General features: G+C 62.5%; 210 protein-coding genes, 12 tRNA genes, 5 rRNA genes, 1 pseudogene and 1 riboswitch (1 of these 229 only partly in view). Of the genes and pseudogenes, 134 read left to right on the plus strand and 94 right to left on the minus strand.

The genetic code is table 11. The annotated features are described in order from the left end of the window. Positions 1-269 precede the first annotated feature (269 nt). From ABNP31_RS02190 to bfr, 52 genes are all read left to right on the plus strand, one after another. Positions 270-3161: ribosomal RNA gene (locus tag ABNP31_RS02190) — 23S ribosomal RNA — on the plus strand. Positions 3162-3297: 136 nt separating this feature from the next. Further along, positions 3298-3413 (plus strand): 5S ribosomal RNA (gene rrf / locus ABNP31_RS02195). Between the two features lie 325 nt (positions 3414-3738). Continuing rightward, on the plus strand, positions 3739-4698 hold the full coding sequence (gene birA / locus ABNP31_RS02200; RefSeq protein ID WP_025337485.1) for a bifunctional biotin--[acetyl-CoA-carboxylase] ligase/biotin operon repressor BirA: 960 nt from the start codon (positions 3739-3741) through the stop codon (positions 4696-4698). After that, entirely contained in the window at positions 4688-5437 is a 750-nt protein-coding gene (locus tag ABNP31_RS02205; RefSeq protein ID WP_085617759.1) for a pantothenate kinase, read from the plus strand. The genes birA and ABNP31_RS02205 overlap by 11 nt, the downstream gene beginning before the upstream one ends. Positions 5438-5444: 7 nt before the next feature. Then, positions 5445-5870, plus strand: coding sequence for a hypothetical protein (locus ABNP31_RS02210; protein ID WP_085665364.1), 426 nt, complete (start codon positions 5445-5447; stop codon positions 5868-5870). A gap of 152 nt (positions 5871-6022) precedes the next feature. Beyond that, positions 6023-6106, plus strand: a tRNA-Tyr gene (locus ABNP31_RS02215). Between the two features lie 24 nt (positions 6107-6130). Continuing rightward, a tRNA-Gly gene (locus tag ABNP31_RS02220) sits at positions 6131-6204 on the plus strand. 29 nt (positions 6205-6233) lie between these two features. Beyond that, positions 6234-6309, plus strand: a tRNA-Thr gene (locus ABNP31_RS02225). 78 nt (positions 6310-6387) lie between these two features. Further along, positions 6388-7581, plus strand: coding sequence for an elongation factor Tu (tuf, locus tag ABNP31_RS02230; protein WP_013970626.1), 1194 nt, complete (start codon positions 6388-6390; stop codon positions 7579-7581). Positions 7582-7635: 54 nt separating this feature from the next. Continuing rightward, positions 7636-7711: transfer RNA gene (locus ABNP31_RS02235), tRNA-Trp, on the plus strand. Between the two features lie 44 nt (positions 7712-7755). Beyond that, positions 7756-8124: a preprotein translocase subunit SecE gene (gene secE, locus ABNP31_RS02240; protein WP_003257081.1), complete on the plus strand. Its 369-nt coding sequence runs from the start codon at positions 7756-7758 to the stop codon at positions 8122-8124. Positions 8125-8133: 9 nt separating this feature from the next. Next, a complete protein-coding gene (nusG, locus tag ABNP31_RS02245; protein ID WP_003255501.1) occupies positions 8134-8667 on the plus strand; it encodes a transcription termination/antitermination protein NusG in 534 nt (177 codons plus the stop codon). Positions 8668-8786: 119 nt separating this feature from the next. Continuing rightward, positions 8787-9218, plus strand: coding sequence for a 50S ribosomal protein L11 (gene rplK, locus ABNP31_RS02250; RefSeq protein WP_003255500.1), 432 nt, complete (start codon positions 8787-8789; stop codon positions 9216-9218). Beyond that, positions 9218-9913 carry a 50S ribosomal protein L1 gene (gene rplA, locus ABNP31_RS02255; RefSeq protein WP_013970629.1) on the plus strand — a complete coding sequence of 232 codons (696 nt, stop codon included), beginning with the start codon at positions 9218-9220 and terminating at the stop codon, positions 9911-9913. The genes rplK and rplA overlap by 1 nt, the downstream gene beginning before the upstream one ends. A 197-nt stretch (positions 9914-10110) precedes the next feature. After that, positions 10111-10611, plus strand: a complete 501-nt coding sequence (gene rplJ / locus ABNP31_RS02260; RefSeq protein WP_003257082.1) for a 50S ribosomal protein L10 — start codon at positions 10111-10113, stop codon at positions 10609-10611. 78 nt (positions 10612-10689) lie between these two features. Next, positions 10690-11061 (plus strand): 50S ribosomal protein L7/L12, encoded by a 372-nt coding sequence (gene rplL / locus ABNP31_RS02265; protein ID WP_013970630.1) that lies wholly within the window; start codon positions 10690-10692, stop codon positions 11059-11061. 220 nt (positions 11062-11281) lie between these two features. Further along, positions 11282-15355 carry a DNA-directed RNA polymerase subunit beta gene (gene rpoB / locus ABNP31_RS02270; protein ID WP_013970631.1) on the plus strand — a complete coding sequence of 1358 codons (4074 nt, stop codon included), beginning with the start codon at positions 11282-11284 and terminating at the stop codon, positions 15353-15355. A 64-nt stretch (positions 15356-15419) separates the two neighbouring features. Continuing rightward, on the plus strand, positions 15420-19619 hold the full coding sequence (gene rpoC / locus ABNP31_RS02275) for a DNA-directed RNA polymerase subunit beta' (RefSeq protein ID WP_075044428.1): 4200 nt from the start codon (positions 15420-15422) through the stop codon (positions 19617-19619). Positions 19620-19830: 211 nt separating this feature from the next. Next, positions 19831-20202 carry a 30S ribosomal protein S12 gene (gene rpsL, locus ABNP31_RS02280; protein ID WP_003255492.1) on the plus strand — a complete coding sequence of 124 codons (372 nt, stop codon included), beginning with the start codon at positions 19831-19833 and terminating at the stop codon, positions 20200-20202. A gap of 106 nt (positions 20203-20308) precedes the next feature. Continuing rightward, complete coding sequence (gene rpsG, locus ABNP31_RS02285) at positions 20309-20779, plus strand: 30S ribosomal protein S7 (RefSeq protein ID WP_003246741.1); 471 nt, start codon at positions 20309-20311, stop codon at positions 20777-20779. A gap of 30 nt (positions 20780-20809) precedes the next feature. Then, positions 20810-22957, plus strand: a complete 2148-nt coding sequence (fusA, locus tag ABNP31_RS02290; RefSeq protein WP_025337489.1) for an elongation factor G — start codon at positions 20810-20812, stop codon at positions 22955-22957. A gap of 27 nt (positions 22958-22984) precedes the next feature. Then, the gene (gene tuf / locus ABNP31_RS02295; RefSeq protein ID WP_013970626.1) at positions 22985-24178 is read left to right on the plus strand and encodes an elongation factor Tu; all 1194 of its coding nucleotides are present in this window, start codon (positions 22985-22987) and stop codon (positions 24176-24178) included. A gap of 141 nt (positions 24179-24319) precedes the next feature. After that, on the plus strand, positions 24320-24631 hold the full coding sequence (gene rpsJ, locus ABNP31_RS02300) for a 30S ribosomal protein S10 (RefSeq protein WP_003186070.1): 312 nt from the start codon (positions 24320-24322) through the stop codon (positions 24629-24631). An 80-nt stretch (positions 24632-24711) separates the two neighbouring features. Next, complete coding sequence (rplC, locus tag ABNP31_RS02305; protein WP_003257089.1) at positions 24712-25347, plus strand: 50S ribosomal protein L3; 636 nt, start codon at positions 24712-24714, stop codon at positions 25345-25347. A 12-nt stretch (positions 25348-25359) separates the two neighbouring features. Continuing rightward, entirely contained in the window at positions 25360-25962 is a 603-nt protein-coding gene (rplD, locus tag ABNP31_RS02310; protein ID WP_008089819.1) for a 50S ribosomal protein L4, read from the plus strand. Continuing rightward, entirely contained in the window at positions 25959-26258 is a 300-nt protein-coding gene (gene rplW / locus ABNP31_RS02315; RefSeq protein WP_003255484.1) for a 50S ribosomal protein L23, read from the plus strand. The genes rplD and rplW overlap by 4 nt, the downstream gene beginning before the upstream one ends. Before the next feature lie 14 nt (positions 26259-26272). Then, positions 26273-27097, plus strand: coding sequence for a 50S ribosomal protein L2 (rplB, locus tag ABNP31_RS02320; protein ID WP_015268750.1), 825 nt, complete (start codon positions 26273-26275; stop codon positions 27095-27097). 16 nt (positions 27098-27113) lie between these two features. Beyond that, on the plus strand, positions 27114-27389 hold the full coding sequence (gene rpsS / locus ABNP31_RS02325; RefSeq protein WP_003255482.1) for a 30S ribosomal protein S19: 276 nt from the start codon (positions 27114-27116) through the stop codon (positions 27387-27389). Between the two features lie 11 nt (positions 27390-27400). Beyond that, positions 27401-27733 (plus strand): 50S ribosomal protein L22, encoded by a 333-nt coding sequence (gene rplV / locus ABNP31_RS02330; RefSeq protein WP_003103908.1) that lies wholly within the window; start codon positions 27401-27403, stop codon positions 27731-27733. A gap of 13 nt (positions 27734-27746) precedes the next feature. Further along, positions 27747-28433 carry a 30S ribosomal protein S3 gene (rpsC, locus tag ABNP31_RS02335; RefSeq protein WP_003255481.1) on the plus strand — a complete coding sequence of 229 codons (687 nt, stop codon included), beginning with the start codon at positions 27747-27749 and terminating at the stop codon, positions 28431-28433. Between the two features lie 12 nt (positions 28434-28445). Next, positions 28446-28859 (plus strand): 50S ribosomal protein L16, encoded by a 414-nt coding sequence (gene rplP, locus ABNP31_RS02340; RefSeq protein WP_003255479.1) that lies wholly within the window; start codon positions 28446-28448, stop codon positions 28857-28859. After that, complete coding sequence (gene rpmC / locus ABNP31_RS02345; RefSeq protein WP_002555481.1) at positions 28859-29050, plus strand: 50S ribosomal protein L29; 192 nt, start codon at positions 28859-28861, stop codon at positions 29048-29050. The genes rplP and rpmC overlap by 1 nt, the downstream gene beginning before the upstream one ends. Positions 29051-29052: 2 nt before the next feature. Further along, positions 29053-29319, plus strand: a complete 267-nt coding sequence (gene rpsQ, locus ABNP31_RS02350; protein ID WP_003255478.1) for a 30S ribosomal protein S17 — start codon at positions 29053-29055, stop codon at positions 29317-29319. Between the two features lie 23 nt (positions 29320-29342). Further along, positions 29343-29711 carry a 50S ribosomal protein L14 gene (gene rplN / locus ABNP31_RS02355; RefSeq protein WP_002555479.1) on the plus strand — a complete coding sequence of 123 codons (369 nt, stop codon included), beginning with the start codon at positions 29343-29345 and terminating at the stop codon, positions 29709-29711. 11 nt (positions 29712-29722) lie between these two features. Then, positions 29723-30037 (plus strand): 50S ribosomal protein L24, encoded by a 315-nt coding sequence (gene rplX, locus ABNP31_RS02360; protein WP_016715319.1) that lies wholly within the window; start codon positions 29723-29725, stop codon positions 30035-30037. Between the two features lie 20 nt (positions 30038-30057). Continuing rightward, a complete protein-coding gene (rplE, locus tag ABNP31_RS02365; protein WP_003257095.1) occupies positions 30058-30597 on the plus strand; it encodes a 50S ribosomal protein L5 in 540 nt (179 codons plus the stop codon). Between the two features lie 13 nt (positions 30598-30610). Next, positions 30611-30916 (plus strand): 30S ribosomal protein S14, encoded by a 306-nt coding sequence (rpsN, locus tag ABNP31_RS02370; RefSeq protein WP_013970638.1) that lies wholly within the window; start codon positions 30611-30613, stop codon positions 30914-30916. A gap of 209 nt (positions 30917-31125) precedes the next feature. Further along, positions 31126-31518, plus strand: a complete 393-nt coding sequence (rpsH, locus tag ABNP31_RS02375; RefSeq protein WP_009681971.1) for a 30S ribosomal protein S8 — start codon at positions 31126-31128, stop codon at positions 31516-31518. Positions 31519-31530: 12 nt separating this feature from the next. After that, on the plus strand, positions 31531-32064 hold the full coding sequence (gene rplF / locus ABNP31_RS02380; protein WP_009681972.1) for a 50S ribosomal protein L6: 534 nt from the start codon (positions 31531-31533) through the stop codon (positions 32062-32064). A gap of 10 nt (positions 32065-32074) precedes the next feature. Next, positions 32075-32425 carry a 50S ribosomal protein L18 gene (rplR, locus tag ABNP31_RS02385; RefSeq protein WP_009397496.1) on the plus strand — a complete coding sequence of 117 codons (351 nt, stop codon included), beginning with the start codon at positions 32075-32077 and terminating at the stop codon, positions 32423-32425. A gap of 3 nt (positions 32426-32428) precedes the next feature. Beyond that, entirely contained in the window at positions 32429-32929 is a 501-nt protein-coding gene (gene rpsE, locus ABNP31_RS02390; protein WP_003255465.1) for a 30S ribosomal protein S5, read from the plus strand. A gap of 2 nt (positions 32930-32931) precedes the next feature. Next, positions 32932-33108 (plus strand): 50S ribosomal protein L30, encoded by a 177-nt coding sequence (gene rpmD, locus ABNP31_RS02395; protein WP_003255463.1) that lies wholly within the window; start codon positions 32932-32934, stop codon positions 33106-33108. 3 nt (positions 33109-33111) lie between these two features. Next, the gene (gene rplO, locus ABNP31_RS02400; RefSeq protein WP_003257107.1) at positions 33112-33546 is read left to right on the plus strand and encodes a 50S ribosomal protein L15; all 435 of its coding nucleotides are present in this window, start codon (positions 33112-33114) and stop codon (positions 33544-33546) included. After that, on the plus strand, positions 33547-34878 hold the full coding sequence (gene secY / locus ABNP31_RS02405; RefSeq protein ID WP_003257108.1) for a preprotein translocase subunit SecY: 1332 nt from the start codon (positions 33547-33549) through the stop codon (positions 34876-34878). It abuts the gene before it with no gap. Positions 34879-34906: 28 nt separating this feature from the next. Continuing rightward, positions 34907-35023 carry a 50S ribosomal protein L36 gene (gene rpmJ, locus ABNP31_RS02410; RefSeq protein WP_002555468.1) on the plus strand — a complete coding sequence of 39 codons (117 nt, stop codon included), beginning with the start codon at positions 34907-34909 and terminating at the stop codon, positions 35021-35023. A 131-nt stretch (positions 35024-35154) separates the two neighbouring features. Beyond that, positions 35155-35511: a 30S ribosomal protein S13 gene (gene rpsM, locus ABNP31_RS02415; RefSeq protein ID WP_003257112.1), complete on the plus strand. Its 357-nt coding sequence runs from the start codon at positions 35155-35157 to the stop codon at positions 35509-35511. A gap of 18 nt (positions 35512-35529) precedes the next feature. Next, positions 35530-35919: a 30S ribosomal protein S11 gene (rpsK, locus tag ABNP31_RS02420; protein ID WP_003255454.1), complete on the plus strand. Its 390-nt coding sequence runs from the start codon at positions 35530-35532 to the stop codon at positions 35917-35919. A 15-nt stretch (positions 35920-35934) separates the two neighbouring features. After that, entirely contained in the window at positions 35935-36555 is a 621-nt protein-coding gene (gene rpsD, locus ABNP31_RS02425; RefSeq protein WP_003257114.1) for a 30S ribosomal protein S4, read from the plus strand. 22 nt (positions 36556-36577) lie between these two features. Continuing rightward, complete coding sequence (locus tag ABNP31_RS02430; protein WP_003255452.1) at positions 36578-37579, plus strand: DNA-directed RNA polymerase subunit alpha; 1002 nt, start codon at positions 36578-36580, stop codon at positions 37577-37579. A gap of 42 nt (positions 37580-37621) precedes the next feature. Continuing rightward, positions 37622-38008 carry a 50S ribosomal protein L17 gene (gene rplQ, locus ABNP31_RS02435; protein ID WP_003255451.1) on the plus strand — a complete coding sequence of 129 codons (387 nt, stop codon included), beginning with the start codon at positions 37622-37624 and terminating at the stop codon, positions 38006-38008. A 172-nt stretch (positions 38009-38180) separates the two neighbouring features. Further along, on the plus strand, positions 38181-39620 hold the full coding sequence (locus tag ABNP31_RS02440; protein WP_085665365.1) for a catalase: 1440 nt from the start codon (positions 38181-38183) through the stop codon (positions 39618-39620). A 163-nt stretch (positions 39621-39783) separates the two neighbouring features. After that, positions 39784-40248, plus strand: a complete 465-nt coding sequence (gene bfr, locus ABNP31_RS02445) for a bacterioferritin (protein WP_003257116.1) — start codon at positions 39784-39786, stop codon at positions 40246-40248. A gap of 116 nt (positions 40249-40364) precedes the next feature. Here the strand turns inward: bfr and uvrA are convergent, their stop codons facing one another. Further along, on the minus strand, positions 40365-43199 hold the full coding sequence (uvrA, locus tag ABNP31_RS02450) for an excinuclease ABC subunit UvrA (protein ID WP_075044431.1): 2835 nt from the start codon (positions 43197-43199) through the stop codon (positions 40365-40367). 129 nt (positions 43200-43328) lie between these two features. Here uvrA and ABNP31_RS02455 point away from each other — a divergent pair, with 129 nt between their 5' ends. The 3 genes from ABNP31_RS02455 to ABNP31_RS02465 all read left to right on the plus strand — a co-directional run bounded on the left by ABNP31_RS02455 (position 43329) and on the right by ABNP31_RS02465 (position 46044). After that, positions 43329-44723 (plus strand): MFS transporter, encoded by a 1395-nt coding sequence (locus ABNP31_RS02455; RefSeq protein ID WP_025337493.1) that lies wholly within the window; start codon positions 43329-43331, stop codon positions 44721-44723. A gap of 9 nt (positions 44724-44732) precedes the next feature. Continuing rightward, positions 44733-45275 carry a single-stranded DNA-binding protein gene (locus ABNP31_RS02460; protein ID WP_021783897.1) on the plus strand — a complete coding sequence of 181 codons (543 nt, stop codon included), beginning with the start codon at positions 44733-44735 and terminating at the stop codon, positions 45273-45275. A gap of 310 nt (positions 45276-45585) precedes the next feature. Then, complete coding sequence (locus tag ABNP31_RS02465; RefSeq protein ID WP_238067195.1) at positions 45586-46044, plus strand: hypothetical protein; 459 nt, start codon at positions 45586-45588, stop codon at positions 46042-46044. 232 nt (positions 46045-46276) lie between these two features. Here the strand turns inward: ABNP31_RS02465 and ABNP31_RS02470 are convergent, their stop codons facing one another. Then, positions 46277-47677: a PLP-dependent aminotransferase family protein gene (locus tag ABNP31_RS02470; protein ID WP_238067196.1), complete on the minus strand. Its 1401-nt coding sequence runs from the start codon at positions 47675-47677 to the stop codon at positions 46277-46279. Positions 47678-48120: 443 nt separating this feature from the next. Between ABNP31_RS02470 and ABNP31_RS02475 the strand changes: the two genes are divergently transcribed. From ABNP31_RS02475 to ABNP31_RS02520, 10 genes are all read left to right on the plus strand, one after another. Beyond that, positions 48121-49146, plus strand: coding sequence for a TauD/TfdA family dioxygenase (locus ABNP31_RS02475; protein ID WP_075044434.1), 1026 nt, complete (start codon positions 48121-48123; stop codon positions 49144-49146). A gap of 31 nt (positions 49147-49177) precedes the next feature. Continuing rightward, a complete protein-coding gene (locus ABNP31_RS02480; protein ID WP_046615926.1) occupies positions 49178-49963 on the plus strand; it encodes a sulfite exporter TauE/SafE family protein in 786 nt (261 codons plus the stop codon). A gap of 21 nt (positions 49964-49984) precedes the next feature. Continuing rightward, positions 49985-50746, plus strand: coding sequence for an SDR family NAD(P)-dependent oxidoreductase (locus ABNP31_RS02485; RefSeq protein ID WP_085665369.1), 762 nt, complete (start codon positions 49985-49987; stop codon positions 50744-50746). Between the two features lie 266 nt (positions 50747-51012). Next, positions 51013-54081, plus strand: a complete 3069-nt coding sequence (fdnG, locus tag ABNP31_RS02490) for a formate dehydrogenase-N subunit alpha (protein WP_238067198.1) — start codon at positions 51013-51015, stop codon at positions 54079-54081. After that, positions 54081-55031: a formate dehydrogenase subunit beta gene (gene fdxH, locus ABNP31_RS02495; protein ID WP_350012949.1), complete on the plus strand. Its 951-nt coding sequence runs from the start codon at positions 54081-54083 to the stop codon at positions 55029-55031. The genes fdnG and fdxH overlap by 1 nt, the downstream gene beginning before the upstream one ends. Beyond that, the gene (locus tag ABNP31_RS02500; protein WP_075044437.1) at positions 55028-55684 is read left to right on the plus strand and encodes a formate dehydrogenase subunit gamma; all 657 of its coding nucleotides are present in this window, start codon (positions 55028-55030) and stop codon (positions 55682-55684) included. Before fdxH ends, ABNP31_RS02500 begins: the two co-directional genes overlap by 4 nt. A gap of 4 nt (positions 55685-55688) precedes the next feature. Further along, the gene (gene fdhE / locus ABNP31_RS02505; protein WP_350012950.1) at positions 55689-56609 is read left to right on the plus strand and encodes a formate dehydrogenase accessory protein FdhE; all 921 of its coding nucleotides are present in this window, start codon (positions 55689-55691) and stop codon (positions 56607-56609) included. Between the two features lie 159 nt (positions 56610-56768). Further along, positions 56769-58196, plus strand: a complete 1428-nt coding sequence (gene selA / locus ABNP31_RS02510; protein ID WP_137162869.1) for an L-seryl-tRNA(Sec) selenium transferase — start codon at positions 56769-56771, stop codon at positions 58194-58196. After that, positions 58193-60115, plus strand: coding sequence for a selenocysteine-specific translation elongation factor (selB, locus tag ABNP31_RS02515; protein WP_350012951.1), 1923 nt, complete (start codon positions 58193-58195; stop codon positions 60113-60115). Before selA ends, selB begins: the two co-directional genes overlap by 4 nt. A gap of 6 nt (positions 60116-60121) precedes the next feature. Further along, a tRNA-Sec gene (locus ABNP31_RS02520) sits at positions 60122-60217 on the plus strand. 126 nt (positions 60218-60343) lie between these two features. Here the strand turns inward: ABNP31_RS02520 and ABNP31_RS02525 are convergent. Together ABNP31_RS02525 and ABNP31_RS02530 are read right to left on the minus strand one after the other, a co-directional pair. Beyond that, on the minus strand, positions 60344-61333 hold the full coding sequence (locus ABNP31_RS02525; protein ID WP_402832313.1) for an asparaginase: 990 nt from the start codon (positions 61331-61333) through the stop codon (positions 60344-60346). Positions 61334-61405: 72 nt separating this feature from the next. Further along, complete coding sequence (locus tag ABNP31_RS02530) at positions 61406-62848, minus strand: alanine/glycine:cation symporter family protein (RefSeq protein WP_025337506.1); 1443 nt, start codon at positions 62846-62848, stop codon at positions 61406-61408. 178 nt (positions 62849-63026) lie between these two features. On the opposite strand from ABNP31_RS02530, the gene ABNP31_RS02535 reads away from it, so the two are divergent. After that, a complete protein-coding gene (locus tag ABNP31_RS02535) occupies positions 63027-63836 on the plus strand; it encodes a helix-turn-helix domain-containing protein (protein ID WP_025337507.1) in 810 nt (269 codons plus the stop codon). A gap of 8 nt (positions 63837-63844) precedes the next feature. On the opposite strand, the gene ABNP31_RS02540 is transcribed toward ABNP31_RS02535, so the two are convergent. Together ABNP31_RS02540 and ABNP31_RS02545 are read right to left on the minus strand one after the other, a co-directional pair. Further along, positions 63845-64639: a TSUP family transporter gene (locus ABNP31_RS02540; protein ID WP_085693143.1), complete on the minus strand. Its 795-nt coding sequence runs from the start codon at positions 64637-64639 to the stop codon at positions 63845-63847. 17 nt (positions 64640-64656) lie between these two features. Further along, the gene (locus ABNP31_RS02545) at positions 64657-65697 is read right to left on the minus strand and encodes a hypothetical protein (RefSeq protein WP_350012953.1); all 1041 of its coding nucleotides are present in this window, start codon (positions 65695-65697) and stop codon (positions 64657-64659) included. Between the two features lie 265 nt (positions 65698-65962). Here ABNP31_RS02545 and ABNP31_RS02550 point away from each other — a divergent pair, with 265 nt between their 5' ends. Together ABNP31_RS02550 and ABNP31_RS02555 are read left to right on the plus strand one after the other, a co-directional pair. Beyond that, a complete protein-coding gene (locus ABNP31_RS02550; protein WP_038407862.1) occupies positions 65963-66847 on the plus strand; it encodes a sugar nucleotide-binding protein in 885 nt (294 codons plus the stop codon). Then, positions 66840-67772: an NAD-dependent epimerase/dehydratase family protein gene (locus ABNP31_RS02555; RefSeq protein ID WP_025337510.1), complete on the plus strand. Its 933-nt coding sequence runs from the start codon at positions 66840-66842 to the stop codon at positions 67770-67772. Before ABNP31_RS02550 ends, ABNP31_RS02555 begins: the two co-directional genes overlap by 8 nt. Positions 67773-67904: 132 nt before the next feature. Here ABNP31_RS02555 and ABNP31_RS02560 read toward each other — a convergent pair whose 3' ends face one another. Next, on the minus strand, positions 67905-68348 hold the full coding sequence (locus tag ABNP31_RS02560) for a winged helix-turn-helix transcriptional regulator (protein WP_350012954.1): 444 nt from the start codon (positions 68346-68348) through the stop codon (positions 67905-67907). Positions 68349-68450: 102 nt separating this feature from the next. Between ABNP31_RS02560 and ABNP31_RS02565 the strand changes: the two genes are divergently transcribed. Beyond that, positions 68451-69662: an MFS transporter gene (locus ABNP31_RS02565; protein ID WP_350012955.1), complete on the plus strand. Its 1212-nt coding sequence runs from the start codon at positions 68451-68453 to the stop codon at positions 69660-69662. Here the strand turns inward: ABNP31_RS02565 and ABNP31_RS02570 are convergent. The 5 genes from ABNP31_RS02570 to ABNP31_RS02590 all read right to left on the minus strand — a co-directional run bounded on the left by ABNP31_RS02570 (position 69650) and on the right by ABNP31_RS02590 (position 73636). Beyond that, on the minus strand, positions 69650-70333 hold the full coding sequence (locus tag ABNP31_RS02570; RefSeq protein ID WP_046615944.1) for an OmpW/AlkL family protein: 684 nt from the start codon (positions 70331-70333) through the stop codon (positions 69650-69652). The two genes, ABNP31_RS02565 and ABNP31_RS02570, sit on opposite strands and share 13 nt — an antisense overlap. Positions 70334-70442: 109 nt before the next feature. Continuing rightward, positions 70443-70937, minus strand: a complete 495-nt coding sequence (locus tag ABNP31_RS02575) for a DUF3299 domain-containing protein (protein ID WP_075044449.1) — start codon at positions 70935-70937, stop codon at positions 70443-70445. A gap of 150 nt (positions 70938-71087) precedes the next feature. Next, positions 71088-72353 (minus strand): ABC transporter permease, encoded by a 1266-nt coding sequence (locus ABNP31_RS02580; protein ID WP_350012956.1) that lies wholly within the window; start codon positions 72351-72353, stop codon positions 71088-71090. Then, positions 72353-73063, minus strand: coding sequence for an ABC transporter ATP-binding protein (locus tag ABNP31_RS02585; protein ID WP_350012957.1), 711 nt, complete (start codon positions 73061-73063; stop codon positions 72353-72355). Before ABNP31_RS02585 ends, ABNP31_RS02580 begins: the two co-directional genes overlap by 1 nt. Next, on the minus strand, positions 73064-73636 hold the full coding sequence (locus ABNP31_RS02590) for a DUF2796 domain-containing protein (RefSeq protein WP_085665380.1): 573 nt from the start codon (positions 73634-73636) through the stop codon (positions 73064-73066). It abuts the gene before it with no gap. Between the two features lie 130 nt (positions 73637-73766). Between ABNP31_RS02590 and ABNP31_RS02595 the strand changes: the two genes are divergently transcribed. Continuing rightward, positions 73767-74111 carry a hypothetical protein gene (locus ABNP31_RS02595; RefSeq protein ID WP_085665381.1) on the plus strand — a complete coding sequence of 115 codons (345 nt, stop codon included), beginning with the start codon at positions 73767-73769 and terminating at the stop codon, positions 74109-74111. A 138-nt stretch (positions 74112-74249) separates the two neighbouring features. Here the strand turns inward: ABNP31_RS02595 and trxA are convergent, their stop codons facing one another. From trxA to ABNP31_RS02610, 3 genes are read right to left on the minus strand one after another with little or no spacing between them, the layout of a single operon-like run. Beyond that, positions 74250-75122, minus strand: coding sequence for a thioredoxin (gene trxA, locus ABNP31_RS02600; RefSeq protein WP_025337519.1), 873 nt, complete (start codon positions 75120-75122; stop codon positions 74250-74252). Positions 75123-75153: 31 nt separating this feature from the next. Beyond that, positions 75154-75825, minus strand: coding sequence for a class I SAM-dependent methyltransferase (locus tag ABNP31_RS02605; RefSeq protein WP_085665382.1), 672 nt, complete (start codon positions 75823-75825; stop codon positions 75154-75156). Continuing rightward, positions 75826-76278: a YbaY family lipoprotein gene (locus tag ABNP31_RS02610; RefSeq protein WP_025337521.1), complete on the minus strand. Its 453-nt coding sequence runs from the start codon at positions 76276-76278 to the stop codon at positions 75826-75828. 106 nt (positions 76279-76384) lie between these two features. Here ABNP31_RS02610 and nrdR point away from each other — a divergent pair, with 106 nt between their 5' ends. The 12 genes from nrdR to ABNP31_RS02670 all read left to right on the plus strand — a co-directional run bounded on the left by nrdR (position 76385) and on the right by ABNP31_RS02670 (position 85223). After that, a complete protein-coding gene (gene nrdR, locus ABNP31_RS02615) occupies positions 76385-76849 on the plus strand; it encodes a transcriptional regulator NrdR (RefSeq protein WP_003255402.1) in 465 nt (154 codons plus the stop codon). A gap of 2 nt (positions 76850-76851) precedes the next feature. Continuing rightward, the gene (gene ribD / locus ABNP31_RS02620) at positions 76852-77982 is read left to right on the plus strand and encodes a bifunctional diaminohydroxyphosphoribosylaminopyrimidine deaminase/5-amino-6-(5-phosphoribosylamino)uracil reductase RibD (protein ID WP_085665383.1); all 1131 of its coding nucleotides are present in this window, start codon (positions 76852-76854) and stop codon (positions 77980-77982) included. 42 nt (positions 77983-78024) lie between these two features. Then, on the plus strand, positions 78025-78690 hold the full coding sequence (locus ABNP31_RS02625; protein WP_003255399.1) for a riboflavin synthase: 666 nt from the start codon (positions 78025-78027) through the stop codon (positions 78688-78690). Between the two features lie 18 nt (positions 78691-78708). Next, positions 78709-79800: a bifunctional 3,4-dihydroxy-2-butanone-4-phosphate synthase/GTP cyclohydrolase II gene (ribBA, locus tag ABNP31_RS02630; RefSeq protein ID WP_016484697.1), complete on the plus strand. Its 1092-nt coding sequence runs from the start codon at positions 78709-78711 to the stop codon at positions 79798-79800. Positions 79801-79892: 92 nt separating this feature from the next. Continuing rightward, positions 79893-80369 (plus strand): 6,7-dimethyl-8-ribityllumazine synthase, encoded by a 477-nt coding sequence (ribH, locus tag ABNP31_RS02635; protein WP_003255395.1) that lies wholly within the window; start codon positions 79893-79895, stop codon positions 80367-80369. Then, positions 80366-80866, plus strand: coding sequence for a transcription antitermination factor NusB (nusB, locus tag ABNP31_RS02640; RefSeq protein WP_054886551.1), 501 nt, complete (start codon positions 80366-80368; stop codon positions 80864-80866). The genes ribH and nusB overlap by 4 nt, the downstream gene beginning before the upstream one ends. 18 nt (positions 80867-80884) lie before the next feature. After that, a complete protein-coding gene (gene thiL, locus ABNP31_RS02645; RefSeq protein ID WP_238067205.1) occupies positions 80885-81853 on the plus strand; it encodes a thiamine-phosphate kinase in 969 nt (322 codons plus the stop codon). After that, complete coding sequence (locus ABNP31_RS02650) at positions 81850-82353, plus strand: phosphatidylglycerophosphatase A family protein (RefSeq protein ID WP_004376077.1); 504 nt, start codon at positions 81850-81852, stop codon at positions 82351-82353. Before thiL ends, ABNP31_RS02650 begins: the two co-directional genes overlap by 4 nt. 16 nt (positions 82354-82369) lie before the next feature. After that, positions 82370-83113, plus strand: coding sequence for a substrate-binding periplasmic protein (locus ABNP31_RS02655; protein ID WP_238067206.1), 744 nt, complete (start codon positions 82370-82372; stop codon positions 83111-83113). Positions 83114-83377: 264 nt separating this feature from the next. Then, a complete protein-coding gene (ribA, locus tag ABNP31_RS02660) occupies positions 83378-83995 on the plus strand; it encodes a GTP cyclohydrolase II (protein ID WP_003260612.1) in 618 nt (205 codons plus the stop codon). Next, positions 83992-84411 (plus strand): MFS transporter, encoded by a 420-nt coding sequence (locus ABNP31_RS02665; RefSeq protein ID WP_075044459.1) that lies wholly within the window; start codon positions 83992-83994, stop codon positions 84409-84411. Before ribA ends, ABNP31_RS02665 begins: the two co-directional genes overlap by 4 nt. After that, the gene (locus ABNP31_RS02670) at positions 84411-85223 is read left to right on the plus strand and encodes a cobalamin-binding protein (protein ID WP_085665386.1); all 813 of its coding nucleotides are present in this window, start codon (positions 84411-84413) and stop codon (positions 85221-85223) included. The genes ABNP31_RS02665 and ABNP31_RS02670 overlap by 1 nt, the downstream gene beginning before the upstream one ends. A 115-nt stretch (positions 85224-85338) precedes the next feature. On the opposite strand, the gene dxs is transcribed toward ABNP31_RS02670, so the two are convergent. From dxs to ABNP31_RS02710, 8 genes are all read right to left on the minus strand, one after another. After that, on the minus strand, positions 85339-87234 hold the full coding sequence (gene dxs, locus ABNP31_RS02675; protein ID WP_350012958.1) for a 1-deoxy-D-xylulose-5-phosphate synthase: 1896 nt from the start codon (positions 87232-87234) through the stop codon (positions 85339-85341). Positions 87235-87411: 177 nt separating this feature from the next. After that, the gene (gene ispA / locus ABNP31_RS02680) at positions 87412-88299 is read right to left on the minus strand and encodes a (2E,6E)-farnesyl diphosphate synthase (protein WP_039614624.1); all 888 of its coding nucleotides are present in this window, start codon (positions 88297-88299) and stop codon (positions 87412-87414) included. Continuing rightward, positions 88296-88538: an exodeoxyribonuclease VII small subunit gene (locus ABNP31_RS02685; RefSeq protein ID WP_003255380.1), complete on the minus strand. Its 243-nt coding sequence runs from the start codon at positions 88536-88538 to the stop codon at positions 88296-88298. Before ABNP31_RS02685 ends, ispA begins: the two co-directional genes overlap by 4 nt. 207 nt (positions 88539-88745) lie before the next feature. Beyond that, the gene (gene ribB / locus ABNP31_RS02690; protein ID WP_075044462.1) at positions 88746-89396 is read right to left on the minus strand and encodes a 3,4-dihydroxy-2-butanone-4-phosphate synthase; all 651 of its coding nucleotides are present in this window, start codon (positions 89394-89396) and stop codon (positions 88746-88748) included. 80 nt (positions 89397-89476) lie between these two features. Then, positions 89477-89618, minus strand: a riboswitch (FMN riboswitch). 136 nt (positions 89619-89754) lie between these two features. Then, complete coding sequence (locus ABNP31_RS02695) at positions 89755-90816, minus strand: hypothetical protein (protein WP_085665388.1); 1062 nt, start codon at positions 90814-90816, stop codon at positions 89755-89757. 138 nt (positions 90817-90954) lie between these two features. Beyond that, positions 90955-91854 (minus strand): alpha/beta hydrolase, encoded by a 900-nt coding sequence (locus ABNP31_RS02700; RefSeq protein WP_350012959.1) that lies wholly within the window; start codon positions 91852-91854, stop codon positions 90955-90957. Positions 91855-91936: 82 nt separating this feature from the next. Next, complete coding sequence (locus tag ABNP31_RS02705) at positions 91937-93283, minus strand: HAMP domain-containing sensor histidine kinase (protein ID WP_350012960.1); 1347 nt, start codon at positions 93281-93283, stop codon at positions 91937-91939. Beyond that, on the minus strand, positions 93283-93975 hold the full coding sequence (locus tag ABNP31_RS02710) for a response regulator transcription factor (protein WP_350012961.1): 693 nt from the start codon (positions 93973-93975) through the stop codon (positions 93283-93285). Before ABNP31_RS02710 ends, ABNP31_RS02705 begins: the two co-directional genes overlap by 1 nt. A gap of 182 nt (positions 93976-94157) precedes the next feature. Here ABNP31_RS02710 and ABNP31_RS02715 point away from each other — a divergent pair, with 182 nt between their 5' ends. The 4 genes from ABNP31_RS02715 to ABNP31_RS02730 all read left to right on the plus strand — a co-directional run bounded on the left by ABNP31_RS02715 (position 94158) and on the right by ABNP31_RS02730 (position 98634). Further along, positions 94158-96335: a TonB-dependent siderophore receptor gene (locus ABNP31_RS02715; protein WP_350012962.1), complete on the plus strand. Its 2178-nt coding sequence runs from the start codon at positions 94158-94160 to the stop codon at positions 96333-96335. Positions 96336-96662: 327 nt separating this feature from the next. Beyond that, the gene (locus ABNP31_RS02720; protein ID WP_085665393.1) at positions 96663-96905 is read left to right on the plus strand and encodes a hypothetical protein; all 243 of its coding nucleotides are present in this window, start codon (positions 96663-96665) and stop codon (positions 96903-96905) included. A 156-nt stretch (positions 96906-97061) separates the two neighbouring features. Continuing rightward, positions 97062-97325, plus strand: coding sequence for a DUF3077 domain-containing protein (locus tag ABNP31_RS02725; RefSeq protein ID WP_085617830.1), 264 nt, complete (start codon positions 97062-97064; stop codon positions 97323-97325). 199 nt (positions 97326-97524) lie between these two features. Then, positions 97525-98634, plus strand: coding sequence for an NAD(P)/FAD-dependent oxidoreductase (locus ABNP31_RS02730; protein ID WP_350012963.1), 1110 nt, complete (start codon positions 97525-97527; stop codon positions 98632-98634). Between the two features lie 19 nt (positions 98635-98653). Here ABNP31_RS02730 and ABNP31_RS02735 read toward each other — a convergent pair whose 3' ends face one another. The 17 genes from ABNP31_RS02735 to exaC form a co-directional block, all read right to left on the minus strand. Beyond that, entirely contained in the window at positions 98654-99331 is a 678-nt protein-coding gene (locus ABNP31_RS02735) for a c-type cytochrome (protein WP_085705917.1), read from the minus strand. A gap of 9 nt (positions 99332-99340) precedes the next feature. Beyond that, the gene (locus ABNP31_RS02740; protein WP_350012964.1) at positions 99341-100273 is read right to left on the minus strand and encodes a copper resistance protein B; all 933 of its coding nucleotides are present in this window, start codon (positions 100271-100273) and stop codon (positions 99341-99343) included. Then, positions 100263-100586 (minus strand): hypothetical protein, encoded by a 324-nt coding sequence (locus tag ABNP31_RS02745; RefSeq protein ID WP_350012965.1) that lies wholly within the window; start codon positions 100584-100586, stop codon positions 100263-100265. Before ABNP31_RS02745 ends, ABNP31_RS02740 begins: the two co-directional genes overlap by 11 nt. Next, positions 100583-102304 carry a copper resistance system multicopper oxidase gene (locus ABNP31_RS02750; RefSeq protein WP_085665398.1) on the minus strand — a complete coding sequence of 574 codons (1722 nt, stop codon included), beginning with the start codon at positions 102302-102304 and terminating at the stop codon, positions 100583-100585. Before ABNP31_RS02750 ends, ABNP31_RS02745 begins: the two co-directional genes overlap by 4 nt. Before the next feature lie 366 nt (positions 102305-102670). Next, positions 102671-103867, minus strand: coding sequence for an ABC transporter permease (locus ABNP31_RS02755; protein ID WP_350012966.1), 1197 nt, complete (start codon positions 103865-103867; stop codon positions 102671-102673). Continuing rightward, positions 103867-105078 carry an ABC transporter permease gene (locus tag ABNP31_RS02760; protein ID WP_350012967.1) on the minus strand — a complete coding sequence of 404 codons (1212 nt, stop codon included), beginning with the start codon at positions 105076-105078 and terminating at the stop codon, positions 103867-103869. Before ABNP31_RS02760 ends, ABNP31_RS02755 begins: the two co-directional genes overlap by 1 nt. Beyond that, the gene (locus tag ABNP31_RS02765; RefSeq protein ID WP_025337543.1) at positions 105078-105764 is read right to left on the minus strand and encodes an ABC transporter ATP-binding protein; all 687 of its coding nucleotides are present in this window, start codon (positions 105762-105764) and stop codon (positions 105078-105080) included. Before ABNP31_RS02765 ends, ABNP31_RS02760 begins: the two co-directional genes overlap by 1 nt. After that, positions 105761-106912: an efflux RND transporter periplasmic adaptor subunit gene (locus ABNP31_RS02770; protein ID WP_085665400.1), complete on the minus strand. Its 1152-nt coding sequence runs from the start codon at positions 106910-106912 to the stop codon at positions 105761-105763. The genes ABNP31_RS02765 and ABNP31_RS02770 overlap by 4 nt, the downstream gene beginning before the upstream one ends. A 432-nt stretch (positions 106913-107344) precedes the next feature. Next, positions 107345-108046, minus strand: a complete 702-nt coding sequence (locus ABNP31_RS02775) for an XRE family transcriptional regulator (protein ID WP_085665401.1) — start codon at positions 108044-108046, stop codon at positions 107345-107347. Between the two features lie 377 nt (positions 108047-108423). Further along, positions 108424-108951: an inorganic diphosphatase gene (gene ppa, locus ABNP31_RS02780; RefSeq protein ID WP_003255365.1), complete on the minus strand. Its 528-nt coding sequence runs from the start codon at positions 108949-108951 to the stop codon at positions 108424-108426. A gap of 93 nt (positions 108952-109044) precedes the next feature. Next, entirely contained in the window at positions 109045-109860 is an 816-nt protein-coding gene (locus tag ABNP31_RS02785) for a zinc-dependent peptidase (protein ID WP_025337546.1), read from the minus strand. Between the two features lie 9 nt (positions 109861-109869). Continuing rightward, positions 109870-110517 carry a DedA family protein gene (locus ABNP31_RS02790; RefSeq protein WP_025337547.1) on the minus strand — a complete coding sequence of 216 codons (648 nt, stop codon included), beginning with the start codon at positions 110515-110517 and terminating at the stop codon, positions 109870-109872. 250 nt (positions 110518-110767) lie between these two features. Next, positions 110768-111226 carry a GNAT family N-acetyltransferase gene (locus tag ABNP31_RS02795; protein ID WP_003257044.1) on the minus strand — a complete coding sequence of 153 codons (459 nt, stop codon included), beginning with the start codon at positions 111224-111226 and terminating at the stop codon, positions 110768-110770. A gap of 108 nt (positions 111227-111334) precedes the next feature. Next, the gene (gene eutC, locus ABNP31_RS02800; RefSeq protein ID WP_025337548.1) at positions 111335-112153 is read right to left on the minus strand and encodes an ethanolamine ammonia-lyase subunit EutC; all 819 of its coding nucleotides are present in this window, start codon (positions 112151-112153) and stop codon (positions 111335-111337) included. An 8-nt stretch (positions 112154-112161) separates the two neighbouring features. Then, on the minus strand, positions 112162-113556 hold the full coding sequence (locus tag ABNP31_RS02805; RefSeq protein WP_085665402.1) for an ethanolamine ammonia-lyase subunit EutB: 1395 nt from the start codon (positions 113554-113556) through the stop codon (positions 112162-112164). A 46-nt stretch (positions 113557-113602) separates the two neighbouring features. Beyond that, positions 113603-115051, minus strand: a complete 1449-nt coding sequence (gene eat, locus ABNP31_RS02810; protein WP_013970695.1) for an ethanolamine permease — start codon at positions 115049-115051, stop codon at positions 113603-113605. Positions 115052-115277: 226 nt separating this feature from the next. Then, positions 115278-116798, minus strand: a complete 1521-nt coding sequence (gene exaC / locus ABNP31_RS02815; protein WP_025337551.1) for an acetaldehyde dehydrogenase ExaC — start codon at positions 116796-116798, stop codon at positions 115278-115280. A 255-nt stretch (positions 116799-117053) separates the two neighbouring features. Here exaC and ABNP31_RS02820 point away from each other — a divergent pair, with 255 nt between their 5' ends. The 4 genes from ABNP31_RS02820 to ABNP31_RS02835 all read left to right on the plus strand — a co-directional run bounded on the left by ABNP31_RS02820 (position 117054) and on the right by ABNP31_RS02835 (position 121368). Then, positions 117054-119042 (plus strand): sigma-54-dependent Fis family transcriptional regulator, encoded by a 1989-nt coding sequence (locus tag ABNP31_RS02820; RefSeq protein ID WP_350012968.1) that lies wholly within the window; start codon positions 117054-117056, stop codon positions 119040-119042. A 66-nt stretch (positions 119043-119108) separates the two neighbouring features. After that, positions 119109-120458, plus strand: coding sequence for a UDP-N-acetylmuramate:L-alanyl-gamma-D-glutamyl-meso-diaminopimelate ligase (mpl, locus tag ABNP31_RS02825; RefSeq protein ID WP_075044477.1), 1350 nt, complete (start codon positions 119109-119111; stop codon positions 120456-120458). After that, positions 120455-121084, plus strand: coding sequence for a flavin prenyltransferase UbiX (ubiX, locus tag ABNP31_RS02830; protein ID WP_013970698.1), 630 nt, complete (start codon positions 120455-120457; stop codon positions 121082-121084). The genes mpl and ubiX overlap by 4 nt, the downstream gene beginning before the upstream one ends. Further along, positions 121081-121368 (plus strand): YceK/YidQ family lipoprotein, encoded by a 288-nt coding sequence (locus ABNP31_RS02835; protein ID WP_025337554.1) that lies wholly within the window; start codon positions 121081-121083, stop codon positions 121366-121368. The genes ubiX and ABNP31_RS02835 overlap by 4 nt, the downstream gene beginning before the upstream one ends. A gap of 110 nt (positions 121369-121478) precedes the next feature. Here ABNP31_RS02835 and ABNP31_RS02840 read toward each other — a convergent pair whose 3' ends face one another. From ABNP31_RS02840 to ABNP31_RS02870, 7 genes are all read right to left on the minus strand, one after another. After that, positions 121479-122123: an oxidoreductase gene (locus ABNP31_RS02840; RefSeq protein WP_085665404.1), complete on the minus strand. Its 645-nt coding sequence runs from the start codon at positions 122121-122123 to the stop codon at positions 121479-121481. 27 nt (positions 122124-122150) lie between these two features. Then, on the minus strand, positions 122151-123884 hold the full coding sequence (locus ABNP31_RS02845) for a C13 family peptidase (RefSeq protein WP_085665405.1): 1734 nt from the start codon (positions 123882-123884) through the stop codon (positions 122151-122153). A gap of 585 nt (positions 123885-124469) precedes the next feature. After that, on the minus strand, positions 124470-125534 hold the full coding sequence (locus ABNP31_RS02850; protein ID WP_350013399.1) for a 2,3-butanediol dehydrogenase: 1065 nt from the start codon (positions 125532-125534) through the stop codon (positions 124470-124472). Positions 125535-125586: 52 nt separating this feature from the next. Further along, on the minus strand, positions 125587-126693 hold the full coding sequence (locus ABNP31_RS02855) for an acetoin dehydrogenase dihydrolipoyllysine-residue acetyltransferase subunit (RefSeq protein WP_350012969.1): 1107 nt from the start codon (positions 126691-126693) through the stop codon (positions 125587-125589). Then, positions 126690-127712, minus strand: coding sequence for an alpha-ketoacid dehydrogenase subunit beta (locus ABNP31_RS02860; RefSeq protein WP_013970705.1), 1023 nt, complete (start codon positions 127710-127712; stop codon positions 126690-126692). Before ABNP31_RS02860 ends, ABNP31_RS02855 begins: the two co-directional genes overlap by 4 nt. Before the next feature lie 33 nt (positions 127713-127745). Beyond that, positions 127746-128723, minus strand: coding sequence for a thiamine pyrophosphate-dependent dehydrogenase E1 component subunit alpha (locus ABNP31_RS02865; RefSeq protein ID WP_350012970.1), 978 nt, complete (start codon positions 128721-128723; stop codon positions 127746-127748). A 22-nt stretch (positions 128724-128745) separates the two neighbouring features. Then, a complete protein-coding gene (locus tag ABNP31_RS02870) occupies positions 128746-129801 on the minus strand; it encodes an ATP-NAD kinase family protein (protein ID WP_350012971.1) in 1056 nt (351 codons plus the stop codon). A gap of 283 nt (positions 129802-130084) precedes the next feature. Here ABNP31_RS02870 and ABNP31_RS02875 point away from each other — a divergent pair, with 283 nt between their 5' ends. Next, positions 130085-131938 carry a sigma-54-dependent Fis family transcriptional regulator gene (locus ABNP31_RS02875; RefSeq protein ID WP_350012972.1) on the plus strand — a complete coding sequence of 618 codons (1854 nt, stop codon included), beginning with the start codon at positions 130085-130087 and terminating at the stop codon, positions 131936-131938. A 431-nt stretch (positions 131939-132369) separates the two neighbouring features. Here the strand turns inward: ABNP31_RS02875 and accC are convergent, their stop codons facing one another. From accC to ABNP31_RS02905, 6 genes are all read right to left on the minus strand, one after another. After that, a complete protein-coding gene (accC, locus tag ABNP31_RS02880; protein WP_003257054.1) occupies positions 132370-133725 on the minus strand; it encodes an acetyl-CoA carboxylase biotin carboxylase subunit in 1356 nt (451 codons plus the stop codon). Positions 133726-133742: 17 nt separating this feature from the next. Next, positions 133743-134204 carry an acetyl-CoA carboxylase biotin carboxyl carrier protein gene (gene accB, locus ABNP31_RS02885; protein ID WP_075044486.1) on the minus strand — a complete coding sequence of 154 codons (462 nt, stop codon included), beginning with the start codon at positions 134202-134204 and terminating at the stop codon, positions 133743-133745. 100 nt (positions 134205-134304) lie between these two features. Then, positions 134305-134760 (minus strand): type II 3-dehydroquinate dehydratase, encoded by a 456-nt coding sequence (gene aroQ / locus ABNP31_RS02890; RefSeq protein ID WP_003255330.1) that lies wholly within the window; start codon positions 134758-134760, stop codon positions 134305-134307. A 179-nt stretch (positions 134761-134939) separates the two neighbouring features. Next, positions 134940-136712: a protein-disulfide reductase DsbD gene (locus ABNP31_RS02895; RefSeq protein WP_350012973.1), complete on the minus strand. Its 1773-nt coding sequence runs from the start codon at positions 136710-136712 to the stop codon at positions 134940-134942. Positions 136713-136931: 219 nt separating this feature from the next. Continuing rightward, positions 136932-138893, minus strand: a complete 1962-nt coding sequence (locus tag ABNP31_RS02900) for a methyl-accepting chemotaxis protein (RefSeq protein WP_350012974.1) — start codon at positions 138891-138893, stop codon at positions 136932-136934. 242 nt (positions 138894-139135) lie between these two features. After that, positions 139136-140494, minus strand: coding sequence for a diguanylate cyclase (locus tag ABNP31_RS02905; RefSeq protein ID WP_350012975.1), 1359 nt, complete (start codon positions 140492-140494; stop codon positions 139136-139138). 248 nt (positions 140495-140742) lie between these two features. Here ABNP31_RS02905 and ABNP31_RS02910 point away from each other — a divergent pair, with 248 nt between their 5' ends. From ABNP31_RS02910 to ABNP31_RS02930, 5 genes are all read left to right on the plus strand, one after another. Then, positions 140743-141810, plus strand: coding sequence for a DUF2333 family protein (locus ABNP31_RS02910; RefSeq protein WP_013970713.1), 1068 nt, complete (start codon positions 140743-140745; stop codon positions 141808-141810). A 2-nt stretch (positions 141811-141812) separates the two neighbouring features. Next, the gene (locus ABNP31_RS02915) at positions 141813-142349 is read left to right on the plus strand and encodes an NUDIX hydrolase (protein ID WP_085617861.1); all 537 of its coding nucleotides are present in this window, start codon (positions 141813-141815) and stop codon (positions 142347-142349) included. Between the two features lie 298 nt (positions 142350-142647). After that, positions 142648-143019 carry a translation initiation factor Sui1 gene (locus tag ABNP31_RS02920; RefSeq protein WP_003257057.1) on the plus strand — a complete coding sequence of 124 codons (372 nt, stop codon included), beginning with the start codon at positions 142648-142650 and terminating at the stop codon, positions 143017-143019. A gap of 152 nt (positions 143020-143171) precedes the next feature. Further along, positions 143172-145085, plus strand: coding sequence for an arginine decarboxylase (gene speA, locus ABNP31_RS02925; RefSeq protein WP_025337567.1), 1914 nt, complete (start codon positions 143172-143174; stop codon positions 145083-145085). 150 nt (positions 145086-145235) lie between these two features. Then, a complete protein-coding gene (locus ABNP31_RS02930; protein WP_238067225.1) occupies positions 145236-145691 on the plus strand; it encodes an REP-associated tyrosine transposase in 456 nt (151 codons plus the stop codon). Between the two features lie 93 nt (positions 145692-145784). Here the strand turns inward: ABNP31_RS02930 and ABNP31_RS02935 are convergent, their stop codons facing one another. Next, positions 145785-147122 (minus strand): MATE family efflux transporter, encoded by a 1338-nt coding sequence (locus ABNP31_RS02935; RefSeq protein ID WP_350012976.1) that lies wholly within the window; start codon positions 147120-147122, stop codon positions 145785-145787. 288 nt (positions 147123-147410) lie between these two features. On the opposite strand from ABNP31_RS02935, the gene ABNP31_RS02940 reads away from it, so the two are divergent. After that, positions 147411-152312 carry an alpha-2-macroglobulin family protein gene (locus ABNP31_RS02940; protein WP_350012977.1) on the plus strand — a complete coding sequence of 1634 codons (4902 nt, stop codon included), beginning with the start codon at positions 147411-147413 and terminating at the stop codon, positions 152310-152312. Between the two features lie 161 nt (positions 152313-152473). On the opposite strand, the gene ABNP31_RS02945 is transcribed toward ABNP31_RS02940, so the two are convergent. Next, positions 152474-152767 (minus strand): hypothetical protein, encoded by a 294-nt coding sequence (locus tag ABNP31_RS02945; RefSeq protein WP_025337571.1) that lies wholly within the window; start codon positions 152765-152767, stop codon positions 152474-152476. A gap of 77 nt (positions 152768-152844) precedes the next feature. Between ABNP31_RS02945 and pbpC the strand changes: the two genes are divergently transcribed. Continuing rightward, positions 152845-155199, plus strand: coding sequence for a peptidoglycan glycosyltransferase PbpC (pbpC, locus tag ABNP31_RS02950; RefSeq protein WP_350012978.1), 2355 nt, complete (start codon positions 152845-152847; stop codon positions 155197-155199). A gap of 213 nt (positions 155200-155412) precedes the next feature. Next, the gene (locus ABNP31_RS02955) at positions 155413-157077 is read left to right on the plus strand and encodes a ShlB/FhaC/HecB family hemolysin secretion/activation protein (RefSeq protein ID WP_350012979.1); all 1665 of its coding nucleotides are present in this window, start codon (positions 155413-155415) and stop codon (positions 157075-157077) included. A 135-nt stretch (positions 157078-157212) separates the two neighbouring features. On the opposite strand, the gene ABNP31_RS02960 is transcribed toward ABNP31_RS02955, so the two are convergent. The 8 genes from ABNP31_RS02960 to ABNP31_RS02995 all read right to left on the minus strand — a co-directional run bounded on the left by ABNP31_RS02960 (position 157213) and on the right by ABNP31_RS02995 (position 163553). Next, positions 157213-157989 (minus strand): response regulator transcription factor, encoded by a 777-nt coding sequence (locus ABNP31_RS02960; protein ID WP_085617873.1) that lies wholly within the window; start codon positions 157987-157989, stop codon positions 157213-157215. Between the two features lie 119 nt (positions 157990-158108). After that, the gene (locus tag ABNP31_RS02965; protein WP_075044498.1) at positions 158109-158579 is read right to left on the minus strand and encodes a prepilin peptidase; all 471 of its coding nucleotides are present in this window, start codon (positions 158577-158579) and stop codon (positions 158109-158111) included. Positions 158580-158858: 279 nt separating this feature from the next. After that, positions 158859-159428, minus strand: a complete 570-nt coding sequence (locus tag ABNP31_RS02970; RefSeq protein ID WP_025337576.1) for a DUF4136 domain-containing protein — start codon at positions 159426-159428, stop codon at positions 158859-158861. 19 nt (positions 159429-159447) lie between these two features. Next, positions 159448-160083 (minus strand): DUF4136 domain-containing protein, encoded by a 636-nt coding sequence (locus ABNP31_RS02975; RefSeq protein WP_085617875.1) that lies wholly within the window; start codon positions 160081-160083, stop codon positions 159448-159450. A 21-nt stretch (positions 160084-160104) separates the two neighbouring features. Further along, entirely contained in the window at positions 160105-160854 is a 750-nt protein-coding gene (locus ABNP31_RS02980) for a methyltransferase domain-containing protein (protein ID WP_015268825.1), read from the minus strand. Then, positions 160851-161156 carry a MazG-like family protein gene (locus ABNP31_RS02985; protein ID WP_085665419.1) on the minus strand — a complete coding sequence of 102 codons (306 nt, stop codon included), beginning with the start codon at positions 161154-161156 and terminating at the stop codon, positions 160851-160853. Before ABNP31_RS02985 ends, ABNP31_RS02980 begins: the two co-directional genes overlap by 4 nt. A gap of 190 nt (positions 161157-161346) precedes the next feature. Beyond that, positions 161347-162198 carry a MaoC family dehydratase gene (locus ABNP31_RS02990; protein WP_350012980.1) on the minus strand — a complete coding sequence of 284 codons (852 nt, stop codon included), beginning with the start codon at positions 162196-162198 and terminating at the stop codon, positions 161347-161349. Positions 162199-162200: 2 nt separating this feature from the next. Beyond that, complete coding sequence (locus ABNP31_RS02995) at positions 162201-163553, minus strand: 3-oxoacyl-ACP reductase (protein ID WP_350012981.1); 1353 nt, start codon at positions 163551-163553, stop codon at positions 162201-162203. Between the two features lie 118 nt (positions 163554-163671). Here ABNP31_RS02995 and ABNP31_RS03000 point away from each other — a divergent pair, with 118 nt between their 5' ends. Both ABNP31_RS03000 and ABNP31_RS03005 read left to right on the plus strand, forming a co-directional pair. After that, positions 163672-164949: an acetyl-CoA C-acetyltransferase gene (locus ABNP31_RS03000; protein ID WP_350012982.1), complete on the plus strand. Its 1278-nt coding sequence runs from the start codon at positions 163672-163674 to the stop codon at positions 164947-164949. Between the two features lie 195 nt (positions 164950-165144). Continuing rightward, a complete protein-coding gene (locus tag ABNP31_RS03005) occupies positions 165145-165924 on the plus strand; it encodes an AraC family transcriptional regulator (protein ID WP_238067229.1) in 780 nt (259 codons plus the stop codon). Between the two features lie 134 nt (positions 165925-166058). On the opposite strand, the gene ABNP31_RS26145 is transcribed toward ABNP31_RS03005, so the two are convergent. The 5 genes and pseudogenes from ABNP31_RS26145 to ABNP31_RS03025 all read right to left on the minus strand — a co-directional run bounded on the left by ABNP31_RS26145 (position 166059) and on the right by ABNP31_RS03025 (position 171416). Next, positions 166059-166826, minus strand: a complete 768-nt coding sequence (locus ABNP31_RS26145; protein ID WP_371033815.1) for a methyl-accepting chemotaxis protein — start codon at positions 166824-166826, stop codon at positions 166059-166061. Between the two features lie 138 nt (positions 166827-166964). Beyond that, positions 166965-168002 (minus strand): annotated as a pseudogene (locus ABNP31_RS26150) (cache domain-containing protein); the annotation flags it as partial. Positions 168003-168170: 168 nt separating this feature from the next. Beyond that, positions 168171-168581, minus strand: a complete 411-nt coding sequence (gene cueR / locus ABNP31_RS03015; RefSeq protein ID WP_085665785.1) for a Cu(I)-responsive transcriptional regulator — start codon at positions 168579-168581, stop codon at positions 168171-168173. After that, on the minus strand, positions 168578-170977 hold the full coding sequence (locus ABNP31_RS03020; RefSeq protein WP_350012983.1) for a heavy metal translocating P-type ATPase: 2400 nt from the start codon (positions 170975-170977) through the stop codon (positions 168578-168580). The genes cueR and ABNP31_RS03020 overlap by 4 nt, the downstream gene beginning before the upstream one ends. A gap of 52 nt (positions 170978-171029) precedes the next feature. Then, a complete protein-coding gene (locus ABNP31_RS03025; protein ID WP_025337585.1) occupies positions 171030-171416 on the minus strand; it encodes a hypothetical protein in 387 nt (128 codons plus the stop codon). A 145-nt stretch (positions 171417-171561) separates the two neighbouring features. On the opposite strand from ABNP31_RS03025, the gene ABNP31_RS03030 reads away from it, so the two are divergent. Both ABNP31_RS03030 and ABNP31_RS03035 read left to right on the plus strand, forming a co-directional pair. Then, the gene (locus ABNP31_RS03030) at positions 171562-171759 is read left to right on the plus strand and encodes a heavy-metal-associated domain-containing protein (protein WP_085626073.1); all 198 of its coding nucleotides are present in this window, start codon (positions 171562-171564) and stop codon (positions 171757-171759) included. Positions 171760-171993: 234 nt separating this feature from the next. After that, positions 171994-173175 carry a multidrug effflux MFS transporter gene (locus tag ABNP31_RS03035; protein WP_075044509.1) on the plus strand — a complete coding sequence of 394 codons (1182 nt, stop codon included), beginning with the start codon at positions 171994-171996 and terminating at the stop codon, positions 173173-173175. Here ABNP31_RS03035 and ABNP31_RS03040 read toward each other — a convergent pair. After that, a complete protein-coding gene (locus tag ABNP31_RS03040; protein WP_075044510.1) occupies positions 173126-173323 on the minus strand; it encodes a hypothetical protein in 198 nt (65 codons plus the stop codon). The two genes, ABNP31_RS03035 and ABNP31_RS03040, sit on opposite strands and share 50 nt — an antisense overlap. A 488-nt stretch (positions 173324-173811) precedes the next feature. Between ABNP31_RS03040 and ABNP31_RS03045 the strand changes: the two genes are divergently transcribed. After that, on the plus strand, positions 173812-174525 hold the full coding sequence (locus ABNP31_RS03045; protein WP_013970739.1) for an ArsR/SmtB family transcription factor: 714 nt from the start codon (positions 173812-173814) through the stop codon (positions 174523-174525). Positions 174526-174541: 16 nt separating this feature from the next. On the opposite strand, the gene ABNP31_RS03050 is transcribed toward ABNP31_RS03045, so the two are convergent. From ABNP31_RS03050 to ABNP31_RS03070, 5 genes are all read right to left on the minus strand, one after another. Continuing rightward, complete coding sequence (locus ABNP31_RS03050) at positions 174542-175489, minus strand: adenosine deaminase (protein ID WP_085665780.1); 948 nt, start codon at positions 175487-175489, stop codon at positions 174542-174544. 86 nt (positions 175490-175575) lie between these two features. After that, positions 175576-176262 (minus strand): SDR family oxidoreductase, encoded by a 687-nt coding sequence (locus tag ABNP31_RS03055; protein WP_085665779.1) that lies wholly within the window; start codon positions 176260-176262, stop codon positions 175576-175578. Between the two features lie 369 nt (positions 176263-176631). After that, positions 176632-177216 carry an IMPACT family protein gene (locus ABNP31_RS03060; RefSeq protein ID WP_085665778.1) on the minus strand — a complete coding sequence of 195 codons (585 nt, stop codon included), beginning with the start codon at positions 177214-177216 and terminating at the stop codon, positions 176632-176634. 9 nt (positions 177217-177225) lie between these two features. Continuing rightward, positions 177226-177888 carry a TetR/AcrR family transcriptional regulator gene (locus ABNP31_RS03065; RefSeq protein ID WP_003257076.1) on the minus strand — a complete coding sequence of 221 codons (663 nt, stop codon included), beginning with the start codon at positions 177886-177888 and terminating at the stop codon, positions 177226-177228. 90 nt (positions 177889-177978) lie between these two features. Then, complete coding sequence (locus ABNP31_RS03070) at positions 177979-178899, minus strand: LysR family transcriptional regulator (RefSeq protein ID WP_176240925.1); 921 nt, start codon at positions 178897-178899, stop codon at positions 177979-177981. 115 nt (positions 178900-179014) lie between these two features. Here ABNP31_RS03070 and ABNP31_RS03075 point away from each other — a divergent pair, with 115 nt between their 5' ends. The 10 genes from ABNP31_RS03075 to ABNP31_RS03120 all read left to right on the plus strand — a co-directional run bounded on the left by ABNP31_RS03075 (position 179015) and on the right by ABNP31_RS03120 (position 191560). Continuing rightward, on the plus strand, positions 179015-180361 hold the full coding sequence (locus tag ABNP31_RS03075; protein WP_075044513.1) for an aspartate aminotransferase family protein: 1347 nt from the start codon (positions 179015-179017) through the stop codon (positions 180359-180361). A 73-nt stretch (positions 180362-180434) separates the two neighbouring features. Beyond that, entirely contained in the window at positions 180435-181928 is a 1494-nt protein-coding gene (locus ABNP31_RS03080) for a CoA-acylating methylmalonate-semialdehyde dehydrogenase (RefSeq protein WP_023662877.1), read from the plus strand. 559 nt (positions 181929-182487) lie between these two features. Beyond that, positions 182488-184024 (plus strand): 16S ribosomal RNA (locus ABNP31_RS03085). Positions 184025-184109: 85 nt separating this feature from the next. Continuing rightward, positions 184110-184186, plus strand: a tRNA-Ile gene (locus tag ABNP31_RS03090). Between the two features lie 24 nt (positions 184187-184210). Next, positions 184211-184286, plus strand: a tRNA-Ala gene (locus ABNP31_RS03095). 243 nt (positions 184287-184529) lie between these two features. Further along, positions 184530-187421, plus strand: a 23S ribosomal RNA gene (locus ABNP31_RS03100). A gap of 136 nt (positions 187422-187557) precedes the next feature. Then, positions 187558-187673 (plus strand): 5S ribosomal RNA (rrf, locus tag ABNP31_RS03105). Together the 16S, 23S and 5S rRNA genes with 2 tRNA genes alongside form the textbook arrangement of a ribosomal RNA operon. 324 nt (positions 187674-187997) lie before the next feature. Next, on the plus strand, positions 187998-188657 hold the full coding sequence (locus ABNP31_RS03110; protein ID WP_013970746.1) for a paraquat-inducible protein A: 660 nt from the start codon (positions 187998-188000) through the stop codon (positions 188655-188657). After that, positions 188644-189267: a paraquat-inducible protein A gene (locus tag ABNP31_RS03115; protein ID WP_015268842.1), complete on the plus strand. Its 624-nt coding sequence runs from the start codon at positions 188644-188646 to the stop codon at positions 189265-189267. The genes ABNP31_RS03110 and ABNP31_RS03115 overlap by 14 nt, the downstream gene beginning before the upstream one ends. Continuing rightward, the gene (locus tag ABNP31_RS03120) at positions 189260-191560 is read left to right on the plus strand and encodes a PqiB family protein (RefSeq protein WP_085665722.1); all 2301 of its coding nucleotides are present in this window, start codon (positions 189260-189262) and stop codon (positions 191558-191560) included. The genes ABNP31_RS03115 and ABNP31_RS03120 overlap by 8 nt, the downstream gene beginning before the upstream one ends. Before the next feature lie 245 nt (positions 191561-191805). Here the strand turns inward: ABNP31_RS03120 and rpsT are convergent, their stop codons facing one another. Then, positions 191806-192084, minus strand: coding sequence for a 30S ribosomal protein S20 (gene rpsT, locus ABNP31_RS03125; protein WP_003247625.1), 279 nt, complete (start codon positions 192082-192084; stop codon positions 191806-191808). Positions 192085-192334: 250 nt separating this feature from the next. Here rpsT and murJ point away from each other — a divergent pair, with 250 nt between their 5' ends. The 6 genes from murJ to ispH all read left to right on the plus strand — a co-directional run bounded on the left by murJ (position 192335) and on the right by ispH (position 199670). Further along, the gene (gene murJ / locus ABNP31_RS03130; protein WP_085665721.1) at positions 192335-193873 is read left to right on the plus strand and encodes a murein biosynthesis integral membrane protein MurJ; all 1539 of its coding nucleotides are present in this window, start codon (positions 192335-192337) and stop codon (positions 193871-193873) included. Positions 193874-193991: 118 nt separating this feature from the next. Next, positions 193992-194942 (plus strand): bifunctional riboflavin kinase/FAD synthetase, encoded by a 951-nt coding sequence (gene ribF / locus ABNP31_RS03135; protein ID WP_025337594.1) that lies wholly within the window; start codon positions 193992-193994, stop codon positions 194940-194942. After that, positions 194939-197770 (plus strand): isoleucine--tRNA ligase, encoded by a 2832-nt coding sequence (gene ileS, locus ABNP31_RS03140; protein WP_085665720.1) that lies wholly within the window; start codon positions 194939-194941, stop codon positions 197768-197770. The genes ribF and ileS overlap by 4 nt, the downstream gene beginning before the upstream one ends. After that, the gene (gene lspA, locus ABNP31_RS03145) at positions 197763-198278 is read left to right on the plus strand and encodes a signal peptidase II (RefSeq protein ID WP_025337596.1); all 516 of its coding nucleotides are present in this window, start codon (positions 197763-197765) and stop codon (positions 198276-198278) included. The genes ileS and lspA overlap by 8 nt, the downstream gene beginning before the upstream one ends. Continuing rightward, entirely contained in the window at positions 198271-198708 is a 438-nt protein-coding gene (gene fkpB / locus ABNP31_RS03150) for an FKBP-type peptidyl-prolyl cis-trans isomerase (protein WP_003258215.1), read from the plus strand. The genes lspA and fkpB overlap by 8 nt, the downstream gene beginning before the upstream one ends. Before the next feature lie 14 nt (positions 198709-198722). Beyond that, complete coding sequence (gene ispH / locus ABNP31_RS03155) at positions 198723-199670, plus strand: 4-hydroxy-3-methylbut-2-enyl diphosphate reductase (protein WP_025337597.1); 948 nt, start codon at positions 198723-198725, stop codon at positions 199668-199670. 133 nt (positions 199671-199803) lie between these two features. On the opposite strand, the gene ABNP31_RS03160 is transcribed toward ispH, so the two are convergent. After that, positions 199804-200319, minus strand: a complete 516-nt coding sequence (locus ABNP31_RS03160) for a GspH/FimT family pseudopilin (RefSeq protein ID WP_085665719.1) — start codon at positions 200317-200319, stop codon at positions 199804-199806. A 109-nt stretch (positions 200320-200428) separates the two neighbouring features. On the opposite strand from ABNP31_RS03160, the gene ABNP31_RS03165 reads away from it, so the two are divergent. From ABNP31_RS03165 to thiO, 5 genes are read left to right on the plus strand one after another with little or no spacing between them, the layout of a single operon-like run. Beyond that, on the plus strand, positions 200429-200611 hold the full coding sequence (locus ABNP31_RS03165; protein ID WP_075043654.1) for a prepilin-type N-terminal cleavage/methylation domain-containing protein: 183 nt from the start codon (positions 200429-200431) through the stop codon (positions 200609-200611). Then, positions 200608-201252, plus strand: a complete 645-nt coding sequence (locus ABNP31_RS03170) for a PilW family protein (protein ID WP_085665718.1) — start codon at positions 200608-200610, stop codon at positions 201250-201252. The genes ABNP31_RS03165 and ABNP31_RS03170 overlap by 4 nt, the downstream gene beginning before the upstream one ends. Continuing rightward, positions 201249-201713, plus strand: a complete 465-nt coding sequence (locus ABNP31_RS03175) for a hypothetical protein (protein WP_238067231.1) — start codon at positions 201249-201251, stop codon at positions 201711-201713. Before ABNP31_RS03170 ends, ABNP31_RS03175 begins: the two co-directional genes overlap by 4 nt. 1 nt (position 201714) lies before the next feature. Beyond that, positions 201715-202104, plus strand: coding sequence for a type IV pilin protein (locus tag ABNP31_RS03180; RefSeq protein WP_013970758.1), 390 nt, complete (start codon positions 201715-201717; stop codon positions 202102-202104). Between the two features lie 54 nt (positions 202105-202158). Next, on the plus strand, positions 202159-203256 hold the full coding sequence (thiO, locus tag ABNP31_RS03185; protein ID WP_075043657.1) for a glycine oxidase ThiO: 1098 nt from the start codon (positions 202159-202161) through the stop codon (positions 203254-203256). A 273-nt stretch (positions 203257-203529) separates the two neighbouring features. On the opposite strand, the gene ABNP31_RS03190 is transcribed toward thiO, so the two are convergent. From ABNP31_RS03190 to ABNP31_RS03240, 11 genes are all read right to left on the minus strand, one after another. Further along, complete coding sequence (locus tag ABNP31_RS03190) at positions 203530-204561, minus strand: IS110 family transposase (protein ID WP_085693505.1); 1032 nt, start codon at positions 204559-204561, stop codon at positions 203530-203532. 159 nt (positions 204562-204720) lie between these two features. Then, positions 204721-206130 (minus strand): amidase, encoded by a 1410-nt coding sequence (locus tag ABNP31_RS03195; RefSeq protein ID WP_350012984.1) that lies wholly within the window; start codon positions 206128-206130, stop codon positions 204721-204723. Position 206131: 1 nt separating this feature from the next. Further along, positions 206132-207409: a Zn-dependent hydrolase gene (locus ABNP31_RS03200; RefSeq protein ID WP_350012985.1), complete on the minus strand. Its 1278-nt coding sequence runs from the start codon at positions 207407-207409 to the stop codon at positions 206132-206134. A gap of 175 nt (positions 207410-207584) precedes the next feature. Then, on the minus strand, positions 207585-208280 hold the full coding sequence (locus ABNP31_RS03205; RefSeq protein WP_047934069.1) for an ABC transporter ATP-binding protein: 696 nt from the start codon (positions 208278-208280) through the stop codon (positions 207585-207587). Continuing rightward, positions 208280-209032 carry an ABC transporter ATP-binding protein gene (locus tag ABNP31_RS03210; RefSeq protein WP_085665713.1) on the minus strand — a complete coding sequence of 251 codons (753 nt, stop codon included), beginning with the start codon at positions 209030-209032 and terminating at the stop codon, positions 208280-208282. The genes ABNP31_RS03205 and ABNP31_RS03210 overlap by 1 nt, the downstream gene beginning before the upstream one ends. Then, the gene (locus ABNP31_RS03215) at positions 209032-210051 is read right to left on the minus strand and encodes a branched-chain amino acid ABC transporter permease (protein WP_039614951.1); all 1020 of its coding nucleotides are present in this window, start codon (positions 210049-210051) and stop codon (positions 209032-209034) included. Before ABNP31_RS03215 ends, ABNP31_RS03210 begins: the two co-directional genes overlap by 1 nt. Before the next feature lies 1 nt (position 210052). Further along, on the minus strand, positions 210053-210913 hold the full coding sequence (locus tag ABNP31_RS03220; protein WP_039614952.1) for a branched-chain amino acid ABC transporter permease: 861 nt from the start codon (positions 210911-210913) through the stop codon (positions 210053-210055). 65 nt (positions 210914-210978) lie between these two features. Continuing rightward, on the minus strand, positions 210979-212181 hold the full coding sequence (locus tag ABNP31_RS03225; RefSeq protein WP_085665712.1) for an ABC transporter substrate-binding protein: 1203 nt from the start codon (positions 212179-212181) through the stop codon (positions 210979-210981). A gap of 90 nt (positions 212182-212271) precedes the next feature. Continuing rightward, positions 212272-213036 carry a FadR/GntR family transcriptional regulator gene (locus tag ABNP31_RS03230; protein ID WP_047934916.1) on the minus strand — a complete coding sequence of 255 codons (765 nt, stop codon included), beginning with the start codon at positions 213034-213036 and terminating at the stop codon, positions 212272-212274. Between the two features lie 225 nt (positions 213037-213261). After that, a complete protein-coding gene (locus ABNP31_RS03235; protein ID WP_085665711.1) occupies positions 213262-213492 on the minus strand; it encodes a PP0621 family protein in 231 nt (76 codons plus the stop codon). Positions 213493-213586: 94 nt separating this feature from the next. After that, positions 213587-214606: an outer membrane protein assembly factor BamD gene (locus ABNP31_RS03240; RefSeq protein ID WP_025337604.1), complete on the minus strand. Its 1020-nt coding sequence runs from the start codon at positions 214604-214606 to the stop codon at positions 213587-213589. A gap of 147 nt (positions 214607-214753) precedes the next feature. Here ABNP31_RS03240 and rluD point away from each other — a divergent pair, with 147 nt between their 5' ends. The 8 genes from rluD to ABNP31_RS03280 all read left to right on the plus strand — a co-directional run bounded on the left by rluD (position 214754) and on the right by ABNP31_RS03280 (position 220108). Further along, the gene (gene rluD / locus ABNP31_RS03245; protein WP_025337605.1) at positions 214754-215716 is read left to right on the plus strand and encodes a 23S rRNA pseudouridine(1911/1915/1917) synthase RluD; all 963 of its coding nucleotides are present in this window, start codon (positions 214754-214756) and stop codon (positions 215714-215716) included. Further along, positions 215713-216453 carry a peptidoglycan editing factor PgeF gene (gene pgeF / locus ABNP31_RS03250; protein WP_085665710.1) on the plus strand — a complete coding sequence of 247 codons (741 nt, stop codon included), beginning with the start codon at positions 215713-215715 and terminating at the stop codon, positions 216451-216453. The genes rluD and pgeF overlap by 4 nt, the downstream gene beginning before the upstream one ends. A 250-nt stretch (positions 216454-216703) precedes the next feature. Beyond that, positions 216704-219268: an ATP-dependent chaperone ClpB gene (gene clpB, locus ABNP31_RS03255; RefSeq protein ID WP_025337607.1), complete on the plus strand. Its 2565-nt coding sequence runs from the start codon at positions 216704-216706 to the stop codon at positions 219266-219268. Positions 219269-219664: 396 nt separating this feature from the next. Continuing rightward, positions 219665-219740, plus strand: a tRNA-Asn gene (locus ABNP31_RS03260). A 4-nt stretch (positions 219741-219744) separates the two neighbouring features. After that, positions 219745-219821 (plus strand) — tRNA-Pro (locus tag ABNP31_RS03265). A gap of 6 nt (positions 219822-219827) precedes the next feature. Continuing rightward, positions 219828-219903: transfer RNA gene (locus ABNP31_RS03270), tRNA-Lys, on the plus strand. Positions 219904-219950: 47 nt separating this feature from the next. Beyond that, a tRNA-Pro gene (locus ABNP31_RS03275) sits at positions 219951-220027 on the plus strand. A 5-nt stretch (positions 220028-220032) separates the two neighbouring features. Beyond that, positions 220033-220108, plus strand: a tRNA-Lys gene (locus ABNP31_RS03280). Positions 220109-220285: 177 nt separating this feature from the next. Here ABNP31_RS03280 and ABNP31_RS03285 read toward each other — a convergent pair. From ABNP31_RS03285 to ABNP31_RS03295, 3 genes are all read right to left on the minus strand, one after another. Further along, the gene (locus ABNP31_RS03285; RefSeq protein WP_025337608.1) at positions 220286-221581 is read right to left on the minus strand and encodes an NAD(P)/FAD-dependent oxidoreductase; all 1296 of its coding nucleotides are present in this window, start codon (positions 221579-221581) and stop codon (positions 220286-220288) included. A gap of 84 nt (positions 221582-221665) precedes the next feature. Then, positions 221666-221839: a DUF3094 family protein gene (locus tag ABNP31_RS03290; protein ID WP_013970765.1), complete on the minus strand. Its 174-nt coding sequence runs from the start codon at positions 221837-221839 to the stop codon at positions 221666-221668. 133 nt (positions 221840-221972) lie between these two features. After that, positions 221973-222602 (minus strand): DUF1780 domain-containing protein, encoded by a 630-nt coding sequence (locus ABNP31_RS03295; RefSeq protein WP_013970766.1) that lies wholly within the window; start codon positions 222600-222602, stop codon positions 221973-221975. A 133-nt stretch (positions 222603-222735) separates the two neighbouring features. On the opposite strand from ABNP31_RS03295, the gene ABNP31_RS03300 reads away from it, so the two are divergent. Beyond that, on the plus strand, positions 222736-223443 hold the full coding sequence (locus tag ABNP31_RS03300) for an energy-coupling factor ABC transporter permease (RefSeq protein ID WP_085618693.1): 708 nt from the start codon (positions 222736-222738) through the stop codon (positions 223441-223443). 137 nt (positions 223444-223580) lie between these two features. On the opposite strand, the gene yacG is transcribed toward ABNP31_RS03300, so the two are convergent. The 4 genes in view from yacG to ABNP31_RS03320 are tightly spaced (at most 2 nt apart) and all read right to left on the minus strand, a layout consistent with a single transcriptional unit that may run on beyond the window. After that, positions 223581-223781 (minus strand): DNA gyrase inhibitor YacG, encoded by a 201-nt coding sequence (gene yacG / locus ABNP31_RS03305; protein WP_003260624.1) that lies wholly within the window; start codon positions 223779-223781, stop codon positions 223581-223583. Further along, positions 223778-224401 (minus strand): dephospho-CoA kinase, encoded by a 624-nt coding sequence (coaE, locus tag ABNP31_RS03310; RefSeq protein WP_075043664.1) that lies wholly within the window; start codon positions 224399-224401, stop codon positions 223778-223780. Before coaE ends, yacG begins: the two co-directional genes overlap by 4 nt. After that, entirely contained in the window at positions 224401-225267 is an 867-nt protein-coding gene (locus ABNP31_RS03315) for a prepilin peptidase (protein WP_085665707.1), read from the minus strand. Before ABNP31_RS03315 ends, coaE begins: the two co-directional genes overlap by 1 nt. Positions 225268-225269: 2 nt before the next feature. Continuing rightward, positions 225270-226148, minus strand: partial view of a type II secretion system F family protein gene (locus ABNP31_RS03320; protein WP_350012986.1) — the 3' portion only. It continues 330 nt past the right edge of the window; 879 of the gene's 1209 nt are visible here — the last part of the coding sequence; the start codon falls outside the window, past its right edge; the stop codon is at positions 225270-225272.

The following is a 226148-nucleotide window of genomic DNA, read 5'->3' on the forward strand; positions in this document are numbered from 1 at the left end:
TCATGGTTGAAGGCGATCAGACCCTGCATGGGTCGAATGTTGTTCCTGATCAGAACTTGGAAATGAGCATTCGCTTCGAATGTTGATTTCTGACTTTTGTCAGATCGTTCTTTAAAAATTCGGATATGTGATAGATATAGACTGATGACCAGTTTCACTGCTGGTTAATCAGGCTAAGGTAAAATTTGTGAGTTCTGCTCGAAAGAGCAACATGCGAATTTTCGGCGAATGTCGTCTTCACAGTATAACCAGATTGCTTGGGGTTATATGGTCAAGTGAAGAAGCGCATACGGTGGATGCCTTGGCAGTCAGAGGCGATGAAAGACGTGGTAGCCTGCGATAAGCTTTGGGGAGTCGGCAAACAGACTGTGATCCAGAGATCTCTGAATGGGGGAACCCACTCAGCATAAGCTGAGTATCTTGTACTGAATACATAGGTGCAAGAGGCGAACCAGGGGAACTGAAACATCTAAGTACCCTGAGGAAAAGAAATCAACCGAGATTCCCTTAGTAGTGGCGAGCGAACGGGGACCAGCCCTTAAGTTGATTTGAGATTAGTGGAACGCTCTGGAAAGTGCGGCCATAGTGGGTGATAGCCCCGTACACGAAAATCTCTTGTCAATGAAATCGAGTAGGACGGAGCACGAGAAACTTTGTCTGAATATGGGGGGACCATCCTCCAAGGCTAAATACTACTGACTGACCGATAGTGAACCAGTACCGTGAGGGAAAGGCGAAAAGAACCCCGGAGAGGGGAGTGAAATAGAACCTGAAACCGTATGCGTACAAGCAGTGGGAGCCTACTTTGTTAGGTGACTGCGTACCTTTTGTATAATGGGTCAGCGACTTATATTCAGTGGCGAGCTTAACCGAATAGGGGAGGCGTAGCGAAAGCGAGTCTTAATAGGGCGTTTAGTCGCTGGGTATAGACCCGAAACCGGGCGATCTATCCATGGGCAGGTTGAAGGTTAGGTAACACTGACTGGAGGACCGAACCGACTACCGTTGAAAAGTTAGCGGATGACCTGTGGATCGGAGTGAAAGGCTAATCAAGCTCGGAGATAGCTGGTTCTCCTCGAAAGCTATTTAGGTAGCGCCTCATGTATCACTCCAGGGGGTAGAGCACTGTTTCGGCTAGGGGGTCATCCCGACTTACCAAACCGATGCAAACTCCGAATACCTGGAAGTGCCGAGCATGGGAGACACACGGCGGGTGCTAACGTCCGTCGTGAAAAGGGAAACAACCCAGACCGTCAGCTAAGGTCCCAAAGTCATGGTTAAGTGGGAAACGATGTGGGAAGGCTTAGACAGCTAGGAGGTTGGCTTAGAAGCAGCCACCCTTTAAAGAAAGCGTAATAGCTCACTAGTCGAGTCGGCCTGCGCGGAAGATGTAACGGGGCTCAAACCATGCACCGAAGCTACGGGTGTCATCTTTGATGACGCGGTAGAGGAGCGTTCTGTAAGCCTGTGAAGGTGAGTTGAGAAGCTTGCTGGAGGTATCAGAAGTGCGAATGCTGACATGAGTAACGACAATGCGAGTGAAAAACTCGCACGCCGAAAGACCAAGGTTTCCTGCGCAACGTTAATCGACGCAGGGTTAGTCGGTCCCTAAGGCGAGGCTGAAAAGCGTAGTCGATGGAAAACAGGTTAATATTCCTGTACTTCCAGTTATTGCGATGGAGGGACGGAGAAGGTTAGGCCAGCCTGGCGTTGGTTGTCCAGGTTTAAGGTGGTAGGCTGAAATCTTAGGCAAATCCGGGATTTCAAGGCCGAGAGCTGATGACGAGTTGCCTTCAGGCGACGAAGTGGTTGATACCATGCTTCCAAGAAAAGCTCCTAAGCTTCAGATAACTGGGAACCGTACCCCAAACCGACACAGGTGGTTAGGTAGAGAATACCAAGGCGCTTGAGAGAACTCGGGTGAAGGAACTAGGCAAAATGGCACCGTAACTTCGGGAGAAGGTGCGCCGGCGAGGGTGAAGGACTTGCTCCGTAAGCCCATGCCGGTCGAAGATACCAGGCCGCTGCGACTGTTTATTAAAAACACAGCACTCTGCAAACACGAAAGTGGACGTATAGGGTGTGACGCCTGCCCGGTGCCGGAAGGTTAATTGATGGGGTTAGCGCAAGCGAAGCTCTTGATCGAAGCCCCGGTAAACGGCGGCCGTAACTATAACGGTCCTAAGGTAGCGAAATTCCTTGTCGGGTAAGTTCCGACCTGCACGAATGGCGTAACGATGGCGGCGCTGTCTCCACCCGAGACTCAGTGAAATTGAAATCGCTGTGAAGATGCAGTGTATCCGCGGCTAGACGGAAAGACCCCGTGAACCTTTACTATAGCTTTGCACTGGACTTTGAATTTGCTTGTGTAGGATAGGTGGGAGGCTTTGAAGTGGGGACGCCAGTTCTCATGGAGCCATCCTTGAAATACCACCCTGGCAACTTTGAGGTTCTAACTCAGGTCCGTTATCCGGATCGAGGACAGTGTATGGTGGGTAGTTTGACTGGGGCGGTCTCCTCCCAAAGAGTAACGGAGGAGTACGAAGGTGCGCTCAGACCGGTCGGAAATCGGTCGTAGAGTATAAAGGCAAAAGCGCGCTTGACTGCGAGACAAACACGTCGAGCAGGTACGAAAGTAGGTCTTAGTGATCCGGTGGTTCTGTATGGAAGGGCCATCGCTCAACGGATAAAAGGTACTCCGGGGATAACAGGCTGATACCGCCCAAGAGTTCATATCGACGGCGGTGTTTGGCACCTCGATGTCGGCTCATCACATCCTGGGGCTGAAGCCGGTCCCAAGGGTATGGCTGTTCGCCATTTAAAGTGGTACGCGAGCTGGGTTTAGAACGTCGTGAGACAGTTCGGTCCCTATCTGCCGTGGACGTTTGAGATTTGAGAGGGGCTGCTCCTAGTACGAGAGGACCGGAGTGGACGAACCTCTGGTGTTCCGGTTGTCACGCCAGTGGCATTGCCGGGTAGCTATGTTCGGAAGAGATAACCGCTGAAAGCATCTAAGCGGGAAACTTGCCTCAAGATGAGATCTCACTGGGATCTTGAATCCCCTGAAGGGCCGTCGAAGACTACGACGTTGATAGGTTGGGTGTGTAAGCGCTGTGAGGCGTTGAGCTAACCAATACTAATTGCCCGTGAGGCTTGACCATATAACACCCAAGCAATTTGCGCACGAAAGCCAAATTGTGGTGGTGAAGACGAAAGAACCGAAAGTTCGCAACATCACAAATATCGCATATCCGAATTCGCTGGGCTGTCCATCTGGACATTCTGGCAACAGAATTTCTTGACGACCATAGAGCATTGGAACCACCTGATCCCATCCCGAACTCAGCAGTGAAACGATGCATCGCCGATGGTAGTGTGGGGTTTCCCCATGTGAGAGTAGGTCATCGTCAAGATTCATTTCGCAAAACCCCTATCTGCACATGCAGGTAGGGGTTTTGTCTTTGTGGTGCAAAATTCCCAGGCATACGCAGCCCCTGTGGGAGCGGGCGCGCCCGCGAACACCGGCAAAGCCGGTGCCATTCACCGCGTCGCCTGTTTCGCGGCGGTTCGACGCTTCGACTTGCCCGCTCCCACACCGATCATGTCAGCCTGATGGCATTCTTACAGGCTTGTGCGATCCCTGTGGGAGCGGCCGTTCGCCGCCGCCGGCAGCCCTTTTCCTATGCAAGCCAACAGCCCATAGCTATCATGCCTGCCTTATTCCAAGTCGAGACTGGCATGCTGAAGTTGTTGAATCTCCTCAAGGATGGTCGGTTCCATTCCGGAGAAGCTCTGGGGTCGGCCCTCGGGGTAAGTCGCAGCGCCGTTTGGAAGCAGCTGCAGCACCTGGAGAGCGAACTGAACCTCACCATTCACAAGGTTCGTGGGCGCGGCTATCAGTTGGCGGCGCCACTGGCTTTGCTCGATGCACAAGCGATTGCCGGGTTTGCCGAAGGCGAGCAGTGGCCCGTTTTTATCCACGAAACCATCGACTCGACAAATGCCGAAGGCCTGCGGCTCGCCGGGGAAGGGCAGAACGCTCCATTCCTGGTCCTGGCCGAGCGCCAGAGCGCCGGCCGTGGTCGTCGCGGTCGGCAGTGGGTCAGCCCGTTTGCCGAAAACCTCTATTACAGCCTGGTACTCCGTGTGGATGGCGGCATGCGCCAGCTCGAGGGCTTGAGCCTGGTGGTGGGGTTGGCGGTAATGCGTACCCTGCAGGCGTTTGGGGTTAAGGATGTGGGGCTCAAATGGCCCAACGATGTCCTCGTTCGCGGGCAGAAGATCACCGGTATCCTCCTGGAGTTGGTGGGTGACCCGGCAGATGTCTGTCATGTGGTGCTGGGTATCGGCATCAATGTGAACATGCAGGTCAACGATCAGGTCGACCAGGTGTGGACCTCGATGCGCCGCGAAGTAGGGGCGGCAGTCGACCGTAACCGGCTGGTAGCGTTGCTCAGTCAGCAATTGCAGCACGAATTGGCACGGCATCGTCGCTACGGGTTTGCCGCATTCCAGGAAGAATGGGAGCAGGCACACCTCTGGCAGGGGCGCAATGTTTCCCTGGTTGCCGGTAGCACGCGTATTGATGGCGTGGTTCTTGGTGTCGACGGGCAGGGCGGCTTGCGCCTTGAGGTGGACGGGGTGGAAAAGAGCTTCAGTGGTGGTGAGCTCAGTTTGAGGTTGCGTGATGATTCTTGAGCTCGATTGCGGTAACAGCTTCATCAAGTGGCGGGTAATCCACGTCGCTGATGCAGCGATTGAAAGCGGCGGTATCGTCGACTCCGATCAGGCGCTGGTGGCCGAAGTGGCTGCGCTGGCTTCGGTACGTCTGACCGGCTGCCGCATTGTAAGTGTGCGCAGTGAGGAAGAAACCGATGCGCTTTGCGCGCTGATTGCCCAGGCATTTGCCGTGCAAGCGCGCGTGGCGCACCCCGCCCAGGAAATGGCGGGTGTGAGCAATGGCTATGACGACTACCAGCGCCTGGGCATGGACCGTTGGTTGGCGGCGCTGGGAGCATTTCACCTGGCCAAGGGCGCTTGCCTGGTCATTGACCTGGGCACCGCTGCCAAAGCGGATTTCGTTGCGGCGGACGGTGAGCACCTGGGTGGCTACATCTGCCCGGGTATGCCATTGATGCGTAGCCAGTTGCGTACTCACACCCGGCGTATCCGTTATGACGATGCCTCGGCCGAGCGTGCATTGGCCAGCCTGGCGCCAGGTCGCTCGACGGTCGAGGCGGTCGAGCGCGGTTGCGTGTTGATGCTCCAGGGTTTTGCGCGTACCCAGCTCGAGCAGGCGCGTGCGTTGTGGGGGGACGATTTCACGGTGTTCCTCACAGGTGGCGATGCGCCGCTGGTTAGGGAGGCCGTGCCCCAGGCGCGTGTCGTGCCTGACCTGGTTTTCGTAGGCCTGGCTATGGCCTGCCCATTGGATTGAGGTGCCTATGCGTTGGTTGTTTCTGCTGTTACTGGTGCTCAACGTCTTCTATTACGTGTGGCACCAGCAGGAAGCCCCGCTGAAGGTCAAGGAAGTCGCGCCCCTATCGCTGTACAAGGGGAATCAGCAAGAAATCCGCCTGTTGCGCGAAACGGGGATGTCGGCGCCACCCAAACGCCGGGATGAGTGCCTGGTGGTCGGTGGCGTGATGGGGCAGGGCCAGCTCGATGCACTGCGTCAGCGCCTGTTGAGCCTGGATATTGCCACGCTGCCGGTGGTGGGGCAGCTGCCAGGGGCGGATGGTCGTTGGCTCAAGGTTGCCCCGGAAAGCGAGCGTTTGCTGGACCAAACCGTGCTCGCGACTCTTTCCAACGATTTCAAAGACTTAAAACACAAAATTATTTTCTGCCAGGGTATTGCAACTGGCGAATAGCTTGATAGAATGGCGCCCGCTTCACAGGGAACACCACTCAGGTGGCAGAACTGGAAGCGGTGTCAAAGCAGCTAAGTTTCAGATTTGATTGAAAAAATTTGAAAAAACGCTTGACACTAGGACGGCAGACAAATAGAATGCCGGCCACATCTGGAGGGATTCCCGAGCGGTCAAAGGGGACGGACTGTAAATCCGTTGCGAGAGCTTCGAAGGTTCGAATCCTTCTCCCTCCACCAGTTTTAGCGAGAGCCGCAAGCTCCGCGGGTATAGTTTAGTGGTAGAACCTCAGCCTTCCAAGCTGATGATGCGGGTTCGATTCCCGCTACCCGCTCCAAGTTTGCTGGATTTTGCACAAAGTGTTTCGCTCTTGTAGCTCAGTTGGTAGAGCACACCCTTGGTAAGGGTGAGGTCAGCGGTTCAAGTCCGCTCAAGAGCTCCATATAAACAAGGCAGATATGAAAATATCTGCCTTTGTTTTATCAGCGCAAGACTATTTCTTCTGCGGAGGATTGTATCGATGGCTAAGGAAAAGTTTGATCGTTCCCTTCCCCACGTTAACGTCGGCACTATCGGCCACGTTGACCACGGTAAGACCACTCTGACCGCAGCTCTGACTCGCGTCTGCTCCGAAGTTTTCGGTTCGGCAGTCGTTGAGTTCGACAAGATCGACTCGGCTCCGGAAGAAAAAGCGCGCGGTATCACCATCAACACCGCTCACGTCGAGTACAACTCGAACATTCGTCACTACGCTCACGTTGACTGCCCAGGTCACGCTGACTACGTGAAGAACATGATCACCGGTGCTGCCCAGATGGACGGCGCGATCCTGGTTTGCTCGGCCGCCGATGGTCCGATGCCACAAACCCGTGAGCACATCCTGCTGTCCCGTCAGGTAGGCGTTCCTTACATTGTGGTCTTCCTGAACAAGGCTGACCTGGTAGACGACGCCGAGCTGCTGGAACTGGTCGAGATGGAAGTTCGCGACCTGCTGTCCACCTACGACTTCCCAGGCGACGACACCCCGATCATCATCGGTTCGGCTCGTATGGCCCTGGAAGGCAAAGACGACAACGAAATGGGTACTACCGCTGTCAAGAAGCTGGTAGAAACTCTGGATGCCTACATCCCTGAGCCAGTTCGTGCCGTTGACCAGCCGTTCCTGATGCCGATCGAAGACGTATTCTCGATCTCGGGTCGTGGTACCGTTGTTACCGGTCGTATCGAGCGTGGTATCGTCCGCGTTCAGGATCCGCTGGAAATCGTTGGTCTGCGTGACACCACCACCACCACCTGCACCGGTGTTGAGATGTTCCGCAAGCTGCTGGACGAAGGTCGTGCTGGCGAGAACTGCGGCGTTCTGCTGCGTGGTACCAAGCGTGACGACGTTGAGCGTGGCCAGGTTCTGGTCAAGCCAGGTTCGGTCAAGCCGCACACCAAGTTCACCGCAGAAGTCTACGTTCTGTCGAAGGAAGAAGGCGGTCGTCACACTCCGTTCTTCAAAGGCTACCGTCCTCAGTTCTACTTCCGTACCACTGACGTGACCGGTAACTGCGAACTGCCGGAAGGCGTTGAAATGGTAATGCCAGGTGACAACATTCAGATGACTGTCACCCTGATCAAGACCATCGCAATGGAAGACGGTCTGCGCTTCGCTATCCGTGAAGGCGGTCGTACCGTCGGCGCCGGCGTCGTAGCAAAAATTATTGAATAAGTAGTTGATTTACTTGATCAGGCCGGTATAATGGCCGGCCTGATACAGCGTTACAGGTCAGTAGCTCAATTGGCAGAGCGACGGTCTCCAAAACCGTAGGTTGGGGGTTCGATTCCCTCCTGACCTGCCATTTCACCTCGGTGTGATGGCTTTCTTCTCACAGGATCCTCCTCGATGACTCCCAAAACTGAAGCCCAAGAATCGCGTTTTGATCTGTTCAAGTGGCTGGCTGTAGTGGCTTTGGTGGTTGTCGGTGTAGTGGGTAACCAGTATTACTCCGCCTCCCCGATCCTGTATCGCGTCCTCGCACTTCTCGTCCTGGCTGCTGTCGCGGGCTTTGTAGCTCTGCAGACTGCGAAGGGCAAGTCGTTCTTTGCGCTGGCGAAGGAAGCTCGTACCGAGATTCGTAAAGTCGTGTGGCCGACCCGCCAGGAAACCACCCAGACCACGCTGATTGTCGTGGCTGTCGTGCTGGTTATGGCACTGCTGCTGTGGGGTCTTGATTCCCTGCTCGGCTGGGCGGTCTCCTTGATCGTTGGCTAAAGGTGTCCCGTGGCTAAGCGTTGGTATGTTGTGCATGCTTACTCGGGTTACGAGAAGCATGTAATGCGCTCCCTGATCGAGCGCGTCAAGCTGGCTGGCATGGAAGACGGTTTCGGCGAGATCCTGGTCCCGACCGAAGAAGTCGTCGAAATGCGCAACGGCCAAAAGCGCAAGAGTGAGCGTAAATTCTTCCCTGGCTATGTACTGGTCCAGATGGAGATGAACGAAGGGACTTGGCACTTGGTCAAGGACACCCCTCGTGTGATGGGCTTTATTGGTGGTACCGCAGACAAGCCTGCGCCGATCACCGATAAAGAAGCAGAGGCTATCCTGCGTCGCGTTGCCGACGGTAGCGACAAGCCGAAGCCGAAGACGCTGTTCGAGCCGGGTGAAGTGGTTCGAGTCATTGACGGTCCGTTCGCTGACTTCAATGGTAGTGTCGAAGAGGTTAACTACGAAAAGAGTCGCCTGCAGGTAGCGGTGCTCATTTTCGGTCGCTCTACTCCGGTGGAGCTCGAGTTCAGCCAGGTCGAAAAGGTCTAGGCGGACGAAGCATCCCATACCCCGCAGCCCTGTGTGCTGCGGGGTTTTGTCGTCACTGGGATAAAACGCAAGTCATCCGGGGAGCCAGCAGGCGTTCGTACCCGATTTTGGAGTAGCTCATGGCTAAGAAGATTCAGGCTTACATCAAGCTGCAAGTTAAGGCCGGCCAGGCCAACCCAAGCCCACCCGTTGGTCCAGCACTGGGTCAACACGGTGTGAACATCATGGAATTCTGCAAGGCCTTCAACGCCCGTACCCAGGGTCAAGAAGCCGGCCTGCCGACTCCTGTGATCATCACTGTCTACAGCGACCGTAGCTTCACCTTCGAGACCAAGAGCACCCCTGCCTCGGTTCTGCTGAAGAAAGCTGCTGGCCTGACCAGTGGTTCGGCTCGCCCGAACACCGTTAAAGTCGGTACCGTTACCCGTGCTCAGCTGGAAGACATCGCCAAAGCTAAACAGGCTGATCTGACTGCCGCTGACCTGGACGCTGCTGTACGCACCATCGCTGGCTCTGCCCGCAGCATGGGCCTGAACGTGGAGGGTGTGTAATGGCTAAGCTGACCAAACGCCAAAAGGCAATCGCCGAGAAAATCGAAGCAGGCAAGGCCTACAACTTCGAAGAAGCGGCCACTCTGCTGGCTTCGCTGCCGGCTGCCAAGTTCGTAGAATCCTACGACATCGCCGTTAACCTCGGTGTTGACCCGCGTAAATCCGACCAGGTCGTACGCAGCGCTACCGTGCTGCCGCACGGCACTGGCAAGACCGTTCGCGTTGCTGTCTTCACCCAGGGTCCAGCTGCTGAAGCCGCTCTGGCTGCCGGCGCTGACCGCGTAGGTATGGACGATCTGGCTGCCGAAATGAAAGGCGGCGACCTGAACTATGACGTCGTTATCGCATCGCCTGATGCCATGCGCGTTGTAGGTCAGCTGGGTCAGGTTCTGGGCCCTCGCGGTCTGATGCCTAACCCGAAAGTTGGTACCGTGACCCCAGACGTAGCCGGCGCCGTCAAGAACGCCAAGGCTGGTCAGGTTCGCTACCGTACCGACAAGAACGGTATCATCCACACCTCCGTTGGCAAGGTCGGCTTCGAAGCCGGCAAGCTGAAGGAAAACGTTGAAGCCCTGATCGCTGATCTGAAGCGTATCAAGCCAGCTTCCTCGAAAGGTATCTACGTCAAGCGCGTTACCCTGAGCACCACCATGGGCCCAGGTCTGGTCATCGATCAGAGCTCGCTGAACGTGTAAGAACATGGTGGCGCGACCTGTCGCGCCACCAGCAAAAATTGGGGTCCCTGCCTGGCGGGGGCTATCCAAGACCGTAGGCGGCGCAAGCCTTAAAACACCAGCCCACGCAGATGGTGCTCCCGATTCGTTACCGAATCAGACACCAAAACGACATCCGGCTCCGGCCAGATGAAACGGTAAAAACCAGGAGTAAACCCGTGGCAATTAAACTCGAAGACAAGAAGGCCATCGTCGCTGAAGTCAACGAGGCTGCCAAAGTCGCTCTGTCCGCTGTCGTGGCTGATGCCCGTGGTGTGACTGTAGGCGCAATGACCGGACTCCGTAAAGAGGCCCGCGAAGCTGGCGTTTACGTACGTGTCGTACGTAACACCCTGCTGAAGCGCGCTGTTGAAGGCACCGAATTCTCGATCCTCAACGACGCGTTCAAAGGCCCGACCCTGATTGCTTTCTCCAACGAACACCCGGGCGCTGCTGCTCGTCTGTTCAAAGAGTTCGCCAAGGGTCAGGACAAGTTCGAGATCAAGGCAGCTGCGTTTGACGGCAAGTTCCTTGCCGCTAACCAGATCGACGTGCTGGCAACCCTGCCAACTCGCGACGAGGCTATCGCACAGCTGATGAGCGTAATCCAAGGTGCAACCAGCAAGCTGGCTCGTACCCTGGCAGCTCTGCGCGACCAGAAAGAAGCTGCTGCTGCCTAAGGCACGCGCAACTCTTTCAAAATCATACGTTTAATTTGATGGCTGCGTAGGCTGTCACCCCAATACAGGATTGAAGTCATGTCTCTGACTAACGAGCAAATCATCGAAGCAATCGGCCAGAAAACTGTTCTGGAAATTGTTGAACTGATCAAAGCGATGGAAGAAACCTTCGGCGTTACCGCTGCTGCCGCTGTTGCCGCTGGCCCAGCCGCTGGCGCTGCTGCCGCTGTTGAAGAACAGACCGAGTTCAACGTCGTTCTGACCGAAGCTGGCGACAAGAAAGTAAACGTGATCAAGGCCGTTCGTGAACTGACCGGTCTGGGCCTGAAAGAAGCCAAAGAGAAAGTCGACGGCGCTCCTCAGGTTATCGCTGAAGGCGTTTCGAAAGAAGCCGCTGAAGACGCGAAGAAGAAGCTGGAAGAAGCTGGCGCTAAAGTCGAGCTGAAGTAATCTCGACCTTGCGACTCCAGTCCGAGCGTTGAGCGAAGGGCTGATGGCTGGTGGCTTATGCCACCGGCCTTTTTCCGTTATTGGTGGCCGGTCAGGCCGGCCCCGATAACAAGCTGCAAGACACCCATGTGGGTGGCGCAAACCAAGGGGTTTGCACGATTTTCTGGCTGCTCCCGCCGGGAGAAGCCAAACAAGCAGGTGACCAAGCTGGGGAACGCTGATGGCTTACTCATACACTGAGAAAAAACGTATCCGCAAGGACTTTAGCAAGTTGCCGGACGTCATGGATGTGCCTTACCTCCTGGCCATCCAGCTGGATTCGTATCGCGAATTCCTGCAAGCGGGAGCATCCAAGGATCAGTTCCGCGACGTCGGCCTGCACGCGGCCTTCAAATCGGTATTCCCGATCATCAGCTACTCCGGCAATGCTGCCCTGGAGTACGTAGGCTATCGCCTGGGCGAACCCGCCTTCGATGTGAAGGAATGTGTCCTGCGTGGCGTGACCTTCGCGGTCCCACTGCGGGTCAAAGTGCGCCTGATCATCTTCGACAAGGAATCGTCGAACAAAGCGATCAAGGACATCAAAGAGCAAGAAGTCTACATGGGTGAAATTCCCCTGATGACTGAGAACGGTACCTTCGTTATCAACGGTACCGAGCGTGTGATCGTTTCCCAGCTGCACCGTTCGCCTGGTGTGTTCTTCGACCACGACCGTGGCAAGACTCACAGCTCCGGCAAGCTGCTGTACTCCGCTCGCATCATCCCTTACCGCGGCTCCTGGCTGGACTTCGAGTTCGACCCGAAGGACTGCGTGTTCGTACGTATCGACCGTCGCCGCAAACTGCCGGCCTCGGTGCTGCTGCGTGCCCTGGGTTACAGCACTGAAGAAGTGCTGAACACCTTCTACACCACCAACGTGTTCCACATTTCCGGCGAGAAGCTCAGCCTGGAACTGGTACCTCAGCGTCTGCGTGGTGAGGTTGCAGTCATGGATATCCATGACGAAACCGGCAAAGTCATCGTCGAGCAGGGCCGCCGTATTACCGCGCGCCACATCAACCAGCTCGAGAAGGCCGGCGTCAAGCAGCTGGACGTTCCTATGGAATACGTCCTGGGCCGCACTACCGCCAAGGCCATCGTGCATCCGGCTACCGGCGAGATCCTGGCCGAATGCAACACCGAGATGACCACCGAACTGCTGATCAAGGTCGCCAAGGCACAGGTTGTCCGTATCGAGACCCTGTACACCAACGACATTGATTGCGGTCCGTTCATCTCCGATACCCTGAAGATCGACACCACCAGCAACCAGCTGGAAGCCCTGGTCGAGATCTACCGCATGATGCGTCCTGGCGAGCCGCCAACCAAGGATGCTGCCGAGACCCTGTTCAACAACCTGTTCTTCAGCGCCGAGCGTTACGACCTGTCCGCCGTTGGCCGCATGAAGTTCAACCGTCGTATCGGTCGTACCGAGATCGAAGGTTCGGGCGTGCTGAGCAAGGAAGATATCGTCGAGGTTCTGAAGACCCTGGTCGACATCCGTAACGGCAAAGGCATCGTCGACGACATCGACCACCTGGGTAACCGTCGCGTACGTTGCGTCGGCGAGATGGCCGAGAACCAGTTCCGCGTTGGCCTGGTGCGTGTCGAGCGCGCGGTCAAGGAACGCCTGTCGATGGCGGAAAGCGAAGGCCTGATGCCGCAAGACCTGATCAACGCCAAGCCGGTTGCGGCGGCGGTGAAAGAGTTCTTCGGCTCCAGCCAGCTGTCCCAGTTCATGGACCAGAACAACCCGCTCTCCGAGATTACCCACAAGCGCCGCGTCTCCGCACTCGGCCCAGGTGGTCTGACCCGTGAGCGTGCCGGCTTCGAAGTCCGTGACGTACACCCGACCCACTACGGCCGTGTGTGCCCGATCGAGACCCCTGAAGGTCCGAACATCGGTCTGATCAACTCCCTGGCTGCCTATGCCCGCACCAACCAGTACGGCTTCCTGGAAAGCCCGTACCGCGTGGTGAAGGAAGGCGTGGTCAGCGACGACATCGTGTTCCTGTCGGCCATTGAAGAGGCGGATCACGTCATCGCCCAGGCTTCGGCCGCGATGAACGAGAAGAAGCAGCTGATCGATGAGCTGGTAGCTGTTCGTCACCTGAACGAATTCACCGTCAAGGCGCCGGAAGACGTCACCCTGATGGACGTTTCGCCGAAGCAGGTTGTTTCCGTCGCTGCGTCGCTGATTCCGTTCCTCGAGCACGACGACGCCAACCGTGCATTGATGGGTTCGAACATGCAGCGTCAGGCTGTGCCGACCCTGCGCGCCGACAAGCCGCTGGTAGGTACCGGCATGGAGCGCAACGTTGCCCGTGACTCCGGTGTCTGCGTGGTTGCTCGCCGCGGTGGCGTGATCGACTCGGTCGACGCCAGCCGTATCGTTGTTCGCGTTGCTGACGACGAAGTTGAAACCGGCGAAGCAGGTGTGGATATCTACAACCTGACCAAGTACACCCGTTCGAACCAGAACACCTGCATCAACCAGCGTCCGCTGGTGAGCAAAGGTGACAAGGTTCAGCGTGGCGACATCATGGCCGACGGCCCGTCCACCGACATGGGTGAACTGGCACTGGGTCAGAACATGCGCATCGCGTTCATGGCGTGGAACGGCTTCAACTTCGAAGACTCCATCTGCCTGTCCGAGCGTGTGGTCCAGGAAGACCGCTTCACCACCATCCACATCCAGGAACTGACCTGTGTGGCGCGTGACACCAAGCTTGGCCCAGAGGAAATCACTGCGGACATCCCGAACGTGGGTGAAGCCGCACTGAACAAGCTGGACGAAGCCGGTATCGTCTACGTGGGTGCCGAAGTCGGCGCTGGCGACATCCTGGTCGGCAAGGTAACGCCAAAAGGCGAAACCCAGCTGACTCCGGAAGAAAAACTGCTGCGCGCAATCTTCGGTGAGAAGGCCAGCGACGTTAAGGACACCTCCCTGCGCGTGCCAACCGGCACCAAGGGTACCGTCATCGACGTACAGGTCTTCACCCGTGATGGCGTCGAGCGTGACAGCCGCGCCCTGGCCATCGAGAAGATGCAGCTGGACGAGATCCGCAAGGACCTCAACGAAGAGTTCCGCATCGTCGAAGGTGCAACCTTCGAGCGTCTGCGTTCTGCCCTGAACGGCCAGGTGGTCGACGGTGGCGCGGGCCTGAAGAAAGGTACCGTGATCACTGACGAAGTACTGGACGGTCTGGAGCACGGCCAGTGGTTCAAACTGCGCATGGCCGAAGATGCACTGAACGAGCAGCTGGAAAAGGCTCAGCAGTACATCGTCGATCGTCGCCGTCTGCTGGACGACAAGTTCGAAGACAAGAAGCGCAAGCTGCAGCAGGGTGATGACCTGGCACCGGGCGTACTGAAGATCGTCAAGGTTTACCTGGCAATCCGTCGTCGCATCCAGCCGGGTGACAAGATGGCCGGTCGTCACGGTAACAAGGGTGTCGTCTCGGTAATCATGCCGGTCGAAGACATGCCGCACGACGCCAACGGTACTCCGGTCGATGTCGTACTGAACCCGCTGGGTGTACCTTCGCGTATGAACGTCGGTCAGATCCTCGAAACCCACCTGGGCCTGGCGGCCAAGGGGCTGGGCGAGAAGATCGACCGCATGATCGAAGAGCAGCGCAAGGCCGCTGAGCTGCGCGTGTTCCTGACCGAGGTCTACAACGAGATCGGCGGTCGTCAGGAAAACCTGGACGAGTTCACCGACGAAGAGATCCTGGCCCTGGCCCACAACCTGAAGAAGGGCGTGCCAATGGCTACCCCGGTCTTCGACGGTGCCAAGGAGCGCGAGATCAAGGCCATGCTGAAGCTGGCCGACCTGCCAGAGAGCGGCCAGATGGTGCTGTTCGATGGCCGTACCGGCAACAAGTTCGAGCGTCCTGTGACCGTTGGTTACATGTACATGCTCAAGCTGAACCACTTGGTGGACGACAAGATGCACGCGCGTTCCACTGGTTCCTACAGCCTGGTTACCCAGCAGCCGCTGGGTGGTAAGGCGCAGTTCGGTGGTCAGCGTTTCGGGGAGATGGAAGTGTGGGCGCTGGAAGCATACGGCGCGGCATACACCCTGCAAGAAATGCTCACAGTGAAGTCGGACGACGTGAACGGCCGTACCAAGATGTACAAGAACATCGTGGATGGCGATCACCGTATGGAGCCGGGCATGCCCGAGTCCTTCAACGTGTTGATCAAAGAGATCCGTTCGCTCGGTATCGATATCGATCTGGAAACCGAATAACACGTGACGCGAAGGGGAGTGGGGCAGGTAATGCCCGCTCCCTGCTCCGCCAGGAGGAAAGGCCTTGAAAGACCTACTGAATTTGCTGAAAAACCAGGGTCAAGTCGAAGAGTTCGACGCCATCCGCATCGGTCTGGCGTCGCCTGAAATGATCCGTTCGTGGTCGTTCGGTGAAGTTAAGAAGCCGGAAACCATCAACTACCGTACGTTCAAGCCTGAGCGTGACGGCCTGTTCTGCGCCAAGATCTTTGGCCCAGTCAAGGACTACGAGTGCCTGTGCGGCAAGTACAAGCGCCTCAAGCACCGCGGCGTGATCTGCGAGAAGTGCGGCGTTGAAGTTGCCCTGGCAAAAGTTCGTCGTGAGCGCATGGCGCACATCGAACTGGCCTCGCCGGTTGCCCACATCTGGTTCCTGAAGTCGCTGCCGTCCCGTATCGGCCTGCTGATGGACATGACCCTGCGTGACATCGAGCGCGTGCTCTACTTCGAGAGCTACGTCGTTATCGACCCGGGCATGACCACCCTGGAAAAAGGCCAGCTGCTGAACGACGAGCAGTACTTCGAAGCGCTGGAAGAGTTCGGTGATGACTTCGACGCCCGCATGGGTGCCGAGGCTGTCCGCGAGCTGCTGCACGCTATCGACCTGGAGCACGAGATCGGTCGCCTGCGCGAAGAGATTCCGCAGACCAACTCGGAAACCAAGATCAAGAAGCTGTCCAAGCGCCTGAAGCTGATGGAAGCGTTCCAGGGTTCGGGCAACCTGCCTGAGTGGATGGTCCTGACCGTCCTGCCAGTGCTGCCGCCGGACCTGCGTCCGCTGGTACCGCTGGATGGCGGCCGCTTCGCGACCTCCGACCTGAACGACCTGTATCGTCGGGTGATCAACCGTAACAACCGTCTGAAGCGCCTGCTGGATCTGTCGGCGCCGGACATCATCGTGCGCAACGAAAAGCGCATGCTGCAGGAAGCGGTCGACGCCCTGCTGGACAACGGCCGTCGCGGTCGCGCCATCACTGGCTCGAACAAGCGTCCGCTGAAGTCCCTGGCCGACATGATCAAAGGTAAGCAAGGTCGCTTCCGTCAGAACCTGCTCGGTAAGCGTGTGGACTACTCTGGCCGTTCGGTAATTACCGTAGGCCCGACCCTGCGTCTGCACCAGTGCGGTCTGCCGAAGAAGATGGCCCTCGAGCTGTTCAAGCCGTTCATTTTCGGCAAGCTGGAAATGCGTGGTCTGGCGACCACCATCAAGGCTGCCAAGAAGATGGTCGAGCGCGAGCTGCCAGAGGTGTGGGACGTACTCGCCGAGGTGATCCGCGAACACCCCGTGCTGCTCAACCGTGCACCGACCCTGCACCGTCTGGGTATCCAGGCATTTGAACCGGTTCTGATCGAAGGTAAGGCTATCCAGCTGCACCCGCTGGTCTGCGCCGCGTACAACGCCGACTTCGACGGTGACCAGATGGCCGTTCACGTGCCGCTGACCCTGGAAGCACAGCTCGAAGCGCGCGCGCTGATGATGTCGACCAACAACATCCTGTCGCCAGCCAACGGTGAGCCAATCATCGTTCCGTCGCAGGACGTGGTACTGGGTCTGTACTACATGACCCGTGAGGCCATCAACGCCAAGGGCGAAGGTCGCGTGTTCGCCGACCTGCAGGAAGTCGACCGCGTATTCCGCGCCGGCGAGGCTGCCCTGCACGCGAAAATCAAGGTTCGTATCAACGAAACCGTGAAAGAGCGTGACGGTTCCGTGGTCAAGAACACCCGCATCGTCGACACCACCGTCGGCCGTGCGCTGCTGTTCCAGGTTGTACCGGCAGGCCTGCCGTACGACGTGGTCAACCAGCCGATGAAGAAGAAGGCGATCTCCAAGCTGATCAACCAGTGCTACCGCGTGGTTGGTCTGAAAGAGACCGTAATCTTCGCTGACCAGTTGATGTACACCGGTTTCGCGTACTCGACCATTTCCGGCGTTTCGATCGGTGTTAACGACTTCGTTATCCCGGACGAGAAAGCTCGCATCATCGGTACCGCTACCGACGAAGTGAAGGAAATCGAGAGCCAGTACGCCTCCGGCCTGGTAACCCAGGGCGAGAAGTACAACAAGGTCATCGACTTGTGGTCGAAGGCGAACGACGAAGTGTCCAAGGCGATGATGGCCAACCTCTCGAAAGAGAAGGTCATTGACCGCGAAGGCAAGGAAGTCGAGCAAGAGTCCTTCAACTCGATGTACATGATGGCTGACTCCGGTGCGCGGGGTTCCGCAGCCCAGATCCGTCAGCTGGCCGGTATGCGTGGCCTGATGGCCAAGCCGGACGGCTCCATCATCGAGACGCCGATCACTGCGAACTTCCGTGAAGGTCTGAGCGTTCTGCAGTACTTCATTTCGACCCACGGTGCTCGTAAGGGTCTGGCGGATACCGCACTGAAGACTGCGAACTCCGGTTACCTGACTCGTCGTCTGGTAGACGTTGCCCAGGATCTGGTGGTTACCGAGATCGACTGCGGTACCGACCAGGGTCTGCTGATGACTCCGCACATCGAAGGCGGCGACGTTGTAGAGCCGCTGGGTGAGCGTGTACTGGGTCGTGTCATCGCCCGTGACGTGTTCAAGCCAGGCACCGAGGACGTCATCGTTCCGGCCGGTACCCTGGTCGACGAGAAGTGGGTCGAGTTCATCGAGCTGAACAGCATCGACGAAGTGATCGTGCGTTCGCCGATCAACTGCGAAACCCGCTACGGCATTTGCGCCAAGTGCTACGGCCGTGACCTGGCTCGCGGTCACCAGGTGAACATCGGTGAAGCTGTCGGCGTTATCGCCGCCCAGTCGATCGGTGAGCCGGGTACCCAGCTGACCATGCGTACGTTCCACATCGGTGGTGCTGCAAGCCGTACTTCGGCTGCCGACAGCGTCCAGGTGAAGAACGGCGGTATGGTGCGTCTGCACAACCTCAAGCAGGTTGAGCGTGCCGATGGCAACCTGGTTGCCGTATCGCGTTCGGGTGAGTTGGCCATCGCCGACGAGTTTGGCCGCGAGCGTGAGCGTTACAAGCTGCCTTACGGTGCGGTGATTTCGGTCAAGGAAGGTGACAAGGTCGAAGCTGGCGCCATCGTCGCCAAGTGGGACCCGCACACCCACCCGATCGTTACCGAGCTGAAAGGTACCGTGACCTTCGTGGGCATGGAAGAAAACATCACCATCAAGCGTCAGACCGATGAGCTGACCGGCTTGACCAACATTGAAGTACTGGACGTCAAGGATCGCCCTGCCGCAGGCAAGGAAATCCGTCCGGCAATCAAGATGGTCGACGCCGCTGGCAAGGACCTGTACCTGCCAGGTACCGACGTACCTGCCCAGTACTTCCTGCCGGCTAACGCCCTCGTCGGCGTGGCTGACGGTGCTCAGATCGGTGTTGGTGACGTTATCGCGCGTATCCCGCAAGAAACGTCTAAGACCCGTGACATCACCGGTGGTCTGCCGCGTGTTGCCGACCTGTTCGAAGCGCGCCGTCCGAAAGAGGCCTCGATTCTGGCTGAAGTCAGCGGCACCATCGCGTTCGGCAAGGAGACCAAAGGCAAGCGTCGTCTGGTCATCACCCCGACCGACGGTAGCGATCCGTACGAAGAGCTGATTCCGAAGTGGCGCCACCTGAACGTCTTCGAAGGCGAACAGGTAAACCGCGGCGAAGTTATCTCCGACGGCCCGAGCGATCCGCACGACATCCTGCGTCTGCTGGGTGTGAGCGCGCTGGCGAAGTACATCGTCAACGAGATCCAGGACGTTTATCGTCTGCAAGGCGTTAAGATCAACGACAAGCACATCGAGACCATCCTGCGTCAGATGCTGCGCAAGGTCGAGATCTCCGAGTCGGGCGATTCCAGCTTCATCAAGGGCGACCAGATGGAACTGACCCAGGTACTGGTAGAGAACGAGCGTCTCGCCGCCGAGGACAAGTTCATCTCCAAGTTCACCCGCGTGCTGCTGGGTATCACCAAGGCGTCGCTGTCGACCGAGTCGTTCATCTCCGCGGCTTCCTTCCAGGAAACCACCCGCGTACTGACCGAAGCGGCGGTAACCGGCAAGCGCGACTACCTGCGCGGCCTGAAAGAGAACGTGGTCGTGGGTCGTCTGATCCCGGCCGGTACTGGTCTGGCCTACCACAGCGAGCGCAAGCGTCGCCGTGATGCCGACAAGCCGCTGCGTGTGAGCGCCAGTGAGGTGGAAGCCGCACTGACCGAAGCGCTGAACTCCAGCGGTAACTAAGTACAGGGCAGGGCCCCGGCAAGCCCCGAGCGATCAGCGGCGACATGAAATGTTGCCGATGATCGGGCGGGGAGGGCCGGGGCCTCGTCTTGACTGGGTGCAAGATCCTCTTTAGACTTTTGTACCCTTAAATTTGGTGAGGCTCCGTCTCGCCAATTTTTGGCTTTCTTGCAAGACAATAGAGTCGCAAGACAATCAGTGGAGCTAGTAGATGGCAACTATCAACCAGCTGGTACGTCAGCCGCGTAAGCGTTCGGTCGAGAAGTCCGACGTTCCTGCGCTGCAGAACTGCCCGCAGCGTCGTGGCGTGTGCACCCGCGTGTACACCACCACGCCGAAAAAACCTAACTCGGCACTGCGTAAAGTATGCCGTGTGCGTCTGACCAACGGTTTCGAGGTTTCCTCGTACATCGGTGGTGAAGGCCACAACCTGCAAGAGCACAGCGTCGTCCTGATCCGTGGCGGCCGTGTAAAAGACTTGCCAGGTGTTCGTTACCACACCGTTCGCGGCTCTCTGGATACTTCGGGCGTTAAAGGCCGTAACCAGGGTCGTTCGAAGTACGGTACCAAGCGTCCGAAGTAATCGGTCGTTTGCAGACATCCATTTTTTTGAGTCGATAAGAGTAAGGTCGGGCGTAGGTCGAATGACCTGGTCCCGGGCTAACCTGAAGACCGTTTGAGGGCTTATCATGCCAAGACGTCGTGTAGCAGCAAAACGTGAGATCCTTGACGATCCGAAGTACGGATCCCAAATCCTCGCCAAGTTCATGAACCACGTGATGGAAAGCGGCAAGAAGGCCGTAGCCGAGCGCATCGTTTACGGTGCCCTGGATACCGTCAAAGCTCGCAAGAACAGCGACCCCCTGGAAATCTTCGAGAAAGCTCTCGACGCCATCGCTCCGCTGGTCGAAGTTAAGTCCCGCCGTGTCGGCGGTGCCACTTACCAGGTTCCGGTTGAAGTTCGTCCATCCCGTCGTAACGCTCTGGCAATGCGCTGGCTCGTAGACTACGCCCGCAAGCGCGGCGAGAAGTCGATGGCTCTGCGCCTGGCCGGCGAGCTGCTGGATGCTGCTGAAGGCAAGGGTGCTGCAGTCAAGAAGCGTGAAGACGTGCACCGTATGGCCGAGGCCAACAAAGCGTTCTCGCACTACCGCTTCTAATTCAAGCATCAATCATTTTGCGAGGGCTTTATGGCTCGTACTACAGCAATTAACCGCTACCGTAACATCGGTATCTGCGCCCACGTTGACGCGGGCAAGACTACCACTACCGAGCGGATCCTGTTCTACACAGGTCTGAGCCACAAGATGGGCGAGGTGCACGACGGCGCCGCGACCACCGACTGGATGGTGCAGGAGCAGGAGCGCGGTATCACCATTACCTCCGCTGCCGTTACCACCTTCTGGAAAGGTTCCCGTGGTCAGTACGACAACTACCGCGTAAACGTCATCGATACCCCCGGCCACGTTGACTTCACCATTGAAGTAGAGCGTTCGCTGCGTGTACTCGACGGCGCGGTCGTTGTGTTCTGCGGTACCTCCGGCGTTGAGCCGCAGTCCGAAACCGTATGGCGTCAGGCCAACAAGTACGGCGTTCCACGTGTTGTATACGTGAACAAGATGGACCGTGCTGGTGCCAACTTCCTGCGCGTTGTCGGTCAGATCAAGAACCGCCTGGGTCACACCCCGGTTCCGGTCCAGCTGGCTATCGGTGCAGAAGACGACTTCCAGGGTCAGGTCGACCTGATCAAGATGAAAGCCATCTACTGGAACGAAGACGACAAGGGCACCACCTACCGCGAGGAAGAAATTCCTGCGGATATGGTCGAGCTGGCTAACGAGTGGCGCAACAACATGGTTGAAGCCGCCGCCGAAGCCAACGAAGAGCTGATGAACAAGTACCTTGAAGAAGGTGAGCTGACCGTCGAGGAAATCAAGGCAGGCCTGCGCGCGCGCACCCTGGCCAGCGAGATCGTTCCGGCTGTCTGCGGTTCGTCGTTCAAGAACAAGGGCGTTCCCCTGGTTCTCGACGCCGTGATCGACTTCCTGCCTGCTCCGACCGAAATCCCGGCGATCAAGGGTATCCACCCTGACCTGATCGACGTGCCGAAGGACGAAGTCAAGCCAGAGCAGTTCGACGAGCGTCACGCTGACGACAACGAGCCGTTCTCGGCTCTGGCGTTCAAGATTGCCACCGACCCGTTCGTTGGTACTCTGACCTTCGTTCGCGTTTACTCGGGCTTCCTGACCTCCGGTGACTCCGTCATCAACTCGGTCAAGGGCAAGAAAGAGCGCGTTGGTCGTATGGTGCAGATGCACGCCAACCAGCGTGAAGAGATCAAAGAAGTACGTGCGGGCGACATCGCCGCTCTGATCGGCATGAAGGACGTCACCACTGGTGACACCCTGTGCAACGCCGACAAGCCGATCATCCTCGAGCGTATGGACTTCCCAGAGCCTGTGATTTCGCTCTCCGTAGAGCCGAAAACCAAGGCTGACCAGGAGAAGATGGGTATCGCACTGGGCAAGCTGGCCCAGGAAGACCCGTCGTTCCGCGTCAAGACCGACGAAGAAACTGGTCAGACCATCATCTCCGGTATGGGTGAGCTGCACCTGGACATCCTCGTTGACCGCATGAAGCGCGAGTTCAACGTCGAAGCCAACATCGGCAAGCCGCAGGTTTCGTACCGCGAGAAGATCACCAAGTCCAACGTCGAGATCGAAGGCAAGTTCGTTCGTCAGTCGGGCGGTCGTGGTCAGTTCGGTCACTGCTGGATCCGTTTCTCGGAGCCGGATCAGGACGACAAGGGCAACATCACCGAAGGTCTGGTGTTTGCCAACGAAGTCGTTGGTGGTGTGATTCCTAAGGAATACATCCCTGCGATCCAGAAGGGTATCGAAGAGCAGATGAAGAACGGCGTTGTTGCCGGCTATCCTCTGATCGGCCTGAAGGCCGCGGTATTCGACGGTTCGTACCACGACGTCGACTCCAACGAAATGGCGTTCAAGATCGCTGCTTCGATGGCAACCAAGCAACTGGCCCAGAAGGGCGGTGGCGTGGTTCTCGAGCCGATCATGAAGGTCGAAGTTGTAACCCCGGAAGACTACCTGGGTGACGTGATGGGTGACCTGAACCGTCGTCGTGGTCTGGTCCAGGGTATGGATGAGTCGGTCTCTGGCCGTGTCGTCCGCGCTGAAGTTCCGCTCGGAGAAATGTTCGGTTACGCAACCGACGTTCGTTCCATGTCTCAGGGTCGCGCAAGCTACTCCATGGAATTCTCCAAATACGCCGAAGCTCCGTCGAACATCGTCGAAGCACTCGTTAAAAAACAAGGCTAATCCCCTTTAGGCAAGAGGTTCACTGTCGTGGCTAAAGAAAAATTTGATCGTTCCCTTCCCCACGTTAACGTCGGCACCATCGGCCACGTTGACCACGGTAAGACCACTCTGACCGCAGCTCTGACTCGCGTCTGCTCCGAAGTTTTCGGTTCGGCAGTCGTTGAGTTCGACAAGATCGACTCGGCTCCGGAAGAAAAAGCGCGCGGTATCACCATCAACACCGCTCACGTCGAGTACAACTCGAACATTCGTCACTACGCTCACGTTGACTGCCCAGGTCACGCTGACTACGTGAAGAACATGATCACCGGTGCTGCCCAGATGGACGGCGCGATCCTGGTTTGCTCGGCCGCCGATGGTCCGATGCCACAAACCCGTGAGCACATCCTGCTGTCCCGTCAGGTAGGCGTTCCTTACATTGTGGTCTTCCTGAACAAGGCTGACCTGGTAGACGACGCCGAGCTGCTGGAACTGGTCGAGATGGAAGTTCGCGACCTGCTGTCCACCTACGACTTCCCAGGCGACGACACCCCGATCATCATCGGTTCGGCTCGTATGGCCCTGGAAGGCAAAGACGACAACGAAATGGGTACTACCGCTGTCAAGAAGCTGGTAGAAACTCTGGATGCCTACATCCCTGAGCCAGTTCGTGCCGTTGACCAGCCGTTCCTGATGCCGATCGAAGACGTATTCTCGATCTCGGGTCGTGGTACCGTTGTTACCGGTCGTATCGAGCGTGGTATCGTCCGCGTTCAGGATCCGCTGGAAATCGTTGGTCTGCGTGACACCACCACCACCACCTGCACCGGTGTTGAGATGTTCCGCAAGCTGCTGGACGAAGGTCGTGCTGGCGAGAACTGCGGCGTTCTGCTGCGTGGTACCAAGCGTGACGACGTTGAGCGTGGCCAGGTTCTGGTCAAGCCAGGTTCGGTCAAGCCGCACACCAAGTTCACCGCAGAAGTCTACGTTCTGTCGAAGGAAGAAGGCGGTCGTCACACTCCGTTCTTCAAAGGCTACCGTCCTCAGTTCTACTTCCGTACCACTGACGTGACCGGTAACTGCGAACTGCCGGAAGGCGTTGAAATGGTAATGCCAGGTGACAACATTCAGATGACTGTCACCCTGATCAAGACCATCGCAATGGAAGACGGTCTGCGCTTCGCTATCCGTGAAGGCGGTCGTACCGTCGGCGCCGGCGTCGTAGCCAAAATCATCGAGTAATCACTCGACCGATTGAAAAAACCCCCGCTCAGCGGGGGTTTTTTTTATTGGGTTGACACTAAATTGGGGCGTCTATAGAATCACGCCTCCTTTTAGCGGGCGTAGTGCGTCCGTTGGGAACAGCCTGGAGTCTGAAATCCAATGCAAAATCAGCAAATCCGTATCAGGTTGAAGGCTTTCGACCATCGCCTGATCGACCAATCCACCCAGGAAATCGTGGAAACCGCGAAACGTACTGGTGCACAAGTGCGTGGTCCAATTCCACTGCCTACCCGCAAAGAGCGTTTCACCGTTCTGGTCTCCCCGCACGTCAACAAAGACGCGCGTGACCAGTACGAGATTCGCACTCATAAGCGTGTTCTGGACATCGTCCAGCCAACGGATAAAACCGTTGACGCGCTGATGAAGCTTGATCTGGCGGCAGGTGTGGAAGTACAGATCAGCCTCGGCTAAGACTTCGGTCTGGTCGTGTAACGCTCTGAAATGGGCGGCCATAGCGGGTGAAAGCCCCGTACACTCATGAGGTTTACAACATGACTATTGGTGTAATCGGTCGCAAGTGCGGTATGACCCGCATTTTCACCGAAGAAGGTGTCTCCATTCCGGTCACGGTCATCGAGATCGAGCCGAATCGTGTCACCCAGTTCAAAACTGAAGAAACCGATGGCTACCGTGCAGTGCAAGTCACTGTCGGCGAGCGTCGTGCTTCGCGTGTGACTGCCGCTCAGGCAGGTCACTTCGCCAAGGCCAACGTTGCCGCTGGTCGCGGTGTCTGGGAGTTCCGTCTTGAAGAAGGCGATTTCCAGGCTGGCGATCTGATCAAAGCTGAACTCTTCACTGCAGGCCAGCTGGTAGACGTTACTGGTCAGTCCAAAGGTAAAGGCTTCGCCGGTACCATCAAGCGCTGGAACTTCCGTGGCCAGGACAACACCCACGGTAACTCCGTGTCGCACCGTGTCCCAGGTTCCATCGGCCAGTGCCAGACTCCTGGTCGTGTGTTCAAGGGCAAGAAAATGTCCGGTCACATGGGCGCCGAGCGCGTGACTGTTCAGTCCCTGGAAGTAGTTCGCGTAGACGCTGAGCGCAACCTGCTGCTGGTCAAGGGTGCCGTTCCAGGCGCTACTGGCGGCGACGTGGTTGTACGTCCAGCTGTCAAGGCTCGCGGTTAAGGGGAAACTGACATGCAACTCAATGTAAATGACGCTCAGGCGATCGAAGTTTCCGAACTGACTTTCGGTGGCGAATTCAACGAGACGCTGGTACACCAAGCAGTCGTGGCCTATATGGCCGGCGGCCGTCAGGGCACCAAGCAGCAGAAGACCCGTTCCGACGTGGCTGGTGGCGGTAAGCGCCCATGGCGTCAGAAGGGTACTGGCCGTGCTCGTGCTGGTACCACTCGTGGTCCGATCTGGCGTGGCGGTGGTGTAACCTTCGCAGCTCGCCCTCAAGATCACTCGCAGAAGCTCAACAAGAAGATGTATCGCGCAGCCCTGCGCTCCATCCTCGCTGAGCTGGTGCGTAGCGACCGTCTGGTCGTGGTTCAGGACTTCGCTGTTGAAGCACCGAAAACCAAAGATCTGCTGAACAAGCTGAACGGCATGGGTCTGAACGACGTACTGATCGTTTCCGACGCTGTTGATCAGAACCTGTACCTGGCTGCTCGCAACCTGCCGCACGTCGACGTACGTGACGTACAAGGTTCCGACCCGGTCAGTCTGATCGCATACGAGAAAGTGTTGATCACTGTCTCGGCCGTGAAGAAATTCGAGGAGCTGCTGGGATGAACCAGGAACGCGTATTCAAAGTCCTCCTTGGCCCGCACGTTTCCGAGAAGGCTACCGTTCTGGCTGAGAAAAAAGGCCAGTTCGTATTCAAGGTTGCTACCGATGCAACCAAGCTGGAAATCAAGAAAGCTGTCGAAGGCCTGTTCAACGTAAAAGTTGAAAACGTGTCGACTGTTAACGTTCTGGGTAAAACCAAGCGTACCGCACGTGGTCTGGGCAAGCGTAATGACTGGAAGAAGGCGATCGTCTCCCTTCAGCCAGGCCAAGATCTCGATTTCAGCAGCAGTGCTGAGTAAGGAAGGGGTGCATCATGGCAATCGTTAAATGCAAACCGACTTCCCCTGGCCGCCGTTTCGTGGTCAAGGTGGTCAACCAGGAGCTGCACAAAGGCGCTCCTCACGCACCGCTGATCGAGAAGAAATCGAAGTCTGGTGGTCGTAACAATAATGGCCGCATCACCACTCGTCACGTTGGTGGTGGTCATAAGCAGCATTACCGTCTGGTCGACTTCCGTCGCAACGACAAAGATGGCATCCCAGCCACTGTCGAGCGTATCGAATACGACCCGAACCGTACTGCTCACATCGCCCTGCTGTGCTACGCAGACGGTGAGCGTCGCTACATCATCGCCCCTAAAGGCGTGAGCGCTGGCGACCAGCTGATCGCAGGTGCCCTGGCCCCAATCAAGGCCGGTAACTCCCTGCAGCTGCGCAACATCCCAGTAGGTAGCACCATTCACGGCATCGAACTGAAGCCGGGTAAAGGTGCTCAGATCGCTCGTTCCGCTGGTGCTTCGGCTCAGCTGATCGCTCGTGAAGGCGTCTACGTGACTCTGCGTCTGCGTTCCGGTGAGATGCGTAAAGTACTGGCTGAGTGCCGTGCGACCCTGGGCGAAGTCTCGAACTCCGAGCACAGCCTGCGTTCGCTGGGTAAAGCTGGTGCCAAACGCTGGCGCGGCGTTCGCCCAACCGTTCGTGGTGTTGCCATGAACCCGGTTGACCACCCACATGGTGGTGGTGAAGGTCGTACCTCCGGTGGTCGTCATCCGGTATCGCCATGGGGCTTCCCAACCAAGGGTGCGAAGACCCGTGGTAATAAGCGTACCGACAACATGATCGTCCGTCGTCGCAAGTAACTAGAGGGATACGACAGTGCCACGTTCTCTGAAAAAAGGTCCTTTTATCGATCTTCACCTGCTGAAGAAGGTCGAAGTGGCGGTGGAGAAGAACGATCGCAAGCCAGTTAAAACCTGGTCGCGCCGTTCGATGATCCTGCCACAAATGGTCGGTCTGACCATCGCGGTACACAACGGTCGTCAACATGTCCCAGTTCTGGTGAACGAAGACATGGTCGGCCACAAACTGGGCGAGTTCGCCGGTACCCGCACCTATCGCGGGCACGTGGCTGACAAGAAAGCCAAGCGTTAAGGGGTAAGGAAATGGAAGTAGCCGCTAAGTTGTCGGGCGCTCGCATCTCCGCCCAGAAAGCCCGCTTGGTCGCCGACCAGATCCGCGGGAAGAAGGTGGGCGAAGCGCTCAACCTGTTGGCCTTCAGCAGCAAAAAAGCCGCTGAAATCATGAAGAAAGTCCTCGAGTCGGCCGTTGCCAACGCCGAACACAACGAAGGCGCAGACGTTGATGACCTGAAGGTCTCCACCGTCTTCGTCAACGAAGGGCGTTCGCTGAAGCGCATCATGCCACGTGCCAAAGGCCGTGCTGATCGCATCGTCAAGCGGTCTTGCCATATCACTGTCAAGGTTGCGGACAAGTAACGGAGTCGATCAGATGGGTCAGAAAGTACATCCCACTGGCATTCGCCTGGGAATCGTCAAGGAGCACACCTCCGTCTGGTACGCAGACGGTGCTACTTACGCAGATTACCTGTTGAAGGATCTGAAAACGCGTGAGTACCTCCAGGACAAACTAAAAAGCGCGTCCGTAAGCCGTATCGATATTCATCGTCCGGCTCAAACTGCACGCATCACCATCCACACCGCTCGTCCCGGTATCGTTATCGGTAAGAAAGGTGAAGATGTCGAGAAGCTGCGTCAGGACCTGACCAAGCAGATGGGTGTGCCTGTGCACATCAACATCGAAGAGATCCGCAAGCCGGAACTCGACGCTATGCTGGTTGCGCAGAGCGTAGCTCAGCAGCTGGAACGCCGCGTAATGTTCCGTCGCGCCATGAAGCGCGCCGTACAGAACGCCATGCGTATTGGTGCCAAGGGCATCAAGATCCAGGTGAGCGGTCGTCTCGGCGGTGCTGAGATTGCTCGTACCGAGTGGTATCGCGAAGGTCGTGTGCCTCTGCACACCCTGCGTGCCGATATCGACTACAACACCTACGAAGCTCACACCACTTACGGTGTGATCGGTGTGAAGGTTTGGATCTTCAAAGGCGAAGTTATTGGTGGTCGCCAAGAAGAACTGAAACCACAAGCACCAGCGCCTCGTAAAAAAGCTGCTAAGTAAGGGGTACGCCAAATGTTGCAACCAAAGCGTACAAAATTCCGCAAGCAGATGACTGGCCACAACCGTGGTCTGGCACTGCGCGGTAGCAAAGTCAGCTTCGGCGAATTCGCCCTGAAAGCTGTTGCTCGCGGTCGCCTCACCGCTCGCCAGATCGAGTCCGCACGTCGTGCGCTGACCCGTCACGTAAAACGTGGCGGTAAGATCTGGATCCGTGTGTTCCCGGACAAGCCGATCTCCAAGAAGCCTCTCGAGGTTCGTATGGGTAAAGGTAAGGGTTCCGTGGAATACTGGGTTGCCCAGATTCAGCCAGGCAAAGTCCTGTATGAAATCGAGGGTGTTTCTGAAGAGCTGGCGCGCGAAGCTTTCGCCCTGGCTGCTGCAAAGCTGCCTCTCGCCACCTCCTTTGTTAAGCGGACGGTGATGTGATGAAAGCGAATGAACTTCGTGAAAAATCGGCACAGCAACTGAATGAGCAACTGCTCGGCTTGCTGCGCGACCAGTTCAATCTGCGTATGCAGAAAGCAACTGGCCAGTTGGGGCAGTCGCACCTGCTCTCGCAAGTTAAGCGTGACATCGCTCGCGTGAAAACTGTGCTCAACCAGCAGGCAGGTAAGTGATCATGGCTGAAGCTGAAAAAACCGTCCGTACGCTGACTGGCCGTGTCGTCAGCGACAAAATGGACAAGACCATCACCGTTCTGATCGAGCGTCGCGTAAAGCACCCGATCTACGGTAAATACGTTAAGCGTTCGACTAAGCTGCACGCGCACGACGAAGCCAACCAGTGCAAGATCGGCGACAAGGTTTCCATCCGTGAAACCCGTCCGCTGGCCAAGACCAAGTCCTGGGCACTGGTTGAAGTCCTCGAACGCGCTGTTGAAGTCTAAGGGCTAGGGGTCGGAGAAATTTTATGATTCAGACTCAATCCATGCTCGATGTGGCCGATAACAGCGGCGCTCGTCGCGTCATGTGCATCAAGGTGCTCGGCGGTTCGCACCGCCGTTACGCCGGCATCGGTGACATCATCAAGGTAACCGTCAAGGAAGCAATTCCGCGCGGTAAGGTCAAGAAAGGCCAAGTGATGACCGCTGTTGTAGTGCGCACCCGTCACGGTGTTCGTCGCGCTGACGGTTCCATCATTCGTTTCGACGGCAACGCTGCTGTTCTGCTGAACAACAAGCAAGAGCCGATCGGCACTCGCATCTTCGGGCCAGTGACCCGTGAACTTCGTACTGAGAAGTTCATGAAGATCGTCTCGCTCGCCCCTGAAGTGCTGTAAGGAGATCCGACATGCAAAAGATTCGTCGTGACGACGAGATCATCGTGATCGCCGGCAAAGACAAAGGTAAGCGCGGTAAGGTGCTGAAGGTTCTGGCTGATGACCGTCTGGTCGTTGGTGGTGTGAACCTGGTCAAGCGTCATACCAAGCCTAACCCGATGGCGGGCGTACAGGGCGGTATCGTCGAAAAAGAAGCGCCTCTGCACGCTTCCAACGTTGCCATCTTCAACGGCGAAACCAACAAGGCTGACCGCGTTGGTTTCAAAGTAGAAGACGGTAAAAAAATTCGTGTCTTCAAGTCGACCCAAAAAGCGGTTGATGCTTGAACACTGCTAGGTAGAAGACCATGGCACGACTGAAAGAGATTTACCGGAACGAAATCGCTCCTAAGCTTAAGGAAGAACTTAAGCTGTCGAACGTGATGGAAGTTCCGCGCGTTACCAAGATCACCCTGAACATGGGTCTGGGCGAAGCGATCGGCGACAAGAAAGTCATCGAGCACGCTGTTGCCGACCTGGAAAAGATCACCGGTCAAAAGCCGGTCGTGACTTTCGCTCGTAAATCCATCGCGGGCTTCAAAGTCCGTGAAGGCTGGCCGATCGGTGTCAAGGTGACCCTGCGTCGCGACAAGATGTACGAATTCCTGGACCGCCTGCTGGCGATCTCCCTGCCTCGGGTTCGCGACTTCCGCGGCCTGAATGCCAAGTCCTTCGATGGCCGTGGCAACTACAGCATGGGCGTGAAAGAGCAGATCATCTTCCCGGAAATCGACTACGACAAGATCGATGCTCTGCGCGGTTTGGACATCACCCTGACCACCACTGCTCGTTCGGACGACGAAGGCCGCGCTCTGCTGCGTGCTTTCAAGTTCCCGTTCCGCAACTGATTGGAGTAGGAAAATGGCCAAGAAGAGCATGAAAAACCGCGAGCTGAAGCGTCAGCTCACGGTAGCCAAGTACGCCAAAAAGCGTGCCGAGCTGAAAGCGACCATCGTCAACCTGAACGCCTCTCCTGAAGAGCGTTTCGCTGCCGTTGTCGCCCTGCAGAAGCAGCCACGTGATGCCTCCGCTTCGCGTCTGCGCAACCGTTGCCGCCTGACCGGTCGTCCTCACGGTGTATACCGTAAGTTCGGCCTGGGCCGTAACATGCTGCGTCAAGCTGCAATGCGCGGTGACGTACCAGGTCTGGTCAAGGCCTCCTGGTAATCGCTGCAGGCTGGATCCCGGCGGAAGGGGAGCAATCTTCCGACCGCCGGTGACCTCGCCAACAAACAAGCCCCTATATGGGGCTTGTTTCGTTTCTACCTTGTGTCTAGAATGACCGGCTCACCTGAGCCTGGGTTTTTTGCCCTGTCCGCTCGGGTGGTTGTGATAGCCGCAAGGCTAATAATTCTTGTATCAGGAGCATCTAGCCCATGAGTATGCAGGACCCGTTAGCGGACATGCTAACTCGCATCCGTAATGCCCAGATGGCTGAAAAGTCCGTCGTAAGCATGCCTTCCTCCACCCTGAAGGTCGCGGTTGCCAAAGTTCTGAAAGACGAAGGTTACATCGCCGGCTACCAGGTAACTGGTGAGGCCAAGCCTTCCCTGTCGATCGAACTGAAGTACTTCGAAGGCCGTCCGGTCATCGAGGAACTGAAGCGCTCCAGCCGTCCAGGCCTGCGCCAGTACAAGTCCGTCGCAGAGCTGCCGAAAGTACGTGGCGGTCTGGGCGTGTCTATCGTCTCCACCAACAAAGGTGTGATGACTGATCGCGCTGCACGCGCTGCCGGTGTCGGCGGCGAAGTTCTGTGCACAGTGTTCTAAGGGGAGATAGGCATGTCTCGCGTCGCTAAGAACCCCGTTAAGCTGCCAGCAGGCGTCGAAGTCAAATTCGCCGGCCAGCAGCTTTCGGTGAAGGGTGCCAAAGGCACTCTCGAACTGAACGTTCACTCGTCTGTTGAAGTTACCGAAGAGTCTGGCGAGCTGCGTTTCGTCGCTCGCAACGGTGACCAGCAAGCTCGCGCCATGGCCGGTACCACCCGCGCTCTGGTGAACAACATGGTCCAGGGCGTAAGCCAAGGCTTCGAGCGCAAGCTCCAGCTGGTCGGTGTTGGTTACAAGGCACAGGCCAAGGGCACCGTCCTGAACCTGGCCCTGGGCTTCTCGCACCCAGTGGACTACGAACTGCCAGCCGGTATCACCGCTGAAACCCCAAGCCAGACCGACATCCTGATCAAGGGTATCGACAAGCAGCTGGTGGGTCAGGTGGCCGCTGAAATCCGCGACTTCCGTCCGCCAGAGCCTTACAAAGGCAAGGGTGTGCGTTACGCGGACGAAGTAGTCCGTCGTAAAGAAGCCAAGAAGAAGTAGGGCCTAGCAAATGACCGACAAAAAAGTTACTCGACTGCGTCGCGCTCGCAAAGCACGTCTCAAGATGCACGAACTCGAAGTCGTGCGCCTGTGCGTGTTCCGCTCCTCGCAGCACATCTACGCCCAGGTCATTTCGGCCGACGGCAGCAAGGTTCTGGCAAGCGCCTCGACCTTGGACAAAGAACTGCGTGATGGCGCCACTGGCAACATCGACGCGGCCACTAAGGTTGGCAAGCTGGTAGCTGAGCGTGCGAAAGCCGCCGGTGTATCTCAAGTTGCCTTTGACCGTTCCGGCTTCAAGTACCATGGCCGCGTCAAAGCGCTGGCTGATGCTGCTCGTGAAGGCGGGCTGGAGTTCTAAGTTATGGCAAATAACGATCAAAAGCGCGACGAAGGCTACATCGAGAAGCTGGTTCAAGTTAACCGCGTTGCCAAAACCGTAAAAGGCGGCCGTATCTTCACCTTCACCGCGCTGACCGTGGTAGGTGATGGTAAAGGTCGTGTTGGCTTCGGCCGTGGCAAGTCGCGCGAAGTACCTGCCGCGATCCAGAAAGCCATGGAAGCTGCTCGCCGCAACATGATCCAGGTTGACCTGAAGGGCACCACCCTGCAGTACGCCACCAAGGCTGCCCACGGCGCCTCGAAGGTTTACATGCAGCCTGCCTCGGAAGGTACCGGTATCATCGCCGGTGGCGCAATGCGTGCTGTCCTGGAAGTTGCTGGTGTTCAGAACGTTCTGGCCAAGTGCTACGGTTCGACCAACCCAGTGAACGTGGTTTACGCCACCTTCAAGGGTCTGAAAGCCATGCAATCTCCTGAATCCATTGCTGCCAAGCGCGGCAAGAGCGTCGAGGAGATCTTCTGATCATGGCAACCGTAAAAGTAACGCTGATCAAGAGCGTCTCGGGCCGTCTGCCTAACCACAAGCTGTGCGTTAAGGGCCTGGGTCTGCGTCGCATCGGTCACACTGTAGAAGTCCAGGATACTCCCGAAAACCGCGGGATGATCAACAAGGCTTACTACATGCTGAAGGTCGAGGGTTAATCGATGAAACTCAATGATCTGAGTCCAGCGCCGGGTTCCCGTCGCGAGAAGCATCGTCCAGGTCGTGGTATCGGTAGCGGTCTGGGTAAGACCGGCGGCCGTGGCCACAAAGGTCAGACTTCCCGTTCGGGTGGTTCGATCGCTCCTGGCTTCGAAGGCGGTCAACAGCCGCTGCACCGTCGTCTGCCGAAGTTCGGCTTCGTTTCCCTGAAAGCCATGGACCGCGCCGAAGTGCGTCTGTCCGAGCTGGCCAAGGTGGAAGGCGACGTGATCTCCGTGCAATCCCTGAAGGATGCCAATGTGATCGGCCAGAACGTACAGCGCGTGAAAATCATGCTGTCTGGCGAAGTCACTCGCGCAGTCACCATCAAGGGTATCGCAGCCACCAAGGGTGCGCGTGCGGCTATCGAAGCAGCTGGCGGCAAGTTCGAGGAATAAATGGCTAAGCAAGGTGCTCTCTCTTCGCTCGGTAAGGGCGGGATGTCGGAACTCTGGGCTCGTCTGCGCTTTCTGTTCATGGCGATCATCGTCTATCGGATAGGTGCGCATATCCCGGTTCCTGGCATCAATCCAGACCGTCTGGCGGATCTGTTTCGGCAGAATGAGGGGACCATTCTTAGCTTGTTCAACATGTTTTCCGGTGGCGCGCTCGAGCGCATGAGCATCTTTGCACTGGGGATCATGCCGTACATCTCGGCATCGATCATCATGCAGCTGATGACGGCGGTCAGCCCGCAACTGGAGCAGTTGAAGAAGGAAGGTGAAGCTGGCCGTCGCAAGATCAGCCAGTACACCCGCTACGGCACCGTTATCCTGGCACTGGTTCAAGCCATTGGCATGTCCATTGGCCTGGCCAACCAGGGCGTGGCGTTTTCTGTAGGCCTGGGCTTCCATGTCGTCGCCGTCTCCACCTTCGTGGCGGGTGCGATGTTCATGATGTGGCTGGGCGAGCAGATCACCGAGCGCGGTGTGGGCAACGGTATCTCGATGTTGATCTTCGCGGGTATCGTTGCCGGTCTTCCGAGAGCAATCGGGCAGTCTTTCGAGTCTGCACGCACAGGCGATATCAACATTTTCGCCCTGGTCGCTATCGGTTTGCTGGCAGTAGCGATTATCGGCTTCGTGGTGTTCATTGAGCGTGGTCAGCGTCGTATCGCCGTTCACTACGCCAAGCGTCAGCAGGGCCGCAAGGTCTTCGCTGCGCAGACCAGCCACTTGCCGCTGAAGGTGAACATGGCGGGGGTTATCCCGGCCATTTTCGCGAGCAGCATTCTGCTGTTCCCGGCTTCGCTGGGTGCCTGGTTCGGTCAGTCCGAAGGTATGGGCTGGCTGCAGGACATCTCGCAGTCGATCGCTCCTGGTCAGCCGTTGAACATTCTGCTGTTTAGTGCAGGGATCATTTTCTTCTGCTTCTTCTACACAGCGCTGATGTTCAACCCGAAAGACGTAGCGGAAAACCTGAAGAAGTCCGGTGCCTTTATTCCGGGTATCCGTCCTGGTGAGCAGTCGGCACGCTACATTGATGGCGTTCTGACCCGTCTGACCATGTTCGGTGCTCTTTACATGATGGCCGTCTGCCTTCTGCCCCAGTTCCTGGTGGTGGCAGCAAATGTGCCGTTCTACCTTGGCGGGACCTCGTTGCTGATTGTGGTAGTGGTTGTGATGGACTTCATGTCCCAAGTACAATCGCACCTCGTTTCGCACCAGTACGAATCCCTGATGAAGAAAGCCAACCTGAAAGGCTACGGTGGCAGCGGTCTGCTGCGCTGATACGCCCCTAAGGTTCGAGGAGTCGGTAATGAAAGTTCGTGCATCGGTGAAAAAGCTGTGCCGTAACTGCAAGATCATCCGTCGCGAAGGCGTCGTACGAGTGATCTGCAGCGCGGAACCGCGTCACAAACAGCGCCAAGGCTGAGTGTGATCTGCGCTTCAAACCCAGCAGCTAGTGTGCTGCTGGGTTGATTATTCGTTTCTACAGCGATATTATCTCGCGCCCTATTTCTTGGCTTCCGGGGCGTAGGTAGCTGTCAATTGGAGTCCCACTGAATGGCCCGTATTGCAGGCGTCAACATTCCAGATAACAAGCATGCTGTTATCTCGCTGACCTACATCTATGGTGTCGGTCGCACTACTGCACAGAAGATCTGTGCAGACGCTGGTGTAAACCCAGCCGCTAAGATCAAGGATCTGAGCGACGAGCAAATCGAAACCCTGCGTGGCGAAGTCGCGAAGTTCACCACCGAAGGTGACCTGCGTCGTGACATCAACATGAAGATCAAGCGCTTGATGGACCTGGGTTGCTACCGCGGCCTGCGTCATCGTAAAGGTCTGCCGGTTCGCGGTCAGCGCACCAAGACCAACGCACGCACCCGTAAGGGCCCGCGTAAGCCGATCCGCAAGTAATCGCCCAGGAATATAGACATGGCAAAACCTGCTGCTCGTCCTCGTAAGAAAGTCAAAAAGACAGTGGTTGATGGCATCGCCCACATCCATGCCTCTTTCAACAACACCATCGTGACCATCACCGACCGTCAGGGCAACGCTTTGTCCTGGGCGACCTCCGGTGGTTCGGGTTTCCGTGGTTCGCGCAAATCCACCCCGTTCGCAGCCCAGATCGCTGCTGAGCGTGCTGGTCAAGCTGCGCTGGAATACGGTCTGAAGAACCTCGACGTAAACGTCAAGGGTCCAGGTCCAGGTCGTGAGTCCGCCGTTCGTGCACTGAACAGCTGCGGCTACAAGATCGCCAGCATCACCGACGTGACGCCAATCCCGCACAACGGGTGCCGTCCGCCGAAGAAGCGTCGCGTGTAATCAGGAGACAGATAAATGGCACGTTACATTGGTCCAAAATGCAAACTGTCTCGTCGTGAAGGCACTGACCTGTTCCTGAAGAGCGGCGTTCGCGCTCTGGAATCGAAGTGCAACATCGAAGCAGCCCCAGGTATCCACGGCCAGCGCCGTGGCCGTCAGTCCGACTACGGTACCCAGCTGCGCGAGAAGCAAAAAGTTCGTCGTATCTACGGTGTTCTGGAGCGTCAGTTCCGCGGTTACTACCAGGCTGCAGCCTCGAAAAAAGGCGCAACCGGTGAAAACCTGCTGCAACTGCTCGAGTGCCGTCTGGATAACGTCGTCTACCGTATGGGCTTCGGCTCGACTCGTTCCGAGTCCCGTCAGCTGGTTTCGCACAAAGCGATCAGCGTCAACGGTAAGACTGTAAACATTCCATCCTACCAAGTTCGTCCGGGTGACGTGGTCGCGGTTCGCGAGAAGTCGCTGAACCAGCTGCGCATTGTTCAAGCCCTTGAACTGTGCGCCCAGCGTGGCCGCGTTGAGTGGGTTGACGTGGATGCTGCTAAAAAGTCGGGCGTTTTCAAGAACGTTCCTGCTCGCAGCGACCTGTCTGCCGACATCAACGAGAACCTGATTGTCGAGCTCTACTCCAAGTAAGGGCTAGAAAATAGGTGCATCCATGCAGATTTCGGTAAATGAGTTCCTGACTCCCCGCCACATTGATGTGCAGGTAGTCAGTCCGACCCGCGCCAAGATTACGCTCGAGCCTCTCGAGCGTGGTTTCGGCCATACCCTGGGCAACGCGCTGCGCCGCATCCTGTTGTCCTCCATGCCTGGCTGTGCAGTAGTCGAGGCCGAGATCGACGGCGTACTCCACGAGTACTCCGCGATCGAAGGTGTTCAGGAAGACGTCATTGAAATCCTGTTGAACCTGAAAGGCCTGGCTATCAAACTGCACGGTCGTGACGAAGTTACGCTGACCTTGTCGAAAAAGGGTTCGGGGGTGGTTACCGCTGCCGATATTCAGCTGGATCACGATGTCGAGATCGTCAACCCCGATCACGTAATCGCGAACCTGGCGTCGAACGGCGCCCTGAACATGAAGCTCACTGTAGCTCGTGGTCGTGGTTACGAGCCGGCCGACTCCCGTCAAACCGACGAAGACGAAAGCCGTAGCATTGGCCGTCTGCAGTTGGACGCTTCGTTCAGCCCGGTGCGTCGTATCGCCTATGTGGTCGAGAACGCCCGTGTTGAACAGCGTACCAACCTGGACAAGCTGGTCATTGATCTGGAAACCAACGGCACCCTGGATCCTGAAGAGGCTATCCGCCGCGCTGCGACCATCCTGCAACAGCAGCTGGCCGCGTTCGTCGACCTCAAAGGTGACAGCGAGCCTGTCGTAGTCGAGCAGGAAGACGAGATCGATCCGATCCTGCTGCGTCCGGTTGACGACCTGGAACTGACTGTACGTTCGGCCAACTGCCTCAAGGCGGAGAACATCTACTACATCGGCGACCTGATTCAGCGTACCGAAGTAGAGCTGTTGAAGACTCCTAACCTGGGCAAGAAGTCCCTGACTGAAATCAAGGACGTCCTGGCCTCTCGTGGTCTGTCTCTCGGCATGCGCCTCGACAACTGGCCGCCTGCAAGTCTTAAGAAAGACGACAAGGCGACCGCCTGATCGTCGTAATCACCGAACGTAGTGTTTGGTAAGGAATGAATCATGCGTCATCGTAAAAGTGGACGTCACCTGAGCCGTACCAGCTCTCACCGCAAGGCTATGTTCCAGAACATGGCAGTGTCGCTGATCGAGCACGAGCTGATCAAAACCACCCTGCCGAAAGCCAAGGAACTGCGCCGCGTTGCCGAGCCGCTGATCACCCTGGCCAAGGAAGACAGCGTAGCTAACCGCCGTCTGGCCTTCGATCGTACCCGTTCGAAGTCCGCTGTTGGCAAGCTGTTCAACGACCTGGGCAAGCGTTACGCCACCCGTCAGGGCGGCTACCTGCGCATCCTGAAGTGCGGTTTCCGCGCTGGCGACAACGCTCCTATGGCGTACGTCGAGCTGGTTGATCGTCCGGTCGGCGGTGCTGTAGAAGCTGCTGAGTAAGACGTTCTGTCTGCTACAAAGAACCGGGCCTAGTGCCCGGTTTTTTGTTTCAAGATGTATTGTTTATTTCTATTGATACAAGTCATGTAATGCATTTGTTCTTGTAACCTTGCTCGTCAATACTCTCTCCAGAGCCGATTAGCCGGCGCTTGAAGACCGATAAGGAGAGCCCATGAGCAAGATTCTCACCACCGCCAGCGGTGCACCTGTAGCAGACAACCAGAATTCCCGTTCCGCCGGCCCGCGCGGCCCGCTGCTGCTCGACGACTTCCACCTGATCGAGAAGCTCGCCCACTTCAACCGCGAGAACATTCCTGAGCGCCGCGTACACGCAAAAGGCTCGGGCGCCTACGGCACCTTTACCGTCACCCGCGATATCACCGGTTACACCAGTGCCAAGCTGTTTGAACAGATTGGCAAGCAGACCGAAACTTTCCTGCGCTTTTCCACCGTTGGTGGCGAGCGTGGCTCCGCCGATACCGAACGCGACCCGCGTGGCTTTGCCGTCAAGTTCTACACCGAGGAAGGCAATTGGGACATCGTCGGCAACAACACGCCGGTGTTCTTCATCCGCGACCCACTGAAGTTCCCGGACTTTATCCACACCCAGAAGCGTCACCCACAATCCAACCTGAAGAACGCTCAGATGATGTGGGACTTCTGGTCGCACTCTCCCGAGGCGCTGCATCAGGTCACCATTCTGTTCTCCGATCGCGGCATTCCGGACGGCTACCGCCATATGCACGGCTTTGGTAGCCATACCTACAGCCTGATCAATGCCAAGGGTGAACGCACCTGGGTCAAATGGCACTTCAAGACCCAGCAAGGCATCAAGAACCTCGCACCGGCAGATGCCGCGCGCCTGGCAGGTACTGACCCGGACTACGCCCAGCGCGACCTGTTCGAAGCCATCGAGCGGGGCGATTACCCACGCTGGACCGTATGCATCCAGGTGATGAGCGAAGCCGAGGCTGCCAGCCGCGACGAAAACCCCTTCGACGTGACCAAGACCTGGTCGCAGAAGGACTACCCGCTGATTGAAGTGGGCGTGCTGGAGCTCAACCGTAACCCGCTCAACTACTTTGCCGAGGTCGAGCAAGCTGCGTTTGGCCCGAGCAACATGGTGCCGGGTGTTGGCCTGTCGCCGGACCGCATGCTGCAAGGGCGGGTATTCGCCTACGCCGACGCGCATCGCTACCGGGTGGGTACCAACCACCAGCAGCTGCCGGTGAACGCACCACGTTGCCCGGTCAACAGCTACCAGCGTGATGGTTCCATGGCCGCTGGCAGTTACGGCAGCGCGCCGAACTATGAGCCCAACAGCTACAGCGATGCACCGAAGCAGTCGCCACGCCACGCCGAGCCTGCGCTAGCCCTGAATGGTTCCGCAGACCGTTACGACCACCGCGAAGACACCGACTACTACAGCCACGCCGGCGCGCTGTTCCGCCTGATGAACGATGAGCAGAAAGCCCTGCTGATAAACAACATTGCCGGCACCATGGCAGGCGTCAGCGAAGACGTGATCCAGCGTCAGTTGCAATACTTCTTCAAGGCCGATCCGGCCTATGGCAAAGGGGTTGCCAAGGCCTTGGACATCAATCTCGCCTAAGTCGAAGTGATAAGAAGAACCGCCCTCATTTGGGCGGTTTTTCAATGAATATCACTACTGTTTAACCGATTTTTTGCGTCTAATTGCGCGGTTTTCAGTGACCGCAGGCAAAAGCTGGTTCACACTATGTGGCATAGACGTTTTCACATGGAGAAGCAGGGCGATGCAAGGTCACCCGGACGTAATCAACTACCTCGTTACGCTGCTGAAGGGCGAACTGGCGGCGCGTGACCAGTACTTCATTCACTCGCGTATGTACGAAGACTGGGGCCTGTCCAAGCTCTACGAGCGCATCAACCACGAAATGGAAGAAGAGACGCAGCACGCAGATGCCCTGATGCGTCGCATCCTCATGCTCGAAGGCACCCCTGACATGCGCGCGGACGACCTGGAAGTGGGCAGCACCGTGCCGGAAATGATCGAGGCTGACCTCAAGCTCGAGTACAAGGTACGCGGCGCGCTGTGCAAAGGCATCGAGCTGTGCGAGCTGCACAAGGACTACATCAGCCGCGACATCCTGCGCGCTCAGTTGGCTGATACCGAAGAAGATCACACCTACTGGCTGGAGAAGCAGCAGGGGCTGATCAAGGCCATTGGCCTGGAGAATTACCTGCAGTCGCAGATGTAAAAGCCTGGGCTGCTTTGCAGCCCTATCGCGACACAAGGCCGCTCCCACAGTGAAATGCATTACTCCAGTGGGAGCGGCCTTGTGTCGCGAAAGGGGCGCAAAGCGCCCCCAAGGCCTTACGCCCGATCCCGCTCCAGCAACGGTTTCAGGTAGTGCCCGGTATACGACTGTTTCATCGTACTCAGTTCTTCTGGCGTACCGCAGGCAATGATCTGCCCACCTTTCGAGCCACCCTCCGGCCCCAGATCCACCAGCCAGTCCGCGGTCTTGATCACATCCAGGTTGTGCTCGATCACCACCACGGTATTGCCGTGGTCGCGCAGGCGATGCAGCACGTCCAGCAACTGCTGGATATCGGCAAAGTGCAGACCCGTGGTCGGCTCATCGAGGATGTACAGGGTCTTGCCGGTGTCACGCTTGGACAGTTCGCGCGATAGCTTGACTCGCTGGGCCTCACCACCCGACAGGGTGGTCGCCGACTGCCCCAGCTTGATGTACGACAGCCCCACATCCATCAACGTCTGCAGCTTGCGCGCCAGCGCCGGCACTGCGTCGAAGAACTCGCGGGCATCCTCGATGGTCATCTCCAGCACCTCGTGGATGTTCTTGCCCTTGTACTTGATCTCCAGGGTTTCGCGGTTGTAGCGCTTGCTCTTGCACACGTCGCACGGCACGTAGATGTCCGGCAGGAAGTGCATCTCCACCTTGATCAGGCCATCGCCCTGGCAGGCCTCGCAACGGCCCCCCTTGACGTTGAACGAGAAACGCCCCGGACCATAGCCGCGCGAACGCGATTCCGGCACGCCGGAGAACAGCTCGCGGATCGGTGTGAAGATGCCGGTGTAGGTCGCCGGGTTCGAGCGAGGAGTGCGGCCGATCGGGCTCTGGTCGATATCCACCACCTTGTCCAGGTGCTGCAGGCCATCCATGCTGGCATGCGGCGCCGCTTCCAGGCTGCTTGCGCCATTCAGGGCGGTGGCGGCCAGTGGGAACAGGGTGTTGTTGATCAGCGTCGACTTGCCGGAGCCGGAAACCCCGGTCACGCAGGTCAGCAGGCCGATCGGGACTTCCAGGTCGACGTTTTGCAGGTTGTTGCCACGCGCGCCCTTGAGCTTGAGCTGCAGCTTCTTGTTGCGCGGCGTGCGCTTGGCCGGCACGACGATCTTCTTGCGCCCGGACAGGTACTTGCCGGTCAGCGAGTCGGGGTGGGCCATGACCTCCTGCGGCGAGCCCTCGGCGACGATCTGCCCACCGTGCACGCCGGCCCCCGGGCCGATGTCCACCACGTAGTCGGCCAGGCGGATGGCGTCCTCGTCGTGTTCCACCACGATCACCGTGTTGCCCAGGTCGCGCAGGTGGTTGAGGGTGGCCAGCAGGCGGTCATTGTCACGCTGATGAAGGCCGATGGACGGCTCATCGAGGATGTACATCACTCCCACCAGGCCAGCGCCGATCTGGCTGGCCAGGCGGATACGCTGCGCTTCGCCACCGGACAGGGTATCGGCGCTGCGGTCCAGGGTGAGATAGTCGAGACCGACGTTGACCAGGAACTGCAGGCGCTCGCAGATTTCCTTGAGGATCTTCGCCGCAATCTCGCCACGGCGACCGGTCAGGGTCAGCTCGCCGAAATAGTTGCTGGCTTCACCGATAGGCAGGTTGGTCACCGCCGGCAGTGTTTTTTCGCCCACCCACACGTGCCGTGCCTCACGGCGCAGGCGGGTGCCGCGGCAATCCGGGCAGGGCTGGGTGCCGAGGAACTTGGCCAGTTCTTCGCGCACGGTGGCCGACTCGGTCTCGCGGTAGCGGCGCTCCAGGTTCGGCACGATGCCTTCGAACGGGTGCGAGCGCTTGACGATGTCGCCACGGTCGTTGAGGTACTTGAAGTCGACGCTCTGCTTGCCGCTGCCCTGCAGGATCACCTTCTGGTGCTCGGCCGAAAGCTGGCCGAATGGTTCCTCCAGGCTGAAGCCGTAATGCGCGGCCAGCGAACCGAGCATCTGGAAGTAGTACACGTTGCGCCGGTCCCAGCCGCGGATCGCGCCTTCGGCCAAGGTGAGCTCGGCATTGACCAGGCGCTTGGTGTCGAAGAACTGCTTCACCCCCAGGCCATCGCAGGTAGGGCAGGCGCCAGCGGGGTTGTTGAAGGAGAACAGCTTCGGCTCCAGCTCGCTGATGGCATGGCCACAGACCGGGCAGGCGAAACGCGCGGAGAAGATCGTCTCTTCGCCTTGCTCGTCATCCATTGGTGCCACCAGGGCGATGCCGTCGGCCAGCTTGAGCGCTGTCTCGAACGACTCGGCCAGGCGCTGTTGCAAGTCGGCGCGGACCTTGAAACGGTCCACCACCACATCGATGCTGTGTTTTTTCTGCTTGTCCAGCTTGGGCAGTTCGTCGAGTTCGTAGAGCTTGCCGTTTACCCGGGCGCGCACAAAGCCTTGGGCGCGCAGCTCGTCGAACACTGCCAGGTGCTCGCCCTTGCGCTCGCGCACCACCGGCGCCAGCAGCATCAGCTTGCTGCCTTCCGGGCGCTCCAGCACCAGGTCGACCATCTGGCTGATCGTTTGCGCCTCCAGCGGGATATCGTGATCCGGGCAGCGTGGGGTGCCGACGCGGGCGTACAGCAGGCGCAGATAGTCGTAGATTTCGGTGATGGTGCCGACCGTGGAGCGGGGGTTGTGCGAGGTCGACTTCTGCTCGATGGAAATGGCTGGCGACAGGCCTTCGATGGTATCGACGTCGGGCTTTTCCATCATCGACAGGAACTGCCGGGCGTAGGCCGACAGCGATTCCACATAGCGGCGCTGGCCTTCGGCGTACAGGGTGTCGAACGCCAGGGACGACTTGCCGGAACCGGACAGGCCGGTGATCACGATCAGCTTGTCCCGGGGCAGGGTCAGGTCGATGTTCTTCAGGTTGTGGGTACGTGCCCCACGAATCAGGATCTTGTCCACTGCGGCCTCGCTCGGCGGGCATAAACAAGGAAGTATACGGCGCGCTGCCAGTACGCGGCAAAGCGTCGCGTAGATGCCGTCAAGCTGTCGGACTGATAGAATCGCCGCCGGTTCACACGAGATTAATCCATGCACGACACCCACAACGAGCGCATGAGTGGCAGCGAAACCCGCGCCGCTGGCGGCCTGGCCCTGGTCTTTGCCTTTCGTATGCTGGGCATGTTCATGGTCTTGCCGGTGCTGGCCACCTACGGGATGGACCTGGCCGGTGCCACGCCTGCGCTGATCGGCCTGGCCATTGGTGCCTATGGCCTGACGCAGGCCGTATTGCAGATCCCGTTCGGGATGATTTCCGATCGCATCGGCCGCCGGCCGGTGATTTACCTGGGGTTGGTCATCTTTGCCCTGGGTAGTGTATTGGCGGCCCAGGCCGACTCCATCTGGGGAGTGATCGCCGGGCGTATCCTGCAGGGCGCCGGGGCGATTTCCGCTGCGGTCATGGCGCTGCTGTCCGACCTCACGCGCGAGCAGCACCGGACCAAGGCCATGGCCATGATCGGCATGAGCATCGGCCTGTCGTTTGCTGTCGCCATGGTCGTTGGCCCATTGCTGACTCGTGCCTTTGGCTTGTCAGGATTGTTCCTCGCCACGGCAGGACTTGCCCTGGTAGGCATCCTGCTGATCGCCTTTGTGGTGCCCAATACCCACAGCATCCTGCAGCACCGTGAGTCGGGTGTGGCGCGCCAGGCCATCGGCCCGACCCTGCGCCATCCGGACCTTCTGCGCCTGGATGTGGGCATCTTCATTCTCCACGCCATCCTCATGGCCAGCTTCGTCGCATTGCCACTGGCCTTTGTCGAGCGCGGCGGCCTGCCGAAGGAGCAGCACTGGTGGGTGTACCTGACCGCGTTGTTCATCTCATTTTTTGCAATGGTCCCGTTCATCATCTATGGCGAAAAAAAGCGCAAGATGAAACGCGTGCTGGCCGGGGCGGTCAGTGTGTTGCTGCTGGTGGAGGTGTTCTTCTGGCAGTGGGCTGACGGTTTGCGCGGACTGGTGATCGGCACCGTGGTATTCTTTACTGCATTCAACCTGCTGGAGGCGTCGCTGCCTTCGCTGGTGAGCAAGGTGTCGCCTGCAGGTGGCAAGGGGACGGCAATGGGGGTCTACTCCACCAGCCAGTTCCTCGGCGCTGCCCTGGGAGGAATCCTCGGTGGCTGGTTGTTCCAGCACGGCGGGCTGAACATGGTGTTCCTCGGTTGTGCGGTACTGTGTGCCATCTGGTTGGTCGTCGCCTTGCGCATGAACGAGCCGCCCTATGTGACCAGCCTGCGCATGCCGCTGACGCCAGAGGCAGTCCGGGAAGCCGGCCTGACCGAGCGCCTGATGGCTGTGCCAGGTGTGACCGACGCCGTCGTGGTGGCGGAAGAAGCCGCAATCTATATCAAACTGGATACGAAAATTTTGGACCGTACGACCCTCGAGCGCCTGGTGAACCCGGCCTCTTCGGCGTGCGAAGCCTAGGAGAACGTTATGGCCCGTGGGGTTAACAAAGTCATTCTGGTCGGCACCTGTGGCCAGGATCCCGAAGTCCGCTACCTGCCCAACGGTAACGCCGTGACCAACCTGAGCCTGGCTACCAGCGAGCAGTGGACCGACAAGCAGTCGGGCCAGAAGGTCGAGCGTACCGAGTGGCACCGTGTGTCGCTGTTCGGCAAGGTTGCCGAAATCGCCGGCGAATACCTGCGCAAGGGTTCGCAGTGCTACATCGAAGGCAAGCTGCAGACTCGCGAGTGGGAAAAAGACGGCATCAAGCGTTACACCACCGAGATCATCGTCGACATCAACGGCACCATGCAGCTGCTCGGCGGTCGTCCGCAGGGCCAGCAGCAGGGCGGTGACCCGTACAACCAGGGTGGCGGCAACTACGGTGGCGGCCAGCAGCAGTACAACCAGGCCCCGCCACGTCAACAGGCCCAGCGCCCGCAACAGGCCCCTCAGCGCCCGGCGCCACAGCAGCCAGCCCCGCAGCCGGCGGCTGACTTCGACAGCTTCGATGACGATATTCCGTTCTGATCCAAGCCGTTAAGCAGCTGGCAAAAAACCAAAAACCCAAGGCAGATGTCTTGGGTTTTTTTATGAGCAAACAGTGGTAGTGCTGTGCGGGCTTTCCTCTAAAAAGAAAGCGGCGAGGATAGGGCGCCAGCTTCGCGATATCGCGGGAATCTCGGCAGCCCATTGAGTAGGAAAAATGCCATAAGATAATGCAAATTTTATATGGTTATAGGAAACGCTAACCGTAAATGTCAGAGACTTCTGAAGTTCTAGTGGGGCACACTTTTTCCTATCCTGATCGCTTAGTATTCACTTTTTAAAGGAGTGGATCATGAAAAGTGCTGAGAAGGAATGCCTGTTAGGTCAAATAAACCTGAAATCAGACGCGCGAAACTACGATGTCTCTGGTTTTTCCGAGATGTATGCAGCTCATCTTGAGGGGCCTGCTGGGGACGCTGTGTTTTACGGTCGAGTACTAATAGGCATTGGTTTCGCAATTTCCGCACTGGGCCTTGGCATCTTCCTGTTTGGTCCTGAGGTTATTTATTATGACCGGTTTTCAGGCCCCACTCTGATTCAACACATACAAGCGAACTCCGGCCTCGTTGCAATGGCCGGCGGGTTGATGATGGCGTGGGGCGGGAAGCGGCGGGATGACGGCATTGTTTATCGGGAGGATTTTCTCCTGTCCCATTACAAGTTTGTAACGGAAGATGGGCAAGATGTTAGCGGTCAGGTTTCTGTCCGATACCTGGAAGGAGATAATTTCAGTGTATTCATCGACTTGTAGTCGAGCGAGTATGTTCGGGCCTTGTTAGAGTCATATTTGTCATTGATTCAAGTTATGCCTCTTACTTGACAGTCTGCCCTCAGATCTTTTGGCTGGTGCCGTTCTGCTGTACCTGTTTGGTTGCCGGCTACAAATCAAGCCATGTGACACCGAGTGCCGTTTGGAGTGGCCTCGCGTCGTGAAACTGGCGCATAGTGCCCCAATGGCACGACTACACCAATACCAGTCCAGTTCAATAAAACAACCGCGGCTCCGGCGAGTCCAGCAAGCTGACCAGCTTGGTCAGGGCAAAGCCCAGTTCCTGGCGGCTGGGGGCCATCAGGGCGATGCGCACGCCGCAGTTGGCGTGGCTGCGTTCTGGCAGGAACTGGCTGCCACTGACTACCGTGACGCCGTTGTTACGCGCCAGGTTGGCGAATTCGTCGCTGGTCCACGGCTCCGGCAACTCCAGCCAGATGTGGAAGCTGTTGGGCTGGCTGCGGATCTTGTACTTGCCAAGGATCTCCCGGGCCATTTGCTGGCGCGCGGCCGCCTCCTCCTGTTGTTCCCGCACCAGCTGGTCGGCCATGCCGCTGTTGATCAGGTTGCTGGCCAGTTGCGCCATCAACGGTGATGGCATCCAGACGCTGCTGCGTACCATCGACGAAAGCCGCGAGAGGGTTTGCGGTGGGGCATACAGGTAACCGATGCGCAGTGCCGGCAGCACACTTTTGGACAGGCTGGTGAGGTACACCGAGCGTTCGGGCGCATACGCCGCCAGTGGCTGGTAATCCGGTGCGGGTTCAAGGAAACCGTAGATATCGTCATCGACGATGAACAGGTCGAACTCGCGGGCGATCTCGGCGATGGCCTGGCGCCGTGCGTGGGGCATGATCGAGTTGGTCGGGTTCTGGTGGGTGGTGACGCACACCAGCAGGGAAGGGCGGTGCTCCAGGCACGCCGCGCGCAATGCCTCGGGAATCAGGCCGTGCTCGTCCATGGCCACGCCGCGCAGGCGGCGGCCCATGCTGTGGGCCAGGGAGATGATGCCTGGGTAGCAGAACGACTCGCACAGCACCACATCGTCGCTCTTCGACAGGCTGCTGATGGCCACAAGCAGGCCGTGCTGGGCCCCTGAGGTAAGCACCACCTGCTGCCAGCGCGCCTCGGGCAGCCAGCGTTGGATCCAGGCGGCACCGGCCTGCTTGTGGGTCGCATGGCCGCCATCGGTGATGTAGTCGAGTACCTGCGCCAGGTCGGGTGACGCGGCCAGCTCGTTTATGGCTCCGCGCAGCCAGTCGGTCATGTGGGCATCGTTGGGTTTGATGATCGACAGGTCGATCTGGCCGCTCTCACGTTCGGCGGCCACGGGCTTCGGCCGTGCGACCGGGGCAGGAGGAGAGCTTTGCAGGTGCCGTTGCTGCAGCACGAAGGTGCCGCGGCCGACTTCGCCTACCACCAGGCCGCGCTTGGCAGCTTCGTCGTAAGCGCGCCCGATGGTGCCGGGGGTCACGTTCAGGGACTCGGCCAGGTCCTTGAGTGTCGGCAAACGTTCGCCAGCCACCAGCCGGCCACTGCCAATGTCTTGCTCCAAGGCGTCGGCAATCATCAGGTAGACCGGCTGCGCCAGGTCGCTGTAGTGAGGAACCCACATAGAAATGGCACCAGAATCTGCGAGAACGCGGAAGCCTAGCACGAAAGGTCTGATGGAAGTAATTGTGTTTTCGTACGGGTAAATTACCTCGATTGAGTCGCTTGAGGTTGTCGTGCGTTTGCATCGAATGCCCGCTTTCACAAGGCGATCCCTTCCCCGGCTGTTCTCCGCATTTCGTGGTGGCAGATGGAAACCTTTTGAAATCAATGATTTGATTGAATCGATTCAATCCAGCTGTTTTATGCGATCGAAAATGAATTGAATCGACTCTATTTTTGTAATTACAATTATTGAGTCGATGCAATGTGCGATTGCCCCAGCGGCTTTCATCGCTGGCATCGCACAGCTGTGAACGGCTTCAAAAAATACAACGTCTGCCGCCTCTGCCCGGCTTAGCACGACACCGAACGGCCTCAAGCCAGCTCAATGGAATATCACTCGAAATGGAAAGCGCACAATTGCATCAAGGGGCCGAGCCTCGGACCTCATTGGAGATCCGCCTGCCCTGGGTCACCTCCAGCGCCTGGCAAACCCTGCTGAACAACACCCCGCTCGATTTCGAGACGAGCAAAGAGCTTTACCCACAGATCAAGGATCAGGCGCAGGAAGTGCTGGGCAAGGCGCTGTGCCAGCAGATCCGCGGCTTTGTCGAAGACCCGCACCTGACCAGCATGATCGTGCGCAACTGCCCCCGCGACCGGGACATCCCGCCCACGCCCTATTCGGGCGTGCTCAGTCCGCGCAGCACACCCATTGCCTGCCTGGTCAGCCTGACCATGCAGAGCCTGATGGGGATCAACCCGGTGGTTTATGAGGGGGAGAACGATGGCCGCCTGTTCCGCCATGTCATTCCGTCGCGCAGTTCTTCCAGCCACAAGAGCTCCCATGGTTCGCGGCTGCGCTTTTCCTATCATGTGGACAACCCGGACCTACCGCTGTCTTCCGAGCCGCTTGGCACCGCTTCCTGCTGCCCGGAGTACCTGTCGTTCTTCGGGATGCGCTGTGATCCGCGCATCAGCACCACACTGGTAAACCTCGATGCAGTGGTTGCAGCGCTACCTGCATCGACCGTGCGCGAACTGTGCCTGCCGCAGTTCGAAATCCGCCGCCCGGACTCGTTTACCGGCAATCGTCGTTGTACCGCCGAGCTGCCAGTCCTTGCGCGTGGTCACGCTGGCGAATGGTTGTGTCGCTTCGACAGTGAAAACACCCACGGCCTGAATCTGCGTGCCGAGCAGGCCCTGGGCAGCCTGCGCAGTGTGCTGGAAACCCGCCGCTTCGATGAGCCGCACCTGCTGCTGCCGGGCGATTTCATGATCTTCAAGAACCAGCGCGTGCTGCATGCCCGCGATGGCTTCGAGCCACAGAACGATGGTGCCGACCGCTGGCTGTTGCGCCTGTTCGCGGTCAACGACCTGAACCGGGTGCACTTCGCCCGGGCCGATCACCTTTACGAAGTTCTCTCCTGATCCCTTTCACTGACTCGATGGACGTACTGTTATGGAACTGTTAGGCGCTTTCTGGGCGGAACACTGGTTGCTGGCGATCCTCATGCTCGGGGCGATTGCCTTCGTTGCCGGCTTCGTCGACAGCATTGCCGGTGGCGGTGGGCTGTTCCTGGTGCCGGGCTTTCTGCTGGTTGGCATGCCACCCCAGGTTGCCCTTGGCCAGGAAAAACTGGTCAGTACCCTCGGCACGCTGGCGGCCATCCGCAACTTCCTGGCCAACAGCAAGATGGTCTGGAAGGTAGCGCTGGTCGGCGTGCCATTCTCGCTGCTCGGTGCCTACCTGGGGGCGCACCTGATCGTGTCTATCTCCCAGGAAACCGTGGGCAAGATCATCCTGGCGCTGATCCCCTTCGGCATCCTCATCTTCCTCACCCCCAAGGACCGCCCGGTCGAGGAGCGCGAACTGTCATCGCGCATGCTGTTCACTGTGGTCCCGCTGACCTGCCTGGCCATCGGTTTCTATGACGGCTTCTTCGGCCCCGGTACCGGCAGCATGTTCATCATTGCTTTCCATTACCTGCTGCGTATGGACCTGGTCTCCAGCTCGGCCAACTCCAAAACCTTCAACTTCGCGTCCAACATCGGCGCCCTGGTGGCCTTCGTCATTGCCGGCAAGGTCGTCTACCTGCTGGCGTTGCCGCTGGTGGCCTGCAACATCCTCGGTAACCACCTGGGCAGCGCACTGGCCCTGCGCAAGGGCAACGAAGTGGTGCGCAAGGCGCTGGTGTTCTCGATGCTCTGCCTGTTCACCAGCCTGGGCGTGAAGTACCTGGCCTGACCCTTCCATAGGAGACAACTGATGAAAACCGCATTCGTAACTGGCGCCTCCTCGGGCTTTGGCCGCGCCATCTGCCGTACCTTGATCGGCAAAGGCTACCGCGTGATCGGTGGCGCCCGGCGCATGGACAAGCTGCAAGCGCTGGAGGCCGAGCTGGGCGTCAATTTCATTCCGCTGGCGCTGGACGTCACCGACCCGGTGTCGCTCGAGGCGGCGGTCGAGCAGATTCGTGATGCTTCGCTGCAGATCGACCTGCTGGTCAACAATGCCGGGCTGGCGCTGGGCGTGGACCGTGCCCAGGCCAGCAGTGCGGAAAACTGGCAGCGGATGATCGACACCAACATCACCGGCCTGGCCATGGTCACCCACAAGATCCTGCCGCAGATGGTGGAAGCCGACAGCGGCATGATCATCAACATCGGCTCGATCGCCGGCACCTACCCCTACCCGGGCGGTAACGTGTATGGCGCCAGCAAGGCCTTTGTCCGCCAGTTCAGCCTCAACCTGCGCGCCGACCTGGCGGGCACCCGCGTGCGAGTGAGCAACATCGAGCCAGGGCTGTGTTCGGGGACCGATTTCTCGGTGGTGCGCCTGAACGGTGACCTGGATGCCGTGCAGGCGCTGTATCGGGATGTGGAGGCCATCCTGCCCGAGGACATCGCGGCCACGGTGGCCTGGATTGCCGAGCAGCCGGCGCATGTGAACATCAATACCATCGAGATCATGCCGGTGGCCCAGAGCAGTGCGGCGCTGAACGTGGTGCGCAACCTTCCGCTTTGCTGATCGGCTGGTGGTGGATGGCACCGGCGTTGCCGGTGTTCGCGGGCACGCCCGCTCCCATAGGAATAGCGGCCTGCTTCGGGCATGTGCAGTACCTGTGGGTTTACCCGCGAATCTGGCAACACAGCGCCCTCAGCTGACCCATGTCATCGCACCTTCTCGATTCTTGGCTAGTCTTAACTGTTGGCGGCCATCAATTGGCCGCCACCGTGACTACCAAGAGGCGCCGGCCATGTTCCGTGCGTCCACCACCTGATCAGGAGTGCACGATGGACCTGAACCGTCGGCAGTTCTTCAAGGTCGCCGCCGTCGGCCTTGGAGGCTCGAGCCTTGCGGCGTTGGGCATGGCCCCGACACCAGCATTCGCCGAGCAGGTGCGTCACTTCAAGCTGGCGCATACCAAAGAAACCCGTAACACATGCCCCTACTGCTCGGTCGGCTGCGGCCTGATCATGTACAGCCAGGGCGATGCGGGCAAGAACGTCAAACAGAACATCATCCATATCGAAGGTGACGCCGACCACCCGGTCAACCGCGGCACCCTCTGCCCGAAAGGCGCTGGCCTGCTGGACTTCATCCACAGCCCGAGCCGCCTGCAGTACCCCGAGGTACGCAAGCCTGGCAGCAAGGAGTGGGTGCGGGTCAGCTGGGACGAGGCGCTCGATCGCGTCGCCGACCTGATGAAGCAGGACCGCGACGCCAACTTCATCGAAAAGAACGCCCAGGGGCAAACGGTCAACCGCTGGCTCACCACCGGTTTTCTCGCTGCTTCCGCCGCCTCCAGCGAGGCTGGCTACCTGACCCACAAGGTCGTCCGCGCAACAGGCATGCTGGGGTTCGATAACCAGGCTCGTGTCTGACATGGCCCGACGGTGGCAAGTCTTGCCCCGACGTACGGCCGTGGCGCCATGACCAACCACTGGTCCGATATCGCCAACGCGAATCTGGTCCTGGTGATGGGTGGCAACGCAGCAGAAGCGCATCCGTGCGGCTTCAAGTGGGTGACCGAGGCCAAGGCGCACAACAAGGCGCGGCTGATCGTGGTCGACCCGCGGTTTACCCGTACCGCTTCGGTGGCGGACTACTACGCACCGATCCGTACCGGTACCGACATCGCCTTCATGGGCGGGCTGATCAATTACCTGCTGAGCAACGACAAGATCCAGCACGAGTACGTGCGCAACTACACCGACGTGTCGTTCATCGTCAAAGAGAACTATGGCTTCGAGGATGGCCTGTTCAGCGGCTACGACGAGGCCAAGCGCGTGTATTCCGACAAGTCCGGCTGGGGTTACGAGCTGGGTGAGGACGGTTTTGCCAAGGTCGACCCGACCCTGCAGCACCCGCGCTGCGTGTTCCAGCTGATGAAGCAGCACTACAGCCGCTATACCCCGGAACTGGCGAGCATGACCTGTGGCATGCCGCAGGACGCCATGTTGAAGATCTGGGAAGAGATCGCTACCTGCTCGGTACCGGGCAAGACCATGACGATCCTCTATGCGCTTGGCTGGACGCAGCACTCGATCGGCGCGCAGATCATCCGCAGTGCGGCCATGGTGCAGTTGCTGCTGGGTAACGTCGGCATGCCGGGTGGCGGGGTCAACGCCTTGCGCGGGCACTCCAACATCCAGGGCCTGACCGACCTCGGCCTGCTGTCCAACTCGTTGCCGGGTTACCTGACCCTGGCCGGCGATGCCGAGCAGGACTATGCCGCCTATATCGACAAGCGCGCCTCCAAGCCACTGCGCCCTGGCCAACTGTCGTACTGGCAGAACTACGGCAAGTTCCACGTCAGCCTGATGAAAGCTTGGTACGGCGCCAATGCCACCGCAGAGAACAACTGGGGCTACGATTGGCTGCCCAAGCTCGATGTGCCGGCCTACGACGTGCTGCGCATGTTCGAGATGATGGGCCAGGGCAAGGTCAACGGCTACATGTGCCAAGGTTTCAACCCGATAGCCGCGCTGCCGGACAAGAACCGCGTCACCGCGGCCCTTGGCAAGCTCAAGTGGCTGGTGATCATGGACCCGCTGGCCACCGAGACCTCGGAGTTCTGGCGCAACGCCGGGCCGTTCAATGATGTAGACACGGCCAACATCCAGACCGAAGTGATCCGCCTGCCCACCACCTGCTTCGCCGAGGAAGACGGCTCGCTGGTCAACAGCAGCCGCTGGCTGCAGTGGCACTGGAAGGGCGCCGACGGCCCGGGCGAGACCCGCACCGACGTTCACATCATGAGCGAGCTGTTCCTGCGCCTGCGCCAACGCTACCAGGCCGAGGGCGGCGCCTACCCTGATGCGCTGATGAACATCAACTGGCCATACAAGGTCCCTGAAGAGCCATCCCCGGAGGAACTGGCCAAGGAAATGAACGGCTGGGCGGTGGCCGACGTCACCGACCCGACTGGCGCAGTGCTCAAGGCCGGCCAGCAACTGGCGGGCTTTGGCCAGCTCAAGGACGACGGCAGCACCGCGTCCGGCTGCTGGATCTTCGCCGGCAGCTGGACCGAGCAGGGTAACCAGATGGCTCGCCGTGACAACAGCGACCCGTATGGCATGCACCAGGTGCAGAACTGGGCCTGGGCCTGGCCGGCCAACCGCCGCATCCTCTACAACCGTGCCTCCAGCGACCCGCAAGGCAAGCCGTGGGACCCGGAGAAGAAGCGCCTGGTTTGGTGGAACGGCAAGGCCTGGACCGGCACCGACGTGCCCGACTTCAAGGTCGACTCGCCGCCCGAGGCGGGGATGAACCCGTTCATCATGAACCCCGAAGGCGTGGCGCGCTTCTTCGCCATCGACAAGATGGCCGAAGGCCCGTTCCCCGAGCACTACGAGCCGTTCGAGACGCCGATTGGCATCAACCCGCTGCACCCGCAGAACAAGAAGGCCACCAGCAACCCGGCCGGGCGGGTCTTCGACTCGGTGTGGGACAGCCTCGGCAAGCACGACGAGTTCCCGTACGCGGCGACCACGTACCGGCTGACCGAGCACTTCCACTTCTGGAGCAAACATTGCCGGCTCAACGCCATTGCCCAGCCCGAGCAGTTCGTCGAAATCGGCGAGGTGCTGGCCAACGAGAAAGGTATCAAGGCCGGTGACCGGGTGCGGGTGTCGAGCAAGCGCGGGCACATCGAGGCGGTGGCAGTGGTGACCAAGCGGATTCGCCCGCTCCAGGTCAACAACCAGACTGTGCACCAGATCGGTATCCCGCTGCACTGGGGCTTCACCGGGGCTACGCGGCATGGCTACCTGACCAACACCTTGGTGCCTTTCCTGGGTGACGGCAATACCCAGACGCCAGAGTCCAAGTCGTTCCTCGTCAAAGTGGAGAAACTCTGATGGCCAGCCAAGACATCATCGCCCGCTCGGCCACCACCACCGTACCGCCTTCGGTACGCCAGCAGCAGGAAGTCGCCAAGCTGATCGACACCACCAAGTGCATCGGCTGCAAGGCCTGCCAGGTGGCGTGTTCGGAGTGGAACGAACTGCGTGACGAGGTCGGCCACAACCACGGCACCTACGACAACCCCCAGGACCTCACCGCCGAGACCTGGACCCTGATGCGCTTCACCGAGCACGAGCGCGACGACGGCAACCTGGAGTGGCTGATTCGCAAGGACGGCTGCATGCACTGCGCCGAGCCAGGTTGCCTGAAAGCCTGCCCGAGCCCGGGGGCGATCATCAAGCACGCCAACGGCATCGTCGACTTCAACCAGGACCACTGCATTGGTTGTGGCTACTGCATCACCGGTTGCCCGTTCAACATCCCGCGCATCTCGCAGAAGGACCACAAGGCGTACAAGTGCACCCTGTGTTCCGACCGCGTGACCGTGGGCCTGGAGCCGGCCTGCGTGAAAACCTGCCCGACCGGGGCCATCGTGTTCGGCACCAAGGACGAGATGAAGGTGCATGCCGCCGAGCGCATCGTCGACCTCCAGTCGCGGGGCTACGACAAGGCCGGGCTGTACGACCCGGACGGCGTCGGCGGCACCCACGTGATGTATGTGCTGCACCATGCCGACACGCCGAAGCTGTACGCCGGCCTGCCGGACCAGCCGGTGATCAGCCCGCTGGTTGGGTTGTGGAAGGGCTTCACCAAGCCGCTGGCGCTGCTGGCCATGGGCGCGGTGGTGCTGGCCGGGTTCTTCCACTATGTGCGGGTCGGGCCACAGCGGGTGGAGGAGGACGAGCCCCCGGCATCTGCGGATGAAAGCGTGCATCAGGTGGACCCGTCGGTCCATGTCTATGATCCGACCAAGCCCGGCGGGCAAGGGGAGCAGCGACCATGAACGACAACAAACCCATCCTGCGCTACAACGCCAACGAGCGCAGCAACCACTGGGTCGTCGCGATCCTGTTCGTCCTGGCTGGCCTGTCGGGGCTGGCGCTGTTCCATCCGGCGCTGTTCTGGCTCAGCAACCTGTTCGGCGGTGGGCCGTGGACACGCATCCTGCACCCCTTCATCGGGGTGGCGATGTTCGTGTTCTTCCTCGGCCTGGTGCTGCGTTTCTGGCGGGCCAACTTCATCACTGCCAACGACCGCCTGTGGCTGCGCCGCGTGGACCGGGTGATGCTCAACAAGGAGGAGGGTGTGCCACCGATCGGCAAGTACAACGCCGGGCAGAAGCTGTTGTTCTGGACTCTGCTGGTGTGCATGCTGGTGCTGCTGGTCAGCGGCGTGGTGATCTGGCGCGCATACTTCAGCCATTTGTTCGGCATCGAGGTCATTCGCCTGTCCGCGCTGCTCCACGCCCTGGCGGCGTTCGTGCTGATCCTCAGCATCATCGTGCACATCTACGCCGGCATCTGGATCAAGGGCTCGATCGGCGCCATGCTGCATGGCTGGGTCAGCCGCGCCTGGGCGCGCAAGCACCATGAGTTGTGGTACCGCGAAGTGACCGGTGACAAGACGCCGGGCAATCACGGACGAAAAGAAGGATGAGCGCTTGAGCACGATACTCGAACCCGGGCAGATCGAAGCGTCGGCAGTGATGCCGCCGTTTCTGCACCTGCCCCCCGCCAACCTGTTCGAACTGCGCGCCGAGCGCCTGGAGCAGCTGGCCGAGGGCAATGCCCTTGGCGAATACCTGAAGCTGGTGGCTCGTTTGTGCCGTATCCAGCAGCAGCTTGTGGATAACCCGCCCGCTGGCATGCCGGTGGCCGAGGAACGTCAGCGCCTGTGCATAAGTCATGGTTTGCCGCCACTGGCGGCGGACAGCCTGGTGCGGGAAGGGTCGTGGCTGGTCTGGTTGCAGGCCTTGCTTGAGCACCTCGACGCGGACATTAGCGGTCCGTTGGGGGAGGCGCTGCAAGCCCTGCGCAGCAGTGACGACCATCAACGCAAGGGTTGGGGCATCGCCTTGCTCGCCGGCCAGTACGACGCAGTGCCCGCGGCACTGGTGCCGTTCATTGGGGCGGCCTTGCAGGCGGCCTGGTCCAGCTGGTTGCTGGCGCTGCCCGCGCCAGAGCTCAAGCCCGCCGACAGCCTGGCCCAGTGCCCGGCCTGCGGTTCGCCGGCGATGGCCGGGGTGGTGCGCAACCGCGGCAAGCACAATGGCCTGCGTTACCTGGCTTGTTCGCTGTGTGCCTGCGAATGGCATGTGGTGCGGGTCAAATGCGTGTACTGCGAGTCGAGCAAGGACCTGCGCTATACCAGCCTTGACGATGACCGCCATGCGCCGGGCAAGGCGCCGCTACGGGCAGAGTGCTGCCCGGAGTGCGAGAGCTACCTGAAGCAGAACTACCTGGAAAACGATGCGGCGGCCGAGCCGCTGGCCGATGACCTGGCCAGCCTGGCACTGGACATTCGCCTGGACGAGGAGGGCTTCCATCGGTTGGCACCGAACCTGATGCTCGCACCCGGGTAATGGAGAGTGTCTACACTGTAAGACCGAGTCGCCTTCTTCGCGGGTAAACCCGCTCCCACAGGGCCCGCGCAGCTTTTGAGGCTTGCACGGCCCTTGTAGGAGCGGGTTTACCCGCGAAGAGGCCAGTACAGACAACGGATCAGTCCAAGGTAGTACCGCATGTCCTCCAGCCTAGCCAGTGACACCCCACGCCTGCCCTCCATCGACACCCTTTTGCGCCACCCGGCCTGCCTCCCGCTGATCGACCGCCACGGTCGCGACGCGGTCCTGGCCACCCTGCGGCAACTGCTCGACGATTTGCGCGACCCCGCCCGCACCGGCCAACTCAGTGCCGCCGAACTGGCCGCTGAAGTCCTGCTGGGCCGCACTGGCGAACGTTTGGCCACCCAGCAACGCAGCCAGGTCCGCCGTGTGTTCAACCTCACCGGCACCGTGTTGCACACCAACCTCGGCCGCGCCTTGTTGCCAGAGGAGGCCATCGAGGCCATGCAGACCGCCGCCCGCTACCCGCTCAACCTGGAATTCGACCTGGCCACCGGCAAGCGCGGCGACCGTGACGACCTGATCGAAGGCCTGATCCGCGAGCTGACCGGCGCCGAAGCCGTCACCGTGGTCAACAACAACGCCGCCGCCGTGCTGCTGGCGCTCAACAGCCTGGGCGCGCGCAAGGAGGGGATCATCTCCCGCGGTGAACTGATCGAGATCGGCGGTGCCTTCCGCATCCCAGACATCATGGCTCGCGCCGGCGTGAAGCTGCACGAAGTCGGCACCACCAACCGCACCCACGCCCGTGACTACGAGGCCGCCATCAGCCCACGTACCGGCCTGCTGATGCGGGTGCATTGCAGCAACTACAGCATTCAGGGCTTTACTACCCAGGTGCCCACTGCCGAGCTGGCGCGCATCGCCCACCAACATGACTTGCCTCTACTTGAAGACCTTGGCAGCGGCAGCCTGCTTGACCTTACCCGCTGGGGCCTGCCCGCCGAGCCGACCGTGCGCCAGGCCTTGGCTGACGGCGCCGATATCGTCACCTTCAGCGGCGACAAACTGCTGGGCGGGCCGCAAGCCGGAATCATCGTCGGGCGCAAGGAGCTGATCGCCAGGATCAAGAAGAACCCGCTCAAGCGCGCGCTGCGGGTCGACAAGATCACCCTGGCCGCACTCGAAGCGGTGCTGGCGCTGTACCGCAACCCCGACCGCCTGGCCGAGCGCCTGCCCAGTCTGCGCCTGCTGACCCGCAGCCAGGTAGAAATCCAGTCCCAGGCCGAGCGCCTGGCGCCAGAGCTCAAGGCCCGCCTCGGCGAACAATGGGCGGTCAGTGTGGAGCCGGCGTTGGGCATGATTGGCAGTGGCAGCCAACCGGTGGCCCGCCTGCCGAGCGCGGCGTTGTGCCTGCGCCCGCAGGTGTCGAAGAAGCTGCGCGGGCGCAGCCTGCATGTGCTGGAGCGGGCCTTGCGTGACTTGCCGGTGCCGGTGCTCGGCCGTATCGCCGATGACGCACTGTGGCTGGACCTGCGCCAGCTGGATGACGAAGCCCAGTGGCTGGCGCAGTTGCCCGCCCTGCAATTGGGGCCGGTACAGTGATCGTTGGTACCGCCGGCCACATCGACCACGGCAAGACCGCATTGCTCCAGGCCCTGACCAGCCAGGCCGGTGACCATCGCCAGGAGGAGCGCGCCCGTGGCATGACCATCGACCTTGGCTACCGCTATGCGGCGTTGACCGAGGGGGCAGCGCTGACCGGCTTCATCGATGTACCGGGCCATGAGCGCTTTATCCACAACATGCTGGCCGGCGCCCACGGCATCGACCTGGTGCTGTTGGTGGTGGCGGCCGACGACGGGGTGATGCCACAAACCCGAGAGCACCTGGCGATCATCGAGCTGCTGGGCATCCCTCAGGCCCTGGTGGCGATCAGCAAATGTGACCGGGTAGAGCCGGCCCGCCTGGTCGAAGTGCAGGCACAGGTCAGCGAGCTTCTGGCGCCGGGCCCGTATGCTGGTGCACGGCAGTTTCCGTTGTCGAGTGTGACCGGCGAAGGTATCGATGCCCTGCGCCAGGCCGTGCTGGCCGCGCAACAGCGCGTGCGCCAACGCAGCGTGCGTGGCGGTTTCCGTCTGGCCGTCGACCGCGCCTTCGCCGTTACCGGTGCGGGTGTTGTGGTCACGGGCACGGCGCTGGCTGGGCGGGTCAGTGCTGGCGACACCTTGTTGCTGGGCAAGGCCGGTAAACCGGTGCGGGTGCGTGGCCTGCATGCGCAGAACCAGGCCGCGCTGGTGGCCGAAGCGGGCCAGCGGGTGGCACTGAACATCGCTGCCGAACGGCTGGCGGTGGAGCAGGTGCGCCGGGGGGACTGGCTAGTGCCCGAGTGGCTGCACGCCCCCAGTGTGCGGGTGGATATCGAGCTGAACCTGTTGCCGGGCGAGACCCGTACCTTCGAACATTTCAGCGCTGTGCACGTGCACCTCGGCACCCAGGACGTAACCGCCCGGGTGGCCTTGCTCGAAGGTGAAACCCTGGCGGCGGGCCAGCGCATGTTCGCCCAGTTGTTGCTCAACGCGCCGCTGCAGGCGGTACACGGCGACCGCCTGGTGCTGCGCGACCAGCGTGCCCAGCGCACCTTGGGGGGCGGCAAGGTGCTCGACCCGTTCGCGCCAAGCCGTCAGCGTCGCAGCGATGAGCGCCTGCGCCAATTGCAGGTGCTGCGTGATGCCGAGGACCTGGAGCAGGCCTTGCCGGCACTGCTTGCCAGCGCACCAGGGGGTATCGACCCACAGCGTCTGGAGCGGCAGTTCAATCGCCTGCGCGAAACCTGGCAGTTGCCGGAAGACGTGCTGGTGGTGGCCACGCGGCAGGGCCAACTGCTGTTTGCCAGTGCCCGGTGGCAGGCGCTCAAGCGCCAGGTGCTGGAGCAGCTGGCGCGGTTCCATGAACAGGAGCCCGATCAGCTTGGCCCGGACCGCGACCGCCTGCGCCGCTTTGCTGCCTTGCCGCTGGAGCGGCCCGCTTTTGTCAGCCTGCTGGATGAGTTGCTCGAGGACGGCGCCATTGCCAGCAGCGGGCCTTGGCTGCACCTGCCCGATCACAAGGTGCAGCTGAGCGAAGCCGACAGTGCGTTATGGGCAAATCTGCAACCGAAGCTGCTGGCGGGGCAATACGATCCGCCCTGGGTCAGGACGCTGGCGAGCGAGGAAAATTGTGCCGAAGCCGATGTGCGCCTGTTGCTGCGCAAGCTGGCCCGGCTGGGCCTGGTGCACCAGGTGGTGCGCGACCTGTTCTACCCCGAGGCGACGCTACAGCGCATGGCAGAGCTGCTGCTGGGGCAGGCCAGTGAAACGCCGATAGTGCAGGTTGCCGCGTTTCGCGATATGTTGGGCATCGGTCGCAAGCGCAGTGTGCAGATTCTGGAGTACTTCGACCGCATCGGCCTGACCCGGAGGGTGGCCGATCAGCGTCACATTCGCGCCGACAGCGCCCTGGCCCAGCAGCAGGCCAGGCACTGAGTTCAAGGAAGGCAATCGCGCCCGGTGGCGCGGCCGGGCTTCAAACCCGGTTGGGGACGGCAGCCGTTCCCGGGCAGGTTCGACTCCCGCTGCCTTCCGCCATTTTCTTTTGCCTGTCAGGGCCCTATCGCCGGCAAGCCAGCTCCCACAGGTACTCCACAGGCCTCAGGCCTTGTGTTATCCCTGTGGGAGCTGGCTTGCCGGCGATAGGGCCAGACCAGGCAACACTCAGGCCCGTTCCCCACACAGATCCAGGGCAAACCACCGCTCCGCCGTGTCCACATCCAGCCCGGCCCCCAGCAACGCAACCATCTTGGCCAGCGCCGCCTCCCGGGTCATGCCACCGCCACTGACCAGCCCGGCCCCGCGCAAGCGGTTACCCGCCGCATAGGTGTCGAACACCACCGACCCCTCAGGGCACTGGCTGATAGCCGCCAGCATCACGCCCCGCTGGCGTGCCGCGCTCAGCACATCCAGCAACGCCTGGTCATCCGACGGCCCGGTACCGCTGCCGTAGCACTCCAGCAGCAACCCCTGCACGCCGCTGCCCAGCAGTGCCTGCAAGTGCCCGGCCTGCAGGCCCGGGAACACCGGCACTACCGCCAGGTTGACCGGCTGGCGCGGGTGCTTGTAGCCAAGTTCGGCTGGGATCGCCGTGGCGCGCTCACCGTCACGATGACGCGGCAGCGCGGCAAAGGCATCGAACGCCTCGCTGCGCAGCTTCGACGCCCGGCAGCCATGCAGCAGCTGCCCATGGAAGTACAGCTGCACACCATCTTCCAGCCCCTGTTCGAACTGGCGCAGTGCGCCGCACAGGTTGTCCCAGGCGTCGCTGTCCGCGCTACCCGCCGGCAGCATCGAGCCGGTCAGCAGCACCGGCACCGGCAGGCCCAGCAGCAGGAACGACAATGCCGCGGCGCTGTAGGCCAGGCTGTCGGTGCCATGCAGCACCAGCACGCCATCATGGCCAGCCACCTCTACCGCTGCGACGATGGCATCGCGCATCGCCAGCCAGTTGTGCTGTTGCATGTTGGCGCTGTCGAGCAGCGGGTTCAGTTCCTGCAGGGTCCATTGCACCTGGGGCGCATCGGCCAGCTGGGCGAAGTGTTCACGCATCCGCGCTTCGAAACCACCGGCCGGCGCCAGGCCTTCCGGTGTTTCGAGCATGCCGATGGTGCCACCGGTATAGAGAACGAGAAGATTCTTTACTGCACGCATGGAAAGCATCCGTAGCGATGAGCGGAGAAAGAAAAGCCGCCCGCGGACGGGGCGGCTGGGCAGGAGAGGATATCAGCGCTGCGTCTGAGCTTGGCCGACTGCTTTGTCAGTGGCTGTTTCCGCCTGCGGATTGGCAGGCCAGGCATTGCGGTCCAGGTCCAGGTCGGTGAACTTGGCCGAGTCGAACACTGGCTGGTCGACGCCCGCCTTGCGCTGGTCGTCGTAGTCGCGCATCACCCGCAGGCCGACCTTGAACAGCAGGGCCAGGGCCACCAGGTTGACGAAGGCCAGGCAGGTCATGGTGATGTCGGCGAAGGCGAACACGGTCGACAGGTCTTGCATCGAACCCCATACCACCAGCGCCAGCACCAGGCCACGGAACACCATCAGTACCACGCGGTTGCGGCTGAGGAACTGCAGGCTGTTTTCGCCCAGGTAGTAGTTGTAGAGGATGCAGGTGAAGACGAACAGCGACAGCGCCACGCTGACGAACACGCGGCCCCAGTCACCGACCACGGCGGCCAGCGAGTTCTGGGTCAGGACGATGCCGTCACCTTCGAAGCCCGGGGTGTAGAAGCCCGACAACAGGATCAGCAACGCGGTGCAGGTGCAGATCACGAAGGTGTCCAGGAACACGCTGAAGGCCTGGACAACGCCCTGGGCACCAGGGTGTTTCACGGCGGCCACGGCGGCGACGTTAGGCGCACTGCCCAGGCCCGCTTCGTTGGCGAACACACCGCGCTTCACGCCCATGACGATGGCGCTGCCGAGCAGGCCGCCGAATGCCGGGTCGAGGCCGAAGGCGCTCTTGAAGATGGTTTCCAGCATGGCTGGCACGTGCTCGATCTGGGTACCGATCACGTACAGGGTTACGCCGATGTAGGCCAGGGTCTTGACCGGTACCAGCAGGTCGGACACCGCAGCGATGCGCTTGATGCCGCCGATGAAGGTGATGGCCAGCAGCACGGCGAGGACGATGCCGGTGTGCTTGGGGTCGAAGGCAAAGGCGTTCTGCAGCGAGTGGGTCACGGTGTACGACTGCAGGCCGATGAAGGCGAAGCCGTAGGTGACCAGCAGCAGGATCGAGAACACGATGGCCATGCTTTTCAGCTTGAGGCCGTGCTGGATGTAGTAGGCCGGGCCACCACGGTACAGGCCGTCGCCATCGGCGCGCTTGTAGACCTGGGCCAGGGTGCATTCGAAGAAGCTGCTGGACATGCCCACCAGTGCGGTGACCCACATCCAGAACACAGCGCCTGGTCCACCCAGTGTCACGGCAATGCCGACACCGGCGATGTTACCGGCGCCCACGCGGCCGGCCAGGCTCAGCATCAGGGCCTGGAAGGAGCTCAGCTGGCCTGCCTGGCCACGCAGCGATTCTTTGAACACACCGAACATGTGGCCAAAATGGCGGAACTGGACGAACCGGGAACGGATGGTGAAGTAGCTACCCAGCCCTACGATCAGCACAATGAGAAGTTTCCCCGAGAGGAAATCGTTGAGTACTTCGAGCATTGGAAAATGACCTCGATTCTTATTGTTCGTGTGGAAAGATCAGCGGACGGCAGGCGCACCGCTATTCGTGGGGCGCATGGTTGGCTATGACAAGAGCGGTTACAATTTCGCGGGTTGCTCTGATTTGGTGCAACTTGATGCTACAATTGCGCCATTCGCGTCACCTGAGTCCCGAGTCATGAGCGATCATTTCGCTACCAACCTCAAACTGGCCTGCAGCCACTACCGCTCTATCTCCGAAGTTTGCCGCCAGCTGTCGATCAACCGCGCGCAGTTCAACAAGTACCTGAGCGGGCAGAGCCGCCCGACGGCCTACAACCTCAAGCGCATCGGCGATTTCTTCGGGGTCGAAGATTACGAATTGCATTTGCCACCCGAGCAGTTCAGCCGCCTGATCGGTGCTCGCGTGTCGACCCCGGCCGAGCAGCCTGGCGACCCGATCAGTGATCTGTTCCGTCCGTTGCACGCCCATGCGGGGAACCTGTCGCGCTATTGCGGTTACTACCTGGAATATTCCAACTGCATGTCGGTTCCGGGCACGGTCCTGGTGTCGTTGGTTCACCTGTGGGAGGAGCGCGGGCAGTTCCTTTTCGAACGCCAGGAACGCCAGGAGCGTTCCAGCGCCACCAACCCCCATGCCGAGGTGCGTTGTCGCTATCTGGGAGCGGCGTTCCAGTTGCAGGACCGGATGTTCCTGGTCGATTACGAGTCGCTGACGTTCAACGAGATGAGCCAGACTATCCTCATCCCCAGTTTCAAAAGCCGCATTACCCGCCTCAACGGCCTGAAGGCCGGCGTATCCAGCGGAGACCGGCGCAACCCGGCCTGCACTCGGGTTGTGTGGGACTACCTGGGAGAGGAGATCAATCGCATAAATGTCTACCGGCAGGTAAAACTGTACCAGCCGGATGATCCCCGCATAGATGACGATGTGCGTGAGCGCCTCAGCGTGGGGCCGTTGCGTAACAGTCTGTTCGAAATCGAGTGATGCTTTTTTCAGAGAACAAGTTGATGTAACCACTCGCCAACAGGGTTGCCTGGGTCGAGCAGCAACTTGATTGCCATGATGCAGCAAACACAGACCAGCAATGGCTTGATCAGCCGTGGGCCAAAGTGCACTGCGCAGCGTGCGCCCAATTGAGCCCCCACAAAAGCCGCGAACGCCATTGCCAGCGCCAGTGGCCAGATGATCGCCCCGCTGAGTGAAAAGACTGACAATGCGCCCAGGTTACAGGCTGCGTTCAAAAGCTTGCTGGTGCACACGGCTTGTATCAAGTGCTGGCCCAAGAGGATCACGCAGGCCAGCATGAAGAACGAGCCGACACCAGGGCCGAAGATACCGTCATAAAAGCCAATGATCGGTGCAACCGTCACGCAGAACAGGCTGGTCGATACCTTTGCCTTGCGCGCTTGTTCATTCGGCTTTGGGCTGAAGGCAAAGTAGGCGGCTATCAGAATCAGCAGTGGTGGGACGCACGCCTGCAGAACGCTTTTGGGCACGTAAGTTATCGACAAGGCACCCAACGCCCCACCGATAAACGACATGACAGCCATTGGACTGCCTCGTCGCCAGTCGATCATGCCTTTGCGGGCAAAGGCGCACGTAGCCGAAACCGTAGCCGAAGCCGCCTGGAACTTGTTGGTGGCAATTGCCGCCAAGGGTTCGATACCGGCAATGAACAACACCGGCAGTGTGATCAGGCCACCACCACCGGCGATGGCATCGAAAAAGCCGGCCATCAGTGCCACCAGTGCGAGTGTCAGAACAAGCGTTACGTCGAATTCGATCATTGGGTGTTTTCCTGTGATCAGCCACGCACGAGCAGTGGGTCTTCAGCGAGCACCAACGGTACTGCGAAGGGGGAGTATCCGAATTGACGGATGAGCAGCCGCCGGTTGTCCTGGACCATGTCGCGGCCGTGCAAGGCTCGGCTGTTGTTGATCAACAGTGCGCTGTCAGGCTGCAGGACAAACGCCAGTGGTCGAGCGTTATCCAGTGCTTTCTGAAAGGCGTCGAAAGCGCGCGCCGCTGCGCTGCAGGCGCGTTCATTCAGGCTGAAGCGATAGCTGTTGTAACGAACAGAGAAACCACCATTGGGCTCGAATTGCAGCATTGAAACTGCTTTGCCTGCATTGCCTTGTCCGTGAGCGAAGCAGTCACTGCGGGTGAAGTCGAAGGACGTTGAAGTCAGCGCAAGTGTGTCCAGGCTACCCAGGCGTTCGATGATTTCCCGGAGCGGGAAGACATTCGTAGGTTCATTGGCGGGGTTCCAGCGTGCAGTCAGAATCAGTGCAGAGGGAGCAGGGGAGTTGGCATTGGTGGAAATTGTCGAGCAGTTGTAGGGCGCTTCAGTGTGCGGCCCCAAGCGCAAGCCCGCATGGGAGCTGGTTTCAACTTCCAGGCAGGGATTTTCGTCGAGCCGCGGGATGCGGCCACCGCCCTTGAAGTTGCCGACCAGGCGAACCTGTTTACCATCGTTGTCTATATCGAAGGCGAAACTGCGGTAGCGCACGAGCTCCAGCAGCAGTTGATTGCGGGAGGCAAGGTATTGGCAGCGAGGGTTTTGCGCCAGGGCGGAAATGTCGGGCAGGTACTCTGGTATTGGCTCGTTGGCACAAGGCATCTGCCTGTACATCAAGGCAGATAGCTGGCCTTCACTGAAGCGTTGTAACAGTGCACGCTGTTCCTCACTCAAGGCTTGCTCGAGTTGATCGGCGAATACACGAGCCTGAAGTGCTACTCCTTTGGTCTCCGGGCCACCCAAGTCAGCAATGGTCTGGCTTGCAAAGCTTATGGCCTTGCTTTGCTCCGGGCTGAAATCCAGGTATGCAACTTCCGAACGAGGCATTGAACGTTCCCTGTACTTGTTTTTTGTGAAGCTCCCCGGTTGGCAAGTGGGGGAGTCAACTATTCAATGCGGTTGTGCTGCGGCATGGAAGTCAGCTCGTTCCTGGTATGTCGTAGGAGATTTCTGTCTGTGGTGTTATTGAACTGTGGAACTTTGGAATCACTATCGCCTGTGGCATCGAACGGGCCCGGTGTTGGACTTCCCGGGCAGGAAACCGCAAAATGGCCCCTTTCCTTCAACCAACCTCTCCGGATCTGCTGACTCTATGCGTATGCGCCTAATGCTGTTGGGTGGTGGCAATGCCCTCGGGCAAGCGCTGATTCGTCTTGGGGCCGAGGAGGACATCGCATTCCTGGCGCCGCGCCCGCCCGAGAACGGCTGGACGCCGGCCAGCCTCACCCAGCTGCTCGACGATCATCGTCCCGATGCCCTGGTCAACCTGGCCTATTACTTCGACTGGTTCCAGGCCGAGTCGGTCAGTGAGCAGCGCCTGGCCCAGCAGGAGCGGGCTGTGGAGCGGTTGGCGGAACTGTGCCAGCACCACCAGATCACCCTGGTGCAGCCTTCCAGCTACCGCGTGTTCGATGGTTCGCGGGCCACGGCCTATAGCGAAAAGGACGAGCCGGTACCGCTGGGCCTGCGTGGCCAGGCCCTGTGGCGCATCGAGCAGAGCGTGCGCGCGGCTTGCCCGCAGCACGTGCTGTTGCGCTTTGGTTGGCTGCTCGACGAAAGCATCGACGGGGCGCTGGGGCGCTTCCTGACCCGCGCCGAGCAACCACAGGAACTGCTGCTGGCCGATGACCGGCGTGGCAACCCGACGCCGGTCGACGACGCCGCCCGGGTGATCCTGTCGGTGCTCAAGCAACTCGATTGCAGTGCGCCGCTGTGGGGCACCTACCATTACGCCGGCAACGAGGCGACCACGCCGCTGGCGCTGGGCCAGGCGATCCTTACCGAAGCAGGCCAGTACCGCCAGCTGGCCGTGCAGGCACCGACGCCGCAGGCCCATGCCGCACGGCCGGATGCCAGCGAAGAGCCGCAGCACGCGGTACTGGCCTGCAAGAAAATCCTTCATACCTTCGGCATCAAGCCGCGCGCCTGGCGCGCCGGCCTGCCGCCTCTACTGGACCGGTTCTACCGCCATGGCTGACGCCCCCATCCTGATCACCGGCGGTGCCGGCTTCATTGGCTCCCACCTGTGCGATGCGTTGTTGGACAAAGGCTACGCCGTACGCATTCTCGACGACTTTTCCACAGGCCAGCGGGGCAACCTGCAGGTCGGCCACCCACGCCTGGAACTGGTTGAAGGCGATGTTGCCGATGCCGGTCTGGTCACGCAGGTTGCGGCTGGCTGCAGTGCCGTGGTGCACCTGGCAGCGGTGGCCTCGGTACAGGCCTCGGTCGAGGACCCGGTGCGGACCCACCAGAGCAATTTCATCGGCACCCTCAACGTGTGCGAAGCCATGCGCGTGCATGGGCTGCGCCGGGTGCTGTTTGCCTCCAGTGCGGCGGTGTATGGCAACAATGGTGAAGGCGAGTCGATTGCCGAAGACACCCCCAAGGCGCCGCTGACCCCGTATGCCGTGGACAAGCTGGCCAGTGAGCAGTACCTGGACTTCTACCGTCGTCAGCATGGCCTGGAGCCGGTGGTGTTCCGCTTCTTCAATATCTTCGGGCCGCGCCAGGACCCGTCCTCGCCGTATTCCGGGGTGATCAGCATTTTCTCCGAGCGCGCTGTGAAGGGTTTGCCGATTACGGTGTTCGGTGATGGCGAGCAGACCCGGGACTTTCTCTACGTGGGCGACCTGGTGCAGGTGATGGTGCAGGCGCTGGAGCAGCCGCAGGTCGAGGAGGGGGCGGTGAATATCGGCCTCAACCAGGCCACATCGCTCAACCAGTTGCTGGCAGCGCTTGAGAAGGTGGTGGGTAGCTTGCCGGCGGTCAGCTATGTGGCGGCACGTTCGGGTGACATTCGCCATTCGCGGGCGGATAACCAGCGCTTGTTGGCGCGGTTCGAGTTTCCGCAGGCGACGCCGATGGTCGAGGGCTTGTCGCGGCTTCTGGGCAAGGGCTGAATTGCTTGGGGGCGCTTTGCGCCCCTATCGCGACACAAGGCCGCTCCCACAGGGACCGCGTAAAGCCAATAGATGTGCGGTCCATGTGGGAGCGGCCTTGTGTCGCGAAAGGGCCGCACAGCGGCCCCAGAATCACCCATGGCGCACAACTCTGCGCCGGCAATCCTCGGCAGCCAGAATCCGCCCGTCCTCGGCCCGTACCTGCAAAGGTTCGATCGCCTGCCCTCTGGCACCATCCACCAACTCCGAACGCACCTCGCCCGCCTCGAACAGAAACCGCTCCCCCCACTGCCTCAAGCCAACCACCACCGGGAACACCGATCGCCCTTTCTCGGTCAGCACATACTCCTTGTAGGCACTGCCATCCGACGCCGGCTGCAGCGTCAGCAGCCCGCTTTCCACCAGCCACTTCAGCCGTGAGGCGAGGATGTTCTTCGCCAGCCCCAGGTTCTTCTGGAATTCACTGAAGCGCCGCAGCCCATCGAAGGCGTCGCGCAGGATCATCAGCGCCCAACGGTCTCCCAGCACCTCCAGGGCCCGGGCGACGGGGCATTGCGTATTGTTTTCATCGAGCATGGACGGGGCCTTTCGTGATCATCTGGTTGCAGATTAAAACCACATTTGCTAAATAGCCAGCATGTGGTTTCAATTCGAAACCAGATTGACGAGGCCAGCCCGATGAACCCTGCACTGACACTGACACGCTGGATAACCCTGCTGCTGGCCATCACCAGCGCCACGGCCGTGGCGACTGTGTATTTCGCCCAGCCTCTGCTCGAGTCGATGGCCGCTGACCTGGGCGTGGCGCAGCAGCAGATCGGTTGGGTAGTAGGCGCGACCCAGGCGGGCTATGCACTGGGGTTGTTGCTGATCGTGCCGCTGGGTGACCTGATCGACCGCAAGCGCCTGTTGCTCGGGCAGTTGCTGTTCTCGGCCCTGGCGCTGGTTGGGGTAGGCATGGCACCCAACTGGGCGCTATTGCTGCTGGCCCTGGCCATCACCGGGCTGATGGCGGTCATGGTGCAGGTGATGGTGGCGCATGCAGCGAGCCTTGCCGCCCCCGGCCAGCAAGGGCAGGCCGTGGGCACCGTCACCAGCGGCATAGTGCTGGGCATTCTGCTGGCGCGGCTGGTCTCGGGCGGGCTTGCCGACCTGGCTGGCTGGCGCAGCGTGTACCTGATTGCCGCAGGGCTGTTGATGCTGCTGGCCCTGGTGCTGTGGCGCAGCCTGCCCGCGGGGCAACCGGTGTCGCTGCGGTCTGGCTACCGGGCGCTGATCGTTGCCCAGTTCAGGCTGTACCGGCACGACCGGCTGCTGCGTCAGCGCGGGCTGTTCGGCGTGTTGATCTTCGCTGCGTTCAGCGTGCTCTGGAGTGCCATGGTCATGCCCCTGAGTGCCGAGCCACTGGCGCTGAGCCATACCGAGGTCGGTCTGTTCGGCCTGGCGGGTGTTGCCGGCACATTGGCGGCAGCGCGCGCCGGTCGCCTGGCCGACCAGGGGCTGGGGGAGCGCACCACCGGTCTGGCGCTGGTTCTGCTGGTGCTGTCATGGCTGCCCACGGCCTTCGTCGGGCATTCACTGATGGTCTTCGGGTTGGGTGTGCTGATGCTGGACTTTGCCGTGCAGGCGGTGCATGTCATCAACCAGAGCCTGCTGCTGGCCGGGCGTGGTGCAATGGCCAGCCGGTTGATCGGCGCCTACATGTGCTGCTATTCGCTTGGCAGTGGAGTGGGGGCAGTGCTGGCGAGCTGGGTGTATGCCCATTGGGGTTGGGCAGCGGTGTGTTGGCTTGGGATGGGCATCAGCGCGGTGGCGCTGGGGTACTGGCGATGGCTGCAACGCGCGAGGGCGGCCGAAGCCGCCCTGCAGTGTTCAGGTCAGAACTTGTAGCCAAGGCCGACCATGTACACCCACGGGTCGACATCGACGTCGACCTTGGTCTTGCTGTAGCCCAGTGCGCTCGGGCCGTTGACGCTGGCCTTGGTGTCGATGTCGACGTACCAGACCGATGCGTTGACCAGCAAGTTGTCGGTGATCATGTAGTCCATGCCCAGCTGACCGGCGATGCCGACCGAGTCTTGCAGCTTCAGGTTGCTGAAGCCCTGCTGCTTGCGTGCACTACTGAGGTCTTCATCGAAGAACAGGGTGTAGTTGATGCCGACGCCGGCATACGGCTGGAACTTGGAAGTCGGTTCCATCGGGTAGTACTGCAACGACAGGGTCGGTGGCAGCTGCTTGATGTCGGCGAGCTTGCCGTCCAGGCCGCCGCCCAGGCCTTTGACGCCGACGGTGTGCTTGAACGGGGTGGCAGCCAGCAGCTCGAGGCCGATATGGTCGGTGAGCATATAGGCGAAGGTCAGGCCCAGTTGGGTGTCGCTGTCCAGAGTCGCCTTGGTGCCCGAGACTTTGTTGCCGTCGAATTTCAGGTCGCCGCTGCTTTCGTTGGGAGCTGTGGTAATGGCACCTGCGCGGACGATGATATCGCCTGCCTGGTGGGCGTGGGCGACAGGGGCAGCGAGCGCCAGGGCCGCGAGGGCGGCGCTGAGCAAGGACTTGTTCATGGAAGCTCCCAGAGGACGTGAGTAATCGAGTAGTCCAATGGTACGGATGCCGTTAAACAGAAAGTTTGACCCAGCTCAAAGAAGCGTCGTCACGAATTCGAAACAGTTCTCATCTCAGCTCATAAGCGTATATTTTCTCGGCTTCCATCTGATAGCCGGCATCGGCCAGTTCGCTGCTGGAGGCTCTAACCTGCAGCTTTCCCTCGATCCAGTAGGGCTGGTAGAGGTCTTCTACGCGCACGCCCATTTCGCTGAAGATGTGCACGATCTGGTTCGAGGGTGGTGGTGGCACGTGGATGCACGCGCCGTAGTAGGGGACTAGCAGGAATTCGGTGGTGCGGCCTTCTTCGCTCACCTCCAGCGGCACGATGTAGCCGGGCAGTTTGATCTGCTGGCCGTCGAGGCTTTTTACCACCGGGGCGTCGGGTGCCTGCTGGCGCGCCGGTGGGGCGGACTCGGCGGACAGGGCGTTGCTGAGCTGCGACATGTCGTGCAGCGGCGCGAGTTGGGGCGGGATGACCGGGGCGCCTTCGGGGATGAGGGCGGGCCAGTCAAGTTCGCGGGGTTCCGAGGCCCAGGTGGGCGATGCCAGTGAAAGCAGCATGACCAGGAGTAGTTGTACTGCCTGTACTGGCCTCTTCGCGGGTGAACCCGCTCCCACAGGTCCTGCACAGGCTTTGAAGCTTGTGGTGGACCTTGTGGGAGCGGGTTCACCCGCGAAGAAGGCAGTGAGGTATTGGATCATTGCACGCCCTCAGAGGTGAATGGACAAGCCATCGGCCAACGACTGCCGATAGGCCCGCGACGCCGGCACGCTGCCCATCAACAGCGCAGCTCCCAGGATGATAGCCAGCAACGTCCATTCATGAGCGCTCGGCATGGCCAGCGGCAAATACAAACCGTAGTTGGCTTGCACATACCCCTGCGCCAGGGCGATTCCCGCATACAGCAAGCCAAGCCCGGCAGCGATCCCGATCGCCGCCAGCGACAGTGCCTCCAGCACCAGCAGCCCTGCGATATGCCACGGCCTGGCGCCAACCGAGCGCAATATCGCCATCTCCCTGCGCCGTTCATTGAGGCTGGTGAGAATCGCCGTAAGCATGCCGATCAGGCCAGTCAGCACCACGAACAGCGACACCACGAACAACGCCTGCTCCGCGGTGCCCATCAGGCTCCACAGCTCCTGCAGGGCTACCCCGGGCAGGATCGCCAGCAACGGCTCGCTGCGGTATTCATTGATCTCCCGCTGCAGGCTGAATGTCGCGATCTTGCTGTTCAGGCCGAGCATGAACGCAGTGATGGCGGCAGGCTGCAGGTCCATGGTCCGTGCCTGCTCGGCGCTGATACGCCCGGCGCCACGGGCCGGCACACCGTTGTGCCAGTCGATGTGGATGGCTTCCATGCCGCCCAGGCTGATATGCAACGTGCGGTCGACCGGCGTACCGGTGCGCTTGAGCACACCGACCACGGTGAACGGTTTGTCATCGTGCTTGACCAGGCTGATCGCGGCGACACCATGTGCCAGCACCAGCTTGTCGCCCAGCTTGTAGTGCAACGCCTCGGCCACTTCGGCACCCAGCACCACCTCGAACGGATCATCGGCAAACGCGCGGCCCTGGCTCAATTCCAGGTGCTGGCGGCGGCCGTACTGGTAATGGCTGAAGTAGTCGCCGGTAGTGCCCATCACTCGATAACCACGGTGCGAATCGCCCAGCGAGATGGGGATGGCCCATTTCACCCGCGGGTCCTTGGCGTAGTGCTCATAGCTGTCCCAACGGATGTTGTTGGTGGCGTTGCCGATGCGGAACACCGAGTACAGCAGCAGGTTCACCGAGCCGGAGCGGGCGCCGACGATCAGGTCGGTACCGCTGATGGTGCTGGCGAAGCTGGCCCGGGCTTCGGTACGGACCCGTTCAACGGCCAGCAGCAGGCACACCGACAGGGCGATGGCGAAGGCGGTGAGGAATGCGGTGAAGCGGCGGTTGGCCAGGCTGGCCAGGGCAAGGCGGAGCAGGTACATCAGGCCTCCCGGGGCTTGGCGGCACGGTTGAGTTCGGCCAGCGACAGGTGGCGGTCGAACAGCGGCGCCAGGCTCTGGTCGTGGCTGACGAACAGCAGGCTGGCACCGGCGGCGCGGCATTCATCGAACAGCAGGCGGATGAACGCTTCACGGGTGTCGGCATCCAGCGCCGAGGTCGGTTCGTCGGCGATCACCAGTTCGGGTTGGCCGATCAGTGCGCGGGCGGCAGCGACCCGTTGCTGCTGGCCGATCGACAGGCTGTCGGCGCGGCGGGCGAGCAGGGCGGGGTCGTCCAGGCCCAGGTGGGCCAGCAGCGTGCTGGCTGCCTGGTCGACACTGCCATGGCGCTGCTCGGCGCGGGCCTTGCGGCTGCGCGAGAAGCGGCAGGGCAGCTCGACGTTTTCGCGTACCGAGAGGAACGGCAGCAGGTTGAACTGCTGGAAGATATAACCGGTGTGGTCGACCCGGAAGCGGTCACGGGCGCCTTGGCCCAGGCGGCTGAGGTCCTGGCCGAGCAACTGGATGCGGCCCTGGCCCGCTACGTTCACCCCGCCCAGCAGGCCCAGCAATGTGGTCTTGCCACTGCCGCTGGGGCCCTTGAGAAACAGGGCCTCGCCAGCTTCCAGGCGGAATGCCGGAATATCCAGCAGCGCCGGCTGGCCGGGCCAGGCGAACACCAGGTCATGCAGTTCGATCAACGGCTGGCGCATTCAGAACGCGACCGCGGCCTTGGCCGGCGTGGTTTCCACGCCTTTCTGGCCATTGGGGCCGATCAGTTGAACGTTGATCTTCTGGGTGGCCGGGAAGGCCTTGAACAGCGGAGCGAGGTCCACCTCCGTCAGTTTGTCGGGGTTGGCGCAGGTCAGTTGGTAATGGGCGCCGATGTCGCTGTGCTGGTGCTGGTGCTCGTCCCCATCGTCGTCGGCTTTCGGGGCATCACCGAACAGCGGGCTTTCCAGTTCCTGCTGGTCTTCCTTGCAGCCTGCGGCAGCGGGCAGGCCGAACAGCTTCAGTGGCTGCTCCAGCTGCTGGCGCACCGCCGCGACCTTGGCCTTGTCGGCGTCGCTGTTGGCGGCGTGTTCGAAGCCGACCAGGTTCATTGCCGGGCTGTCCAGCTCCAGCTCCAGGGTGTTGCCATCGAGCACGGCGTTGAGCTTGGCCACGCCATGCTCGTGGGCGCCGAGGGTGCCGTGGGCGTGGTCGTGATCATGGTCATCATCGTGGGCTTGGGCCACGGCCAGGGGCAGCAGGGCGAAGGGCAGGGCGAGCAACAGGCGACGCATGGACGACTCCGGAGCGGGCGGGAAGATTGGGTTATGTTATAACAACTTTTCGGCGTGCTGCCAGCCTGCGTGGCGCAGGTTTCATGTTGGGGTAGGATGGTGGCATTGACTTGGGTTCAGGGAATGCAGCATGAGAATTCGTGGACAGATTGGTGACTGGCCTGTGGATCTGACCATCGAGCTGGCGCCTGAAGAGTGGGCGCAACTGGGGCGGCAGATCGAATTGCCCGCTGTGCCGCAGAATGCAGCAACGGAAACCGTGGCGACAACTCGTCAGGATGACGGGCAATGGACTGCGGCACGTGAGGTGTTGCGCCTGGCAGGGCAGATGAGCGGGCCGGAATTGCTGGATCGGTTGGAGGGGCTGGCGGGGAGTACGGCGGCGGGTAAACGGCTGCTGGTGCGCTTGCGGCATAGCAGTGAAGTCAAGGTGGAAAGTGGCGTGGACGCGCCGGTGTATCACTGGGTGGGATAAATCTGTATTGCCTGTGCTGGCCTCGTTCGCGGGCTTGCCCGCTCCCACAGGTATACCACCAGTATTGAATTCAGTGCATACCCTGTGGGAGCGGGCGTGCCCGCGAACGAGGGCAAAGCCCTCGCAATAGGCCTCAGGTCAGAACATCGCCGCCGACAACTTGCGACGATACACGCCGACCAGCGGGTGATCACCGCCCAGCAACTCGAACACCTGCAGCAACGCCTTCTGCGGCAGCCCGTTCTCATAACCACGGTTACGCTGGAACAGCTTCAGCAACCCTTCCAGCGCCGCTTCATACTGCTGGCGCGCCAGTTGCTGGATGCTCAACTGATAGGCCGCCTCGTCATCCTGAGGGTTCTGTGCCAGGCGGCTTTTCAGGTCGGCCACTTCCGGCAGGCTGGCAGCCTGGCGCAGGAAGGTCAGCTGGGCCTTGGCGCCGGCCAGCGCAGCCTTGTGCTCGTCGGTCTTGACCGCATCCAGCACCACCTGGGCTTCACCCAGCTCCCCGCGCTCGGCCAGGCAACGGGCATACAGGATCAGCGCCTCGGCATTGCTGTTGTCCTCACCCAGCAGTGCCTGCAACAGTGCTTCGGCCTCGGCAAAGCGGCTTTCGGCAAACAGCCCCTTGGCCTGCTCCAGCGGCGATGCGCTGGGTGCGGCGGGCAGTTGCACATGTGGTTCGAGCATGGCGCGGATCGCCGATTCCGGCTGTGCACCGGCAAAGCCGTCCACCGGCTGGCCGTCCTTGAACAGCACCACGGTCGGCAGGCTGCGGATGCCGAACTGGGCAACCACCTGTTGCTCCACATCACAGTTGATCTTGGCCAGCAGCAGCTCGCCCTGGTAACCCTCGGCGATCTTCGCCAGCAGTGGCATCAGTGCCTTGCACGGTGCGCACCACTCGGCCCAGAAGTCCACCAGCACCGGTTTGTGGAAGGAGTTCTCGATAACCAGTTGCTGGAAGGTGGCATCGGTAGCGTCGAAAATGTAAGGCGTGTCTTGGGTCATCGCGACTCTCGCAAACTCGTGGATAACACCACTATAAGGTGTCGCGGCTGGCGTGGTACAGGCTGACCCGGCGGAATTCGTGCGGCTCGGCCAGGTCCGGCAGGGTCAGCGCTTCCAGCACGCCCAGCTGCTGGTACAGCGGGTGGCTGAAGTCGCGTACCCGCGAGTCGGCCACCAGCGCCTGGCGGCCGCGGCCGAGGAAGGCATCCAGCAGCGGCAGGTTGGCGCGGTCGTACAGCACGTCGGCAACCAGGATCAGATCGAAGCGGTCGTCTTCGGCGAAGAAATCGCTGCTGTAACCCAGTTCCACCCCGTTCAGCGCGGCATTCGCGCGGCAGGCATCGAGTGCCAGCGGGTCGAGGTCGCAGGCCACCACTTCCAGCGCACCGGCGCGGGCGGCGGCAATACCGGCGATACCGGAGCCGGCGCCAAAGTCCAGCACGCGCTTGCCGGCTACCCATTCCGGGTGCTGGGCCAGGTAACGGGCCATGGCCAGGCCGCTGGCCCAGCAGAAGCTCCAGTAGGGCGGTTCTTCAAGAATGCGCCGGGTCTCTTCGCTGCTGAAGGCGCGGTCCATGTTCTGGTCGTCGATCAGCCACAGCTTGAGGTCGCAGCCGGGCAGCTCGCTGACGACAAGACGCGCTTCGCCGATCAGGCCGCTGAGGGCCTGTTGCAGGGGCTGTTGTAGGCAGACTGGCGCCACTTACGGCGCCTTCTCGAAACGTAGCGGGCCGATGGCCTGGGTCTGGGCCTGGGTAATGCGCACCGGCGGCAGGTGCATGATCAGCTGGCCAGAGCTGCTGGCGCGGCCGCGCAGCTCGACCCGGGCACCGGCGGGGAAGGCCTCGGGGTTGAAGCGCAGTTGGTAGGGCAGGGCCTGGCCGGTGCCAGTCAGGTTGCTGCTGGCCAGCAGGCGTTGTGGGCGGTCGCGTTCGTCGATGACCAGCAAGGCCAGCTCCACGTCGGCACCGGCCGGGATTGCCAGCAAGGTGCCGCTCAGCTCGCGCTGGTAGGCCGGCAGCGGGCCCAGTACTGCGGCCGGCTTGGCCGTGCGGGCTGGCGTGGGGGCCGGAGGGGTGTCGGGCTTCGGCCTGTCGCTGCCGCAGGCGGCGAGCAGGGCGGCGCAGCACAGCACGACGAGCGCTCGGTAGTGCATGGGGTAGTCCTTCACGGGCAGATTTCCCATGGATGTTAACCCCTTTGGCTTGTCTTGCCAGTGGGATGCGCTACCATGGCCCTCCCTTTTTTTGTTGCCTGCCACCATGCACTGTCCCTTTTGCGGTGCCAACGACACCAAGGTCATCGACTCTCGCCTCGTCGCCGAGGGCGAGCAGGTGCGCCGCCGCCGTGAATGCGTCGCCTGCGGCGAGCGCTTCACCACCTTCGAAACCGCCGAGCTGGTGCTGCCCCGGCTGATCAAGCAGGACGGCACGCGCCAACCCTTCGACGAAGAAAAACTGCGCGCCGGCATGCAGCGGGCACTGGAAAAACGCCCGGTCAGCGTCGAGCGCCTGGAAGCTGCGCTGGCGCATATCAAGAGCCGCCTGCGTGCCACCGGCGAGCGTGAAGTCAAATCGCTGGTGGTGGGTGAAATGGTCATGGCCGAGCTGCGCAAGCTCGACGAAGTGGCCTATATCCGTTTTGCCTCGGTTTACCGCCGCTTCCAGGACCTCGACGAGTTCCGCGAAGAAATCGACCGCCTGGCTCGCGAGCCGGCTAAAGAGTGACCATGCCCAGCCAAGCTGCCATCCTCGACGCCCACTACATGGCCCGCGCGCTGGAGCTGGCGCGCAAGGGCCTGTACACCACCCACCCGAACCCGCGCGTAGGCTGCGTGATCGTGCGCGATGGCGAGGTGGTCGGCGAAGGCTGGCATGTGCGCGCCGGCGAGCCACATGCCGAAGTGCATGCCCTGCGACAGGCTGGTGAGCGTGCCCGTGGCGCCTGTGCCTATGTCACCCTCGAGCCGTGCAGCCACCATGGCCGCACGCCGCCGTGCGCCGAAGCGCTGGTCAAGGCCGGGGTAGCACGGGTGGTAGCCGCCATGCAGGACCCCAACCCGCAAGTGGCGGGGCAGGGTCTGCGGCGCCTGGCCGAGGCCGGTATCGAAGTGGCCAGCGGCGTGCTCGAGGCCGAGGCCCGCGCACTCAACCCCGGTTTCCTCAAACGCATGGAGCACGGCCTGCCGTTCGTTCGCGCCAAGCTGGCCATGAGCCTGGATGGCCGCACCGCCATGGCCAGTGGCGAAAGCAAGTGGATCACCGGCCCGGCCGCCCGCTCGGCGGTGCAGCGCCTGCGCGCCCGCTCCAGCGTGGTGCTGACCAGCGCCGCCAGCGTGTTGGCCGATAACGCGCGGATGACCGTGCGCGGCGCCGAGCTGGGCCTGGATGCCGAAACCACCGCCCTGGCACTCAGCCGCACACCGCTGCGCGTGCTGGTCGATGGCCGCCTGCGCCTGCCGCTGGATGCACCGTTCTTCCAGGCTGGCCCGGTGCTGGTGGTGAGCGCTGTCGCAGATGACCCGCGCTATGCCGCTGCCGGCCACGAACTGCTCAGCCTGCCGGGTGACAATGGCCAGGTAGACCTGCCGGTGCTGCTGCAGGCCCTGGCAACCCGTGGCGTCAACGAAATCCTGCTGGAAGCCGGTGCCGGCCTGGTCGGCGCCTTCGCCCGGCAAGGCCTGATCGACGAGTACCAGTTGTTCGTCGCCGGCACTTTCCTCGGTTCCCAGGCCCGCCCGCTGCTGGACTGGCCACTGGACAAGATGAACGAAGCACCGCGGCTGAAAATTACCGAAATGCGCGCAGTGGGCGATGACTGGCGGGTCACGGCCATCCCCCTGCCGGCGCCCGGCGTATAATGCCAGGCTTGCCCCGCGCAAACCGTTTTTGAGGAAGACCCCATGTTCACCGGCATCATCGAATCCATCGGCACCATCCGCAGCCTGACCCCCAAGGGTGGCGACGTGCGCGTCTACGTCGAAACCGGCAAGCTCGACCTGGGTGACGTCAAGCTCGGCGACAGCATCGCCGTCAACGGCGTGTGCCTGACCGCCGTCGAACTGCCGGGTGACGGCTTCTGGGCCGACGTCAGCGTCGAAACCCTCAAGCGTACCGCCTTCATCGACCTCAAGAGCGGCAGCAAGGTCAACCTGGAAAAAGCCCTGACCCCCACCACCCGGCTGGGCGGGCACCTGGTCAGCGGCCACGTCGACGGGGTCGGCGAAATCATCTCGCGCAGCGATAACGCCCGCGCCATCCAGTTCCGCGTGCGCGCACCGAAGGAACTGGCCAAGTACATCGCCCACAAGGGTTCGATCACCGTCGACGGCACCAGCCTGACGGTCAACGAGGTCAATGGCGCCGAGTTCGAGCTGACCATTGTCCCGCACACCCTGTCCGAAACCATCATGGCCGACTACCGTGCAGGGCGTCGGGTAAACCTTGAGGTCGACCTGCTGGCCCGTTACCTGGAGCGTCTGCTGCTGGGTGACAAGGCCGCCGAACCGAGCAAGGGCAGTGGCATTACCGAAAGCTTCCTGGCCGCCAACGGCTTCTTGAAATCCTGATTGAGAAGGGGGTGCCGCGTGGCGCTCAACAGCATCGAAGAACTGGTCGAAGACATCCGCCAGGGCAAAATGGTCATCCTCATGGATGACGAAGACCGCGAAAACGAGGGCGACATCATCATGGCAGCCGAGTGCTGCCTGCCCGAGCACATCAACTTCATGGCCAAGCACGCCCGTGGCCTGATCTGCATGCCGATGACCCGCGAGCGTTGCGAAACGCTGAAGCTGCCGCTGATGGCGCCGCGCAACGGCTCGGGCTTCGGCACCAAGTTCACCGTGTCGATCGAAGCCGCCGAAGGTGTCACCACCGGCATCTCCGCCGCTGACCGCGCACGCACCGTGCAGGCGGCCGCTGCCAAGGACGCCAAGGCCGAAGACATCGTCAGCCCAGGCCACATCTTCCCGCTGATGGCCCAGCCTGGCGGTACCCTTGCCCGTGCCGGCCACACCGAGGCCGCTTGCGACCTGGCGCGCATGGCCGGTTTCGAGCCGAGCGGCGTGATCTGCGAAGTGATGAACGACGACGGCACCATGTCGCGCCGCGCCGAGCTGGAAGTGTTCGCCGCCGAGCACGGCCTGAAGATCGGCACCATCGCCGACCTGATCCACTACCGCATGATCCACGAGCGCACCGTGCAGCGCGTCTCCGAGCAACCGGTGGAGAGCGAGCTGGGCGAGTTCAACCTGGTCACCTACCGCGACGCGGTGGAAGGCGACGTGCACATGGCCCTGACCCTGGGCAAGATCTGCGCCGAAGAGCCGACCCTGGTGCGCGTGCACAACATGGACCCGCTGCGCGATCTGCTGCTGGTCAAGCAACCGGGCCGCTGGAGCCTGCGCGCCGCCATGGCCGCCGTGGCCGAGGCCGGCAGCGGCGTGGTATTGCTGCTGGGCCACCCGCTGGACGGCGACGTGCTGCTGGCGCACATCCGCGAAAGCGCGGGCGATGCACCCGCCAAGGCACCGACCACCTACAGCACCGTGGGTGCCGGTTCGCAGATCCTGCGTGACCTCGGTGTGCGCAAGATGCGCCTGATGAGTTCGCCGATGAAGTTCAACGCGATATCCGGATTCGATCTGGAAGTTGTAGAATACGTGCCCTCCGAGTGACTTGAGGCGGCAGTGACGCCCTCCAGCTCGAGTCCATACCCCTGTCGAGGCCGCCAGCATGCGGCCTCGCTCTTGAAGATGAGAATATCGGAATGACCCTGAAGACCATCGAAGGTACCTTCATCGCCCCCAAAGGTCGCTATGCTTTGGTGGTTGGCCGCTTCAACAGCTTCGTCGTCGAAAGCCTGGTAAGCGGTGCCGTTGACGCCCTGGTACGCCACGGTGTCAGCGAAAGCGACATCACCATCATCCGTGCCCCGGGTGCATTCGAAATCCCGCTGGTGGCACAGAAGGTCGCCCAGCAAGGCGCCTACGACGCGATCATCGCCCTGGGCGCCGTGATCCGTGGTGGTACCCCGCATTTCGAATACGTGGCGGGCGAATGCACCAAGGGCCTGGCCCAGGTGTCCATGGAGTTCGGTGTTCCGGTGGCCTTCGGCGTACTGACCGTCGACTCCATCGAACAGGCCATCGAGCGTTCCGGCACCAAGGCCGGCAACAAAGGTGCTGAAGCTGCCCTGTCCGCTCTGGAAATGGTCAGCCTGCTGGCGCAGTTGGAGGCCAAGTGATTAGCGACGAAAGCGATCGTTTCAACCCGCGCGATCCAAAACCTGCGGATGCCGGCAAGCCATCGAAGAGCGCCAAGCGCCGCGAAGCCCGCAAGCTCGCGACCCAGGCACTGTACCAGTGGCACATGGCGCAGCATTCGCTGAACGAGATCGAAGCGCAGTTCCGGGTCGATAACGATTTCACCGATGTCGACGGTGCCTATTTCCGCGAGATCCTGCATGGGGTCCCGGCAATCAAGGGCGAAATCGACAAAGCGTTGGTGCCGTGCATGGCCATCGCACTGGAAGAGCTCGACCCGGTCGAGCTGGCCGTGCTGCGCCTGTCCACCTGGGAACTGATCAAGCGCGTTGACGTGCCGTACCGCGTAGTGATCAACGAAGGCGTGGAACTGGCCAAGGTCTTCGGCGCCACCGACGGCCACAAGTTCGTCAACGGCGTGCTGGACAAGCTCGCCCCGGCCCTGCGCGAAGCAGAAGTCAAGGCGAACAAGCGCTGATCCTGGCGCTTGCGGACCATGGGTGAGTTCGAGCTGATCAGCCATTACTTCGCCGCCGCGCCCTGTGCGCAAGGCGGTGAAGGCGTGGCCCTGGGCATCGGTGACGACTGCGCCCTGCTGAGCCTTCCCGCCGGCGAGCAACTGGCGGTGTCTACCGACACCCTGGTTGCCGGGGTGCATTTTCCGGCGGTGTGCGACCCCTGGTTGCTCGGCCAGCGCTCGCTGGCCGTGGCGGCCAGCGACCTGGCTGCCATGGGCGCCACCCCCATCGGTTTCACCCTTGCCCTGACCTTGCCCGAGGTCAGCGCCGACTGGCTGCAAGCCTATGCCAGCGGCCTCAACCGCATGGCCGGCCACTGCCAGCTGAGCCTGATCGGTGGCGATACCACCCGTGGCCCCCTGAGTATCACCATGACCGTGTTCGGCCGGGTTCCGGCGGGGCAGGCGTTGCGCCGTGACGGCGCTCGCCCGGGCGACCTACTGTGCGTTGGTGGCGAGTTGGGCAACGCGGCAGGGGCCTTGCCGCTGGTGCTGGGTCAGCGCCAGGCTGATGCCGCGCTGGCGCAACCGTTGCTCGATCATTATTGGTCGCCATCGCCACAGTTCGCCCTGGGCCGACTGCTGCGCGGGCGTGCCACCTCGGCGCTGGATATTTCCGACGGCTTGCTGGCCGACTGCGGGCATATCGCCAAGGCCTCCCGTGTGGCGCTCGAGGTGAACCTGGAGCAGGTACCGGTGTCAGCCGCTCTGCAGGGGTTCCTCGGTGCCGAGGCCGCCGTGCAGGCGGCGCTGACCGGTGGCGACGACTATGTGCTGGCGTTCACCTTGCCGCCAGCCGAGCTTTCATCCCTGCAGGCACAAGGCCTGGCTGCGTTCCATGTCGTCGGGCGGGTGCTCGAAGGGCAGGGTGTCAGCCTGCGCGACCAGCAGGGCCAGGACATCACCCCGCGGCAACGCGGCTATCAACACTTTAGGGAGACACCGTGACCGATCACCCCAACCAGGTGCCTGCGGAGTTCGTTCCGCCTTCGGTCTGGCGCAACCCGTGGCACTTCATCGCCTTCGGTTTTGGTTCCGGCACCTTGCCCAAGGCGCCGGGCACCTGGGGCTCGCTGGTGGCCATACCGTTCATTCCGCTGTGGCAGATGCTGCCCGACTGGGGCTACTGGCTGTTGCTGGGCGTGAGCATGCTGTTCGGCTTCTGGCTCTGCGGCAAGGTCGCCAATGACCTGCGCGTGCACGACCATGAAGGTATTGTCTGGGACGAGATCGTCGGCATGTGGATTACCCTCTGGCTGGTGCCGGAAGGCTGGCAGTGGCTGCTGGCGGGGTTCCTGATGTTCCGCTTCTTCGACATCCTCAAGCCGTGGCCGATCCGCTGGGTCGACCGCCATGTGCATGGGGGCGTCGGGATCATGCTCGACGATATCCTGGCCGGCGTGTTTGCCTGGCTGGGGATGCAGGTTCTGGTGTGGGCGGTTGCCTGATACAGGGAGCGTGTGAATGGCCATGAGGACGGTGCTGCTGGCAATGCTGCTGAGCCTTGCCCCGTGGGCGGCGGCTGCCGAAGGTGTGCCGAAGCAGATCCACCTGGTCAGCGAAGAGTGGCTCGACTACACCAACGCCGACGGTACCGGGGTGGCCTGGGACGTGCTGCGCAAGGTGTTCGAGCCGGCCGGGGTCAAGGTGGTGACACAGAGTGCGCCCTACAGCCGTGCGATCGGGCTGGTCAAGCGTGGCGAGGCTGACGCCTGGGTAGGCTCGTACAAGGACGAGAACGACGACAACCTGTACCCGCGCTGGCACTTCGACATGGACCACATCTACGCCCTGGGGCTGGTCAGCAAGCCTGTGCCTACCCAGCAGACCATAGGCCAGTACCGCCTGGCCTGGGTGCGCGGCTACGACTTCGGCAGCTACCTGCCCAATGTGCATGACTTTCGCGAAGTGCAGCGCCGCGAAGGCATTTTGCCGATGCTCGAGCATGACCGCGTGGACTACTACATCGATGCGCTGACCGAGGTCGACTACGTGCTCGGCCAGACCTCCCAACCCGAGCGCTTCCGCCGCACCCATGTGGCCGAGCTGCCGCTGTACCTGGCCTTTGCCCGCAACGACCAGGCCAAGGCCCTGCGCGACCTGTTCGACAAGCGCATGGCCGAGCTGGTGCGCAGTGGCGAGCTGAAGCCGATCTTCGAGCACTGGCAGCAGCCGTATCCGTTCAGCCCGAATAGCAAACCGCATTGAGGCGCAGAGCACCAAGGCCTGTGCGGTCCCTGTGGGAGCGGGTTTACCCGCGAACACCGGCGAAGCCGGTGCCAGGCACCGCGTTACCTTCTTCGCGGGTGAACCCGCTCCCACAGAAGCCCGCGTAGGGGGCAGGGTTGATCGATGGCCTAATAAGCATCGAACTTTTCGATCTTAAGCCACGGTATTCAGCCAGCCCACATCCCTCAACCTGCTGATACAATCGGCCCACGAGAAATTTTCAACTTATTCCAGGAGCACAACGTGCCCGTCGTCTTTGTTGCCGCCTCTAAACTCCCGACTCCCTTCGCGACCTTCACCATGCATGGCTTCCTCGACGAAGCCACTGGCCGTGAGCACGTGGTGCTCAGCCTGGGTGACATCGCGGACGGCCAGCCGGTGCTGGGGCGCCTGCACTCCGAGTGCCTGACCGGCGATGCCCTGTTCAGCCAGCGCTGCGACTGCGGCTCGCAGCTGGAAGCCGCGCTGCAGGCCATCGCCCGTGAAGGCCGTGGCGTGCTGCTGTACCTGCGCCAGGAAGGCCGTGGCATCGGCCTGCTGAACAAGATTCGCGCCTACGAGCTGCAGGATGGTGGCGCCGATACCGTCGAGGCCAACGAGCGCCTGGGCTTTGCCGCCGACCAGCGCGACTACGCCATGTGCCTGCCGATGCTGGAGCACCTGGGCGTGAAGTCGCTGCGTCTGATGACCAACAACCCGCGCAAGGTCAAAGCCCTGACCGACATGAACATCGTCGTCGCCGAGCGCGTACCGCTGCACACCGGGCACAACCCGCACAACCGCTACTACCTGGCAACCAAGGCCGGCAAGCTGGGCCACATGCTGGGTAACGAGCACCAGGGCGAGGTGCCTCAGGCGTGACCCGCGCCGAGGTCAAGCGGCGCCTGGCGCTGGCCTGGTGGCAGTACCTGGCGGTGGGCCTGGTGCCGCTGCCAGTGATGGCCTGGGCCTTCGGTGGCGGTGATGCGCTGGCCTCGGTGCTGGCCATGCCACTGTTCATTGCTGGCGCGGCGACCATGTTCCTCAGCCTGCCGCGCTTCGGTGCCTACAAGCGCGCCCTCATCGCTACGTCCAAGGTGCTCGGCACTGGCGAAGAGCCTGCCGCCTGGATCGAGCTGGCGCGGGTGCGGCGCCTGGCCATGCTGTATGCCTGCTTCCCGGCCTGGGTCGCCGCCTTGTCGGTGCTGGTCGGCCTCGAGGCGGTGCCGCAGATCCTGCTGGCGTTGTCCACCGCAGTAGTGCTGTACCTCTATCGCATTCCACGCCAGCTCGGCTGATGCGCCTGCTGCCCGGCCTGCTGGCGCTGTTCGCCTGTTCCGCACTGGCCGCCGAACCCCTGCGGGTGGTCAGCCTGGCCCCGTCGATGAGCGAGATCATGCTCGAACTGCAGGCCGATGACCTGCTGGTAGGTGTGCTCGACGGTGGCGAACGGCCGGCGGCGCTGCGCGAGCTGCCCTCGGTGGGGCGCCAGGGGCAACTGGACCTCGAACGCTTGCTCAGCCTTCGCCCCGACCTGTTGCTGCTGTGGCCGGGCAGCGTGTCGCCGGCCCAACGTGGCCAGCTCAAGCGCCTGGGCATCGCAACGTACAGCGCAGAACCCCATGACATCGACCAGCTGATCGAGCAGATCGAAGCCATAGCCGAACGTATCGGCCGTGCCGAACAGGGCCATCGGTATGCCCAGGCCCTGCGTGACCGGCTGCGGCAGCTGCGCCAGCAGTATCGACGGGACGAGCCCCTGCAGGTGTTCTACCAGGTCTGGGACCGACCGCTGTATACGCTCGGTGGCCGGCAGGTGGTCAGCGATGCCCTGGCCGTTTGCGGCGCGCGTAATGTCTTCGCCGATCTCACCCAGCCGGCGCCGCAGGTAAATGTGGAGTCTGTGCTGCTGCGCAACCCGCAGGTCATTCTGGCGGGTGATGAGGCGCAGCTGGAGAGTTGGAAGGCCTGGCCGCAACTGCGCGCGGTTGCCGATGATCGTTTACTGGTGGTGCCAGACAAAGGCCTGGAGCGGCCTAGTGGGCAGATGATCGAAGCTACGGCGCGCTTGTGTGCGCTGCTCGAGGCTAACGCGCCAGTATCCAAGTGAGCTTTTGCGAGGGCTGCGCCCTCGATCGCGACGCAAGGCCGCTCCTACAAATAACTGCGCGGTCCCTGTAGGAGCGGCCTTGTGTCGCGATGGGCCGCAAAGCGGCCCCAAAAAATCAAAGCCCGAGCCTGGCCATGCGGGCCTTCACCGAAGCCCCGATCCCGGCCGCATCAAGCCCACACTCAGCCAGCATCTGCGCAGGCTTGGCATGCTCGACATAGATGTCCGGCAACCCCAGGTGCAGCAGCGGTTTCACGATCGCCTGGCTGGCCAGGAACTCACCCACAGCCGCACCGGCACCGCCCATGATGGCGTTTTCTTCGATGGTCACCAGCAGCTCATGGTTTGCGGCCAGTTCCAGCACCAGTGCCTCGTCCAGCGGTTTGACGAAGCGCATGTCGACCACGGTAGCGTTGATCTGCTCAGCCACCTGCATGGCCTCGGCCAGTTGCACGCCGAACACCAGCAAGGCGACTTTCTCGCCCTGGCGACGGACCACGCCCTTGCCGATTTCCAGCGGTTCCAGGTCACCACTGATCGGCGCGTTCGGGCCGGTGCCACGCGGGTAGCGCACAGCCGCCGGGCCGTTGTACAGGTGGCCGGTGCTGAGCATCTTGCGCAGCTCGTTCTCGTCGCTTGGGGTCATCACCAGCATGCCCGGGATGCAGCGCAGGTACGACAGGTCGTAGCTGCCCGCATGGGTCGGGCCGTCTTCGCCGACCAGGCCGGCGCGGTCGATGGCGAACAGCACGTCGAGGTTCTGTACCGCCACGTCGTGGATCAGCTGGTCGTAGGCGCGCTGCAGGAAGGTAGAGTAGATCGCCACCACCGGCTTGCTGCCCTCGCAGGCCATGCCGGCCGCCAGGGTCACGGCATGCTGCTCGGCGATCGCCACGTCGAAGTAACGCTCCGGGTAGCGCTCGCTGAAGTCGACCAGGTCGGAGCCTTCCTTCATCGCCGGGGTAATGCCCACCAGGCGGTTGTCGGCGGCAGCCATGTCGCACAGCCACTGGCCGAACACCGCCGAGTATTTCGGGCCGCTGGCTTTCTTCGGTGCGGCGGGTTTGTCGGCCGGCTCCAGCTTGGTGATGGCGTGGTAGCCGATCGGGTCGATCTCGGCCGGGGCGAAGCCCTTGCCCTTCTTGGTCACCACGTGCAGGAACTGCGGGCCCTTGAGGTCACGCATGTTGCGCAGGGTGGCGATCATGGTCGGCAGGTCGTGGCCGTCGATCGGGCCGATGTAGTTCCAGCCCAGTTCTTCGAACAGCGTGCCCGGCACCAGCATGCCTTTGGCGTACTCCTCGGTGCGGCGGGCGATTTCCCAGGCGCCCGGCAGGCGCGACAGCACTTTCTTGCTGCCTTCGCGCATGCTCGCGTAGGTGCGGCTGGAGAGGATCTTGGCCAGGTAGTTGGACAGGCCGCCGACATTGCGCGAAATCGACATGTCGTTGTCGTTGAGGATCACCAGCATGTCGGCGTTGACTTCCTGGGCGTGGTTCAACGCCTCGAAGGCCATGCCGGCGGTCAGCGCGCCGTCACCGATCACCGCGATCGACTTGCGGTCGCTGTTCTGCAGGCGGGCGGCAATGGCCATGCCCAGTGCGGCGCTGATCGAGGTGCTGGAGTGGCCGACGCCGAAGGTGTCGTACTCGCTCTCGCTGCGGCGCGGGAAGGCGGCGATGCCGTCCTTCTGGCGCAGGCTGAGCATGCGGTTACGGCGCCCGGTGAGGATCTTGTGCGGGTAGGCCTGGTGGCCCACGTCCCACACCAGCCGGTCGTCGGGGGTGTCGAAGACGTAGTGCAGGGCGATGGTCAGCTCGATGACACCCAGGCCGGCACCAAAATGCCCACCGGTCTGACCCACGGTGTAGAGCAGTTCCTGGCGCAGTTCGTCGGCCAGGGTCTCCAGGTCGGCTTCGGCCAGCCGGCGCAGGCCGGCAGGCGTGTCAGCGCGGTCGAGCAACGGCGTGACCGGGCGTTCGCGGGGGATCTCTTGAAACGTCGTGGGCATCAGGCGAGTCGTTATAGGTGTGTGAAGACGCGGCAGTTTACCCCATTGTAGGAAATACTGCCCATTCAACCACGGGTTACGCGGCCCCTGTGGGAGCGGGTTCACCCGCGAATGCGGCGGTAGACTCAACATCGCATTCGCGGGTAAACCCGCTCCCACAGGGATTGGTGTCGTTGCTTAATTGCGGCGTTCGACGATGTAACGCGCCAACGCCCGCAGCGGTTCGGCCTTTTCGCCGAACCCTTGCAGTGCGACCAGCGCCTGGTCGCGCAGTTCGATCGCATAGGCCTTGGCCGCCTCCAGGCCCAGCAGTGCCGGGTAGGTCGGTTTGTCACGGGCGATATCGGCCCCCTGGCGTTTGCCCAGGGTGGCGGTGTCGCTTTCCACGTCGAGGATGTCGTCCTGCACCTGGAACGCCAGGCCGATGGCCTGTGCATAGGTCTGCAGGGCATCCAGTTGCGCCTGTTCGGCGCGGGCGCTGGCCAGGGCGCCGAGGCGCACGCTGGCTTCGATCAGCGCACCGGTCTTGTGCCGGTGCATGAACTCCAGGGCCTGCTGGTCCAGCTTCAGGCCAACCGAGCCCAGGTCGATGGCCTGGCCACCGACCATGCCTGCCGGGCCGGCAGCCTTGGCCAGGGCCTGGACCATGGCCAGGCGAATGCTGTCGGCCTGCGGGCTCAGGCGCGGGTCGAGCAGGGCGCTGAAGGCCAGGCTCTGCAAACCGTCGCCGGCGAGGATCGCGCAGGCTTCATCGAAGGCTTTGTGGGTGGTCGGCTGGCCGCGGCGCAGGTCGTCGTCATCCATGGCCGGCAGGTCGTCATGCACCAGCGAGTACGCGTGGATCAGTTCCACCGCACAGGCTGCGCCGTTGGCCTGTTCGGCCGGGGCGCCCAAGGCTTCGCAGGCCGCGTAGGCCAGCAGCGGACGAACGCGTTTGCCACCGTTCATCACGCTGTAGCGCATGGCGGCGTAAAGGCGTTCGAGTTCCTTGGTCGGGGCGACGAACAACGGTTCGAGGGCGGCGTCGACCCGCGCCTGGCAGCTGGCCTGGTAGGTGCCGATCATGCTTCCGGCTCCGCGTCGAAGGGCTGTGCTGCCAGTTCGCCATCGCGTTCCAGCAGGATCTGCACCTTCTGTTCGGCCTGGGCCAGGGCGCCCTGGCAATCGCGGGTCAGGGCGATGCCTTGCTCGAAGGCGGCCAGCGACTCTTCCAGCGACAACTCGCCGTTCTCCAGGCGCTCGACCAGTGCTTGCAGGTCTGCGAGGGATTGCTCGAAATCGAGGGAGGCTTTTTTGCGGGCCATGGCGACTGTCTCGGTGGCATTCAGAACGGCGCGACACTAGCAGAGCGGGGCGGGGGGAGCAAACTTCAGGCAGCCTGAGGTTGGACTTGCCGGCCTCTTCGCGGGTAAACCCGCTCCCACAGGTACTGCACCGGTTCCGAGTCTGCGCGGTCCCTGTGGGAGCGGGTTTACCCGCGAATGGGCCGCAAAGCGGCCCCGTGCGGTGGATCAGGCTGGCTCTGCTTCCAGCTCCAGCATGGCCTCACGGTACCGCGCCAGTTCCTCGATGGTCAGCACCGGCAGATTGTACTGCCGCGCATACACCGCCACCTGTTCGCCACGGGCCATCGTGCCATCGGGGTTCATCAGTTCGCACAGCACTGCCGCCGGGCGCAACCCGGCCAGGCGTGCCAGGTCCACCGAGCCTTCGGTGTGGCCACGGCGGGTCAGCACCCCGCCATTGCGGGCGCGCAGCGGGAACACATGCCCCGGGCTGACGATATGGCGCTGGTCCGCGGTGGAGCGCAGTGCCGCGCCAATGGTGGTGATGCGGTCCTGGGCGGACACCCCGGTGGTGATGCCTTCCGCCGCCTCGATGGTGACGGTGAAGCCGGTGCCATGGCGGGCCTGGTTGTTCTGTACCATGGGTGCCAGTTGCAGTTCGTCGACGGTGGCCTCGTCCAGGCACAGGCAGACGATGCCGCTGCAATCGCGAATCATCATGGCCATGGTCTGCAGCGAGATGTTCTCGGCGGCGGCGATGATGTCCGCTTCGTCCTCGCGGTCGTCGTCGTCGAGCAGCAGCACAGGGCGCCCGGCCTGGAAGGCGGCGATGGCGGCGCTGACATTGGGGAATTGCGGGTGGTGCTTGGTGGACATGAAACGCTCCTCGTGAATGATCGATGAACGTCTCGGGGCGAACAAAATGCGCGCGCAGGGGCGCCCGGATGGCCCCTGCCTGACGCCTTCTTTCATCCGGACTATGACCGTCGGCTCTGGAGTCTCACCAGATCTGCTGACCCCCGGCATGGCCGGGGCGCTCGCGGGCTCATCTTTCGATTTACCGCCGGTGGGGACTTTCACCCCGCCCTGAAGACCCGCCAAGCATACAGCACATTGCCACCTCGCTGGCAACCCACGGCTCTACGACCTTTGGCGGTACCGCTTGCCCATGGTGCTTTGGCTTATCAGGGTAGCCTAGGTCAGTATCGCGGTTTCTTCCTCAGCCGGCCTGAGTTTAATAGAGATCATTGGCATTTATCAGATCAATTATCAAACACTCAAGTAGGTCACTGAGCCATTTCACTTCGATGACTTCCTTGTTGCTCAGGCCAATGATCCTGTCAAGGCGCTCTCCGTGAGCGGATTTGTTTCTAACGAAGTAAGCATACTTGATGCAGAGGATGGCAATGACTTCCTGGCTTTTCGATAAGCCTGCCTTGAGGTGTTTTTCTATATGTGCCTCTACGGCGCCGATGTGCTGGGCTTTGGTGAGCGAATCCTTACGGTAAGACAAAGTCTCTTTGAATACTTGCATGAGTCTTGCGTCTGTGTACCTCAGTACGAAATCTTTGAATGCGCCTGCCTTGCCGTCATGTTCGTAATCGTTGAGGATCAACTGCCTCCAGCGGAGTTTTTGGCGTAGTTCATCTGCTGTTATGTCTCCCAGCAAGGTTCTCGAGCTTTCCGACGCTCGGGCATGATCTAGGAGAAGTGATCTGGTCGTCTGTTGACATTCGAAATCAGTGCTTTTCCTGGCGATAGTCCGATAAAGAGCATTGAATGACTTCCACAGGGAGTCAAACCGGTCATAAATGTCATGTTTGGTTTTCGAACGAGTCAGGTGAGATACAGCCTTAAGAAGACCTGCACCTTTTTCTGATTCTGCGAGGATGGCTTCAAGTCGATCAATCTTGAAGCCAGAAAGGAATTCGCATGTGAGCTTGGCGTGGCTTTTGAAGTCGGTATCTTCGATCTTCTTTACACCGGCCGGGCGGTCGCGATATTGGGTAGATATGGTTATGGAGGTTAGTTCTGGGATTGTCGTTTTTCTGCAGATGTAGAAGAATATGGCTTTAGTGATCTGCCCATACAGTGCGCTTTGGTAGTTGTTGAATACGCCATTCAAATCTATTTTCGAGGCTCGGGTGCAGTTTATTGAGATTTTTCGGTTTGTGATTACCAGTTGGTCTTGATACGAACCGCCGCCGCTGTAATCGATAAACCCAGAAAAAAGTGTTTCTGGCTTTTCGCTGTTTTTCAGGTCTATCTCAATAAGGTAATGGTATCTTTGACGCATCGTTCATCCATGATTCAGAGAGCACATGAATGAACCGTATCAGTAAATCATGAGTGATGGCTATAGGCCATTTCTGGCGGCAAGGCAGTACTTCGCCCAGGCATCATGGTTTCCCTTCATTTCAATGTGTTCAGATCGTCATCGGCTCAACTGTGACATCCCTTCAATCACCCGCTTCAGCGAAGCCGGTAACATCGGCCCATGCCCCAGCCCGTCAATCCGCTCGAACCGTGCCTGCAACCCCGGCACCTTGGCCAGGTCTGCCACCAGCTCCCGCGCCGCCCGTTCTCCATCTCCTTGCACCGGCATGCGCGGGTTAGCCGGCTCCTCACTCCCGCGCATCAGCAACAATCGAGGCCGGCTGCTACCCAGGCGCTGGTCAAGCCCCTGCGCCTCACGCACGATCGCACCGTCATGCCACCACAGCGAAGGGCTGGCCGCCACATAGTCGCTGAAAGCCCCAGGCCGGGTGAACAGCGCATGCAGCACGGCCAACCCACCGTAGGAATGCCCCCACAACGTCTGCCGCTGCAGGTCGATCGGTGCCACACCCGCCACCAGCGGCCGCATGCGCTCGCTCAGCAGATCGAGGAACTCGTCCACGCCACCGCTCGGTTGCCCGGTCAACGGGTCCAGTTGCGCAGCCGGCCCAGGCAACGCCGGGGTGTAGTCATAGGTACGCCCGACCCGCTCGATCCGCTGATCGGTCTGGTACCCCACGGCCACCAGCAATGGCGCCTGGCCGGCGGCAAGCTTGCCCAGCAGCAGGCTGTCCAGCGTCCCCAGCGCGGCGTTGCCATCGAGCATCCACAGCACCGGGTAACCCGCCGCTGGCGCCGGGCGGTCTGGTTTGCCTACCCACAAGCGGTAATGACGCTGGCCATCGGCCGAGTCCAGGTCGAGCTGGCTGAAGCGGTAGGCCAGGTCCTGGCGCTGCAGCAGCGAGGAATCCATCCTCAGTTGATGCTCGGGCTGCGCCAGGGCAGCAGGGGCCGCAAGGGCCAGTGCCAAAGCCAGCGTCAGGGTCATTTTGCTCATCAGGTGTCTCATCAGGGCTTTGCAAGGAGCGCAAGGCAGAAACGCCAAGATGATAATCAGTCCTGATTGAGCGTAAAGCGCATTAACTTTCTAAACAGTCCCGGGCCATCGGCAAAGTCATGTGCAGGCACAGGCCTGGGTGACCGTTGCTGGCCCACAAGCGACCGCCTTGCAGTTCGATGGCGCGGCGGGCGATGGCCAGGCCCAGGCCGAAGCCCGCGCCGCTGTCGGCCAGCCGCTGGTAGGGCTTGAAGATGCGTTCGAGCTCGGCGTGCGGCACCCCGGGCCCCTGGTCACTCAGGCGCAGGTGCCAGCAGTCGCCCTCCAACCAGCCATCCAGGCTGACCCGGCCCTCGGCCGGCGAGTGGCGGATGGCATTGCGCATCAGGTTCTCCAGGGCTTGGGCCAGGCTGTCCAGGTGGGCTTGCACCACGCAGTCGGGGCCGAGCGAGCAGGGCAGGCGGGCGCGGTCCCAGCCGCTTTCGAAGCAGATGTCCTGGCACAAGGCTTCCCACACCGAAACCATCAATACCGGTTCGGTCGGCAAGCTGGGCTGTTCGGTGTCCATCCAGGCGAGGTCCAGCGTGTCCTCCAGAAGCTTCTGCATGTCGGCGACCTCGCGGTCCAGGCGCTCGCGCAACTGGGCCGGCGGCAAGCCGCTGTCATGGGCGATGCGCAGCCGCGCCAGCGGCGTGCGCAGTTCGTGAGACAGCGTGCGCAGCAACAGGCGCTGCTGCTCCAGGCTCTGGCGCAGGCGCCCGGCCATGTGCTCGAAGGCCTGCGCCAGTTCACCAAGCTCATCGCGCCGCTCCTGCAGGGGCAGGGCCGGGCTGTCGAGGTCGTCGGCACGCAGGGCGTCGGCGCGGTCGCGCAGGCGGTTCAGTGGCACCACAAGGTGGCGGTACAGCGCCAGAACCAGCAGCAGGGCGAGTAGCGTGGGGGCAACGCCATGGGTGATTACATGGGTCCATGGGGTCAGGCCGGTAGGCAACAGGTGTTCGGGCAATTGCATTACCAGGCGACCGTGCTCGGGGTGTCGCGGGAACTCGATGCTGACGTAGGGCAGTTCATCCTGCAGGCGCCGGCTCATCGGCCAGTCGAGCTTGCGCATGAAGGTCAGGTGGCTAGCTTCCTCAGCGCTCAGTGGGGTGCTGCCAAGGCTCTGCAGGTGCGGCCCGACCAGCGCCACCCAAGTGCCCTCGGCCTGTTCCAGTTGCCTGCGCCAGGCCTCGGCACCCTCCGCGCCGCCTTGCTCCCAGGCCTGTTCGGCTTGCTGTGCAAAGCGCGCCAGGTAGTCCTGGTCGGCTTGGGACAGGAAGTAGGTACTGCGCTCCACCGACAGGCCCCAGGTCCAGATCAGCCAGGTCAGCAACAGGCAGAAGCCAACCTGCAGTACGGCCAGTTTCCATAGCAGGGGATGACGGCGCATCAGGCTTTTTCCGTGTCGACCAGGATGTACCCCTGGCCGCGTACGGCCTGGATCTGCAGGTGCTGGGCATCGATGTCGGCCAGCTTGCGGCGCAGGTTGCATACATGCACATCCAGGCCGCGATCCAGGCGGGTGTAGGCCCGGTGCAGCACGGTCTGGTAGAGGAATGGTTTGCTCAAGGCTTCGGCGGGGTGGGCCCGCAGGGTGGCCAGCAAGCGGAATTCGGACGCGGTGAGGCCGGCAGCCTTGCCGTTGTGGATAACGTCCTGGCGGTCCTGGTCGAGCATCACCTCGCCGACGTCGGCACGCAGCGCCGTACCATGATCGAACGCCACACGCCGCAGCAATGCATCGACCCGGGCGTCCAGCTCGGCCAGGCTGAAGGGCTTGGGCAGGTAATCGTCCGCACCCCGGGTAAAGCCACTGATGCGATCCTGCTCGGCCCCCAGCGCCGACATCAGCATGACCGGCACCGCCTGCTGCTGGCGCAACTCGTCGAGCAGGCTGAGGCCGTCGATGCCTGGCAGCATGATATCCAGCAGTACCAGCTCGAACCGTGATTGCTGTATGGCATTCAGGGCCTGGGCGCCGGTGGCGCATGCGTGCACCCGGAAACCCCGGTTTCGGAAATGGCGTTCCAGGTCCTGACGCAGGCTTGTGTCGTCTTCGGCTAGGAGGAGTGAGGTGGGCACGGCGAGCCTTGAATGAGAATTCGTATCAGTTACGAATCATCCCATTGCCGGCAGGGCGAGGGCAACGCCTGGATGTGTTAAGAAGGTTAATCCTGCTGCACCCCCGATTTCCCTTCGGTATCGTTCGCAAAAAGCAACTTGTTTCGTTTGCGAATTACTACCATTTGGGGAAAGGGTGTGTCATGAGCAGTTTCAAAAGTTTGGGGGACTCGCGACGGGGTCGGGGCTGGCTGGTGCTGGGGCTGTTGGCGCCGTTTTCGTTGTCGGCACTGGCCGAGACGGTAGCGACTCAGGCGTCTGCCGAGGACAGCGCGCTTGACCTGCCGGCATTGACCATCGAAGGCAACCGCCTGTATGACATGCTGCCGTCGGAAGAAACTGGCGGCTACAGCGTGGATGCCGCCACCGTGGGCACCAAGACCCCCGCAGCGCTCAAGGACATCCCGCAATCGATCACCGTCTACACCCAGGACTACGTCAAGGACCGCCAGTTCGTGCACCTCGATGACCTGGCCAAGTACACCGCCGGCCTGCGCACCCTGACCAACGACAGTGGCCGTTCGTCGATCTACGCCCGTGGCTACGAGTACAGCGAGTTCAATATCGACGGCCTGCCGGCGCCCATGGCCAGCATCTTCGGTACAGTACCGTCGCTGGCGGCATTCGACCGTGTCGAGATCATGCGTGGCCCGGCCGGGCTGTTCAGCAGCACCAGCGAACTGGGCGGCATCGTCAACATGGTGCGCAAGCGCCCGACCGCCGAGTTCCAGGGGCATGTCGAAGGCAGCTATGGCACCTGGGACACCAACCACGAAGAAATCGACCTGAGCGGGCCGCTGGATGATGCCGGCCGCGTGCGCGGGCGCTTCATCGCCTCGCGTGACGACACCAATGGCGAGGTCGACTACAACGCCAACACCAGCAACAGCTACTACGGTGCGCTGGACGTCGACCTGGACGACGCCACCACCCTGTCGTTCGGCCTGATTCATGAAGTGAAGAACATCACCCCGCACAATGGCTATCCGGCAACGCTGTACGGCGAAGTACCCGACTTCAGCCATTCGAAGTTCCTGGGGGCTGACTGGAATTACTTCGACGGCAAGACCACCGACCTGGTCGCCGAGCTGACCCACCGCTTCGACAACGGCGGCTATGGCCGTGTCGCAGCCCGTGGCTCGCATCGCGACACCAATTATCTGTACGCCTTCACCGCGACCAACGCCACCACTGGCGCAAACTCCGAGCGCGCCAGCGCCCGCGATTTCACCCAGGACACCTACTCGCTGGACGCCAGCTACAGCCAGCCGTTCGAAACCTTCGGCCAGGTCAGCGAATTCGTGGTCGGCAGCGACTACAAGAACTACGACACCGAGTACCTCAACGGCACAACCAACCTGGGCGCCATCAACGTCGATACATACTCGCCCAAGCAGTTCGCCAAGCCATCGCCCAACTACAGCACCGAGACCGGTATGCAGGAAGAGGAATACGGCCTGTACTCCAAGGTCACCTTCCGCCCGGTCGAGCGTCTGGCGCTGATCGCCGGGGGCCGCTTCAGCTGGTATCGCGGTGATTTCTACACCACTACCCTCAGCAGCGGCGCCACCACCAACGACAGCAAGCGCGTGGATGGCCACTTCACCCCGTATGGCGGCCTGGTCTACGACCTGACCGAGAACCATGCGCTGTACGCCAGCTATTCGCAGGTTTTCAAGCCGCAGTCCGACACCGACAGCAATGGCCGGGTGCTCAAGCCGCGTGAGGGCGAGCAGTACGAGTTCGGTCTCAAGAGCAGCTACTTCGGCGGCGACCTGAATACTCGCTTCTCGGTGTTCCGCCTGACGGACAAGAACCGCGCGACCACCGTGTATGACGCCGACGGTGTGGCTACCACTGACTCTGTTGCATCCGGCAAGACCCGTGTGAAAGGCGCCGAAGTGGAAGTGAGCGGCAAGCTGACGCCGAACTGGGAAGTGCTGGCCGGCTACACCTGGATGGAAACCGAAACCCTCAAGGGCGATGCCGAAACCACCTTCTTCATTATGCCGCGCAACCAGGCATCGCTGTGGAGCAAGTACACCATCAGCCAAGGGCCGCTGAACGGCCTGGCCATTGGTGGCGGTATTTCGGCGATGAGTAACTTCTATTCCGAGAACGGCGGTGTGCGCATCGACGCGCCAGGCTATGCGACGGTGGATGCAATGCTGTCTTATCCGGTTACCTCGAAGCTGACGGCCACCTTCAACATCAACAACCTGTTCGACCGGGACTATCTGTCGCGGGTGGGGTCGACCTCGACGTTCAACTTCTACGGGCCGTCGCGGAGCATGATGGTTGGGGCGCGTTATGACTTCTGATAATCAGATTTTTCCCGTTGCGCGTAGGCCATTTCTGAAATAGCTTCCTAGCGCCCTTGAGCCATTGCGGTGGTGCTCCTGGCGGCCTAGTGTGGCCCAGTCGTTGCCAAATCAGCGACCGGGCCTGCAAGCCCGCTCAGAGAACGATTACCGATCACCAATAGCCAATGGCATGCCATTGCGCGCGCTTGATGGTGGCTGCGTACGGGAGGTTTTCGAACCTGCCGGTTTCGTTCTCTGCCGGTCTTGCAGACCTGTACGTGGCCGCCACCCATCACACTGCAAGTAATGAATGGCGGTTCTGGCCAATCAACTGAGAACCTCACCATGCTTAAGATTGTCCCCGATCCACCCCACGATATTCATTCCCTTGAAGACACCCTGATCCAGGCCACGGACTATGCGCTGTGCGCTGCGACCGTTGTGCATCAGGCCATGCTGCTGCAGCCCAAGTCGCCGGCGTCGGCTTTGATGATGACGTCGATGCATGAACTGGAGACGCTGCGGGCTTTGCTGGAGTCGGCATTGATTCAGGTGCAGATGCCCACTGGGGCCAGAACTTTGCACTGAGGCTTGAGTGATGTGTTGTCTGGGCAAGCCCTTTCGCGGGTAAACCCGCTCCCACAGGATCACCACAGTCTTCAAGACTTGCACAGTACCTGTGGGAGCGGGTTCACCCGCGAAAGGGCCCGTCCAGGCAGTCGAGAACTTTCAGGGGATTCAAAAATGACCACAGAAGACACCCAATTCACTGTCGGCAAGACCACGTTCTACCAAGGCGAACATGGCACCCACCCACTGTTCCGCATCGAGCCCGGCATCCCCTGCCGCGATGCCCGAGAGCAGTCTTCGGAGTTGATGGGCTATGTCCGCGAACTGACCATCACCGGCCTGATGGATGAGAAGCCGATGATGATCTGGGCTGCGCACTACCTGAGTGCGATGGCCAAGGCGCTGATGGATGATGCTGAGTTGGGTATGAAGCAGTGAGTGTTTGCCTTCAGGTTGTGTGAAGGCCGCAAGGGGTTCGCCTTGGCAATTGCAGCGCCTATGAGACCGAGCGCCGCCCGCGCGGCGCTCGGTCTCATAGGCGCTGCAAACCTGTCGGTATACACCTGATGGCCCGCTTGATTAGAGTGGCGCCTGGGGTAATACAGGCCAGTCAAGCCTTTCGACAAGCGAGGTGCAGGTGAGCGTTGATATCGAGTGTGTGGTGGTCGGGGCCGGTGTGGTCGGCCTGACGGTGGCGCGCGCCTTGGCCCAGGCTGGCCATGAAGTGCTGGTGGTGGAGGCGGGAGAGGGCATTGGCGTCGGGGTCAGCTCGCGCAACTCCGAGGTGATCCACGCCGGCCTGTATTACCCCGATGGCAGCCTCAAGGCGCAGCTGTGTGTCGAGGGCAAGCAACGCCTGTATGCCTATTGCGACAGTCGGGGCGTTGAATACCAGCGCCTCGGCAAACTGATCGTCGCCACCGATGCGGCCCAGGTCGAAGGCTTGCAGCGCCTGCTGGAGCAGGGCCGGCGCAATGGTGTCGATGACCTGCAATGGCTCGACGCCGACCAGGCGCGTGAGTTGGAGCCGGCGCTGTCATGTGTCGCCGCGCTGTGGTCGCCGTCCACCGGCATCATCGACTCCCACGGTTTGATGCTCGCCCTGCTGGGTGACGCCGAGGCTGCGGGCGCCACCTTGGTACTGCATACCCCACTGCTTGCCGCGCGGGTGATCGAGGCCGGTTTCAGCCTGGACATGGGCGGTGCCGAGCCGATGAGCCTGACCTGCCAGCGGCTGGTCAACTGCGCCGGGTTATCTGCAGTTGAAGTCGCTGGGCACATCACCGGCCTCGACCCGGCCCATGTACCCAAAGCCTATCTATGCAAAGGCAGCTATTTCAGCCTGAGCGGTCGTGCGCCATTTCGGCACCTGGTGTACCCCGCACCGGAACACGCCGGCCTGGGCGTGCACATGACCCTCGACCTGGGCGGCCAGGCGCGCTTCGGCCCGGATGTGGAGTGGGTGGAACATATCGACTACCCGGTAGACCCCCGGCGCGGCGACAGCTTCTATGCCGCCGTACGGCGCTATTGGCCCGACCTGCCCGACGCCAGCCTGCAACCGGCCTACAGCGGCATCCGCCCGAAAATCAGCGGCCCTCAGGACCCGGCGGCGGACTTTGTCATCAGTACGCCCGCCGAGCATGGTGTGCCGGGGCTGGTGAACCTGTTTGGTATCGAGTCACCGGGGTTGACCAGTTGCCTGGCATTGGCGGATCGCGTGCTGCATACCCTGCGTGACAACTGAGGGCAGTGCGAAGCTGCCTTCAGTCTTTATGCATGTGCTGCTTGCCATCGCGATGAGTATGGGCCTTTGAATGCCCCTCATCATGCTGGCCTGCGCCCGAGGCCTGCTCACCATGATGGCCAGGCACGTTGCCGCGGTGCTGGCCTTCATGATTGTGCATTTCACTTTCGCCACCACCATGCTGGTGGCCGCCACTGGCCGCGACCATCGTTTTGTATTGTTCTGCGTTCAACTGGGGTAACTGGTCCAGGAAGGCGACGATGCCCCAGATGTATTCATCGCCCATGCTCTTGCCCCAGGCCGGCATGCCAGAGGCCTTGATGCCGTGCTTGATGATCCAGAACGCCGCAGCGGGGTCGCCACCAATCCCGCTTTTGGCCAGGTTGGGGGGCGATGGATACAGAGCCTGGCTGAGCTCCGTCTTCTCGACGCCAGGGGCAAGGTGACAACCGATGCACATGGCGTTGTAGTTACCGGCGCCGGTACCAATCAGCGTTTCATCTTTCAGGTCCGGCACCTCGATGTCCCTGGCCCGTACTGCGATCGAGCGGTCCCGTGCCATGGCCAGAAAGGCATGCACGGCGGGGAAATGGGGATCATCGGCCCCGACGTTGACCAGGCCGGAGTACGCAGCACCCAGCACGGCCACGCTGGCCACCGCGCCTGCTGCAACAAGCGTTGTTATTGTTCTTTTCATGTCTGGTTCTCAAAACCACATGCGGATACCGGCCACGAAACGCGCTTCATCCACATCACCACCCTCGTCGCGGATGAAATCGGCGGTCTTGCCGTAGGAGCGGTTCCAGGTGATGCCGATGTAGGGGGCGAACTGGCGGACTATTTCATAGCGCAGGCGCAGCCCGACTTCGGTATTGGCCAGGCCGGAACCCACACCGCGCCCAGGGTCGTTCTTGCCGTAGAAATTGGCTTCAGCGGTCGGCTGCAGGATCAGGCGATTGGTCAGCAGAATGTCGTAGTCGCCTTCCAGGCGCGCGGCAGTCTGGCCGTTCTCGCCAATGAACGCGGTGGCTTCGGCTTCGAAGTCGTAAAGCGCCATGCCCTGGATACCGAACGCCGCCCAGGTCTGGGGGGATTCAGGCTTGAAGTCCTGTCGCACCCCGGCAACCACATCCCACCATGGGCTGATCGAGCGGCCGTACAGCAGCTGCAATTCGGCATCCTCGGTGACACCGTTGGTACGTTCACCTTCGGAGCGGATCCACAGCCGGTTGATATCGCCGCCTACCCAGCCAGAAGCATCCCAGGCCAGCGTGCTGCCTTCATCGGCGTCCTGGTACTCGAGTTGATCCAGCAGGAAAAAGCTGTTGACCGCACTGTCGTGCATCTGATGCCCGCCCAACGGGGGGAAGGCTGCCTGGCGGTCGGCATCGGTCAGCACCGGGATAGGGGTACGGCTGGTCGTCGGCGTATTCGCCGAGCCGTGGTTCATTTTCGAATGATCCATCGCTTCATGGTTCATGGCTCCATGATCCATGCCCGGCATGCTGCCATGATCCATCTTGCCGTGGTCCATCATCGAATGGTCCATTTCTTCAGCGGCGAAGCTGGGCGCAGCGCCCAGCACGCCGAGCGAAACGGTCAATGCCAGCAGCGATGGTCGTGCCAGGCTATTGAGCATCTTTCCCTGCCTCGGCTTTGTCGCTGCCATGGGATTCCATCATCTTGCCGTGGTCCATGCCTTGCATCGAGCCATGGTCCATACCCTTCATCGAACCGTGGTCCATGCCCTTCATGGCGCCATGATCCATGCCCTTCATCGAACCATGGTCCATGCCTTGGGCACCCTTGGCTTTTGTGGCATCGGCAGGCTGCTGATTGTTGTCGCCGGACCACGACGACGGGGCATAAACGGCAAACAGGCCGGCCATTGCAGCAGAGAGGAAAAACGCGCTTCGTTTCATTGGTTTGCTCATCTCGGATCTCCAGTTCATTCGTCCACACGGACTTCGCGGAACATGCCCATTTCCATGTGGAACAGCAGGTGACAGTGATAGGCCCAACGTCCTAAAGCATCTGCAGTGACGCGGTAGCTTCGTTTTGAGCCAGGCGGCATGTCGATCGTGTGTTTGCGCACCATGAAGTTGCCGTTCTCATCCTCCAGGTCGCTCCACATGCCATGCAGGTGGATGGGGTGGGTCATCATGGTGTCGTTGACCAGGGTGATGCGCAGGCGCTCGCCATACTTGAGGCGCAGTGGCTCGGCATCGGAAAACTTGATGCCGTCGAAGGACCAGGCGAACTTTTCCATGTGGCCGGTAAGGTGCAGCTCGATTGTGCGACCAGGCGCGCGGCCGTCCGGGTCCGGGAAGGTGCTGCGCAGGTCCGCATAGGTCAGCACGCGGCGGCCGTTGTCACGCAGCCCGATGCCCGGATCGCCCAGTTTTGGTGTCGGCGTCATCGTCTGCATGTCGACCAGCGGGTTGTTGCTCTCGGAGTCTGGGTGGCTCTGCATGGGCGCGCTGGTACCAGCCATGTCGCCATGGTCCATGCCGGCCATGTTGCCGTGGTCCATGCCAGCCATGTCGCCGTGATCCATGCCCATATCGCTCATGGAAATGATCGGCCGTGGATCGACAGCTGGAACAGGGGCTTGCAAGCCTTCGCGAACAGCCAGGGTGCCCCTGGAATACCCGGTACGGTCCATGGATTGAGCGAAGATGGTGTAAGCCTGCTCGCTTTCGGGCTCGACGATGACATCGTAGGTTTCGGCAACGGCGATGCGGAACTCGTCGACCGCAACGGGTTTGACATGCTGCCCATCCGCCGCGACAACCGTCATCTTCAGGCCGGGAATTCGCACATCGAAATACGTCATGGCCGAGCCGTTGATGAAGCGCAGGCGGATTTTCTCGCCCGGCTTGAACACGCCCGTCCAGTTACCGTCCGGGGCCTGGCCGTTCATCAGGTACGTGTAGGTGTAGCCGCTCACGTCAGCGAGATCGGTGGGGCTCATTTTCATCTCGGCCCACATCTTGCGGTCGGCTACCGCGGCGGACCAGCCCATTTCGCTCACATCGTTGACGAAATCACCCACCGTGCGCTTGTGGTAGTTGTAGTAGTCAGACTGCTTCTTGAGCTTGGACAGCACCTGTGCAGGGTCTTCATCCGTCCAGTCGCTGAGCATGACCACATAGTCCCGGTCATAGCTGAACGGCTCAGGTTCTTTCGCGTCGATGACCAGGGCACCATACACCCCGACCTGCTCCTGGAAACCGGAGTGGCTGTGGTACCAGTAGGTGCCGTTCTGCTGGACCTTGAACCTGTACTCATACATGCCGTCGGGGGCGATGCCATGGAAGCTCAGGCCCGGCACGCCGTCCATGTTCGCCGGCAGGATGATGCCGTGCCAGTGGATGGAGGTGTCCTGTTGCAAGCGGTTGCGCACACGCAGTGTGACGGTATCGCCTTCGCGCCAGCGCAGGATGGGCCCGGGAATGGAGCCGTTGATGGCCATCGCTGTACGCGCAGTGCCGGTAATGTTGACCGGCAGCTCACCGATGTAGAGGTCGAAGTCGGTGCCGCTCAGCACATTCGGTTGGCCGGGGCTGGTCACGGCCCAGACCGGCGTGCGCCACATGCCCAGCCCGCCAAGCAGTCCGGTAGCGGCCAGGCCTTTGACGAAGGAGCGTCTGGTGGTTTTGCTTTGCATGCCGTTGCGTCCAGTCAGTCGAAAAGTTGCTGGTGTTCAGGCGGTTGAACGCCCCAGCCGTGGGTCCAGAAGCCCCACAATCTTCCTTCACGCTAGCGGACCTGCGCTGTCAGCTGGCTGAGCTTCAGATTACTTTTCTGTCAGCTTGTGGTGGGTCAAATTCAGTAAGCGCGCCGCGCACCCTGTGGGAGCGGGTTCACCCGCGAAGAATGCGACGCGGTGTATGGCACCGGCTTTGCCGGTGTTCGCGGGTAAACCCGCTCCCACAAGGCCCTGCGAAATCTTTGGGCTATGTATTCTGTGGGAGCGGGCGTGCCCGCGAAGGGCTGCAAAGCAGCCCCATCAAGCGGCTCTTTGGCCTGGCCGCTACTCGATGCGCAGCGCCGCCACCGGATGCAAGCGGGCCGCCCGCACGGCCGGAGCCAGGCCGGCGAGAATGCCGAGCATCGCCGCCAGCAGCAGCGCCAGCAGCAGAAACAGCGGTTGCAGCGCCAAGGGCAGGCTCGGCATGGCCAGGTGCAGTAGCCCCAGCAGCATGCCCATCAACAGCAGGCCAAGCAGGCCACCGGCCAGGGACAGCAGCGTCGCTTCAGCCAGAAACAACCCAAGTACCTGCCGCGGACTGGCGCCAATCGCCCGCAACAGGCCGATTTCTGCCGTGCGCTCGCCCACAGTGGTCGTCATGATGGTGAGAATGCCGACGGCGCCGACCAGCAGCGAAATGCCCCCCAAGGCACCAATGGCCAGGCTCAGGGTGCCGAGAACGCGGTTGAAGCTGCGCAGCATGTCGTCCTGGGTGGTCAGGCTGAAATCCTCCGCACCGTGTCGTTCGCCGAGCACCTCGCGAATCTGCCGGCTCAATGCCCGTGAAGTTGTACCTGCGCCAAACACCACATGGGCTTTGACCACCCCGGTGCGGTTGAACAGGCTTTCCGCCCAGTCCACCGGGATGTAGGCGATATCGTCGAGGTTGAAACCGAGCAACTGGCCTTTCTCCGCCATCACGCCGATTACCCGGAAACGCACGCCGCCGACGCGGATCAGCTCACCCAGCGGGTTGCGCGCCCCGAACAGCTCGGTACGCAGCTGATGGCCGAGCACCACATAGGGCGGCGAACGGCCGTCACGGGCCGGGGGCAGGAACTCGCCCAGGCTCAGTTGCATGCGCCAGGCCTGCGCCATCTGTTGGCCGCCACCGAGAATGTCGCTGCGCCGGCTCAGTTGACCGAACTGGATATTCCCGCTGCCCTGAATGATCGGCACCGCCGCCTCGACATGCGGCAAGCGCCGCAGGGCGTCGGTGTCACTGATGGTCAGTGGCCGCACGCTGCCAAGCAGGCCGCCGAGGCCGCTGGTCTGGGTCTTGCCCGGGCGCACGGTGATGATCCGCGTACCAAACTGCGAGAAGTTCTCCAGCACATAGCCGCGCACGCCTTCGCCTATGGCCGTGAGCAGTGCCACGGCGGCTATGCCGATCGCTACCCCGAGCAGGGTCAGCAGGCTGCGCAGCGGGCGGCAGGTCAGCGCCGAGCTGGTCAGCCGGAAACCATCTTGCCAGCGCATCAGTGCGCCCCCGGCGGGCGTAGCGCCGCCACCGGCTCCAGCGCCGAGGCCCGAGCGGCCGGCAGCCAGGCGAACAGCAGCGCCGTGCCGAGTGCCAGCAGCACTGCGCCAGCCCGCGCCCACCAGGGGGCATAGAGCGGCAGATCGAACGCCAGGCGCCCCAGCCAGAGCAAGGTTTCGGCCAGCAGCAGCCCTGCCAGTGCCCCTGTCAGGGCCAACAGCGCCGCCTCGCCGAGGAACAGCAGGCGCAGCTGCGCCGCCGTCACGCCTATGGCTTTGAGCAGGCCGATCTCGGCGCTGCGCTGGCTTACTGCAATCCAGGTCACGTTCATGATCAGGATGCCTGCCACCAGCAGGCTGATCGCGGCAATGCCGGCCACCGCCAGGGTCAGCACCGCGAGTATCTGGTCGAAGGCGCTGAGCAGGCTGTCCTGGCTGATCAGGGTGACGTCCTCCTCTCCCTCGTGACGCTCCTTGAGCGCGGCGAGTATCAGCTGCTTGCTACGGTCGAGAAAGCTCGGACCATGCACCTCGACAAACACCCGCGACAACCCCTCGCTATTGAACAAGGCCTGGGCGCTGGCCACCGGAATGATCAACATCTCGGCGAAATCCATCCCCAGCGATTCGCCCCGCTCATCGAGAATGCCGACCACCCGGAAGCGCCGGTCGCCAGCGCGCAACCATTCACCCAGGGCCGGGCGAGCCCCGAACAGCTCGCGCCGGAGTTTGCCGCCGATCACGCAGACGGCCTCGGCCTGTTCAGGGTCCAGCGTCGGCAGGGGTTGGCCCTGGACGACCGTCAGTTGGCGAATGGCGAAGAAGTCCCGGGTGGTGCCCAGCGTCAGCACCTCACGATTGCGGTTGCCGACTATCACCTCCATCTGCCCGGCCTGCTGCGGCGCGACCCGGCGGATGCCCGGCAACCGGGTGATGGCCTGGACATCCTGCAAGGTCAACTCGTGTGGCGTCAGCCCGGTGAGCGGCGGCATTCGCCCGGTGGTTTCCTTGCGCCCCGGGAAAACGATGAGGATGTCGCGCCCGAGCAGCGAGAACTCGTTCAGGACGAAGGCCCGCGCGCCCGCGCCAAGACCGGTGAGCAGGTTGACCGCGACCACCCCGATAGCGATGGCCAGCAGTAGCATCAGGCTGCGTGAGCGATGCCCACGCAAGGCACCTAGCCAGAAGCCCAGGGCATCGGCAGCGCGCATCAGGCCAGCGCCCACTGCGGCGCAATACTGTGGATCCGCCCGTCACGCATGTGCAGCTGGCGCTGTGCACGGGCGCCCAGGCTGGCATCGTGGGTCACCACTATCAGGGTCAGACCCTCGCCGTTGAGCTCCTCCAGCAGGCTGAAGACCTCTGCGCCGGCCTGGCTATCGAGATTGCCGGTGGGTTCGTCGGCCAACAGCAGCGCCGGTTGCATGACCATCGCCCGGGCGATCGCCACGCGCTGGCGCTGGCCACCGGACAGCTCGGCCGGGCGGTGGGCAATGCGCTCGCCCAGCCCCAGGCGTGCCACCAATTGGCTGCTGCGCTTGCGCCGTTGTGCCGCACCAATGCCGGCAAGGACCATCGGCAGCTCGATGTTTTCCAGCACCGTCAGTCGTGCGATCAGGTGGTAGGACTGGAACACGAAACCTATCAGTCGGCTGCGCAACTGGGCGCGGCGCGCCTCGCTCAGCGCCGCCGTGGCCTCGCCCTGCAGCCAGTATTCGCCGGCGCTCGGCGCGTCGAGCAGGCCGAGGATGTTCAGCAAGGTCGACTTGCCCGAGCCCGACGGGCCCATCACCGCCATGTAGTCACCGGCGGCGATGTCCAGGTCCAGGCCATCCAGGCCCATCACCTGCTGTTCGCCCAACTGGAAGCTGCGGCTGCCGCCGCGCAGGCGGATCATTTCTTGGTCTCCGCGGCATCCACCGGGATCACCGCCACGGTATCCTTGAGCCCTTCCTGCTCGTGGCTGGCGACTATGCGTGCGTCCTCGTCCAGCCCTGCGAGCACCTCGGTCCAGCGCCAGTTGCTCAGCCCGGTTTGCACCTGTACCTCGCGCAACACCCGGGCGCTCGGGTCATATCGCAGCACACGCTGCCCCTCCAGCAGGGTCTCGGTGGGGATGCGCAAGGCACCCGCGTGCTGCTCCAGGAGGATCTCGACATCGGCGCTATAGCCGGTGAGCAGGGCCAGGTCTGCCGGCGGCTGGTCGAAGCGCACCTCGACATCGACGGTGCGCGCCTGCTTCTCCAGTTCGCGCACATAGGGCGCAATGCGGCTGACGCGGCCGGTGAAATGCTGACCACGGAAGGCATCCAGGCTGATCCGTACGGCGGTTCCTGGGTGAACCCGGGCAGCGTCCACCTCATCGATCGGTGCCTCTACAAACAGGCAGCTGTCGTCGATCAGGTCGACTGCCGGCGGCGTGGGAATACCTGGCGGCGAAGGGGTGACGAACTCGCCGAGTTCGCCGTTGATTTCTGCGACGATGCCAGCGAATGGTGCACGCAGGGTTGTCTGTTCCAGCAGTGAACGCTGCAACTGCAGGCTGGCGTCGGCCTCGCGGATCAGCACGGCACTGGCACTGCACATCAGTTTCGCCAGGTTGGCCTTGGTCGCCGCCTGATCGAGGCGGTCGGCGGCAATCAGCTTGCGGTCGGCCAACTGGCCGAGGCGATCAAGGTCGCGCCGGTCCAGCAGAGCTTGCTGGCAGCGCTGTTCGCGGGTGTTGCGCTGGGCCTCCAGCCGCGCCTCGGCTTCCTGCAGCCTGGCCTGTTGCTCGTCCTGCCGCAGGCGCATGAGCACCTGATCCGGCTGGACCCGCTGGCCCTCGCTGACCAGCAACTCGGCAACCTGGCCGCCGACATTGAAGGACAGGTGCGAGCGTCGACAGGACTTCAGCGTACCCGCGCGCGTGTTGGCCACCACCGTCTCCACCGGCCCCCGCTCAACTTCCAGCAGCCTGACCGGCACCGGCTGCGGTCGACTCAACCAGCCGCCCAACACCACGAGACAAGCCAGGATCGACGAGCCAATCAATAATTTGCGCATGGACTACACCTCCTCCCATATGGCTTGAGCCTAGATCAGGAGGGTGAAAGCTCCACGCGAAACGTCATTTATCCGACGATTTTCGGATGAGCGTTAGTTTAGTGTCAGATAAATGGCGAATGAGATTTTTTTCGCTCACGCAACGGCGATTCCCCGGCCATGGGAAGGCTGCAGAAAGTTTCAGAGGATGAGAATGGCGGGCATTAAAAAGCCGGCTTGTGGCCGGCTTCTCGGGGACGCTTCCGACTAATTTATGGTAAGCCGCAATCGCCTTAACTGTGTGGCCATCAAGGGCCTGAAAGAGATGGCAGATGCCCGTGTGGGATATCGCCGAGCCCTCTGGACCGCGGCTCGCGCCGGTCGGGGCTGAATGTGCGGCGTAGCATACAAGGGCGCGCGCAGGATGCCCAGCAAAAAATGGCACAGGTTGTTTCAGTCGGGCCGTTGCTGGCGGAAATGCGACCAGTGGAACACCCAGCCCAGAATCTCCAGCCTTTGTGTCTGGCGCTGGGCGGTGGTGTAGCGTTCGACCGCATAGTTGCGCCGATCATGGCTGTGCAGGTACAGCGTGCCGTTCTGGCCGAGGCTGAGGTTGTTCACCCTGAGCACGCCGTTGTGCAGCAGGGCATAGGTTTCGCCCTCGAACACCTGGGTCATGCCCAGGTCGATGGCCAGGGTGGCCTGCAGCGGAATCAGCGGGGTCATGTTGCTGGCGGGCATCGCCAGGCAGATGGCGTTGTCGGCATGCACTCCCAACCCTTTCAGGGCTTTTGCGGGCAGGCACATGTGCTTGCCCGCCACGGGTGACAGCAGGCCGTTGTGCAGTTCGTAAAAGGGCACCTTCAGTGCCCGGCCGCCTTGCGCTGACAGCGGCGTGCGCGGGTTGGCAGGCGCCGGCCCTGGCGGGCAGCTGCGCAGGATCGGGTTGTGGTGTTTGGGGCCTTCGCCCGTGCGCAACCAACGACGATGCACGCAGAACAGGTCGGCCATTTCGTCCAGCCGTGCCAAAGGCACGCCGCGCTTGAGCCAGTTGTTGACGTGCTGGGGGGTGACGCTGCGCTGGGCGGCGAAATCGGAAGAGGTCAGGCCACATTCGTGGAGGAGGGCTTTGAGTCGGTCGCCGGATGTGTTCATGGCGGCGAGTGTAGCGGCGGGGTGCCAGCAAGGATATGAACCGGATGTTGATGGGGCTTGTGTGAAAAGCGCCTGTTTGTAGGGCGTTGGAGTAGGACTGCGTAGGATTTATTACCGCATCAGACGTTGGCGCGGTAGCTGTAGGAGCGGCCTTGTGTCGCGACGGGACGCGAAGCGTCCCCAAAACCATCCCGCACGATTTACCTGAGAGACCGCATTTGCTGATTTTACGGCCGCTTCGCGCCCGATCGCGACACAAGGCCGCTCCTACAACCGACCGCGAAGGCAGGTCATTCAACAAGAAGGCTGCGAACGAAGGTCGCTGACGAATGGCCATAAAAAACCCCGCCGAGGCGGGGTTTTTCATGCAACCGGCATCAGCCCTTGTAGGCAGCAACCGATTTGGTGATCGCGGCGCGGGCGGCGTCAGCGCCTTCCCAGCCTTCGATCTTGACCCACTTGCCCTTCTCGAGATCTTTGTAGTTGGCAAAGAAGTGCTCGATCTGCTGGATCAGCAGGGCTGGCAGGTCGGTGTACTCCTTCACATCGACGTACAGCTGCGACAGCTTGTCGTGAGGAACAGCGATGACCTTGGCGTCGCCGCCGCCGTCGTCGGTCATGTTCAGCACGCCGACCGGACGGGCGCGGATAACCGAACCTGGGGCTACCGGGTAAGGGGTAACGACCAGCACGTCCAGCGGATCACCGTCATCGGCCAGGGTGTTCGGGATGAAGCCGTAGTTGGCTGGGTAGAACATCGGGGTAGCCATGAAACGGTCGACGAACAGGGTATCGCTGTCCTTGTCGATCTCGTATTTGATCGGCGCGTGGTTGGCCGGGATCTCGATGGCGACGTAGATGTCGTTCGGCAGGTCTTTGCCCGCCGGAATCTTGCTGTAGCTCATTGGGCAGTGCCCCCGTGTTTGACCAAAAAAGTGGCGGCGATTATAGGCACATTCTGCATGGGCATGCCACGCCTGGCCTGATGTGCGGCCCCGTCAGGCGTGGCTTTCGCGGTATTCCGGGTGTTCGGCCTGCAGCCGGCACAGGCGCGCCAGTGGGTCCTGGCGGTAGAACAGCGACAACTGGCGGTAGACCTGTGGATAAGCCTGTTGCAGCAGGTCGGGGGCACTAAAGAAGTACTCGCTGGTGACGGCAAAGAACTCCGCGGGGTTCTCCGCGGCATACGGGTCGATGGCGGTTTCGGCGTCGGGGTTGGCGTCCAGCTGGCGGTTGAGGTCGTCATAGGCCTGTTGCATGGCGGTTGCCCATTCATCCACAGGCATGCCGCTGTGCAGCGGCGGCAGGCCGTTGGCATCGCCATTGAGCATGTCGAGCTTGTGCGCCAGTTCATGGATGACCAGGTTGTAGGCCTCCCAGCCACCGCTTGCCAGCACGCCGTTCCAGGCGAGGATGATCGGGCCCTGCTGCCAGGCCTCGCCGCTGTGCTCGCCGTCCCACACGTGCTCCACGCCACTGGCATCGCGGTGGCGCTGGGGGCTCTTGAAGTCGTCGGGGTAGAGGATGATTTCGTGGAAACCCTGGTACCAGTTCAGCTCGCCCAGGTGCAGCAGCGGCAACTGCGCCTGGGCCGCCAGCAACAGGCGCTGCTCGTCATCCGGCTCGACGCCGGGCAGGCAGGTGAGGTGCTTGTCGAGCAGGAACAGGATGCAGGCTTCACGCAACCAGCGATCTTCTTCGTCCGTGATGCCGTCCAGCATCGGCAGGCGCTCGCGCACGGCCTGCCATTGCTGGGGGGTGATGGGGTAGCGCGCCAGGGTGCGCTTGCGCCGCCAGGCGCTGAACGACCACATCTGCAGGTTTCAGTGGGCCTTGGCCGTGCGGCCCAGGCGGCCACGCAGCAGGCCGAGGATCATCGGCACCAGCGACAGGATGATGATGCCCACTACCATCAGCGACAGGTGCTGCTTGATGAATGGCACGTTGCCGAAGAAGTAGCCCAAGGTCACCAGGCCGCCGACCCACAGCAGCGAACCGGCGACGCTGAAACCGAGGAAGCGCGGGTAGTGCATGTGGGCGATACCGGCGACGAACGGTGCAAAGGTGCGCAGGATGGGCAGGAAGCGCGCCATGGTCACGGTCTTGCCGCCGTGGCGTTCATAGAAGTCGTGGGTACGTTGCAGGTAGTCGCGACGGAAGATCTTCGAGTTGGGGTTGTTGAACAACCGCTCGCCGGCCGTGCGGCCGATCACGTAGTTGGTGCTGTCGCCGAGGATTGCGGCGGCCATCAGCAGGCCGGCCAGCAGCAACGGGTCCATGCCGCCACCGGCGGCCACGGCGCCGGCAATGAACAGCAGCGAATCACCGGGCAGGAAGGGCATGACCACCAGCCCGGTTTCACAGAAGATCACGGTGAAGAGGATGGCGTAGATCCAGGGACCGTAGTTGGTGACCAGCAGATCGAGGTAGGCATCGAGATGCAGGATAAGGTCCAGCGGGTTGAAATCCATGTACAGCACCTGTGTTCTTGGGCGTAGGCTCGGTTACCTGGGGATGGGTAAATTTTCACACATGACAGGTGGGCCATTATACGGCTAAGTCAGGAACATGCCCGGGGAGTTTGTAGCGGGGGGTTACGGCAGGGGGGTATTCCTGTACCGGCCTCTTCGCGGGTAAACCCGCTCCCACAGGTACAGCACCGACTTCAGATGCGCCGCTATGCCTGTGGGAGCGGGTTTACCCGCGAAGAGGCCAGCACAGTCAATCCTGGCTGATCGGCAGGATATAGCTCTTGAACTCGTTATCCTCACGAAACCCGATGGATTCGTAAGTCTTGTGCGCTACCTCATTGTCCGCACTGGTCGACACCCGCATGCGCACGGCGTTGGTTTCCTTGGCCATTTTCTTCGCCTCGCGCATCAGGTGGTCGGCCACCAGCATGCGCCGCGAGTCCTCGGCCACATAGATATCGTTGAGAATCCATACCCGCTTCAACGACAGCGATGAGTAGCTTGGGTACAGCTGGCAGAATCCCAGCAGTTTGCCGTCGTCATCATCGGGTAGCGCCAGGTAGATCACCGACTCATCCCGCTTCAGGCGCTTTTCCAGGAAACTGCGCGAGCTGTCAGGGTAGGGTAGCTGCCCATAGAACTCACGGTATTTGACGAACATCGGCGTGAGCAGGTCGAGGTGTTCCAGGGTTGCCTTGATGATGCGCATGTGCGGCCCTCAGAGTCCATTAGGGGAAACAGCGGATTGCCATCAGCCTTCAAGGGCATGCTGCCCAATGCGCGGTGCAAGTGCAATCCGCCTTCCGTGACATGTTTTTTACCCTTTGCCGAGCAGGAAGTTACCTTTCTGGCCGGTGCTGTGTTCACTCTCCAGGCTATGGACCTCGGCTTCGTCCTTCAGATTCACCCCGGAAAGCTGGCGCCGGCAGGCTTCGCGCATCAAGTACAGCAAGCGGTGCGCCGCCATGCCATAACTCAGGCCCTCCAGGCGGATGTTGGAAATGCAGTTGCGGTAGGCATCGGTCAGGCCGACCTTCGGTGCATAGGTGAAGTACAGGCCAAGGCTGTCGGGCGAGCTGAGCCCCGGGCGTTCGCCGATCAGCATCACCGTCATCCGTGCGCCCAGCAGCTCACCAACCTCGTCGGCCACTGCCACGCGGCCCTGCTGCACCAGCACCACCGGGGCGCTGGTCCAGCCGTCGGCGGCGGCCTGTTCCTCGAAGCGCGCCAGGAACGGCAGGGTGTGGCGGTGCACGGCCAGTGCCGACAGGCCGTCAGCGACGACGATGGCCAGGTCGACCCCGCCGGGGTTGGCCTGGGCGTGCTGGCGCAGCGCGGCAACCGAATCTTCGTTCAGCCGTCGCCCCAGGTCCGGGCGTTGCAGGTACTGGTTGCGGTCGCTGGCGGCGCTGTGCAGCACCAGGCTTTCGCGCCCGCGGTCACTCAGCTGGGTAGCCAGGCCGGCATGGTCGAAGGCCAGGTGCACGGCATCGCGGGCCTGGGCGTGGGCAAACTGGAAGTCCAGCTGCGCACCGGTCGGCAGGCTGGTGCCGGTGCGGCCCAGGGCTATGCGCGCCGGGGTCAGGTTGCGCAGGGCCAGCCAAGGGTTGTCGGGGGTAGGCGTGCGGTGGTCCATGGTCATCCCTATGCAAGCTGTGCCAAGGCCTGGCGGAAGGCCGGCGGCAGGTTGTCACCAAAGCGCACCCGGCCATCGGCCTGGGTGAAGATGCCGGTGCGGGCCAGCCATGCCTCGAACTCCGGCCCGGGCTTCAGGCCCAGGGTCTGGCGCGCGTACAGCGCGTCGTGGAACGAGGTGGTCTGGTAGTTGAGCATGATGTCGTCGGAGCCGGGGATGCCCATGATGAAGTTGATCCCGGCCACACCCAGCAGGGTCAGCAGGGTGTCCATGTCGTCCTGGTCGGCTTCGGCGTGGTTGGTGTAGCAGATGTCGCAACCCATCGGCACTCCCAGCAGCTTGCCGCAGAAGTGGTCTTCGAGGCCGGCGCGGATGATCTGCTTGCCGTTGTACAGGTACTCCGGGCCGATGAAGCCGACCACGGTGTTGACCAGGAATGGCTTGAAGTGGCGGGCCACGGCATAGGCGCGGGTTTCACAGGTCTGCTGGTCGACGCCGTGGTGGGCGTTGGTCGACAGCGCGCTGCCCTGGCCGGTTTCGAAGTACATCAGGTTCTGCCCGAGGGTGCCGCGTTTCAGCGAAAGGCCCGCTTCGTAGCCTTCCTGCAGCACGTTCAGGTTGATGCCGAACCCGGCGTTGGCCGCCTCGGTACCGGCGATGGACTGGAACACCAGGTCCAGTGGCACGCCACGGTTGATCGCCTCGATCGAGGTGGTGACGTGGGTCAGCACGCAGGCCTGGGTGGGGATGTCGTAGCGCTGGATGATGGCGTCGAGCATTTCCAGCAGGGCGCAGATCGAGGCGATGCTGTCGGTGGCCGGGTTGATGCCGATCATGGCGTCGCCGTTACCGTACAGCAGGCCGTCGAGAATGCTGGCGGCGATGCCGGCTGGCTCGTCGGTGGGGTGGTTGGGCTGCAGCCGCGTCGACAGGCGCCCGCGCAGGCCCATGGTGCCACGGAACCGGGTGACCACGCGGATCTTCTGTGCCACCAGCACCAGGTCCTGCACGCGCATGATCTTCGACACCGCGGCGGCCATTTCCGGCGTCAGCCCGGGTGCCAGGTTGCGCAGGCTGTCCTCGTTGGCCTCTTCGCTCAGCAGCCAGTCGCGCAGGCCACCCACGGTCAGGTGGCTGACCGGGGCGAAGGCCTGGGCATCGTGGGTGTCGATGATCAGGCGCGTGACTTCATCATCTTCGTAAGGGATCAGCGCTTCGTTGAGGAAATGCGTCAGCGGGATATTGGCCAAGGCCATCTGCGCGGCGACCCGTTCGCCGTCGTTGCTGGCCGCGACGCCCGCCAGGTAGTCCCCCGAGCGGGCGGGGCTGGCCTTGGCCATCACTTCCTTGAGGCTGTCGAAGCGGTAGACCAGGTGGCCGACCGTGTGTACGAAACTTGCCATACAGACTCTCCAGAGCCGCGGGTTGCCCCGCGGCGGGTGGCGGCGATCAGTGCAAGGCCTCTTCGGCCTTCTGGATCGCGGCGAATTCCTCTTCCGGTGTACCCGCGACCAGGTGGTGGCGGCTGTAGAAAGCAAAGTAGGCAATTAATACCGCATAGATCACTGCGGCGCCAATCACCACCCGTGGGTCGACCAGGAAACCGGCGACCACGGCGATGCAGGCCAGTACCAGTGCCAGGCCCGAGGTGAAGATGCCACCGGGGGTGCGGTATGGGCGCTCCATCTTCGGCCGGCGGATGCGCAGGGTGATGTGCGCGGCCATCATCAGCACGTACGACAGGGTAGCGCCGAACACCGCCACCAGGATCAGCAGGTCACCCTGGCCGGTCAGCGACAGGGCAAAGCCGATGATCCCGGGGATGATCAAGGCCAGTACCGGGGCCTTGCTCTTGTTGGTTTCCGACAGTTTGCGCGGCAGGTAGCCGGCGCGGGACAGGGCGAAGATCTGCCGGGAGTAGGCGTAGATGATCGAGAAGAAGCTGGCGATCAGCCCGGCCAGGCCGACCAGGTTGACGAAGCCGCCCATCCAGGTGCTACCGCCGTAGGCTTTGGACAAGGCTTCTACCAGCGGGTTGCCGGACGCTTTCAGTGCTTCGGAGCCTGCGCCGCCCGGGCCGACCACCAGGATCAGCAGGGCGAAGGCCAGCAACACCAGCATGGCGCCGATCAGGCCGCGTGGCAGGTCACGCTTGGGGTTCTTGGTTTCTTCGGCAGCCAGCGGCACGCCCTCTACGGCGAGGAAGAACCAGATGGCATAGGGGATGGCCGCCCACACGCCGACATAGCCGAACGGCAGGAAGCTGCTGGCGCCCACGGCGTCCGTTTTGGCGATGTCGAACAGGTTGGCTGCATCAAAATGGGGCACCATGCTCACCAGGAACACGGCCAGGGCGATGGCGGCGATGGCGGTGATGATGAACATCAGCTTCAACGCCTCACCCACGCCAAAGATGTGGATGCCGATGAACACGATGTAGAACGCCAGGTAGATCATCCAGCCGCCGATGCCGAACAGTGACTGGCAGTAGGCGCCGATGAACACCGCGATGGCGGCGGGGGCGATGGCGTACTCGATGAGGATCGCCGTCCCGGTGAGGAAGCCGCCCCAGGGGCCGAAGGCACTGCGGGCAAAGCCGTAGCCGCCGCCTGCGGTGGGGATCATCGACGACAGTTCGGCCAGCGAGAAGCACATGCACAGGTACATGGTGGCCATCAGCAGGGTGGCGAGGAACATGCCGCCCCAGCCGCCCTGGGCCAGGCCGAAGTTCCAGCCGGCATAGTCGCCGGAGATGACGTAGGCCACGCCCAGGCCGACCAGCAGGACCCAGCCGGCGGCACCTTTTTTCAGTTCACGTTGCTGGAAGTAGTCCGAGCCGACTTTTTCGAAGTCGACGGAAGAGCCTGCCGGCGAGCCGGCGGAATGATCGCTTGGCATAGATTCACCTGTTGTTTTTCTTGGTGGCCGGACGGGTTCCGGGCCGATGGTGATGGGTACTGCAGGAAGCGAGCCAGAGCGGTTGGTGCACGGTTACCGCTCTGGGTTTTGTATATGCAGGCCTGGCCTCTTCGCGGGCTTGCCCGCTCCCACAGGGACTGCACAAGTTTCAAGACCAGTGCAATACCTGTTGGAGCGGGCGAGCCCGCGAAGGCCGCGACGCGGTTTAGAAGAAGCCCAACGGATTGATGTCGTAGCTCACCAGCAGGTTCTTGGTCTGCTGATAGTGGTCGAGCATCATCTTGTGGGTCTCACGCCCGACCCCCGACTTCTTGTAGCCACCGAACGCGGCATGCGCCGGGTACAGGTGGTAGCAGTTGGTCCACACGCGGCCAGCCTTGATCCCACGGCCCATGCGGTAGGCACGGTTGATGTCGCGGGTCCACACGCCGGCACCCAGGCCGAACTCGGTGTCGTTGGCGATCGCCAGGGCTTCGGCTTCGTCCTTGAAGGTGGTGACGCTGACCACCGGGCCGAAGATTTCTTCCTGGAACACGCGCATCTTGTTGTTGCCCTTGAGCAGGGTCGGCTGGATGTAGTAACCGGTGGCCAGCGAGCCTTCCAGTTTCTCGACCTTGCCGCCGGTCAGCAACTCGGCGCCTTCCTTCTGGGCGATGTCGAGGTACGACAGGATCTTCTCGAACTGCTGTTGCGAGGCCTGGGCGCCGACCATGGTGTCGGTGTCCAGCGGGTCGCCGCGCTTGATCTGCAGCACCTTCTTCATCACCACTTCCATGAACTGCGGATAGATCGACTCCTGTACCAGTGCCCGTGACGGGCAGGTGCATACCTCGCCCTGGTTGAAGAACGCCAGCACCATGCCTTCGGCCGCCTTCTCGATGAAGCTTGGCTCGGCTTGCATGATGTCTTCGAAATACACGTTCGGCGACTTGCCGCCCAGTTCGACGGTGGACGGGATGATGTTCTCGGCGGCGCACTTCATGATGTGCGAGCCGACCGGGGTCGAGCCGGTGAAGGCGATCTTGGCGATGCGCTTGCTGGTGGCCAGTGCTTCACCGGCTTCGCGGCCAAAGCCTTGCACCACGTTGAGCACGCCTTTTGGCAGCAGGTCACCGATCACTTCCAGCAGCACGGTGATGCCCAGCGGGGTCTGTTCGGCCGGCTTGAGCACCACGCAGTTGCCGGCGGCCAGTGCCGGGGCAAGCTTCCAGGCGGCCATCAGGATCGGGAAGTTCCACGGGATGATCTGCCCGACCACGCCCAGCGGCTCGTGGATGTGGTACGCCACGGTGCCTTCGTTGATTTCCGCGGCGCCGCCTTCCTGGGCGCGGATGCAGCCAGCGAAGTAGCGGAAGTGGTCGACCGCCAGCGGAATGTCGGCATTGAGGGTTTCGCGGATCGGCTTGCCGTTGTCCCAGGTTTCGGTGATTGCCAGCAGTTCGAGGTTCTGCTCGATACGGTCGGCGATCTTCAGCAGAACGTTGGAGCGGTCCTGCACTGAGGTGCGGCCCCAGGCGTCGGCCGCAGCGTGGGCGGCATCCAGGGCTTTATCGATGTCTTCGGCAGTGGAGCGAGGGAATTCAGCGATCAGCTTGCCATTCACCGGGGAGGTATTTTCGAAGTACTGCCCCTTTACCGGAGGAACGAACTCACCACCGATGTAGTTGCCGTAGCGGCTCTTGAAGGAAACCTTCGCGCCTTCGGTACCGGGATGTGCGTAACGCATGGTGTGTCTCCTGGCTATTGTGTTTGTTAGGGAGTTGGAAAGCGTAGAGCAAAGGTTGGGCCAGCGTTTCGAGCACCAGGCAAATCAATGACTTGGCTCGGTTCTTTGGGCCTGGCCCACGGTCGCTGTGCCAGCGCCGGTACGCGCGGGGGTGACACTTTGTGCCATTTGCGACACGTAACCGGAGGGTGCATTGCAAAGCCTTCCCGGGTGGAGGATGCTGGCGGGACTCTCTATCTGCGGAGAACTACAACAATGCAGAGCAATCATTTCAGCCGCCATGCCCAGCAAGTCCATACCGTCGCCCATGGTGGGGCCGGGGAGGGCGGCAGTGACCCGTCCATCGCCCGCTCCTGGCTGCGCTGCCTGGAGGACTACCACCTCGACCCGTCGGTGATCGAGGCTCCGGTGGTGCTCGAGCATGGGCGCCTGCTGGAAAGCCGCGAGCGCCTGCGCCAGGTGCTGCAGATTGCCGACCATGAAATGAACAGCCTGCACCAGCAGCTTTCCGGGGCCGGCCATGCAGTGCTGCTGACCGATGCCCGTGGGGTGATCCTGAATTGTGTCAGCGCGCCGACCGAGCGGCGCAGCTTCGAGCGCGCCGGCCTGTGGCTGGGCGCTGACTGGAGCGAGGCGCGCGAGGGCACCAACGGCATCGGCACCTGCCTGGTCGAGCGCCAGGCGCTGACCATCCATCAGAACGAGCACTTCCGTGGCCGCCACACCGGCCTGACCTGCTCCGCCAGCCCGGTGTTCGACCCGCATGGCGAGCTGCTGGCAGTGCTGGATGTGTCTTCGGCGCGGCCCGACGTTTCCCGCCAGAGCCAGTTCCACACCATGGCCCTGGTCAACCTGTCGGCGAAGATGATCGAAAGCTGCTACTTCCTGCGCCATTTCGAACAGCAATGGCTGCTGCGTTTTCACCTGCAGGCCGAGTCGGTCGGCCTGTTCAGCGAAGGCCTGCTGGCGTTCGACGGTGACGGGCGCATCTGCGCCGTCAACCAGAGCGCGCTTAACCTGCTGGGCACGGTGCGTGGTGGCGTGCTGGGCAAACCGCTGGAACGCTTTTTCGCTTGCAGCCACGACGAACTGTTCAGTCGCGCCACGCCCGGTGGCAGCACGGCCTGGCCGCTGCATACCCTGGACGGGCGCCAGGTGTTCGCCAGCCTGCGTGGCCAGGCGCGCGCACCGGTGTGGTCGGTGCCGGCCGCCCAGCCGCGACCCGCACGGGAAGTGGAACCGCTTATCTGCCTGCTCGACCCGGCCTTGCAGAACGACTTCCGCCGCAGCGTGCGGGTGTTCGAGCGCGATGTGCCGCTGTTGCTGCGCGGCGAGACCGGCTGTGGCAAGGAGGCCTTTGCCCAGGCCGTGCACCAGGCCAGCGAGCGGCGCGGCAAGCCGTTCGTCGCCATCAACTGCGCCTCGATCCCGGAGAGCCTGATCGAGAGCGAACTGTTCGGCTACCGCGGCGGCAGCTTTACCGGTGCGCGCAAGGAAGGCATGCGCGGCAAGCTGCTGCAGGCCGATGGCGGCACCTTGCTGCTGGACGAGATTGGCGACATGCCACTGGCCCTGCAAACCCGCCTGCTGCGCGTGCTGGAGGAGCGCCAGGTGGTGCCGATCGGTGGCGAGCCGCAGGCGGTCGACGTGCGCATTATCAGCGCTACCCACCGAGACCTGCTGGAACGGGTGGAGCAGGGCAGTTTCCGCGAGGACCTGTATTACCGGCTTAATGGCCTGGAAGTGGCATTGCCTGCGGTGCGCGAGCGCAGTGACAAGGCGCAGTTGCTGGACTTTCTGCTGCGTCAGGAGGCGCAGGGAGAACCGATCGATATCGAGCCCAGGGCACGGCAGGCACTGCTCGACTTCGCCTGGCCGGGCAACGTGCGGCAGATGCGCAACGTGCTGCGTACCCTGGTGGCACTTTGCGAAGACTCCCGCATCATGTTCCCGGATCTTCCCGCCATTCTCCGCAACGGCACCGTCCCTGCAGGAGCGGCCTTGTGTCGCGAAAGGGCCGCAGAGCGGCCCCAGGGTCCCAGCCGCGCCGACCAATTTGCAGGGGTTGCTTCGCAGCCCGATCGCGACACAAGGCCGCTTCTACAGGATGCGGAGCGGCAAGCATTGTTGGAGACGCTAGAGGCAAAACACTGGCACCTCACCCGTGTCGCCGAGCACTTGGGCATCAGCCGCAATACCTTGTATCGAAAACTGCGCAAACACGGCATCACCAGGGCCGACTGAGCGAAACATCTGGTGCGATTTGTCGCGCCCTGGGCTACCCTGCCTCGATGTTTTGCGAGGTCGACCATGCATATTCACATTCTCGGTATTTGCGGCACTTTCATGGGCTCGCTGGCGGTGCTGGCCAAGGAACTTGGCCACCGCGTCACCGGCTCGGACGCCAACGTGTATCCCCCGATGAGCACCCAGCTCGAAGCCCAGGGCATCGAGCTGACCCAAGGCTATGACCCGGCCCAGCTGGATCCGGCGCCAGACCTGGTGGTCATCGGCAATGCCATGTCGCGTGGCAACCCGGCGGTGGAATACGTGCTGAACAAGGGCCTGCCCTATGTTTCCGGCCCGCAGTGGCTGGCCGACCACGTGTTGCAGGGCCGCTGGGTGCTGGCCGTTGCCGGTACCCACGGCAAGACCACGACCAGCAGCATGCTGGCCTGGGTGCTGGAACATGCCGGCATGAGCCCGGGCTTCCTGATCGGCGGTGTGCCGCAGAACTTTTCGGTGTCGGCGCGCCTGGGCGATACGCCGTTCTTCGTGGTCGAAGCCGACGAATACGACAGCGCCTTCTTCGACAAGCGCTCGAAGTTCGTCCACTACCACCCGCGCACGGCGATCCTCAACAACCTTGAGTTCGACCATGCGGACATCTTCCCCGACCTGGCCTCGATCGAGCGGCAGTTCCACCACCTGGTGCGCACTATCCCTAGCGAAGGCCTGGTCATCCACCCCACCACCGAGCTGGCGCTGGAGCGGGTGATCGGCATGGGTTGCTGGACCCCGGTGCAGACCACCGGCGAAGGTGGCCAGTGGCAAGCCCGTCTGCTCAGCCCCGACGGCTCGCGCTTCGAAGTGCTGTTCGACGGCGAAGCGCAGGGCGTGGTGGACTGGGCGCTGACTGGCCAGCACAACGTCGCCAACGCCCTGGCCACCCTGGCAGCGGCGCGCCATGTAGGCGTGGTGCCAGCCATGGGCATCGAAGGCCTGAGCGCCTTCAAGAGCGTCAAGCGGCGCATGGAGAAGGTTGCCGAAGTGCAGGGCGTGACCATCTACGATGACTTCGCCCACCACCCGACCGCCATCGCCACCACCCTCGACGGCCTGCGCAAGCGCGTCGGCGAGGCCCCGGTGATCGCCGTGATCGAGCCGCGTTCCAACTCGATGAAGCTCGGTGCCCACCGTGACGGCCTGCCGGAAAGCGTCAACGACGCCGATCAGGTGATCTGGTACGCCCCGGCCAACCTTGGCTGGGACCTGGCTGCCACCGCCGCGCAATGCAAAGTGCCCAGCGTGGTGGCCGACAGCCTCGAAGCGATCATCGAGCGGGTCAAGGGCCAGGCTCGCCCAGGTACCCATGTGGTGATCATGAGCAACGGCGGCTTCGGCGGCCTGCACGGCAAGCTGGCCGAGGCACTGAAGTGAGCGGGCCGGAACGCATCACCCTGGCCATGACGGGCGCCTCTGGCGCCCAGTATGGCCTGCGCCTGCTCGACTGCCTGGTGCGTGAGGACCGCGAGGTGCACTTCCTGATCTCCAAGGCCGCGCAACTGGTGATGGCTACCGAGACGGACGTGGTGCTGCCGGCCAAGCCGCAGGCGATGCAGGCCTTCCTCACCGAATATACCGGCGCTGCCGACGGGCAGATCCGCGTGTATGGCAAGGAGGACTGGATGTCGCCGGTGGCCTCGGGTTCCGGCGCCCCGGCGGCAATGGTAGTGGTGCCTTGTTCCACCGGCACCTTGTCGGCGATTGCCACAGGTGCCTGCAACAACCTGATCGAACGTGCTGCCGACGTTACCCTCAAGGAGCGTCGCCAGCTGATCCTGGTGCCGCGCGAAGCGCCGTTCTCCACCATTCACCTGGAGAACATGCTCAAGCTGTCGCAGATGGGCGCGGTGATCCTGCCGGCGGCGCCGGGCTTTTATCACCAGCCGCAGACCATCGACGACCTGGTCGACTTCGTGGTGGCGCGCATTCTCAACCTGCTGAACATTCCCCAGGACATGTTGCCGCGCTGGGGTGAGCACCACTTCGGGGTGGATGATTGAAGCGAGCGCTGGCGGGTTTGCTGGCGCTGGTGCTGCTTGGTGGCTGCGCCACGGTGCGCACGCTGGATGCCAACAAGCCCGGGGCACCGGTGGTGTATGCCGGTACCCGGTTGGACTTGTATGTGATCAATGGCGGGTGCTGCCCGCGGGATCATTACGGGGCTGATGCGCCGGCGTATCCGGGGCTGGACCTGCCGGGGAGCATGTTGCTCGATACCCTGTTGCTGCCGTTGTCTTTGCTGACAGCGGCCGGTGTAGGCTTCCAGGCCACCGGCGGCCTGTAAGGGCCCTTTCGCGGGTAAACCCGCTCCCACAGGTACTGCACCAGGTCTGAAATCGATGCAAATCCTTGTGGGAGCGGGTTTACCCGCGAAGAGGCCCTGGCAGGTAAAGCCTAATTCTTGCCCAACCTGCGCAACTCATCCGACTCCACAATCCGCACACCGTCCTCTTCCTCCAGCGCCAGCCGCCACAGCGCCCGGGCCAAGGTACAAGCCTCGATCCCCCGATACTTTCCGGGTATCAGCTTGGCAAACGGCGAAGCCAACTGTTCGCTGAGCCGCGGCTCGACCCGCTCGCCCAGCAGCAACGATGGCCGCACGATGGTCAGCTGCGGCCAATCCTGGGCCTTGAGTGCCTCTTCCATCTCGCCTTTGACCCGGTTGTAGAAAACCGACGATTTCGGGTCGGCGCCCAAGGCACTGACCACCAGCAGATGCCGTGCGCCCAACTCCCGGGCGCGCTTGCTGAACGCCACCACCATGTCCAGGTCCACCGCGCGGAAGGCCGATTCGGAACCGGCCTGCTTCAGCGTGGTGCCCAGGCAGCAGTAGGCGATATCGACCCGCCCGGCCAGCTGTGGAAGGAACACCGCCGGGTCGCCTACCGGGTTTTCCAAGTGCGGGTGCTCGGCCAGTGGCCGGCGGGTTGGCGCCAGTACGCGGGTGATGGTGGGCTCGTTGAGCAGGCGGTCGAGCAGGTGTTCACCTGTCAGACCCGTGGCACCGGCAAGCAGGACATGCTGAGGCGTCAAATACATGATGTCTCTCCCTTGTTACACACAAGCTTAGTGGTTGCGTGGCGTTTGCGCCTGTTCCCCCACGTTGGCCTGTGTGGCGTTACGCAATGCTTCTTCGGCCTGTTGCCGGCGCAGGTGCTGCCAGTGCTCAAGCACATTCGGCGGCGCCCACAGCTGCGGTTCGGAGGCCTCGAAACCTTCCCTTTGTTCTCTTTCGGCAACGCTGGCGCGCGCCAGTTCAAACGCCTGTTTCAGGTCGTCGGTCTGGTTCAGCGCTTCGGCGAACAGGGCATCGCCGAAGTAGGTGAAATCGGCTTCTTCCGAGCAACCGAAGGACACGCGGTCGGCCCGGGCGGCGGTCATGATCAGCGTGCGCTCATCCTTGAGCGGGGCGATATAGCCCCCTGAATAGCACGCGGATATGACAATGACCTTGTCGCGGTCCTTCAGCGGTGCCAGGGCGCTGGCGAGTTCGTCGGCGGACAGGTCGGCCAGCTGCAGGCGCGGTTGGTCGAACACCAGCTGGTGGTCGTGGCTGCCATGGCTGGTGAGGTAGATGAACACCAGGTCTTCGGGGCCGCTGCGCTCGGCCAGGGTTCGGGCGGCGCGGGTAAGGTTTTCACGCGTGGCCATGGGGCGGGTGGTCATGTGATCGCGGTGGTTGACCAAGGTCACCTGGCCACGGGCGCCAAAGCGCACCTTGAGCATGTTGCTGACGTAGTCGGCTTCGCGCATGAACACGCTCTGCTGGCCATCGCCGCCAACCACCAGGCTGTACAGCTGGACTGCTGGCGCCGACCGCGGCACCCGGGCCAGCGCTTCGTCCAGCAAACGGCCCTGGTTGAGCAGCGCCAGGTCCAGCGGGTCGGGCAACAGTTTGCCGTTCTGGTCCCGTACGCGCACGCCGTTGCTCCAGGTGCCGCTTTCGACCTTGCCGTTGGTCATGATCAGCCGGCCTTGGCCGTGGTAGGCATCGTTGAGGAAGCCACCGATGTACTTGCTGCCGTCGGCCAGTTGCAGGCTGCCCTGGCCCGACAGACGCCAGTCGGCGAAGGTGCCCTTGTAGTGGCTGCCATCGCTGCCCAGCAGTTCGCCTTCGCCGACCAGCGAGCCGTCCTTGAATTCGCCGATCCACACATCACCGTCGGCATTTTCGAAGCGGCCACGGCCTTCCAGGCGGTTGTCCTTGAACTCACCGATGTACTGCTCGCCGTCGACGCTGTCGTAGGTGCCGCTGCCTTCCAGCTGGCCGTTGATGAAGTGGCCGCTGAACTGGTTGCCGCTGGCATCGCTGCGTACCCCGGCACCGTTGGGCTTGCCCTTGGCGAACAGGCCCTGGTAGCGGCTGCCGTCGGCCAGTTCCAGCTCGCCGGCGCCTTCGTACAGGTCGTCCTTGAACTGGCCGCGGTAGGTCTGGTCGGCTTGCTTGAGGGTGCCTTCGCCGTCGCGGCGGCCGTGGCTGAAGGTGCCGGCATAGTGGCTGCCCGGGGTATTCAGCTCACCCAGCCCCTGGAACAGCCCCGCGGCGAACTGGCCGCGGTACACCTCGCCGTTGCGGCCGTGCCATTCGCCCTGGCCGTGCCATTGGCCGTCCTTGAAGGTACCGGCGTACCAGCTGCCGTTGGGGTAGTCGATCCGTCCCTCGCCTTGCAGCAGGCCATCGACCACCTGCCCCCGGTACCGCCCACCGTCAGGCAGGCGCGCGTCCGGCGGGAGCAGCGATTCGCCATCGCCGCAGGCGGCGAGCAGCAGGACCAGGGTGACGGGGAGCAGTGAACGCATGGCGAGAACCGGGCAATAGGTCTGCCGAGTATGACGCAGAATGGGATCCTGAAACAGCGAAGGCATGTGCTGGCGCAGCTCTCGAGCCTGCACTGCATCCAAAGCTGGCACGGAACCTGTGGGAGCGGGCGTGCCCGCGAACACCGGCGAAGCCGGTGCCATCCACCGAGTTGCCTGATTCGCGGGCACGCCCGCTCCCACAGGTTCCGCGGAGACTTTCAGCTTTGCGCAATACCTGTGGGAGCGGCTTTAGCCGCGAACACCGGCGGAGCCGGTGCCAGGCACCGCGTCGCCTGCTTCGCGGGTGAACCCGCTCCCACAGGTATTGCGGTGACTTTCAACTTTGCGCAATACCTGTGGGAGCGGCTTTAGCCGCGAACACCGGCGGAGCCGGTGCCATGCACCGTGTGGCTTTCTTCGCGGGTGAACCCGCTCCCACAGGTATTGCGGGGACCTTCAGCTTTGCGCACTACCTGTGGGAGCGGCTTTAGCCGCGAACACCGGCGGAGCCGGTGCCATGCACCGTGTGGCTTTCTTCGCGGGTGAACCCGCTCCCACAGGTTCCGTGTTGCCTTTGAGGTGCAATCAGCGCACGCCCGGCGAAACGATGATCTTCACGTTCTCCTCCTTGTTGTTGACCAACTCCTCGAAGCCCAGCTCGACAATCTGCTCCAACCCGATCCGCCCGGTCACCAGCGGGCGAATGTCCAGCCTGCCGTCAGCGATGAAGGCAATCACATCGGCAAACTCGCCGTTATACGCCAACGCTCCCAGCACTTGCTTTTCGGTGGACACCAGTTCGAAGAAGTTGAACTCGCTAGGCTCCTCGAATATCCCCACCAACACGCACTTGCCCGCCTTGCGGATGGTGTCGATGGCCAGCTTGGCCGTGTGCTTGTTGCCGATGCATTCAAAACTCACATCCGCCCCCAGCCCGGCCGTCAGCTTGCGGATTTCCGCCAGGGCGTCGCACTGGCTAGGGTCCAGCACCACGCTGGCGCCAACCTCTTTGGCCTTGGCCTTGCGTGCCGAGGACATTTCCAGGGCGATCACCTGCGCCGCGCCTGCCGCCTTGGCACACATGATGGTGCACAAACCGATAGTGCCGGCTCCAACTACCACCACCGTCTGGCCAAGCAGACTGCCGGCCTTCTTTACCGCATGCATGCCCACCGCCAGCGGTTCGATCAGCGCCCCGGCCTCTGCCGGGAAACCCTGCGGCAGCCGGTACAGCAGGTTGGCGGGCACGTTGACCAGTTCGGCAAAGGCGCCGTTGTTCATCAGGCCGGTGAAGGCAAGGCGCTCGCAGATGTTGTACAGGCCGTGGGTGCAGTAGTAGCAGGTGCCGCAATGCTGGCAGGCGTCCGCAGCCACCGGTTCACCGACGGCAAAACCTTCCACGCCTTCACCCAGCTTGGCGATCTGGCCGCAGAACTCGTGGCCGAGGATGCACTGGCCCTGGATGCCGGTCAGCGGGTGCGGTGCCTCCACCGGGATGAATACCGGGCCGGCGACGTATTCGTGCAGGTCGGAGCCGCAGATGCCGCACCAGTCCACCTTGATCTGTACCCAGCCGGGCGCAGGGTCGGCCGGCAGGGGCACCTGTTCGACGCGAATATCATTGCGGCCATGCCAGACGGCGGCACGCATGTGGGTGTGGCTCAGGTCATTCATTGTTGTTCTCCAGGCTCACGGAAAGGGCTTAGTGCTTGCGCAGGAACGCGAGCAGTTGCTGGTTGACCTGTTCGGCCGCCTCCATCTGCACCATGTGCCCAGCCTCGGGCAGTACCAGCACTTCAGCCTCCAACCCTTCGGCATGGCTGGCCGGGATGATCGCGTCCTTGCCGCCCCACACCACCAGGGCCGGGTGCTGCCCCAGCACCCCGCGCAGGTCGTGGCGCTGCCGGTCGCCGTCGGCGATGGCCGATGCCAACAGGCGCAACGCGTCGTCCACCCCTTCCAGGCGCTTGAACTTGAGCATGTCCTCCAGCATCTGCCGGGTGACCAGTGCCGGGTCGGCAAACAGCTGCACCATCTGCGGCTTGAGGGCATTGCGGTTGGCGGCAGCGACGAAGCCTTGCAGGTACTGCCCGTTTATCGCCTCGCCCAGCCCGGCACTGGCCACCAGGCTCAGGCTGGCCACCCGCTGCGGCGCCAGGCGCGCCACGTTCAGGCTGACCGCGCCGCCCATGGAGTGGCCGGCCAGGTGGGCCTTGGCGATGTCCAGGTGGTCGAGCAGGGCCAGCACGGTTTCGCTCAACTCATTCAGGTCGCCCCGTTGCAGGGCTTTGGCCGACTCGCCATGGCCCGGCAGGTCGAGGGCGATCACCCGTCGCTCGGCAGCCAGCGCCGGGTGGTTGAACAGCCAGTTGTTGAGGTCGCCGCCAAAACCGTGCACCAACATCAGTGGCGTGCCGCCTTCGCCCAGCTCGAACCAGCGCAGCAGGCGGCCCCCCACTTGTGCCTTCTGCGGGGCCGGCCCCTGGGCCTGGTCGGCGCCACCCTCGGCGACGAACTCGGCCTGGAAGCGCTGCACCACGGCATCGATTTCAGCTTCTTCGGCTTCGCCTTCCACCACCACCGCCAGCAGGGCACCGACCGGCAGGGTTTCATCGGGCCTGGCCACCTGGCGGCGCAACACTCCGCTGAACGGGGCTTCGACGCTGCTGCTGATCTTGTCGGTCTCGACGTCCAGCACCTCGTCGCCCTTGTTGATTTCGTCACCTTCCTGTTTCAGCCAGGTGTCCACCCGGCCCTCGGTCATCGACAGGCCCCACTTGGGCATGGTCAGGGTATGGATCTGGCTCATGCGGCACTCCTTGCGGCTTCGATCACTTTGCGTACCGCAGCCTCGATCTTCGCCGCGTCAGGGATGTACAGGTCTTCCAGTGCATCGGAGAACGGCACGGGAGTATGCGGGGCGGTGACCATTTCGATCGGGCCCTTGAGCGCGCCGAAGGCCTTCTGTGCCACCAGCGCGCTGATGTCGGTGGCCATGGAGCAACGCGGGTTGGCTTCGTCGATCACCACCAGGCGGCCGGTCTTTTCCACGCTTTCCAGGATGCTGTCCTCGTCCAGCGGGCTGGTGGTGCGCAGGTCCAGCACCTCGCAGTCGATACCCTGGCGGGCCAGGTTGTTGGCTGCTTCCAGCGCCACATGCACCATGCGGCCATAGGTGACCAGGGTCACGTCGTCACCATCGCGCAGGAAGTTGGCTTCGCCGAACGGCACGGTGTAGACCTCTTCCGGCACCTCGCCTTGCATGCTGTAGAGCAGCTTGTGCTCGCAGAAGATCACCGGGTCGTTGTCGCGGATCGCCTGTATCAACAGGCCCTTGGCATCGTACGGCGAGGACGGGCAGACCACCTTCAGGCCGGGAATGTGCGTCCACAGCGAGGTGAGCATCTGCGAGTGCTGGGCCGCCGCGCGCAGGCCGGCGCCGTACATGGTGCGCATCACCAGCGGGGTGACCGCCTTGCCGCCGAACATGTAGCGGAACTTGGCGGCCTGGTTGAGGATCTGGTCCAGGCAGCAGCCGGCGAAGTCGACGAACATCAGCTCGCACACCGGGCGCAGGCCCTGGGTGGCAGCACCAACGGCGGCGCCGACGTAGCCGATTTCCGACAGCGGCGCGTCGAGCACGCGCCCCGGGAACTGATGGTAAAGGCCCTTGGTCACGCCCAGCACGCCACCCCAGGCGTCATCCTCGCCGGGGGCACCGGCGCCGCCGGCAACGTCTTCGCCAATGATGAACACCGTGTTGTCGCGGCGCATTTCCTGGGCCAGGGCTTCGTTGATGGCCTGCTGGTAGCTGATCTTTCTTGCCATGGTGATTCTCCTGTTGTTCTTGTAATCCGCAGCTCAGGGGTAGGCGACGTAGACGTCGGTGAGCAGGTCGGCGGGCTGTGGCTTGGGATCGGACTTGGCGCGGCGCACGGCGTCTTCGATCAGGTCCTCGACGCGGGCGTCGATGGCGTCCAGTTGCGCAGCCGTGAGCAGGCCGGCGCGGGTGGTCTTGTTGCGGAACTGCATGAGGCAGTCGCGGGATTCGCGCAGGTTCTTCACTTCGTCCGGGGCGCGGTAGGTTTGTGCATCGCCTTCGAAATGGCCGTAGTAGCGGCTGAGCTTGACCTCGATCAGCGACGGGCCTTGCCCGGAGCGTGCACGTTCGATGGCAGCACCGGCGGCCTCGTACACGGCAAAGAAATCGAAACCGTCGATGGTGACACCGGGCATGCCGAACCCGGCCGCGCGATCGGCGATATGGTCGCAGGCAACCGACCAGGTCGAGGCGGTGGCTTCGGCGTAGCCGTTGTTCTCGGCCACGAAGATGCACGGCAGGTTCATGATCGAGGCCATGTTCATGGCTTCGAACACGGCGCCTTCGTTGGAAGCGCCATCGCCGAAGAAGGCCACCGACACATCGTCGTTGCCCTTGATCTTGGCCGCCAGCCCGGCCCCGGCTACCAGCGGTGCACCGGCACCGACGATGCCGTTGGCGCCGAGCATGCCTTTTTCCAGGTCGGCGATATGCATCGAACCGCCCTTGCCACCGCACACGCCGGTCTTCTTGCCGTAGATTTCGGCCATCATGCCGTACACATCCACGCCCTTGGCGATGCAGTGGCCATGGCCACGGTGGGTCGAGGCGATGCAGTCGCTGTGGCGCAGGTGGGCCATCACCCCGGCCGCGGAAGCCTCTTCGCCGGCATACAGGTGGACGAAGCCGGGGATCTCGCCGGTGGCGAACTCCACGTGCAGGCGTTCTTCGAAGGCGCGGATGGTGCGCATCACTTCATAGGCATGCAGCAATTGTTCGGTACTGAGTTGATTGGACATCTTGTTGTTCTCCAGGGTTGTCTCAACACGGGTTTGCAGGGTGCAACCGGTGGCCGCGCGGTACGGCCAGCAGGTGATGGCGGGCGGCATGCGCCAGCACGGCCTCGACATCCACGCTCAACGGGCCTTGGTGATCGAGGGTGATGGTTGGGGTGTCGTGCTCGGAAAATTCGATTTCGCGCTCGCCGTCCAATGCCAGGGTGCCGCTGGCCAGGCTCAGGCGATGGGCTACGCCGGGCGTCAGTGGGCCGCTGGCGGTGATGCCGCAGCCTTGCAGCAGGCCGGGTGCCAGTGGTGCGAGCAGCGCCTGCTCGGCGCCGGGGTTCAGGCGTACCCAGGCGCCGTGCGGGTCCTGGCGCGAGACCGGGCACCACAGGCCGCACAGGGCCGAGAGGCCAATGGCATGGGGTTCGGCGAAACAGGCGAAGACTTCGCAAAGGTCCTCGCTGCGGCTCAGTGCCCGAGCGCCGATGAAGCGCTGGGGCGACACCGCCACCTCCACCAGGGCCCATTCGGCAAGCTGTTGTTCGGGCACCTTAACCAGCAGGCGCTTGTTGCGGCGCAGGCCGATGCTGGCCGGTACCCGGCCGCTGGCAAGCAGGCCACCGGCCAGGCCGGCGCTGGTGGCCTCGCGCAGTTCGGGGAAGGCATTGTTGGTGCCGGTGGACAAGGTCAGCAGCGGTACGTCACCGGCCTCGGCAGCAACTGCCTTGTGGGTGCCGTCGCCGCCGAGCACGGCGATCATCGCCACACCGCGTTCGACCATGCGGCGGGTGGCCAGGCGGGTATCGGCAACGGTCTGGGTCAGCGGCAGGTCGAGTATTTCGATGGCCGGCCAGTGCTGGTCACGGGCGACCGGGCCCTGGCTGGCCTTGAGCACGGCGGCGGCAATGCCGGTCATGTCACTGGGCAGCAGCACCTGGTCGATGCCGGTGGCACCGAAGGCGGCCAGCAGGCGCTGGATCGCCGAAGCCTTGTCGGTACTCGAATAGAGCCCGGCGTTGGCGGTCAGGCGGCGCAGGTCGCGGCCAGAGGCAGGGTTGGCAATGATCCCGACGGTTGGGGCGGGTAGCGGCATGGCGCACCTCGTATTCTTGTTTTCCAGGGCAGGAGCAAGCACGGTGCCAGCTTCTTTGGAATTGGCTGAAGTGCCTGCAATAGAGCGGTTTTATTGCGCTCCGGCAGGTGCTGATGGTTCTGCTGGCGAGACGCCCGGTGCCAGTGCGGGGCCGACGTTGCCGAGACGCTGAGACGCTGCGTCTCAAGCGGGCCGGTAATCACGCAGTGCTTGTCGGGGCATGCCCGGAAGCGCTTAATGGCCGGACAACGATAAAAACAGCAACGAGAACCGGAGGGCCTGAATGCTTGCCGCGAACTCCCGAGCCCATGTCGACTGCGTCAGCAGGGTGCTGAAGAATGCCGACCGCCTGCCGCAGGCGCCGGTGCCACCGCTGATCCTCGATTCATGGCGCCGTTCCATGGAGCTGTACCGCCTCGACCCCGGGTCCCAGCAGGGGCCGCGCATCCTGTCCCAAAGCCTGCTCAACGAATGCCGTGAGCGCGCCGAACTGTTCCTGCGTATCGCCAGCGATGCCGTGGCCCGCCTGCATGAGCGGGTGCGCGGTGCCGACTACTGCGTACTGCTCACCGATGCCTTGGGGCGCACCATCGATTACCGAGTCGAGTCGGCCATCCGCAACGACTGCCGCAAGGCCGGGCTGTACCTGGGCACCTGCTGGTCGGAGGGCGAGGAGGGCACCTGTGGCGTGGCGGCGGTGTTGACCAGCAAGGCGCCGGTCACGGTGCACAAGCGCGACCACTTCCGCGCTGCGTTCATTGGCCTGACCTGTACGGCGGCACCGGTGTTCGACCCATTGGGCGAGTTGCTGGGCGTGGTGGATGTCTCGGCCTTGCAGTCGCCGGACGACCGCCGCAGCCAGCACCTGATCCGCCAACTGGTCGAGCAGACTGCCCGCGAGATCGAAAATGCCTTCTTCATGCACAGTGCCCAGGGCCATTGGGTAATGCGTGCCCATGGCACGCCGGGCTATGTGGAAAGCCAGCCCGACTACCTGCTGGCCTGGGATGGCGATGGCCGCCTGCAGGCGATCAACAGCCTGGCGCGCCAGCGGCTGGTGGAGCAATTGGGGCGTTTGCCCGAGCACATTGGCGAGCTGTTCGACATGGACCAGCTGCGCCGCGTGAACGCATCGTCCGCTCAACGCCTGCCGGGCCTGGGTGGGCTGTACGGCCGGGTCAGCGCACCCCGCCAGCGCCAGCGTGCGCAGCCGTTGCGCCAGGCCCAGGACGCCCGCATCGAGCAGCATTTGCGCCTGGCCACGCGGGTCAAGGACTGCAACCTGGCGGTGCTTGTGCAAGGCGAGACGGGGGCAGGCAAAGAGGTATTCGCCCGCCAGCTGCATCAGCAAAGCCTGCGTCGCGATGGCCCGTTCGTCACCCTGAACTGCGCGGCCATTCCGGAAAGCCTGATCGAGAGCGAGCTGTTCGGCTATGTGGCCGGGGCCTTCACCGGGGCTTCCAGCAAAGGCATGCAGGGGCTGTTGCAGCAGGCCGATGGCGGCACGCTGTTCCTCGACGAAATAGGCGACATGCCGCTGAACCTGCAAACCCGGTTGCTGCGCGTGCTGGCCGAGGGTGAAGTGGCGCCGCTGGGCGCAGCGCGGCGGGAGCGGGTGGATATCCAGGTGATTTGCGCGACCCACCGCGATTTGGCGGCGATGGTGGAGGATGGGCGTTTTCGTGAGGACCTGTACTTCCGCCTGGCCAATGCCCGCTTCGCGTTGCCGCCGCTGCGCGAGCGTGAGGACCGCTTGGGGTTGATTCACCAGTTGCTGGCCGAGGAGGCCGAGGCCTGCGGGGTCGAGGTGGTGTTGGCGGATGATGCGCTGCAGGCGCTGCTGGTTTACCGCTGGCCGGGGAACCTGCGCCAGCTGCGGCAGGTGTTGCGCTATGCCTGTGCGGTGAGCGAGGGCGGGCGGGTGCAGGTGCAGGACCTGCCGCAGGAAGTACGCGGCGAGGTGCTCGCTTCGGCGGAAAGCAGCATGTCTTGTCCGGCCCGGCAGTTGCTGCTGGATGCGCTGATCCGCCATCGCTGGAAGCCGGCCGATGCGGCGCGGGCTTTGGGAATATCGCGGGCGACCTTGTACCGGCGGGTGCATGAGCACCACATCGAGATGCCGCGGATGAAGGGGTAGGGCCCTGGGGGCGCGTTGCGCCCCTTTCGCGACACAAGGCCGCTCCTACAGGCACAGCGCCAGCCCAAGGATTGCGCGATCTCCTGTAGGAGCGGCCTTGTGTCGCGATGGGCCGCAAAGCGGCCCCAGGATCCCCCAGGCAATAACAAACCCGGAATGAGTCCGGGGTTTTCGGTACATTGCTCTGGGGATATCGCGGGCGACCTTGTACCGGCGGGTGCATGAGCACCACATCGAGATGCCGCGCATGAAGGGGTAGGGCCCGGGGCTGCTTTGCAGCCCAATCGCCGGCAAGCCAGCTCCCACCTCGACCGCATAGACCTCAAGCCGTGTGCAATCCCTGTGTGAGCTGGCTTGCCGGCGATGAGGCCCTGACAGGCAATAAAAAACCCCGGCACAAGTCCGGGGTTTCGGTACATCACACTACGCGATCACTCCTGGCTAGCCAGTTTGTGCTCGAGGTAGTGAATGTTGACGCCGCCTTTGCAGAAACCTTCATCACGCACCAGGTCGCGGTGCAGCGGGATGTTGGTCTTGATGCCGTCGACGACGATCTCGTCCAGGGCATTGCGCATGCGCGCCATGGCTTCGTCGCGGTCCTTGCCGTAGGTGATCAGCTTGCCGATCAGCGAGTCGTAGTTCGGCGGAACCGAGTAACCGCTGTACAGGTGCGAATCCACACGCACGCCGTTGCCGCCCGGGGCGTGGAAGTGCTTCACCTTGCCTGGGCTCGGGATGAACTTCTTCGGGTCTTCGGCGTTGATACGGCATTCCAGCGCATGGCCACGGATGACCACGTCCTCCTGGCGGAACGACAGCTTGTTGCCAGCGGCGATGCTCAGCATCTCCTTGACGATGTCGATACCGGTCACCATCTCCGACACCGGGTGCTCAACCTGCACGCGGGTGTTCATCTCGATGAAGTAGAAGCGGCCGTTCTCGTACAGGAACTCGAAAGTACCCGCACCACGGTAGCCGATCTCGATGCACGCATCGACGCAGCGTTTGAACACTTCCTGGCGGGCTTTCTCGTCGATGCCCGGGGCTGGCGCTTCTTCCAGTACCTTCTGGTGACGGCGCTGCAGCGAGCAGTCACGGTCGCCCAGGTGGATGGCATTGCCCTGGCCGTCGGACAGTACCTGTACTTCCACGTGACGTGGGTTGGTCAGGAACTTCTCCAGGTAGACCATCGGGTTGCCGAAGGCTGCACCGGCTTCGGTACGGGTGAGCTTGGCCGAGGAAATCAGGTCCTCTTCCTTGTGCACCACGCGCATGCCGCGACCACCACCGCCACCGGCGGCCTTGATGATCACCGGGTAGCCGACGTCACGAGCAATCGCCAGGGCGACTTCTTCATCTTCCGGCAGCGGGCCATCGGAGCCCGGCACAGTCGGTACGCCCGACTTGATCATCGCGTCCTTGGCCGAAACCTTGTCGCCCATCAGGCGAATGGTGTCGGCTTTCGGGCCGATGAAGGCGAAACCGGATTTTTCCACCTGCTCGGCGAAGTCGGCGTTTTCCGCCAGGAAGCCGTAGCCCGGGTGGATCGCGGTGGCGCCGGTCACTTCGGCGGCAGCGATGATCGCCGGGATATGCAGGTAGGAATCCTTGGACGATGCAGGGCCGATGCAGACCGACTCGTCTGCCAGGCCCAGGTGCATCAGTTCACGGTCGGCAGTGGAGTGCACGGCGACGGTCTTGATGCCCAGCTCTTTGCAGGCACGCAGGATCCGCAGGGCAATTTCCCCGCGGTTGGCGATCAGGACTTTTTCGAGCTTCCCAGACATCGTTGGCTCTCCGCGATTCAAACGACGGTGAACAGCGGCTGGTCGAACTCAACCGGCTGGCCGTCTTCTACCAGGATGGCGTCGATGACACCGCCAACATCGGCTTCGATGTGGTTCATCATCTTCATGGCTTCGACGATGCACAGGGTGTCGCCTTTCTTCACGCTCTGGCCAACTTCAGCGAAGTTCGGCGAGGTCGGCGAAGGCTTGCGGTAGAAGGTACCTACCATCGGCGAGCGGATCACGGTGCCTTTCAGGGCCGGGGCAGCGGCAGCGGCTTCAGCGGCCGGAGCGGCAGCGGCGACCGGGGCAGCAACAGGGGCAGCGGCTACCGGAGCCGGTGCGAAGTACTGCTGGGCAGCTGGGGTCTTGCTGTGACGGCTGATACGGACCGACTCTTCGCCTTCCTTGATCTCCAGTTCGTCGATGCCAGACTCTTCCAGCAGCTCGATCAGTTTCTTGACTTTACGGATATCCATTAATCATCAACTCCCAAAGGTTCGGTCAGGGGGCGAAATACAAAAAAACGTATCTGAAACGTTTCTCTCGAACCCTGGCCCACTGAGGCCAGGGTTTTCATCATTTGGGCTGTGCGTTGGCAGCCAGTTGTTCCAGCGCGGACTCCAGGGCCAGGCGATAACCGCTGGCGCCCAGGCCGCAGATCACCCCTACGGCAACATCGGAAAAGTAGGAGTGGTGGCGGAACGGTTCGCGTTTGTGCACGTTGGACAAATGCACTTCGATGAATGGGATGCTCACCGCAAGCAATGCGTCACGTAATGCGACGCTTGTGTGGGTGAAAGCAGCCGGATTGATCAGGATGAAGTCCACACCCTCGTTGCGTGCGGCGTGAATGCGGTCGATCAGTTCGTATTCGGCGTTGCTCTGCAGGTACTGCAGATGGTGGCCTGCGGCGCGGGCACGTTGCTCCAGGTCCTGGTTGATCTGGGCCAGGGTCACGGCGCCGTAGTGGCCAGGCTCGCGGGTACCGAGCAGGTTGAGGTTGGGGCCGTGGAGCACCAGTAGCGTTGCCATCTGCGGATTCCTTGGATTTGTAGGGCAATTCGACACAGCGCGGCGAGTGTGCCGTAAAGCGACGGCAAGTGTCCAGTTCCCGGCAATAGCCAGCACGATGTCCGAGGTTCGCGCGAAGTATGTGACCAAATAATTAAATTTGGTCACTGATTTCAGGATTTTTCACAGCTCGCGGGAAGTTATAGACCGACTTTGCCGCGCACGCGCGTCAGAATTTGCGCGAATTCACCGGCATTTATCTCGCCAATGACCCGATCAGCGGCTATTTCGCTACCGTTCGCGGCAAAGAACAACAGGGCGGGAGGGCCGAACAGCTGGTAGCGGTCGAGCAGGCTGCGTTGTTCGGCATTGCTTTCGGTGATGTCGAAACGCAGCAGCTTGAAGCCAGCCAGTTGCGCTTGCACCTGCGGGGCGGTGAGCACCTCGCGCTCGATCACCTTGCAGCTGATGCACCAGTCGGCGTACCAGTCCAGCAGTACCGGCTGGCCGGCCGCCTTGGCCTGGGCCAGGGCTGCGTCCAGAGCGGCGGGGGTAGTGATGGTCTGCCAGCTATCCGCCTGCACCGCCGGCCCGTTGCCGGTGGCCACAAGGGTTGCCGGCGGCAGCGGGCGCAGCGGGTCGCCGTGGCCGCTGAGGGCGCCGTACCAGCAGGCCAGGGCGTACACCAGCAAGGCCAGGCCGAGCAGTTGGGCCAGGCGCTGGCGCGCGGTCTTGACGACAAATTCGAGGGCACCGAGGAACAGCGCCACGCCAGCGGCGAGGAAACCGACCAGCAGCAAGGTCAGCGGGCCTGGCAGCACACGGCTGAGCAAACCGATGGCCAAGCCCAGCAGCAGGACGCCGATGGCGTTCTTCACCGAATTCAGCCAAGGGCCGCTTTTCGGCAGCCAGGCCGCGCCACCGGTAGCTACCAGCAGCAATGGTGCGCCCATGCCCAGGCCCAGGGCGAACAGCTTGAGTGCGCCGCCCAGGGCATCGCCGCTGGCGCTGATGTACAGCAACGCACCGGCCAGCGGCGCCGACACACAGGGCGAAACCAGCAGGCTGGAGAGTACGCCCAGTATTGCCGCGCCCAGCAGCGAGCCGCCCCGGGTGTGGCTGGCGACATTGTTCAGGCGGTTGCTCAGGGCTTGCGGCAGTTTCAGTTCGAACAGGCCGAACATGGCCAGGGCGAACACCACGAAGAACAGCGCGAAGGGCACCAGCACCCAGGCCGACTGCAGGCGCGCCTGCAGGTTCAGGCCGGCGCCGAACAACCCCATCAGGGCGCCGAGCACCGCGAAGCTGGCTGCCATCGGCAGCACGTAGGCCAGCGACAGCGCCAGCCCGCGCAGGCCGCCGGCCTGGCCACGCAGCACCACGCCGGAGAGGATCGGCAGCATCGGCAGCACGCAGGGGGTGAACGTCAGGCCCACCCCGGCGAGGAAGAACAGCAGCAGCGACTTCCAGGTCCAGGCGTGTTCAGCGCTGGCCGGGGTGCTTGCGCCGCCTTCGCCATCAATGCTCAGGCGTGCGGTTTCCGGGGGGTAGCACAGGCCTTTGTCGGCGCAGCCCTGGTAGCCCACCAGCAGGGTGAAGGCACGCGGGTCGTTGCGCGGCAGCTCGATATCGAGCACGCCGTGGTATACCTCGACATCACCGAAGAACTCATCGTGCTTGGCCTCGCCCTTGGGGATGTTTGGTGTGCCCAGGGCAATGTCGGCCGGTTCGGTGCGGAACTGGAAACGGTGGCGATAGAGGTAGTAGCCGTCGGTAGCGACGAAGCGCAGCTTGATGGTTTGCGCATCGGCCTGGACCAGGCTGAGCTTGAAGGCCTCGTGTACCGGCAGGAAGTCGGCGTTGTTGGCCAGCGAAGCTGCGCCGAGGGTGGCGCTGGGGCGGTTGTCGAGCAGGCCCGTGGCGAAGGCAGGGCTGGCCAGCAGCAGGAACAGCAGGAAAAACAGGCGGCGCATGGCGGACTCGCGAGGTGGAACGTGCTGGGCATGATAGCGGAGTTGGTGCAGGTTGGGGCCATGCGGGTGGCGGGGGCGACACATGGCCGCTGGCTCATGTACTGCCTGTGCCTGCCTCTTCGCGGGTAAACCCGCTCCCACCTCGACCGCATAAACCTCAAGCCATGCGCTATCCCTGTGGGAGCGGGTTTACCCGCGAAGAGGCCGGTACAGGCCAACCTAGACTCTGAAGGCCCGCACCGCCCGGTTCAGCTCACCGCCCAGGCTCAGCAACTGCTCGCCTTGCTCGCGCCCCTCGCCAATGCGCTGCAGGTTGTCCTCACCCAGCTCATGAATCCGCTCGCTGTGGTCGCGAATCTCGCTCACGGCACCACTCTGCTGCGCCGTGACATCGGCAATCCGCACCGCAGTGTCCGAAATGGTGCGAATGGCACAGACAATCTCGTCCAGCGCCCCATCCGCCGCCTGCGCCTGGTTGGCCGTGGCCTCGGCATGCTCAAGCTGCGCACGCATCCCGGCCACCGAACTTCTGGCTGCCTGCTGCAAGCGGTCGATCAGTGCCTGAATCTCGCCGGTCGCACCGGTGGTGCGCTGTGCCAGCGAACGCACCTCATCGGCTACCACGGCGAAACCACGGCCCATCTCACCGGCGCGGGCCGCTTCGATCGCGGCATTCAGTGCCAGCAGGTTGGTCTGCTCGGCAATCGAGCGGATCACCGTCAGCACGCCACCGATGGTGGCCGACTCCTCCGCCAGTTGTTCGATCATGCGGGCGTTGCCCTGCACCTCGTCGACCAGCTCACGCAAGCCTGACAGGCTCTGGCCGATCACCGCCTGGCCCTGCTCCACTGCACGCCCGGCATCGCGGCTGGCGTCGGCTGCGGCACTGGCGTCGCCGGCCACTTGCTGGATGGTCGCTTCCAGCTCACCCAACGCATCGCGGATCTGCCCGGTGTCGCCGGCCTGGCGTTCGGCGCCGTCATGCAGGGCGGCGCTCATGCCGGCCAGGGCGTGGCTGCTGCCAGCCACCTGCTCGGCGTTGTGGCGGATGGTGCCGACCAGCTCCACCAGGTACTGGCGCAGGCGGTTGAGCGATTCCTGGATGTCGCGCAGTTCGCGGTTGGTCCTGCCCAGGGCGATGGCCTCGGCGAAGTCACCCTCGGCCCAGCGCGACAGGGCAGGGGCCAGGCCGGTCAGGATGCGCGCCAGGCGGCGTTGCAAGGTGTCGATCAGCAGGGCGATAAGCAGGATCAGGCCGATCATCAGGCCCTGGATGATGCGCACTTCGGCGGCAATTTTCCCATGCTGGCCGCGTACCTCGGGCTCCAGCGCCGCAATGGCCTGTTGCACGGCCTCCAGGCGTTGGCCGGTGCTGGCCGCCAGGGCGACGCGGCGCTCGATCTGTTCGCGGGTGCGCTGCAGTTCGGCCGGGTAGCGGCCGAGCAGGCTCTGCAGTTCGCGCTTGAGGCCGACGGCAATGTCTTCCTGCTGGGCGCTGGCCTGGGTTTCCAGGCCCATCATCGCGGCGAAGTCGTCGGCACCGGATTCGGCGCTACGGGTTACGCCCAGCAAGGGCAAGGCGTCGATCGCCTGGGCCTGGGCACGGATCAGTTGCAGTTCGCGCTCCACTTCGTCGGCCAGCTCCGGACGGCCGCTGCTGACCAGCTTGTCCCGGGCCAGCGACAGGCGACCGAGGTGCACGGTGGCGTCGAGCAGTGGTACCAGGTAGCGGTTGGCGTCGGCGCTGCCGCTGTCGCGGGCGTAGCCGGCCAGTTGTTCGAAGTTGGCACCCAGTTCCCGCTCGGCCTGCAGCAGCAGGGCTTGCGGGTCGCCGGCCAGCTTGCCGGCGGCCAGCAGCTCCGCGGCGGTAAAGGCTTGCAGGCTGTCCAGGCTGGGGCGCAGTTTGTCGGCCAGTTCGCTGGGCCATTCGGCCAGCGCGGCCTGCAGTTGCTGGTTGGCCTCCATCGCCGCGGCGTGGCGCAGGGCATCGCCACTGCCCAGGTACCCCTGGATGTTGCGGGCCGCCTGGTTCTGGAACTGCTGGGACAGGCCCAGGTAGCGCTCCATCAACTGGTAGGGGCGCTCAAGGGCCCGCTGCGACCACCAAAGGGTGGTGCCCAGGGCGATACACACGGTTACCAGCAACAGGGTGTTGAAATTGGTCAGCCACTTCAGGCGCATAGCCGCGAGCTTCCTGCGGGGAGGGGAGAGGTCGGTGGCTGAAGTTATTGCGATTTTGTGACGGGGTGATGACGACAGGGGGGTGGCGCCATAAAAAAGTGGCACAGTGCCTCCATATCAATCTGTGCCGGCCTCTTCGCGGCTAAAGCCGCTCCCACAGGGACTGCGCAATCCCTCAGTCCGGTGGATTACCTGTGGGAGCGGCTTTAGCCGCGAAGAGGCCGGCACAGGCAAAGCCTGATTCAGGGCTCTACACGCACCACGCAATTACGCCCGGCATGCTTGGCCCGATACAGCGCCTCGTCCGCCGCACTGGCCATGGTCAGCGCATCCAGCCCTTCATCCATTTGCACCACCCCGGCACTGAAGGTGCACTGCAAGTCCCGTGGCTGCGCCGGGTAGAGAATCTCGGCAAAGCGCCGGCGGATTTCGTCCAGCACCTTGTGCGCCGCGTCCAGCGCGGTATTGGGCATGACAATGGCGAACTCTTCACCACCGTAACGGCCAATGAAATCGGTCTTGCGCAAGCGCTGCTTGAGAAACAGCGCCAGGCTCTTGATCACCCGGTCGCCCATGGGGTGGCCGTGGCGGTCGTTGATCTTCTTGAAGTGGTCGATGTCGAGCATGGCAAAGCTCAACGGCTGCTGCTCGCGACGGGCGCGGAAGCTGCAGTCTTCCAGCAGTTGCAGGATGTGGGTGTGGTTGTACAGCCCGGTCAGGCTGTCGCGCACCATGCGCGCCTTCAGGTGCCGAGCGCGGGCGGCGCGGTTGCGCACGGTGGTGATCAGGTGGCGTGAGCGAAATGGTTTGGTCAGGAAGTCATCACCGCCTTCGCTCATGGCATCCAACTGCTTGTCCAGGTCGTCCTCGGCAGACAGGTAGATGATCGGCACGCTCACATAACGGTCGCTGTGGCGGATCACCTTGGCCAGCTCAGGGCCGGTGCAGGCCGGCATGTACAGGTCGAGGATGATCAGGTCGGGCTGGAAGTCGGCCAGCTCGGCCATGGTGCGGATCGGGTCGGTCAGGCTGCGGGTGATCATGCCGGCACTGGCCAGCACGCGCTCGGTGTACAACGCCTGGGTGCGCGAGTCGTCGATGATCAGCACGCGCAACGGGTCATGCTGGGTGGCATTGGTCAGCAGTTCGACCTTTTCCAGCAGGCTGGAGGCTTCCAGGGTGCCGGTGAGGAAGTCCTGGCCACCGGCGCGCACGGCGGCCAGGCGGGTCGGGGTGTCGGTTTCGTGGTGGCTGAAGAACAGCAGCGGTATATGCCGGGCCAACCCCTGCTGCACCTGGGCAGCCAGCAGCAAGCCTTGGCCGGCACCGTTGAAGTCGACATCCATGATGATGGCCGAGGGCGGGTATTCGCCGATCGAGGCCTGAAACGCCGTGGCGCTGGCCAGCGCCTGCACCACCAGGCCAAAGAATTCCAGTTGCTGGGCCAGGCGCTGGGCACGTTCGTGGTCCTGCAGCAGGATATACACCGGCTTGCGCAGGGGCGGCAGCAGCACCTGGTCGAGCGGGTCGTCCTTGCGCAGGCCGCTACGCGTCAGCTGTTGGGCGGGGCACAACGGGCTCGGCTCGGCTGCTTGGCTCATGTCCTGGCTACTTGTAGGTTGGGGTGTGCAGGGGCGATGATGGCTCTATGCTAGCAGTTCTTTTCAGGCGCGTGAGTGCGCTGCATCAACAAAGCGGCCAGAACGAATATTCAGTTGCTGACCGATTGGTCGCTTATGCGTAAGGCGGTGTCTGCTTTATAGTGCTGCCACGCGGGCTTGCCGTGGCACCCTGGCGCAGGCCTGTGGTCCAAGCCCCTGAACCGTCGTGACTGATTAAGGACAAAGCCATGCTGGACTGGAAAAACCGCGAGGCCAAAGCCGAGCCCCGCGAGCGTGTCGACGGCCGTGGCGCCGCCGCCCGTAGCTACCTTGGCGGCCTCTGGAGCCGTGCCCTGGGGACCCTGATCGGGTTGTACCTGCTGGTGTGTATCGGCCTGGGCTGGTACTGGAGCCAGGAGCCGGAGCTGTTCCCGGTGCAGCAGAACGCCCAGGCCGCAGCCGAGCGTACCGGCCAGCAGATGGTGGTGGGCTACACCACTATCGAAACCCTCAAGACCGTGGCCGGCACCTTGCTGAACAAGCCTGGTGGCTACATTTCCAACGACCGCTTCCCGCCAGGGCTGTGGATGGACAACATGCCGAGCTGGGAATATGGCGTGCTGGTCCAGGTGCGCGACCTGTCCCGTGCCCTGCGCAAGGACTTCGCCCGTTCGCAGTCGCAGTCGACCGAAGACGCCGACCTGGCCAAGGCCGAGCCGCGTTTCAACTTCGACAACAAGAGCTGGATCCTGCCATCGAGCGAGTCGGAGTTCGAAGAGGGCATCAAGTCGCTGACCCGCTACCAGACCCGTCTGGCTGCCGGCGACAAGGGCGCGATCTTCTACACCCGTGCCGACAACCTGAACAACTGGCTGGGTGATGTGGCCACCCGCCTGGGCTCGCTGTCGCAGCGCCTGTCGGCCAGCGTCGGCCGGGTCAAGCTCAACACCACGCTGAAGACCGAGTCGCTGGTCGCCGGCCAGGCACCGCAGGTGGACGAGGAGCTGGTGGAAACCCCATGGCTGCAGATCGACAACGTGTTCTACGAAGCCCGAGGCCAGGCCTGGGCGCTGTCGCACCTGCTGCGCGCCATCGAGGTGGACTTTGCCGACGTGCTGGCGAAGAAGAACGCCACGGTCAGCGTGCGCCAGATCATCCGTGAGCTGGAAGCCTCGCAGGAAGCCCTGTGGAGCCCGATGGTGCTAAACGGCAGCGGCTTCGGCATGTGGGCCAACCACTCGCTGGTCATGGCCAACTACATTTCCCGGGCCAACGCGGCGGTCATCGACCTGCGCCAGCTGCTGTCGCAGGGTTGATGATGGCGATCAGCCCGAACGAGGCCGCCCACCGGGCGGCTTCCGACCGAGAACTGGTCACCTGGGTGGACGAAGCCGACCAGGTGCTGGGTGCCTTGCCCCGCGCCGAACTGCGCGAGCGCGGCCTGATCGGGCGTTGCACGTTCATTCTGCTGTTCAACAGTGCCGGTGAGCTGTGCGTGCACCGGCGCACCCTGAGCAAGGCGCTGTACCCGGGGTACTGGGATGTGGCGGCAGGCGGCATGGTGACGGCCGGGGAGGCGTATGCCGATTCGGCGGCGCGGGAGCTGGCCGAGGAGCTGGGGATCGACGGTGTGGAGCTGCGTTTTCATGAGCGGTTCTACTTTGACCAGCCGGATAACCACTTGTGGTGTGCGGTGTATTCGGCGGTGTCGGATGCGCCGTTGCGGTTACAGCCGGAAGAGGTGATCGAGGCACGCTTCATTGGCCTGGAGCAGGCTGAGCAAGAAAGCCTGACCAAGCCGTATTGCCCGGACTCGTTGGCGGCGTTGCAGCGCTATAAAGCCAGCCTCAAATAGATGCGTGGCCCATGCCGGCCCCTTCGCGGGTAAACCCGCTCCCACAGGGATTTCACAGGTCGTGAAACCTGCGCAGTACCTGTGGGAGCGGGTTTACCCGCGAAGGGGTCGCAAAACATTCGCAAAATGCCGCATTCCAGTACTTAGCAACGGCCGGATTTATCGTTACACTGCGCGCCCTTTTCGGGCTGCCGCAGGTCTTGCGGTGGTAGCGCCGCCCCTGCCAGAGTGGGGCTTCGCGGTCGGGCTCAACCCCCTGGGGCCGACCAGTTTTTGTCCTCAGCACAGAGGAACAAAAGTGGCCAAGAAAGCTTCTTCCTTCGCCGCCCTTGGCGGTCTCGTTTACTCCACCGACACCGGTCGGCACTGCCCCGACTGTAGCCAGCCGGTGGATGCCTGTACCTGCAAGCAGCAGGTCATCCCCGAGGGCGATGGCATTGCCCGTGTGCGCCGCGAAAGCAAGGGCCGCGGCGGCAAGACCGTGACCACCGTCACCGGCGTGCCGCTGCCGCTCGATCAGCTCAAGGAGCTGGCCTCTACCCTCAAGCGCCGCTGCGGTACCGGTGGCGCCCTGAAGGATGGGGTCATCGAAATTCAGGGCGACCATGTCGAACTGCTGATCGGTGAGCTGACCAAGCAGGGCTTCAAGGCGAAAAAATCCGGCGGCTGATGCGGCCACGCGATTTTTTGCCCAGTGCTTTCTAAACTCGTTGCCGTGACCAGGGTCTACCCGAGGGCACGGACGAATCGTCATTTTTGGCTTTTACACTGCGCCCGCCTCCTTGCGGGGCAGTGTCTTCGACTTATCTATAGGGGACTTGAATGTCCGTACGACGCACACGCAAAGACGATGGTAGCCAATGGACCGTGGCCGACAGCCGCAGTGTTTATGGTATCCGCCATTGGGGCGCTGGTTATTTCGCCATCAATGAAGCCGGGCGCGTCGAAGTACGCCCCAACGGCCCCAAAAGCGCACCGATCGACCTGTTCGAACAGGTCGACGAATTGCGCCAGAGCGGCCTGTCGCTGCCATTGCTGGTGCGCTTCCCCGACATTCTGCAAGACCGCGTGCGCCAGCTGACCGGCGCCTTCGATGCCAACATCGCGCGCCTGGAATACCAGAGCAAGTACACCGCGCTGTACCCGATCAAGGTCAACCAGCAGGAAGCGGTGGTGGAAAACATCATCGCCACGCAGAACGTCTCCATTGGCCTGGAAGCCGGCTCCAAGCCCGAGCTGCTGGCAGTGCTGGCGTTGGCGCCGAAGGGCGGCACCATCGTCTGCAACGGCTACAAGGACCGCGAGTTCATCCGCCTGGCGCTGATGGGCCAGAAGCTCGGCCACAACGTGTTCATCGTCATCGAGAAAGAGTCGGAAGTGGCCCTGGTGATCGATGAGGCTGCCGAACTCAAGGTCAAGCCGCAGGTCGGCCTGCGCGTGCGCCTGTCGTCGCTGGCCTCGAGCAAGTGGGCCGACACCGGTGGCGAGAAGTCCAAGTTCGGCTTGTCCGCCGCCCAGCTGATCTCGGTGGTGCAGCGCTTCCGCGATGCCGGCCTGGACCAGGGTATCCGCCTGCTGCACTTCCACATGGGTTCGCAGATCGCCAACCTGGCCGACTACCAGCACGGCTTCAAGGAAGCCATCCGTTACTACGGTGAGCTGCGTGCGCTGGGCCTGCCGGTCGACCATATCGACGTTGGCGGTGGTTTGGGCGTGGACTACGACGGTACCCACTCGCGCAATGCCAGCTCGATCAACTACGACATGGACGACTACGCCGGCGTGGTGGTGGGCATGCTCAAGGAGTTCTGCGACGCGCAGGGCCTGCCGCACCCGCACATCTTCTCCGAGAGCGGCCGTTCGCTGACCGCGCACCACGCCATGCTGGTGATTCAGGTGACCGACGTCGAGAAGCACAACGACGACGTGCCGACCATCGAGAACAAGGAAGCCCTGCCCGAGACCGTGCAGTGGCTGGTCGACCTGCTCGGCCCGACCGACATCGAGATGGTGACCGAGACCTACTGGCGCGCCACCCACTACATGGGTGACGTGGCCGCGCAGTATGCCGATGGCAAGATCAGCCTGGCCGAGAAGGCCCTGGCCGAGCAGTGCTACTTTGCCGTGTGCCGCCGCTTGCACAACTCGCTGAAAGCCCGCCAGCGCTCGCACCGCCAGGTGCTGGACGAGCTGAACGACAAGCTGGCCGACAAGTACATCTGCAACTTCTCGGTGTTCCAGAGCCTGCCGGACACCTGGGCGATCGGCCAGGTACTGCCGATCATCCCGCTGCACCGCCTGGACGAAGAGCCGATGCGTCGTGCCGTGCTGCAGGACCTGACCTGCGACTCCGACGGCAAGATCAACCAGTACGTCGACGAGCAGAGCATCGAGACCAGCATGCCGGTGCATGCGGTGAAGGAGGGCGAGGACTACCTGCTGGGTGTGTTCCTGGTCGGTGCCTACCAGGAAATCCTCGGTGACATGCACAACCTGTTCGGTGACACCGACTCGGTGAACATCTACCAGAACGCCGACGGTAGCGTGTACCACGCCGGTATCGAGACCCACGATACCATCGAAGACATGCTGCGCTATGTGCACCTGTCGCCGGAGGAGTTGATGACGCACTACCGTGACAAGGTGGCCAGCGCCAAGATCACTGCGCGGGAGCGGACCCAGTTCCTGGATGCCCTGCGCCTTGGTCTGACCCGGTCTTCGTACCTGTCGTCATAATTGCCAGGCCGCTCCCGCTTTTTTGTGGGAGCGGCCTTGCGTCGCGATATGAGGGCGAAGCCCTCACCGCGTCATACCTGGTAATGGTCCAGTCCTCGCCTATCGCATCAGCGCCGCTACCTTTGAATGCAATGTTCAAAGGAGGATGACATGGAAAGTCCCGGCTCCCATCGTTTACGTAGTGGCCGAGTGTCCGAACCAGGGCGTCTCTACCTGCTCACCACGACCACCCGCAACCTAACACCGTTGTTCAAAGACTTCTTGTTCGCCAGAACAGTTATCCAGCAATTGCGGCTCAGCGAAGAGCGCAAGGCGTGTCGGTCTCTGGCGTGGGTCTTGATGCCGGATCATCTTCACTGGCTTGTCGAGCTTGGGCCGTCGACCCTGGGTAGGCTGATGTGCGAGTTCAAGTCCAGAAGCAGTTGTGCGCTGTACAAGGTGGGGGCTGAAAGGCGGCATATCTGGCAGACCAGCTTTCATGACCGGGCTTTGCGCCGCGAGGAGGATGTGAGGGCAGTGGCGCGCTACATCATAGCGAATCCCATTCGGGCTGGCCTGGTGCGGCGGGCTGGTGATTATCCACATTGGGATTGTGTGTGGCTGTGAATCCGCAGGTGAGGGCTTCGCCCTCATTTCGCGACACAAGGCCGCTCCCACAAAGTCCTGCGTACGCCGATCAATGTGAGAGCGGCCCCGGCATTACTGAACCCAAAGCCCTTTTTCCTGCAACCGCCACCCCACCCACCCCAACGTCACCGCCCGCAACCCCATGAACCCGAGAAACGCCAACCACAACCCGTGGTTGCCAAACCCACCCATGAGCACTCCCAAGGGCAGCGCAATCACCACCGACACCAACATCGCATTACGCATCTCCCGCGCCCGGGTCGCGCCAATGAACAAGCCATCCAGCAAATAGCTCCACACCGCAATCAACGGCAGCAATGCCAGGTACGGCAGGTACGGATAGGCCGCTGCCCGCACACTCTCGATGTCGGTCTGCAAATCGATGAACAGGTGCCCGCCCAGCAGGAACAACCCGGCAAACCCCAGGCTGGTGATCAGCGACCAGCCACAGGCCACCACCAGCGAGCGGCGCAATGTGTCGCGGTCGCGGGCGCCAATGGCATGGCCGCACAGGGCCTCCACCGCATGCGCCAACCCGTCGAGCGCATAGGCAGTCAGCAGCAGGCCGTTGAGCAGCAGGGCATTGGCCGCCACGGTGGCTTCGCCCAGGCGAGCGCCCTGTACGGTTATCAGCAGGAACACCAGTTGCAGCGCCAGGCTGCGCAGGAAGATGTCGCGGTTCACCGCCAGCAGCGGCCGCCAGGCCTGCCAGCGCTTGAGCGCCGCCCACACGATCTGCCCCGGGTAGGCGCGCAGGGCCGGGCGGGTCAGGGCCAGGCCGAGCAGGGCGGCGCTCCACTCGGCAATCACCGACGCCCGCGCCGAGCCCAGCACGCCCCAATTCAGGCCAAGCACGAACCACAGGTTCAAGGCGATGTTCAGCAGGTTGGTGGTCAGCAGGATGGCCAGCGGCGCCCGCGCGTGCTGGGTGCCGAGGAACCAGCCGACCAGGGCGTAGCTGGCCAGTGCCGCGGGCAGGCCGAGCAGGCGGGTATGGAAGAAGTCTTCGGTGGCTTGCTGCAGGGCCGCACTAGGTTGCATCGCCTGCAGCGCCAGCTGGCTGAAGGGCAGGGCCAGCAGGCCGATCAGCAGGGCGAAGCCGACCGCCAGCAGCAGCCCTTGTACCAGCACCTGGCGCAGCGCTGCACCGTCGCCACGGCCGGCGGCCTGGGCGGCGAAGCCGGTGGAGCCCATGCGCAGGAAGCCCATCAGGCCGACCATGAAGGTGAACAGCGTGGCGCCCACGGCTACGGCACCCAACTGGTGGGCGTGGGGGAGGTGGCCGATGACCGTGCTGTCGACCAGGGCTACCAGCGGCACGGAGATGTTGGACAGGATCATCGGCGCGGCCAGGGCCCAGACCTTGTGGTGGGTGGGGCGGTGCTGCCAGTCGGTGGTCAGTGAGGTCATCGGGTGTCCTGGGGAATCCTGGGGCTGCTGCGCAGCCCTTTCGCGACACAAGGCCGCTCCTACAGGAACTGCAAGGCCTTCCAGGTTGCCGCGGTCTCTGTAGGAGCGGCCTTGTGTCGCGAAAGGGGCGCAAAGCGCCCCCCGCTTTTCTGAATAGCCAGCAGTGTACCGGCCATGCAGCCAATTCGCGCGACCACAGTCACACCTGACGCGCAACGCCAGGTACTGCACCCGCCATTGCGCTATAGTTGCTGCCCTCACGTACACGCTGCCAAAGAGTTCTACTCCATGTTCAACAAAGGATTGTTGCTGGCCTGCGCGCTGGCCTTGCTCAGTGCCTGTGACTCTTCGACGCCGGACAAGCCGGCGCCATCCGAAAAACCGGCGGCCACAGCGCCCGCTGCCACCCCGGCACCCCAACGCGAAGACCCGGCCGTACTCGCCAAACGCTACGAGGGCCGCGAGCTGACGGTGCTGGATGTTTCCGAAGTGCAGCTCGATGGCGCCGCGACGCTGTCGATCAGCTTCTCCGCACCGCTGGATGCCAAGCAGGACTTCGCCAGCAAAGTGCACCTGGTCGACACCGTCAAAGGCAAGCTCGACGGCGCCTGGGAGCTCTCCGACAACCAGATGGAGCTGCGCCTGCGCCACCTGGAGCCGCAGCGCAAGCTGGTGCTGACCGTCGACAAGGGCCTGCTGGCGGTCAATGGCAAGCAACTGGACAGCGAGTCGATCAGCCGCCTGGAAACCCGCGACATGCAGCCGACCATCGGCTTCGCCAGCCGCGGTTCGCTGCTGCCCACGCGCCTGGCCGAGGGCCTGCCGGTGATCGCCCTCAACGTCGACAAGGTCGATGTCGAGTTCTTCCGCGTGAAGCCGGACATGCTCTCGACCTTCCTGGTCAACTGGGGGCGCAACAGCAGCCTTTACTACTACCAGTCCAAGGAAACCCTGGACATGGCCGAACTGGTCTACAGCGGCCGCTTCGACCTCAACCCCGCACGCAACACCCGCGAGACCGTGCTGCTGCCGATCGCCGGCATCAAGCCGCTGCAGGAGCCAGGCGTGTACCTGGCGGTGATGCGAGCCTCGGGCACCTACGACTACTCGCAACCAGCGACCCTGTTCACCCTCAGCGACATCGGTGTGTCCGCGCATCGCTACCGCGACCGCCTCGATGTGTTCGCCCAGGCCCTGGAAGGTGGCAAGGCGATGAACGGCGTCAACCTGGAAATCCATGACGACAAGGGCAAGCTGCTGGCCCAGGCCAGCACCGATAGCGATGGCCACGCCCAGCTGCCGATCACGCCCAAGGCGGACACCCTGATCGCCACCCAGGGTGTGCACACCACCCTGCTGCGCTTGAGCAGCGCGGCGCTGGACCTGGCCGAGTTCGACATCACCGGCCCGCAGGCCAACCCGCTGCAGTTTTTCATCTTTGGCCCGCGTGACCTGTATCGCCCCGGTGAAACGGTGTTGCTCAACGGCCTGCTGCGCGACCAGGACGGCAAGCCGGTCAAGGCGCAGCCAGTGAGCGTGGAAGTGCGTCGCCCGGATGAGCAGGTCAGCCGCAAGTTCGTCTGGGAAGCCGACGGCAATGGCCTGTACCAGTACCAGCTGCAGCTGGCCAGCGAGGCCCCGACCGGGCGCTGGCAACTGCTGCTCGACCTGGGTGGCGGGCGCAAGCAGGTGTATGAGTTCCTCGTCGAAGACTTCCTGCCCGAGCGCCTGGCGCTGGAACTCAAGGGCAGCAGCAAACCGTTGTCTCCGGATCAGGATGCGCGCATCCAGGTCAATGGCCGTTACCTCTACGGCGCCCCGGCTGCCGGCAACCGCCTGAGCGGCCAGGCCTATGTTCGCCCTCTGCGCGAGGCGGTACCGGCGCTGCCTGGCTACCAGTTCGGCTCGGTCACCGAAACCGAGCTGAACCAGGATCTTGAGCTGGACGAAGTCACCCTCGACCAGGCCGGCAAGGCCGTGGTCGATATCGAAAGCCGCTGGGCCGAAGCCCGCTCGCCGCTGCAACTGACCGTGCAGGCCAGCCTGCAGGAGTCCGGTGGCCGGCCGATCACCCGGCGCCTGGAACAACCCATCTGGCCGGCCGAGCGCCTGCCAGGCCTGCGTGGCCTGTTCGACGGCGAGGAAACCGACAGTGACGGGCCGGTGGAGTTCGAGTTCCTGGTGGCCGACCGCAACGGCAAGAAGCTGGCAGCCAACGACCTCAAGGTGCGGCTGGTACGCGAGCGCCGCGACTACTACTGGAACTACTCGCAGAGCGATGGCTGGAGCTACGCCTACAACGAGAAGTTCCTCACCCAGAGCGAAGAGACCGTCAGCGTCAAGGCCGGCTCCACCGCCAAGCTGAGCTTCCAGGTGGAATGGGGCCCGTACCGTGTCGAGGTGGAGGACCCGGAGACGGGCCTTGTGTCCAGCGCGCGCTTCTGGGCTGGCTACCGCGCCCAGGACAACGCCGAAGGCGGCGCGGTGCGGCCGGACCAGGTCAAGCTGGCGCTGGACAAACCGGCCTATGCCGACGGCGCTACCGCCAAGGTCACCGTCACCCCGCCCGCAGCCGGCAGTGGCTACCTGATGATCGAGTCCAGCGATGGCCCGCTGTGGTGGCAGGAGATCGACGTGCCCGCCGAGGGCAAGACGTTCGACGTGCAGCTGGACAAGCAGTGGGCCCGCCACGACCTGTACATCAGCGCGCTGGTGATCCGCCCGGGTGAGCGCAAGGCCAACGCCACGCCGAAACGCGCGGTGGGCGTGCTGCACCTGCCGCTGAACCGCGCCGAGCGCAAGCTGGCGGTGAGCCTGCAGGCGCCGGAGAAAATGCGCCCGAAACAGCCGCTGACCGTGAAGGTCAAGGCTGCAAATGCCGATGGCAGCGTGCCGAAACAGGTGCATGTGCTGTTGTCGGCGGTGGATGTGGGCATCCTCAACATCACCGACTTCAAGACCCCCGACCCGTTCGCCAGCCTGTTCGGGCGCAAGGCTTACGGTGCTGACCAGCTGGATATCTACGGCCAGTTGATCGAAGCCGGCCAGGGCCGCCTGGCCAGCCTGGCATTTGGTGGCGACGCGGCGATGGCCAAGGGTGGCAAGCGCCCCAACACCACGGTGACCATCGTCGCCCAGCAGAGCCTGCCGGTGACCCTGGACGACAAGGGTGAGGGCCAGGCCACGGTCGATATCCCCGACTTCAATGGCGAACTGCGGCTGATGGCCCAGGCCTGGACCGAGGAACAGTTCGGCATGGCCGAAGGCAAGACCGTGGTCGCCGCGCCGCTGATCGCCGAGCTCTCGGCGCCGCGTTTCCTGGCCGGTGGCGACCGCACCAACCTTGCGCTGGACCTGGCCAACCTGTCGGGCCGTGCCCAGCAGCTGAACGTGGAGATCAGCACCGAAGGGCAGCTGAGCCTGGCGGCCAACGCCGTGCAGAACGTTGCCCTGGCTGAAGGCCAGCGCTCGACGCTGATGATCCCGGTGCAGGCCCAGGGTGGCCTGGGGCAGGGCAAGGTGCATGTGCGGGTCACTGGCCTGCAACTGCCGAACGAGCCGACCGGCGCGTTCGAGCGCGAGTGGACGCTGGGCGTGCGCCCGGCCTACCCGGCGATGCTCAAGCACTACCGCGTGGCCTTGAAGGACCAGCCATGGACCCTGCCTGAAGCAGACCTGGCCGCCTTCGAACCCGCCGGGCTTGAAGCCAGCCTGGCCTTGTCAAGCCGGCCACCGCTGAACCTGGCCGAGCAGATCCGTGCCCTCGAAGCCTACCCCTACGGTTGTCTGGAGCAGACCACCAGCGGCCTCTACCCGTCGCTGTATGCCGATGCCGACAGCCTCAAGCGCCTGGGTATCAAGGGCGAGCCTGCCGATGTGCGCAAGCGCAAGATCGAGATGGGTATCGAGCACCTGCTGGGCATGCAGCGCTACAACGGCAGCTTCGGCCTGTGGAGCTCGGACAGCGAAGAAGAATACTGGCTGACCGCCTATGTCACCGACTTCCTGCTGCGCGCCCGTGACCAAGGCTATGGTGTGCCGGCCGAAGCGCTGAAGAAGGCCAGCGAGCGCCTGCTGCGTTACCTGCAGGAGCGCAACCTGATCGAAGTCGACTACAGCGAGAACGCCGAACACACCCGCTTCGCCGTGCAGGCCTATGCGGCATTGGTGCTGTCGCGCAGCCAGCAGGCGCCGCTGGGTGCCCTGCGTGGCCTGTTCGAACGCCGCGCCGATGCCCGCTCCGGCCTGCCACTGGTGCAACTGGCGGTGGCGCTGGACAAGATGGGCGACAAGCCGCGTGCCGAGCAGGCCCTGCAGGCGGGCCTGGGCATCAGCCGCGGTAAAGGCTGGATGGCCGACTATGGTAGCGCCCTGCGCGACCAGGCACTGATCCTGGCGCTGCTGCAGGAAAGCAACCTGGCCAGCCGCCAGGTCGACCAGCGCCTGTTCGCCCTGTCGGATGAACTGGCGGCCAACCGCTGGCTGTCGACCCAGGAGCGCAATGCGCTGTTCCTGGCCGGCCGTGGCTTGCTGGGCAAGCCGGAAGGCCAGTGGCAGGCGCGCCTGGACAGCGCGGGCGAAGTGCGCGAGTTCAACAATGCCGAGGCCGGCATGAAGCTCGAAGGCCCGTTGCTGGCTTCGCCATTGAGTGTGCAGAACCAAGGCAGCGAAACGCTGTACCAGCAACTGACCTTGTCGGGTTACCCACGCCAGGCGCCTGCGGCCGGTGGCAACGGCATGCAGATCCGCCGTGAGTACCTGGGCATGAACGGCCAGCCGTTGGACCTGCACAACCTGCGCAGCGGTGACCTGGTGCTGGTACACCTGGCGCTCAAGGCTGAAGACCGGGTGCCGGATGCGCTGGTGGTGGACTTGCTGCCGGCAGGCCTGGAACTGGAGAACCAGAACCTGGCGCAGAGTGCCGCCAGCCTGGACAACGCCAGCAGTGCGGTGAAGGAATGGCGCGAGTCGATGCAGAACGCCAGCGTGGTGCACCAGGAGTATCGCGATGACCGTTACGTCGCTGCGCTCAAGCTGGACAGCTACGGCACCACCCACCTGCTGTACCTGGCTCGGGCAGTGACCCCGGGCACCTACCGCGTGCCGCCGCCGCAGGTCGAATCGATGTACCGGCCAAACCTGCAGGCCGTGGGGGATGGGCAAGGGGAGATGACCGTAAAAGCCCGCTAAGCACCTGCCTTGCGCGCACTATGTGGGAGCGGCCTTGTGTCGCGAAAGGGCCGCAAAGCGGCCCCGGCATTTCAAGCGGCGGAGCTGAGATCCTGGGGCTGCTGCGCAGCCCTTTCGCGACACAAGGCCGCTCCCACAGGTCTGCGCTGGGCAGTTCAATGTCAGTGAATCACCCAGCTCATCACCCACAACCCCAGCAGCAGCCAGATGATCCCGAGGATGATCGAGGCGCGCATGAACGCGCGGATTGCCGAGTACAGCAGCACCAGCCCGATGATCAGGGCGAGGATGCTGAGCAGCGAGGTTTCCATGCCCAAGGTGCGCGCCAGGCCATCGATGAAATTGCCTCCGGCACTGGCCAGCAGGTTGAACAGCCCGCTCAATGCGTCGACGATGAAGCGGATCAACGACCCCAGCGCCTGGCCCAGCCACTCGAAAAAACCTTCTACATGCATAGTTGCTTCCTGATGAACGAATCGGCGATGTTGCCGTTCCCAAGCCTTTGGCCATCACCTGGCCAGGTCGGTTCCCGATGCCAAGCTTAACGCGGCCGCGTACCCGTGCGGGCAGGCTATTGCGCGCCACGGTGATCGGCATGCTGGTGCTGTTCGGCCTGTTGTGGCTGGCCGACCGCCTCTGGCCGCTGCCCATGCCCGGCGACGACCTGGCCCGCGTGGTGCTGGCCGAGGACGGCACGCCGTTGTGGCGCTTTGCCGATGCCGATGGCGTGTGGCGCTACCCGGTCAGCCCCGACGAGGTTTCGCCGCTGTATCTGCAGGCGCTGCTGACCTACGAGGACCGCTGGTTCTACAGCCACCCCGGGGTCAACCCGTTGGCCCTGGCCCGCGCTGCCTGGCTGAACCTGCGTGGCGGGCGTGTGGTGTCGGGCGGCAGCACGCTGTCGATGCAGGTCGCGCGCCTGCTCGACCCGCATGAACGCACCCTGGCCGGCAAACTGCGCCAGCTGTGGCGCACGGCGCAGCTGGAATGGCATTTGTCCAAGCGCGAAATCCTGCAGATCTACCTGGACCGCGCGCCTTTCGGCGGCACCCTGCAGGGCGTGGCGGCCGCCAGTTGGGCATACCTGGGCAAGTCGCCCATGCACCTGACCCCGGCCGAAGCGGCGCTGCTGGCCGTGCTGCCCCAAGCGCCCAGCCGCCTGCGCCCGGACCGCCACCCCGAGCGTGCCCAGCGCGCCCGCGACAAGGTGCTGCAACGCCTGGCCGAATACCAGGTGTGGCCGGCCCGGCAAATCCGTGAGGCTGCCGAAGAACCGCTGGTACTGGCGCCACGTCAGGAACCGGCCCTGGCGCCGCTGCTGGCCCGGCGCCTGAACAGCGCCGACAGCCCGCCGCTGATCCGCACCACGCTCGACGCCGCGCTGCAGCGTCGCCTCGAAGACCTGCTGCTGGGCTGGCGCGCTCGGCTGCCGGAGCGCACCTCCGCCGCTATCCTGGTGGTCGATGCGCAAACCATGGCGGTGCGTGCCTACCTGGGCTCCATCGACCTGGCCGACGAGCGCCGCTTCGGGCATGTCGACATGGTGCGTTCGTTGCGCTCGCCGGGCTCCACCCTCAAGCCGTTCCTCTACGGCATGGCGCTGGATGACGGCCTGATCCATTCCGAGTCGTTGCTGCAGGATGTGCCGCGACGCTATGGCGACTATCGCCCCGGCAACTTCTCCATGGGTTTCAGCGGACCGGTGTCGGCCAGTTCGGCGCTGGCGCTGTCGCTCAACCTGCCGGCGGTGCAGCTGCTGGAGGCCTACGGCCCGAAACGCTTTGCCGCGCAACTGCGCATGGCGGGCATGCCGCTGATACTGCCGCCCCTGGCCGAGCCCAACCTGTCGTTGATCCTGGGTGGCGCGGGCAGCCGCCTGGAGGACCTGGTGGGTGGCTACGCGGCTTTGGCGCGGGGTGGCAACAGTGCGCGGGTGCGCCTGCAACCGCAGGATCCGTTGCTGGAACGGCGCCTGCTGTCACCAGGGGCTGCGTGGATCATCCGGCGTATCCTCAGCGGCCAGGCGCGCCCCGACCGCGACCCGCATGCCGAGCTGGTGCAACGCCCGCAACTGGCCTGGAAAACCGGCACCAGCTACGGCTTTCGCGATGCCTGGTCGATCGGCGTGGGCCCGCGCTACCTGATCGGCGTATGGATCGGCCGCCCCGACGGCACACCGGTACCCGGCCAATTCGGGCTGGCTTCGGCGGCGCCGCTGATGCTGCAGGTGCACGACCTGCTGAGCAACCGTGACAGCCAGCGTGGCATCGGTGTGCCGGTGGAGCGGGTGCCGGCCAATGTCGGCGTGGCGGCGATCTGTTGGCCGCTGGGCCAGCCTATGAACAAACAGGACCGCAACTGCCGGCGTCAGCGTTTCGCCTGGACCCTGGACGGCACTACGCCGCCAACCCTGCAGGCCGCTGACCAGCCACTCGGCCTGGGCCTGCGCGAAAGCGTATGGGTCAACGACCAGGGGCTGCGCGTCGATGGTAGTTGCCCGGGCGCCAAGGCCCGCGATATCGCCCTATGGCCCGCCCCGCTGGAGCCTTGGCTGCCACGTGTGGAGCGGCGTGCGGCGCGCCTGCCGGCCATCGACCCGGCCTGCCCGCCGCAGGTGCCGGCCAGCGCGCCACCGCTTTCGATCGTGGGCGTGCGCCCGGGCGACAACCTGCGCCGCCCGGCCACCAGCAGCGAGCCGTTGCAACTGTATGTGTCGGCGCTGGGCGGCGGCGGGCGGCGCTGGTGGTTCCTCAACGGCCAGCCATTGGGCGAAACCCAGGGGCAGGACAGCCTGCTGGTGCGCTTCCAACAGGTAGGCCAGGCGGAAATCAGCGCGCTGGATGAAAGCGGCGAGACGGCGCGCGTGGCGTTCCAGGTCAGCGAGTAGCCGTTCGACGAGGGCCGAGGCAGCACCTACGCTTGCAAGTAACGGGTGTGACCGGCTGGCGCCCCTGATGCCTGTCAGTCAAGCAATTTGGGGCCGCTTTGCGGCCCTTCGCGGGCACGCCCGCTCCCACAGTTCTGGAAATGCGCGATCTCTGTGGGAGCGGGCGCGCCCGCGAAGGGCTGCAACGCAGCCCCTGGGAACATGGAGCGCCCTATGCGTCCTCTGGCCGTGCCCCTGTTGTTGCTGCCTTGGGCGCTTGCGGCCCATGCCGAACCTTTGCCGGGTTTTCTCGACAGCCATGAGTACGAACGTCGCCTGCCCGGCGCCAACCTGCCGATAGACGCCTACCGCCCGGTCAGCGCTCACCTGCAGCTGGCCGGGGTGGAGGGTGACAGCCCCGCGTGGGCGCCTGCGGATACCCCGCTGGTGCTGCATAAAGTGCGCTTCGAAGGCGGCACGGTGTTCCCCTTGAGCGACCTGCGCGAACACTACCAACCGCTGATCGGGCACCAGACCACGTTGGGCGAGCTGCAGCAGTACACCGCGCGCCTGACCCAGCGCTATCGGCAGGAAGGCTACCTGTTGTCGTACGCCTACCTGCCGCCGCAGGAGGTGGCCGATGGCCGGGTCAATGTGGTGCTGGTCGAAGGCTATATCCGTGATTACCGCGTGGACGGCGATATCGGCCCGGCCGGCGCCTATCTGCACCAACTGCTGGAGCGGCTTGCCACCGAGCGCCCGCTGACTAGGGAAACGCTGGAGCGCTACCTGGGCCTGGCCGAGCGCCTGCCGGGGGTGACGATAGAGCCGCAGCTGGCCGTGGCGCAAACCGCTGATGGTGCTGCGCGGTTGACCGTGCATGCGCAGCGCAAGCCGTTCAGCGCTGCGGTTACCGTTGCTGATGGCAACCGCGACGATGCACAGGCGCTGATGACGGCAACCAGCCACGCCCAGACTCGCTTTGCCGAACAGATCGAGGCCAGCCTGTTGCTGCCACCGGGGGATGACCAGGTGCATTACCAGCGCCTGGCCTACAGCCAGTACCTGGACGCGGGCGGCAGCCAGCTGCTGCTGTCGGCTTCACGCTACCGCAGCGAGCCCGGCACGCGGATTCGTCTGGACGATGGCCGTGACATCACCCGCAAGCGCGACAGCGATCGCTATGCGATCGGCCTGCGCCAGCCGGTGATCGTCAGGCCGGATGAATGGATGGTGGTGCAAGGGCAGGTGTATTCGGTCAGTGAGCACTTCGAGGACCGGGTGGATGGGTTGTCATCGGCACGGGACTACGACACCTACGTGCGTGCGCTGTCATTCGAGGGCGACTGGCGCAAGGTGGAAGAGGGCCGTTTGCGTATCGTCAGCGCCGGGGTCTATCAGGGCCTGGATTACCTGGGGGCGCGCAGCGATGCCGACTACGATCTGGATTTTCTGCGGTTGCGGCTTTCCGGCCTGCAAAGTGACACGTTGCTCGGTAACTGGCAGAGGGTGATGTTCGGGGCGTTGTACTGGAGTGATGACCGCTTGCCCGACAGCGAGCGTGCGGGGTTTGGCGGGCAGAGTTTCGGCCGTGGCTACCCGCGCGACCAGGCGGACGGGGACAAGGGCTGGGGTGTGGCTTACGAGGTGAATTACAGCATGCACGCCAACTGGCTGGCGTTGGTGCAGCCCTATGTGGTGTTGGATACGGCGCAGGCCTGGCATAACCGGGGGCCTGTGGAGGACGCCCACCTGGCTTCGGCGGCGCTTGGTGTGCGGTTGGGCGATGGGCGCTTGTTCAATGTGGCGCTGGAGCTGGCCAAGCCTTTGGCGGATGTGGCATTGGACAGCCTGGACCGCGGGCCTCGGCTGACCTTGACGCTTGGCGTTCAAATGTAAGGGGGCGCGCTGCGCCCCAATCGCGACACAAGGCCGCTCCCACAAGTTCACCGCCATCCTGAAGGTTGTGAAGTCCCTGTGGGAGCGGCCTTGTGTCGCGATTGGGCTGCGAAGCAGCCCCCGGGAATCAAATACTCAATGGGTAGTAAACCGCTGATGCACCGGCGACGAACTGGGTGTCAGTGCCAGGGCCAGCTGGGTGCGGTTGTGCATGTGGGTCAGGCGCAGCACCTGCGACACATACAGCTTCACGGTGTTCTCGGTAATGCCCAGCTCACAGGCGATCTGGTAGTTGGTCTTGCCCTTGCCCACCAGGCGGGCCACCTCCAGCTGGCGTGGCGACAGCTTCTCGAACGCCGCTGGCAGCTCGCTTTCGCTTTCTTCCACATCCGTGGCACGTCGATGAGTACCCTGGCCCCGGGCCTTTTCCAAATCCTGGTAGAGCTCGTCAATCGATTCGGCCAGATCCTGCAGGCGCTGATTCAATCCGCCGAGGTCGTGGAAGTTGCGCTGGCGTTCCAGCAATGCCTCTTCCTGCCGACGTACGCCTTCAAGCAGTTCATCGAGTTCCACCGGCTTCTGGTAGTAATCGGCAAAGCCTTCGCGCAGCGCGCGGATCACGTCCTGTTTCTCGGCACGCCCGGTCAACATGATGGCTTCGAACATGCGCTGGCTGCCGTCGAACTGCTTCAGGGTGCGCATCAGTTCAACGCCATCCCGTCCCGGCATGTGCAGGTCGCAGATAAGCAGACCGATGGCTGGGTCTGCCATATAGCGCTCGATGGCTTCGTCAGCAGAATGGGCCGGTACGCAAACATAGCCCTTGGTTTCGAGGAATTCACAGAGTTGTTCGACAATGACCGGTTGGTCATCCACCACCAAAACCTTCAACTCACTCACTTGTCTGGACACGATCCACTCCCTGTTCGTATACGGCCCTGCTCCCGGGCCAGACGCTCTGGCAGTTTAAAAATAGTCGCACCAAGCGAATATGTACAAGTTTTGTACAAGGTGTCGGACCACAGGCTGGCTCATTGGACCCATACCGCTGTCAACAGAAAGCCGGCCAGCACATAGGGGACGAACGCCTGCTTGTCACCCATTTCTTCGGTCAGGGCCTGCAAACGCTTTTTCACCTTTGGGTTGAGCAAGGTCCACAGGCGCCGGCGGGTGAGCAGCCACAGCAGCACGCTGACACCGGCGCCGATGAAGGTGCCAAGCACGTATTGCGGGCTGGTGGCCAGGGCCAGGGCGCCCATCAGCTTGACGTCATCGGCGCCGAAACGGCCGAGCATGTAGCCGGGCAGGGTCAGCAGCATGACGATGGCCAGCGCCCAGCCTGCATCGCTGGCATCGGCGCCGATCCAGCTGTGGCCGGTGGCGAACAGCCAGGCCAGGGCGCAGGTAGCCACGCCAAGGGTGAGCATGTTGGATATCTGGCGTTGACGCACGTCCTGTTCGGAGCACAAGGCAAGCCACAGCAGGAGAACAATGCTTTGCATTGGCAGGTCGCCCTTCCCAAATGTTGAACACATCTACCCGGTCAGTCAGGTTTCCTTAAGTGAAGATAGACGGGAACCTGCGGGGAGTGGAGCGGGAGAGGGAAAAAGGCGTGGCCGGGATGGATTTTGTCGCTGTTGAAACAGGCCTCGCAGGCGACCCTTGTGGGAGCGGGTTCACCCGCGAACACCGGCAAAGCCGGTGCCATGCACCGCGTTGTTTTCTTCGCGGGTAAACCCGCTCCCACAGGGGCTGCGGCGCTTGCATAACCGCGTTCGGTGTTACTTCCTGCTCCCCGGCGGGTAGTTGGCCAACACCTTGGTCACGGTGTTCTGGATCGCGCTGTTGCGTTCCTCGGGGCTTGGCGGGTAGTTGTTCATGATCTGCTCGGCACTGCCGCGCCACACCAGCTTGCTGTCACGCCCATCGAAGAGGTCGATCTGGATGGTGGCGACCTTGTAGTCGACGCTGCGGGTTTCGTTGTACATCGGCCCACCCCAGTAGCCGCCCCAGTAGCCCCCCCAGCCACCGCCGTAGTTGGTGGTGATCTGTTGCTGGCGCTGCTCGACGATCAGGTACGCGCGCACTGTCAGGTCTGGCCGCGCGCCACTTTGCACCGGGCGCAGGCCGCGCTGGTCGAGTTGGTTTGCGACTGCCTGGCGAATGCGCTGCTCGGTCAGGTCGCTCTTGATTCGTGGGTCGTCCGGGCGGTACTGCAGGCCCGGTTCCTGCCATGCCCAGCTGCGGTAGGCGGCAAAGTCACGGCTGGCATCGAAATCCTGCTGGACGTTATTGCTGGAGCAGGCGGCGAGCAATAACGCGAATGACAGTAGAACGAGACGGCGCAACATGATGGTTCTCCGTTGGATATCAACTGGGAGGATAGCCGTTGAGCGCCTTGTGCACAGAATCGCGCAGGGCGCTTTCGCGTTCACGCGGCGAGTCCTTGTCGCTGCCGCTTTCGGCGCTGGCACTCCATACCGGCTGGCCGCTGCGGGCGTCGTACAGGTCGATACGCACCACCATCACTTGCACCTCGTAGGTGCGCACGATGGGCACGCTGGCATAGCCACCATAGCCATGGCGGTAGCCGCCATAACCGACACCACCGTAGGGGTACGGGCCGTAGTAAGGGTCGTAGGCATCGTAGTCACGTACCTGGCGCAAGCGCTTTTCCAGGCGTATGTCGGCGCTGACCAGCAAGTCGCCGGGGCCGCCCCGGGCGGGGCGCAGGCCATGCTGGTCCAGCGCGCCGCTGACGGCATCGGCCAGTTGCCCCGGGTCGGTATCGACCGAGCCACTGGGCAACTGGCCGTTGCGCCAACTCCAGCTACGGTAGTGCCCGTAATCTCGGGCCGGTGTCGGGTAGGCACTGGCATCGAAGGTGCTGGCCGCCTGGGCAGGCGCCGGTGGTAACGGGCGGCTGCTGGCCACATAAGGGTTGCTGCCCTGGCAGCCAGCCAGGGCAAGCGGCAGCACGGCCAGGCACAACAGACGGTACGGCATGTATTCCTCCCGGCGGGCAGGTCAGCGGGGGCGGCAGACCCAGTGCAGGTAGCGGCCGAGCCCGGCGAAGCTGGGGTGTCGACGGTAGGCCAGTTCCATTTCCAGCAGGTCGAGCAGCTCGGCCTTGCCTTGGAATTCCTTGGGCATGTAGTCGTGGAACACCCGCACGCCACTTTCGCTTTCAACCTGCCACATAGGATCAAGTTGCGCTCTGAGTTCGCGTGGATCAAGCGGTTTTTGCGGGGTCAGGCTCTGCTTTTCACCTTCCAGCCGGTTGCTGCGCAACTTGCGGAAATGGCCCTTGAGCAGGTTGCGATAGACCAGGGCGTCGCGGTTGTAGAAGGCCAGCGACAGCCACCCGGAAGGGGCCGTGAGCTGGTGCAGCACCGGCAGGATGCTTTCGGGCTCGGCCAGCCATTCGAGTACGGCGTGGCATAGCACCAGGTCGTAGGGTTCGGTCAGCTGGCCGAGCAGGTCTTGCCAGGGGGCCTGGATGAAGGTGGCCGGTTGTCCGGCTTCGGCAAAGCGCGCCCGTGCGCCGTCGAGCATGGGCGCGGCGGGTTCGGCCAGGGTCAGCTGGTGGCCGCGCTGGGCCAGCCACAAGGCCATGTGACCCAACCCGGCACCGATGTCGAGGATGCGCAGCGGGCGGTCGGGCAGGGCTTCGGCCAGGTCGGCCTGCAGCACGGCCAGGCGGATGGCGCCCTTGGCGCCGCCGTAGATCTTCTCGGCAAAGCGGGTGGCCAGCTCATCGAAATGACGGTCGTTCATCGGGCGAAGCGCCTCTCGCTGTCGGACAGCTTGGCTCGCACCACCTGGTCCATGTCCAGGCCTAGTTCGCTGCACAGCAGCAACAGGTACAGCACCACATCGCCGATTTCCTGGCCGGCATGGGCCAGCTTGTCGGCGGGCAGCTGGCGCGATTGGTCTTCGCTCAGCCACTGGAAGATTTCCACCAGTTCGGCCATTTCGACGCTGGCGGCCATGGCCAGGTTCTTCGGGCTGTGGAAGCCACGCCAGTCGTTGTTGTCGCGGATCTGGTGCAGGCGTTGGGTGAGTTCTTGCAGGTTCATCGGGGGTCTCCTAATGCTGCATAGCTTCTGCGCAGGCCCGATGCAAAGCAAGCGTATACCGCCAAGACAGGCATGGTCCCTGTAGGAGCGGCCTTGTGTCGCGATGGGGCGCGAAGCCGCCCCAAATTATCAGCTTCGCCGCTGGCATCGCCGGGGCCGCTTTGCGGCCCATCGCGACACAAGGCCGCTCCTACAGAGTTGCCCAGCGCCCGACCATGTGCAGCATCCCTCCATGCCCATCCAGCCGCAGCTCTCCCGCAGCCCCCGCCTCACTGGCACCGAGCACCACCTCCGACGGCAACCGCACCGGTTTGCGGAAATCCACCTCGAAGGCATAGCCACTGTGCGGCAGGTGCCCGCGCAGTGCCGCCAAGGCCATGGCCTTGCTCCACATGCCATGGGCAATGGCCGTGGGGAAGCCGAACAGCCGCGCACTGGTTGCGCTGAGGTGGATCGGGTTGTAGTCCCCGCAGACCTTGGCATAACGCCGGCCGATATCGCTGTCGGCGTACCAGCGGGTCGCCTCTGGCAACGCTTGCGGTTCGTCCTCGGCAGGCTCACTTGCCTCGCTTTCCAGCTTCAACCCGCGCACCAGCATGCGGCTGGTCTCGCGCCAGAGCAGGCCGATGCCGTCTTCGGCTTCGGTGACCAGGTCGAAGGTGCCGCCCTTGGCATGCGCTTGCAGATTGCCTGCATGCACCGCAAAGCGCAGCCCTTCGATACCGCCCAGTGGGCGCAGCACCTCGATGCGGTTGTGCAGGTGCACCAGGCCGAGCAGCGGGAAGGGGAAGTTTGGCGCGGTCATCAACTGCAACTGCAGCGTGAACGCCATGACATGTGGATAAGTACCCGGCAGGCGGCCATCGTCGGTGAAGTGGCACAACCGTCGATAGGCGGCCAGGTTGCCCGGCTGGACGCGGATGAAGCAGCGCAGGCCGTCGTCCGGCAGCTGGTCGCCGCTGATGCTGCGCTTGCTGGCCGCGCGCAGGTACAGGCTGGCGCGCGAAGCCGGGCTGTGCAGGTCGTGCCAGTGTCGGTTCATGTTCAGGCCCCCATCAAGGCCTGGCCGCATACCCGCAGCACCTGGCCGTTGACTGCGCCGGAGCCCGGCTGGCTGAGCCAGGCGATGGCTTCGGCGACATCCTGCGGGCGGCCGCCCTGGCCCAGCGAACTCAAGCGTCGCCCGGCCTCGCGCAGGCCCATGGGCATGGCGGCGGTCATATGGGTTTCGATGAAACCGGGTGCCACGGCATTGATGCTGCCGCCGCGCTCGGCGAGCCGGGGCGCCCACGCCTGGGCCAGGCCGATCAGCCCGGCCTTGCTCGCGGCATAGTTGGCCTGCCCGCGATTGCCGGCGATGCCGCTGACCGAGGCCAGCAGGGTGATACGTGCGTTTTCACCCAGGGCGCCGTTGTCGTACAGCGCCTGGGTCAGCACCTGCGGTGCCTTGAGATTGACCGCCAGCACCGCGTCCCAGTATTCCGGGGTCATGTTGGCCAGGGTCTTGTCACGGGTGATACCGGCGTTGTGCACCACGATGTCGATGCCGTCGGGCAGGGCTGCAAGCAGTTGCGTTGCCGCGTCGCCGGCGCAGATGTCCAGGGGCAGCGCCTTGCCGCCCAGGCGCGCGGCCAGGGCGTCGAGGTCCTGGCTGGCTTGCGGCACATCCAGCAGCAGTACGTCGGCACCGTCCCGGGCCAGGGTTTCGGCAATGGCGGCGCCGATGCCGCGCGCGGCACCGGTTACCAGGGCGCGGCGCCCAGCCAGCGGCCGGGTCCAGTCCTCGACCTGGCTGGCGCAGGCATGCAGGCGCAGCACCTGGCCCGAGATGAAGGCGCTTTTGGGCGAGAGGAAGAAGCGCAGGGCACCTTCCAGCTGGTCTTCCGCGCCGGGGCCGACATACAGCAACTGCGCGGTCGCACCGTTGCGCAGCTCCTTGGCCAGCGAGCGGCTGAAGCCTTCCAGGGCCCGTTGGGCAATGCTGGCCAACGGGTCGTCGAGGCTTTCTGGTGCGCGGCCCAGCACCACCACATGGGCGCACGGCGCCAGGCTGCGCAGCAGTGGCTGGAAAAATTCGCGCAACTGCTTCAACGCGTCGCTGTCGGACAGGTGACTGGCATCGAATACCACGGCCTTGATCTTCGGCCCCAGGCCAGCCACCCACGCTTCGGCCTGGAGGTTGTCGGTATTGAAGCTGTAAAGCGTGTCGGTCAGGCGCGGGGCAATGGCTTCGAGCTGGCTCGCCAGTGGCCCGCCACCCAGTACCAAGGCACCTTCGACCGGGCGCAGGCGGCCGGCCTGCCAGCGCTCCAGCGGCGCCGGGCGTGGCAGGCCAAGGGCATCCACAAGACGGCGGCCGAGGTTGGAGTTGGCAAAGCCGAGGTAGCGATCGCTCATGAGTGGGTCTCCCGGAAGGCAAGCTTGAAAGTGTGGACCAACTTTGTGGCAAGGTCGTTCGAATGCGGTAAAAACACCTAGGCTGTACGGATCAAATTGTTTCAGGAGGAACAAGCGCATGCGTTCACTTCGCCGGGTCGCGATCCTGGGCGGCAACCGAATTCCCTTCGCCCGCTCCAATGGCGCCTACGCCACGGCCAGCAACCAGGCGATGCTCACCGTCGCCCTCGAAGGGCTGATCGAACGCTACCGCTTGCATGGGTTGCGCATGGGGGAAGTGGTCGCCGGCGCGGTGCTCAAGCACTCGCGTGACATGAACCTGACCCGTGAGTGCGTGCTGGGCTCGCGGCTGTCGCCGCAGACGCCGGCCTACGACATCCAGCAAGCCTGCGGCACCGGGCTGGAGGCGGCGCTGCTGGTGGCCAACAAGATTGCCCTGGGGCAGATCGACTGCGGCATTGCCGGCGGCGTGGACACCACCTCCGATGCGCCGATTGCGGTAAACGAAGGCCTGCGCCACATCTTGCTGCAGGCCAACCGCGGCAAAAGCCTGGGCGAGCGGCTAAAGCCATTCCTCAAGCTGCGCCCTCACCACCTGAAACCCGAATTGCCGCGCAACGGCGAGCCGCGCACCGGGTTGTCGATGGGCGAGCATTGCGAACGCATGGCCCAGGCCTGGTGCATTGGCCGTGCCGAACAGGACGAGCTGGCGCTGCTCAGCCACCAGGCGCTGGCTGCCGCGTACGCCGAAGGTTGGCAGGATGACCTGCTGACGCCGTTTCTGTCGTTGACCCGTGATAACAACCTGCGCCCCGACCTGACCCTGGAGCAACTGGCCAGGCTCAAGCCGGCCTTCGATCGCAGCGGGCAGGGCACGCTGACGGCGGGCAATTCCACACCGCTGACCGATGGTGCTTCGCTGGTGTTGCTGGGCAGCGAGGAATGGGCCGAGCAGCAGGGGCTGTCGGTGCTGGCCTATCTGGTCGATGGCGAAACTGCTGCGGTGGACTTCGTCACTGGTCGCGAAGGCTTGCTGATGGCTCCGGTGTATGCGGTGCCGCGGCTGCTGGCGCGCAATGGCCTGACGCTGCAGGACTTTGATTATTACGAGATTCACGAAGCCTTTGCTGCCCAGGTGCTGTGCACGCTCAAGGCCTGGGAAGATGCCGATTATTGCCGTGAGCGGTTGGGGCTGGATGCGCCGCTCGGGGCGATCGACCGTAGCAAGCTCAACGTCAAGGGCAGTTCGCTGGCGGCCGGGCACCCGTTTGCCGCGACCGGGGGGCGGATATTGGCCAACCTGGCCAAGTTGCTGGCGAGGGCGGGGAAGGGGCGGGGGTTGATTTCGATCTGTGCGGCGGGTGGGCAGGGGGTGATCGTCATCGTCGAGCGCTGAAGCCACGCCTTGTGGGAGCGGCCTTGTGTCGCGAAAGGGGCGCGAAGCGGCCCCGGGGTTTCAGCGTCACAGCAAAAATTGTTGGGGCCGCTTTGCGGCCCTTTCGCGACACAAGGCCGCTCCCACAGAGACCGCGCCTGACTTGACCACGAATCAGCTGTTAGGCTTGTCTGGTCAGAACTACAAGAAACCGCCATGCCGATCATCGGACACCCCCGCGCCATCCCGGCGCTGGACTACCTGCCCAGGCCACTCTATGCCCGTGCCGAAAGCCTCGGCGCCGGCTCCTGGACCACCCGCCACCAGCACGACTGGGTGCAGTTCTCCTACGCCATCAGCGGCGTTCTCGGGGTGTATACCCACGAAGGCAGCTACTTCGCGCCGCCCCAGTGGGGCGTGTGGATACCAGCCGATGCCGAACACGAAGTGGTCACCTCGATGCAGGCCGAAATGCGCAGCCTTTACGTGCGCCGGGATGCCTGCCCGTGGGCACCGGAGCAATGCCGGGTACTGGAAGTGACCCCGCTGGCGCGCGAACTGATCAAGCAGTTCTGCCTGTTCCCGGCAGACTACCCGGAGGATGACAGCGCCGAGGCGCGGCTGGTGGCGGTGCTGCTCGACCAGTTGCGCATGCTGCCCGAGGTCGGTTTTTCGCTGCCACTGCCACGGCACCCGAGGTTGCTGGCGCTGTGCAATGGTCTGATCGCTGCACCGGACCAGTCGCAGACCTTGCAGCAGTGGGCGCGAGAGCTGGGGTGCTCGGAGAAGACGCTGATGCGGCTGTTCCAGCGGGAGACGGGCTTGAGTTTTCGCAACTGGCGGCAGCGTATGCGGCTGCTGTCATCGCTGGCGCTGCTGGAGGCGGGGGAGAGTGTGACCGAGGCGGCGTTGGGGTGTGGGTATGACTCCACCTCGGCTTACATTGCGGCGTTCAAGCAATTGTTCGGTGCGACGCCGGGGGAATTGAGGCTTTAGGCAATCAGGCATTGCTTGCCTGCACCGGCCCTATCGCCGGCAAGCCAGCTCCCACAGGATCCCACTGCACTCAGGGCCTGTGCAGTACCTGTGGGAGCGGGTTCACCCGCGAAGAGGCCGGCGCAGGCAACACATCAGGTACGGAACCTGCGCACCAGCGCATCCAGCTCATTGGACAACCCGGCCAGGCTCTCCGAATCCATCCGCGCCGCCTGGGCCAGTTCGGCCACCAGTTGCGCATCGCCGTGAATCTGGCTGATGTGCCGGTTGATGTCCTCGGCCACCTGGTGCTGCTCTTCGGCCGCCGTGGCAATCTGGGTGTTCATGTCGCGGATCACATCCACCGACTCGCGGATCTGCCCGAAGCTGTCACGGGCCAGGCCGATGCGGCTCACCGACTGCTGCGAAACCTCCAGGCTGGCGTGCATCTGTGCGGCCACTTCGGCAGTGCGGCTGGCCAGGTTGCCCAGCAGGCCGTCGATCTCGGCGGTGGAGTCGGCAGTGCGCTTGGCCAGCGCCCGCACCTCGTCTGCAACCACGGCAAAGCCACGGCCCTGCTCGCCGGCACGGGCCGCTTCGATGGCGGCGTTGAGCGCCAGCAGGTTGGTCTGTTCGGCAATCGAGCGGATGGTGCCGAGGATCGACTGAATGGCGTTGCTGTCACGCTCCAGCTGCTGGATCGACTGCGCCGACTGCTCGATCTCCTGGCTCAGGCGGTCGACGCTATGTACCGCGGCATCGATCTGCTGCTGGCCTTCGCGGGCCTGTTGCTGGCCACTGTCGGCCGACTGCGCCGCCTGGCTGCAGGAACGTGCCACTTCGTTGGCAGTGGCGACCATTTCGTGGAAGGCGGTAGAGACCATGTCCACCGCTTCGCGCTGGCGGCCTGCGGCTTCGGCCATGTCGCTGGAAACGCGGGTCGAGCTGCTGGAGGTGCTGAGGATCTTGCTGGCGGCAGCACCGATGTGCTGGATCAGGCTGCGAATGGCACCGAGGAACTGGTTGAACCAGCTGGCCAGTTGCGCGGTTTCGTCGCGGCCACGGATTTCCAGGTTGCGGGTCAGGTCGCCCTCGCCCTGGGCGATATCTTCCAGGCCGCTGGTGACGCTGTTGATCGGGCGCACGATCAGCTTGGCGAAGGTGGCACCGACCACGGCGAACAACGCAGCCAATACCAGGGCCACCACGCCGATCAGCCAGGTCAGGCGGGTGGTGGTCTGCATCACTTCGCTTTGTTCGATCAGGCCGATCAAGGTCCAGCCCAGCTGTTCGTCCGGGTAGATGTTGGCCATGTAGCGCACGCCATTCAGCTCCACTTCGGCCAGCCCCTTGCCGTGCTTGGCCAGCTCGGCGTACCCGTCGCCAAAGCTCGCCAGTTGCTTGAAGTTGTGCTTGGCGTCACGAGGGTCGACCAGTACGTTGCCGTTGTTTTCCACCAGTAGCACGTAGCCGCTTTCGCCCAGCTTGATTTGCTGGACGATCTCGGTGAGGCCTTTGAGCGAGACGTCGACGTTGACCACACCGCCAGGGTTGCCCAATTGGTTGGCGACGGTGCGCACGGTGCTGACCAGCACGGCGTCGTCGGCAGCCCAGTAGTAGGCGCCGGTACGCAGGGTCTTGCCGGGGTTGGCCATTGCCAATTGGTACCAGGGGCGGGTGCGCGGGTCGTAATTGACGAACTTCTGCCCGGCCGGCCAGCCGACATAGCCACCGTCATTCACCCCGTAGGACAGGTACGCATAGCTGGGATGCGTGGTGGCCAGGCGGGTCATGAACTCCAGCAGCTTGCTGGCCTGGTCGCCCAGTTCATAGGACGGGGTTGCGCTCATGTACTTGTTCAGTTCGCTACCCGTGGCGGCGACCATCGGCTGCGCAGCCAGGTACTCGACGTTCTGGTTGATGCCCTGGAAGAAGATGTTCATCGCGTTGCTGACCTGGCGGATTTCCCGGCTGCTGCCATCGAGGAATCCGTCGCGGGCTTCGCCACGCAGGTTGAGGACCACCAGGGTGGCCACAAGGACGATGGGCAAGCCGGCGATGACCGCGAATGCCCAGGTCAGTTTCTGTTTGATGCTCATCGACGCTCCCGGATTTTTTATTTTCGATACACGAGGCAGGTAACAATTGCATCGGCAGCATCCGGGTTTAATGTAGGGAAACGCCCGTATTTATTGAATAAAGTCGCAGCTGGTGACTATTCGGTCGTGTCTGGACGTATATGGCATACCAAAGGCTTGCGGGGTGGCTCAGTGACAGCAGCCGCCCGCAGCGCCATTGGCCAGGTCCTTCAGGATCGGGCAGTCCGGGCGCTCGTCTCCCTGGCAGTGCGAGACCAGTTCGCCGAGGGTGTCGCGCAGGCTCACCAGCTCTTCGATGCGCCGGTTCAGTTCAGCGATGTGCTGCGTGGCCAGCGCTTTCACATCGGCGCTGGCGCGCTGGCGGTCCTGCCACAAGGTCAGCAGCTTGCCGACTTCTTCGAGGGAAAAGCCCAGGTCGCGGGAGCGCTTGATGAAGGCCAGGCTGTGCAAGTCTTCCGCCTGGTACAGGCGGTAGCCGCTGTCGCTGCGCGCGGCGGGCTTGAGCAGGCCGATGGACTCGTAGTAACGGATCATCTTGGTGCTGAGCCCGCTGCGGCGGGCGGCCTGGCCGATGTTCATGGAGCCTCCTGGGTGTTGCTGGTGGGTTTCCACGCCTTGAGCCACAGCGCGTTGCTCACCACGCTGACGCTGGACAGGGCCATGGCGGCGCCGGCCAGTACCGGGTTGAGGTAACCCAGCGCGGCCAGCGGGATGCCGATCAGGTTATAGATGAACGCCCAGAACAGGTTCTGGCGGATCTTCGCATAGGTCTTGCGGCTGATCTCCAGGGCGGCCGGTACCAGGCGTGGGTCGCCGCGCATCAGGGTGATGCCGGCGGCCTGCATGGCCACGTCGGTACCGCCGCCCATGGCAATGCCGATATCGGCGGCGGCCAGCGCCGGCGCATCATTGATGCCATCACCGACCATGGCGACCACGCCATCCTGCTTGAGTGCGGCCACGGTCGCGGCCTTGTCGGCCGGCAGCACTTCGGCATGCACGTCGTCGATGCCCAGGGCATCGGCCACCACTTTGGCGCTGCCGCGGTTGTCGCCGGTCAGCAGGTGGCTGCTGATGTGTTGCGCGTGCAGAGTATCGATCGCCTGCGCGGCGCCGGGCTTGAGGCTGTCACCAAAGGCGAACAGGCCCAGCACCCGCGGCTGCGCGCCGCGTTCGATCAGCCATGACAGGGTGCGCCCCTCGGCTTCCCAGGCCTGGGCCTTGGCGGCCAGGTCGCCGGGTGGCAGGGCGCTTTCATCGAGCAGGCGGCGGTTGCCCAGGGCCAGCTCGCGGCCTTCCACGCGCCCGGCGATACCACGCCCGGTCAGCGACTGGCTGTCGGCAACGCCAGGCACGTCCAGGCCCTGCTCGGCGCAGGCATCCAGTACCGCCTTGGCCAGCGGGTGTTCGCTGCCGCGCTGCAGGGCACCGGCCAGGCGGTGCAGATCGGCGCTGCTGCCCACCTGCGCCTGGCTGTGGACAACGCGTGGGCTGCCGGAGGTGAGGGTGCCGGTCTTGTCGAACACCACACGGTTGACCGCATGGGCGCGCTCCAGGGCTTCGGCGTCCTTGATCAGGATGCCATGGCGGGCGGCGACCCCGGTGCCGGCCATGATCGCAGCGGGTGTGGCCAGGCCGAGGGCGCAGGGGCAGGCGATGACCAGTACCGCGACGGCGTTGATCAGCGCGGTTTCCAGTGGCGCGCCGGCCAGCCACCAGCCGACCAGGGTGATCAGCGCCAGTACCAGCACGGCCGGGACGAATACCTGGCTGACCCGGTCGACCAGCTTCTGGATAGGTGCCTTGGCCGCCTGGGCGTCTTCCGCCAGGCGGATGATGCGTGCCAGCACGGTTTCTGTGCCCAGTGCCTGAGTGCGTACCAGCAGCCGGCCTTCGCCGTTGATGGCGCCTCCGGTGACGCTGTCCCCTGGCTGCTTGGGCACCGGCAGGCTCTCGCCGCTGATCAAGGCTTCATCGGCATGGCTGCTGCCGTCTTCGACCACGCCATCGACCGGGAAGCGCTCGCCGGGTTTGACCAGTACCAGGTCGCCGAGGAGCAGTTGGGCAATGGCCACGTCTTCTTCCCGGCCATCGACCAGGCGCACGGCCCGTTCCGGGCGCAGGGCCTCGAGGGCACGGATGGCGCTGGCGGTCTGGCGCTTGGCACGGCTTTCCAGGTACTTGCCCAGCAGCACCAGGGCAATTACCACGGCCGAGGCTTCGAAGTACAGGTGAGGGGCCATGCCGGCGGGGGCCTGCGCCCACTGGTACAGGCTCAGGCCGTAGCCGGCGCTGGTGCCAAGGGCTACCAGCAGGTCCATGTTGCCAGTCCCGGCGCGCACGGCTTTCCAGGCGGCCACGTAGAACCGCGCGCCGAGAATGAACTGCACCGGCGTGGCCAGCAGGAACTGCACCCACGCTGGCAACATCCAGTGCACGCCAAACGGCTGCACCAGCATTGGCACCACCAACGGCAGGGCGAGCAGCAACGCTGCGCCGACCGCCAGGCGTTCGTTACGCAGGCGGTGCTGGGCAGCGTGCTGGTCGTCCTTGGCGGTTTGCGGCAGGCTGGCGCTGTAGCCGGCCTTTTGCACGGCGTCGATCAGCAGGTTGTCGTCGAGGGCCGCGAGCACTTCGAGGTGCGCGCGTTCGCTGGCAAGGTTGACGCTGACCTGTTCAACCCCCGGCAGCTTGCCGAGGGCGCGCTCTACGCGGCCGACGCAACTGGCGCAGGTCATGCCGCCAATCTGCAGTTCGACGGTGCGGGTGGGCACGCCATAGCCGGCTTCGCGTACGGCGTCGACCAGCGCGGGCAAGCTGTTGGCCGGGGCCTGGACCCGGGCCTGTTCGGTGGCGAGGTTGACGCTGACCTGTTCAGCGCCGGTGACCTTGCGCAGGGCGCGCTCGACCCGGCCGGCACAGCTGGCGCAGGTCATGCCGGAGATCGGCAGGTCGTATGTGGTGGATGCGGGCATGGCTCTCCTCCTTGGACAGGCCTCCAGCATCAACCTTGCCATGCAGGTAAGGTCAATAGCCCAGGCCGGCTCGCTTCAACTCCAGCCCATATTGCCCCATGGCGATGCGGTATTTGTTGATCTGGCCCGCCTGCAGGTTCAGTCGTGTGCTGCGTTGGTCCTCGATACCCGCGGCGCAGCCGGGCATTTGCCCGGGCAGCAGGCGCAGGCGCACATCCACCGGGCCGGGCGGCAGGTTGAACGAGGTGGACTGCTCCTGGAACACGCGCCCGGAGAGCTGGTCGTTGAGGTAGATGCCGATTTCGCAACTGGTGGCCACTTCCAGGCGCTCCCGGGAAATGATCAGCACGCTGTAGTCCGAGTTGCCCTCGGCACTGGCCGGTGGCACTGCAGCCAGCGTGCTCAATAGCCCGACGACGCCCAATGCTGCCCTGAACATGAAGAATCTCCTGCTTGCGTGATCATCAAAGGCGCAGCTTGGCCGACGCGCGCGCGGATTTCCACCCCGGCTGTTGTCGGCAGATCTTGACCTTGCCCCGATGGCAAGCTTGAGACTCGTGGAAAACCTGAAGGAGGTAACCCCCATGCAAGTGTTCAATGTACAAGGCATGACCTGCGGCCATTGCGTGAAAGCCGTGACCCGGGCGGTGCAGGAGCAGGATGCCGCGGCCAAGGTGGAGGTCGACCTGGCGGCCAGGCAGGTACGGGTGCAGAGCGAGTTGGCTCAGGAGCGGATCCTCACGGCCATTCGCGATGAGGGTTATCAGGCCGACGTAGCCTGATCAGGCCATGCGCTGAGCCCTGTAGGAGCGGCCTTGTGTCGCGATGGGCCGCAAAGCGGCCCCAGCAATTTATGCATCGATGCCAATATCCTGGGGCCGCTTTGCGGCCCATCGCGACACAAGGCCGCTCCTACAGGGGCCGCGCCAAGCTCTGTATTGTTGCAAATGTTTTCATGTCGATAGGGCCCACAGCAGGTAGAATCGAGCACTTGCTTAGCCTGCTATGGATTCCTGATGAACCTGCGAATGGTGCTCATCCTGGGTGCACTCAGTGCGTTCGGGCCCTTGGCGATCGACTTCTACCTGCCCGCCTTCCCGGCCATGGCGCAGGCGTTCGCCACCGATGAAAAACACGTCCAGGCCACCTTGGCCGCCTACTTCCTTGGCCTGTCCATCGGGCAACTGGCCTACGGGCCGGTAGCTGACCGCTTTGGCCGACGCAAGCCGCTGATGTTCGGGGTGACCCTGTTCACCCTGGCGTCACTGGCCTGTGCCTATGCTCCCAACCTCGACACCCTGGTGCTGGCGCGTTTCGTCCAGGCGTTGGGCGGTTGCGCCGGGATGGTGCTGTCGCGGGCCATCGTCAGTGACAAGTGCGACCCGGTGGCCTCGGCCAAGGTGTTCTCGCAGTTGATGCTGGTCATGGGCCTGGCGCCGATCCTGGCACCGATGCTGGGCGGGGTGCTGGTGAACGTGGCCGGCTGGCAATCGATCTTCCTCGCCCTGAGCCTGTTCAGCGCCGGCTGCCTGCTGGCGGTCAGCCTGGGCCTGCCGGAAAGCCTGCCCGAGCACATACCGCGGCAACCGCTGTCTGGCGCCTTGCGCCAGTACTTGCGCCTGTTCGCTGACCGGGTGTTCGTCGGCCATGCCCTGACCGGGGGTATCGCCATCGCCGGCATGTTTGCCTACATCGCCGGTTCACCTTTCGTGTTCATCAAGCTTTACGGCGTGCCGGCCGAGCATTACGGCTGGTTGTTCGGCACCAATGCCGCCGGCTTTATCCTGGTGGCGCAGGTGAATGCACGCTTGCTGGCCAAGCGCGGGCCGGCGTTCCTGCTGGCGCGTGCGGTGTGGTTGTACCTGGTCGCGGGCCTGGCGTTGCTGGGCGTGGCGGCACTGCGGCCAACACAGCTGTGGCCACTGCTGGTACCGCTGTTCGTCTGCATCTCCAGCCTCGGCTGCATCATCCCCAACGCCTCTGCCTGTGCCATGAGCGGGCAGGGCGCGCGGGCTGGCAGTGCCTCGGCGCTGATGGGCTGCCTGCAGTTCAGCGTCGCCGCCGGCGCAGCGGCGCTGGTCGGGCTGCTGCATGATGGCAGTGCGGTGCCGATGGCGCTGGTGATCAGCCTGTGCGGGGCGCTGGTGGTCAGTGTCGCGCTGCTGACCCGACGCTTGCCGGCCAAGGCTCCCGCATAAGCGGGTGAGGTGCCTGCAGGCGGGTTTCCAACGTGGCGACGAAGGCACGCGCCTCGGCCTCGCTGCGGAAACTGACCACGTGTTGATCGAGCTGGACCTGCCAGGGGCAGGCGGGGTTTCGGCTCGACGCACTGACGACAATTTTCATCGCGGCATACCTCCAAAGGGGGGAGAGCGGATGAAGTGTAGCGCTGCACCCTCTGCCTGCCATGACCTGTATCAGTGTCCTGACTGACGGTCGGCAAGAACGTTTTCTACATGTTTTTTCCTGCTTGGGGTGCAATGCCCGTAAGCACGTGGAACCTTCGCTTTGGCTTGCGCTACTTGTGGAAATTGGTTGTCGGCCGCGTCCGAAGTTGCATCCGGTGTTTTTTCCGCCTGTCGTTCCCGTGCTCCTGTCATGTGTGCCGGGCTGCTTGCCCACGCGGTGCGGGCAGCTTTCACGCACTGTTTCACTGCTTGCCATGGGTAGGCATACCCAGTGGTTTTTAGCCGGTGGTGCCACTGCGCGGCGCTGCCTGAATGGCGTTTTTTGCGGCTTATACTGGCGAACCAGGCCAGTGCCAGCGAGAGGCGCTTCCCTGCCAGGGGTGGCCATCGCATCCACACAGTGAACTTGCAGGGAGTTACAGGGACATGAACGCAGCCAGCAGTATCAGCCAGATTGCCAGCCTGATGGCCGACCCCAAGCGCAGTGCCATGTTGTGGGCATTGATCGATGGCACGCCGCGGCTGGCCAACGAACTCGCGGTAATGACAGGCCTGACCTCGTCATCGGCCTGCGCTCACCTTTCGCTGTTGTCGTCGGCCGGTTTGCTCCGGCATGAAGCACGGGGGCGCAAGCGCTACTTCCGGCTGGCCACCCCGCAAGTCGGGGCAGCGGTGGAGGCGCTGGCCAGTGTCCAGTTGGAGAGCGCCAGGGGGGAGCGGGCCAAGGCGCCGGTATCACCGCTGCCCATGTCGATACGCAGGGCGCGTCGCTGTGGCGATCACCTGGGCGGGGAACTGGCCGGTGAGCTGTATCACCGTCTGGTGGTGGCCGGCTGGCTGGAGGGTAGTGGTCGACAGCTGATGGTCAGCGAGGAGGGGCGGACGCAGTTGGCTTTGGTCGGGGTCTACATAGATGCCTTGGCGCCCCATCAGCAACGTGGCTGTGTGATCTGCCGCTGCACCGAGTGGAACGACCAGGGGCCGCACCTGGGTGGCGTACTGGGGCAGGCCTTGTTCCGGCTGTTCCTGCAATCGGGCTGGATGCGCGAGGCCGAGGACTCGCGGGCATTGCATATTTCTGCGTTGGGTATCCAGCAGATCAATCGCATTGCCCGCGTGCCGACGTTGCAGGTCGGTTGAGTCGCGGTCAGGTCACTCAGGCCAGCCGGGCATCCAGGCTGTTCTGGGCCAGGCGACGGGCCTGGTCTTCGGTCATGCCCAGGTGGGTGTGCAGGGCGTGGAAGTTTTCGGTGACATAACCACCGAAGTAGGCCGGGTCGTCTGAGTTGACCGTGACCTTCACGCCGCGCTCGAGCATGTCGAGGATGTTGTGCTGGCTCATGTGGTCGAACACGCACAGCTTGGTGTTCGACAGCGGGCACACCGTGAGCGGGATCTGCTCGTCGATGATGCGCTGCATCAGGCGCTCGTCCTCGATGGCGCGCACGCCGTGGTCGATACGCTTGACCTTCAGCAGGTCCAGGGCTTCCCAGATGTACTCGGGCGGGCCTTCCTCGCCGGCATGGGCAACGGCGACAAGGCCTTCACTGCGGGCGCGGTCGAACACGCGCAGGAACTTGCTCGGTGGGTGGCCCATTTCCGAACTGTCCAGGCCAACGGCGATGAATGCATCGCGGAACGGCAGGGCCTGGTCGAGGGTTTTCTGTGCCTCATCTTCGCTGAGGTGGCGCAGGAAGCTGAGGATCAGGCCGCTGCTGATGCCCAGTTGCTCGCGACCGTCCTTGAGCGCCTGGTTGATGCCGTTGAGCACCACTTCGAAGGGGATGCCGCGGTCGGTGTGGGTCTGTGGGTCGAAGAACGGTTCGGTGTGGATCACGTTCTGCGCCTTGCAGCGTTGCAGGTAGGCCCAGGTCAGGTCGTAGAAGTCCTGCTCGGTGCGCAGCACGTCGGCGCCCTGGTAATACAGGTCCAGGAACTCCTGCAGGTTGTTGAAGGCATAGGCACCGCGCAAGGTCTCCACATCGGCCCAGGGCAGGGCGATCTTGTTGCGCTCGGCCAGGGCGAACAGCAGCTCGGGCTCCAGCGAGCCTTCCAGGTGCAGGTGCAGTTCGGCCTTGGGCAGGGCGTTCAACCAGTCATACATGGTGGGTCATCTCGATCAGGTACGGTTGCCGCCATTCTACAGAGCCTGGCCGGGCATTGCGCACGGCCAGGCTGCGACCTGGTGAATCACCAGACCAAGGGTTCGCCCTTGTAGTTGATGAAGCGCAGGCCGCCGTTGCCGCTATGCGCCTTGATCTGATCAAGCATGCCGCGGGTGCTGGTCAGCACGTCGATCTCGGCGTTTTCACCGCCCATGTCGGTTTTCACCCAGCCCGGGTGCATGGCCAGCACGCACAGGTCAGGGCGTTGTTGCTCGACGACGAAGCTGTTGATCATCGAGTTCAAGGCCGCCTTGCTGGCCTTGTACAGGCAGATTTCGCCGCCGTCGGGGATGGTCACGCTGCCCAGGATCGAGCTCATGAAGGCCAGCACGCCGCTGCCTTCGCGTACCTGGCCGACCAGGCGGCGGGCCACGCGGATTGGCGCCACGGCGTTGGTCATGAACAGGTCGCCGATGTCCTTGTTCTGTACCGCCTCCAGGTCCTGCGGCAGGGGGCCCATGACCCCGGCGTTGACGAATATCAAGTCGAACACTTGGCCTTGCAAGCGTTGCTTCAGGCCATCGAGCTGGGCCGTGTCGTTCATTTCCAGCTGTTCGATGTGCACGCCGGGCACATTCGCCAGGGCGCCGGGCTGCTGCGGGTTGCGCACAGTGGCGGTGATGTTCCAGCCGTCTTCGTGCAGGCGTTGCACCAGGCCCAGGCCCAGCCCGCGCGAGGCCCCGATGATAAGTGCGGTTTTTGCGTTAGCCATGTCGATGCGCTCCGTGATCGGTTCGAAGAAGGGTATTGAGGATAATGCACTGTGGCGCCGGGCGCCTTGTCGTAGGTTGTACGAAAAATCACCAGTTGCCTCAGGCCCTTGTGCGGCGTGGTCTTCGGCTTGTTGGCGCACGGGTTATCCACAAGCTGGTCCACAGTTATTGTGTGCAAGCGCAGATGGCTGTGCAGGGCTACGCAGGCTGTGGGCCTGGGGATAACGTCAGGAGCATCAACGGTTTGCGGCTGTCATCAAATGGTGATCAAAATATGATCAAGGCTCTGCAGCCCTTGAATAATGCCGCCTGCAAGCGAGTGCCCCAAGCTTATCCACAGGCCGGCCCACAGTTGTTGTGGGCAATGTTCAGCGTACTTCGAGCAGAATGCGCCCGCGGCTCAAGTCGGCCAACTGCTGCTGCAGTGGCGCCAGGTGGGCGTCACCCAGTGCAATCAACAGGTCCACGCCATTGGCGGTGAACTGCTCATCCAGGACCAGGCCGTCAACCTCCGCCAGGCGCAGCTTCACCAGCGCCAGTTCGCTGAAACTGCAACTGCAGGTGAATTCGCTGCGCTGCACCAGCAGCCGCTTGGGTGCCTGTTGCAGGCACTTGTTGGCACCGCCGCCATAGGCCCTGGCCAGGCCGCCGGTGCCCAGCTGGATACCGCCGTACCAGCGGATCACCAGCACTACCACCTGGTCGCAGTCCTGCGCTTCGATGGCCGCGAGGATTGGCCGCCCCGCGGTACCGCCAGGTTCGCCGTCATCGCTGCTGCGGTACTGGGCGCCAAGCTTCCAGGCCCAGCAGTTGTGGGTGGCGGCCAGGTCGCTGTGGCGTTCGATGAAACTCATCGCGTCGGCGGCACTGCTGATCGGCCCGGCAAGGGTGATGAAGCGGCTTTTGCGGATTTCCTCGCGGTATTCGCAGAGGTCGAGCAGGGTAGAAGGCATAAATGACGATCAGGCAGCCGGCTTGATGCCGCAGCCCTTCAGAATGATGTGGATAAGATTGTTGCTCGCGTCTTCCATGTCTTGCTTGGTCAGGCGGCTGCGGCCGGTGACCTGGCAGATCTGGGTGGCAAAGTCGGCGTAGTGCTGGGTGCTGCCCCACAGCAGGAAGATCAGGTGCACCGGGTCGACCGGGTCCATCTTGCCGGCTTCGATCCAGGCCTGGAACACCGCGGCGCGGCCGCGGAACCATTCGCGGTAGTCGGCACTGAAGTATTCGCTCAGGCAGGTGCCGCCGCTGATCACCTCCATGGCGAAAATTCGCGAGGCTTGCGGGTTGCGCCGGGAGAACTCCATCTTGGTGCGGATGTACTGGCTCAGCGCTTCGCCCGGGTCGTCGTCGACGCTCAAGGCGTTGAAGGTGCTGTCCCACAACTCGATGATGTTGCTGAGCACGGCAATGTACAGGCCCAGCTTGTTGGTGAAGTAGTAATGCAGGTTGGCCTTGGGCAACCCTGCCTTGAGGGCGATGGTGTTCATGCTGGTGCCCTTGAAACCATGGCGGGCAAACTCGTCTTCGGCGGCCTGGATAATGGCCTGTTCGTTCTTCTGGCGGATGCGGCCCGCGGGCTTGCCCGAGGCGGAGAGGCGATGCGCAGGGACTTCTAGGGTCATGGACGATTCCGTACGGGTCAGTGGCTGCGGCTGTCGGACAAGATTACCTGCCTGCGCCGAAGTGACAAGCGTTTGCGGCACAGACTGGCATCAGCGTGTCGCAGCCAGGCTTTCGAGGAAGCTTTCCAGCACCAGGTTCGGCCGCCGTCCCTTGCGCGTTACCCAGCTCAGGCTCAGGTCATAGAAGCGTTGCCGGGGCTTGAGGGCACGCAAGCGGCCTTGCTGCACCCAGAACGTGGCGTAGTGGTCTGGCAGGTAGCCGATGTAGCGACCGGTAAGGATGAGAAACGCCATGCCTTCGCGGTCCGAAGCACTGGCCGTGCAGTTCAGCGCCTGGTAATGCGCCTGGATTTCGGCCGGCAGACGGAAGGTGGGGGTGATGGCTTCCTGGCTGTTGAGGCGGTCGTCGTCGATCTGCTGGTCATCGGCATAGAACAGTGGGTGGCCGACCGCGCAGTACAGCAACGAGCGCTCGCTGTACAACGGCTGGTACTCGAGGCCCGACAGCGGGCTGGTCTGTGGCACCACGCCGACATGCAGGCTGCCATCGAGCACGCCATGCTCGACCTGGCTGGGCGCGATCATGCGGATCTGGATGCGCACATCGGGGCCGCGGTCCTTGAGCTCGGCCAGGGCATGGGTAATGCGCATGTGCGGCAAGGTCACCAGGTTGTCGGTCAGGCCAATGTTCAGCTCGCCACGCAAATGCTGGTGCAGGCCGTTGACCTCGGTGCGGAAGCTTTCCAGGGCGCTGAGCAGCTGCAGCGCCGAATGGTAGACCTCGCGGCCTTCCTCGGTCAGCGAGAACCCGGCGCGGCCGCGCTGGCACAGGCGCAGGCCCAGGCGTTGCTCGAGGTCGTTCATCTGCTGGCTGATGGCCGAACGGCCAATGCCCAGCACGTTTTCCGCGGCCGAGAAGCCACCGCACTCGACGACACTGCGGTAGATCTTCAGCAGGCGGATGTCGAAATCGCTGACTTGGGCAAGTGGATCGGGGCGTCGGCTCATCAGTTTAGTCAGGGCCTGTCTGAAGATTAGAAATGTTGGCTTTTTCAGACTTTATCGCCGTGCCAATTTAGCTGCAACAACATCCATCGTTGCCTAATCGTCTTCCGAGGAACCGCCGATGAACATGCCCGAAACCGCTACCGCCGGTATCGCCAGCCAGCTCAAGCTGGATGCCCACTGGATGCCCTACACCGCCAACCGCAACTTCCAGCGCGACCCACGCCTGATCGTGGCGGCCGAAGGCAACTACCTGGTCGACGACCAGGGGCGCAAGATTTTCGATGCCCTGTCCGGCTTGTGGACCTGCGGCGCCGGGCACACCCGCAAGGAAATCACCGAGGCGGTGGCTCGCCAGATCGGCACCCTGGACTACTCCCCGGCCTTCCAGTTCGGCCACCCGCTGTCGTTCCAGCTGGCCGAGAAGATCACCGAGCTGACCCCGGGCGACCTGAACCATGTGTTCTATACCAACTCCGGTTCCGAGTGTGCCGACACCGCGCTGAAGATGGTGCGTGCCTACTGGCGTCTGAAAGGCCAGGCCACCAAGACCAAGATCATCGGCCGTGCCCGTGGCTACCACGGCGTGAACATCGCCGGTACCAGCCTGGGTGGCGTCAACGGCAACCGCAAGCTGTTCGGTCAGCTGCTGGATGTCGACCACCTGCCTCACACCGTGCTGCCGGTGAACGCCTTCTCCAAAGGCATGCCGGAAGAGGGCGGTATCGCCCTGGCTGACGAGATGCTCAAGCTGATCGAGCTGCACGACGCCTCCAACATTGCTGCCGTGATCGTCGAGCCACTGGCAGGTTCGGCTGGTGTACTGCCGCCGCCGAAGGGTTACCTGAAGCGCCTGCGTGAAATCTGCACCCAGCACAACATCCTGCTGATCTTTGACGAAGTGATCACCGGCTTCGGCCGCATGGGCGCGATGACCGGCTCCGAAGCCTTCGGCGTGACCCCGGACCTGATGTGCATCGCCAAGCAGGTGACCAACGGCGCCATCCCGATGGGCGCGGTGATCGCCAGCAGCGAGATCTACCAGACCTTCATGAACCAGCCGACCCCGGAGTACGCCGTGGAATTCCCGCACGGCTACACCTACTCGGCCCACCCGGTAGCCTGCGCCGCCGGTATCGCCGCGCTGGACCTGCTGCAGAAGGAAAACCTGGTGCAGGCCGCCGCCGAGCTGGCGCCGCACTTCGAGAAGCTGCTGCATGGCGTGAAGGGCACCAAGAACATCGTCGATATCCGCAACTACGGCCTGGCCGGCGCGATCCAGATCGCTGCCCGCGACGGTGATGCCATCGTGCGTCCGTACGAAGCGGCGATGAAACTGTGGAAGGCAGGCTTCTATGTACGCTTCGGTGGCGACACCCTGCAGTTCGGCCCAACCTTCAACACCACGCCGCAGGAACTGGACCGCCTGTTCGACGCAGTGGGCGAAACCCTGAACCTGATCGACTGATCTTTCCGATTCTGATGCCAGGCGCGTGAACACATCGCGCGCCTGCCTCAACCTTCTTTATCTGGAGTTTTGCATGAGCATTGTTCAGCACCTGATCCACGGCGAACTGGTTACCAAGGGTGAGCGCACCGCCGATGTCTTCAACCCGTCTACCGGCCAGGCCGTGCGCAAGGTCGAGCTGGCCAGCCGCGCGACCGTGCAGGAAGCGATCGACTCGGCCAAGGCTGCCTTCCCGGCCTGGCGCAACACCCCACCGGCCAAGCGCGCCCAGGTGATGTTCCGCTTCAAGCAACTGCTGGAGCAGAACGAAGCGCGTATCTCGCAGATGATCAGCGAAGAGCACGGCAAGACCTTGGAAGATGCTGCCGGTGAACTGAAGCGTGGTATCGAGAACGTCGAGTTCGCCTGCGCCGCGCCGGAAGTACTGAAAGGCGAGTACAGCCGCAACGTCGGCCCGAACATCGATGCCTGGTCCGACTTCCAGCCACTGGGCGTGGTTGCCGGTATCACCCCGTTCAACTTCCCGGCCATGGTGCCGCTGTGGATGTACCCACTGGCTATCGCCTGCGGCAACGCCTTCATCCTCAAGCCTTCCGAGCGCGACCCGAGCTCGACCCTGTTCATCGCCCAGCTGCTGCTGGAAGCCGGCCTGCCGAAGGGCATCCTCAACGTGGTGCACGGCGACAAGGAAGCGGTGGATGCGCTGATCGAAGCGCCGGAGGTGAAGGCCCTGAGCTTCGTCGGTTCGACTCCGATCGCCGAGTACATCTACGCTGAAGGCACCAAGCGCGGCAAGCGTGTGCAGGCCCTGGGTGGTGCGAAGAACCACGCGGTGCTGATGCCGGATGCCGACCTGGACAATGCCGTGAGCGCACTGATGGGTGCTGCCTATGGTTCGTGCGGCGAGCGTTGCATGGCCATTTCGGTGGCGGTGTGCGTGGGTGACCAGGTGGCGGACGCCCTGATTGCCAAGCTGGAACCGCAGATCAAGGCCCTGAAGATTGGTGCCGGCACCTCGTGCGGTCTGGACATGGGCCCGCTGGTGACGGCTGCTGCCCGTGACAAGGTGGTGGGTTACATCGATGACGGTGTTGCTGCTGGCGCCAAGCTGGTGGTGGATGGCCGTGGCTTCCGTGTGGCCGGTAATGAGGATGGCTATTTCGTCGGTGGCACCCTGTTCGACAAGGTGACTCCGGAGATGCGCATCTATAAGGAAGAGATCTTCGGCCCGGTGCTGTGTGTAGTGCGTGTGAACAGCCTGGAGCAGGCCATGCAACTGATCAACGATCACGAGTATGGCAACGGCACCTGCATCTTCACCCGTGACGGTGAAGCGGCGCGCCTGTTCTGCGACGAGATCGAAGTGGGCATGGTCGGTGTGAACGTACCGCTGCCGGTGCCGGTGGCCTATCACAGCTTCGGTGGCTGGAAGCGCTCGCTGTTCGGTGACCTGCATGCCTATGGCCCCGACGGTGTGCGCTTCTATACCCGTCGCAAGGCGATCACCCAGCGCTGGCCGCAGCGTGCCAGCCATGAGGCTTCGCAGTTTGCCTTCCCTAGTTTGTAAGGGATGAGCAAAAGCGGGGAGGCCGACAGGCCTCCCCGCTTTGTTTTTCAGCGATATTAAAGTTTCTTGAAATTAAGGGTTGACGGGGTTTCGAATCCCCTTATAATGCGCCCCACTTCCAGCGACGCCGGAACGACAAACTCCTTGAGATTCAATGAGTTAGATAGTTGAGGCGAAGTTGGAATGGCTACGATCGAATGATCGGCAGCGGTTGAGATGATGGTTGACAGCGCTTCTAAACGCTGTATGATTCGCCTCCCGCTACGAGAGATCGCAGCGAGTCAAGTGTTTGAAGCTAAACGAGTTTCTCGCAAAAAACTTCAAAATAAACGCTTGACAGCAAATGAGGAAAGCGTAGAATGCGCGCCTCGGTTGAGACGAAAAGCTCTTAACCAAACGCTCTTTAACAAATCGAATCAAGCAATTCGTGTGGGTGCTTGTGAGTACGGACTGATAGTCACAAAGATTATCAGCATCACAAGTGGCCATGCGAGAAATCACATAGTCATTTGAGATTGCTGAGCCAAGTTTAGGGTTTCTTAAAAACCCAAGCAGTATTGAACTGAAGAGTTTGATCATGGCTCAGATTGAACGCTGGCGGCAGGCCTAACACATGCAAGTCGAGCGGATGACGGGAGCTTGCTCCTTGATTCAGCGGCGGACGGGTGAGTAATGCCTAGGAATCTGCCTGGTAGTGGGGGACAACGTTTCGAAAGGAACGCTAATACCGCATACGTCCTACGGGAGAAAGCAGGGGACCTTCGGGCCTTGCGCTATCAGATGAGCCTAGGTCGGATTAGCTAGTTGGTGGGGTAATGGCTCACCAAGGCGACGATCCGTAACTGGTCTGAGAGGATGATCAGTCACACTGGAACTGAGACACGGTCCAGACTCCTACGGGAGGCAGCAGTGGGGAATATTGGACAATGGGCGAAAGCCTGATCCAGCCATGCCGCGTGTGTGAAGAAGGTCTTCGGATTGTAAAGCACTTTAAGTTGGGAGGAAGGGCAGTAAGTTAATACCTTGCTGTTTTGACGTTACCGACAGAATAAGCACCGGCTAACTCTGTGCCAGCAGCCGCGGTAATACAGAGGGTGCAAGCGTTAATCGGAATTACTGGGCGTAAAGCGCGCGTAGGTGGTTCGTTAAGTTGGATGTGAAAGCCCCGGGCTCAACCTGGGAACTGCATCCAAAACTGGCGAGCTAGAGTACGGTAGAGGGTGGTGGAATTTCCTGTGTAGCGGTGAAATGCGTAGATATAGGAAGGAACACCAGTGGCGAAGGCGACCACCTGGACTGATACTGACACTGAGGTGCGAAAGCGTGGGGAGCAAACAGGATTAGATACCCTGGTAGTCCACGCCGTAAACGATGTCAACTAGCCGTTGGAATCCTTGAGATTTTAGTGGCGCAGCTAACGCATTAAGTTGACCGCCTGGGGAGTACGGCCGCAAGGTTAAAACTCAAATGAATTGACGGGGGCCCGCACAAGCGGTGGAGCATGTGGTTTAATTCGAAGCAACGCGAAGAACCTTACCAGGCCTTGACATGCAGAGAACTTTCCAGAGATGGATTGGTGCCTTCGGGAACTCTGACACAGGTGCTGCATGGCTGTCGTCAGCTCGTGTCGTGAGATGTTGGGTTAAGTCCCGTAACGAGCGCAACCCTTGTCCTTAGTTACCAGCACGTCATGGTGGGCACTCTAAGGAGACTGCCGGTGACAAACCGGAGGAAGGTGGGGATGACGTCAAGTCATCATGGCCCTTACGGCCTGGGCTACACACGTGCTACAATGGTCGGTACAGAGGGTTGCCAAGCCGCGAGGTGGAGCTAATCTCACAAAACCGATCGTAGTCCGGATCGCAGTCTGCAACTCGACTGCGTGAAGTCGGAATCGCTAGTAATCGCGAATCAGAATGTCGCGGTGAATACGTTCCCGGGCCTTGTACACACCGCCCGTCACACCATGGGAGTGGGTTGCACCAGAAGTAGCTAGTCTAACCTTCGGGGGGACGGTTACCACGGTGTGATTCATGACTGGGGTGAAGTCGTAACAAGGTAGCCGTAGGGGAACCTGCGGCTGGATCACCTCCTTAATCGACGACATCAGCCTGCTGATGAGCTCCCACACGAATTGCTTGATTCATTGTAAAAGACGATGCTGTAACGCGACCCTGTTATAGGTCTGTAGCTCAGTTGGTTAGAGCGCACCCCTGATAAGGGTGAGGTCGGCAGTTCAAATCTGCCCAGACCTACCATTACATGGTTCAGCCGTAGAATACGGGGCCATAGCTCAGCTGGGAGAGCGCCTGCCTTGCACGCAGGAGGTCAGCGGTTCGATCCCGCTTGGCTCCACCACTTTCGCCGTACGCAGTAGCTTGTCAGAACTTAGAAATGAACATTCAGTTCGAATGTTGATTTCTGACTTTTGTCAGATCGTTCTTTAAAAATTCGGATATGTGATAGATATAGACTGATGACCAGTTTCACTGCTGGTTAATCAGGCTAAGGTAAAATTTGTGAGTTCTGCTCGAAAGAGCAACATGCGAATTTTCGGCGAATGTCGTCTTCACAGTATAACCAGATTGCTTGGGGTTATATGGTCAAGTGAAGAAGCGCATACGGTGGATGCCTTGGCAGTCAGAGGCGATGAAAGACGTGGTAGCCTGCGATAAGCTTTGGGGAGTCGGCAAACAGACTGTGATCCAGAGATCTCTGAATGGGGGAACCCACTCAGCACAAGCTGAGTATCTTGTACTGAATACATAGGTGCAAGAGGCGAACCAGGGGAACTGAAACATCTAAGTACCCTGAGGAAAAGAAATCAACCGAGATTCCCTTAGTAGTGGCGAGCGAACGGGGACCAGCCCTTAAGTTGATTTGAGATTAGTGGAACGCTCTGGAAAGTGCGGCCATAGTGGGTGATAGCCCCGTACACGAAAATCTCTTGTCAATGAAATCGAGTAGGACGGAGCACGAGAAACTTTGTCTGAATATGGGGGGACCATCCTCCAAGGCTAAATACTACTGACTGACCGATAGTGAACCAGTACCGTGAGGGAAAGGCGAAAAGAACCCCGGAGAGGGGAGTGAAATAGAACCTGAAACCGTATGCGTACAAGCAGTGGGAGCCTACTTTGTTAGGTGACTGCGTACCTTTTGTATAATGGGTCAGCGACTTATATTCAGTGGCGAGCTTAACCGAATAGGGGAGGCGTAGCGAAAGCGAGTCTTAATAGGGCGTTTAGTCGCTGGGTATAGACCCGAAACCGGGCGATCTATCCATGGGCAGGTTGAAGGTTAGGTAACACTGACTGGAGGACCGAACCGACTACCGTTGAAAAGTTAGCGGATGACCTGTGGATCGGAGTGAAAGGCTAATCAAGCTCGGAGATAGCTGGTTCTCCTCGAAAGCTATTTAGGTAGCGCCTCATGTATCACTCCAGGGGGTAGAGCACTGTTTCGGCTAGGGGGTCATCCCGACTTACCAAACCGATGCAAACTCCGAATACCTGGAAGTGCCGAGCATGGGAGACACACGGCGGGTGCTAACGTCCGTCGTGAAAAGGGAAACAACCCAGACCGTCAGCTAAGGTCCCAAAGTCATGGTTAAGTGGGAAACGATGTGGGAAGGCTTAGACAGCTAGGAGGTTGGCTTAGAAGCAGCCACCCTTTAAAGAAAGCGTAATAGCTCACTAGTCGAGTCGGCCTGCGCGGAAGATGTAACGGGGCTCAAACCATGCACCGAAGCTACGGGTGTCATCTTTGATGACGCGGTAGAGGAGCGTTCTGTAAGCCTGTGAAGGTGAGTTGAGAAGCTTGCTGGAGGTATCAGAAGTGCGAATGCTGACATGAGTAACGACAATGCGAGTGAAAAACTCGCACGCCGAAAGACCAAGGTTTCCTGCGCAACGTTAATCGACGCAGGGTTAGTCGGTCCCTAAGGCGAGGCTGAAAAGCGTAGTCGATGGAAAACAGGTTAATATTCCTGTACTTCCAGTTATTGCGATGGAGGGACGGAGAAGGTTAGGCCAGCCTGGCGTTGGTTGTCCAGGTTTAAGGTGGTAGGCTGAAATCTTAGGCAAATCCGGGATTTCAAGGCCGAGAGCTGATGACGAGTTGCCTTCAGGCGACGAAGTGGTTGATACCATGCTTCCAAGAAAAGCTCCTAAGCTTCAGATAACTGGGAACCGTACCCCAAACCGACACAGGTGGTTAGGTAGAGAATACCAAGGCGCTTGAGAGAACTCGGGTGAAGGAACTAGGCAAAATGGCACCGTAACTTCGGGAGAAGGTGCGCCGGCGAGGGTGAAGGACTTGCTCCGTAAGCCCATGCCGGTCGAAGATACCAGGCCGCTGCGACTGTTTATTAAAAACACAGCACTCTGCAAACACGAAAGTGGACGTATAGGGTGTGACGCCTGCCCGGTGCCGGAAGGTTAATTGATGGGGTTAGCGCAAGCGAAGCTCTTGATCGAAGCCCCGGTAAACGGCGGCCGTAACTATAACGGTCCTAAGGTAGCGAAATTCCTTGTCGGGTAAGTTCCGACCTGCACGAATGGCGTAACGATGGCGGCGCTGTCTCCACCCGAGACTCAGTGAAATTGAAATCGCTGTGAAGATGCAGTGTATCCGCGGCTAGACGGAAAGACCCCGTGAACCTTTACTATAGCTTTGCACTGGACTTTGAATTTGCTTGTGTAGGATAGGTGGGAGGCTTTGAAGTGGGGACGCCAGTTCTCATGGAGCCATCCTTGAAATACCACCCTGGCAACTTTGAGGTTCTAACTCAGGTCCGTTATCCGGATCGAGGACAGTGTATGGTGGGTAGTTTGACTGGGGCGGTCTCCTCCCAAAGAGTAACGGAGGAGTACGAAGGTGCGCTCAGACCGGTCGGAAATCGGTCGTAGAGTATAAAGGCAAAAGCGCGCTTGACTGCGAGACAAACACGTCGAGCAGGTACGAAAGTAGGTCTTAGTGATCCGGTGGTTCTGTATGGAAGGGCCATCGCTCAACGGATAAAAGGTACTCCGGGGATAACAGGCTGATACCGCCCAAGAGTTCATATCGACGGCGGTGTTTGGCACCTCGATGTCGGCTCATCACATCCTGGGGCTGAAGCCGGTCCCAAGGGTATGGCTGTTCGCCATTTAAAGTGGTACGCGAGCTGGGTTTAGAACGTCGTGAGACAGTTCGGTCCCTATCTGCCGTGGACGTTTGAGATTTGAGAGGGGCTGCTCCTAGTACGAGAGGACCGGAGTGGACGAACCTCTGGTGTTCCGGTTGTCACGCCAGTGGCATTGCCGGGTAGCTATGTTCGGAAGAGATAACCGCTGAAAGCATCTAAGCGGGAAACTTGCCTCAAGATGAGATCTCACTGGGATCTTGAATCCCCTGAAGGGCCGTCGAAGACTACGACGTTGATAGGTTGGGTGTGTAAGCGCTGTGAGGCGTTGAGCTAACCAATACTAATTGCCCGTGAGGCTTGACCATATAACACCCAAGCAATTTGCGCACGAAAGCCAAATTGTGGTGGTGAAGACGAAAGAACCGAAAGTTCGCAACATCACAAATATCGCATATCCGAATTCGCTGGGCTGTCCATCTGGACATTCTGGCAACAGAATTTCTTGACGACCATAGAGCATTGGAACCACCTGATCCCATCCCGAACTCAGCAGTGAAACGATGCATCGCCGATGGTAGTGTGGGGTTTCCCCATGTGAGAGTAGGTCATCGTCAAGATTCATTTCGCAAAACCCCTATCTGCACATGCAGGTAGGGGTTTTGTCTTTCTGGCCCTAGAGCTCCCCAAGCCTCACCCAAATCCCCCGGCCTTGTGCGATCCCTGTAGGAGCGGCCTTGTGTCGCGATCGGGCGCGCAGCGGCCGCAATCCAGGCGCCGCGGTTTACCTGTGAGACCCGGGATACAGGCTTTACGGCCGCTTCGCGCCCGATCGCGACACAAGGCCGCTCCTACAATGGTCGCGCAGGCCCGCTGTTATGTTGCCTCCCACAATTCGAGCCAGAACACTAGAATAGGCCCACGCACCTATTCAGAAGCGCTATATGCCCAATCCTGTCGAACCTGAAACCTTGGCCCAGTTGCCGCTGGACGAGCTTGTCGCCTGCCATGAATGCGACCTGCTGCTGCGCAAGCCCGTGCTCCAGCATGACGAGAAAGCCCAATGCCCGCGCTGCGGCTACGAGCTCTACGCCCATCGGCACAATGTGGTCAACCGCAGCCTGGCCCTTGTACTCACCGCCTTGCTGCTGTTTGTGCCCGCCAATTTTCTGCCGATCATGCAGTTGCACCTGCTTGGCCAGACATCGGACGATACCGTCTGGAGCGGCGTGCTGGGCCTGTACAACTCGGAAATGCGCGGCGTGGCCGTGGTGGTGTTCTTGTGCAGCATGGCCATCCCTCTGGCAAAACTGCTCTGTCAGCTGGTCGTGCTCCTGAGCATCCGCCTGAATGTGGGGCGTAGTTTCGGCCTGCTGTTCTACCGCATCTATCACCACTTGCGTGACTGGGGCATGCTCGAGGTCTATTTCATGGGCGTGCTGGTGGCCATCGTCAAGCTGGTGGACCTGGCCGAGCTGACCGTAGGCCTGGGGCTGTTCTGCTTCATCAGCCTGTTATTGATCCAGGTGTGGCTCGAAGTGGTGATGTCACCGCACCAGATCTGGAGTGCGCTATCAGGGGAGGACCTGCATGCGGGCGATTGATGCAGGCATTCTTGTCTGCAATGAGTGTCACGAGCTGAACAGGCAACAGCCAGACAGCACTTCACAAACCTGTACACGCTGCGGTGCCATCGTGCATGCCCGTCGACCGAACAGCATCGCGCGCACCTGGGCGCTGCTGATTGCCGCGTCGATCCTGTACATCCCGGCCAACATGCTGCCGATCATGACCGTGAGCACCCTGGGCCAAGGCAGCCCCGACACGATCATGTCCGGCGTCATCACCTTGCTCAAGCATGGCATGGTGCCCATTGCTGCCGTGGTGTTCATTGCCAGTATCCTGGTGCCCACGTTCAAACTGGTGGGCATCGGCTTGCTGTTGTACTCCGTTCAGCGCCGGCAGCCGCTTTCGGCGCGGCAACGGATATTGATGTACCGCTTCATCGAATTCATTGGGCGCTGGTCCATGCTCGATATCTTCGTCATCGCCATCCTGGTGGCGGTGGTGAATTTCGGCCGAATAGCCAGTGTCGAAGCCAACCTGGGCGCTGTCGCCTTTGCAACTGTGGTGATCCTGACAATGCTTGCCGCTTTAACTTTCGATCCCCGACTGATTTGGGATAACACGGAGTCGGATGACGACCATGAGTGACCTGCCAACGGCTAAAACCCGCCCAGCCTCGAACTGGTCGGCCATATGGATCCTGCCTTTGATCGCCTTGATGATCGGTGGCTGGCTTGCGTGGCAGGCTTATCGTGATGCCGGCGTGGAAATTGAGGTTCGCTTCGAGTCGGGCGAGGGTATCGTCGCCAACAAGACCGAGGTGATCTACAAGGGCATGCCGGTTGGCAAGGTCAAAAGCCTGGTGCTCGACGCCAAGGGTGATAACCAGGGGGTGATCGCCACCATCGAGATGAACAAGGCTGCCGAGCCTCACCTGACCAAAGGTACGCGTTTCTGGCTGGTGAAGCCGAGCGTCAGCCTGGCGGGTATTTCCGGTCTTGAAACACTGGTGTCAGGCAACTATATCGCCGTCAGCCCGGGGGAGGGGGAGCGCACCAAGCGTTTTACCGCCTTGAAGGTGGCACCGCCGCTTTCGGACACCGAGCCGGGGCTGCACCTTACCCTCAAGGCCGAGCGGCTGGGGTCGCTCAACCGTGACAGCCCGGTGTTCTACAAGCAGATCCAGGTTGGCCGGGTCAAAAGCTATCGCCTGTCCGAGGACCAGAGCACCGTCGAGATCAAGGTCTTCATCGAGCCGGCCTATGCCAGCCTGGTGCGCAAGCACACGCGTTTCTGGAATGCCAGCGGCGTCAGCATCGATGCCTCGCTCTCGGGCGTGAAAGTGCGTAGCGAATCGCTGTCGAGCATTGTTGCCGGTGGTATCGCCTTTGCCACGCCGGAACACCGCAAGGACAGCCCTCCCACCGACTCGAACCTGCCGTTCCGTCTGTATGAGGACTTCGATGCGGCCCAGGCCGGCATCCGGGTAAAGGTGAAATTGAGCGATTACGAGGGCCTGCAGGCGGGCCGTACACCGGTCATGTACAAGGGCATCCAGGTGGGCTCGCTCAAAGCCCTGACAATGGCAGACAACCTGGCCAGTGCATCGGCCGAGCTTACGCTGGACCCGCTGGCCGAGGATTATCTGGTCGAGGGCACGCAGTTCTGGGTGGTCAAACCATCGATTTCCCTAGCGGGTATCACCGGTCTGGAAGCGCTGGTCAAGGGTAACTACATCGCCATTCGCCCTGGTGAGAAGGGTGCGCGGCCAGAGCGTGAGTTCGAAGCCCGCGCCAAGGCACCGCCGCTCGACCTCAAGGCACCAGGCCTGCACATGGTGCTGTTCGCCGACACCCTGGGTTCGCTGGAAGTCGGTAGCCCGGTCATGTACCGCCAGGTGAAGGTGGGTAGCGTGCAAAGCTACCAGTTCGCCCGCAACAGCAATCGCATCCTGATCGGTGTGCATATCGAGAAGGAATACGAAAAGCTGGTCAACGGTTCGTCGCGCTTCTGGAATGTCAGTGGCATCACCCTGACGGGGGGCCTGTCGGGCATCAAGATCAAGAGTGAATCACTGCAGACCCTGATGGCTGGTGGTATCGCGTTCGATACGCCACGGCCTGATGTGCCGCTCAAACGCCACATTCCACGCTTCCGCCTGCATGACAGCCAGGATGCGGTCAACCGCGCAGGAACGTTGATCACCATTCGTGTGGACCGTGCCGACGGCCTCAAGCCTGGCACGGCGATACGCTTCCGCGGCCTGGATGTGGGTAGCGTCGAGAGCGTCGACCTGACCGATGACTTGCAGGCGGTGTTGCTGCGGGCGCGCATTACCGAAGCAGCGGACCGTATCGCCCGCGTCGGTACGCAGTTCTGGGTGGTCAAGCCGGCCTTTGGCCTGGTGCGCACGCAGAACCTCGACACCCTGGTGGGCGGGCAGTACCTGGAAGTGCAGCCGGCTGCCAAGGACCGTGGCCCACAGCGCGATTTCATCGCCTTGGCCGACGCCCCGCAGGTGGCAGGGCCTGAAGTCGGCCTGCCGTTGACGCTGAGCGCTCCGCGCCGTGGCTCGATCAAGCCGGGTGTGCCGGTGACCTACCGTGAGGTTGCGGTGGGCAAGGTGACGGGCTTCGAGTTGGGCCAGAGCGCTGACCGCGTGTTGATCCATATCCTGATCGAACCGCGCTATGCGGCCCTGGTGCGCAGCGGTAGCCGCTTCTGGAACAGCAGCGGCTTCGGTTTCGACTGGGGGCTGGTCAAGGGGGTTACGGTGCGTACCGAGTCGGTGGAGACCATGATCGACGGCGGTATCGCCTTTGCCACACCGGATGGCGAGCAGATGGGCAACCCGGCACGGCCGCAGCAGACGTTCGCCTTGTTCGACAAGGCCGAGGATGAATGGCTGCAGTGGGCGCCGAAGATTCAGATCGCCAAGTAACATATGGCAGGGCTACCCAAACATGGCCCTGCTTTTTTGTGTGGGAGCGGCCTTGTGTCGCGAAAGGGGCGCGCAGCGGCCCCCTTATCTCAGCGCAGATGCTGAAATTGCCGGGGGCCGCTTTGCGACCCTTTCGCGACACAAGGCCGCTCCCACAGAAGGCCGCTCCCACCGAGGGGGCGCAAACACAAATCGCAGGCAACAAAAAACCGACCCTAGGGTCGGTTTTTCGACTAGCGCGTCGCTTAGGCAGCTGCAGCTTCTTTCAGCGCCTTGATGTGGCCATTCAGACGGCCTTTGTGACGAGCAGCCTTGTTCTTGTGGATGATGCCCTTGTCGGCCATACGGTCGATTACAGGCACAGCCAGAACGTAAGCGGCTTGCGCTTTTTCGGCGTCTTTTGCGTCGATGGCCTTGACTACATTCTTGATGTAGGTGCGGACCATGGAACGCAGGCTGGCGTTGTGGCTGCGACGCTTCTCAGCCTGTTTTGCACGTTTCTTGGCGGAAGGTGTGTTGGCCACCGTCGAGCTCCTCGAAAGACTTTAGGTAAATAGCAAACAAAATAGGCCGCGAATCATGCCGATCAGTCGAACGGATGTCAAGGCCACCTGCAAGGTTCCGCCGAGCGGTGCGCCAACAAGAGGGAAATATTCCTTTCTGCTGCGCGACCTGTAAACTCGGGAATTTTTGGCTCCCCTGCGAAGGCGCGGGAGTATCGCACATTCGGACGCTGTCTGGCAGCGTCCTCTGCCCTTGGCGTGAATCTTTTCGATGAACCTGCTCAAATCCCTGGCTGCGGTAAGCTCGATCACCATGATTTCGCGGGTGCTGGGCTTTGTCCGCGACACCATCCTGGCGCGTGTTTTCGGTGCCGGCATCGCCACCGATGCCTTTTTCATCGCCTTCAAGCTGCCCAACCTGCTGCGGCGCATCTTCGCCGAGGGTGCGTTTTCCCAGGCCTTCGTGCCGATCCTGGCCGAATACAAGACCCAGCAAGGCGAGGAGGCGACCCGCACCTTCGTTGCCTATGTCAGTGGCCTGCTGACTCTGGTTCTGGCGTTGGTGACCGCCATTGGCATCCTGGCGGCACCGTGGGTGGTGTGGGCGACCGCACCAGGCTTTGTCGACAGTGCCGAAAAATACGAGCTGACCACCGCCCTTTTGCGGGTGACTTTTCCTTATATATTGCTGATCTCGCTGTCGTCCCTGGCCGGGGCGATCCTCAATACCTGGAACCGTTTCTCGGTACCGGCCTTTACCCCGACCCTGCTGAACGTGGCGATGATCGCCTTCGCCGTGCTGCTCACGCCGTATTTCGAGCCGCCGATCATGGCTCTGGCCTGGGGCGTTCTGGCGGGCGGCCTGGCGCAGTTGCTGTACCAGCTGCCAGCGCTGAAGAAGATCGGCATGCTCGTGCTGCCACGCCTGAACCTGCGTGATGCCGGCGTGTGGCGGGTGCTCAAGCAGATGCTGCCGGCGATCCTCGGGGTGTCGGTGAGCCAGATCTCGCTGATCATCAACACCATCTTCGCCTCCTTCCTGGTGGCCGGTTCGGTGTCGTGGATGTACTACGCCGACCGCCTCATGGAGCTGCCTTCCGGCGTGCTGGGGGTGGCCCTGGGCACCATACTGCTGCCCACGCTGGCCAAGACCTACGCCAACAAGGACCGCGAGGAATACTCGCGGATCCTCGACTGGGGCCTGCGCCTGTGCTTCCTGCTGGTGCTGCCATGCACCCTGGCCCTGGCCATCCTCGCCGAGCCGCTGACCGTGGCGCTGTTCCAGTACGGCAAGTTCACTGCCGTCGACGCAGCCATGACCCAGAAGGCGCTGATCGCCTATTCCGTGGGCTTGCTGGCGATCATTCTGGTCAAGGTACTGGCACCGGGCTTCTATGCGCAGCAGAATATCCGTACACCGGTGAAGATCGCGGTATTCACCCTGGTCTGCACCCAACTGTTCAACCTGGCCCTGATCGGCCCGCTCGCGCATGCCGGCCTGGCCCTGGCGATCAGCCTGGGGGCCTGCCTGAACGCCGGCCTGCTGTTCTGGAAGCTGCGCAGCCAGCAGCTGTTCCAGCCGCAGCCAGGCTGGGCGATGTTCCTGCTCAAGCTGGTGCTGGCAGTGGGGCTGATGTCGGCGGTGTTGCTGGCCGGCATGCATTACCTGCCGGCCTGGGAGCAGGGCAACATGCTCGAGCGCCTGGTGCGCCTGGGGGCTCTGGTACTGGCGGGCATCGTGACCTATTTCGGCTGCCTGTACCTGTGCGGCTTCCGGCCTCGGCATTTCGCCCGCAAGGCCTTGCACTAAGGCATCGGGCGGGTCAGGCGTCGGTTTTTCGCATTCCACGCCGCCCTTGGGCGCTGCTGCCTGTCACCGGCGCCCGGGTGTGGTTATAATCGGCCACTTTATGAGCAAGAAGCGCGTTATGCAGCTGGTTCGAGGTCTTCACAACCTGCGCCCCGAGCACCGGGGCTGTGTCGCCACCATTGGCAACTTCGACGGGGTTCACCGCGGCCACCAGGCGATCCTGGCGCGCCTGCGCGAGCGTGGCCAGGCCTTGGGCCTGCCGACCTGCGTGGTGATCTTCGAACCGCAACCACGCGAGTACTTCGCCCCCGACACCGCGCCGGCCCGCCTGGCCCGCCTGCGCGACAAGATCGAGCTGCTGGCGGCCGAGGGTATCGACCGGGTGCTGTGCCTGGCATTCAACCAGCGCCTGAGCAAGCTCAGTGCCGATGCCTTCGTCAAGGCGATCCTGGTCGACGGCCTGGGTGTACGCCATCTCGAAGTGGGCGATGACTTCCGCTTCGGCTGCGACCGCGCCGGCGACTTCGCCTTCCTGGTCGAGGCCGGCAAGCAGTACGGCTTCACCGTCGAGGCTGCCAACACGGTGATCCAGGACGGCCTGCGGGTCAGCAGCACCGAAGTGCGCAAGGCCCTGTCCGAAGGCAACTTCGAGCTGGCCGAGCACCTGTTGGGCCGCCCGTACCGCATCAGCGGCCGCGTGTTGCATGGCCAGAAGCTGGCCCGCCAGCTCGGCACACCTACCGCCAACATCCAGCTCAAGCGCCGCCGCGTGCCGCTGTCCGGGGTCTACCTCGCCAGCATCGAAATCGACGGCAAGGCCTGGCCGGGTGTCGGCAATATCGGCGTGCGCCCCACCGTTGCCGGTGACGGGCGCCCGCACCTGGAGATTCATCTGCTGGACTATGCCGGCGACCTTTACGGCCGGCGCCTGACGGTGGAGTTCCACCACAAGCTGCGTGAAGAGCAGCGATTCGCCTCCCTGGAGGCGCTGAAGTCGGCGATCGATGCGGATATCGCCGCCGCACGTGCACATTGGCACGCTCAACCGTTAACGAAGAGCCTGAAATGACCGACTACAAAGCCACGCTTAACCTTCCGGACACCGCCTTCCCCATGAAGGCCGGCCTGCCTCAGCGCGAACCGCAGATCCTGCAGCGCTGGGACAGCATTGGCCTGTACCAGAAGCTGCGCGAAATTGGCAAGGATCGTCCCAAGTTCGTCCTGCACGACGGCCCGCCCTATGCCAACGGCAAGATTCACATCGGTCATGCGCTGAACAAGATCCTCAAGGACATGATCGTCCGTTCCAAGACGCTGTCCGGCTTCGATGCGCCGTATGTGCCGGGCTGGGACTGCCATGGCCTGCCGATCGAGCACAAGGTCGAGGTCACCCACGGCAAGCACCTGTCCGCCGACCGCACCCGCGAGCTGTGCCGCGAGTACGCCGCCGAGCAGATCGAAGGGCAGAAGACCGAGTTCATCCGCCTGGGCGTGCTGGGTGACTGGGACAACCCGTACAAGACCATGAACTTTGCCAACGAGGCCGGCGAAATCCGCGCCCTGGCCGAAATGGTCAAGCAAGGCTTCGTGTTCAAGGGCCTGAAGCCGGTGAACTGGTGCTTCGATTGCGGTTCGGCCCTGGCCGAGGCCGAAGTCGAGTACGCCGACAAGAAATCGCAGACCATCGACGTTGCCTTCCCGGTTGCCGACGAGGCCAAGCTGGCTGCTGCCTTCGGCCTGGCTTCGCTGGCCAAGCCGGCCGCCATCGTGATCTGGACCACCACCCCGTGGACCATCCCGGCCAACCAGGCGCTGAACATCCACCCGGAGTTCAAGTACGCCCTGGTCGACACCGGCGAGCGTCTGCTGGTACTGGCCGAAGAGCTGGTGGAGTCGTGCCTCAAACGCTACAGCCTGGAAGGCTCGGTCATCGCTACCGCCCAGGGTTCGGCGCTGGAACTGATCAACTTCCGCCACCCGTTCTACGACCGCCTGTCGCCAGTCTACCTGGCCGACTACGTCGAATTGGGCGCCGGTACCGGCGTGGTGCACTCCTCGCCAGCCTACGGTGAAGACGACTTCGTCACCTGCAAGCGCTACGGCATGGTCAACGACGACATCCTCACCCCGGTGCAGAGCAACGGCGTGTACGTCGACTCGCTGCCATTCTTCGGCGGCCAGTTCATCTGGAAGGCCAACCCGGCCATCGTCGAGAAGCTGAGCGAAGTCGGTGCGCTGATGCACACCGAAACCATCAGCCACAGCTACATGCACTGCTGGCGCCACAAGACCCCGCTGATCTACCGCGCCACTGCGCAGTGGTTCGTGGGTATGGACAAGCAGCCGACCACCGGCGAGCCGCTGCGCGAGCGTGCACTGAAAGCCATCGAGGACACCAAGTTCGTGCCGGCCTGGGGCCAGGCGCGCCTGCATTCGATGATCGCCAACCGCCCGGACTGGTGCATCTCGCGTCAGCGCAACTGGGGCGTACCGATCCCGTTCTTCCTGCACAAGCAGACCGGCGAGCTGCACCCACGCACCGTCGAGCTGATGGAAGCGGTGGCCAAGCGCGTCGAACAGGAAGGCATCGAGGCCTGGTTCAAGCTGGACGCCGCCGAACTGCTGGGCGCTGAAGCCGAGCAGTACGACAAGATCACCGACACCCTCGACGTGTGGTTCGACTCGGGTACCACCCACTGGCACGTGCTGCGTGGCTCGCATGACATCGGCCACGCCACCGGCCCGCGTGCCGACCTGTACCTGGAAGGTTCCGACCAGCACCGCGGCTGGTTCCACTCGTCGTTGCTGACCGGTTGCGCCATTGACGGCCACGCGCCGTACCGCGAGCTGCTGACCCACGGCTTCACCGTGGACGAGAACGGCCGCAAGATGTCCAAGTCGCTGGGCAACACCATCGAGCCGGAGAAGGTCAACAACACCCTGGGTGCCGATATCCTGCGCCTGTGGGTTGCCGCTACCGACTATTCCGGTGAAATGGCCGTTTCCGAGCAGATCCTGCAACGCAGCGCCGACGCCTACCGCCGTATCCGCAACACTGCACGCTTCCTGCTCTCCAACCTGTCCGGCTTCGACCCGGCCCGCGACCTGCTGGCCCCGGAAGACATGCTGGCGCTGGACCGCTGGGCCGTAGACCGCACCCTGCTGCTGCAACGCGAGCTGGAAGAGCACTACAGCGAGTACCGTTTCTGGAACGTCTACTCCAAGGTGCACAACTTCTGCGTGCAGGAGCTGGGCGGCTTCTACCTCGACATCATCAAGGACCGCCAGTACACCACCGGCGCCAACAGTGTCGCCCGCCGTTCCTGCCAGACCGCGCTGTACCACATCAGCGAGGCGCTGGTGCGCTGGATCGCGCCTATCCTGGCGTTCACCGCCGACGAAATCTGGCAGTACCTGCCAGGCGAGCGCAACGAGTCGGTAATGCTCAACGGCTGGTACCAGGGCCTGAGCGAACTGCCGGAAGGCACCGAACTGGACCGCGCTTACTGGGACCGCGTGATGGCCGTCAAGGCATCGGTCAACAAGGAGCTGGAAAACCAGCGTACCGCCAAGGTCATCGGCGGCAACCTGCAGGCTGAAGTCACCCTGTACGCCGACGAAGGCCTGAGCGCCGACCTGGGCAAGCTGGGCGACGAACTGCGCTTCGTGCTGATCACCTCGGCTGCCAGCGTGGTGCCGTTCGTGCAGGCGCCAGCCGAAGCCGTGGCCACCGAAGTCGAAGGCCTCAAGCTGCAAGTGGTCAAGTCCGGCCACGCCAAGTGCGGCCGTTGCTGGCACTTCCGCGCTGACGTCGGCCGCCACCCGGAGCACCCGGAAATCTGCGGCCGTTGCGTCGACAACCTGAGCGGTTCCGGCGAGGTGCGCCACTATGCCTAACCCTGCAGCGGGGCGCTTCGGGCGCCTTGCATGGCTTTGGCTGAGCCTGGTGGTACTGGTCCTTGACCAGGCCACCAAGCTGTATTTCAACAATGCCCTGACCATGTACCAGCAGGTTGTCGTCATCCCTGACTACTTCAGCTGGACCCTGGCCTACAACACCGGCGCGGCGTTCAGCTTCCTGGCGGAAAGCTCCGGCTGGCAGCGCTGGCTGTTCGCCCTGATCGCCGTGGTGGTCAGTGCCGTGCTGGTGGTGTGGCTCAAGCGCCTGGGGCGCAACGAGACCTGGCTGGCCGTGGCGCTGGCGCTGGTGCTGGGTGGCGCGATCGGCAACCTGTACGACCGCGTCGTGCTCGGCCATGTGGTCGACTTCATCCTGGTGCACTGGCAGAACCGCCATTACTTCCCGGCCTTCAACCTGGCCGACAGCGCCATTACCGTTGGTGCGGTGATGCTGGCGCTGGATATGTTCAAGAGCAAGAAGTCCGAGGATCCGGTCCATGACTGACACCCGTATCGGCCAGAACACCGAAGTCACCCTGCACTTCGCGCTGCACCTGGAAAACGGCGACACCGTCGACAGCACGTTCGACAAGGCCCCGGCCACCTTCAAGGTTGGCGATGGCAACCTGCTGCCAGGTTTCGAGAACGCCCTGTTCGGCTTCAAGGGCGGTGACAAGCGTACCGTCGTGGTGGCCCCGGAGAACGCCTTCGGCCAGCCCAACCCGCAGAACGTGCAAGTCATGCCGCGGTCCCAGTTCGAGGGCATGGAGTTGTCCGAAGGGCTGTTGATCATCTTCAACGACGCCGCCAACACCGAGCTGCCGGGTGTGGTCAAAGCGTTCGATGACGACCAGGTGACCATCGACTTCAATCACCCATTGGCTGGCAAGACCCTGACCTTCGAGGTGGAGATCCTCGAGGTGAAGGCCCTGTAAGCCTGGAGCCGAGCATGCAAATCAAACTCGCCAACCCTCGCGGCTTCTGCGCGGGGGTCGACCGGGCGATCGAGATCGTCAACCGCGCGCTGGAAGTCTTCGGCCCGCCGATCTATGTGCGTCACGAAGTGGTGCACAACAAGTTCGTGGTGGAAGACCTGCGTAACCGCGGCGCCATCTTCGTCGAAGAGCTGGACCAGGTACCGGACGATGTCATCGTCATCTTCAGTGCCCACGGGGTTTCCCAGGCCGTGCGCCAGGAAGCCGCTGGCCGTGGCCTGAAAGTGTTCGATGCCACCTGCCCGCTGGTGACCAAGGTGCACATCGAAGTGGCCAAGTACAGCCGCGACGGCCGTGAGTGCATCCTCATCGGCCACGAAGGGCACCCGGAAGTCGAAGGCACCATGGGCCAGTACGACGCCAGCAACGGTGGCGCCATCTACCTCGTCGAAGACGAGGAGGATGTTGCCAACCTGCAGGTGAAGGACCCGGACCACCTGGCGTTCGTCACCCAGACCACGCTGTCGATGGACGACACCAGCCGCGTCATCGACGCCCTGCGTGCGCGCTTCCCGAACATTGGCGGCCCGCGCAAGGACGACATCTGCTACGCCACCCAGAACCGCCAGGACGCGGTCAAGCAACTGGCGGACGAGTGCGACGTGGTACTGGTAGTCGGCAGCCCGAACAGCTCCAACTCCAACCGCCTGCGCGAGCTGGCCGAGCGCATGGGCACCCCGGCCTACCTGATCGACGGAGCCGAGGACCTGCAGCGTGGCTGGTTCGAGCAGACGGCGCGGGTCGGCATCACCGCCGGTGCTTCGGCCCCCGAAGTGCTGGTGCGTGGTGTGATCGAGCAGCTCAAGGCCTGGGGCGCCAGCGGTGCTGAAGAGCTGGATGGGCGGGAAGAGAACATCACCTTCTCAATGCCCAAGGAATTGCGGGTTCGGTCGCTGATCTGACCGCAGTTTGCGCGATCCCCATGTAGGAGCGGCCTTGTGTCGCGAACGGGCTGCAAAGCAGCCCCAGGATTTCAGCGTTAGCGCTGATATTTCCGGGGCCGCTTTGCGGCCCGTTCGCGACACAAGGCCGCTCCTACATTGACCGCGCTGATCTGCTAGTGGTGTCTTTGCATCGGGATTTTTTTGGCTCTCCCATATCTACCCTGACCCTGCCAGTCGATGCCATCACCACTTGATACTGGCTAGTTGCGGTCAAGCGCTCGCAAATCTCCATCGTTGAACCTAACCAATTACTGGTTGCCCCAAGCGGAACCCCTTGCGCACTGAATTTCAGCTGCTCACCGCGATTGCTCGTGATCTTCAGTGGCCGCGAAAGACGCTGCTCACGCAGCACCTGCTGGTTATGCTCCAGCATCACCCGCCAACCATTCCCCCAATTACCGTCCAACGCCTGCACCAGCACCGGCTGGCTTTGCAACATGGCATGGCTGCGCGCACTGCGCAGCGCCTGCGCCAGGTCTCGCGCAGCTGCCGCCCTGTGTAGGTCGTCGCTCAATCTGGCGTAGGCCGGCATGCCGAGCTGTGTCAGCAATACGGCCACCGCCAGGGCCGACAACATTTGTATCAGTGTTACACCTCGTTGCTTCACCGTGCATTCCTCCCTGGAAGTGCTTGGCTGTAGCTTCACGGTCGTTGGACCGGCGGTCCAGTCGCCCGGGTTCAATGCAATTGCAGGAAAAGTCGCAGGAGGTGCAGGGATGCACGCAAGACAACGGGGCATGACGCTTCTGGAAGTGTTGTTGGCGGTGGGTGTGGTGGCCGTGGGTATGTTCGCAGCGGCAGGCCTGCAACTGCAGGCATTGCAGGCTGCGGAGGATGCGCGTCGCGATGGGAAGGCGGCAATGGCGGCGCACAGCGAGCATGAAAGGGGGCGGCCATGAGCCGCGTCCAGCGTGGTTTCGGCTTGCTTGAGCTGATGCTGGCGCTGACCATCGGGTTGCTGCTGTTGGCGGCGGCCAGCCAGCTATTCACCTCGGCCCACCATACCTGGCGGCTGCAAAGCACGGCAGTACGCATGCAGGATGAAGCTCGCCTGGCATTGCTGCGAATGGCCCAGGATATCCGCATGACCGGGATGTTCGGCTGCTTGCGACTGCAGCCAAAGCACTTCGGCAGCTCGAGCGCAGAGCACGCATTCGCCCGGCCGATGGAAGTCGAAGCATCCACCCTTAGCCTGGTCGTGGCGGAGTTACCTGGGCAAGCCGGTGGGCCGCAGTGGTTCCTGCACACAGACTGTACTAGCAAAGTGTCTGTGGACGATGAGTTGAAGGAGGGCTACCCACAGGTTCACCCCATCAGCAGATATGTCTACCAACTCGAGGGCAATACGCTGAGATTCAAACGCAACAACAGCAATTTCCAGCCGCTGGTTGAAAATGTGCGGTCAATGCGTTTGCAGCGTGTGCAAATGGCACAGGGTGAGGGGGTGGATATTGCCCTGACGCTTTACGAACCCACGCTCGAACTTGAACAGCACCATGAACTGAGCGTCGCAATCCGCAACCCGGTGCCGGCCTCATGAGTCGTCAGCGTGGCATCGTCCTGTTGTTGGCCTTGGTCCTGAGCATGCTGCTGGGGCTGCTTGCGGCGTCCGCCCTGCGTGATGCGCTGGCGCAAACGCGAATGACCGGCTATCTGAGCGAAGGCCTGCTGGCGCTGGAGCAGGCCGAGGCCACGCTGCTGGCAGGGGCAGGCGAGCTCGAGCGGGCTCCCCCCGACCCTTGCGAGGCGTGCCCGCCACCCGCTCGACCGCATGACCTGAGCGGGCAGTGGCAGCGCACGCCAACCGGCTATTTCCATTTGCAGAATCTGGGTACCAGCGAACACGCGGCGCATATGCCGGAAGGGCAGCAGGTCACCCTGTACCGCATCACCGCCGTCAGCCTGCAAACCCAGTCACGGCATGTGCTGGAAGCGGTCTATGCCATGGGCGAGGACACGACCCGGCGCATTGCCTGGCGGCAGAGATTGCGAGGAGACTGACATGCAGCAAGGCTTGAGCCTGATCGAGTTGTTGATTGTGCTGGCCGTGACCGGCATTCTGGCAGCCATTGCCTACCCCAGTTACAGCGACCAGCTACGGCGAGCCGCGCGCAGCGAAGTGGTTGGCCTGCTGCATGATGCCGCCCTGCGCCTGGAGCGCCACCGCGTACGCACTGGCCAATACGCCGAGGGCGACCCGGCCTTGCCCGACGGTACCCGCTATTACAGCCTGCAGGCCCAGCGCGACAGCGACACCTTCACGCTGCGCGCCCGGCGGCTGCCGAGTGGGCTGATGGCGCAGGACCGCTGTGGCGATTTCCAACTCGACCAGGCCGGCGTGCAGCGCAATCCGGGTGCCGTCGAAGACAGCGTGCACTGCTGGGGAAGCTGAAGGTTGAATGATGCCCGGTGCATCGCGGATTTACTTCAGGTGTTGGATCGACAGATGAGCAAGCAAGTAGTGGTGGTCGGTGGCGGGGTGATCGGCCTGCTGACGGCATTCAACCTGGCGGCGAAGGTCGGGCAGGTGGTGGTGTGTGATCAGGGTGAGGTCGGCCGTGAGTCGTCCTGGGCCGGCGGTGGCATCGTCTCGCCGCTGTACCCGTGGCGCTACAGCCCGGCCGTGACCGCCTTGGCACACTGGTCGCAAGACTTTTATCCACAGCTGGGCGAGCGTTTGTTCGCCAGCACCGGCGTCGACCCCGAAGTGCACACCACCGGCCTGTACTGGCTTGACCTGGACGACGAGGCCGAAGCGCTGGCCTGGGCCGAGCGTGAGCAGCGGCCGCTGAGTGCCGTGGATATCTCGGCGGCCTATGACGCGGTGCCGGTGCTGGGCCCGGGCTTCAAGCGTGCCATCTACATGGCCGGCGTGGCCAACGTGCGCAACCCGCGCCTGGTGAAGTCGCTCAAGGCGGCGTTGCTGGCGTTGCCCAACGTGACCTTGCGTGAGCACTGCCAGATTACCGGCTTCGCCGAGCAAGGCGGTCGCGTGACCGGTGTGCAGACGGCAGACGGCGTGCTGGCGGCGGATGAGGTGGTGCTCAGTGCCGGCGCCTGGAGTGGCGACCTGCTGCGTACGCTCGGCCTGGAGTTGCCGGTGGAGCCGGTGAAGGGCCAGATGATTCTGTTCAAATGTGCCGAAGACTTCCTGCCGAGCATGGTGTTGGCCAAGGGGCGCTATGCGATCCCTCGGCGTGATGGGCATATTCTGGTGGGTAGCACGCTGGAGCATGCCGGGTACGACAAGACCCCGACCGAGGAGGCGTTGGAGAGCCTGAAGGCCTCGGCGGTGGAGTTGCTGCCTGAGCTAGAGGGGGCCACGGTGGTGGCGCACTGGGCCGGGCTGCGGCCGGGGTCGCCGGAAGGTATTCCGTATATCGGGCCGGTGCCGGGGCATGCGGGGTTGTGGTTGAACTGCGGGCATTACCGCAACGGGCTGGTGCTGGCGCCGGCTTCGTGCCAGCTGTTTACCGACCTGTTGACCGGGGCAGAGCCGATCATTGACCCGGCGCCGTATGCGCCAGCCGGGCGGTTGAGCTGAGGGCCTCTTCGCGGGTAAACCCGCTCCCACATCTATGGTCCTCCCAGTTTCTGCAATACTGAATCTGGATGCGTAGTTGGCTTGCCGCAATCTATTCGGCGTCGAAGGGTTAAGGTTCGCGCCTTGATGAAAATCGCGCCTGACGATCCTGATTAGGTAAATCGGCTTTAGAGCCGCGTGGGAGCCCAGGTTTTTCGTCAGGTCGGTTGGCCGTTTACGTCATCTGTTATCCAGCATCGCAAAAACCGTTGGGTGGTGCTTGGTAGCGCAGGGTCAAGCGTTCTGTGCGCTTGGCCCTGCTTCATAAATGCCATGGCTATGTGCGATTGCCCAAGCTATCCGTGCTAACCGGTTCGCCAAGGCACACACAACCACATTCGGGTGATGACGAGTCAGCAACACTCTCACCCAGTCAGCCAATCGCCCAGATTGCTTATCCAGGTGGTTGATGAAGGTATGGCTGCACTGCACCAGTAGCCGTCGCTGATTGCGATCACCGCGTTTGCTGATACCCAGCAAGCGCGGTTTCCCGCCGGTGGTCAGCTGCTTGGGCACCAGGCCTATCGAGGCCGAATAGTCACGTCCTCGTTTGAACTGCTTACCGTCACCTAATTCTGCAGCCAGGGCGCTGGAGGTGATCGGTCCAATACACGGTATGGTCATCAAACGGGTTGCCAGATCATCTCCAGCGACCTGGCTCTCCAGCTCTTTGGTGAGTGCCTTGACCTGTTCGTCGAGGTAGTTGAAGTGCGCATGAAACTGTTCGAAAAGGCGAATGACCGAGCCAGGAGCATGAAGTTTTTCCAAGGTTTCCGGTAACTCTCTGACCGACTTGAAGGTTGGCGCCAGGCTAACGCCCCACTCAAGCAGGAATGCATGGATTCGATTGACCGTCGCTGTGCGGTCCCGAATGAAAGCTTCACGGGTCATGTTGAGCATGCTCAGCGCTTGCTGGGCTTCGCTTTTGATTGCAACAAATCGCATCGCCGAACGACTGGCTGCTTCACCAATGGCTTCGGCGTCGGTGTAGTCGTTCTTGTTACTTTTGACATAAGGTCGTACATGCTGCGCGGCAATCAATTTGGGTTGATGACCACAGCTGGCTGCGAATCGAGCCATGAAATGAGCGCCTCCACAGGCCTCCATGGCCAAGGTGCAGGGTGGTAGTTGAGCGATGTAGGAAAAAACCTTGCTGCGAGAAATCTTGCTACGGAACAGGTACTGACCACGGCTATCCTGGCCGTGGAAATGGAAACAATTTTTGCCTAGATCCAAGCTGGTAAGAGCAAGATTCTGAGTATTCATAACGGCGATCTCCAGTTAGATCCCCCAGTGAAAGCTTAAGCTTTCACTGGGGAGTCCTGGGAGGACCATTTCATTAGGTACATCACAGGTTTCGAAAACCGTGCGATCCCTGTGGGAGCGGGTTTACCCGCGAAAGGGCCGGAGAGGCCAGTAGACATTTCAGCCGGTAATCGGTGCCTGCAAGTGCCGGCTAGGGTAATGCTGCTCATACACCTTGCACACCCGCAGCACCTGCTCATCGGCAAAGCGCCCGGCCACCACCTGCAGCCCCACCGGCAACCCCTCGCGGGTGAACCCGCACGGCACCGAAGCCGCCGGCTGCTGGGTCAGGTTGAAGGGATAGCTGAACGGCGTCCATTCCATCCACTGCGTCATCCCCGACCCCGGCGGCACATTGTGCCCGGCCTCGAATGCCACCAGCGGTAGCATCGGCGATACCAGCACGTCATGGCGCTGGTGGAAGGCATTCATCTTCGCGATCAACTCTGCCCGTGCCTCCAGGGCCTGGGTGTATTCGGCCAGACTGATTCGCGCTCCCTGTTCGGCGATCCAGCGCAGCCCTGGGTCAAGCAGCGCTCGCTGTTCATCGCTGAACGCACTCGCCAACCGCGCCGCCCCGGCAAACCACAGGGTATTGAACGTCTCCAGCGGGTCACCGAACCCTGGGTCGACTTCCTCAACCTGTGCGCCCAGCCGTGCCAGGCGCTGCACGGCCTGGGCCACCAGTGCCTGGACCTGCGGGTCGACCTGCACGTAACCGAAGTTGGCACTGTAGGCGATGCGCAGGCCGCTCAGGTCCTGTTCCTGGCCCAGCCACGGCGCCTGCCTGGGTGCGCCGGCCAACCCGTCACGGGCATCGGGGCGGGCGACGCAGTCGAGCATCAGTACCGAATCGTCGACGGTGCGCGTCATCGGCCCCAGGTGCGACAGCACGGTCATGGCACTGGCCGGCCATTGTGGTACGTAGCCGAAGGTCGGCTTGATGCCGAAGGTGCCGGTAAAGGCGCAAGGGATGCGAATAGAGCCGCCGGCATCGCTGCCCTGGTGCAGCACGCCCAGGTTCAGCGCGGCTGCCGCCGCGGCGCCACCGGACGAGCCGCCGGCGGTCAGCCGGGTATCCCAGGGGTTGCGGGTGATGCCGTACAGCGGGTTGTCGGTCACCCCCTTCCAACCGAACTCCGGCGTGGTGGTCTTGCCCACCAACACAGCGCCGGCTTCGCGCATGAAGGCCGTGAAGGGCGCATCGACTTCCCACGGGCCTGCGCCCGAGGTAGTGCGCGAGCCCTTGCGTGTGGGCATGCCCCGGGTCAGGGTCAGGTCCTTGATCGAGGCGGGTACGCCATCCAGCCGGCCGCAGGGCTCGCCACGCTGCCAGCGCTGTTCGCTGGCGCGGGCGGCGGCGCGGGCACCTTCGCCGTCGACATGGCAATAGGCGTTGACCGCCGGGTTGTGCAGGTCGATGCGCGCCAGCACATCGTCGATCACCTCGACCGGTGACAGTTGGCGGCGCTGGTACAACTCGAGCAGTTCGACGGCGGTGAACTCGCCAATCGCGGTTTTCTGGGTCATCTCAACGGGCTCCCGGGTTGGCGGCCTGGAACATGGCGCGCAGCAGCACGTCGCAGCCATCGGCCAGGTCCTGTGGCGCGGCATTTTCGATTTCGTTGTGGCTGATGCCGCCCTCGCAAGGCACGAAGATCATCCCGGCCGGGCCCAGTTCGGCGAGGAAGATCGCGTCGTGGCCGGCGCCGCTGACGATATCCATGTGGCTCAGGCCCAGCTCCCGCGCGCCTTGGCGCACGGCGTCCACGCACTGCTCGGCGAAGTACAGCGGCGGGAAGTCGGCGGTTGGCGTCAGCTCGAAACTCAACCCGTGTCTTGCCGTGCTGGTTTCAATGGCCGCGCGTACTTCGCTGACCATGGCGGCGAGGTGCTCGGGGTCGAGGTGGCGCAGGTCGATGGTGATCTGCACCTGGCCGGGGATGACATTGCGCGAGCCCGGGTGCAGGTTCAGGCAGCCGACGGTGCCGCAGGCATGCGGTTGGTGGGCGTGCGCCACGCGGTTGACCGCAGCCACCACCTCGGCGGCACCGACCAGGGCATCCTTGCGCAGGTGCATCGGGGTGGGGCCGGCATGGGCCTCGACGCCGGTCAGTACCAGGTCGAACCATTTCTGCCCCAGGCAGCCCTGGACCACGCCAATGGTGGTGCGCTGGTCTTCCAGCACCGGGCCTTGTTCGATATGGGCTTCGAAGTAGGCGCCGACGGCATGCCCGGTGGGCACGCGCGGGCCGGCGTAACCGATGCGCTGGAGTTCCGCGCCTACCGACAGGCCCTGATCGTCGACCTTGGCCAGGGTCTCCTGCAGGCCGAACTTACCGGCGAACACCCCCGAGCCCATCATGCACGGCGGGAAGCGCGAGCCTTCCTCGTTGGTCCATACCACCACTTCCAGCGGGGCCTCGGTGGTCAGGTCCAGGTCGTTCAGGGTGCGCAGCACCTCGAGGCCGGCCATGACCCCGTAGCAGCCGTCGAACTTACCGCCGGTGGGTTGGGTGTCGATGTGGCTGCCGGTCATCACTGGTGGCAGGGCCGGGTTGCGCCCCGGGCGGCGGGCGAAGATGTTGCCGATGGCGTCGATGCTGACCGTGCAGCCAGCGTCTTCGCACCAGCGCACGAACAGGTCGCGGGCCTGGCGGTCGAGGTCGGTCAGGGCCAGGCGGCATACGCCACCCTTGGCGGTGGCGCCGAGCCGGGCCAGGTCCATCAGCGATTGCCAGAGGCGATCGCGGTTGACCAGCGGGCCTTGGTCGAGCAGGTGCTGCGAGGGATCGATGCGGGTGTTCATGGTTCATCTCTCCTGAAATGACTGGGTTGCTTGTACTGGCCTCTTCGCGGGTGAACCCGCTCCCACAGGGACATCACTGCCTTCAGGTCTGCGGGCCCCTACCACCAGGACGACGCGTTCACTGTGGGAGCGGGTTTACCCGCGAAGAGGCCAGTACAGGTAAACGAGGCCTGTATCAGGCGCTAAGGGCCAGGTAACGGTTCTTGATGCTCGGGTCCTCGCGGAACTGCGCCGCACTGCCCTGGTAGGCGACGCGGCCCTGTTCCAGCACGTAGTGGCGGTCAGCGAGGGCGTCGCAGACCATCAGGTTCTGTTCCACCAGCAGGATCGACAGGCCTTCGTCCTTGATCCGCCGCAGAATCCTCACCAGTTCGTCGACGATCACCGGGGCCAGGCCTTCGGTGGGCTCGTCGAGGATCAGCAGCTTGGGGCCGTTGAGCAGGGCGCGGGCGATGGCCAGCATCTGCTGCTCGCCGCCGGACAGGGCGAAACCGCCGTTGCGGCGCCGTTCCTTCAGCCGCGGGAACATGCTGTACACGTCTTCCAGCTGCCAGCGGCTGTCCTTGCGAACGGCAATCCTCAGGTTCTCCTCCACGCTGAGCTGGCGAAAGATGCCGCGGTGCTCCGGCACCAGGGCAATGCCGAGCCGGGCGATATCGAAGATTTCGCGGCCGACCAGCTGCTGGCCGTTGAAGCTGATCTGCCCTTGCCGTGGGCGGACGATGCCGAGGATGCTGCGCAGGGTGGTGGTCTTGCCGGCGCCGTTGCGCCCCAGCAGGGTCACCAGTTCGCCAGCCTCGACCTTGAGCGAGACGCCTTCGAGCACATGGCTCTTGTCGTAGTAGGAGTGGATCGAATCGACATTGAGCATCAGGCGGCCTCTCCAAGGTAGGCGGTGCGGACACGCTCGTCGTTGCGCACCTGTTCAGGGGTACCCTCGACCAGGATCTGGCCGTGGCTCATCACCGTGATGCGCTGGCTGATCGACATGACGATGCTCATGTTGTGCTCGATCAGCAGCACGGTGTGGTCGCGGCCGAGGTCGCTGATCAAGTCGGTCATCACCGGGATGTCGTCGATGCCCATGCCCGAAGTGGGTTCGTCGAGCATCAGCAGGGTGGGTTTGGCGCAGATCGACATGCCCACCTCCAGCACCCGTTGCTGGCCGTGCGACAGCTCGCCGGCCAGGGTCTCGGCGCGGGCGGCAAGCTTCAGGCGCTCCAGCACCTGGTCGGCGGTGTCCCAGTGGCTGCGCTTGTGCTCGACGCTGCGCCAGAAGTTCAGCGCACCCAGGCCATCGCGGCCCTGGGCGGCCAGGCGCAGGTTCTCGCGCACCGACAGGTTCTGGAACAGGCTGGTGAGCTGGAACGAACGGGCCATGCCCAGCGCCACGCGCCCGTGGGACGGCTTGTGGATGATGTCCTGGCCGTTGAACAGGATCTTGCCCGCGGTGGCCTGGCGCTCGCCGGTCAGGCAGTGGAACAGGCTGGTCTTGCCGGCGCCGTTGGGGCCGATGATGGTGTGGATGGAGCCGGCGCGAACCTTGAGGTCGACACCCGCAACCGCCTTGAACGGCCCGTAGGCCAGCTCCAGCTGGCGGGTTTCCAGGAGGTAGTCGCTCATCACAGAGTCTCCTTGGTCTTGGCCTGGGGTTTGTCATTGGCATTGCGGTTAGCCAGCAGGCGCTTGCCCAGTTCTGCCAGGCCGCCCCACAAGCCGCCACGCATGAACACCACCACCAGGATCAGGATCACCCCCAGCAGCATCAGCCAGCGCGGCCACAGCTCCGACAGCACGTCGCCCAGCAGCACGATGGCGCCGGCCCCCAGCAGCGAGCCGAACAGCGAGCCGGTGCCACCGACGATGGTCATGATCAGGATGTTCTCGCTCATCATCAGGTCGATGTTCGACAGCGGCGCAAAGTGCAGTAGCATGGCGTACAGCGCCCCGGCGATACCGGTGATGGCGCCCGACAGCATGAACACCAGGATCTTGAAGTGGCGGGTGTCGTAGCCGATGGCTGCGGCGCGGGTCTCGTTTTCGCGGATGGCCAGCAGGGTGCTGCCGAATGGCGAACGGATCACCCGCAGGGCGCCGGCAAAGATCAGCAGGAACAGCACCGCGACGAACACATAGAAGTGCCGTGGGTCGGCCAGGTCGACCAGCACATGGCCGGCGATTTCGATGTTGGGCCGGGGCACATCGAGCAGGCCGTTGTCACCGCCGGTCCAGCCGCTGAGGGTGTAGGCCAGGAAGTATGCCATCTGGCTGAAGGCCAGGGTCAGCATGACGAAGTAGATACCCGTGCGGCGGATCGCCAAGGCGCCTACCAGCAGCGCCAGGAAGGCACCGAACACGGCTGCGCCAAGCAGCGCGGCGAACATGCCCCACTGCAGGTGGATCATCAGCAGCGCCGCGCCATAGGCGCCTACGCCAAAGAAGATGCCCTGGCCGAACGACAGCAGGCCGGTGTAGCCGAGCAGCAGGTTGCAGGCCAGCGCCGCCAGGGCAAAGATCAGGATCTCGGTGGCCAGGGTGGCCGATGGCAGCAGCAGCGGCAGCGCCACCAGGCTGGCGACCACCAGCAACAGCAGGGCCGGGGCGCGGCCCTTGGCGACTGGCAATGGGTTTTTCTCGCTCATCTCAGGCTCTCCCGAACAGGCCATAGGGACGGACCAGGATCACTGCGGCCATGGCACCGTAGATCATCAGGCTGGCGCCTTGCGGCCAGAGGCTGGTCATCATGCTTTGCACCACACCCACCAGCAGGCCGCCGACCAGGGCGCCGCCGAACGAGCCCATGCCGCCGATCACCACCACCACGAAGGCGATGCCAAGGATTTCCGGGCCGACGAAGGGCTGGGCGCCACGCAGCGGTGCGAACAGCACGCCCGCCACGCCGGCCAGGCCCACCCCCAGGGCGAAGGTCAGGGAGAACAGGCGGAAGATGTTGGTGCCCAGCAGCGACACGGTTTCGGTGCTTTCGCTGCCGGCCCGCACCAGGGCGCCGAAGCGGGTGCGCTCCAGCAGCAGCCACAGGCCAAGGCCGATCAGCGCGGCGAAGCCGATCAGGAACAGCCGGTAGTAGGGGTAGATGAAGTCACCGACGATCAGCACCCCGCGCAGCTCCGGCGGCACGGCGATGTTCTTGCCCACCGGGCCCCAGATCAGTACCGAGGCTTCCTGGATGATCAGCGCAATACCGAGGGTGACGAGGATCTGGAAGGTGTGCGGCAGGTGGTAGATGCGTTTGATCAGAAGACGCTCGACCGCCCAGGCCAGCGCCGCCACCACCAGCGGTGCTATCAGCAGGGCCAGCCAGAAGTTGCCGGTAATGGCCACGGCGGTGTAGCACAGGTAGGCGCCCAGCAAGAAGAACGCGCCGTGGGCGAAGTTGACGAAGTTGAGCAGGCCGAAAATGATCGTCAGGCCCACGGCGATGAGAAAGTAGATCATCCCCAGGCCCAGGCCGTTGAGCAGTTGGAACAGGTACAAATCGAGCATGAGCGTGCCCTCGACAGCGCGCGATGCGGCTGCCTGTACGAGTGTTTGTGACTGACGCCGCGGCTTCAGGCCAGGGCGCAACCGGTGTGGTCGACTTCGACGAACGAGCGGCCCGAGCTGATGACTTCGGCCAGGTCGTCCTCGTCGCGCATCTGCCCCTGGGGCTTGCCGCGCAGCAGGTAGTAATCCTTGAGCACCTGGTGGTCGCCCGGGCGGATCAGTTCTTCGCCGGTCGGGCCCTGGAAGCGCATGCCCTGCAATGCCGCGGACACGGCGGCGCCATCCAGGCTGCCGGCCTTGATGATGGCTTCGAGCATGACCTTGGTGCCGATGTAGTCGGCCGCCAGCGGGTAGTTGGGGTTGATGCCATAGGCCTTGCGGGTGGCAGCGACCAGCTGCTTGTTCAGTGGGGTATCGACCTGGTGCCAGTACTGCGCGCCCAGGTACACGCCTTCGAGCACGTCGCTGCCCAGCTCCTGGAACTGGTCGAGCCCGGCGGACCACACAATCAGCACTTTCATGCGCTCCTTGATGCCGAAGTTCACTGCCTGGCGCAGGGCGTTGGACGCCTGGCTGCCGAAGTTGAGCAGCACCAGCACGTCGGGCTTGGCGGCGATGGCGTTGGTCAGGTAGCCGGAAAACTCCTGCTCCTGCAGCGAGTGGTAGCTGTTGCCGATGTGTTCCACACCGAGCTCGGCGAACACCTTGCGGGCGTTGTCCAGCAGGGCATCGCCGAACACGTATTGCGGCGTGATGGTGTACCAGCGCTTGGCCTGTGGCAGCTGGCGGATCATCGGCACCAGCGTTTCGCGGATGGCGCCGTAGGTGGGCACCGACCAGCGGAAGGTCGAGGCATTGCAGTCCTTGCCGGTGATTTCGTCAGCGCCGACCGGGGTCATGAACACGCCGCCGGCCTTGTGGATTTCCTTCGACACCGCCAGTGCCGAGGACGACAGGGTGCAGCCCTGGAAGAAGCGAGCGCCATCCTGGCCGATGGCTTCCTGCACCTTGCGCACCGCCTTGCCGGCGTTGCCTTCGGTGTCGATGACCTTGTACTTGAGCGGGTGGCCGAGCAGTTGCGGGTATTCGGCGATGGCCAGGCGTGAACCCATGTCGGCGTACTTGCCGTAGCTGGCGAAGGCGCCAGACATGGACTTGAGCCCATAGAAGGTCAATGGTTGCTCGGCGAATGCCCGGTGCGCCCCCAAGGGGAGGCTACCTAAGGCACCCAGGGCAAGGCCTGCCTTGAGCAGGGTACGTCTTTGCATGAGTAACTCCTTGGTTGTGGTTATTAGGCAGGAGTGGCAATGACAAAGCGGGTACGGCCGGGCCTGTGTGCAGGCCTCTTTCCAGGCGGATCAGTGGTGGTGTTCGAACTCCAGCAGGAAGTTGCGGGCAACCTCGCCTTCCAGCGCGGTCATGTGGTGTTCGGCGTCGCACATGTGTTCGTGCATCAGCCGGCGTACGGCAGGCTCGTCGCTGGCGCGCAGGGCGGTCAGCAATTGCTTGTGGTAGGCGATGTTGGCAGCGGCGAACTGCTGGCGCTTGGGCAGGTAGGCCTTTTTCAGCACCACCAGGTCGCGCAGCAGGTCGTTGAGGAACACCGCCATGAAACGCAGCAACGGGTTGGGGCAGCGGTCGGCCAGCAGGGTGTGGAATTCCAGCTCCGCCAGGCGCTGTTCGCGCTGGCCTTCCTCGCTGTCTTCCGGTGCGCTGCAGAAATCGATGTTGGCCTGCAGCGCGGCGTAGTCGGCTTCGCTCAGCTTGCCCATTACCGATACCGCCAGCTCCACCTCGATGACCTTGCGCAACTGGTACACCTGTTCGCCGTCCAGGTGCTGGAAGTGCAGGTAGTTGCGCAGCGCGCGGCTGGCAGGTTCGGTGCCCACTTCATTGAGGTAGGCGCCGCCGCTCGGGCCTGTGCGGGTGCTGACCAGGCCCTCGACCTCCAGGGCCTTGAGCGCTTCGCGGGCGGTTCCCTTGGAGCACTCGAAATGCTCCATCAACTCACGCTCGGTGGGCAGGCGGTCGCCGGGGTGCAGCGCTTCGGTGACGATCGAGCGCTTGACCGATTCGACGATCACATCGGACAGCTTCTGGCGCTTGCGTTTGGGTTTGAGCATTTCGCTATTTTTCATATTTATGCGGATAAATAGGATTTAGCGAGTTTTGCCGGGGTGGGTCAATGCTGGTGGCGGGGGAGGGGTCGCAAATGGTGCGAAAGGGTCGGGGAGGGATAAGTGATGTTGGGATTCACCGCACAACCTGTGGGAGCGGGTTTACCCGCGAATGCTGCAGTGAAGCTACCGACGCATTCGCGGGTGAACCCGCTCCCACAGGGTACTTGTTCAGTTCTGGCGGCCTGGGCCCTGTTGCAGGTGCGCCTGGCTGCAATACCACTCGGTGCCCTGCTGCAGCGCCCGGTCATTGGGCAGGTGCACGCCGCAATGGGCGCAGCGCACCATCTTCAGCGGCGCATCCAGCTTCGCCTCGGGGTGCGACTGTTGGCTGGCTTTGAACTTGCGCCACAGCCAGAACGCGGCGGCGATCAGGGCGATCCAGAAAAGTAGGCGAACCATGGTGTCCAGCTTGTCGGTTGAAGAAGCCGACAGTCTAGGACGCGGCCAATAAAAAAGGGAGGCCCAAGGCCTCCCTTTCATGTACCGCTGCGTATCAGTCGAACAGACCAAAGGTCATGTAGCTGAACCAGGAGCGGTCTTTCTCGGCTTCCTTCGGCCCTTCCGGCACGATCGGGTCACCGTTTTCGTCAGTTGGCAGCAACTCACGTGGCATCTCGTCACGTGCGTCCTGGAACTGCTTGACCACGTCCTGGTTGGCGCGGGTTTCACCCGGCGGCAGCGGGGTTTCGGTTTCGATCAGGCCCAAGGTCGCCTTGGACAGCCAGCCGCGGCCGTCAGACTCGGTCTGCTTTGGCTGGAACTCGCCATCTGCCAGGCTCGGGTGGTCCGGGTAGTTGAGCTTGAGGGTTTCCAGGCTGGTGGCGGCCAGTTCGTCCAGGTGCATCTTCTGGTACGCCTCGACCATCACCGCCAAGCCGTCGCCGACCGATGGGGTTTCCTGGAAGTTCTCCACCACGTAGCGGCCACGGTTGGCGGCGGCTACATAGGCCTGGCGGCTCAGGTAGTAGTCGGCCACGTGGATTTCGTACGAGGCCAGCAGGTTGCGCAGGTAGATCATGCGCTGCTTGGCGTCGGGCGCGTAGCGGCTGTTGGGGAAGCGGCTGGTCAGCTGGGCGAACTCGTTGTACGAGTCGCGGGCAGCACCCGGGTCACGCTTGGTCATGTCCAGCGGCAGGAAGCGCGCCACCAGGCCACGGTCCTGGTCGAACGAGGTCAGGCCCTTGAGGTAGTAGGCATAGTCGACGTTCGGGTGCTGCGGGTGCAGGCGGATGAAGCGCTCGGCAGCCGACTTGGCAGCCTCGGGCTCGGAGTTCTTGTAGTTGGCGTAGATCAGCTCGAGCTGCGCCTGGTCGGCATAGCGGCCGAACGGGTAGCGCGACTCCAGGGCCTTGAGCTTGTTCACGGCGCTGGTGTAGCTGGAGTTGTCCAGGTCAGCTTGCGCCTGCTGATACAGCTCGGCCTCGCTGAGGTTCTCGTCAATCACTTCTTTATTGGAGGAACAGGCCGCGGTGAGCCCGAGGATGGCGATCAGCAGCAGGTGTTTCACTTGCATGGCGGCTTGCGTCCCTTTGACGGCCGCTGTCTTGGGCGGTGCCGTCCTGTTATGATGAGCGCCCCGGCCAACCCCGGGACAAAAGAAGTCGTATTTAACCACAAGCTCGCAGCCGAAACCAAAGGCTGTGCGCCCGCCGAATCGAGCATGTCCGAGATCATTCAACTTAGCGCAGAGGTCCCGTCCGAACTGGGCGGTCAACGCCTCGACCAGGTCGCCGCCCAATTGTTCGCCGAGTACTCGCGTTCCCGGCTGACTTCGTGGATCAAAGAAGGCCGCCTGACGGTCGATGGTGCCGTGGTGCGCCCTCGAGACCTCGTCTATGGTGGCTCGCAACTTGTCCTGGAGGCCGAGCAAGAGGCCCAGGGCGAGTGGGTCGCCGAAGATATCGAGCTGGATATCGTCTACGAAGACGACCATATCATGGTGATCAACAAGCCTGCCGGGCTGGTTGTGCACCCGGCCGCCGGGCATGCCAGCGGGACTTTGCTCAATGCACTGCTGCACCACGTGCCTGACATCGTCAACGTACCGCGCGCCGGTATCGTCCACCGCCTGGACAAGGACACCACCGGTCTGATGGTGGTGGCCAAGACCTTGCAGGCGCAGACCCGGCTGGTCGAGCAGATGCAGGCGCGCAAGGTCAGCCGCATCTACGAGTGCATCGTGATTGGCGTGGTCACTGCCGGCGGCAAGATCGATGCCCCGATCGGCCGCCACGGCGGCATGCGCCAGCGCATGGCGGTCACCGACGGCGGCAAGCCGGCGGTCAGCCACTACCGTGTACTCAAGCGCTTCCGCTCGCACACCCACGTGCGGGTCAAGCTGGAAACCGGCCGTACCCACCAGATTCGCGTGCACATGGCTCACGTTGGCTTCCCGTTGGTCGGCGACCAGACCTACGGCGGGCGCTTCCGCATTCCGCCGGCAGCCAGCCCGACCATGGTCGAGGCGGTGAAAACCTTCCCGCGCCAGGCACTGCATGCGCGCTTCCTGGCATTGGCCCACCCGATTACCGGTGAAGTCATGAAGTGGGAATCGCCGCTGCCGGATGACTTCGTCTGGTTGCTGTCGCTGCTGAACCAGGACCGCGAGAGCTTTGTCGGATGAGTGGCCTGACGCAGTCGCTGCTGTTCCCCGACTGGCCGGCCCCGGCCTCGGTGCGCGCCTGTGTCACCACCCGCCAGGGCGGCATCAGCCTGCCGCCCTATGAAACCTTCAACCTTGGCGACCATGTAGGGGACGACCCTGCCGCGGTGGCCGAGAACCGTCGTCGCCTGAGCGACGAATTCGCCATCCAGCCGGCCTGGCTCAAGCAGGTGCATGGGCTGGTGGTGGCGGATGCCGACCCGGCCGTGGTGGCCGAGGCCGACGCCAGCTGGACCGACCAGCCTGGCATTGCCTGCACCGTGATGACTGCCGATTGCCTGCCTGCGCTGTTCTGCGACCGGGCCGGTACCCGCGTGGCCGCGGCGCATGCTGGCTGGCGCGGGCTTGCCGGTGGTGTGCTGGAGGCCACCTTGGATCGCCTGGCACTGCCGCCCGAAGAGGTGCTGGTGTGGTTGGGGCCGGCGATTGGCCCGCAGGCGTTCGAAGTGGGGCTGGAGGTGCGTGATGCCTTTACGGCTGTGCACCCGGAAGCGGCCAGGGCCTTTGTCGATGGTGCCCGGCCGGGCAAGTTGATGGCCGACATCTATGAGCTGGCGCGTATTCGTTTGGCGGCGCGTGGGGTGACTGCCGTTCATGGCGGTGGCTTGTGCACGGTCAGCGATGAGCGGTTCTTCTCCTATCGCCGTACCCCGCAGGGTGGGCGCTTTGCTTCCCTGGTGTGGCTGGAGCCGCGCTAGCCTGCACCGGCCTCTTCGCGGGTGAACCCGCTCCCACAGGATAATCACAGACCCTGAGAGCGGAGCAGTACTTGTGGGAGCGGGTTTACCCGCGAATGGCCCAGCACTAATCCAACAGGTTGACCCCGGTCAACCCCGCTACGCTTGAATCTTCCAGAATCAGCCTTATCTATAAGGTCATCTCAGGCAGGTTTCTTCATAAACAGGCGCTGTCCATCGCTCCGACCTGCCCTTTAAAGGAAGGTACCCCATGCGAATAGACCGTTTGACCAGCAAGCTGCAGCTTGCAATATCCGATGCCCAATCCCTGGCCGTTGGCATGGACCACCCTGCCATCGAGCCCGTGCACCTGTTGCAGGCACTGCTCGAGCAGCAGGGCGGTTCGATCAAGCCGCTGCTGATGCAGGTAGGCTTCGACATCAACAGCCTGCGCCAGGCGCTGGTGAAAGAACTCGACCAGCTGCCGAAAATCCAGAACCCCACCGGCGACGTGAACATGTCGCAGGACCTGGCGCGCCTGCTCAACCAGGCCGACCGCCTGGCCCAGCAGAAGGGCGACCAGTTCATTTCCAGCGAGCTGGTGCTGCTGGCCGCCATGGACGAGAACAGCAAGCTAGGCAAGCTGTTGTTGAGCCAGGGCGTGACCAAGAAGGCCCTGGAAAATGCCATCAACAACCTGCGCGGCGGCGCGGCCGTCAACGACGCCAACGCCGAGGAATCGCGCCAGGCGCTGGACAAGTACACCGTCGACCTGACCAAGCGTGCCGAAGAAGGCAAGCTGGACCCGGTGATCGGCCGTGACGACGAAATTCGCCGTACCGTGCAGGTACTGCAACGCCGTACCAAGAACAACCCGGTGCTGATCGGTGAGCCTGGCGTAGGCAAGACCGCCATCGCCGAAGGCCTGGCCCAGCGCATCATCAATGGTGAAGTGCCCGACGGCCTCAAGGGCAAACGCCTGCTGGCGCTGGACATGGGCGCGCTGATTGCCGGTGCCAAGTACCGCGGCGAGTTCGAAGAGCGCCTCAAAGGCCTGCTGAACGAGCTGTCCAAGCAGGAAGGCCAGATCATCCTGTTCATCGATGAACTGCACACCATGGTCGGCGCCGGCAAAGGCGAGGGCGCCATGGATGCCGGCAACATGCTCAAGCCGGCCCTGGCCCGTGGCGAGCTGCACTGCGTTGGCGCGACCACGCTGAACGAGTACCGCCAGTTCATCGAGAAGGACGCGGCCCTGGAGCGCCGCTTCCAGAAGGTGCTGGTCGAGGAGCCGAGCGAGGAAGACACCATCGCCATTCTGCGTGGCCTGAAGGAGCGCTATGAAGTGCACCACAAGGTGGCCATCACCGACGGCGCCATCATTGCTGCGGCCAAGCTCAGCCACCGCTACATCACCGACCGCCAGCTGCCGGACAAGGCCATCGACCTGATCGACGAAGCGGCCAGCCGCATCCGTATGGAGATCGACTCCAAGCCGGAAGTGCTCGACCGCCTCGACCGTCGCCTGATCCAGCTGAAGGTGGAATCGCAGGCGCTGAAGAAGGAAGAGGACGAAGCGGCGAAAAAACGCCTGGAGAAGCTGACCGAGGAAATCGACCGGCTGGAGCGTGAGTACGCCGACCTGGAAGAAATCTGGGCCTCCGAGAAGGCTGAGGTGCAGGGCTCGGCGCAGATCCAGCAAAAGATCGAGCAGGCCCGCCAGGAGCTGGAGACCGCCCGTCGCAAAGGCGACCTGAGCCGCATGGCCGAGCTGCAGTACGGGGTGATCCCGGACCTGGAGCGCAGCCTGCAGATGGTCGACCAGCACGGCAAGACCGAAAACCAGTTGCTGCGCAACAAGGTCACCGAGGAAGAAATTGCCGAGGTGGTGTCGAAGTGGACCGGTATCCCGGTGGCCAAGATGCTCGAAGGCGAGCGTGAAAAGCTGCTGAAGATGGAAGAGCTGCTGCACCAGCGCGTGATCGGCCAGGGCGAGGCGGTAACCGCGGTGGCCAACGCCGTGCGCCGTTCGCGTGCCGGGCTGTCCGACCCGAACCGGCCGAGTGGCTCGTTCCTGTTCCTTGGCCCGACCGGGGTGGGCAAGACCGAGCTGTGCAAGGCGCTGGCCGAGTTCCTGTTCGACACCGAAGAGGCGATGGTGCGCATCGACATGTCCGAGTTCATGGAGAAGCATTCCGTGGCTCGCCTGATCGGTGCCCCACCAGGCTATGTAGGGTATGAAGAGGGCGGTTACCTGACCGAGGCGGTACGGCGCAAGCCATACTCGGTGGTGCTACTGGACGAGGTGGAGAAGGCCCACCCGGATGTGTTCAACGTGCTGCTGCAGGTGCTGGAAGACGGCCGCCTGACCGACAGCCACGGGCGCACCGTGGACTTCCGCAACACCGTGATCGTGATGACCTCCAACCTGGGCTCGGCGCAGATCCAGGAACTGGTGGGTGACCGCGAGGCACAGCGTGCGGCGGTGATGGATGCGGTGGGTTCGCACTTCCGTCCGGAGTTCATCAACCGTATCGACGAAGTGGTGGTGTTCGAGCCACTGGGCCGCGAGCAGATTGCCGGCATTACCGAAATCCAGCTGGGCCGCCTGCGCAGCCGCCTGCTGGAGCGCGAACTGTCGCTGAGCTTGAGCCCGGAGGCGTTGGACAAGCTGATTGCCGTGGGTTACGACCCGGTGTATGGCGCACGGCCGCTGAAGCGGGCCATCCAGCGCTGGATCGAAAACCCGTTGGCGCAGTTGATCCTGGCAGGCAAGTTCATGCCGGGGACGGCGATTACCGCCAAGGTGGAAGGCGACGAAATCGTCTTCGGCTGATCTGTTTCACCATGAGCCCCGCATCTGCGGGGCTTTTTTTGCCTGTGCAGTACCTGTGGGAGCGGGTTTACCCGCGAAGAGGCCGGTACAGCCCCAGCAAATCCGGGCCTTTCCGGCTTCCTGGATAACTAGCTGAAATTTTTGAAATTTTTGCTTGCATCTAAAAACGAGTGCCCCTAATATACGCCGCGTTGTCAGGCACTAAGCGAATCACCAGCAACATCGGTGACCGCAAAACAACTTACAAATCAGTAAGTTGAATGAAAAAAAGTGGTTGACAAGCAAAACGAAGAATGTAGAATAGCCGGCCTCAGCAGCGACAACGCGAAAGCGGGTAGCCAAAGAGACCGAAGCTAACACAAGCTTCGAAGCTGTAAAGATGTACCGAAGTTCAGTTCCGCGATAGCTCAGTCGGTAGAGCAAATGACTGTTAATCATTGGGTCCCTGGTTCGAGTCCAGGTCGCGGAGCCAATCTCGGGGTGTAGCGCAGTCCGGTAGCGCGCCTGCTTTGGGAGCAGGATGTCAGGAGTTCGAATCCCCTCACCCCGACCATTTTCCGGGTCGTTAGCTCAGTTGGTAGAGCAGTTGGCTTTTAACCAATTGGTCGTAGGTTCGAATCCTACACGACCCACCATGTAAAAAGGGCATCTCAAGCGAGATGCCCTTTTTCTTTAAGTATCACGGGGTGTAGCGCAGTCCGGTAGCGCGCCTGCTTTGGGAGCAGGATGTCAGGAGTTCGAATCCCCTCACCCCGACCATTTCCGGGTCGTTAGCTCAGTTGGTAGAGCAGTTGGCTTTTAACCAATTGGTCGTAGGTTCGAATCCTACACGACCCACCATGAAAAAAAGGGCATCTCGCATGAGATGCCCTTTTTTTTGCGTTGAATTTATCCCACAAGAATGCGCTCTTGGGCCTACACAGCCCTGTGTGGGAGCGGGTTCACCCGCGAATGCGGCAGCAGGTTCACCATCGCATTCGCGGGTAAACCCGCTCCCACAGGGCATGCTGGTGTCTGTCAGTGCAGTTTCAGGCGCGGCTCGGTACCCCGGCCAATCTTGCTACCCAGCATCATCAACGCCGTACGGAAGAACCCGTACAACGCCATCTGGTGCATCCGGTACAGCGACACGTAGAACATCCGCGCCAGCCAACCCTCCAGCTTCACGCTGCCCATCAGGTTACCCATCAGGTTGCCCACCGCCGAGAAGCGCGACAGCGACACCAGCGAACCGTAGTCCTTGTACTCATAGGTCGGCAGCGCCTTGTTCTCCAGCCGCGCCTTCAAACTCTGCGCCAGCATCGAAGCCTGCTGGTGCGCCGCCTGGGCACGTGGCGGCACGTTGCGGTCGCTACCCGGTTGCGGGCAGGCGGCGCAGTCACCGAAGGCAAAGATATTGTCGTCGCGCGTGGTCTGCAGGGTAGGGCGCACCACCAGCTGGTTGATGCGGTTGGTTTCCAGGCCATCGATGTCCTTGAGGAAACCCGGCGCACGGATACCGGCCGCCCACACCTTCAGGCTGGCCTGGATCACTTCACCGTCCTTGGTTTTCAAGCCATCCTCGGTCACTTCACTGACGGCGGCATTGGTCATCACCTTCACCCCGAGCTTTTCCAGGGTCTTGTGCACCGGCACGCTGATGCGCTCTGGCAGTGCCGGCAACACGCGCGGGCCCGCCTCGATAATGGTGATGTGCATGTCCTTGGGCTGGATGCGGTCCAGGCCATAGGCCGCCAGTTCGTGGGCAGCGTGATGCAGCTCGGCGGCCAGTTCCACACCGGTGGCACCGGCGCCGACGATGGCCACGCTGATCTTCTCGCTCGCCACGTCACCGGCATGGGCACGCAGGTAGTGGTTGAGCAACTGCTGGTGGAAGCGCTCGGCCTGCTTGCGGGTGTCGAGGAACAGGCAGTGCTGCGCCGCGCCCAGGGTGCCGAAGTCGTTGGTGTTGGAACCCACGGCAATGACCAGGGTGTCGTAGCCCAGGGTGCGCGCAGGCAGCAGCTCGCGGCCCTCTTCGTCGAGGGTGGCGGCCAGTTGAATCTGTTTGCCTTCACGGTCCAGGCCGCTCATGCGCCCCAGCTGGAAGTTGAAGTGGTTCCACTTGGCCTGGGCCACGTAGTTCAGTTCGTCTTCCGAGGAGTTCAGCGAGCCGGCGGCCACTTCGTGCAGCAGGGGCTTCCAGATGTGCGTGAGGTTGGCGTCGACCAGGGTGATCTCGGCCTGCTTGCGCTTGCCCAGGCTTTTACCCAGGCGGGTCGCCAGTTCCAGGCCGCCGGCGCCGCCGCCGACAATCACGATGCGATGAGTCATGGGGATATCTCATAAGGTTTACGGAATTCGTGGCCCCGGGGGCCGGCCGCAAACTGCACGAGGGGAGGGCGAGCGCGAAGCAGCTCATAGCACCAGTCCACTGAGCAGGCGGCTGATGAGACCCAACCCGATGGTCACGGCCACCACCAGCACAAGGAGCAGCCACGGCCGGAAGGGCCTGCGCTCGACTTGGTGCTGGGGGGCTCGCAGATACTCATCGACACGACGCTGATCTTCCGGATTCAGGCGGCTGGTCATGGTAGGGCCTCGTCAGGTAGACGTTTGTGACTGCGTAAACGCTACAGCGTTCACGCAAGCGCTTGAAACAAATGATAATGCTTTCTATCTCTGGCGCCGAGTGTACGCCATCGCAAACATTCGCTGCACTGGATCAAAGACTGATGCCCACGTCGAACACAATGCTGCGGCCCAGGTTGCCGCGCAGGAAGTCGGGCGCGTCGGGGTGGGCGAACAGCACCCGGGCAAAGGTCGGCCCGACCAGCGACAGCGAGCGCCAACCCTGGCGCAGGTATTCGGTGGGCGGCGGGAAGTGAGTGTTGAGGTCGAGCACTTCGCGCTTGAGGCTGGCGAAGGCAATGATGTCCAGCTCGTTCAGCTCCAGCCCGCGTTCCCGGTAGTTGTGCGCCTTCTTGCGCAAGGTCGGCGCCAGCCGCCCCAGCAGCTCGGTGGCACTGATGCGCCGCGGGCGCGCCTCGCGGCGTACAAGCTGCGCCAGGGAGAATGCACTGCGCCGGCGCTGCAGTTCTTCGCGCCATTCATCGTTGAGCCGGCGGCCCTCGTCGAGCACGAAAAACACCTCGAACGCCGCGTCACGGAACAGCACATCTGGCGGTTCTTGCCCGGCCGGTGTGAAGTCCTCGCTGCGGTAGGGGATGTTCAGCCCCTGCAACAGGCGTTGGCACACCCAACGCTCCCGCTCCCACTTGCGGGCGTTGGAGAGAAAGGCATTGGCTTGTTCCGCCTGGATGGTAAGCAGGCGCAGGTAGTCTGAGTCATCCATGCAGACAAGCTTAGCCGCTAATCGATGACGATAAGATGCTGTTTGTGCGCAGGAATCAGCCCGGTACCGGCGCACGGTTGCGCTACCCCTGCCAGATGAAACCGAGAATGGGTGTAGACTCGGCTTTATCCACATGGCTGCAAGGGGCATTCGTCAGGTGATCAGCGCGCAGGTGTTGTCGGGCACCACCCTTACGCTTGGCTGGCTGGGATACGTGCCGTTGCTGATCTGGGCGGTCAGCCAGGTGCGCTGGGTTGAGCTGTTCACTGACCGGCGCCGCCAGCATCTGCTGTTTGGCACGGTGTTCTGCCTGTTTGCCTTGTGGTTGGTGCGGCGCGATTTCGATACAGGGGTGTCGTACCACTTCATTGGCATGACGGCGGTCACGCTGTTGCTGGACTGGCCACTGGCGGTGCTGGGCGGGTTTATGGCCCAGCTCGGCTTGCTGGCGCTGGGGCGCCAGGACCTGGCGGCGCTGGGGGTGAATGGCTTGTTGCTGGTTGGCCTGCCGGTGCTGATAGCCGAGGCGTGCGCGATAGGGGTCGAGCGCGCCCAGCCGCGGAACCTGTTTGTGTATATCTTCTGTTCAGGGTTCTTTCCGGCGGCATTGACCGTGCTGGCCTGCCTGTCGGCTGCGCTGGGGCTGTTGTGGCTGGACGGGCGCTTCGCCATGCCGGAGTGGCTCAGCGATTTTGTCGGCTACCTGTGGCTGATGATGTTCCCCGAAGCGTTCATCAACGGCACGGTGATCAGCGCGCTGGTGGTGTTTTGCCCGGAGTGGCTGGAAACCTTCAACCGGACGCGGTATCTGCAGGCGCCGTGGAAGGAGGATGATCGTTGATTCTCTGGTGGCTGTACTGGCCCTTTCGCGGGTGAACCCGCTCCCACAGGTATTGCAACAGCCTTAAGAACAGCGAGGTCCTTGTGGGAGCGGGTTCACCCGCGAAAGGGCCCCTGAAGGACAACTTGGCTATCGGATCAATGCCGCGGCTCCAGGTCCCCCGAGTACAGCTCATCCTCGGACTCTTCCGCCCCCGGAATCTTGTGCTCCTCCGCCGCCCAGGCGCCCAGGTCGATCAGCTTGCAACGGTCCGAACAGAACGGCCGGAACGGGCTTTTCTCGTTCCATTCCACAGGTGCGCCACAGGTCGGGCAATCGACGGTCAATGGCTGGCTCATGGCTGGCCTCCTCGTAAAGTCAGGTAAAAGTGGTGCAGGCGGTCAATCTGCTGATGCAGCGCGGCCAGGTCGCCGTCATTGACCACCACATCATCGGCATGGCGCAGGCGCTCCTCGCGGGCCAGCTGGGCCTTGAGAATGGCCTGCACCTGCTCGGCGCTGGTGTTGTCACGCGCCAGGGTACGCGCCACCTGCAGCTCCTGCGGCGCATCGATCACCAGCACCCGCTGGGTCTTCTGGTACTGGCCCGACTCGATCAGCAGCGGCGACACATACACCGCATACGGCGACTCCGCCTTGGCCAGGTAGCTGAAAATCTCCTGCCCGATCAACGGGTGCAGCAATTGCTCCAGCCATTTGCGCTGCGCCGGGTCGGCGAAGATCAGCTGGCGCAGGGCGGCACGATCGAGTTGACCGTCCGCCTGCAGCACGCCGGCGCCGAAGCGCTCGACGATGCTGGCCAGGGCGGGTCGGCCAGGCTCGACAACCCAACGCGCCGCCTGGTCGGCATCGACCAGATGCACGCCAAGCTCGACGAAACGCTCGGCAGCGGCGCTCTTGCCGCTACCAATGCCGCCGGTCAGGCCGAGAATCCAGGGGGTAAAGGCCGCAGTGGTCATCAGAATCCAAGCAGGTTTGTGTATGAGGCGTATATTTCATCACCCCAGAGCACGGCAATCCACCCCGCAATCGCCAGATAGGGGCCAAACGGGATCGCCGTGCCCATGGCATGGCGGCGCAAGCGCAACAGGCACAGCCCAGCCAGCGCCCCGACCACCGACGACAGCAGCAGGGTCAACGGCAACACCTGCCAGCCACCCCAGGCCCCGATCAGCGCCATCAGCTTGAAGTCGCCATAGCCCATGCCCTCCTTGCCGGTAACCAGCTTGAACACCCAGTACACCGTCCACAGGCTGAGGTACCCGGCCACCGCGCCCCACAACGCACTGGTCAGCGGGACGTAGAGGCCGAAGGCGTTGACGATCAGCCCCAGCCACAGCATCGGCAACACCAGCGCATCCGGAAGCAACTGGTGCTCGGCATCGATCAGGCTCAGGGCCAGCAGGCACCAGGTCAGCGGCAGCGCCAGCAAGGCCTCGGGCGAAGCACCAAAGCGCCAGGCCACCACCAGCGACAGCAGCGCGCTGGCTAACTCCACCAATGGGTAGCGCGGGCTGATGCGGGTTTTGCAGGCTGAACAACGCCCGCGCAGGACCAGGTAGCTGATGACCGGAATGTTCTCCCATGCGCGAATCCGATGCGCACAATGCGGGCAGCGCGAGGCGGGTAGCCACAGGTCGAAACGCTCGTGCGGCGTGATCGGCAACTCCAGCATTTCCTGCGCCTCACGCTGCCATTGCCGCTCCAGCATGATCGGCAGGCGGTACACCAGCACATTGAGAAAACTGCCCACCAGCAGGCCGAGCACCGTGGCCAGGGTGAGAAAGTACGCCGGCTGCTCAGCCAGCAAAGTCCATAAAGTCATGTTCAGATCAAGCTACCCAACTGGAAGATCGGCAGGTACATCGCCACCACCAGGCCGCCCACCAGCAAGCCCAGGACCAGCACGATGGCCGGCTCCAGCAGGCTGGTCAACTGGTCCAGCGCCTGGCTGACCTGTTCCTCGTAATGGCTGGCGGCTTTTTCCAGCATCTGGTCCAGCGTGCCGCTGGACTCCCCGATGGCCGTCAGTTGCACCAGCAGCGGCGGAAACAGCGGCTCAGCGGCCATCGCCTGGTGCAGCCCCTGCCCATTGGCCATGCCCTGGCGCAGCCGCAACACCGCCTGTTCATGCAGGTCGCCACCACTGACCCTGGCCACCGTGCCCAGCGCATCCAGCAACGGCACCCCGGCGGAGTAGGACGTTGCCAGGCTGCGCGCAAAGCGCGCCAGCGCCGCCTGCCCCAGCAGCGTGCCGAACACCGGCAAACCCAGCACTCGGCGAGATATCCACAGGCGTGCTGGCGCGTGCTGCCGGTAGAGCTGGCGCATGGCAACACCCAGCACCACACCCATCACCAGCAACAGCGGCGCAAAGCGGCTCAGCCCTGTGGACAAGTCGATCACCCATTGGGTAAATGCCGGCAACGCCACGCCCATGCCAGAGAACATGCTCTCGAATTTCGGAATCACTTCCAGCAACAAGATCGCCGACACCCCCAGCCCCGTCAGCAACAGCAGCAGCGGGTAGATCATCGCCTTGCGCACCTTCTTGTGCAGCACCCGACGCTGCTCTAGCATGCCCGCCAGCTGTTCCAGCTGCCGGTCGAGCGTGCCGGACTGCTCACCCACCCGCACCAGGTTGCAGTACAGCGCATCGAACCAGCCCGGGTGGCGCTGCAACGCATCCGCCAGCCCCAGGCCCGA

It is taken from the genome of Pseudomonas asiatica (assembly GCF_040214835.1).
Lineage (GTDB): Bacteria > Pseudomonadota > Gammaproteobacteria > Pseudomonadales > Pseudomonadaceae > Aquipseudomonas > Aquipseudomonas putida_Z.

Excerpts from the sequence above, each read along its gene's own strand:
- birA (WP_025337485.1), top strand. The coding sequence starts at position 3,739 with ATGCTGAAGTTGTTGAATCTCCTCAAGGATGGTCGGTTCCATTCCGGA.
- ABNP31_RS02205 (WP_085617759.1), top strand. The coding sequence starts at position 4,688 with ATGATTCTTGAGCTCGATTGCGGTAACAGCTTCATCAAGTGGCGGGTA.
- ABNP31_RS02210 (WP_085665364.1), top strand. The coding sequence starts at position 5,445 with ATGCGTTGGTTGTTTCTGCTGTTACTGGTGCTCAACGTCTTCTATTAC.
- tuf (WP_013970626.1), top strand. The coding sequence starts at position 6,388 with ATGGCTAAGGAAAAGTTTGATCGTTCCCTTCCCCACGTTAACGTCGGC.
- secE (WP_003257081.1), top strand. The coding sequence starts at position 7,756 with ATGACTCCCAAAACTGAAGCCCAAGAATCGCGTTTTGATCTGTTCAAG.
- rplK (WP_003255500.1), top strand. The coding sequence starts at position 8,787 with ATGGCTAAGAAGATTCAGGCTTACATCAAGCTGCAAGTTAAGGCCGGC.
- rplA (WP_013970629.1), top strand. The coding sequence starts at position 9,218 with ATGGCTAAGCTGACCAAACGCCAAAAGGCAATCGCCGAGAAAATCGAA.
- rplL (WP_013970630.1), top strand. The coding sequence starts at position 10,690 with ATGTCTCTGACTAACGAGCAAATCATCGAAGCAATCGGCCAGAAAACT.
- rpoB (WP_013970631.1), top strand. The coding sequence starts at position 11,282 with ATGGCTTACTCATACACTGAGAAAAAACGTATCCGCAAGGACTTTAGC.
- rpsL (WP_003255492.1), top strand. The coding sequence starts at position 19,831 with ATGGCAACTATCAACCAGCTGGTACGTCAGCCGCGTAAGCGTTCGGTC.
- rpsG (WP_003246741.1), top strand. The coding sequence starts at position 20,309 with ATGCCAAGACGTCGTGTAGCAGCAAAACGTGAGATCCTTGACGATCCG.
- fusA (WP_025337489.1), top strand. The coding sequence starts at position 20,810 with ATGGCTCGTACTACAGCAATTAACCGCTACCGTAACATCGGTATCTGC.
- rpsJ (WP_003186070.1), top strand. The coding sequence starts at position 24,320 with ATGCAAAATCAGCAAATCCGTATCAGGTTGAAGGCTTTCGACCATCGC.
- rplC (WP_003257089.1), top strand. The coding sequence starts at position 24,712 with ATGACTATTGGTGTAATCGGTCGCAAGTGCGGTATGACCCGCATTTTC.
- rplD (WP_008089819.1), top strand. The coding sequence starts at position 25,360 with ATGCAACTCAATGTAAATGACGCTCAGGCGATCGAAGTTTCCGAACTG.
- rplW (WP_003255484.1), top strand. The coding sequence starts at position 25,959 with ATGAACCAGGAACGCGTATTCAAAGTCCTCCTTGGCCCGCACGTTTCC.
- rplB (WP_015268750.1), top strand. The coding sequence starts at position 26,273 with ATGGCAATCGTTAAATGCAAACCGACTTCCCCTGGCCGCCGTTTCGTG.
- rplV (WP_003103908.1), top strand. The coding sequence starts at position 27,401 with ATGGAAGTAGCCGCTAAGTTGTCGGGCGCTCGCATCTCCGCCCAGAAA.
- rpsC (WP_003255481.1), top strand. The coding sequence starts at position 27,747 with ATGGGTCAGAAAGTACATCCCACTGGCATTCGCCTGGGAATCGTCAAG.
- rplP (WP_003255479.1), top strand. The coding sequence starts at position 28,446 with ATGTTGCAACCAAAGCGTACAAAATTCCGCAAGCAGATGACTGGCCAC.
- rpmC (WP_002555481.1), top strand. The coding sequence starts at position 28,859 with ATGAAAGCGAATGAACTTCGTGAAAAATCGGCACAGCAACTGAATGAG.
- rpsQ (WP_003255478.1), top strand. The coding sequence starts at position 29,053 with ATGGCTGAAGCTGAAAAAACCGTCCGTACGCTGACTGGCCGTGTCGTC.
- rplN (WP_002555479.1), top strand. The coding sequence starts at position 29,343 with ATGATTCAGACTCAATCCATGCTCGATGTGGCCGATAACAGCGGCGCT.
- rplX (WP_016715319.1), top strand. The coding sequence starts at position 29,723 with ATGCAAAAGATTCGTCGTGACGACGAGATCATCGTGATCGCCGGCAAA.
- rplE (WP_003257095.1), top strand. The coding sequence starts at position 30,058 with ATGGCACGACTGAAAGAGATTTACCGGAACGAAATCGCTCCTAAGCTT.
- rpsN (WP_013970638.1), top strand. The coding sequence starts at position 30,611 with ATGGCCAAGAAGAGCATGAAAAACCGCGAGCTGAAGCGTCAGCTCACG.
- rpsH (WP_009681971.1), top strand. The coding sequence starts at position 31,126 with ATGAGTATGCAGGACCCGTTAGCGGACATGCTAACTCGCATCCGTAAT.
- rplF (WP_009681972.1), top strand. The coding sequence starts at position 31,531 with ATGTCTCGCGTCGCTAAGAACCCCGTTAAGCTGCCAGCAGGCGTCGAA.
- rplR (WP_009397496.1), top strand. The coding sequence starts at position 32,075 with ATGACCGACAAAAAAGTTACTCGACTGCGTCGCGCTCGCAAAGCACGT.
- rpsE (WP_003255465.1), top strand. The coding sequence starts at position 32,429 with ATGGCAAATAACGATCAAAAGCGCGACGAAGGCTACATCGAGAAGCTG.
- rpmD (WP_003255463.1), top strand. The coding sequence starts at position 32,932 with ATGGCAACCGTAAAAGTAACGCTGATCAAGAGCGTCTCGGGCCGTCTG.
- rplO (WP_003257107.1), top strand. The coding sequence starts at position 33,112 with ATGAAACTCAATGATCTGAGTCCAGCGCCGGGTTCCCGTCGCGAGAAG.
- secY (WP_003257108.1), top strand. The coding sequence starts at position 33,547 with ATGGCTAAGCAAGGTGCTCTCTCTTCGCTCGGTAAGGGCGGGATGTCG.
- rpmJ (WP_002555468.1), top strand. The coding sequence starts at position 34,907 with ATGAAAGTTCGTGCATCGGTGAAAAAGCTGTGCCGTAACTGCAAGATC.
- rpsM (WP_003257112.1), top strand. The coding sequence starts at position 35,155 with ATGGCCCGTATTGCAGGCGTCAACATTCCAGATAACAAGCATGCTGTT.
- rpsK (WP_003255454.1), top strand. The coding sequence starts at position 35,530 with ATGGCAAAACCTGCTGCTCGTCCTCGTAAGAAAGTCAAAAAGACAGTG.
- rpsD (WP_003257114.1), top strand. The coding sequence starts at position 35,935 with ATGGCACGTTACATTGGTCCAAAATGCAAACTGTCTCGTCGTGAAGGC.
- ABNP31_RS02430 (WP_003255452.1), top strand. The coding sequence starts at position 36,578 with ATGCAGATTTCGGTAAATGAGTTCCTGACTCCCCGCCACATTGATGTG.
- rplQ (WP_003255451.1), top strand. The coding sequence starts at position 37,622 with ATGCGTCATCGTAAAAGTGGACGTCACCTGAGCCGTACCAGCTCTCAC.
- ABNP31_RS02440 (WP_085665365.1), top strand. The coding sequence starts at position 38,181 with ATGAGCAAGATTCTCACCACCGCCAGCGGTGCACCTGTAGCAGACAAC.
- bfr (WP_003257116.1), top strand. The coding sequence starts at position 39,784 with ATGCAAGGTCACCCGGACGTAATCAACTACCTCGTTACGCTGCTGAAG.
- ABNP31_RS02455 (WP_025337493.1), top strand. The coding sequence starts at position 43,329 with ATGCACGACACCCACAACGAGCGCATGAGTGGCAGCGAAACCCGCGCC.
- ABNP31_RS02460 (WP_021783897.1), top strand. The coding sequence starts at position 44,733 with ATGGCCCGTGGGGTTAACAAAGTCATTCTGGTCGGCACCTGTGGCCAG.
- ABNP31_RS02465 (WP_238067195.1), top strand. The coding sequence starts at position 45,586 with ATGAAAAGTGCTGAGAAGGAATGCCTGTTAGGTCAAATAAACCTGAAA.
- ABNP31_RS02470 (WP_238067196.1), bottom strand. The coding sequence starts at position 47,677 with ATGTGGGTTCCTCACTACAGCGACCTGGCGCAGCCGGTCTACCTGATG.
- ABNP31_RS02475 (WP_075044434.1), top strand. The coding sequence starts at position 48,121 with ATGGAAAGCGCACAATTGCATCAAGGGGCCGAGCCTCGGACCTCATTG.
- ABNP31_RS02480 (WP_046615926.1), top strand. The coding sequence starts at position 49,178 with ATGGAACTGTTAGGCGCTTTCTGGGCGGAACACTGGTTGCTGGCGATC.
- ABNP31_RS02485 (WP_085665369.1), top strand. The coding sequence starts at position 49,985 with ATGAAAACCGCATTCGTAACTGGCGCCTCCTCGGGCTTTGGCCGCGCC.
- fdxH (WP_350012949.1), top strand. The coding sequence starts at position 54,081 with ATGGCCAGCCAAGACATCATCGCCCGCTCGGCCACCACCACCGTACCG.
- ABNP31_RS02500 (WP_075044437.1), top strand. The coding sequence starts at position 55,028 with ATGAACGACAACAAACCCATCCTGCGCTACAACGCCAACGAGCGCAGC.
- selA (WP_137162869.1), top strand. The coding sequence starts at position 56,769 with ATGTCCTCCAGCCTAGCCAGTGACACCCCACGCCTGCCCTCCATCGAC.
- ABNP31_RS02525 (WP_402832313.1), bottom strand. The coding sequence starts at position 61,333 with ATGCGTGCAGTAAAGAATCTTCTCGTTCTCTATACCGGTGGCACCATC.
- ABNP31_RS02530 (WP_025337506.1), bottom strand. The coding sequence starts at position 62,848 with ATGCTCGAAGTACTCAACGATTTCCTCTCGGGGAAACTTCTCATTGTG.
- ABNP31_RS02535 (WP_025337507.1), top strand. The coding sequence starts at position 63,027 with ATGAGCGATCATTTCGCTACCAACCTCAAACTGGCCTGCAGCCACTAC.
- ABNP31_RS02540 (WP_085693143.1), bottom strand. The coding sequence starts at position 64,639 with ATGATCGAATTCGACGTAACGCTTGTTCTGACACTCGCACTGGTGGCA.
- ABNP31_RS02545 (WP_350012953.1), bottom strand. The coding sequence starts at position 65,697 with ATGCCTCGTTCGGAAGTTGCATACCTGGATTTCAGCCCGGAGCAAAGC.
- ABNP31_RS02550 (WP_038407862.1), top strand. The coding sequence starts at position 65,963 with ATGCGTATGCGCCTAATGCTGTTGGGTGGTGGCAATGCCCTCGGGCAA.
- ABNP31_RS02555 (WP_025337510.1), top strand. The coding sequence starts at position 66,840 with ATGGCTGACGCCCCCATCCTGATCACCGGCGGTGCCGGCTTCATTGGC.
- ABNP31_RS02560 (WP_350012954.1), bottom strand. The coding sequence starts at position 68,348 with ATGCTCGATGAAAACAATACGCAATGCCCCGTCGCCCGGGCCCTGGAG.
- ABNP31_RS02565 (WP_350012955.1), top strand. The coding sequence starts at position 68,451 with ATGAACCCTGCACTGACACTGACACGCTGGATAACCCTGCTGCTGGCC.
- ABNP31_RS02570 (WP_046615944.1), bottom strand. The coding sequence starts at position 70,333 with ATGAACAAGTCCTTGCTCAGCGCCGCCCTCGCGGCCCTGGCGCTCGCT.
- ABNP31_RS02575 (WP_075044449.1), bottom strand. The coding sequence starts at position 70,937 with ATGCTGCTTTCACTGGCATCGCCCACCTGGGCCTCGGAACCCCGCGAA.
- ABNP31_RS02580 (WP_350012956.1), bottom strand. The coding sequence starts at position 72,353 with ATGTACCTGCTCCGCCTTGCCCTGGCCAGCCTGGCCAACCGCCGCTTC.
- ABNP31_RS02585 (WP_350012957.1), bottom strand. The coding sequence starts at position 73,063 with ATGCGCCAGCCGTTGATCGAACTGCATGACCTGGTGTTCGCCTGGCCC.
- ABNP31_RS02590 (WP_085665380.1), bottom strand. The coding sequence starts at position 73,636 with ATGCGTCGCCTGTTGCTCGCCCTGCCCTTCGCCCTGCTGCCCCTGGCC.
- ABNP31_RS02595 (WP_085665381.1), top strand. The coding sequence starts at position 73,767 with ATGAGAATTCGTGGACAGATTGGTGACTGGCCTGTGGATCTGACCATC.
- trxA (WP_025337519.1), bottom strand. The coding sequence starts at position 75,122 with ATGACCCAAGACACGCCTTACATTTTCGACGCTACCGATGCCACCTTC.
- ABNP31_RS02610 (WP_025337521.1), bottom strand. The coding sequence starts at position 76,278 with ATGCACTACCGAGCGCTCGTCGTGCTGTGCTGCGCCGCCCTGCTCGCC.
- nrdR (WP_003255402.1), top strand. The coding sequence starts at position 76,385 with ATGCACTGTCCCTTTTGCGGTGCCAACGACACCAAGGTCATCGACTCT.
- ribD (WP_085665383.1), top strand. The coding sequence starts at position 76,852 with ATGCCCAGCCAAGCTGCCATCCTCGACGCCCACTACATGGCCCGCGCG.
- ABNP31_RS02625 (WP_003255399.1), top strand. The coding sequence starts at position 78,025 with ATGTTCACCGGCATCATCGAATCCATCGGCACCATCCGCAGCCTGACC.
- ribH (WP_003255395.1), top strand. The coding sequence starts at position 79,893 with ATGACCCTGAAGACCATCGAAGGTACCTTCATCGCCCCCAAAGGTCGC.
- thiL (WP_238067205.1), top strand. The coding sequence starts at position 80,885 with ATGGGTGAGTTCGAGCTGATCAGCCATTACTTCGCCGCCGCGCCCTGT.
- ABNP31_RS02655 (WP_238067206.1), top strand. The coding sequence starts at position 82,370 with ATGGCCATGAGGACGGTGCTGCTGGCAATGCTGCTGAGCCTTGCCCCG.
- ABNP31_RS02670 (WP_085665386.1), top strand. The coding sequence starts at position 84,411 with ATGCGCCTGCTGCCCGGCCTGCTGGCGCTGTTCGCCTGTTCCGCACTG.
- dxs (WP_350012958.1), bottom strand. The coding sequence starts at position 87,234 with ATGCCCACGACGTTTCAAGAGATCCCCCGCGAACGCCCGGTCACGCCG.
- ispA (WP_039614624.1), bottom strand. The coding sequence starts at position 88,299 with ATGATCGGCACCTACCAGGCCAGCTGCCAGGCGCGGGTCGACGCCGCC.
- ABNP31_RS02685 (WP_003255380.1), bottom strand. The coding sequence starts at position 88,538 with ATGGCCCGCAAAAAAGCCTCCCTCGATTTCGAGCAATCCCTCGCAGAC.
- ribB (WP_075044462.1), bottom strand. The coding sequence starts at position 89,396 with ATGTCCACCAAGCACCACCCGCAATTCCCCAATGTCAGCGCCGCCATC.
- ABNP31_RS02695 (WP_085665388.1), bottom strand. The coding sequence starts at position 90,816 with ATGCGTCAAAGATACCATTACCTTATTGAGATAGACCTGAAAAACAGC.
- ABNP31_RS02700 (WP_350012959.1), bottom strand. The coding sequence starts at position 91,854 with ATGAGCAAAATGACCCTGACGCTGGCTTTGGCACTGGCCCTTGCGGCC.
- ABNP31_RS02705 (WP_350012960.1), bottom strand. The coding sequence starts at position 93,283 with ATGCGCCGTCATCCCCTGCTATGGAAACTGGCCGTACTGCAGGTTGGC.
- ABNP31_RS02715 (WP_350012962.1), top strand. The coding sequence starts at position 94,158 with ATGAGCAGTTTCAAAAGTTTGGGGGACTCGCGACGGGGTCGGGGCTGG.
- ABNP31_RS02720 (WP_085665393.1), top strand. The coding sequence starts at position 96,663 with ATGCTTAAGATTGTCCCCGATCCACCCCACGATATTCATTCCCTTGAA.
- ABNP31_RS02725 (WP_085617830.1), top strand. The coding sequence starts at position 97,062 with ATGACCACAGAAGACACCCAATTCACTGTCGGCAAGACCACGTTCTAC.
- ABNP31_RS02735 (WP_085705917.1), bottom strand. The coding sequence starts at position 99,331 with ATGAAAAGAACAATAACAACGCTTGTTGCAGCAGGCGCGGTGGCCAGC.
- ABNP31_RS02740 (WP_350012964.1), bottom strand. The coding sequence starts at position 100,273 with ATGCTCAATAGCCTGGCACGACCATCGCTGCTGGCATTGACCGTTTCG.
- ABNP31_RS02745 (WP_350012965.1), bottom strand. The coding sequence starts at position 100,586 with ATGAACTGGAGATCCGAGATGAGCAAACCAATGAAACGAAGCGCGTTT.
- ABNP31_RS02750 (WP_085665398.1), bottom strand. The coding sequence starts at position 102,304 with ATGCAAAGCAAAACCACCAGACGCTCCTTCGTCAAAGGCCTGGCCGCT.
- ABNP31_RS02755 (WP_350012966.1), bottom strand. The coding sequence starts at position 103,867 with ATGCGCTGGCAAGATGGTTTCCGGCTGACCAGCTCGGCGCTGACCTGC.
- ABNP31_RS02760 (WP_350012967.1), bottom strand. The coding sequence starts at position 105,078 with ATGCGCGCTGCCGATGCCCTGGGCTTCTGGCTAGGTGCCTTGCGTGGG.
- ABNP31_RS02765 (WP_025337543.1), bottom strand. The coding sequence starts at position 105,764 with ATGATCCGCCTGCGCGGCGGCAGCCGCAGCTTCCAGTTGGGCGAACAG.
- ABNP31_RS02770 (WP_085665400.1), bottom strand. The coding sequence starts at position 106,912 with ATGCGCAAATTATTGATTGGCTCGTCGATCCTGGCTTGTCTCGTGGTG.
- ABNP31_RS02775 (WP_085665401.1), bottom strand. The coding sequence starts at position 108,046 with ATGAACACATCCGGCGACCGACTCAAAGCCCTCCTCCACGAATGTGGC.
- ppa (WP_003255365.1), bottom strand. The coding sequence starts at position 108,951 with ATGAGCTACAGCAAGATTCCGGCGGGCAAAGACCTGCCGAACGACATC.
- ABNP31_RS02785 (WP_025337546.1), bottom strand. The coding sequence starts at position 109,860 with ATGTGGTCGTTCAGCGCCTGGCGGCGCAAGCGCACCCTGGCGCGCTAC.
- ABNP31_RS02790 (WP_025337547.1), bottom strand. The coding sequence starts at position 110,517 with ATGGATTTCAACCCGCTGGACCTTATCCTGCATCTCGATGCCTACCTC.
- ABNP31_RS02795 (WP_003257044.1), bottom strand. The coding sequence starts at position 111,226 with ATGCGCATCATCAAGGCAACCCTGGAACACCTCGACCTGCTCACGCCG.
- eutC (WP_025337548.1), bottom strand. The coding sequence starts at position 112,153 with ATGGACCACCGCACGCCTACCCCCGACAACCCTTGGCTGGCCCTGCGC.
- ABNP31_RS02805 (WP_085665402.1), bottom strand. The coding sequence starts at position 113,556 with ATGGCAAGTTTCGTACACACGGTCGGCCACCTGGTCTACCGCTTCGAC.
- eat (WP_013970695.1), bottom strand. The coding sequence starts at position 115,051 with ATGCCAAGCGATCATTCCGCCGGCTCGCCGGCAGGCTCTTCCGTCGAC.
- exaC (WP_025337551.1), bottom strand. The coding sequence starts at position 116,798 with ATGCGTTACGCACATCCCGGTACCGAAGGCGCGAAGGTTTCCTTCAAG.
- ABNP31_RS02820 (WP_350012968.1), top strand. The coding sequence starts at position 117,054 with ATGCAGAGCAATCATTTCAGCCGCCATGCCCAGCAAGTCCATACCGTC.
- mpl (WP_075044477.1), top strand. The coding sequence starts at position 119,109 with ATGCATATTCACATTCTCGGTATTTGCGGCACTTTCATGGGCTCGCTG.
- ABNP31_RS02840 (WP_085665404.1), bottom strand. The coding sequence starts at position 122,123 with ATGTATTTGACGCCTCAGCATGTCCTGCTTGCCGGTGCCACGGGTCTG.
- ABNP31_RS02845 (WP_085665405.1), bottom strand. The coding sequence starts at position 123,884 with ATGCGTTCACTGCTCCCCGTCACCCTGGTCCTGCTGCTCGCCGCCTGC.
- ABNP31_RS02850 (WP_350013399.1), bottom strand. The coding sequence starts at position 125,534 with ATGCGTGCCGCCGTCTGGCATGGCCGCAATGATATTCGCGTCGAACAG.
- ABNP31_RS02855 (WP_350012969.1), bottom strand. The coding sequence starts at position 126,693 with ATGAGCCAGATCCATACCCTGACCATGCCCAAGTGGGGCCTGTCGATG.
- ABNP31_RS02860 (WP_013970705.1), bottom strand. The coding sequence starts at position 127,712 with ATGGCAAGAAAGATCAGCTACCAGCAGGCCATCAACGAAGCCCTGGCC.
- ABNP31_RS02865 (WP_350012970.1), bottom strand. The coding sequence starts at position 128,723 with ATGTCCAATCAACTCAGTACCGAACAATTGCTGCATGCCTATGAAGTG.
- ABNP31_RS02870 (WP_350012971.1), bottom strand. The coding sequence starts at position 129,801 with ATGCCGCTACCCGCCCCAACCGTCGGGATCATTGCCAACCCTGCCTCT.
- ABNP31_RS02875 (WP_350012972.1), top strand. The coding sequence starts at position 130,085 with ATGCTTGCCGCGAACTCCCGAGCCCATGTCGACTGCGTCAGCAGGGTG.
- accC (WP_003257054.1), bottom strand. The coding sequence starts at position 133,725 with ATGTCTGGGAAGCTCGAAAAAGTCCTGATCGCCAACCGCGGGGAAATT.
- accB (WP_075044486.1), bottom strand. The coding sequence starts at position 134,204 with ATGGATATCCGTAAAGTCAAGAAACTGATCGAGCTGCTGGAAGAGTCT.
- aroQ (WP_003255330.1), bottom strand. The coding sequence starts at position 134,760 with ATGGCAACGCTACTGGTGCTCCACGGCCCCAACCTCAACCTGCTCGGT.
- ABNP31_RS02895 (WP_350012973.1), bottom strand. The coding sequence starts at position 136,712 with ATGCGCCGCCTGTTTTTCCTGCTGTTCCTGCTGCTGGCCAGCCCTGCC.
- ABNP31_RS02900 (WP_350012974.1), bottom strand. The coding sequence starts at position 138,893 with ATGCGCCTGAAGTGGCTGACCAATTTCAACACCCTGTTGCTGGTAACC.
- ABNP31_RS02905 (WP_350012975.1), bottom strand. The coding sequence starts at position 140,494 with ATGAGCCAAGCAGCCGAGCCGAGCCCGTTGTGCCCCGCCCAACAGCTG.
- ABNP31_RS02910 (WP_013970713.1), top strand. The coding sequence starts at position 140,743 with ATGCTGGACTGGAAAAACCGCGAGGCCAAAGCCGAGCCCCGCGAGCGT.
- ABNP31_RS02915 (WP_085617861.1), top strand. The coding sequence starts at position 141,813 with ATGGCGATCAGCCCGAACGAGGCCGCCCACCGGGCGGCTTCCGACCGA.
- speA (WP_025337567.1), top strand. The coding sequence starts at position 143,172 with ATGTCCGTACGACGCACACGCAAAGACGATGGTAGCCAATGGACCGTG.
- ABNP31_RS02930 (WP_238067225.1), top strand. The coding sequence starts at position 145,236 with ATGGAAAGTCCCGGCTCCCATCGTTTACGTAGTGGCCGAGTGTCCGAA.
- ABNP31_RS02935 (WP_350012976.1), bottom strand. The coding sequence starts at position 147,122 with ATGACCTCACTGACCACCGACTGGCAGCACCGCCCCACCCACCACAAG.
- ABNP31_RS02940 (WP_350012977.1), top strand. The coding sequence starts at position 147,411 with ATGTTCAACAAAGGATTGTTGCTGGCCTGCGCGCTGGCCTTGCTCAGT.
- ABNP31_RS02945 (WP_025337571.1), bottom strand. The coding sequence starts at position 152,767 with ATGCATGTAGAAGGTTTTTTCGAGTGGCTGGGCCAGGCGCTGGGGTCG.
- pbpC (WP_350012978.1), top strand. The coding sequence starts at position 152,845 with ATGCCAAGCTTAACGCGGCCGCGTACCCGTGCGGGCAGGCTATTGCGC.
- ABNP31_RS02955 (WP_350012979.1), top strand. The coding sequence starts at position 155,413 with ATGCGTCCTCTGGCCGTGCCCCTGTTGTTGCTGCCTTGGGCGCTTGCG.
- ABNP31_RS02965 (WP_075044498.1), bottom strand. The coding sequence starts at position 158,579 with ATGCAAAGCATTGTTCTCCTGCTGTGGCTTGCCTTGTGCTCCGAACAG.
- ABNP31_RS02970 (WP_025337576.1), bottom strand. The coding sequence starts at position 159,428 with ATGTTGCGCCGTCTCGTTCTACTGTCATTCGCGTTATTGCTCGCCGCC.
- ABNP31_RS02975 (WP_085617875.1), bottom strand. The coding sequence starts at position 160,083 with ATGCCGTACCGTCTGTTGTGCCTGGCCGTGCTGCCGCTTGCCCTGGCT.
- ABNP31_RS02980 (WP_015268825.1), bottom strand. The coding sequence starts at position 160,854 with ATGAACGACCGTCATTTCGATGAGCTGGCCACCCGCTTTGCCGAGAAG.
- ABNP31_RS02985 (WP_085665419.1), bottom strand. The coding sequence starts at position 161,156 with ATGAACCTGCAAGAACTCACCCAACGCCTGCACCAGATCCGCGACAAC.
- ABNP31_RS02990 (WP_350012980.1), bottom strand. The coding sequence starts at position 162,198 with ATGAACCGACACTGGCACGACCTGCACAGCCCGGCTTCGCGCGCCAGC.
- ABNP31_RS02995 (WP_350012981.1), bottom strand. The coding sequence starts at position 163,553 with ATGAGCGATCGCTACCTCGGCTTTGCCAACTCCAACCTCGGCCGCCGT.
- ABNP31_RS03000 (WP_350012982.1), top strand. The coding sequence starts at position 163,672 with ATGCGTTCACTTCGCCGGGTCGCGATCCTGGGCGGCAACCGAATTCCC.
- ABNP31_RS03005 (WP_238067229.1), top strand. The coding sequence starts at position 165,145 with ATGCCGATCATCGGACACCCCCGCGCCATCCCGGCGCTGGACTACCTG.
- ABNP31_RS26145 (WP_371033815.1), bottom strand. The coding sequence starts at position 166,826 with ATGGCCGAAGCCGCAGGCCGCCAGCGCGAAGCGGTGGACATGGTCTCT.
- cueR (WP_085665785.1), bottom strand. The coding sequence starts at position 168,581 with ATGAACATCGGCCAGGCCGCCCGCCGCAGCGGGCTCAGCACCAAGATG.
- ABNP31_RS03020 (WP_350012983.1), bottom strand. The coding sequence starts at position 170,977 with ATGCCCGCATCCACCACATACGACCTGCCGATCTCCGGCATGACCTGC.
- ABNP31_RS03025 (WP_025337585.1), bottom strand. The coding sequence starts at position 171,416 with ATGTTCAGGGCAGCATTGGGCGTCGTCGGGCTATTGAGCACGCTGGCT.
- ABNP31_RS03030 (WP_085626073.1), top strand. The coding sequence starts at position 171,562 with ATGCAAGTGTTCAATGTACAAGGCATGACCTGCGGCCATTGCGTGAAA.
- ABNP31_RS03035 (WP_075044509.1), top strand. The coding sequence starts at position 171,994 with ATGAACCTGCGAATGGTGCTCATCCTGGGTGCACTCAGTGCGTTCGGG.
- ABNP31_RS03040 (WP_075044510.1), bottom strand. The coding sequence starts at position 173,323 with ATGAAAATTGTCGTCAGTGCGTCGAGCCGAAACCCCGCCTGCCCCTGG.
- ABNP31_RS03045 (WP_013970739.1), top strand. The coding sequence starts at position 173,812 with ATGAACGCAGCCAGCAGTATCAGCCAGATTGCCAGCCTGATGGCCGAC.
- ABNP31_RS03050 (WP_085665780.1), bottom strand. The coding sequence starts at position 175,489 with ATGTATGACTGGTTGAACGCCCTGCCCAAGGCCGAACTGCACCTGCAC.
- ABNP31_RS03055 (WP_085665779.1), bottom strand. The coding sequence starts at position 176,262 with ATGGCTAACGCAAAAACCGCACTTATCATCGGGGCCTCGCGCGGGCTG.
- ABNP31_RS03060 (WP_085665778.1), bottom strand. The coding sequence starts at position 177,216 with ATGCCTTCTACCCTGCTCGACCTCTGCGAATACCGCGAGGAAATCCGC.
- ABNP31_RS03065 (WP_003257076.1), bottom strand. The coding sequence starts at position 177,888 with ATGACCCTAGAAGTCCCTGCGCATCGCCTCTCCGCCTCGGGCAAGCCC.
- ABNP31_RS03075 (WP_075044513.1), top strand. The coding sequence starts at position 179,015 with ATGAACATGCCCGAAACCGCTACCGCCGGTATCGCCAGCCAGCTCAAG.
- ABNP31_RS03080 (WP_023662877.1), top strand. The coding sequence starts at position 180,435 with ATGAGCATTGTTCAGCACCTGATCCACGGCGAACTGGTTACCAAGGGT.
- ABNP31_RS03110 (WP_013970746.1), top strand. The coding sequence starts at position 187,998 with ATGCCCAATCCTGTCGAACCTGAAACCTTGGCCCAGTTGCCGCTGGAC.
- ABNP31_RS03115 (WP_015268842.1), top strand. The coding sequence starts at position 188,644 with ATGCGGGCGATTGATGCAGGCATTCTTGTCTGCAATGAGTGTCACGAG.
- ABNP31_RS03120 (WP_085665722.1), top strand. The coding sequence starts at position 189,260 with ATGAGTGACCTGCCAACGGCTAAAACCCGCCCAGCCTCGAACTGGTCG.
- murJ (WP_085665721.1), top strand. The coding sequence starts at position 192,335 with ATGAACCTGCTCAAATCCCTGGCTGCGGTAAGCTCGATCACCATGATT.
- ribF (WP_025337594.1), top strand. The coding sequence starts at position 193,992 with ATGCAGCTGGTTCGAGGTCTTCACAACCTGCGCCCCGAGCACCGGGGC.
- ileS (WP_085665720.1), top strand. The coding sequence starts at position 194,939 with ATGACCGACTACAAAGCCACGCTTAACCTTCCGGACACCGCCTTCCCC.
- lspA (WP_025337596.1), top strand. The coding sequence starts at position 197,763 with ATGCCTAACCCTGCAGCGGGGCGCTTCGGGCGCCTTGCATGGCTTTGG.
- fkpB (WP_003258215.1), top strand. The coding sequence starts at position 198,271 with ATGACTGACACCCGTATCGGCCAGAACACCGAAGTCACCCTGCACTTC.
- ispH (WP_025337597.1), top strand. The coding sequence starts at position 198,723 with ATGCAAATCAAACTCGCCAACCCTCGCGGCTTCTGCGCGGGGGTCGAC.
- ABNP31_RS03165 (WP_075043654.1), top strand. The coding sequence starts at position 200,429 with ATGCACGCAAGACAACGGGGCATGACGCTTCTGGAAGTGTTGTTGGCG.
- ABNP31_RS03170 (WP_085665718.1), top strand. The coding sequence starts at position 200,608 with ATGAGCCGCGTCCAGCGTGGTTTCGGCTTGCTTGAGCTGATGCTGGCG.
- ABNP31_RS03175 (WP_238067231.1), top strand. The coding sequence starts at position 201,249 with ATGAGTCGTCAGCGTGGCATCGTCCTGTTGTTGGCCTTGGTCCTGAGC.
- ABNP31_RS03180 (WP_013970758.1), top strand. The coding sequence starts at position 201,715 with ATGCAGCAAGGCTTGAGCCTGATCGAGTTGTTGATTGTGCTGGCCGTG.
- thiO (WP_075043657.1), top strand. The coding sequence starts at position 202,159 with ATGAGCAAGCAAGTAGTGGTGGTCGGTGGCGGGGTGATCGGCCTGCTG.
- ABNP31_RS03190 (WP_085693505.1), bottom strand. The coding sequence starts at position 204,561 with ATGAATACTCAGAATCTTGCTCTTACCAGCTTGGATCTAGGCAAAAAT.
- ABNP31_RS03195 (WP_350012984.1), bottom strand. The coding sequence starts at position 206,130 with ATGACCCAGAAAACCGCGATTGGCGAGTTCACCGCCGTCGAACTGCTC.
- ABNP31_RS03200 (WP_350012985.1), bottom strand. The coding sequence starts at position 207,409 with ATGAACACCCGCATCGATCCCTCGCAGCACCTGCTCGACCAAGGCCCG.
- ABNP31_RS03205 (WP_047934069.1), bottom strand. The coding sequence starts at position 208,280 with ATGCTCAATGTCGATTCGATCCACTCCTACTACGACAAGAGCCATGTG.
- ABNP31_RS03210 (WP_085665713.1), bottom strand. The coding sequence starts at position 209,032 with ATGAGCGACTACCTCCTGGAAACCCGCCAGCTGGAGCTGGCCTACGGG.
- ABNP31_RS03215 (WP_039614951.1), bottom strand. The coding sequence starts at position 210,051 with ATGAGCGAGAAAAACCCATTGCCAGTCGCCAAGGGCCGCGCCCCGGCC.
- ABNP31_RS03220 (WP_039614952.1), bottom strand. The coding sequence starts at position 210,913 with ATGCTCGATTTGTACCTGTTCCAACTGCTCAACGGCCTGGGCCTGGGG.
- ABNP31_RS03225 (WP_085665712.1), bottom strand. The coding sequence starts at position 212,181 with ATGCAAAGACGTACCCTGCTCAAGGCAGGCCTTGCCCTGGGTGCCTTA.
- ABNP31_RS03230 (WP_047934916.1), bottom strand. The coding sequence starts at position 213,036 with ATGCTCAAACCCAAACGCAAGCGCCAGAAGCTGTCCGATGTGATCGTC.
- ABNP31_RS03235 (WP_085665711.1), bottom strand. The coding sequence starts at position 213,492 with ATGGTTCGCCTACTTTTCTGGATCGCCCTGATCGCCGCCGCGTTCTGG.
- ABNP31_RS03240 (WP_025337604.1), bottom strand. The coding sequence starts at position 214,606 with ATGCAAGTGAAACACCTGCTGCTGATCGCCATCCTCGGGCTCACCGCG.
- rluD (WP_025337605.1), top strand. The coding sequence starts at position 214,754 with ATGTCCGAGATCATTCAACTTAGCGCAGAGGTCCCGTCCGAACTGGGC.
- pgeF (WP_085665710.1), top strand. The coding sequence starts at position 215,713 with ATGAGTGGCCTGACGCAGTCGCTGCTGTTCCCCGACTGGCCGGCCCCG.
- clpB (WP_025337607.1), top strand. The coding sequence starts at position 216,704 with ATGCGAATAGACCGTTTGACCAGCAAGCTGCAGCTTGCAATATCCGAT.
- ABNP31_RS03285 (WP_025337608.1), bottom strand. The coding sequence starts at position 221,581 with ATGACTCATCGCATCGTGATTGTCGGCGGCGGCGCCGGCGGCCTGGAA.
- ABNP31_RS03290 (WP_013970765.1), bottom strand. The coding sequence starts at position 221,839 with ATGACCAGCCGCCTGAATCCGGAAGATCAGCGTCGTGTCGATGAGTAT.
- ABNP31_RS03295 (WP_013970766.1), bottom strand. The coding sequence starts at position 222,602 with ATGGATGACTCAGACTACCTGCGCCTGCTTACCATCCAGGCGGAACAA.
- ABNP31_RS03300 (WP_085618693.1), top strand. The coding sequence starts at position 222,736 with ATGGCTGCAAGGGGCATTCGTCAGGTGATCAGCGCGCAGGTGTTGTCG.
- yacG (WP_003260624.1), bottom strand. The coding sequence starts at position 223,781 with ATGAGCCAGCCATTGACCGTCGATTGCCCGACCTGTGGCGCACCTGTG.
- coaE (WP_075043664.1), bottom strand. The coding sequence starts at position 224,401 with ATGACCACTGCGGCCTTTACCCCCTGGATTCTCGGCCTGACCGGCGGC.
- ABNP31_RS03315 (WP_085665707.1), bottom strand. The coding sequence starts at position 225,267 with ATGACTTTATGGACTTTGCTGGCTGAGCAGCCGGCGTACTTTCTCACC.